Annotated in this window: 188 protein-coding genes, 1 tRNA gene and 1 riboswitch (2 of these 190 cut by a window edge); of the genes, 95 read left to right on the plus strand and 94 right to left on the minus strand. The window is 62.1% G+C overall.

Annotated features, from left to right (window positions below):
- The 9 genes from OIS53_RS15515 to thrA form a co-directional block, all read right to left on the minus strand.
- Window positions 1-1,090: the start of a LamG domain-containing protein gene (locus tag OIS53_RS15515; protein WP_264679481.1), read on the minus strand. Its footprint begins 2,330 nt before the window's first position; only the first 1,090 of its 3,420 coding nucleotides appear in the window; the start codon lies at window positions 1,088-1,090; its stop codon lies off the left edge, out of view.
- 63 nt (window positions 1,091-1,153) lie between these two features.
- The gene (locus tag OIS53_RS15520) at window positions 1,154-2,734 is read right to left on the minus strand and encodes a glycoside hydrolase family 43 protein (RefSeq protein WP_264679482.1); all 1,581 of its coding nucleotides are present in this window, start codon (window positions 2,732-2,734) and stop codon (window positions 1,154-1,156) included.
- A gap of 154 nt (window positions 2,735-2,888) precedes the next feature.
- Complete coding sequence (locus OIS53_RS15525) at window positions 2,889-4,277, minus strand: RagB/SusD family nutrient uptake outer membrane protein (RefSeq protein WP_264679483.1); 1,389 nt, start codon at window positions 4,275-4,277, stop codon at window positions 2,889-2,891.
- A 24-nt stretch (window positions 4,278-4,301) separates the two neighbouring features.
- Entirely contained in the window at window positions 4,302-7,685 is a 3,384-nt protein-coding gene (locus OIS53_RS15530; RefSeq protein WP_264679484.1) for a SusC/RagA family TonB-linked outer membrane protein, read from the minus strand.
- A 70-nt stretch (window positions 7,686-7,755) separates the two neighbouring features.
- A complete protein-coding gene (locus OIS53_RS15535; protein ID WP_264679485.1) occupies window positions 7,756-8,829 on the minus strand; it encodes a FecR family protein in 1,074 nt (357 codons plus the stop codon).
- 313 nt (window positions 8,830-9,142) lie between these two features.
- A complete protein-coding gene (locus tag OIS53_RS15540) occupies window positions 9,143-9,778 on the minus strand; it encodes an RNA polymerase sigma factor (RefSeq protein ID WP_264679486.1) in 636 nt (211 codons plus the stop codon).
- Window positions 9,779-10,065: 287 nt separating this feature from the next.
- A complete protein-coding gene (thrC, locus tag OIS53_RS15545) occupies window positions 10,066-11,355 on the minus strand; it encodes a threonine synthase (RefSeq protein WP_264679487.1) in 1,290 nt (429 codons plus the stop codon).
- 236 nt (window positions 11,356-11,591) lie between these two features.
- Complete coding sequence (locus OIS53_RS15550; RefSeq protein WP_264679488.1) at window positions 11,592-12,545, minus strand: homoserine kinase; 954 nt, start codon at window positions 12,543-12,545, stop codon at window positions 11,592-11,594.
- A 257-nt stretch (window positions 12,546-12,802) separates the two neighbouring features.
- Complete coding sequence (thrA, locus tag OIS53_RS15555; RefSeq protein WP_264679489.1) at window positions 12,803-15,247, minus strand: bifunctional aspartate kinase/homoserine dehydrogenase I; 2,445 nt, start codon at window positions 15,245-15,247, stop codon at window positions 12,803-12,805.
- 539 nt (window positions 15,248-15,786) lie between these two features.
- Here thrA and prfA point away from each other — a divergent pair.
- From prfA to OIS53_RS15575, 4 genes are all read left to right on the plus strand, one after another.
- Window positions 15,787-16,857, plus strand: a complete 1,071-nt coding sequence (gene prfA, locus OIS53_RS15560) for a peptide chain release factor 1 (protein WP_264679490.1) — start codon at window positions 15,787-15,789, stop codon at window positions 16,855-16,857.
- A gap of 195 nt (window positions 16,858-17,052) precedes the next feature.
- Window positions 17,053-18,549: a hypothetical protein gene (locus OIS53_RS15565; RefSeq protein ID WP_264679491.1), complete on the plus strand. Its 1,497-nt coding sequence runs from the start codon at window positions 17,053-17,055 to the stop codon at window positions 18,547-18,549.
- A 278-nt stretch (window positions 18,550-18,827) separates the two neighbouring features.
- Window positions 18,828-19,250: a secondary thiamine-phosphate synthase enzyme YjbQ gene (locus tag OIS53_RS15570; protein ID WP_264679492.1), complete on the plus strand. Its 423-nt coding sequence runs from the start codon at window positions 18,828-18,830 to the stop codon at window positions 19,248-19,250.
- Window positions 19,251-19,312: 62 nt separating this feature from the next.
- Window positions 19,313-19,723, plus strand: a complete 411-nt coding sequence (locus OIS53_RS15575; protein ID WP_264679493.1) for a hypothetical protein — start codon at window positions 19,313-19,315, stop codon at window positions 19,721-19,723.
- 46 nt (window positions 19,724-19,769) lie between these two features.
- Here OIS53_RS15575 and OIS53_RS15580 read toward each other — a convergent pair whose 3' ends face one another.
- Both OIS53_RS15580 and gpmI read right to left on the minus strand, forming a co-directional pair.
- Window positions 19,770-20,354 carry a hypothetical protein gene (locus OIS53_RS15580; RefSeq protein WP_264679494.1) on the minus strand — a complete coding sequence of 195 codons (585 nt, stop codon included), beginning with the start codon at window positions 20,352-20,354 and terminating at the stop codon, window positions 19,770-19,772.
- A complete protein-coding gene (gene gpmI / locus OIS53_RS15585; protein WP_264679495.1) occupies window positions 20,347-21,894 on the minus strand; it encodes a 2,3-bisphosphoglycerate-independent phosphoglycerate mutase in 1,548 nt (515 codons plus the stop codon). Before gpmI ends, OIS53_RS15580 begins: the two co-directional genes overlap by 8 nt.
- A gap of 144 nt (window positions 21,895-22,038) precedes the next feature.
- Between gpmI and OIS53_RS15590 the strand changes: the two genes are divergently transcribed.
- The 7 genes from OIS53_RS15590 (at window position 22,039) to OIS53_RS15620 (ending at window position 26,689) form a co-directional block, all read left to right on the plus strand.
- Window positions 22,039-22,440 carry a DUF4783 domain-containing protein gene (locus OIS53_RS15590; protein ID WP_264679496.1) on the plus strand — a complete coding sequence of 134 codons (402 nt, stop codon included), beginning with the start codon at window positions 22,039-22,041 and terminating at the stop codon, window positions 22,438-22,440.
- 128 nt (window positions 22,441-22,568) lie between these two features.
- Entirely contained in the window at window positions 22,569-23,429 is an 861-nt protein-coding gene (gene nadC, locus OIS53_RS15595; RefSeq protein ID WP_264679497.1) for a carboxylating nicotinate-nucleotide diphosphorylase, read from the plus strand.
- Between the two features lie 112 nt (window positions 23,430-23,541).
- On the plus strand, window positions 23,542-24,159 hold the full coding sequence (locus tag OIS53_RS15600) for a hypothetical protein (protein WP_264679498.1): 618 nt from the start codon (window positions 23,542-23,544) through the stop codon (window positions 24,157-24,159).
- 48 nt (window positions 24,160-24,207) lie between these two features.
- On the plus strand, window positions 24,208-24,570 hold the full coding sequence (locus OIS53_RS15605) for a hypothetical protein (protein ID WP_264679499.1): 363 nt from the start codon (window positions 24,208-24,210) through the stop codon (window positions 24,568-24,570).
- 8 nt (window positions 24,571-24,578) lie between these two features.
- The gene (locus OIS53_RS15610) at window positions 24,579-24,860 is read left to right on the plus strand and encodes a heavy metal-binding domain-containing protein (protein WP_264679500.1); all 282 of its coding nucleotides are present in this window, start codon (window positions 24,579-24,581) and stop codon (window positions 24,858-24,860) included.
- A gap of 123 nt (window positions 24,861-24,983) precedes the next feature.
- The gene (locus tag OIS53_RS15615) at window positions 24,984-25,727 is read left to right on the plus strand and encodes a class I SAM-dependent methyltransferase (RefSeq protein WP_264679501.1); all 744 of its coding nucleotides are present in this window, start codon (window positions 24,984-24,986) and stop codon (window positions 25,725-25,727) included.
- Between the two features lie 230 nt (window positions 25,728-25,957).
- Window positions 25,958-26,689, plus strand: a complete 732-nt coding sequence (locus tag OIS53_RS15620; RefSeq protein WP_264679502.1) for a ZIP family metal transporter — start codon at window positions 25,958-25,960, stop codon at window positions 26,687-26,689.
- A 278-nt stretch (window positions 26,690-26,967) separates the two neighbouring features.
- On the opposite strand, the gene OIS53_RS15625 is transcribed toward OIS53_RS15620, so the two are convergent.
- The 4 genes from OIS53_RS15625 to OIS53_RS15640 form a co-directional block, all read right to left on the minus strand.
- Window positions 26,968-27,453 carry a hypothetical protein gene (locus OIS53_RS15625; RefSeq protein ID WP_264679503.1) on the minus strand — a complete coding sequence of 162 codons (486 nt, stop codon included), beginning with the start codon at window positions 27,451-27,453 and terminating at the stop codon, window positions 26,968-26,970.
- Window positions 27,454-27,596: 143 nt separating this feature from the next.
- Entirely contained in the window at window positions 27,597-29,180 is a 1,584-nt protein-coding gene (locus OIS53_RS15630; RefSeq protein WP_264679504.1) for an OmpA family protein, read from the minus strand.
- Between the two features lie 134 nt (window positions 29,181-29,314).
- On the minus strand, window positions 29,315-29,629 hold the full coding sequence (locus tag OIS53_RS15635; protein ID WP_264679505.1) for a chaperone modulator CbpM: 315 nt from the start codon (window positions 29,627-29,629) through the stop codon (window positions 29,315-29,317).
- Between the two features lie 146 nt (window positions 29,630-29,775).
- Entirely contained in the window at window positions 29,776-30,696 is a 921-nt protein-coding gene (locus tag OIS53_RS15640) for a J domain-containing protein (RefSeq protein ID WP_264679506.1), read from the minus strand.
- Window positions 30,697-30,892: 196 nt separating this feature from the next.
- Here OIS53_RS15640 and OIS53_RS15645 point away from each other — a divergent pair, with 196 nt between their 5' ends.
- A complete protein-coding gene (locus OIS53_RS15645) occupies window positions 30,893-31,309 on the plus strand; it encodes a DUF6799 domain-containing protein (RefSeq protein ID WP_264679507.1) in 417 nt (138 codons plus the stop codon).
- Window positions 31,310-31,573: 264 nt separating this feature from the next.
- Here OIS53_RS15645 and OIS53_RS15650 read toward each other — a convergent pair whose 3' ends face one another.
- Together OIS53_RS15650 and OIS53_RS15655 are read right to left on the minus strand one after the other, a co-directional pair.
- Window positions 31,574-31,771, minus strand: a complete 198-nt coding sequence (locus OIS53_RS15650) for a hypothetical protein (protein WP_264679508.1) — start codon at window positions 31,769-31,771, stop codon at window positions 31,574-31,576.
- A 58-nt stretch (window positions 31,772-31,829) separates the two neighbouring features.
- A complete protein-coding gene (locus tag OIS53_RS15655; protein ID WP_264679509.1) occupies window positions 31,830-32,834 on the minus strand; it encodes a helix-turn-helix domain-containing protein in 1,005 nt (334 codons plus the stop codon).
- A 251-nt stretch (window positions 32,835-33,085) separates the two neighbouring features.
- On the opposite strand from OIS53_RS15655, the gene OIS53_RS15660 reads away from it, so the two are divergent.
- Window positions 33,086-33,856, plus strand: a complete 771-nt coding sequence (locus tag OIS53_RS15660) for a hypothetical protein (protein WP_264679510.1) — start codon at window positions 33,086-33,088, stop codon at window positions 33,854-33,856.
- Window positions 33,857-33,911: 55 nt separating this feature from the next.
- On the opposite strand, the gene OIS53_RS15665 is transcribed toward OIS53_RS15660, so the two are convergent.
- Entirely contained in the window at window positions 33,912-34,271 is a 360-nt protein-coding gene (locus tag OIS53_RS15665) for a septal ring lytic transglycosylase RlpA family protein (protein WP_264679511.1), read from the minus strand.
- 74 nt (window positions 34,272-34,345) lie between these two features.
- On the minus strand, window positions 34,346-35,176 hold the full coding sequence (locus OIS53_RS15670) for a glycoside hydrolase family 25 protein (protein WP_264679512.1): 831 nt from the start codon (window positions 35,174-35,176) through the stop codon (window positions 34,346-34,348).
- A 118-nt stretch (window positions 35,177-35,294) separates the two neighbouring features.
- Here OIS53_RS15670 and OIS53_RS15675 point away from each other — a divergent pair, with 118 nt between their 5' ends.
- Entirely contained in the window at window positions 35,295-35,564 is a 270-nt protein-coding gene (locus OIS53_RS15675) for a VF530 family protein (protein ID WP_264679513.1), read from the plus strand.
- 303 nt (window positions 35,565-35,867) lie between these two features.
- On the plus strand, window positions 35,868-36,194 hold the full coding sequence (locus tag OIS53_RS15680) for a hypothetical protein (protein ID WP_264679514.1): 327 nt from the start codon (window positions 35,868-35,870) through the stop codon (window positions 36,192-36,194).
- Window positions 36,195-36,295: 101 nt separating this feature from the next.
- On the opposite strand, the gene OIS53_RS15685 is transcribed toward OIS53_RS15680, so the two are convergent.
- Complete coding sequence (locus OIS53_RS15685) at window positions 36,296-36,679, minus strand: Hsp20/alpha crystallin family protein (protein WP_264679515.1); 384 nt, start codon at window positions 36,677-36,679, stop codon at window positions 36,296-36,298.
- A 264-nt stretch (window positions 36,680-36,943) separates the two neighbouring features.
- Here OIS53_RS15685 and OIS53_RS15690 point away from each other — a divergent pair, with 264 nt between their 5' ends.
- A complete protein-coding gene (locus tag OIS53_RS15690) occupies window positions 36,944-37,600 on the plus strand; it encodes an alpha/beta hydrolase (RefSeq protein WP_264679516.1) in 657 nt (218 codons plus the stop codon).
- A 203-nt stretch (window positions 37,601-37,803) separates the two neighbouring features.
- On the opposite strand, the gene OIS53_RS15695 is transcribed toward OIS53_RS15690, so the two are convergent.
- From OIS53_RS15695 to OIS53_RS15715, 5 genes are all read right to left on the minus strand, one after another.
- Window positions 37,804-38,910: an acyltransferase family protein gene (locus OIS53_RS15695; protein WP_264679517.1), complete on the minus strand. Its 1,107-nt coding sequence runs from the start codon at window positions 38,908-38,910 to the stop codon at window positions 37,804-37,806.
- Window positions 38,911-38,964: 54 nt separating this feature from the next.
- Complete coding sequence (locus OIS53_RS15700) at window positions 38,965-39,333, minus strand: VOC family protein (RefSeq protein WP_264679518.1); 369 nt, start codon at window positions 39,331-39,333, stop codon at window positions 38,965-38,967.
- A 274-nt stretch (window positions 39,334-39,607) separates the two neighbouring features.
- A complete protein-coding gene (locus tag OIS53_RS15705; RefSeq protein ID WP_264679519.1) occupies window positions 39,608-40,165 on the minus strand; it encodes a GNAT family N-acetyltransferase in 558 nt (185 codons plus the stop codon).
- Between the two features lie 108 nt (window positions 40,166-40,273).
- Complete coding sequence (locus OIS53_RS15710; protein ID WP_264679520.1) at window positions 40,274-40,690, minus strand: molybdenum cofactor biosynthesis protein MoaE; 417 nt, start codon at window positions 40,688-40,690, stop codon at window positions 40,274-40,276.
- Window positions 40,691-40,973: 283 nt separating this feature from the next.
- Entirely contained in the window at window positions 40,974-41,216 is a 243-nt protein-coding gene (locus OIS53_RS15715) for a MoaD/ThiS family protein (protein ID WP_264679521.1), read from the minus strand.
- A 124-nt stretch (window positions 41,217-41,340) separates the two neighbouring features.
- On the opposite strand from OIS53_RS15715, the gene moaA reads away from it, so the two are divergent.
- Entirely contained in the window at window positions 41,341-42,354 is a 1,014-nt protein-coding gene (gene moaA / locus OIS53_RS15720; RefSeq protein ID WP_264679522.1) for a GTP 3',8-cyclase MoaA, read from the plus strand.
- A 201-nt stretch (window positions 42,355-42,555) separates the two neighbouring features.
- Here moaA and OIS53_RS15725 read toward each other — a convergent pair whose 3' ends face one another.
- On the minus strand, window positions 42,556-43,782 hold the full coding sequence (locus OIS53_RS15725; protein ID WP_264679523.1) for an NTP transferase domain-containing protein: 1,227 nt from the start codon (window positions 43,780-43,782) through the stop codon (window positions 42,556-42,558).
- A complete protein-coding gene (moaC, locus tag OIS53_RS15730; RefSeq protein WP_264679524.1) occupies window positions 43,769-44,260 on the minus strand; it encodes a cyclic pyranopterin monophosphate synthase MoaC in 492 nt (163 codons plus the stop codon). Before moaC ends, OIS53_RS15725 begins: the two co-directional genes overlap by 14 nt.
- A 224-nt stretch (window positions 44,261-44,484) precedes the next feature.
- Here moaC and OIS53_RS15735 point away from each other — a divergent pair, with 224 nt between their 5' ends.
- The gene (locus OIS53_RS15735; RefSeq protein ID WP_264679525.1) at window positions 44,485-45,714 is read left to right on the plus strand and encodes a molybdopterin molybdotransferase MoeA; all 1,230 of its coding nucleotides are present in this window, start codon (window positions 44,485-44,487) and stop codon (window positions 45,712-45,714) included.
- 287 nt (window positions 45,715-46,001) lie between these two features.
- On the opposite strand, the gene OIS53_RS15740 is transcribed toward OIS53_RS15735, so the two are convergent.
- From OIS53_RS15740 to metH, 10 genes are all read right to left on the minus strand, one after another.
- Window positions 46,002-46,427, minus strand: a complete 426-nt coding sequence (locus tag OIS53_RS15740; RefSeq protein WP_264679527.1) for a putative signal transducing protein — start codon at window positions 46,425-46,427, stop codon at window positions 46,002-46,004.
- 116 nt (window positions 46,428-46,543) lie between these two features.
- Window positions 46,544-46,687, minus strand: a complete 144-nt coding sequence (locus OIS53_RS15745) for an MFS transporter small subunit (RefSeq protein WP_264679528.1) — start codon at window positions 46,685-46,687, stop codon at window positions 46,544-46,546.
- Window positions 46,688-46,726: 39 nt separating this feature from the next.
- Window positions 46,727-48,127 carry an L-lactate MFS transporter gene (locus OIS53_RS15750; RefSeq protein ID WP_264679529.1) on the minus strand — a complete coding sequence of 467 codons (1,401 nt, stop codon included), beginning with the start codon at window positions 48,125-48,127 and terminating at the stop codon, window positions 46,727-46,729.
- 426 nt (window positions 48,128-48,553) lie between these two features.
- A complete protein-coding gene (locus OIS53_RS15755; RefSeq protein WP_264679530.1) occupies window positions 48,554-50,062 on the minus strand; it encodes an N-acetylmuramoyl-L-alanine amidase in 1,509 nt (502 codons plus the stop codon).
- 211 nt (window positions 50,063-50,273) lie between these two features.
- A complete protein-coding gene (locus OIS53_RS15760) occupies window positions 50,274-50,816 on the minus strand; it encodes a hypothetical protein (RefSeq protein ID WP_264679531.1) in 543 nt (180 codons plus the stop codon).
- 76 nt (window positions 50,817-50,892) lie between these two features.
- On the minus strand, window positions 50,893-51,468 hold the full coding sequence (locus OIS53_RS15765) for an energy transducer TonB (protein WP_264679532.1): 576 nt from the start codon (window positions 51,466-51,468) through the stop codon (window positions 50,893-50,895).
- A 537-nt stretch (window positions 51,469-52,005) separates the two neighbouring features.
- The gene (locus OIS53_RS15770; RefSeq protein ID WP_264679533.1) at window positions 52,006-52,482 is read right to left on the minus strand and encodes a tetratricopeptide repeat protein; all 477 of its coding nucleotides are present in this window, start codon (window positions 52,480-52,482) and stop codon (window positions 52,006-52,008) included.
- Between the two features lie 145 nt (window positions 52,483-52,627).
- Window positions 52,628-53,584: a methylenetetrahydrofolate reductase [NAD(P)H] gene (gene metF / locus OIS53_RS15775; protein WP_264679534.1), complete on the minus strand. Its 957-nt coding sequence runs from the start codon at window positions 53,582-53,584 to the stop codon at window positions 52,628-52,630.
- A 105-nt stretch (window positions 53,585-53,689) separates the two neighbouring features.
- Entirely contained in the window at window positions 53,690-54,181 is a 492-nt protein-coding gene (locus tag OIS53_RS15780; protein WP_264679535.1) for an endonuclease domain-containing protein, read from the minus strand.
- Window positions 54,182-54,284: 103 nt separating this feature from the next.
- Window positions 54,285-58,121, minus strand: a complete 3,837-nt coding sequence (gene metH, locus OIS53_RS15785) for a methionine synthase (protein ID WP_264679536.1) — start codon at window positions 58,119-58,121, stop codon at window positions 54,285-54,287.
- A gap of 74 nt (window positions 58,122-58,195) precedes the next feature.
- Window positions 58,196-58,308: riboswitch (SAM riboswitch) on the minus strand.
- A gap of 310 nt (window positions 58,309-58,618) precedes the next feature.
- Here metH and OIS53_RS15790 point away from each other — a divergent pair.
- Entirely contained in the window at window positions 58,619-60,367 is a 1,749-nt protein-coding gene (locus OIS53_RS15790) for a PA14 domain-containing protein (protein WP_264679537.1), read from the plus strand.
- Window positions 60,368-60,470: 103 nt separating this feature from the next.
- On the opposite strand, the gene OIS53_RS15795 is transcribed toward OIS53_RS15790, so the two are convergent.
- A complete protein-coding gene (locus OIS53_RS15795) occupies window positions 60,471-60,866 on the minus strand; it encodes a winged helix-turn-helix transcriptional regulator (protein WP_264679538.1) in 396 nt (131 codons plus the stop codon).
- Window positions 60,867-61,011: 145 nt separating this feature from the next.
- Between OIS53_RS15795 and OIS53_RS15800 the strand changes: the two genes are divergently transcribed.
- The 9 genes from OIS53_RS15800 (at window position 61,012) to OIS53_RS15840 (ending at window position 73,817) form a co-directional block, all read left to right on the plus strand.
- Window positions 61,012-61,782, plus strand: coding sequence for an SDR family oxidoreductase (locus OIS53_RS15800; protein WP_264679539.1), 771 nt, complete (start codon window positions 61,012-61,014; stop codon window positions 61,780-61,782).
- A 197-nt stretch (window positions 61,783-61,979) separates the two neighbouring features.
- On the plus strand, window positions 61,980-63,419 hold the full coding sequence (locus tag OIS53_RS15805; protein ID WP_264679540.1) for a M16 family metallopeptidase: 1,440 nt from the start codon (window positions 61,980-61,982) through the stop codon (window positions 63,417-63,419).
- 115 nt (window positions 63,420-63,534) lie between these two features.
- Window positions 63,535-64,980 carry a M16 family metallopeptidase gene (locus tag OIS53_RS15810; protein ID WP_264679541.1) on the plus strand — a complete coding sequence of 482 codons (1,446 nt, stop codon included), beginning with the start codon at window positions 63,535-63,537 and terminating at the stop codon, window positions 64,978-64,980.
- 223 nt (window positions 64,981-65,203) lie between these two features.
- The gene (locus OIS53_RS15815) at window positions 65,204-66,127 is read left to right on the plus strand and encodes a bestrophin family protein (protein WP_264679542.1); all 924 of its coding nucleotides are present in this window, start codon (window positions 65,204-65,206) and stop codon (window positions 66,125-66,127) included.
- A gap of 248 nt (window positions 66,128-66,375) precedes the next feature.
- On the plus strand, window positions 66,376-68,811 hold the full coding sequence (locus OIS53_RS15820) for a T9SS type A sorting domain-containing protein (protein WP_264679543.1): 2,436 nt from the start codon (window positions 66,376-66,378) through the stop codon (window positions 68,809-68,811).
- A gap of 325 nt (window positions 68,812-69,136) precedes the next feature.
- Window positions 69,137-71,146: a type I pullulanase gene (gene pulA / locus OIS53_RS15825; RefSeq protein ID WP_264679544.1), complete on the plus strand. Its 2,010-nt coding sequence runs from the start codon at window positions 69,137-69,139 to the stop codon at window positions 71,144-71,146.
- Window positions 71,147-71,467: 321 nt separating this feature from the next.
- The gene (gntA, locus tag OIS53_RS15830; protein ID WP_264679545.1) at window positions 71,468-72,163 is read left to right on the plus strand and encodes a guanitoxin biosynthesis heme-dependent pre-guanitoxin N-hydroxylase GntA; all 696 of its coding nucleotides are present in this window, start codon (window positions 71,468-71,470) and stop codon (window positions 72,161-72,163) included.
- A complete protein-coding gene (locus OIS53_RS15835) occupies window positions 72,129-72,722 on the plus strand; it encodes an urea carboxylase-associated family protein (RefSeq protein WP_264679546.1) in 594 nt (197 codons plus the stop codon). The genes gntA and OIS53_RS15835 overlap by 35 nt, the downstream gene beginning before the upstream one ends.
- A 336-nt stretch (window positions 72,723-73,058) precedes the next feature.
- Entirely contained in the window at window positions 73,059-73,817 is a 759-nt protein-coding gene (locus tag OIS53_RS15840) for a hypothetical protein (RefSeq protein WP_264679547.1), read from the plus strand.
- A 141-nt stretch (window positions 73,818-73,958) separates the two neighbouring features.
- Here OIS53_RS15840 and OIS53_RS15845 read toward each other — a convergent pair whose 3' ends face one another.
- A complete protein-coding gene (locus OIS53_RS15845) occupies window positions 73,959-76,295 on the minus strand; it encodes a patatin-like phospholipase family protein (protein ID WP_264679548.1) in 2,337 nt (778 codons plus the stop codon).
- Window positions 76,296-76,810: 515 nt separating this feature from the next.
- On the opposite strand from OIS53_RS15845, the gene OIS53_RS15850 reads away from it, so the two are divergent.
- Entirely contained in the window at window positions 76,811-77,758 is a 948-nt protein-coding gene (locus OIS53_RS15850; RefSeq protein WP_264679549.1) for an inward rectifier potassium channel family protein, read from the plus strand.
- Between the two features lie 231 nt (window positions 77,759-77,989).
- Here OIS53_RS15850 and OIS53_RS15855 read toward each other — a convergent pair whose 3' ends face one another.
- The 4 genes from OIS53_RS15855 to ruvX form a co-directional block, all read right to left on the minus strand.
- Window positions 77,990-78,970, minus strand: a complete 981-nt coding sequence (locus tag OIS53_RS15855) for a zinc dependent phospholipase C family protein (RefSeq protein WP_264679550.1) — start codon at window positions 78,968-78,970, stop codon at window positions 77,990-77,992.
- Between the two features lie 20 nt (window positions 78,971-78,990).
- Complete coding sequence (locus OIS53_RS15860; RefSeq protein ID WP_264679551.1) at window positions 78,991-79,776, minus strand: DUF4241 domain-containing protein; 786 nt, start codon at window positions 79,774-79,776, stop codon at window positions 78,991-78,993.
- Between the two features lie 101 nt (window positions 79,777-79,877).
- Complete coding sequence (gene def, locus OIS53_RS15865; protein ID WP_264679552.1) at window positions 79,878-80,477, minus strand: peptide deformylase; 600 nt, start codon at window positions 80,475-80,477, stop codon at window positions 79,878-79,880.
- Window positions 80,474-80,884, minus strand: a complete 411-nt coding sequence (ruvX, locus tag OIS53_RS15870; RefSeq protein WP_264682378.1) for a Holliday junction resolvase RuvX — start codon at window positions 80,882-80,884, stop codon at window positions 80,474-80,476. Before ruvX ends, def begins: the two co-directional genes overlap by 4 nt.
- Before the next feature lie 424 nt (window positions 80,885-81,308).
- On the opposite strand from ruvX, the gene OIS53_RS15875 reads away from it, so the two are divergent.
- The gene (locus OIS53_RS15875) at window positions 81,309-82,988 is read left to right on the plus strand and encodes a S41 family peptidase (RefSeq protein ID WP_264679553.1); all 1,680 of its coding nucleotides are present in this window, start codon (window positions 81,309-81,311) and stop codon (window positions 82,986-82,988) included.
- Window positions 82,989-83,056: 68 nt separating this feature from the next.
- Here the strand turns inward: OIS53_RS15875 and OIS53_RS15880 are convergent, their stop codons facing one another.
- A complete protein-coding gene (locus OIS53_RS15880) occupies window positions 83,057-84,022 on the minus strand; it encodes a transglutaminase-like domain-containing protein (RefSeq protein WP_264679554.1) in 966 nt (321 codons plus the stop codon).
- A 288-nt stretch (window positions 84,023-84,310) separates the two neighbouring features.
- Between OIS53_RS15880 and OIS53_RS15885 the strand changes: the two genes are divergently transcribed.
- Together OIS53_RS15885 and OIS53_RS15890 are read left to right on the plus strand one after the other, a co-directional pair.
- On the plus strand, window positions 84,311-85,519 hold the full coding sequence (locus tag OIS53_RS15885) for a homogentisate 1,2-dioxygenase (protein WP_264679555.1): 1,209 nt from the start codon (window positions 84,311-84,313) through the stop codon (window positions 85,517-85,519).
- Window positions 85,520-85,630: 111 nt separating this feature from the next.
- Window positions 85,631-86,173, plus strand: coding sequence for a hypothetical protein (locus tag OIS53_RS15890; RefSeq protein ID WP_264679556.1), 543 nt, complete (start codon window positions 85,631-85,633; stop codon window positions 86,171-86,173).
- A gap of 376 nt (window positions 86,174-86,549) precedes the next feature.
- On the opposite strand, the gene OIS53_RS15895 is transcribed toward OIS53_RS15890, so the two are convergent.
- The 3 genes from OIS53_RS15895 to OIS53_RS15905 form a co-directional block, all read right to left on the minus strand.
- Window positions 86,550-88,106, minus strand: a complete 1,557-nt coding sequence (locus OIS53_RS15895; RefSeq protein WP_264679557.1) for a hydroxymethylglutaryl-CoA reductase — start codon at window positions 88,104-88,106, stop codon at window positions 86,550-86,552.
- 91 nt (window positions 88,107-88,197) lie between these two features.
- Window positions 88,198-89,373 carry an energy transducer TonB gene (locus tag OIS53_RS15900; protein ID WP_264679558.1) on the minus strand — a complete coding sequence of 392 codons (1,176 nt, stop codon included), beginning with the start codon at window positions 89,371-89,373 and terminating at the stop codon, window positions 88,198-88,200.
- 265 nt (window positions 89,374-89,638) lie between these two features.
- Window positions 89,639-90,418, minus strand: coding sequence for a WG repeat-containing protein (locus tag OIS53_RS15905; RefSeq protein ID WP_264679559.1), 780 nt, complete (start codon window positions 90,416-90,418; stop codon window positions 89,639-89,641).
- A 236-nt stretch (window positions 90,419-90,654) separates the two neighbouring features.
- Between OIS53_RS15905 and OIS53_RS15910 the strand changes: the two genes are divergently transcribed.
- Together OIS53_RS15910 and OIS53_RS15915 are read left to right on the plus strand one after the other, a co-directional pair.
- On the plus strand, window positions 90,655-91,470 hold the full coding sequence (locus tag OIS53_RS15910; RefSeq protein WP_264679560.1) for a phytanoyl-CoA dioxygenase family protein: 816 nt from the start codon (window positions 90,655-90,657) through the stop codon (window positions 91,468-91,470).
- Between the two features lie 486 nt (window positions 91,471-91,956).
- Complete coding sequence (locus OIS53_RS15915; RefSeq protein WP_264679561.1) at window positions 91,957-92,742, plus strand: SDR family NAD(P)-dependent oxidoreductase; 786 nt, start codon at window positions 91,957-91,959, stop codon at window positions 92,740-92,742.
- Between the two features lie 342 nt (window positions 92,743-93,084).
- On the opposite strand, the gene OIS53_RS15920 is transcribed toward OIS53_RS15915, so the two are convergent.
- Window positions 93,085-93,747, minus strand: coding sequence for a phosphatase PAP2-related protein (locus OIS53_RS15920; RefSeq protein WP_264679562.1), 663 nt, complete (start codon window positions 93,745-93,747; stop codon window positions 93,085-93,087).
- Window positions 93,748-93,872: 125 nt separating this feature from the next.
- Here OIS53_RS15920 and OIS53_RS15925 point away from each other — a divergent pair, with 125 nt between their 5' ends.
- Window positions 93,873-95,183 carry an amidohydrolase gene (locus OIS53_RS15925; protein WP_264679563.1) on the plus strand — a complete coding sequence of 437 codons (1,311 nt, stop codon included), beginning with the start codon at window positions 93,873-93,875 and terminating at the stop codon, window positions 95,181-95,183.
- Window positions 95,184-95,409: 226 nt separating this feature from the next.
- Window positions 95,410-96,288: an ATP-grasp domain-containing protein gene (locus OIS53_RS15930; protein WP_264679564.1), complete on the plus strand. Its 879-nt coding sequence runs from the start codon at window positions 95,410-95,412 to the stop codon at window positions 96,286-96,288.
- A 399-nt stretch (window positions 96,289-96,687) separates the two neighbouring features.
- On the opposite strand, the gene OIS53_RS15935 is transcribed toward OIS53_RS15930, so the two are convergent.
- Complete coding sequence (locus OIS53_RS15935; RefSeq protein ID WP_264679565.1) at window positions 96,688-97,479, minus strand: SDR family oxidoreductase; 792 nt, start codon at window positions 97,477-97,479, stop codon at window positions 96,688-96,690.
- Window positions 97,480-97,775: 296 nt separating this feature from the next.
- On the opposite strand from OIS53_RS15935, the gene OIS53_RS15940 reads away from it, so the two are divergent.
- The 4 genes from OIS53_RS15940 to kbl all read left to right on the plus strand — a co-directional run bounded on the left by OIS53_RS15940 (window position 97,776) and on the right by kbl (window position 104,188).
- Entirely contained in the window at window positions 97,776-100,253 is a 2,478-nt protein-coding gene (locus OIS53_RS15940; protein ID WP_264679566.1) for a M4 family metallopeptidase, read from the plus strand.
- A gap of 342 nt (window positions 100,254-100,595) precedes the next feature.
- Window positions 100,596-101,708, plus strand: a complete 1,113-nt coding sequence (locus tag OIS53_RS15945; protein WP_264679567.1) for a patatin-like phospholipase family protein — start codon at window positions 100,596-100,598, stop codon at window positions 101,706-101,708.
- Between the two features lie 512 nt (window positions 101,709-102,220).
- Window positions 102,221-102,820, plus strand: coding sequence for a hypothetical protein (locus tag OIS53_RS15950; protein ID WP_264679568.1), 600 nt, complete (start codon window positions 102,221-102,223; stop codon window positions 102,818-102,820).
- Window positions 102,821-102,940: 120 nt separating this feature from the next.
- Window positions 102,941-104,188: a glycine C-acetyltransferase gene (gene kbl, locus OIS53_RS15955; protein WP_264679569.1), complete on the plus strand. Its 1,248-nt coding sequence runs from the start codon at window positions 102,941-102,943 to the stop codon at window positions 104,186-104,188.
- A gap of 297 nt (window positions 104,189-104,485) precedes the next feature.
- Here kbl and OIS53_RS15960 read toward each other — a convergent pair whose 3' ends face one another.
- The 3 genes from OIS53_RS15960 to folP all read right to left on the minus strand — a co-directional run bounded on the left by OIS53_RS15960 (window position 104,486) and on the right by folP (window position 106,773).
- Complete coding sequence (locus OIS53_RS15960; RefSeq protein WP_264679570.1) at window positions 104,486-104,845, minus strand: hypothetical protein; 360 nt, start codon at window positions 104,843-104,845, stop codon at window positions 104,486-104,488.
- Between the two features lie 204 nt (window positions 104,846-105,049).
- On the minus strand, window positions 105,050-105,895 hold the full coding sequence (gene cdaA / locus OIS53_RS15965; RefSeq protein ID WP_264679571.1) for a diadenylate cyclase CdaA: 846 nt from the start codon (window positions 105,893-105,895) through the stop codon (window positions 105,050-105,052).
- Complete coding sequence (gene folP, locus OIS53_RS15970; protein WP_264679572.1) at window positions 105,895-106,773, minus strand: dihydropteroate synthase; 879 nt, start codon at window positions 106,771-106,773, stop codon at window positions 105,895-105,897. The genes cdaA and folP overlap by 1 nt, the downstream gene beginning before the upstream one ends.
- A gap of 269 nt (window positions 106,774-107,042) precedes the next feature.
- Here folP and OIS53_RS15975 point away from each other — a divergent pair, with 269 nt between their 5' ends.
- The 3 genes from OIS53_RS15975 (at window position 107,043) to OIS53_RS15985 (ending at window position 110,050) form a co-directional block, all read left to right on the plus strand.
- Window positions 107,043-107,642 carry a DUF1599 domain-containing protein gene (locus OIS53_RS15975; RefSeq protein WP_264679573.1) on the plus strand — a complete coding sequence of 200 codons (600 nt, stop codon included), beginning with the start codon at window positions 107,043-107,045 and terminating at the stop codon, window positions 107,640-107,642.
- Between the two features lie 135 nt (window positions 107,643-107,777).
- On the plus strand, window positions 107,778-108,884 hold the full coding sequence (locus OIS53_RS15980; RefSeq protein ID WP_264679574.1) for a BT_3928 family protein: 1,107 nt from the start codon (window positions 107,778-107,780) through the stop codon (window positions 108,882-108,884).
- 107 nt (window positions 108,885-108,991) lie between these two features.
- Window positions 108,992-110,050, plus strand: a complete 1,059-nt coding sequence (locus OIS53_RS15985; protein WP_264679575.1) for an ABC transporter permease — start codon at window positions 108,992-108,994, stop codon at window positions 110,048-110,050.
- A 369-nt stretch (window positions 110,051-110,419) separates the two neighbouring features.
- Here the strand turns inward: OIS53_RS15985 and OIS53_RS15990 are convergent, their stop codons facing one another.
- The gene (locus OIS53_RS15990; protein ID WP_264679576.1) at window positions 110,420-111,472 is read right to left on the minus strand and encodes a saccharopine dehydrogenase family protein; all 1,053 of its coding nucleotides are present in this window, start codon (window positions 111,470-111,472) and stop codon (window positions 110,420-110,422) included.
- 268 nt (window positions 111,473-111,740) lie between these two features.
- Between OIS53_RS15990 and OIS53_RS15995 the strand changes: the two genes are divergently transcribed.
- Entirely contained in the window at window positions 111,741-112,265 is a 525-nt protein-coding gene (locus OIS53_RS15995; protein WP_264679577.1) for a shikimate kinase, read from the plus strand.
- Window positions 112,266-112,331: 66 nt separating this feature from the next.
- Window positions 112,332-113,006 carry a sterol desaturase family protein gene (locus OIS53_RS16000; RefSeq protein ID WP_319805462.1) on the plus strand — a complete coding sequence of 225 codons (675 nt, stop codon included), beginning with the start codon at window positions 112,332-112,334 and terminating at the stop codon, window positions 113,004-113,006.
- A gap of 257 nt (window positions 113,007-113,263) precedes the next feature.
- On the opposite strand, the gene OIS53_RS16005 is transcribed toward OIS53_RS16000, so the two are convergent.
- The 3 genes from OIS53_RS16005 to OIS53_RS16015 all read right to left on the minus strand — a co-directional run bounded on the left by OIS53_RS16005 (window position 113,264) and on the right by OIS53_RS16015 (window position 115,630).
- Window positions 113,264-113,437 (minus strand): hypothetical protein, encoded by a 174-nt coding sequence (locus tag OIS53_RS16005; protein WP_264679578.1) that lies wholly within the window; start codon window positions 113,435-113,437, stop codon window positions 113,264-113,266.
- 114 nt (window positions 113,438-113,551) lie between these two features.
- Window positions 113,552-115,192, minus strand: a complete 1,641-nt coding sequence (locus tag OIS53_RS16010; protein ID WP_264679579.1) for a PAS domain-containing protein — start codon at window positions 115,190-115,192, stop codon at window positions 113,552-113,554.
- 63 nt (window positions 115,193-115,255) lie between these two features.
- Entirely contained in the window at window positions 115,256-115,630 is a 375-nt protein-coding gene (locus OIS53_RS16015; RefSeq protein ID WP_264679580.1) for a hypothetical protein, read from the minus strand.
- Between the two features lie 149 nt (window positions 115,631-115,779).
- Between OIS53_RS16015 and OIS53_RS16020 the strand changes: the two genes are divergently transcribed.
- Window positions 115,780-118,533, plus strand: coding sequence for an alpha-L-rhamnosidase-related protein (locus tag OIS53_RS16020; protein WP_264679581.1), 2,754 nt, complete (start codon window positions 115,780-115,782; stop codon window positions 118,531-118,533).
- Window positions 118,534-118,577: 44 nt separating this feature from the next.
- Here the strand turns inward: OIS53_RS16020 and OIS53_RS16025 are convergent, their stop codons facing one another.
- From OIS53_RS16025 to OIS53_RS16045, 5 genes are all read right to left on the minus strand, one after another.
- Window positions 118,578-119,072: a GNAT family N-acetyltransferase gene (locus OIS53_RS16025; RefSeq protein ID WP_264679582.1), complete on the minus strand. Its 495-nt coding sequence runs from the start codon at window positions 119,070-119,072 to the stop codon at window positions 118,578-118,580.
- A 28-nt stretch (window positions 119,073-119,100) separates the two neighbouring features.
- Window positions 119,101-119,679, minus strand: coding sequence for an ArsI/CadI family heavy metal resistance metalloenzyme (locus tag OIS53_RS16030; protein ID WP_264679583.1), 579 nt, complete (start codon window positions 119,677-119,679; stop codon window positions 119,101-119,103).
- 149 nt (window positions 119,680-119,828) lie between these two features.
- The gene (locus OIS53_RS16035; RefSeq protein WP_264679584.1) at window positions 119,829-120,155 is read right to left on the minus strand and encodes an ArsR/SmtB family transcription factor; all 327 of its coding nucleotides are present in this window, start codon (window positions 120,153-120,155) and stop codon (window positions 119,829-119,831) included.
- A gap of 171 nt (window positions 120,156-120,326) precedes the next feature.
- Window positions 120,327-121,751, minus strand: a complete 1,425-nt coding sequence (locus OIS53_RS16040) for a sigma-54-dependent transcriptional regulator (protein ID WP_264679585.1) — start codon at window positions 121,749-121,751, stop codon at window positions 120,327-120,329.
- Between the two features lie 45 nt (window positions 121,752-121,796).
- Window positions 121,797-123,644, minus strand: coding sequence for a tetratricopeptide repeat-containing sensor histidine kinase (locus OIS53_RS16045; RefSeq protein WP_264679586.1), 1,848 nt, complete (start codon window positions 123,642-123,644; stop codon window positions 121,797-121,799).
- A gap of 907 nt (window positions 123,645-124,551) precedes the next feature.
- Between OIS53_RS16045 and OIS53_RS16050 the strand changes: the two genes are divergently transcribed.
- The 9 genes from OIS53_RS16050 (at window position 124,552) to OIS53_RS16090 (ending at window position 145,339) form a co-directional block, all read left to right on the plus strand.
- Window positions 124,552-127,854 carry an RICIN domain-containing protein gene (locus OIS53_RS16050; RefSeq protein WP_264679587.1) on the plus strand — a complete coding sequence of 1,101 codons (3,303 nt, stop codon included), beginning with the start codon at window positions 124,552-124,554 and terminating at the stop codon, window positions 127,852-127,854.
- Between the two features lie 138 nt (window positions 127,855-127,992).
- The gene (locus tag OIS53_RS16055) at window positions 127,993-130,920 is read left to right on the plus strand and encodes a right-handed parallel beta-helix repeat-containing protein (RefSeq protein WP_264679588.1); all 2,928 of its coding nucleotides are present in this window, start codon (window positions 127,993-127,995) and stop codon (window positions 130,918-130,920) included.
- Between the two features lie 311 nt (window positions 130,921-131,231).
- On the plus strand, window positions 131,232-133,874 hold the full coding sequence (locus OIS53_RS16060) for an RICIN domain-containing protein (RefSeq protein ID WP_264679589.1): 2,643 nt from the start codon (window positions 131,232-131,234) through the stop codon (window positions 133,872-133,874).
- A 67-nt stretch (window positions 133,875-133,941) separates the two neighbouring features.
- Window positions 133,942-135,777, plus strand: a complete 1,836-nt coding sequence (locus OIS53_RS16065) for an RICIN domain-containing protein (protein WP_264679590.1) — start codon at window positions 133,942-133,944, stop codon at window positions 135,775-135,777.
- 121 nt (window positions 135,778-135,898) lie between these two features.
- Window positions 135,899-137,455: an RICIN domain-containing protein gene (locus OIS53_RS16070; RefSeq protein ID WP_264679591.1), complete on the plus strand. Its 1,557-nt coding sequence runs from the start codon at window positions 135,899-135,901 to the stop codon at window positions 137,453-137,455.
- Window positions 137,456-137,547: 92 nt separating this feature from the next.
- On the plus strand, window positions 137,548-137,670 hold the full coding sequence (locus OIS53_RS16075) for a hypothetical protein (RefSeq protein ID WP_264679592.1): 123 nt from the start codon (window positions 137,548-137,550) through the stop codon (window positions 137,668-137,670).
- 191 nt (window positions 137,671-137,861) lie between these two features.
- Window positions 137,862-140,108 (plus strand): T9SS type A sorting domain-containing protein, encoded by a 2,247-nt coding sequence (locus tag OIS53_RS16080; RefSeq protein WP_264679593.1) that lies wholly within the window; start codon window positions 137,862-137,864, stop codon window positions 140,106-140,108.
- 323 nt (window positions 140,109-140,431) lie between these two features.
- Window positions 140,432-142,579, plus strand: a complete 2,148-nt coding sequence (locus OIS53_RS16085) for an RICIN domain-containing protein (RefSeq protein WP_264679594.1) — start codon at window positions 140,432-140,434, stop codon at window positions 142,577-142,579.
- A 408-nt stretch (window positions 142,580-142,987) separates the two neighbouring features.
- Window positions 142,988-145,339 carry an RICIN domain-containing protein gene (locus OIS53_RS16090; protein WP_264679595.1) on the plus strand — a complete coding sequence of 784 codons (2,352 nt, stop codon included), beginning with the start codon at window positions 142,988-142,990 and terminating at the stop codon, window positions 145,337-145,339.
- A gap of 134 nt (window positions 145,340-145,473) precedes the next feature.
- Here the strand turns inward: OIS53_RS16090 and OIS53_RS16095 are convergent, their stop codons facing one another.
- Window positions 145,474-146,232, minus strand: a complete 759-nt coding sequence (locus OIS53_RS16095) for a response regulator (RefSeq protein WP_264679596.1) — start codon at window positions 146,230-146,232, stop codon at window positions 145,474-145,476.
- Between the two features lie 740 nt (window positions 146,233-146,972).
- On the opposite strand from OIS53_RS16095, the gene OIS53_RS16100 reads away from it, so the two are divergent.
- The 5 genes from OIS53_RS16100 (at window position 146,973) to OIS53_RS16120 (ending at window position 155,688) form a co-directional block, all read left to right on the plus strand.
- The gene (locus tag OIS53_RS16100; RefSeq protein ID WP_264679597.1) at window positions 146,973-148,376 is read left to right on the plus strand and encodes a DUF3370 domain-containing protein; all 1,404 of its coding nucleotides are present in this window, start codon (window positions 146,973-146,975) and stop codon (window positions 148,374-148,376) included.
- Between the two features lie 579 nt (window positions 148,377-148,955).
- On the plus strand, window positions 148,956-150,770 hold the full coding sequence (locus OIS53_RS16105) for a type VI secretion system Vgr family protein (RefSeq protein ID WP_264679598.1): 1,815 nt from the start codon (window positions 148,956-148,958) through the stop codon (window positions 150,768-150,770).
- A 120-nt stretch (window positions 150,771-150,890) separates the two neighbouring features.
- Window positions 150,891-152,939 carry a DUF4280 domain-containing protein gene (locus tag OIS53_RS16110; protein WP_264679599.1) on the plus strand — a complete coding sequence of 683 codons (2,049 nt, stop codon included), beginning with the start codon at window positions 150,891-150,893 and terminating at the stop codon, window positions 152,937-152,939.
- 90 nt (window positions 152,940-153,029) lie between these two features.
- Window positions 153,030-154,703 carry a hypothetical protein gene (locus OIS53_RS16115; RefSeq protein ID WP_264679600.1) on the plus strand — a complete coding sequence of 558 codons (1,674 nt, stop codon included), beginning with the start codon at window positions 153,030-153,032 and terminating at the stop codon, window positions 154,701-154,703.
- Between the two features lie 112 nt (window positions 154,704-154,815).
- Window positions 154,816-155,688 carry an ankyrin repeat domain-containing protein gene (locus OIS53_RS16120; protein ID WP_264679601.1) on the plus strand — a complete coding sequence of 291 codons (873 nt, stop codon included), beginning with the start codon at window positions 154,816-154,818 and terminating at the stop codon, window positions 155,686-155,688.
- Window positions 155,689-155,915: 227 nt separating this feature from the next.
- On the opposite strand, the gene OIS53_RS16125 is transcribed toward OIS53_RS16120, so the two are convergent.
- The 4 genes from OIS53_RS16125 to pheS all read right to left on the minus strand — a co-directional run bounded on the left by OIS53_RS16125 (window position 155,916) and on the right by pheS (window position 158,681).
- Window positions 155,916-155,992: transfer RNA gene (locus OIS53_RS16125), tRNA-Asn, on the minus strand.
- Window positions 155,993-156,087: 95 nt separating this feature from the next.
- Window positions 156,088-156,519, minus strand: a complete 432-nt coding sequence (locus tag OIS53_RS16130; protein ID WP_264679602.1) for a Rieske (2Fe-2S) protein — start codon at window positions 156,517-156,519, stop codon at window positions 156,088-156,090.
- Between the two features lie 96 nt (window positions 156,520-156,615).
- Window positions 156,616-157,503 (minus strand): 3-hydroxyacyl-CoA dehydrogenase NAD-binding domain-containing protein, encoded by an 888-nt coding sequence (locus OIS53_RS16135; RefSeq protein ID WP_264679603.1) that lies wholly within the window; start codon window positions 157,501-157,503, stop codon window positions 156,616-156,618.
- A 56-nt stretch (window positions 157,504-157,559) separates the two neighbouring features.
- Window positions 157,560-158,681, minus strand: coding sequence for a phenylalanine--tRNA ligase subunit alpha (gene pheS, locus OIS53_RS16140; protein WP_264682382.1), 1,122 nt, complete (start codon window positions 158,679-158,681; stop codon window positions 157,560-157,562).
- A gap of 207 nt (window positions 158,682-158,888) precedes the next feature.
- Between pheS and OIS53_RS16145 the strand changes: the two genes are divergently transcribed.
- The 4 genes from OIS53_RS16145 to OIS53_RS16160 all read left to right on the plus strand — a co-directional run bounded on the left by OIS53_RS16145 (window position 158,889) and on the right by OIS53_RS16160 (window position 162,869).
- Window positions 158,889-159,407 (plus strand): hypothetical protein, encoded by a 519-nt coding sequence (locus OIS53_RS16145; RefSeq protein ID WP_264679604.1) that lies wholly within the window; start codon window positions 158,889-158,891, stop codon window positions 159,405-159,407.
- A gap of 78 nt (window positions 159,408-159,485) precedes the next feature.
- Window positions 159,486-159,839: a hypothetical protein gene (locus OIS53_RS16150; protein WP_264679605.1), complete on the plus strand. Its 354-nt coding sequence runs from the start codon at window positions 159,486-159,488 to the stop codon at window positions 159,837-159,839.
- A 180-nt stretch (window positions 159,840-160,019) separates the two neighbouring features.
- On the plus strand, window positions 160,020-160,721 hold the full coding sequence (locus OIS53_RS16155; RefSeq protein ID WP_264679606.1) for a hypothetical protein: 702 nt from the start codon (window positions 160,020-160,022) through the stop codon (window positions 160,719-160,721).
- 612 nt (window positions 160,722-161,333) lie between these two features.
- Complete coding sequence (locus OIS53_RS16160) at window positions 161,334-162,869, plus strand: PA14 domain-containing protein (RefSeq protein WP_264679607.1); 1,536 nt, start codon at window positions 161,334-161,336, stop codon at window positions 162,867-162,869.
- Window positions 162,870-163,173: 304 nt separating this feature from the next.
- On the opposite strand, the gene OIS53_RS16165 is transcribed toward OIS53_RS16160, so the two are convergent.
- Entirely contained in the window at window positions 163,174-164,376 is a 1,203-nt protein-coding gene (locus tag OIS53_RS16165) for a glycoside hydrolase family 1 protein (protein WP_264679608.1), read from the minus strand.
- A gap of 302 nt (window positions 164,377-164,678) precedes the next feature.
- Between OIS53_RS16165 and OIS53_RS16170 the strand changes: the two genes are divergently transcribed.
- Complete coding sequence (locus tag OIS53_RS16170; protein WP_264679609.1) at window positions 164,679-166,088, plus strand: APC family permease; 1,410 nt, start codon at window positions 164,679-164,681, stop codon at window positions 166,086-166,088.
- Between the two features lie 584 nt (window positions 166,089-166,672).
- Window positions 166,673-167,092, plus strand: coding sequence for a DUF2141 domain-containing protein (locus OIS53_RS16175; protein ID WP_264679610.1), 420 nt, complete (start codon window positions 166,673-166,675; stop codon window positions 167,090-167,092).
- Window positions 167,093-167,262: 170 nt separating this feature from the next.
- Here the strand turns inward: OIS53_RS16175 and OIS53_RS16180 are convergent, their stop codons facing one another.
- The 3 genes from OIS53_RS16180 to hemB form a co-directional block, all read right to left on the minus strand.
- Window positions 167,263-167,814 (minus strand): GNAT family N-acetyltransferase, encoded by a 552-nt coding sequence (locus OIS53_RS16180; protein WP_264679611.1) that lies wholly within the window; start codon window positions 167,812-167,814, stop codon window positions 167,263-167,265.
- A gap of 326 nt (window positions 167,815-168,140) precedes the next feature.
- Window positions 168,141-172,232: a PQQ-dependent sugar dehydrogenase gene (locus tag OIS53_RS16185; protein WP_264679612.1), complete on the minus strand. Its 4,092-nt coding sequence runs from the start codon at window positions 172,230-172,232 to the stop codon at window positions 168,141-168,143.
- Window positions 172,233-172,810: 578 nt separating this feature from the next.
- Window positions 172,811-173,803 carry a porphobilinogen synthase gene (gene hemB / locus OIS53_RS16190; RefSeq protein ID WP_264679613.1) on the minus strand — a complete coding sequence of 331 codons (993 nt, stop codon included), beginning with the start codon at window positions 173,801-173,803 and terminating at the stop codon, window positions 172,811-172,813.
- A gap of 214 nt (window positions 173,804-174,017) precedes the next feature.
- On the opposite strand from hemB, the gene OIS53_RS16195 reads away from it, so the two are divergent.
- Entirely contained in the window at window positions 174,018-174,341 is a 324-nt protein-coding gene (locus OIS53_RS16195; RefSeq protein ID WP_264679614.1) for a hypothetical protein, read from the plus strand.
- Between the two features lie 251 nt (window positions 174,342-174,592).
- Here OIS53_RS16195 and OIS53_RS16200 read toward each other — a convergent pair whose 3' ends face one another.
- From OIS53_RS16200 to rocD, 3 genes are all read right to left on the minus strand, one after another.
- Window positions 174,593-174,778, minus strand: coding sequence for a hypothetical protein (locus tag OIS53_RS16200; protein WP_264679615.1), 186 nt, complete (start codon window positions 174,776-174,778; stop codon window positions 174,593-174,595).
- A 190-nt stretch (window positions 174,779-174,968) separates the two neighbouring features.
- Window positions 174,969-175,229, minus strand: coding sequence for a hypothetical protein (locus OIS53_RS16205; RefSeq protein WP_264679616.1), 261 nt, complete (start codon window positions 175,227-175,229; stop codon window positions 174,969-174,971).
- 194 nt (window positions 175,230-175,423) lie between these two features.
- Window positions 175,424-176,692 (minus strand): ornithine--oxo-acid transaminase, encoded by a 1,269-nt coding sequence (gene rocD / locus OIS53_RS16210; RefSeq protein WP_264679617.1) that lies wholly within the window; start codon window positions 176,690-176,692, stop codon window positions 175,424-175,426.
- 208 nt (window positions 176,693-176,900) lie between these two features.
- Between rocD and OIS53_RS16215 the strand changes: the two genes are divergently transcribed.
- The 3 genes from OIS53_RS16215 (at window position 176,901) to OIS53_RS16225 (ending at window position 178,530) form a co-directional block, all read left to right on the plus strand.
- The gene (locus OIS53_RS16215; protein ID WP_264679618.1) at window positions 176,901-177,839 is read left to right on the plus strand and encodes an LEA/WHy family protein; all 939 of its coding nucleotides are present in this window, start codon (window positions 176,901-176,903) and stop codon (window positions 177,837-177,839) included.
- A gap of 128 nt (window positions 177,840-177,967) precedes the next feature.
- The gene (locus OIS53_RS16220) at window positions 177,968-178,348 is read left to right on the plus strand and encodes a Rid family detoxifying hydrolase (RefSeq protein ID WP_264679619.1); all 381 of its coding nucleotides are present in this window, start codon (window positions 177,968-177,970) and stop codon (window positions 178,346-178,348) included.
- The gene (locus tag OIS53_RS16225) at window positions 178,348-178,530 is read left to right on the plus strand and encodes a DUF5522 domain-containing protein (RefSeq protein ID WP_264679620.1); all 183 of its coding nucleotides are present in this window, start codon (window positions 178,348-178,350) and stop codon (window positions 178,528-178,530) included. Before OIS53_RS16220 ends, OIS53_RS16225 begins: the two co-directional genes overlap by 1 nt.
- A gap of 63 nt (window positions 178,531-178,593) precedes the next feature.
- Here the strand turns inward: OIS53_RS16225 and OIS53_RS16230 are convergent, their stop codons facing one another.
- The 8 genes from OIS53_RS16230 to OIS53_RS16265 all read right to left on the minus strand — a co-directional run bounded on the left by OIS53_RS16230 (window position 178,594) and on the right by OIS53_RS16265 (window position 194,135).
- Window positions 178,594-184,041 (minus strand): hypothetical protein, encoded by a 5,448-nt coding sequence (locus tag OIS53_RS16230; RefSeq protein ID WP_264679621.1) that lies wholly within the window; start codon window positions 184,039-184,041, stop codon window positions 178,594-178,596.
- 143 nt (window positions 184,042-184,184) lie between these two features.
- The gene (locus OIS53_RS16235; RefSeq protein ID WP_264679622.1) at window positions 184,185-184,601 is read right to left on the minus strand and encodes a hypothetical protein; all 417 of its coding nucleotides are present in this window, start codon (window positions 184,599-184,601) and stop codon (window positions 184,185-184,187) included.
- A complete protein-coding gene (locus OIS53_RS16240) occupies window positions 184,598-185,041 on the minus strand; it encodes a hypothetical protein (protein WP_264679623.1) in 444 nt (147 codons plus the stop codon). The genes OIS53_RS16235 and OIS53_RS16240 overlap by 4 nt, the downstream gene beginning before the upstream one ends.
- Window positions 185,042-185,044: 3 nt before the next feature.
- Window positions 185,045-186,292: an RHS repeat-associated core domain-containing protein gene (locus OIS53_RS16245; protein WP_264679624.1), complete on the minus strand. Its 1,248-nt coding sequence runs from the start codon at window positions 186,290-186,292 to the stop codon at window positions 185,045-185,047.
- A gap of 41 nt (window positions 186,293-186,333) precedes the next feature.
- Complete coding sequence (locus OIS53_RS16250; RefSeq protein ID WP_264679625.1) at window positions 186,334-186,576, minus strand: hypothetical protein; 243 nt, start codon at window positions 186,574-186,576, stop codon at window positions 186,334-186,336.
- Between the two features lie 46 nt (window positions 186,577-186,622).
- Window positions 186,623-186,958: a hypothetical protein gene (locus OIS53_RS16255; protein ID WP_264679626.1), complete on the minus strand. Its 336-nt coding sequence runs from the start codon at window positions 186,956-186,958 to the stop codon at window positions 186,623-186,625.
- 10 nt (window positions 186,959-186,968) lie between these two features.
- Window positions 186,969-192,668 carry a leucine-rich repeat domain-containing protein gene (locus tag OIS53_RS16260; protein ID WP_264679627.1) on the minus strand — a complete coding sequence of 1,900 codons (5,700 nt, stop codon included), beginning with the start codon at window positions 192,666-192,668 and terminating at the stop codon, window positions 186,969-186,971.
- A gap of 618 nt (window positions 192,669-193,286) precedes the next feature.
- Window positions 193,287-194,135, minus strand: coding sequence for a class I SAM-dependent methyltransferase (locus tag OIS53_RS16265; protein ID WP_264679628.1), 849 nt, complete (start codon window positions 194,133-194,135; stop codon window positions 193,287-193,289).
- 206 nt (window positions 194,136-194,341) lie between these two features.
- Between OIS53_RS16265 and rpmB the strand changes: the two genes are divergently transcribed.
- The 11 genes from rpmB to OIS53_RS16320 all read left to right on the plus strand — a co-directional run bounded on the left by rpmB (window position 194,342) and on the right by OIS53_RS16320 (window position 205,156).
- Complete coding sequence (gene rpmB / locus OIS53_RS16270; protein WP_264679629.1) at window positions 194,342-194,581, plus strand: 50S ribosomal protein L28; 240 nt, start codon at window positions 194,342-194,344, stop codon at window positions 194,579-194,581.
- A 205-nt stretch (window positions 194,582-194,786) separates the two neighbouring features.
- Window positions 194,787-196,418 (plus strand): aminopeptidase P N-terminal domain-containing protein, encoded by a 1,632-nt coding sequence (locus OIS53_RS16275; protein WP_264679630.1) that lies wholly within the window; start codon window positions 194,787-194,789, stop codon window positions 196,416-196,418.
- 263 nt (window positions 196,419-196,681) lie between these two features.
- Window positions 196,682-196,864 carry a 50S ribosomal protein L33 gene (gene rpmG, locus OIS53_RS16280; protein ID WP_045689232.1) on the plus strand — a complete coding sequence of 61 codons (183 nt, stop codon included), beginning with the start codon at window positions 196,682-196,684 and terminating at the stop codon, window positions 196,862-196,864.
- A gap of 7 nt (window positions 196,865-196,871) precedes the next feature.
- A complete protein-coding gene (locus OIS53_RS16285) occupies window positions 196,872-197,033 on the plus strand; it encodes a DUF4295 domain-containing protein (protein WP_264679631.1) in 162 nt (53 codons plus the stop codon).
- Between the two features lie 188 nt (window positions 197,034-197,221).
- The gene (gene ftsY, locus OIS53_RS16290; RefSeq protein ID WP_264679632.1) at window positions 197,222-198,199 is read left to right on the plus strand and encodes a signal recognition particle-docking protein FtsY; all 978 of its coding nucleotides are present in this window, start codon (window positions 197,222-197,224) and stop codon (window positions 198,197-198,199) included.
- 580 nt (window positions 198,200-198,779) lie between these two features.
- On the plus strand, window positions 198,780-199,196 hold the full coding sequence (locus OIS53_RS16295) for a hypothetical protein (protein WP_264679633.1): 417 nt from the start codon (window positions 198,780-198,782) through the stop codon (window positions 199,194-199,196).
- 139 nt (window positions 199,197-199,335) lie between these two features.
- A complete protein-coding gene (locus OIS53_RS16300; protein ID WP_264679634.1) occupies window positions 199,336-200,478 on the plus strand; it encodes an acyltransferase family protein in 1,143 nt (380 codons plus the stop codon).
- A gap of 256 nt (window positions 200,479-200,734) precedes the next feature.
- Entirely contained in the window at window positions 200,735-202,048 is a 1,314-nt protein-coding gene (rimO, locus tag OIS53_RS16305) for a 30S ribosomal protein S12 methylthiotransferase RimO (RefSeq protein ID WP_264679635.1), read from the plus strand.
- Between the two features lie 183 nt (window positions 202,049-202,231).
- On the plus strand, window positions 202,232-203,821 hold the full coding sequence (gene bshC, locus OIS53_RS16310; RefSeq protein WP_264679636.1) for a bacillithiol biosynthesis cysteine-adding enzyme BshC: 1,590 nt from the start codon (window positions 202,232-202,234) through the stop codon (window positions 203,819-203,821).
- A 114-nt stretch (window positions 203,822-203,935) separates the two neighbouring features.
- On the plus strand, window positions 203,936-204,514 hold the full coding sequence (locus OIS53_RS16315; RefSeq protein WP_264679637.1) for a 5-formyltetrahydrofolate cyclo-ligase: 579 nt from the start codon (window positions 203,936-203,938) through the stop codon (window positions 204,512-204,514).
- Between the two features lie 132 nt (window positions 204,515-204,646).
- Complete coding sequence (locus OIS53_RS16320) at window positions 204,647-205,156, plus strand: ExbD/TolR family protein (RefSeq protein ID WP_264679638.1); 510 nt, start codon at window positions 204,647-204,649, stop codon at window positions 205,154-205,156.
- A gap of 423 nt (window positions 205,157-205,579) precedes the next feature.
- Here the strand turns inward: OIS53_RS16320 and OIS53_RS16325 are convergent, their stop codons facing one another.
- From OIS53_RS16325 to mnmC2, 3 genes are all read right to left on the minus strand, one after another.
- Entirely contained in the window at window positions 205,580-206,152 is a 573-nt protein-coding gene (locus tag OIS53_RS16325) for a GDYXXLXY domain-containing protein (RefSeq protein WP_264679639.1), read from the minus strand.
- The gene (locus OIS53_RS16330) at window positions 206,149-207,375 is read right to left on the minus strand and encodes a DUF2157 domain-containing protein (RefSeq protein ID WP_264679640.1); all 1,227 of its coding nucleotides are present in this window, start codon (window positions 207,373-207,375) and stop codon (window positions 206,149-206,151) included. The genes OIS53_RS16325 and OIS53_RS16330 overlap by 4 nt, the downstream gene beginning before the upstream one ends.
- Window positions 207,376-207,718: 343 nt before the next feature.
- Window positions 207,719-208,390 (minus strand): tRNA (5-methylaminomethyl-2-thiouridine)(34)-methyltransferase MnmC2, encoded by a 672-nt coding sequence (mnmC2, locus tag OIS53_RS16335; RefSeq protein WP_264679641.1) that lies wholly within the window; start codon window positions 208,388-208,390, stop codon window positions 207,719-207,721.
- Between the two features lie 69 nt (window positions 208,391-208,459).
- Between mnmC2 and OIS53_RS16340 the strand changes: the two genes are divergently transcribed.
- The 3 genes from OIS53_RS16340 to OIS53_RS16350 all read left to right on the plus strand — a co-directional run bounded on the left by OIS53_RS16340 (window position 208,460) and on the right by OIS53_RS16350 (window position 209,967).
- Window positions 208,460-208,762, plus strand: coding sequence for a hypothetical protein (locus OIS53_RS16340; RefSeq protein ID WP_264679642.1), 303 nt, complete (start codon window positions 208,460-208,462; stop codon window positions 208,760-208,762).
- A gap of 101 nt (window positions 208,763-208,863) precedes the next feature.
- Entirely contained in the window at window positions 208,864-209,469 is a 606-nt protein-coding gene (locus OIS53_RS16345; RefSeq protein WP_264679643.1) for a DUF6892 domain-containing protein, read from the plus strand.
- A 63-nt stretch (window positions 209,470-209,532) separates the two neighbouring features.
- Window positions 209,533-209,967, plus strand: a complete 435-nt coding sequence (locus OIS53_RS16350; protein WP_264679644.1) for a thioesterase family protein — start codon at window positions 209,533-209,535, stop codon at window positions 209,965-209,967.
- Here OIS53_RS16350 and OIS53_RS16355 read toward each other — a convergent pair.
- Together OIS53_RS16355 and OIS53_RS16360 are read right to left on the minus strand one after the other, a co-directional pair.
- Window positions 209,964-210,290 (minus strand): type II toxin-antitoxin system PemK/MazF family toxin, encoded by a 327-nt coding sequence (locus OIS53_RS16355; RefSeq protein WP_264679645.1) that lies wholly within the window; start codon window positions 210,288-210,290, stop codon window positions 209,964-209,966. The two genes, OIS53_RS16350 and OIS53_RS16355, sit on opposite strands and share 4 nt — an antisense overlap.
- Window positions 210,287-210,622 carry a DUF2281 domain-containing protein gene (locus OIS53_RS16360; RefSeq protein ID WP_264679646.1) on the minus strand — a complete coding sequence of 112 codons (336 nt, stop codon included), beginning with the start codon at window positions 210,620-210,622 and terminating at the stop codon, window positions 210,287-210,289. Before OIS53_RS16360 ends, OIS53_RS16355 begins: the two co-directional genes overlap by 4 nt.
- Before the next feature lie 109 nt (window positions 210,623-210,731).
- Between OIS53_RS16360 and rlmN the strand changes: the two genes are divergently transcribed.
- Entirely contained in the window at window positions 210,732-211,796 is a 1,065-nt protein-coding gene (rlmN, locus tag OIS53_RS16365; RefSeq protein WP_413775196.1) for a dual-specificity RNA methyltransferase RlmN, read from the plus strand.
- 76 nt (window positions 211,797-211,872) lie between these two features.
- On the opposite strand, the gene OIS53_RS16370 is transcribed toward rlmN, so the two are convergent.
- A complete protein-coding gene (locus OIS53_RS16370) occupies window positions 211,873-213,063 on the minus strand; it encodes a hypothetical protein (protein WP_264679648.1) in 1,191 nt (396 codons plus the stop codon).
- Between the two features lie 207 nt (window positions 213,064-213,270).
- Window positions 213,271-214,239 (minus strand): YihY/virulence factor BrkB family protein, encoded by a 969-nt coding sequence (locus OIS53_RS16375; protein WP_264679649.1) that lies wholly within the window; start codon window positions 214,237-214,239, stop codon window positions 213,271-213,273.
- 127 nt (window positions 214,240-214,366) lie between these two features.
- Between OIS53_RS16375 and OIS53_RS16380 the strand changes: the two genes are divergently transcribed.
- Window positions 214,367-215,197 carry a hypothetical protein gene (locus OIS53_RS16380; protein WP_264679650.1) on the plus strand — a complete coding sequence of 277 codons (831 nt, stop codon included), beginning with the start codon at window positions 214,367-214,369 and terminating at the stop codon, window positions 215,195-215,197.
- Between the two features lie 25 nt (window positions 215,198-215,222).
- On the opposite strand, the gene OIS53_RS16385 is transcribed toward OIS53_RS16380, so the two are convergent.
- The 3 genes from OIS53_RS16385 to OIS53_RS16395 all read right to left on the minus strand — a co-directional run bounded on the left by OIS53_RS16385 (window position 215,223) and on the right by OIS53_RS16395 (window position 217,638).
- Window positions 215,223-215,957, minus strand: coding sequence for a DUF3891 family protein (locus OIS53_RS16385; protein ID WP_264679651.1), 735 nt, complete (start codon window positions 215,955-215,957; stop codon window positions 215,223-215,225).
- Between the two features lie 127 nt (window positions 215,958-216,084).
- Entirely contained in the window at window positions 216,085-216,576 is a 492-nt protein-coding gene (locus OIS53_RS16390) for a hypothetical protein (RefSeq protein WP_264679652.1), read from the minus strand.
- Between the two features lie 57 nt (window positions 216,577-216,633).
- Complete coding sequence (locus OIS53_RS16395) at window positions 216,634-217,638, minus strand: NAD-dependent epimerase/dehydratase family protein (RefSeq protein ID WP_264679653.1); 1,005 nt, start codon at window positions 217,636-217,638, stop codon at window positions 216,634-216,636.
- A gap of 436 nt (window positions 217,639-218,074) precedes the next feature.
- Between OIS53_RS16395 and OIS53_RS16400 the strand changes: the two genes are divergently transcribed.
- Window positions 218,075-218,800, plus strand: coding sequence for a tetratricopeptide repeat protein (locus OIS53_RS16400; RefSeq protein WP_264679654.1), 726 nt, complete (start codon window positions 218,075-218,077; stop codon window positions 218,798-218,800).
- Between the two features lie 198 nt (window positions 218,801-218,998).
- The gene (locus OIS53_RS16405; protein WP_264679655.1) at window positions 218,999-219,757 is read left to right on the plus strand and encodes a hypothetical protein; all 759 of its coding nucleotides are present in this window, start codon (window positions 218,999-219,001) and stop codon (window positions 219,755-219,757) included.
- 163 nt (window positions 219,758-219,920) lie between these two features.
- On the opposite strand, the gene OIS53_RS16410 is transcribed toward OIS53_RS16405, so the two are convergent.
- Together OIS53_RS16410 and OIS53_RS16415 are read right to left on the minus strand one after the other, a co-directional pair.
- Window positions 219,921-221,207: a M16 family metallopeptidase gene (locus OIS53_RS16410; protein ID WP_264679656.1), complete on the minus strand. Its 1,287-nt coding sequence runs from the start codon at window positions 221,205-221,207 to the stop codon at window positions 219,921-219,923.
- A gap of 134 nt (window positions 221,208-221,341) precedes the next feature.
- Complete coding sequence (locus tag OIS53_RS16415) at window positions 221,342-224,170, minus strand: SusC/RagA family TonB-linked outer membrane protein (RefSeq protein WP_319805463.1); 2,829 nt, start codon at window positions 224,168-224,170, stop codon at window positions 221,342-221,344.
- A 21-nt stretch (window positions 224,171-224,191) separates the two neighbouring features.
- Here OIS53_RS16415 and OIS53_RS16420 point away from each other — a divergent pair, with 21 nt between their 5' ends.
- The 5 genes from OIS53_RS16420 to ytxJ all read left to right on the plus strand — a co-directional run bounded on the left by OIS53_RS16420 (window position 224,192) and on the right by ytxJ (window position 227,904).
- On the plus strand, window positions 224,192-224,635 hold the full coding sequence (locus OIS53_RS16420) for a hypothetical protein (RefSeq protein ID WP_264679658.1): 444 nt from the start codon (window positions 224,192-224,194) through the stop codon (window positions 224,633-224,635).
- 89 nt (window positions 224,636-224,724) lie between these two features.
- Window positions 224,725-226,791 carry an alpha-ketoacid dehydrogenase subunit alpha/beta gene (locus OIS53_RS16425; RefSeq protein ID WP_264679659.1) on the plus strand — a complete coding sequence of 689 codons (2,067 nt, stop codon included), beginning with the start codon at window positions 224,725-224,727 and terminating at the stop codon, window positions 226,789-226,791.
- A gap of 77 nt (window positions 226,792-226,868) precedes the next feature.
- Window positions 226,869-227,171 carry a hypothetical protein gene (locus tag OIS53_RS16430; RefSeq protein ID WP_264679660.1) on the plus strand — a complete coding sequence of 101 codons (303 nt, stop codon included), beginning with the start codon at window positions 226,869-226,871 and terminating at the stop codon, window positions 227,169-227,171.
- Between the two features lie 38 nt (window positions 227,172-227,209).
- Window positions 227,210-227,551: a hypothetical protein gene (locus OIS53_RS16435; RefSeq protein ID WP_264679661.1), complete on the plus strand. Its 342-nt coding sequence runs from the start codon at window positions 227,210-227,212 to the stop codon at window positions 227,549-227,551.
- Between the two features lie 11 nt (window positions 227,552-227,562).
- Window positions 227,563-227,904, plus strand: a complete 342-nt coding sequence (gene ytxJ / locus OIS53_RS16440; protein WP_264679662.1) for a bacillithiol system redox-active protein YtxJ — start codon at window positions 227,563-227,565, stop codon at window positions 227,902-227,904.
- Between the two features lie 394 nt (window positions 227,905-228,298).
- Here ytxJ and OIS53_RS16445 read toward each other — a convergent pair whose 3' ends face one another.
- A complete protein-coding gene (locus tag OIS53_RS16445) occupies window positions 228,299-228,703 on the minus strand; it encodes an OsmC family protein (protein WP_264679663.1) in 405 nt (134 codons plus the stop codon).
- A 143-nt stretch (window positions 228,704-228,846) separates the two neighbouring features.
- On the opposite strand from OIS53_RS16445, the gene OIS53_RS16450 reads away from it, so the two are divergent.
- Both OIS53_RS16450 and lipA read left to right on the plus strand, forming a co-directional pair.
- Window positions 228,847-229,629, plus strand: coding sequence for a hypothetical protein (locus OIS53_RS16450; RefSeq protein WP_264679664.1), 783 nt, complete (start codon window positions 228,847-228,849; stop codon window positions 229,627-229,629).
- A 209-nt stretch (window positions 229,630-229,838) separates the two neighbouring features.
- Window positions 229,839-230,686, plus strand: partial view of a lipoyl synthase gene (gene lipA, locus OIS53_RS16455; RefSeq protein ID WP_413775197.1) — the 5' portion only. 55 nt of this gene lie beyond the right edge of the window; 848 of the gene's 903 nt are visible here — the first part of the coding sequence; its start codon is at window positions 229,839-229,841; its stop codon lies beyond the right edge, outside the window.

A 230,686-nucleotide genomic window follows, 5' to 3' on the forward strand; every position in this document is an offset into this window, starting at 1 on the left:
CCAGCCCTTTCGTGTTTCGAACCGCATCAAAAGCCCCGCCGAACTGGCCGGGCACGAACCCCGCCGCCTCCGCGCCGGCCGGGCTCGTGGGAGCCTGCCTCTGCAAGCTGGCCAAGCTGCCATCGAAGCGCAGCAGCAGGCGCGTGTCGTCTTCCAGCGGGTGCGGCACGGGCTGGTTGCCCTTAAACTCGGTCCACTCGGTGCGGGCGGGGTCCACGGTTTCGCGGGTTTGGGTGTAGAGCTTGGGCAGGCCCACGGCGTAGAGCTGCCGGGCCTGGGCGTCGCTCACCGCCTGGCTGAGCAAGGTCACCTCATCGAGCCAGCCCCGGAAGCCGCCCGTCCCGGCCGCCGAGTGGCCCAGCCGTAGGTCAGCAGGAGCCGGGCCGAGGGTAAACGGCTGCTCCTTGGCCCGGCCGCTGGGCTGGCCGTTGAGGTAGAGCAGCAGCTGCCCCGAGGCCGGGTCGGCGGTGGCCAGCACGTGCGCCCACTGCCCGCGCACCAGCTGGCCGGGGCGGCTCTGCACGGTGTGGGCACGGCCGGTGGCGTCGTACACCGTCAGGCGCAGGCTGCCGTTTGGCTCGCAGCTCAGCCGGTAGCCTTTGCCCGCGGCGCTTTTCTCCAGTACAGCCACCCCTCCCAAAGCAGCCGGGTCGGCGTCGGGGTTCAGCCACGCCGCCACCGTAAGCGGGCCAGTTAGGTTCAGGCCGGGCGCATCCTGGGCTTGCAGCCACTGCGTGCCGTTGAGGTAGATGGCGCCCCCGCGTTTGCCCCGGCGCCGGAAGGTGGCTGTCAGGCCGCTGTCGTCGGTGTTCCAGGTGGTGCCGGTAAGGTAGGCCGTGTGGCCCCGGCCCGACTGGTCCAGGGCCTCGTAGCCGCTGCCTTCGTCCAGGGGCCAATGGGCCACCACGCGCGAATCATGTAGTACGGGCTCTACGTGCTGAAAGCGGATGGTCAGGTCGGTGGTCTGGGGCGGAAGCGGGGCCGCGGGGCCGGCGGCCGGAGCCGTGTCGGCCGGTGGGCCAAGGCTGGGCGCCGAGGCCTGACTAAGCAGCACTATCGGTAGCGTAACCAGCCAGTTGCTTGCTTTCATACACGCAGTAAAACTCTCAGAATCAGGTAAGATAATCCGGCTGCCATTTCAAGGCGAGGGAGGCTACTGGCGGTACAGGCGCACGTTATCAACCGACAGCCAGTTGCCGGCGCTGGCGTTGGAGTACACGCCCACCGTAATAGTGCCGTTGGTGACGTTGACGCCGGAAATCGTCAGCTCACGCCAGTTAGGCCAGCCCGCGGCCACGTCCTTGATGCTGGCCTTCAGCTCCGAGCCGCCGTAGTTTTTCACGCTCAGGAAGGCGTCCTGCTGCCCGCCGCCGCTTATCACCCAGGCCTTCACCGTGTAGGTGCCATTGGCCACGCTCACGCTTTGGTCGGTATACACCTGGTAGGCGCTGGCCTTGTAGTGGGTGAGGCGGTTTTTGCCCGTGTAGCCACCGGCCTCCACGTAGTCGGCGTCGGCGTCGGTGCCGCGGCTGCCGGGCCAGGTGTTCCAGCTGGTAGGAGTTGTGGCGTTGGCTTCAAAATCGGGATTGGCAAGCAGGTTGTTGTCGCCGGGGTCACCGGCGGGCAAGGCAATGGGTGTGCTCAGGGCGGCCGGCACCGGAAACACGGGCGTGTCGCCGTTCCAGGTCAGGGGCTGGGCCCGGGCCGTGCGCGTATTGAGGGTTTCGCCGGAGTTGGTTTTGCCGTGATACACAATCCAGTCCTGGGTGCCGTCCGGCGACTTGAAGAAGTCGCCGGAGCCGGGGCCGTACACGCCGGCCGCGTCGTTGCGCTGCAGCACGGGCGAGGTGCTCTTGCTCCAGGAGCCGGCGTTCAGCAGGTTGCCATCGGTGTTGGTGAGCAAGCCAATGGCGTAGCTGGCCGAGTGGGCCGGCTGCCCCGAGAAGGCAATGTAGGTTTTGCCGTTGCGCTGGATAACCGCCGGCGCTTCGTTGTAGTACGAGTCCCAGGTGGTGCCGGCGCTTCTGCCATACGACAGCTGCACGGCGTTGCCGCTCACGGTCCAGGGGTTGCTCAGGGGCATAATCCACAGCGAGCTTTCCACCGACGAAACCAGGTACAGCTTTCCTCCCCGCTCGAAGGCAACGCCGTCGATGTTGGAAACATCGGCCTTGTTGGGAGGGCGCAGCTCGGCCTTAAACGAGTAGGGCCCCATGGGGTCGTCGCCGCTGCTCTCCAGCACGTACATGCGGTGGTTGTTGCCGCTGGTGTTCGTGGCCGTGTAGTAAATGTACCAGCGGCTGTTGTAGCGAAACAGGCTGGGCGACCACATATTCGTGGTGCGTGCGGGGGTGTTGTCGGTCCACACCGTCACGTCGGCGGCATTGGCCAAACCGGTAATGCTGGCCGCCTTCCGAATCACAATGCTGCCCAGGTTGGCGTCGTTGGTGAAGGTGAGGTAGTAGTTGCCGTTGTAATATTCCATGTCCGGGTCGGGGGAGAAAACAGACCGGAGCGGATTATAAAAGGTGGTGGTGGCCAATTGCGTACCGGGCGCCGAAGTGGGCTGAGGCGCTTCCACGGCAGGGTTTTCGCAGGCCGCCAGCAGGCTGGCGGCGCCCACGGCCGAAACCAGCAGGCGTAGGGCCCGCAGGGTAAAAGGGTGGCTGGCCGGCTGACCGGCCTGATTTGCTACGCGCCCGCGGCGCTGATTGAAAGCCAGGAATGTTTTCACGGGTGAAGGGCTGGAAGGAAAAGGTGAGAGTACAAGGCCGCTACGGCAGACCAGCCGGCGGCTGCCACCGTCGGCCGGGGAGCGGGGCGGACGGCGGCACCTCCGCCCCGCTCTTTGGTGAAGAACAGCTTTTTCGTCCCGGCAGAGGCCGGCATTAGCACCCCGCCGACTGGTTCTGCTCGATGGCCGGGTTGCCGTTTATCTCCACGTCGGGGATGAAGAACAGCAGCTTGGGGCAGTCCCAGGGCAGGCCGCGCACGGGCTGGCGCAGGCGCTTCAGCTCGTGCACGCGGTTATTTTCGAAGGCCATTTCCAGGCGCCGCTCGGCGCGTATCTGGGCCAGCAGGTCAGCTTTGGCGGTGGGCGCCGTCTTCCTGCCGGCCCCGTAGGCGCGGTCCAGAACTCGTTGCAAGTCGGCGGCGGCCGTGGTCAGGTTGTTCAGCTCGGCGGCCGACTCGGCCCGGATGAGCAGCAGCTCGGCCAGGTGCAGCACCGGGGCATTCTGGTTTACCTGGTCGTAGCGCGTGGTAAAGGTGCGCTGATTGGCGCCTACGGCGCGGGTGTTGTAGAGCAGCCGGCCGCGCTGGTCGTTGGGGTCGGCCAGGGCCAGGGCGGCCAGCTCCGGGGTGGCGTACAGCTGGGGCGTGTTGCCAGCTTGCCGGAAGTAGCCTTCCAGGCCGCCGCTGGAGTTGTCAAAGTTGGTGCTTTGCATCTCGAAGATGGATTCCGGCGAGTTTTTGGTGCGGTAGCGGTTCAGCACGCTGGCGTTCAGGGCCAGCCGGGCACCCGCACCGCTCAAGCCGTTGCTTACCACGTCGTTGGCCTGGGCGTAGGCGTTCTGGAAATCGTTCATCTGGAAGTATACCCGCGCCAGGTAGGCCTTGGCGGCCCAGGAGGTAGCCCGCGCGCTGTTGGTGGCCGGCAGCAGGCTGGCCGCTTCCGTGAAGTCCTTGAGCACCTGGGCATACACTTCCTGCACCGTGGCGCGGGGCAGCTTCTGAATGTTGTTCACGTCCTGCACAGATTGCAGGCGCAGCGGAATGCCGGGCTGGGAGTTGGTGGGGCGGGCGCCGTAGGGCAGGGCAAAAAAGCGCACCAGCTCGAAGTGCATAGCGGCCCGCAGAAACAGGGCCTCTCCGCGCAGCCGGTCCCGCTGGGCAGCAATGTCGCCGTCGTTTACCTCCGGCATCCGGTCGATAGCGGTATTGGCTAGGTTGACCACGTTGTAGGCGTCGGTCCAGGTGCTGCGCCCGTCGGGGTTGAAGAAGGTGAAGGAGAAGCTCTGAATCTGACTGAAGCCGAAGCTGTTGGCGCCGGTGGCATTGTCGGCCAGCATCTCGCTGAAGGCCACAAAGTTGCCCCCGTACAAGGCGCCCGACTGAGCCGCGCTGTACGCCCGGATGAGCAGCTTCTGCAAGTCGGCCGTGGTTTTCACCGCCTCGGCTTCCGGTATTACATTCTGGGGCTTGATATCAACCAGCTCGTCGCAGGCGGTACTGGCCAGCAGCGCGGTCAGGGTCAGCAAAACGGATATCTTTTTCATGACGGTTCGTGCGTGCGGCTAGGATTAAAAACCGATGTTAAAGCCCATGGTAAAGGTGCGGGCCTGGGGCGGAAACAGGTAGGTGGCGCCGCCAATCAGGTTGCGGCCCTGGGCATCGTACTGGTCACGGTAAAATTCCGGGTCCCCGTCGTAGCCCGTCACCAGAAAGACGTTGGTAGCCAGGAAGTACAGCCGCGCCGACTTCAGGCGCAGCGCCTGCAAGGCCCCGCCCGTGAAGGTGTAGCCGAACGTGAGCTGGCGCAGGCGCAGGTAGGAGCCGTCGTAGAGGAACCGGTCGGAGTTGGTGTCGGGGTTGTAGCCGCCCCGGCTGGGGTTGAGCGTGAGCTTGGGCACGTCGGTGATGTCGCCGGGGCGCTGCCAGCGTTCCAGCACCTTGCGCCGCTGGTTCCAGCCCCCATCCAGCCCAATGGTGCCCTCCTGGCGCTTGCGCGAGTCGTCGTAGATTTCGCTGCCCACCGAAAAGCTCAGCAGGGCGCTCAGGTCGAAGCCCTTGTAGGTGAAGGTGTTGGTGAGGCCGCCGGTGTAGTCGGGGGCGCCCGAGCCGCGGGGCACGCGCAGGTCGGTGGAGTAGGTTTTGGTTTGGTTGCCTTCCCGGTCCAGGTAGATGGGCAGGCCGTCCTGCGGGTCTACGCCCACATAGCGGGCCAGGTAGTAGGTGCTGATGGGGTAGCCCACGATGGTGCGCACCTCGTTGTCGGTCAGAATAACGTCAGGGCTCAGCCCGCCAATGTCCAGCACCTTGTTGCGGTTGAAGGCAATGTTGAAGTCGGTGTTCCACGCAAAGTCGCCCACCAGGTTGCGGGAGTTCAGGGTGATTTCCAGCCCCTTGTTTTCTACCTCGCCGATGTTCAGGTTCACCGAGCCTACCCCACTAGAAATGGGCTGGGCAATGGGAATCAGCAGGTCGGTGCCCTTCTTATAGTAGGCCGAGAACGTGCCGCTGACGCGGTTATTGAACAGGGCAAAGTCGAAGCCCACGTCGGTTTGAGCCGTGTTTTCCCACCGGAACTGGTCGTTGGAAAAGCTGCGGCGCTCCAGGCCCAGTTCCCCGTTGTAGTTGGCGGAGTTGCGGCTGTCGCTCGGCGGAAAGAAGGAGCCGTACTGCCCGTAGTTTTCGATGTTGGCGTTGCCGGTGAGGCCGTAGCTGGCGCGCAGCTTCAGGAAGCTCAGGATGTTATTGCCATTCAGAAACGGTTCCTCCGTCACAATCCAGCCGGCTGAGAAAGCCGGGAACGTACCGTAGCGGTACTTGCGCCCGAAACGCGAGGAGCCGTCCACGCGCACACTCACGCCCACCAGGTAACGGTCCTTGAGCTTGTAGTTGAGGCGGCTGAAGTAGGAGGTAAAGCTGTAGGCCTGCAGCGGTTCGCGCAGGAGCTGGGAGCTGGTGAGCAGGGAGTCGCGCAGCTGGTCGTCTTTGCGCAGGGGCTCCACCAGGCCGCCCAGGTCGTAGTACACGCCGCGCGAGTAGGTGTCGGCCCGCTGGTAGTTGGTGCCTACCAGCACCTCCACGTTGTGCACCTCGGCCAGCTGGCGGGCGTAGGTCAGCGTGCCGTTGATGTTGACGTTAGGCGTCCAGAGCTTGCGGTACTGGGCTTCGTTGCGGCCGTTGCCGCGCAGCACCCCTCGCACAAACAGGTCCTCGGTCTGGTCCAGGTAGTCGAGGCCACCCTCCAGCCGGGCCCGCAGCCCCTTCACGATTTCGTAGTCGGCGTACACGTTGCTGATGGTGCGCAGCTCCTGGGTGCGGTACTCGAAGTTCTCCTGCTTGGCCACGGGGTTGGGGCCGAAGTCGGTAGGAAAGAAGTAGCTGCCGTCGGGGTTGCGCACGGGGTAGATAACCAGCGCCGGCCCGTTGGCCCAGCCCCAGCCCCCGGCCCAGGCCGAGGGCACCCGGTCGTTGATGCCGCGGGCAAAGGAGGCCCGTACCCCCAGGCTCAGCCGCGAGGTGGGCGTAAAGTCCAGGTTCACGCGCCCGCTCAGCCGCTCGTAGGAGTTGCCTACCAGGTAGCTGTTCTGGTCGTTGTAGCTCAGGCCCACGTAGCTTTTCAGCTTCTCGGTGCCCTGCGAAAACGACACGTCGGCCTGGTGCTGGAAGCCCGTGCGGGTGGTCAGGTCCTGCCAGTCGGTGTTGGCGGCGGTGGCGCGGGTAAGGCCGCGGGGCAGGGGCGCCTCGCCCACGCCGCCGTCGTTGCGGTAGGCTTCGTTGTAGAGGTCTATCCACTCGGTAGCGTTCAGCAGGTCGGTTTTGACGGTGGCGTTGGAGATGCCCGCCTGGTAGCCCACCCGAAACTGGGGCTTGCCCAGCTTGCCGCTTTTGGTGGTGATGATGATAACCCCGTTGGCCCCGCGCGAGCCGTAAATGGCCGTGGCCGCAGCATCCTTCAGCACGTCGATGCTCTCAATGTCGTTGGGGTTGATGGTGGCCAGGGCGTTGGTGACGGAAGCCGTGCGGAAGTTGCGGGCACTGTTGTCTTCATTAACGATGGGCACCCCATCTACCACGTACAGCGGCTCGCCGCCCGCCGTCAGGGAGCCCACGCCCCGGATGCGCACGGCCGCCGTGGAGCCGGCCACCCCGCTGCCCTGCGTCACCTGCACGCCCGCCATCTTGCCCTGCAACGCCGACTCAAACGTGGGCGTGGGCACGTTGGCCACGTCCTTGCCCTTCACCGAGGCCACCGAGCCGGTCAGGTCGCGGCGCTCCTGGGTGCCGTAGCCCACCACCACCACTTCGCTCAGCGCCTTGGTGTCGGTGCTCAGGCTGATGTCGATGGTGGTGCGGCTGCCCACGGCTACTTCCTGGCTCACAAAGCCCACCCCCGAGAATACCAGCGTGGCGTTGTCGGGCACGGTCAGCGAAAAGGTGCCGTCGGCGTTGGTGCTGACGCCCGTAGTCGTGCCCTTCACCAGCACCGTCACGCCCGGAATACCCTGGCCCGTGGCGCGGTCCGTCACGCGGCCGCTGATGGGGGCATCCACGACGGCTGCAATCGTTTGCGCGGGCAAGCCTGCCGATGGGGCCGCGCCTTCGGCTGCCGGCCGGGGCGTCAGCACGTACACGTTGTCACGGGTTTTCTCGTACTGCAGGTTTGCCTGGGCCAGCACGTAGCTCAACTCCTCCTGAAATGAGGCAAAAGCGGGCCGGTTGGCATCTACCAGCTTGTCTTCTACCACCTGGCTCCGGTAAAAAAAGTACACGCCGTGCGTGGCCTTCAGGTTCTGCAGCACACTTTCCAGGGGTTGTTTGGCGGCTGCGTGCGCCCGGGGCGAGGAAGGTTGGTAAGACTGATTGGCCGCCACCAGCCCGGTTTGGGCCTGGGCCGCTCCGCTTACGCAGCCCAGCAGCAGCAGGGGCCAGCGCTGGGGAAGGGTAAAGTTTGACATACAGAACTGTGGGAGTTGGAGTGGGAAAAAGGCAAAGGGGCCGGGCCCAGGGTAGGGTGGGCGCAACCGGTTACTGAGCAGGTTCGAGGCGCACGCGCTGGCCCGTGCGGGTCACGCGCACATCCAGGGTTTTCGACAGGGCATCGAGAAACTCTTCCACGTTGGCATTGGGCACGGAGCCGGTAATGCGCTGGCGCAGCAGGGCGGGGTCGGTTACTTCCACCTGCAAGCCGTAGGACTCTTCCAGCACTTGCACCACCTCGGCCAGGGTCTGACCATCGAAGCTCAGGTGGCCTTGGGTCCAGGACGAGTACAGGGCCGGGTTCACGGCCCTGGAGTGGAGTTGGGGGCGAGCCGCCGAGGATTCTACCAGCTGGCCCGGCCGCATCAGCACCCGGTGGGGCTGCTGGCCGGCGCGCAGGTCTACCTGCACCTTGCCGGAGGTAAGTACTACCTTGGTCTGGCCGCGGCGGTTGACGACGTTGAACTGCGTGCCCAGCACCGTTACGTCGAGGGTGCCGGCGTGCACCACAAACTTGGCGGGCGCCGCCGCTCCCGCAATGCTGGGCGCGGAGGCCGGCGCCTTGCGGGCCACGTGGAAGTAAGCCTCGCCGCTCAGCCACACCTCGCGGGGGCCGCCTTCGTTCCAGCTGGTAGTGCGCAGCGTGGAGTTGGCATTGAGCACCACCGTGGAGCCGTCGGGTAGGGTGAGCTGGCGCTGCTGCCCGTAGCCGGTGGCGTACTCGGTGGCCGGAGCATGCAGCAGGTTGCGCTGCCACAGCCACCCGCCCAGCCCGGCCAGCACCAGCAGCACCAGCCCAGCAGCTACCTGCACCAGGCGGGCGCGGCGGTAGCCCCGCCAGCGCACGGCAGGTGGCTGATGAGCCAGCGGCGTACGAATGGCGCGTAGCAGCTTGCGCAGCTCCTGCTGTTTTTCATCGGGGGCCAGGGCCCGCTGGTTGGGCGTCAGCAGCCGGAGCAGGTCGCGGGCGGCTTGGCAGTCGTCGGCTTTGTGAGGATGCAGGGCCAGCCACTGCCGCCAGAAGTCAGCTTCGGCCGTGGCTTCATCGAATACGAATGCCTGGAACGATTCGTCCAAGGCAAAGTCCTCGGGAGTATAGCGGGAGTAGTCGGTTTCGAGCATCGCGGGCCGGAAGAATTAGGCCTTCCACTCCCATCACGGCGCCAGCCGACTTTCATACTCAGTGCTTTCAAAAAATATTTTCGGCGGCTGCCGCTTTCACCTAGAAATAGCGCGTGAATGGCTCTATACGCACGTATCAGCCCGGCTCATGACGGCTCTACTGTGTAAGAGGTCGGAGCGGTTGTAGAGACGCGACCCTTCGCGTCTCGTCGTTCAACGCTTATCGTTCAACGCGAGACGCGAAGGGTCGCGTCTCTACAACCTGGCTGCCGTTGAGGGCGCTTGGAAGCTGGCAAACAGCCTTTAGGCGCCCTCAGGTATAGTACAGCACCAGCAGCGACAGAAGCAGCGCCTTTTTCAGGGCCTTCAGGGCCTGGTGTACCAGGTTGCGCACCGATTGCAGGTTCAGGCCCATGATTTCCGAGATTTTCTCGTAGCTGAACCCGTCGAAAAACTTGAGGTAGATGGCTTCGCGCTGCCGCCGCGACAAGCGGTTGAGCACGGCCAGCAGCCGGCCGCTCTGCTCCTGCGAATACTGCTGGGCCACCAGAAAATCCTCGTGCGAGTAGGTGATGTCGAACTCGTCGGAGTAAGCGGGCAGCAGCAGGCGGTGGCGGCGCAGCAGCTTGGTTTCGTCGCCGATGGTGCGGCGCAGGGCTTTGTACAGGTAAGGCTTGATGAGGGCCACCGGCCCCAGCCCGTCGCGGCGGCGCCACAGCTTCTGAAACAGGGTCTGGATGCAGTCCTTGACCAGCTCCTCGTCGGCGGCCAGCTTGAGGCCGTAACTGAACAGGGCGTCGTAGTGCGTCAGAAAGATGCGCGTGAAAGCCTGCTCGTTTCCACCCCGAAAATCGTCCCAAAGCTTTGCGTCGTCAGAGGGCAGCATAGTGAGCCAATCGGGTTTGCGGTGGGTGTTGTTCGGGCGGTTGAGCGGGCTTAGGCTGGACACATCTATCAGCTAGCAAGTGCCGAAGCGCCGGGGCAGATGCCCGCGGGGCTGGGCAGTAATTGCTAGGTAAGCTAGTACTTTGCTGCCTACTGTTGTCACACGTCGAAGATGTTTGACAAAAAATTATTTCCTAAATCTACTACCCAAAGCTGCCAGCGTCGAGTAAAAGCAGCTTTTCTTTAGAAGCCGCTCAGAAGTCGAAAGACTGTCCTGCTGCGCGGACGCCAGCTAGAGCAGGACGTTCCAGGGTGTTGTGTATCAGCTTCCTTAACTGCGGTAAACCACCTCTACGCCAGCAGGACGCTCCGCAGGGCTTCGTAGTCGGGGTCGAGCAGGGTGCTGTGCTTGGGGCGGCGCAACAGCTCGCCCAACTCGGCCGGCACCGGCACGGGCTGGCCGGTAGCAGCGGCTACCACCTCCGGGAACTTCACCGGGTGGGCCGTGGCCAGAAATAGGCCCTGGGCCTCGGGCCGGGTGCGCAAAGCGTTTTCGAGAGCGAAAAAGGCCACGGCCCCGTGCGGGTCGAGCAGGTAGCCGGTGCGGGCATGCACCTCCCTAATAGTGGCCTGCGTCTCGGCATCCGACACCGAACACCCGCTCAGCAGCCCCCGAATCACGGGGTACTCGTGCCCGAACAGCTCCAGCAGGCGCCCGAAGTTGCTCGGGTCGCCCACGTCCATGGCGTTGGACAGGGTAGCCACGGCGGGCCGGGCCGCGTACTCGCCCGAGGTCAAGTAAGCCGGCACGGCGGCGTTGGCGTTGCAGGCCGCCACGAAGTGCCCTACCGGCAGCCCCGACACGTAGGCCAGCAGCCCAGCGCACAGGTTGCCGAAGTTGCCGCTGGGCACGGCCACCACCGGTGGCGGGCCCGCCACCGGTGCTACGCCCAGGCAGTAGTACACCTGCTGGGGCAACCAGCGGGCCACGTTGATGGAGTTGGCCGACGTGAGGCGGCGCCGGTTCCGCAGGTCGGTGTCGCGGAAGGCTTGCTTCACCAGCCGCTGGCAGTCGTCGAAGTTGCCGCGCACTTCCAGGGCCCGGATGTTCTGGCCCAGGGCCGTAAGCTGCTGCTCCTGCACCGGGCTTACCCGGCCCGAGGGGTAGAGAATGACCACCTCCACGCCCGGCACACCCAGAAACCCGCTGGCCACGGCCCCGCCCGTGTCGCCGGACGTTGCCACCAGCACCGTCACGGGCCGCGTTTCGTGGCGAGAGAAGTAGCCCAGGCAGCGGCTCATAAACCGCGCCCCCACATCCTTAAATGCCAGCGTGGGCCCATGAAACAGCTCCAGGGCGCTAATCTGCTCAGTCACAGCCACCACCGGCAGCGGGAAATCCACGGTTTCGGCGCAGATGCGGGTCAGCTCAGCCTCGGGAATCGTAGTGCCCACGTAGGGCCGGAGCACGGTGTAGGCCACTTCTGCTGCCGTCAGCGTCGGTAGCTGCTCCACAAACCCGGCCGGGAAGCGCGGAACGGTTTCCGGGAAGTACAGGCCGCCATCCGGCGCCTGCCCGGCTACGGTAGCCGCCCGAAAATCAACCGGCTCGGACTGGCGGTTAAGGCTGTAGTAGCGCATGAGTAGTGGGGTGGTGAAGTGGTGAGTTGACGTGCTGTCATCCTTTATCTTTCGTCTGGCGGTAGCCGAAGAGTCTACGCCCGCAGAACGGCAGGCATGTAGCAGTTTTTCTGTGAAAACTAGGAATAGCTCTAACGGTGGGCCGGGGGTGGGGCTAGGCAAGCAGAACGGCCCGGCAAATGGCTCGTGCTACCGTGGAAAGATTCAGCGGCTGTGTCTTAGAATGATGCGGCGAGTTAGGTAGTCAACGGCTCATCCGTCAGCACCTGGCAGCCGGTGGGGTTGATGGTGGTCAGGTAGGTATGGTAGTCGAGGCCAAGGCGGTGGTAGGTGTCCTGCATAACGGCCTGCACGGCGCGGGCCGTGGCTTCGTCCTGGCTCAGCATAAACAACGATGGCCCCGAGCCCGAAATACCACCGCCCAGCGCCCCGGCCGCCCGGCTGCCCTCCTTCACCTCCCGGAAGCCCGGAATCAGGATGCTGCGCACCGGCTCCACAATCACGTCTTCGAGGGAGCGGCCAATCAAGGCGTAGTCGTGCTGAAGCAGGCCGGCCACCAGGGCGCCCACGTTGGCCCACTGCCGCACAGCGTCGCCCAGGGCCACTTGCCGCTTCAGAATCTGGCGGGCGTCGGAGGTTTTTACCTCAATCTGTGGGTGCACCACCGTCACGAACAGGGGCGGGGCATCCAGGGGCACGATGTCGGGCGCGGGCACCGTGGCCCGGATGAGGGTGACGCCCCCGTATATGCCCGGCGCCAGGTTGTCGGCGTGGCGTACGCCGGAGGCTACTTCTTCGCCGGCCATGGCAAAATCTACCAACTCAACCTTTGTGAACTGGTTGTGCAACAGATGGTTTAGGCCCACCACGGCCCCGGCGGCGCTGGCGGCACTGCTGCCGATGCCGCTGCCCGGCCGGATGGTTTTCCGGATGCGCACTTCCACACCGGGCGCCTCGGGCACGGCCCGCAGCATAGCCAGCAGGGCCGCGCCAGCCACATTGCGGCCGGGCTCGGTGGGCAGGCCAAAGTCGTCTTCGTTGATAATCGTGACGCCGGGCTGCTCGGTCAGGCGCAAGTGCATCACGTCGTTGGGCTCGGCCAGGGCAAAGCCCAGCACATCAAACGCGCACACCACATTGGCCACGGTAGCCGGGGCCAGCACGGTAACCGGACTGGATAAATAGGTCATAGGCTTGGTGGATGGAGAAGCTGTTTAGGAAGTCGATAGCCCGTCATGCTGAGCGCAGCGGAGCGGAGTCGAAGCATCTCTCCCGCTTCGTCCGCACATGATAAGAGTTACCCTCGGTAGAGATGCTTCGGCAAGCTCAGCATGACGGGTAGATGAATTTCTAAACTTGAACTGGCGAAAGGGGTTAGCACGATGTCGTCTGGTGTATGCTGGGCCGGTTGTTCTGACGCTTCGCGAAGTGGAACTTCGCGTTACATTCAGGACGGCACGGCCCGCAGCACGTCGGCAAACACGCCGGAGGCCGTTACCTCGGCGCCCGCGCCGGCTCCTTTGATGACTAAGGGCTGCTCGGCGTAGCGGTTGGTATAGAACAGCACGGCGTTGTCTTTGCCGTGCACGGCGTACAGGTCGTGGGTGGGCGGCAGGGCTTGCAGGCCCACGCGGGCCCGGCCTTCGGCGAAGCTCGCCACAAAGCGTAGCTTCTGGCCCTGGGCGGCTGCCGCATCGTAGAGGGCCCGGAAGTGAGGTTCGTGCGCGGCCAGCTGCTCATAGAACGCGGGCACGTCGCCTTCCAGGCAGGCGGCGGGCAGGAAGGATTCGTTGTGCACGTCGCTCATTTCCAGGGCGTAGCTGGCTTCGCGGGCCAGAATCAGAATCTTGCGGGCCACGTCTACGCCGGTCAGGTCCAGGCGCGGGTCGGGTTCGGTGTAGCCCTCGGCCTGGGCCTGGCGCACCACCTCCGCGAAGGGCCGGGTGCCGTCGTAGTGGTTGAACACGAAGTTGAGCGTGCCCGACAGCACCGCCTCCAGGCGCCGCACCTCGTCGCCGCTGCGCAGCAGGTCGTTGAGCGTGCCGATGACGGGCAGGCCCGCGCCCACGTTGGTTTCAAACAGAAAGCTGGTGTTAAACTCCTGAGCCAGGGCCTTGAGCCGGGCGTAGTCGCGGTACTCGGCCGAGGCCGCCACTTTGTTGCAGGCCACCACCGCCACGCTCCGGGCCAGCAGCTGCCCGTACACTCCGGCCACCTCCGGGCTGGCCGTTACGTCCACAAACACCGTGTTACGCAGGTTCAGGGTCAGCAGCTGCTCGGTGAGGGCATCCAGGTCTCGGTCCTGGCCGGCCGCCAGGGCCACCGGCCAGTTGGTCAGGTCCAGGCCTTCCTCGTCGAGCACAAACTGCCGGCTGTTGGCCAGGCCCACCACCCGCAGGTTCAGGCGCAGCTTCTCGCGCAGCCAGGCTTGCTGCTGGGCCAGCTGCTCCAGCAGCTTGCGGCCCACGTTGCCCACGCCGGCCACCACCACGTTCACCTGCCGGGTGGTGGCCTCGAAGAAGGTTTCGTGCAGCACGTTGATGGCCTTGCGCACGTCGGGCTGGCGCACCACCGCCGAAATGTTCTGCTCCGAGGAGCCCTGGGCAATGGCCCGGATGTTGACGCCGTTCTGGCCCAGCGCCCCAAACAGCCGCCCGCTGATGCCGGGGTGGTTTTTCATCTGCTCCCCCACCAGGGCCAGAATAGCCAAGTCGTCTTCGCGGGTGAGTGGGTCGAGGCGGCCAGCGGCAATTTCGGGGGCAAACTCGGCGTCGGCGGCCTGCTGGGCGCGGGCGGCCTGCTCGGCACTCACGGCCACTGAAATGGAGTGCTCCGAGGAGCTTTGGGTGATAAGAATAACATTGACCTGCTGCCGAGCCAGGGCCGCAAACAGCCGCCGCGAAAAGCCCGGCACGCCCACCATACCGCTGCCTTCGAGCCGCAGCAAAGCCACCGGCCCGATGCTCGACAGCCCCCGCACCGTGGCCTGGTTGGCCGGGGGCGCCACCTCCACCAGCGTACCTTCGTCGGCGGGTGCAAACGTGTTTTTGATCCAGAGCGGAATGCCCCGCTGCCGCACCGGTTGAATGGTGGGCGGGTACAGCACCTTGGCCCCGAAGTGCGACAATTCCATGGCTTCCTGGTAGGAAATGCGCGGAATGGGTCGGGCCGCCCGCACCAGGCGCGGGTCGGCCGTCATCATACCGCTCACGTCGGTCCAGATTTCCAGGCGCTCGGCACCCAGGGCCCCGGCAAAGATGGCCGCCGAGTAGTCGGAGCCGCCGCGGCCCAGGGTGGTGGTGCTGCCGTCGGGGGCCGCCGCCACAAAGCCCGGCGCCACGTAGAGCCCCACCTCGGCCCCGTTCACGGCGGCTTGAATCAGCGGGTTGGTGGCGGCAAAGTCTACGGCGGCGCGGCCGTAGCGGGCGTCGGTGCGGATGAGCTGGCGGCTGTCGAGCCACTGGTGGGCCGTGCCGCGGGCCGCCAGCCCCGCCGCCACCACCCGCGACGACAGCAGCTCCCCGTAGCTGGCCAGCCGGTCGAGGGTGCGGTCCGACAGCTCGCCCAGGGCAAACACCCCGTCGCAAAGGGCCTCCAGCTCGTTGCAGTGGGTTTTGACCAGGCTAAGCACGGCGCTTTGCCCGGTGATGGGCAGGAGCTGCCGCACCACATTCAGGTGACGTTCCTCCAGCTCGTGCAGCAGCTCCCGGTAGCCAGCATCAGTAGCAGCAGCGCGGCGACCGGCCGCAATCAGCAGGTCGGTGATGCCGGCCAGCGCCGATACCACCACTACCGTGGAGCGCTGCCGGGCCGCGGCTTCCATCAGGTCCAGCACCTGCCGCATAGAGTCGGCCGTCGCCACCGACGAGCCCCCGAATTTCAATACCTGCATAGTTTGTGATTCAGCGTGAACAAGAAAAACCCGCTTCCTTCCGGGTCCTCTGTGGGAGAGGCGAACCGGCGAAGCGGGCGGCGAATGATTCTAAAGAAAAAGAGAAAGAGGAGTCCGCGGCCCGCTTAGCGGGTTGTTGTCACGGGTGTTCCGGTACCCGTCAGCGGCGCGACGGACAGGGTGTGGTAAGCAGCATGGAAGGCACGGGGCAAGGCCATGAGCGCGGGGTTGAGCGGCCTAAAGTAGAAATTTTTCGAAACGAAGTACGCTTTAGGAAATATAATCTGGCGGCGGGCTGCTTTTCGTCGTTTCCGGTTTAGGGTGAGTGGATGGGTAATAAACAGCCCGTCATGCTTCGACAGGCGGCCGCTAGATGAAGCATGACGGGCTGCTGTATGATGTTTTGCCTGTTTACTAGCCACACGCTCCCGATCAGACCAAACCCGCTTGCGGCTTCTGCGCCAGCGGGTTTCACCTTATCCACACACGGCATAGTTTCCGTACCTTTGCCGTCCTAATCCTATTTTTCTGAAGGCAAGATGCTGGACAAATTAGAGGCCATCCAAGAGCGCTTCAACGATGTGGGCGAGCAGCTGACGCAGCCCGAAGCCATGAGCGACATGAAGCGCTTCAAGGCCCTGAACAAAGAATATAAAGACCTCGGCAAGATTGTCACCGAGTACAAGGCCTACCAGAACGTGCTGGCCAATATTGAAAGCGCCAAGCAGGTAATTGCCACCGAGAAGGACGAAGACTTCCGCCAGATGGCGAAAGACGAGCTGGAAACCCTCTACCCCGAGCAGGAGCGGCTGGAAGCCGTCATCAAAGAGCTGCTGATTCCCAAGGACCCCAACGATTCCAAAGACGTTATCATGGAAATCAGGGCCGGGGCCGGCGGCGACGAAGCGGCCATCTTCGCCGGCGACCTGCAACGCATGTACATGCGCTACGCCGAAAAGCAAGGCTTGCGCATGGACCTGATTGACGCCACCGAAGGCACATCGGGCGGTTACAAGGAAATTATTCTGGCCCTGAAAGGCGAAGACGTGTACGGCAAGCTCAAGTTTGAGAGCGGGGTGCACCGGGTACAGCGCGTGCCGGCCACCGAAACCCAGGGCCGCATCCACACCTCCGTGGCCTCGGTGGTGGTAATGCCCGAAGCCGAGGAGCTGGACGTGGAAATCGACATGAACGACGTGCGCAAAGACCTGTTTATGTCGTCGGGCCCCGGCGGGCAGTCGGTGAATACTACCTACTCGGCCGTGCGCCTCACCCACTTGCCCACCGGCATCGTGGCCCAGTGCCAGGACCAGAAGTCCCAGCTCAAAAACTTCGACAAGGCTTTGCAGGTGCTTCGCTCCCGTCTCTACGAAATTGAACTGGCCAAGAAAAACGAGGCCGAAGGCGCCCAGCGCAAAAGCATGATTGGCAGCGGCGACCGGAGCGACAAAATCCGCACCTACAACTACCCCCAAGGTCGCGTAACGGACCACCGCATCGGCTACACGGTGTACAACCTCAGCTCCGTGATGGATGGCAACATCGACGACTTCGTGGAGCAGCTGCGCATTGCCGAAAGCGCCGAGCGGTTGAAGGAAGGCGTGGCATAAGCAACTGTGGCGCAAGCTTCAGCTTAGCTACGCTGACCTTCGGTTGCGCCGTCAGCCGCTCAAAACAAATACCCCAGCCGCTCTGCCTCCCACACTGTAGGCGGAGCGGTTTGCGTTTAGAAACACTTCTGTACAGTGTGCCTTTCTCCCGGAACGGCGCAAGCTGAAGCTTACGCCACAGTTGCTACACGCCACATGCGCTTTTTACTCCCGCTGCTGCTCTTCCTTTCGGCCGTACTGAGCCTGCCTGGCTGTGAGCCCAAGGAAGACGTGCTGACCACCGACAGCAGCGCCAAGCTGGAATTCTCCTCCGATACCGTCAAGTTCGATACGGTGTTTGTGACGGTGGGCACCGTGACCAAGCGCCTGTGGGTGTACAACCGCAACCGCCGCGCCGTGCGGGTCGAGGAAATCAGCCTGCAAAGCCGCCCCGGCGTGACCTACAGCCTGCTGGTAAACGGCGACGCCGGCCCCGCAGCGCGCAACGTGGAAATTCGGGGGCGCGACAGTCTGCTGGTGCTGGTGCGGGCCACCATCGACCCCACGCCCGCCGCCGGCAAGCCCTTTCTGGTGGAAGACGACCTGCGCTTCCGCACCAACGGCAACGACCAGCAGGTAAAGGTGCTCGGCTACGGCCAGAACGCCTACTTCCACGACTCGGAGGTGCTGCCCTGCAACGTCGTGTGGCGCAACGACAAGCCCCACGTCATCTTCAACTCGGTGCTCGTGGACTCGGCCTGCACGCTCACCATCGAGGCCGGCACGCGCGTTTACTCCCACGCCGGCTCATTTCTGGTGGTGAGAGGCCGGCTGCTCGTCAACCCCACGCTGGCGCCCACGGGGGAGCTGAAGCCCGACAGCCGCGAGTTCGTGCGCTTTCAGGGCGACCGGCTAGAGGAGCAGTACAACGATGTGCCGGGGCAGTGGGGCGGCATCCAGTTTGGGCCCAGCTCCGCTGGAAACGTGGTGCGCTTTGCCGAAATCAAAAATGCCTCGTTCGCGCTGTTTATCGTGAACCTGCGCAACCGCCAGCCCCGCCCCCAGGTGCGCGTCGAAAACTGCGTGATTCAGAATATTTCCAGCGCGCCCTTTGCCTTGGCTGGAGGCGTTAACCTGGCCGGGGCGGCGTTGCTGAGCATTTCCGGCGACTTTGCGGTGCGCAACACTCTGCTAACCAACTGCGCCGAGCACGCCGTGTGGGCCGTGCAGGGCGGCGAGTACAGCTTCGACTACTGCACCATTGCCAACTACACCGGCCGCCGCGAAACGCCCTCGGTGCTGCTGGCCAACGGCATCAGAATCAATGGCCAGCCTGGCCCCCTAGTAGCTCCGCGCCTGACCATGCGCAACTCCATTGTGGTGGGCTCGGAAAAGGATGAGTTGGAGTTGGTAAACGGCGAGCAGTATGCCAGCGGCATCAGTATCCGCAATACGCTGCTGCGCACTGAGAAGTACGCCCAGACCGGCCCGCTGGCCCTCACCGGCAATGGCAACGTACTCAACCCCACGGCTTCCATCTTCAAGAGCACGCCCCAGCGCCCCCGCGGCCGCGGCTTCGACTACCAGCTCGACACCCTCTCGCCGGCCAGCAACCAGGGCCTGCCCCTCCCCACCCTCCGCACCGACCTCCTCCTCCGCCCCCGCGACGCCCAACGTCCCGACCTGGGCGCCTACGAGCGGAAGAATCCGTGAGTCTGGTGATGAGGTGACGGGTAACGGGTGACAGGTGACAAGTAAAGGGTAACAAGTGACAGGTAAACGGTCATGCTGAGCCTGTCGAAGCATCTCGCGTGCTGACGTTGCAGTGGTATTGTCATGCTGAACGCAGCCGAAGCATCTCTCCCGCTTCGTCCTAACGAGTAGAGTTAGCCAGCGGGAGAGATGCTTCGGCTGCGCTCAGCATGACGCTCTACCTGTTACCTATCACTTGTCACCTGTCACCTGTCACCCGTTACCTTATCACCCCAATCATGCTTTTCCTTCAAAAACGGCTGCGGCTGCCGGCAGTGAGCCGGGGCTTTCATCTGATAACCGACTTGCTGGTGGCCGAGCTGCCGGAGCTGGAACAGCTGCGCGTGGGCACGGCGCACTTTTTCATCCAGCATACCTCGGCCAGCCTCAGCATCAACGAAAACGCTGACCCCACCGTGCGCCACGATTTCGAGCAGTTTTTCAGCCGCCTGGTGCCGGAGCAGGCCCCGTACTTCCGCCACACCCAGGAAGGCCCCGACGATATGCCCGCCCACCTCAAAGCCAGCCTGCTGGGCCACGCCGTGAGCGTACCCATCAGCAATGGGCAGCTGGCCCTGGGCACCTGGCAGGGCATCTATCTGGGAGAGCACCGCAACCACGGCGGCCGCCGCTGGGTGCTGGCTACGCTTATGGGGGAGTAGTGGCGGGCTTTTGGATGAACGGCACACGCTATTATGTGCATTCTAAATGAAAAAAATACAGTATGAAAAAATGGTTCTTATTAATAATATCAGGAATGGTATCATCATGTGAACGTGATGCCTCCTGTACTGATTTTATTAACGATTATTCTGGGGTTGAAACAAATATAATTGTAGTAGATAAGGGTCCTGATTCCAGAGCAATAGAGCTTAAAGGATTAGATCCAAACAGTCACAAATCATTAGTATTCAGAGGTATGGCAGGATTTTATATACTGATTCGCAATAACATCTCATTAGGCGACACATTGATAAAGATAAAACATAGTCCTTTATACATAATAAAGAAGAACAAATATGATGTAAAAGTCAATCTTTTTTGTCATGACAGTATTAACTCAGGTATTGCTGTTGATACTGTAAATAAATATAATTTAAAACAATCAACTACTGCCGATAATTCGCCCCGCTAGGGCTACGGGGCCTCTTGTTCGGGAGGCAAGTCGAGCTCGAAGCCGACTACTCCACCTGGGTCCGCACGTTGTACCGCACCGAGTCGAAGAGTACCAGCTTCTGCACGCCGCGCACGGCGTACTCTCGCAGGCGGCCTGCCGGCTGGCAGCGAAGCGTGAAGTGCTTCTCTGAGTACACCAGGGGGTTATCCTGGCGCAGGGTGGCGGTCAGCTCCCGCACGGCGGAGCCTTGCAGCAGCACGGTCAACTCCTGCACGGGGTGGTCGGTGGTAGGCTGGCGGCGGTAGGTGCGGCGCACCAGGCCTTCGGCAGTAGCCGCCGAATCTACGGTGTACTGGCCGCGCAGGGCGGGCTTGTTGATGTCGGCCTGCTGGAAGATTTGCAGCTCCTTGGTCCAGTCCGGCGGGGTGAGACGGGTGGTTTCCTGCTGGCCGTTGAATAGGCTTACCTGCTTCTGCACGGCGGGGCGCTGGCGGTTCAGCAGAGCCGCTTGCTGCTCCAGGAAGCGGAGCATCGGAAAGTAGCCCGCTTGGCGCAAGGGGCGCGGGTTGCTGCCAGCAGCCGGCGCAGCCGGCTCGGAGCAGGCCACCAGGGCCAGTAGTCCGCCTATAGCCCAGCCGAGCTTACGCATGCAGCACGGGTTCGGGCCGCAGCAGGCTCTGGCCACTCATAGCCGCGGGCTGGGGCAGGCCCATTAGCTGAAGCACCGTGGGCGCAATGTCGCCCAGCTTGCCATCGGCCAGGGTGCCGCAGTACGCGTTATCGGCCAGGATGCAGGGCACCAGGTTGGTGGTGTGGGCCGTGTTGGGCGTGCCGTCCGGGTTTATCATCATGTCGGCGTTGCCGTGGTCAGCAATGATGATGCAGGCGTAGTCCGAGGCCAGGGCGGCTTCTACCACGGCCTGGGCGCAGGCGTCCACGGTTTCCACGGCCTTCACCGCCGCCGCAAACACGCCCGTGTGGCCCACCATATCGGGGTTGGCGAAGTTGAGCACCACAAAGTCGGCCGACTTGGCTTGCAGCTCCGGTACCAGGGCGTCGCGCAGCTCGTAGGCACTCATTTCGGGCTGGAGGTCGTAGGTAGCCACCTTGGGCGAGGCCCGCAAAATGCGCCGCTCCCCGGCAAACTCCACCTCCCGGCCGCCCGAGAAGAAGAACGTCACGTGCGGGTACTTCTCGGTTTCGGCAATGCGAATCTGGGTGCGGCCGTGCTGGGCCAGCACTTCGCCCAGGGTTTCGTCGAGGTTGTCTTTCTCGAAAATCGGGGTGACGCCCACAAACGTGGCGTCGTAGTTGGTCATGGTCAGGTAGTGCAGGCTCAGCCGGTGCATGTGGTAGGCGTGGAAGTCCTGCTGGGTCAGGGCCTGGGTGATTTCACGGCCCCGGTCGGTGCGGAAGTTGAAGCACAGCACCACGTCGCCCTCCTGAATCGTAGCCAGTGGCTGCCCATCGGCCCCCACCTTCACAATAGGCTTCAGAAACTCGTCGGTTACGCCCTCCTTGTAGGAGTCGAGCATGCTCTGAATCAGGTTTTGCGAAGGTGTGCCCTTGCCGTGTACCAGCAGGTCGTAGGCCACTTTCACCCGCTCCCAGCGGTTGTCGCGGTCCATGGCGTAGTAGCGCCCCACGATAGAGGCAATCCGGCCGCTGGCTCCGTGCTGCAAGTGCTGCTCCAGGTCGTTTACGTAGCTCACGCCGCCCTTGGGGTCGGTGTCGCGGCCATCGGTGAAGGCGTGAATAAACACTTTGTGCACCTCGGCATCGTGGGCCAGGGTGCACAGGGCTTTCAGGTGGTCGAGGTGGGAGTGGACGCCCCCATCGGAGAGCAGGCCCATCAGGTGCACGGCTTTGCCGTTGCGGCGGGCATAGTCGAAGGCTTTGGTGAGGGCCGGTATGCTGCCCAGCTTCCGCTCCCGGATGGCTTTGTTGATGCGCACCAGGTCCTGGTACACCACCCGGCCCGCCCCGATGTTCATGTGGCCGACTTCGGAGTTGCCCATCTGCCCATCGGGCAAACCCACGGCTTCGCCCGAGGCTTGCAGGGTGCTGTGCGGGTAGCGTTGAAACAACGAGTCCACGAAGGGCGTACGCGCTTGGTCGATGGCCGACACTTCTTTATTCTGCGCCAAACCCCACCCATCCAGAATCACCAACAATACCTGTCTATTCATGGGGGCAAAGATACGCGGGGCCCCGTGAAACGTCCGCATTTTCCTACCTTGGGGCCGGCACAGAGTGGCCGCGGTCTACATTGCTCGGAAAACGCCACATTGGCATAGTTTTCGCGAACTGCAAGACGAATTCTCTACGCTAGTATGAAACGCAACTTCTTTTTGGCTCTCACCCTCGTGTGGAGCCTGTTTTTCTCGGTTGGCGCACTGGCGCAAGGTGAGGCTTTCGTACCAGTGCGTAACGCCATCCGGGCTTCTTCCTCCCGGGAATTGGCCGACTTTTTCGCCCCCTCTGTCGAATTGAGCTTCGACGGCGACAAGCAAAGCTACAGCTCCACGCAGGCCGAGTTTGTAATGCGCGACTTCTTCGCCAAAAACTCGCCGGCTTCGTTCGACTTCATTCACTACGGCGGCAGCAACGAAGGCACGCCGTACGCCGTGGGCAAGTACCAGGGCAAAAACGGTGCTTACAGCATGTTCGTCAAGATGAAAGCGGTGAATGGCAGCATGAAAATCTCCACCATCGCCTTCACCAAGGAGGACTAACTCCTCACAACCCCTGAGCAAGCGCCGCGAACGAAAGTCCGCGGCGCTTTTTTTGTGGCCAGGGGGACCTAGGGGCCGCATTCTGGAAAAGCGGCAACGGAGCGGGCTGTTTTTGCTATTTTTGCGCCGTGCAAACGCCCTCCTACCTCACCCCGGAAGCTCTTACCACCTTTATTCGCACGGCCCTGGCCGAAGACGTCGGCGACGGCGACCATTCGGCGCAGGCGGCCATTCCGGCCGAGGCCCGCAATCGGGCCCACCTGCTGGTGAAAGACACCGGCGTGCTGGCCGGCGTGGAGCTGGCCCACCTGATTTTCCGGGAAGTAGACGCCGACCTGCGCCTGGAGCAGCGCCTCGCCGACGGGGCCCGCGTGCAGCCCGGCGACCTAGCTTTTACCGTGGAGGGCCGGGCCCAGAGCATTCTGACCGCTGAGCGTCTGGTGCTCAACTGCATGCAGCGCATGAGCGGCATTGCCACCCGCACGGCCCACCTCACCAGCCTGCTGGCCGGCACCCGCGCCCGCCTGCTTGACACTCGCAAAACCACGCCTAACTTCCGCCTCTGCGAGAAGTGGGCCGTGCTCATCGGGGGCGGCGTCAACCACCGCTACGGGCTGTTCGACATGATTATTCTGAAGGACAACCACGTAGACTATGCCGGCGGCATCCGGCAGGCCATTGAAGCGACGCACGCCTACCTGGCCCGCACCGGCCGGCAGCTGCCCATTGAGGTGGAAACCCGCACCCTGGCCGAGGTGCAGCAGGTGCTGGAAGTAGGTGGCATCCAGCGAATTATGCTCGACAACATGGCCCCCGACCAACTGCGCGAGGCCGTGGCCCTGGTGGCCGGCCGCTACCCCCTGGAGGCCAGCGGCGGCATCACCGAAGACACCATTGCCGCCGTAGCCACCACCGGCGTCGACTACATTTCCGTCGGGGCGCTGACCCACTCCATCCGCAGCCTCGACATGAGCCTGAAAGCTTTCTAACTTAATGAGTGAATGAGCGGATGAGTGAATGAGTGACTGTTCATCTGCTTTGGTTGTGATACAGCCCTACTTCACTCATTCGCTCAATCACTCATTTACTCATTCCCCAAAGATGCAACTCCCCAACCAACGCGGCGGCTACCGGCAGCAGGTGCAGCAAGGCGCCTCGCCGCTGGCTATTCGCACTAAAAAACACCAGCTCGATACCGACACCTACACCCGCCTGGCTATGGGGCGCGTGTGGCGCCGGGAGTGGTGGTACGCCCTGGTACCCTTCGTGCTGGGGCTGCTGCCGGCCCTCATCTGGCCGTCGTGGTGGTGGCTGGCCTCGGCCCTGGTTCTGACCATCTTGTACGTGTTGTTCCGCTCGGCCCAGATTACGGGCGTCACGCAGGTGGAGCAGAGCAAGCCCCTGTTTGAGAAGCTGGGCTACGAGTTCGACAACAAGCAGATTGTGCTGCGCCGCAACGAGAAAGAAGGCATGCGCCTAACCTGGGACATGATAGGCGACGTAAAGCGCGACGCCGACGGCTACCTGCTGACGTTGCGCGCCCCCGAGCTGCCCCAGGACCTGAAGGGCTGGCGCCGCTGGGTGGCTCGCCACTTCGACACGCCCATTTTCCTGCAAGTGCCGGACCGCATCTTCAACTCGCCCAACGACCAGAAGCTGTTCGATGCCATGCTGCGGCGCAAAAACATGCTGCCCGGCGCGGCTGCTCCTGCCCAGTAACCCGTACTTAGTTGATTTTACCTTGACGCTGAAACCAGCCCCTTTTTTATGACCAAGCAACTCGTGCTTTCCGCCCTGGCCCTGGCTACCCTGGCCCTGAACGCCTGTAGCAGCGAACCGTCGGACTGGCGTCCGGACAAAAAAGTGTCCCTGGACATGGTAGCGCCCGGCTCGCGCTCCTCCGACAACTTCGACCAGCACACTGCCGCCGCTTCCCACAACGAAAAAGGTGGGGCCGTGGCCACGCCCATCAGCTCGGGTGTGGTGCTGGATGAGCCTAAGAAAGAAGTGTCGGCTGAGGCGGCCCGTAGCGCCAACGACACCACGGCGGCCCGCACCAAACAGCCGGGCACCGTGCAAAACGCAGTAAAATCTCAGCCGGCTCCGGCCGCTGAGCAGCCTCAGCACTAAGCCTGGGTATGCTTCGTAAATCACTATACGCTGGCCTGGCTGCTCTGCTGCTGGGGGTTGCCGCCTGCCAGTCGGGCCCGGCTGAGCAGACCGGCCCGGCCAGCCAGACGGCGGCGCCAGCCGCCGCCGCCGACAGCGCCGCCACGCCGGCCGTAGCCACGGCAGCCTATATCTGCCCCATGGGCTGCGAGGGCAGCGCCAGCAACAAGCCCGGCAAGTGCCCGGTGTGCGAAATGGACCTAGAGCCTAATCCGGCCGCTACAACCGCGGCTCCTGCTGCCGGGCTGTAGAGGTACCTGGTGTGGCCCGCCCTGCTCGCAACCTGGTGGTGAGCAGGGCGGGTTTTTCTGCTTGTTGGTGCCAGCGGGGGCGTGCAGGCGCCCTTTTGCCGTTTTATTTCATCTCTCCCCGGAATGCCCTATTCCCCAACCGCCGAGTGGTTTAGCACGTGGTTCGACTCGCCGTACTACCACGTGCTGTACCAAGACCGAAACCACGCCGAGGCGCGGGCATTTCTGGATAAGTTACTGCTGCACCTGCACCCCAAGCCCACCACCCGGCTGCTGGACCTGGCCTGCGGCAAGGGGCGCCACGCCGTATACCTGAGCGAGCGGGGCTACGATGTAACGGGTGTAGATTTGTCGCCGCGGAGCATCCGGTTGGCGCAGCAGCACGCCCACGAACACCTGCGCTTCTACGTGCACGACATGCGCGAGCCGCTGCCTTACGGCCCGTTCGACTTCATTTTCAACTTGTTCACCAGCTTCGGCTACTTCGAGCAGGAAGCCGAAAACGTGGTAGCCCTGCGCAACGCGGCGGCGGCCCTGCAACCGGGCGGCAAGATGGTCATCGACTTCCTGAACACCACGCGGGTCATCCAGAGCTTGGTCGCGCACGAAACCAAAGTGGTGGATGGCACAGAGTTTCGGCTGCGGCGCCACTTCCACCACGGCTTTATTGTGAAGGAAATCCGCTTCCACGACGCGCACGGCGAAGAACACGCCTACGAGGAGCGGGTGCGCGCCATAAGCCGAGCCCGGTTTGAAGAGTACTTTCAAATGGCCGGCCTGCGCCTGTGCGAAGTGCTCGGCGACTATCACCTTGCCCCCTTCGACGAAGCCCGCAGCCCCCGGATGATTTTTGTATTGAAAAAGTGATGGGGTGATGGGGAGATGAGGTAACAGGTGACAAGTACCAGGTGACAGGTAGACCGTCATGCTGAGCGAAGGCGGAGCCGTAGTCGAAGCATCTCTACCTCTGGCTAACTCAATCGTGCAAAAGAAGCGGTAGAGATGCTTCGGCCAGCTCAGCATGACGTTTCTCCTGTCACCTGTCACCTGTCACCTGTTACCTCCCCACCCCCCAAGCCCCTAAGACCCTACTCCCCATGTGGTTTGCCGTTTCGACGTTGTTTTTCACTGTGCTGGGGGCCGGCTGGCTAACCCGGCTGGTGCCGACGGCCCGCACCACGTGGCTGAAGCCGCTGCTGGCCTTCAGCGGCGCGTATTTGTTTACGCTTACCATTACGCACCTGCTGCCAGAGGCGCTGGCTACGCCGGCAGGGCACCGTATTGGGTACTTTGTGCTGGCCGGTTTTTTTGGGCAGCTGGTGCTGGAGGTGTTTTCACAGGGCGTGGAGCACGGACACGTGCATCACCACACCGAGCACGCCGGGCAGGTGCCGTTTCTGCTGCTGTTTTCCTTGGTGGTGCACTCGTTTCTGGAGGGCAGCATCCTGGTGAAGGCGCCCGGCGTCGGCAACATCAGCCAGAATTTCTACGCCATCGTGGCGGGCGTGGCCTTGCACCACATTCCGGCAGCCTTTGCCCTGATGGCGGCTCTGCTGCTGCGGCTGGGCAGCTTCGGACGGGCCGTGCCCTACCTGGTGCTGTTTGCCCTGGCCGGACCGGCGGGCGTCATCGTCAGCAACTACGTGGTGCTGGAGCAGCTGCTGCAAGGTGGCGCCTACGCGGCCTTGCTGGGCCTGGTGGCCGGCAATTTCCTGCACGTATCCACCACCATCCTATTTGAAACCAGCCCCGAGCACCGCCTCAACCTGCCCAAGCTGGCCGCCACGCTGCTGGGTATGCTGCTGGCGCTGGCTATGGATTGGGTGTAGGTGGTGAGGGGCAGGTTGTCATTGCGAGCAGAGCAAAGCAATCCGTCCTCTCCAGGGTTAAAAGCGCCCGAATTCTCAAAGCCCTGCCGTGCGCCTCACCCCCGGTCCCTACCTCGCTTGATGCGCGACATGGGGGAGAGGGGGAGCCAAACGATTGAAGTTACTGCGGGCAAAATGCTTCCTTCGTCAGCACGCCAGGCCAGATTCCTCGCTGGGCTCGGAATGACAGCGCCCCTCAACGAAGCAAGAGGCGTGGGTAGATGCTTTGCGGGCCGGTGCTACTCGGCGCCTCTCCCAAACAAGCCCCATTCGTCTTCGATGTCGTTGGTGGGGTCGAAGTCCTGCACCCAGGCAATAAAAAGCAGGCGGAACTCCTCGATTTCGCGGCGGAGGAGCTGGAGGTATTCGGGGGCGCCCACTTCGAGCATCTTGCAGGTGCTGGTTTGGGTGAGCAGGCCTTCGGCGGCCAGCTTGATGAGCACGGCCAGCTCCATGCGCCGCGAGTAGTACGGTATGGCCCGCGAGGCAGCCAGCTTGGCGCCCAGCATGTAGGCGTTTTCCAGCATCAGCCCGCCCAGCATGGGCATGGGGAGGTCGTCTTCGTCGGGCAGGCTCTTGACGAAGGCGTAGGTCAGGTCGCTCAGCTCCCGGGCTTTCGTAAACAAGGCCTGGTGCTTGAGGTACTCCACCTCGTTGGGCAGGTCGGCGTCATCGTCGGGGTCAAACCCAAAGCCCCACGGCTCATCGTTTTCGTCGTCAATCATAGGGCGGCTGAGGATAAAGCAGAATGCCGGAGCGGGCAAAGCCACTGGCCGGGTGCAAGGTAGGTGCAGAGGATGAGCCCCTTACAAAAAACGGCCCACTCCTGCGGAGCGGGCCGTTTCATACTGCCTGTCAGCTGTTCAGGCTACCGGCGGCGCGGGGCGGCGCGGCGGGGTGCTGGCTTCTTGGCCGGCGCCGCCTTTTTAGTGGGCGCCGCCTGGGCAGGAGCCGGCGGAATTTCCGGGGCCGGGCCGTACTTGGTTTCGGCGGGGTTGGGGTCGCCGGGCAGGTACACGTCGAACTCTACGCGGCGGTTCTGGGCGCGGCCGGCTTCGGTGGCGTTGTCGGCAATGGGCTTGGTTTCGCCGTAGCCGTGCGACACAATCCGGTCGGCGGGGATGCCTTTGCGCAGCATGTAGGCGCGGGCCGACGCCGCCCGCTCATCCGACAGGCGCAGGTTGTAGGCGTCGTCGCCCTTGCTGTCGGCGTGGGCCGAGATGCCGAGGAAGTAGTCCGGATAGTTGTTCATGATTTGCACCAGCGCATCCAGGGTCGGGAACGAGGTCGGCTTCAGCGTAGCCTTGTTGAACTCGAACTGGATAAAGCGGGTGGCTTCCTGCAGGCGCTGCTTTTCTTCCAGCTTCAGCTCGGGGCAGCCTTTATTGGAGGCCGGGCCGGGGCGGCTGGGGCAACGGTCCTGGTAGTCGGGCACCCCGTCGCCGTCACCGTCGAGGGGGCAGCCATTGGCGTCTACCTGCACGCCGCCGGGCGTGTCGGGGCACTTATCGTTCTGGTCGATTACGCCGTCGTTGTCGGCGTCGGGGCAGCCACGCAGTTCGGCTTTGCCGGGCGTGTCGGGGCAGGCATCATCCAGGTCCCGCACGCCGTCGCCGTCCCGGTCGGGGCAGCCTTGCAGGGCGGGCAAGCCTTTCTCGGTGGGGCACTTATCCTGGTAGTCGGGCACCCCGTCGCCGTCCCCATCCAGGGGGCAGCCGGTGAGGTCGACGCCCACGCCGGCGGGCGTGCCGGGGCACTTGTCTTTGCGGTCGGGCACGCCGTCGTTGTCTTCGTCCTTGGCTTTGCCCAGGCCCACGGTCAGGCCGGCCGAGTGCTGCAAAAACCGGTCGTCCCAGTTGTCTTCGTCGCGGGTAGGCAGATTGTCGAAGTTGGCGTTTACGGGCCAGTGCTGGCCGGTTTGCACAAACAGCCCCACGGCATCCGACAGCCGGAACTTGATGCCCGCCGCCCCGTGCAGGTCGAAGTAGGTCTCGCTCAGGTCGAAGGCCTGGGAGCGGTTGTTCTGGTTTACCACGCCGTCGCTGCTGGTCACGGCCACGCCGGGCGCAATGAGCAGGTAGGGCTGAATAAACGACGTTTCCTTGAGCAGCTTAAGCTTGAGCCCTACATTAGCCGTGGCCACGTTGGCATCGAAGTAAGTGCCGAAATACGGGGCGTTGTTGGGGGCGTTGAACTTCAGGTCACCATAGTTGAAGTACAGGCCTACGTCAAGACTTCGTGACAGATAGCGTTCCAGCGAAAAGCCGGCGCCAAACTCCCCTTCATTCTTATAAAACTGGGAGCCTAAATTGCCTTTGTACTGTAGCGCGCTGGCGTGAAGGCTCAGAGCCGTGCGGCGGTCGGCGGTTTGGGCCTGGCTGTCGGGGGCCGCCAGGGCCCAGGCCGCCGCTCCCAGCACTACGGCTTTGGAGAGAGAAAAATGTGTTGGCATAGAAAAGGGAAAAAGGTGCGCAGGTATGCCCGCCCTTCGGCTGGCTGGCCCTTATACCCCCGGCCTCAGCAAAGAGTTGTTCCGAATAGTACTCTACTGATGCCAAATTGCAGAGAGAAAAGACAGTAGCGGCCTTAATCGAAGTCCAGCAGCGGTGCCGAACCGCGCAGAAACTGCTCCAGCTGCCGCACCCGGGCCTGCTGCCGGGCCAGCTCCCGCTGCAAGTGCAGCATGTGCCGGCGCATGGCCACCACCACTTCCAGGCTGTCTTTGCTCAGGCCCAGGTCGTAGTGCAGGCGAGCCAGGCGGGCCAGCTGGTCGGGCTCCTCCAGCAGCGAGTCGGGCGCATCGGGCGAGGCTTGCAGCAGGCCCAGCTCCACAAACTCGCGCACGTCGGTTTCGGTCAGGCCGTAGCGCACCGCGCACTCGTGGATGGTGATGGTAAACATAGTAAGCTGTTTGGGATGGTAGGTGGTGGTTGGTGAGTAGTTCGGGGCTTTGGCGTAAGTCGGGCCGAAATAGGGCTGGCAGTAGCTATTCTATATAAGCAATTGACCCACAGCCATCAATCATAACCCGAAAGCCACAAGCCAACTTATTTTCGCAGGGCTGCCAGCTGGCGGAACAGGTCTTTTTCCTGCTCGGTCAGGTTTTGGGGTAGGGTCAGGTTGAGGCGCAGGTACAGGTCGCCGAACTGGCCGGGCTGGCGGTACACCGGGAAGCCCTTGCCGCGCAGGCGCAGGCGGGTGCCGTTCTGGGTTTCGGGCTTGATGGTGATTTTGACCGGCCCCGACAGGGTTTCTACCACCTGCTCGCCGCCCAGCAAGGCCGTGTAGATGCTCACGGGCACGTCCATGGTCAGGTCGGCGCCGTCGCGGGAGTAGCGCGGGTCGGGCAGGATGCGGAAGGTGATGTAGAGGGAGCCGGCCGGCCCGCCGTTCTGGCCCGGCGCCCCCTGGTCGCGCAGCCGGATGGTCTGGCCGTCCTCGACGCCCGGCTGGATGGTGATGCGCAGGTTTTTGCCGTTGACGGTGAGCGTGCGGGGGCCGCCGTGGTAGGCTTCTTCCAAGGTCAGCTCCAGCTCGGCCTGGTAGTCGTGGCCGGCGCGGGGCCGGGGGGCGCGGCCCCCGCCGCCCCCACCCATGCCGCCAAACATCGAGCTGAAAAACTCCGAGAAATCAGCCCCGCCGAACGGGTCATCGGCCCCGCCTCGGCCGCCGAAGCCACCTTGGGCGTACTGGGACCAGTCGAAGCCCTGGCCGCCCGCGCTGCCGGCGCCGGCCTGCTGGTAACGCTGCCAGTCGGCGCCCAGCTGGTCGTACTTGCGGCGCTTCTCGTCGTCGCTGAGCACCTCGTGGGCCTCGTTGATTTCCTTGAATTTGCGCTCCGCCTCCGGGTTGTTGGGGTTGACGTCGGGGTGGTACTGGCGGGCCAGCTTGCGGTAGGCCTTCTTAATCTGGTCGGTGGTGGCGTTTTTCTCAACGCCCAGGGTCTGGTAGTAATCTTTGTATTCCACGTCGTCGTTGGGAAGTTAACGCGAAGAAGGCTCCGCGGCGGGAGCCGGCAGCTTGGTGAAACGCACCGAAACCGCACGGGGTTGCTGTCGGGGTGGAGGCCTGGGTGCTGGAAAATCGGCAAGCAGTTTGTAGCTTGAGGGCGGGCCAGTGGCGACCGGCTCGATTTCATCTCCCACCCCAAATTTCCACGACGTTATGAAACTGTACCCGACGCTGGCCGCAGCCCTACTGCTCTGCGCCGCGGCCTTCACTACTCAGGCCCAAACCAAGCTGCCGCCCCGCAAGCCCGTGGCTCCCCGCCAGAAAGTCGTTATCAAGGGCGAAACCATGAAGGATGGTTTCCTGATGAAGGAAGGCAAAGTGATGATGACGCGCGACGCCCACACCTCCCCGCTCACCGCAGAAACCAGCCTGGTCAACGGCACCAAAATCGGGGCCGACGGCACCGTAACCATGGCCGACGGTACCTCGGTTATGCTCAAGGAAGGCGACTACGTGTCGTTGACCGGCCGCCTTACCACCATGGCCATGAAAGCCGAGCAGGACAGCCTGGCTCAGCTGGCCCGGCAGGGCGGCAAGGGCAAAAGCAAAATGAAAATCAAAAAGAAGTAGGCGCCTGGCCTTTTCTCTGCCTGTCCGCGGGGCGGTTCGGCTGCGAATGCCGGGCCGTCCCGCGCGGCGTTTGGGGGGAGATGGTGATGGGGTGAGGAGGTGACAGGTGACAGGTAGACCATCCTGCTGAGCTTGTCGAAGCATCTCTCCCGCTTCGTCTGCACGATTGAAGTTAGACAGAGGTAGAGATGCTTCGACTTCGCCTCCGGCTGCGCTCAGCATGACGGTCTACCTGTCACCTGTCACCTGTCACCTCCTCACCCCTCACGAAGTGCGGGTGTAATCTAGCAGCACGTTTAGGCCCTCGGCATCGTCGGGGGCGTCTACTACTTCGTCTATCACAAACTGGATTTCGGCTTCGGTCCAGCCCTGGGCTTCGGCGGCTTTTACAAAGGCGTCCAGGGCCGCATACCGGCCGGCTTTGGCCGGGGCTGCCCACTGTACTTTCTTTTTGATGCGCATGGCAAGAGAATGGGGTTGATGTGCCCGGTAGCTACGATTCGCCTGCTGGGCAGTTGGCTTAGTGCAGTCGGCGGCGCTGTTCGTCGATGCGGGCGTACATCTTGTTGAAAAACCGGTTGCGCTCCTTTTCCGAGACGCGGCTAATCAGGGTTGATTTCTCGGTTTGCACCCGCAGCCAGTGCTGCACCTCCCCGCAAAATTCGGCGTCGGAAGTGTGCAGGTAGTCCATGCCGTTGTAGGTGAGCAGCACCCGGCTCAGGCCGTCGGCCACGGTGAAGATGGTGTTGTCGAGGAGCAGGATTTCGTTGTAGTACAGCTGGTAAGGTGCCTGCTCGGCGCCGTCGCGCAGGGTGGCGCCCCGCACCGCCTGATGCTGGATGTGGCGAATCAGGGCCTCCACCTCATCGAGCAGGCGCTGGGCGTCGGTGGGCTGCTCGTAGAGGCCAGCCTGGTGGTAGTACTCGATTTGGCCCAGGGTGCTGTTAGCCGTTTCGTCGTTCCAGATTTCGGTGAGGGGCAGGCTCAGGTACTGCCGGGCGGCTGCCGCGCCAGCCGCCACCAGCTCATCGGGGATGTGGCGGGGGGCGAAGGACAGGCTTTGGTAGGCCTCGGCAGCCTTGATGGTTTTCAGCCAGAAAAACAGCTTGAACCGGGCCAGCTCCGGAAACAGAAAGTGGTAGAAGGCCGGAATGTCCTTGGCAGCATACGCCCCCAATTTTTCCTTGCCGCGGGCCGCCTGTTCAAAATACTCCCTGGTAATGGCCAGGTACTCCGCCAGCCCCTGCGGCAGGGCGTTGATGCTGACCCGCTGAAACGCCACCGCGAAACGAGGCCCCCCGAGCAGGTCGTGCAGGGCAATGTTGAAGTGCTGGGCCAGGCGGCCGGCTTCGTCCAGGCTCAGGGCCGTTTCGCCGCGCAGGCGGCGGTAGGCGCTGTCGGTGCTGAGGCCCAGCACGTCGGCAATTTCATCGGCCAGGGACAGGTGAGCCGGGGCCTGCGCCCGAATGGCGGCAAACAGCTGCGTCTGCAACGGAAGCGAAGAGCTTGTTTTGGAAAAGGCCATACAGTGCGGCGGGCGCAGCGCCATGTTTTCGCGAAAAACCGGGCAACCCGTTCGGGAAGTTGCAAAAAATGCGGCGGGCACGCCAGCGGCCGGCGCGGCGGCGGTGGGCAGCGGCGTTTTTCGCAGTGCCGCGCCCCGGAGCCGGAAAGGGCCGTTGGGCGCCCTGCACAGTCGGGGCTAGGTTTGGGCAGGCTTCTACCGAGCCCTTCACCCATGTCTCCACCTCCATTGTCCGTACCGTGGGCAAACCGATGAAAAACAGTCAGTTTCCGGGGCGCGTGGCTGCCGCTGTGGCCCTGGTTTTCGGCGTGGCGTGTACCACGCTGCGCGCACCGCTGCCAGCTTCTTTGGAAAACGCCCCGGCTTGGCAACTAAAAAAACACCGCGGAGGCGAAGGCGGGCAGCAGTTGCGCTTTGGCAACTTTGCCATTACCGATGTGCGCCGGGGCTGGCGGCACAGCCGGTCCCGGGGTGCCCGCCTCAACCTGCGCCTGAGCAGCAACGAGGCCGGCAGCGTATGGGTCGACTACACCGAAGCCCGTTCCCGGCAAAAGCTCTCCTTCGCCTTTCGGCCCGCGGGCAGCCCGGCCCCCTGGCTTGTTCAGAGCGTGGATTCGACGTGGCAGCAGGACCCCGATGAGCACGGTACGTACCAGACCTTGCGCGCCGTGTACCGCAGCACGCTGCAAGAGCCAACCCAACTGCCCTGGCTTCTGCAGCTGCGCACCGACTTCAGCCCCCAGGGCCGCCGGGTGGCCGGCCAGCTAACCCGCGGCGCCGATACCGTGGTGCACGTGCAGCCCCTGTTCGAGTACGCGGCGGTGCCCGGCGCCTGGGTGCAGCTCCGGTCGGCCACGCCCACCGGCTACGTGTTCCTAAACTCTGCGGGCCACGTGCTGGGCGCGGTGGAAGTGCTCGGCTGCGGCACAGTGTGGCTGGCCCCCGCCGCGCCCCCGGAGCTGCACCCGCCCCTGGCCGCCACCGCCGCGGCTCTGCTGCTCATGCCCGGCTACGATTGGTAGGGAAGCTGGGGCCGCGGCAATAAACCAGCCAGGAGAAGCCAGCCTTGATGTCAAGTCAGCGCCTGATAACTTTCAGCTCTACCGGTGCTACTCCGGCGTCGATGATGCCGATTTTGCGGGCCGCTTTCTTGCTCAGGTCGATGACGCGGCCTTTGGCGTGCGGCCCCCGGTCGGTGATGATGACCTTGACTGAGCGGCGGTTGCGCGGGTTCGTGACGCGCACCACCGTGCCAAACGGCAGCGTATTGTGAGCGGCGGTGCGCTTGTTGGGCCGGTACACGGTGCCGCTGGCCGTTTTGCGGCCGTTAAACTTGTCGGCGTAGTACGAGGCCTTGCCCGACTGCGTAAACGTGCCCGCCCCGCCCGCGCAGCTAGTCAGCAGCAGGCCCACCAGCAGCGTGCCCCACAGGTTCAAAAAAGAAAATCGGGAGCAGAAGAGACGCCGCCGAAACGGGCCGGCAGAGGCTGGGAGAGAAGAGCACATGGAAGTCAGGGCGTGGCCGGGCGGGGCGGGATGCGCAGGGCCATCAGGCGCTGAAAGTTACCCTGAAACACGTTGAAGTCAACGGCCCCGCGGATGCCGGGCACGTGGGCCTCGTCGGAGTGCTGCCAAATCAGCCACTTGTCGCGGGGCAGGGTGGGCTGCTCCACCTCGTAGTGGGCCAGCCACAGCGGATACTGGTCGAAGTGCCCGGCCAGGTGGCGCTTGTAGAAGCTGTAGTTGGAGTACAGAATGGGCCGCACGCCGTAGTGCCGCTCCACCAGCCGCAGCCAGGTAGCCACGCCGCGGCGCATCACGGCTACGTCGTGAAACTCGGGGTGCTCCACGTCGAGCACGGGCGGCAGGTCGCCGGGGCCCAGGGGCACGGTGCGCGTGAACAGGCTGGCCTGGCGGGCGCCGTCATAGTTGGGCTGAAAGTAGTGGTAGGCGCCCCGGTAGATGCCCGCCGCCCCCGCGCCCTGCCAGTTGCGCCGGAAACGCGGGTCGCGCAGGGTTACGCCTTCAGTAGCCTTGATAAAGGCAAACCGCACCCGGTGCCCCGCCACCAGCGGCCAGTCGATGCGGCCCTGGTAAGCCGACACGTCGATGCCGTGCACGGAGTAGCCGGGCAGCAGGGGCGTTTTCTCGCGGCCGGTAAGGTAGCGGTAGGTAAGCGTGGCGTAGGTGCGGCGCACATACCGGTTGATCTGGCGCCGGTAGCGGCCGTAGAACACGAGGCTGCCTACCACCAGCACCAAGGCCACCAGCGGCAGCAGGCGCCGCCACCACGGGGTGGCGCGGCGGCTAGTGGAAGAACGACGACGGGTGGTGGTAGTCATAGCGGGTGGCGGGCCAAAGGTAACGCCGAAGCCGGCGGTCCTGGTGCCCGCGCCGCCCGCAAATCAACCCAACGCCCACTTTTTGCACCTTTGCAGTAGCCACTTACCTTGTCCCGCCATGCCGCACTACCCCGACCTGCCCGACGCCCGCGACGAATCCGGCCATCTCATCCGGGAGCTGCATGGCGTTACGCTGGCCCAGATTCTGGAGTACCTGGTGGCCCGGTACGGCTGGCCCGAGCTGGACCGCCGCATCCGCATCAACTGCTTCGCCGTCAACCCCAGCATCAAGTCCAGCCTCACCTTCCTGCGCCGCACCCCCTGGGCCCGCGAGAAAGTAGAAGAACTCTACATCCGCACCCGCACGGCGGAGGTATTAGGGACTTAGGGTCTTGGGGTCTTAGGGGCTTAGATGATGTTCTGCTACACACCGTCACGCCTCAATGCGCAAGTAGACGTCACAAGAAAGTTGACCACCCGTATTTTTACATTGAAGCTGTTTAGGAAGTCGCCAAAATCCACCAGCCCGTCATGCTGAGCTTGCCGAAGCATCTCTACCTCTGACTAACTCTTAACGCTTGCTCAACGAAGCGGGAGAGATGCTTCGATAGGCTCAGCATGACGGGCTATGACTTCTTAAACAGCTTCATTTCTAAGCTCCTAAGCCCCCAAGTCCCTAAGTTCCTACCGCATGGCTGACGTTTCGCAGAAATCAGGGCCGCTGGCGTTGCTGGTGGGGTTTGGGTTGTTTGTGCTGTTTGAGGCCGCGGCGTTTCAGCTGCTGCGCTTCGCTACCTCCGGGCTGGGCATGGACAACCAGTTTCAGCCCGAAAACACCATTGTCAGCAACTGGGTGAAGACGGTGGTATTTCTGCTGCTGCACCTAACGTTGGTGGTAGTGGCCGTGCTGGTGCTGAGCAACCGAATGCCCCGGCGCTACCGGGGGCAGCTCATGGGCTGGTTTTACCTGTCCTTGCTCACGGGGTTTCTGCTACTCTGGCCGCTTTTTTATCCGTAGGTAGGCGCTAGGAAAAACAAAAAAGCCACTGCGGAAGGCAGTGGCTGGTGAAACCATGGTGCCGGTCGGTCCCGGCGTTATGCGCAGCTAACGAGTTTGGCTTAGCGCTGCTTGATGTTGATTTCGCGGGGCGTGTCGGTGGTGTTGCGGTACGGAATGCGCACGTGCAGCTCCTGGCCCTCAAACACCGCGTCGATGCGGCTCAGGTCGAGGTTGGAGGGCAGGGTGAGCACCCGGCTAAACAGCGGCGCCGACACGGTATCTTCCGGCGAGTGGCGGTACTCGGCGTACACGGTCAGCACGTTGTTGGCCAGCACCACGTGGAAGTTCTCGGGGCGCACCGATGGCACAGCCACCCGCACGACCACGCCCTTCTCGCGCTTGTCCACCCGCATGGCCGCCTGCGCAACGCCCCCGCCCAGCGTGTTGAGCAGGTTGAGTTGCGGGACGATGTTGCGAATGAAGTCTTTGCTGATAAGATTCATGGTGAAGCTCTGTTACTCTCTAAGTGTGTACCGGGCTATAGTCAAACGGTGTACCAACACACATAGATGGTCCCTGAAGCACGCAGTAAGACAGAGTGTCGTCTTTTGGGCCATGCAGCCGCCTTCTTGCTTGCCAATGTGGCTGATTAAAAGACCGTTCGGGCTTTGCTGCCTGGCATCTTGGCCGGCCCGCGGCGCGGCTCAGCCCGACCATTCCCCATGGCTTGCGTATAGGCGCAGTGTTGTTTGCCCTTTCCGCTTGATATGGTCCTGAATTCCTTTTCTACTACCCGCACGGCCCGCTACATCAGCCTGGGTGAAGCCGGCCCGCAGGTGCAGCACGTGTGGTTTTGCCTGCACGGCGAAAGTCAGCTGCTACCGGAGTTTGCCGCTCAGCTGGTCAACCTCGATACACCCGAGCGGCTGCTGATTCTGCCCGAAGCGTTGTCGCGCTACCCCGTGGCGCCCACGGCCGCCGAGCCCCTGGCTACGGCGGCCACCTGGTTTGCGCCTGGCTCCCTGCTGCCCGACCTAGCCGACCTAACCGCCTACCTTGATGCCCTGGCCGAGCAGGTGCTGGCCCAATGCCCGGCCGGGGTGCCCGTAACGGTGCTGGGCTACGGCCAGGGCGCTGCTGCGGCGTGCCGCTGGCTGGCCGGGGGCCGCATCGACTACGAACGGCTTATCCTGTACGCCTCCGTCTTCCCGCCCGAAATAGACCGTCGCTCCACTCTCGTGGCCCTGCCCGGCAAGCCCGTTACGCTCATCACCACCACTACCAACGTGTACACGCCCGAAGCTGCCGGCGAAGGCCTGCTCCAGGACCTGCACGATGTGGGCCTGGATGCGCAGCTGCGCTACGTGTCGGAAGGCCCCCTGACCCTGGCCGCCTTGGGCGCCGCCCGTGAAGCTTCCGCTTAACCGGAGCAGGGCACGATGCAGAGACGCACCAGCGGGAGCCTCTTGCTGGAGAATGTCGCACATCAGGCGAGGTAGGACAGGGGTGGGGTTAGCATCGTACTGAAGAACTGGCCTACAGTCTATTAGCGCGAATTATAATACGCAAGCCAGAGAGAAGGTGCAGCCAAAGTGCGCGCCTTCCTACCAGCACTTCCGAAGCCCCTCTAGGTGCCCGCCACGGCGGGCGTAGCGGCTGGCGCATACGGCAAATGCCGCTTGAGTCGGTCCAGGGGCTCTTCGATAAACCGCCAGGAGGCGGCGCTAAGCAGCAGAAGCAAGGGGCTGAGCACGAGCACTGTGGGCACGGGTTCCAGGAGGATGTCGCGCCAGGCCGAGTCGGCGGCGAAGAGCTTAAACACTGCCCGCTGGTAGAGCACCGGCAGCAGCAGGTGGTAGAGGTAGAGCCCAAAGCTGCGCTGGCCCAGCCAGTGCAGGGCCGGGTGCAGCAGCCCCAGCCGGCGCACCTGCTGCGGGTGGTGCAGCAGCCACCCCAGCGTGAGGAAAGCGGCTCCGGCGCCCACCGTCGGGAACAGCAGAAGCCAGAGGGTGCTGCCGCCCGCCACCGCACCGTGGTGCAGCAGCACCCACAGCGCCCACCACGCACCCCAGGCCAGCAACACGGCGCGGCCTTGGGCCCAGCGCGGCAGCCACGCCGCGCCTTCAAACAGCCGCAGCAGGGTGCCGGCCGCAAACAGGTCGAGGGAGGACGGCAGCAGCACCAGCACAAAGCCCGGCGTCACGAGCAGGCTCCACGCCACCCGGAACAGCAAGCCGGCCGCACCCAGGGCCAGCAGCCACCCGACCCGCCGGCCGATCAGGGCCAGCAGAAAAGGCCACAGCAGGTAGAATTGCTCATCCACGGCCAGGGTCCACAGGTGGCCGCACCCTTCGCCCCACTGCTGGAGGCGGTAAAAGAGCTGGTTGGCTCCCGGCAGCACAAACCACAGCGGATATTCCCGAACGGTAGCCAGGGGCAGCAAGGCACTCAGTGCCAGAGCGCAGTAGTAAGGCGGCAAAATCCGCAGCACCCGGCGCAGGTAGAACACGCCCAGGCGCTGCCGCCACGGCCCCGGCGCGCCCGGATACACCTGCTGCTTCCAGACGATGCCCGAAATCAGGTAGCCACTAAGCACGAAAAACACCAGCCGGCCCATTTCGCCCAGCATCACCGGCGGCGTAGCCCAGTGCTGAAACACCACCACACCCACAGCCAAGGCCCGCACGCCGTTCAGCTCGGGGCGGTAAGCAAGCGGGGCCGTGGGAGCAGACATGGATAAGGCAGAAAATGAGCCGGCTAAAGTACGGCCCAGCGCGCGGGCTGGCCGCTACGACACCTGAAAATGTGGATTCTGGATGACGCCCAGCAAATTGCCGAACGGGTCCTGCACCGTGCCCACCCGGATGCCGCCGCCCACGTCGCGCACGGCTTCGTGGCGGTGAGCCCCCAAGCCCACGAGCCGCTCCAGGGCCGCGTCGGCATCGGGCACGCCCCAGTAGGCTACGGGCCCGCACTGCCCGGCCACCGGAGCGTGCGGGTCGAGGCCCAGCTCGAAGCCGCCGACGTTGAAGCCCACGTAAAAAGGCTCGTCAAAATACGGCTCAATTGCCAGCGCGCGGCTGTACCAAGCTTTGGCCCGCGCCAGGTCACCAACGGGATATACCACCGTGCGCAGGCCTTGAAAGGGGAGAGACATTGGGTAGATGTGAAAGGTGAGAAGTAAACCGTCATGCTGAGCGCAGCCGAAGCATCTCTACTGCTGGCTAACTCTTAACGCTTGCTCAACGAAGCGGGAGAGATGCTTCGGCTGCGCTCAGCATGACAACAGTACTTATGCGTTAGCACGCCGGATGCTTGGCGACACGTTCCTGTGGCTCGGCTGCGTCTAGCATATACAAACGTGCTTTATGAACATGCTCTTCGTCTTTTAAGCAGCCCGACAACCCGGCGCCAGTGGTCAGCAAAACTGGTTACGACTGGGCCGGAGTGGGAACGACGGAGCGCACGAACCGCAACCGCCCATCTTCGGCCCGAATCGGGGCCTCGGTGAAGTCGTTGCGCAGCAGCACCCGGTGAGAGGCGGGGTTGTCGGCGGAGGTGTGGGCGTACAGGCGGCGGACCAGGCCTGTCTCGGCGGCGTGGCGCACCAAGCCAGCCACCAGCTCCGTCGCCAGGCCCCGCCCGCGCCAATCGGCCGCTACCGAGTACCCAATTTCGGCAGTGCCCTCGGCGTCGGGTGGGCCGAAGAAGCCGCCGGCTGCCACCAGCGTGTTGACGGGCGCCTCGGCACCGGCCCGCAGAATGGCATACCACCCGTACCACCCGGCTGCGTGGCGGCCCCCAGCCGTGAGCTGGGCCAGAAAGAAGCGCATGGCCTCCTCATCGTACTCGCCGGGGGGCCAGTCGGTGGGCAGGGCAGCACCCAGCAGCATGGGGAAGTAGCGCGGCTTGGAAAGCTCGGCCGTGAGCAGGGCCCGGCTGGCGGCTATTAGCGTCAGCCGCGGCGTAAAGGCAATCAGCGGAATCATGGCCGGAAGATACGAGGCCAACGCCAGCGGGTATCCAGCGGAAAGGTTTTAGCGGCTGGCCCGGCTAAGCAAGCCAAACCCACCCCGGCGGCAAAGCAAAACCGGCGTCTACGGGTGAGCGGCCACCCACACGCTGCCGTCTTCATAAAACTCCTTCTTCCAGATGGGCACCACCTGCTTCAGGGTGTCGATGATGTACTGGCAAGCGGCAAACGACTCGGCCCGGTGTGGGGTCGAAACGGCCACCACCACGGCCACGTCGCCGATGAACAGGGTGCCTTTGCGGTGCACCACGGCCACCTTCTCCAGCATGGGCCACTGCTGCACGGCTTGCTCAGCCACGCGGCGCAGCTGGTGCAAGGCCATGCTGTCGTAGGCCTCATATTCGAGGCGCACCACCCGCCGGCCCGTGCTTCGGTTGCGGACCGTGCCGATGAAGCTGTTCACGGCCCCGGCCCCGTCGGCCTGCACCCGCTCCAGCACGGCGGCCACGTCGATGGGCTGGTCGGTAAGTTCGATATGCATATGAGAAAGAAAATATGGGTAGCCCTGCCGGGCTTAGCTGGCGCGAGGTTAGCCCTGGCTTAGCTGACGCTTAGCTGGCGCGAGGTTAGCGCAGCGTACCTCGTGCCGACCATGCCGGGAGGCTGTGCCTCCCCCGCCAGAACGACCTACGCGCCAGCACGGCCCGGTACCGGCTTGCCGCTGGCGCGGCAGTGGAGGCGCAGCCTCCACCTCATGCTCAGGCACGAGGTACGCTGCGCTAACCTCGCGCCAGTACAGTACCCACCAGCTAAGCCAGGCAGGCTTACCCCCCGCTGACGGGTGGAATCAGGGCAATTTCATCATGGGCTTGCAGGCGCTGCGCTTCCTCGGCGTATTCGTTGTTGACGGCCACGGCGAGGCTGGAAAGCTGGATCAGAGCCGGGTATTGGGCGCGCAGCTGCGCCAGCAGCCCCTGCACCGACACGCCTTCGTCGGCGGTTATGTGCAGCGTGGGCTGGCCCACAATTTCTTTTGAAATGCCAAAAAGGGCTATTTTCAGGTTCATCATTCAAGCAGTTAAACGACATTAGTACGCACTTCAAACCTAAATGGCTATCTGCGCGTTAGGTGGCGGTGGCCCAGATGGTGCGGGAGGGGCACACGGCCGACGGGCCTTATCTTGTTTGTGTATGTTGGGTAGTGCTCCATCTGTTTTGTACGACAACCACGGCCGGCCGCTGGAATACCTGCGCCTAGCCGTGACGGACCGCTGCAACCTGCGGTGCTTTTACTGCATGCCCGAGGAAGGCATTCAGTACCTGCCCAAGCGGGAGCTGCTTACCTACGAGGAAATGGAGCGGCTGGTGCGTCTGCTCACCGGCCTGGGGGTGCGCAAAGTACGCCTCACCGGCGGCGAGCCATTCGTGCGCCGCGACTTGGTGCCCTTCATGGCCCGCCTGGCTGCCCTGCCCGGCCTCACCGACCTGAGCCTGACCACCAACGGCGTGCTCACGGCCCCGCACGTGCCCGAGCTGGCCCGCCTGGGCGTACGCAGCGTCAACCTCAGCCTCGACACGCTGGACCGCACCCGCTTCCACCGCATCACCCGCCGCGACGAGCTGCCGCGGGTGCTCGACACGTTCTACGCCCTGCTGGCAACGGGTATTCAGGTGAAAATCAACGCCGTAGTGATGGACGGGCAGAACACCGAGGACCTGGTGCCCCTGGCCGAGTTGACGCGCGACCTGCCCGTGGAAGTGCGCTTCATCGAGGAAATGCCCTTCAACGGCGGCAGCCACGCCGCGCCCACGGCTATTCCGTGGAACTACCGTCGCATCCGGGAGCATCTGGAGCAGCACCTGGGGCCGTTGCTGCCCGTGCCCGTACCGGCCGGTGCTACGGCTTCCGAGTTCAGCGTAGTCGGCCACCTGGGCCGCATCGGCATTATTGCCGCCTACTCGCGCACGTTCTGCGGCACCTGCAACCGCATCCGGCTCACGGCCGAGGGCGGCCTCAAGACCTGCCTCTACGACCAGGGCGTGCTCGACGTGCGGGCCCTGCTCCGCTCCGGTGCCCCCGACGAGCTTATCGTCGAGGCCCTTACCAGCGCCTTCCGCCACCGCGCCGCCGACGGTTTCGAGGCCGAACAGCGCCGCCCCCTGCATCAGCTCAGCTTCGAGTCCATGTCCACGATTGGGGGGTAGCCTCACCCCCCGACCCCCTCTCCCGCGGAGAGGGGGAGCCAGAAGACAGACGTTCTGCGCCGCCCTGTCGGCTCCCGCCTCCAGAACGGCTACCACTAAGTAAGCGCCACTATGCAGCTTTAGTGGTGCCTTGTGCTATTAGATAATAGGATTGGTAAGCCGTTGCGGAGGCCCTCAGCCGACGCAGCGGCGCGGAACAACTTACGTCAGGCTCCCCCTCTCCACGGGAGAGGGGGTCGGGGGGTGAGGCCCCAACTCCCGCCGGGCCTGCTCGGCTTCTTCGGGGGTGTTGATGTTGCGCAGCTCCTCCGGGGCGGGCGGGGGCAGCAGCTCGATGTCGGAGTTGATGAGGGCTTTGCGGGGGCAGGAGTAGCCCAGGCTCAGAAAGCGCAGCAGCGTGCCGTAGCTGCGGGGCTCCCAGATGGTAATCAGCGGCTCGGGCCACTCGTTTTCGGGGCTTCGGAAGGCCGTGGCCATGCGGCCGGGGTGGCGGTGCTGCACCAGGTGGCGCAGCGTGGCTTCCGACAGAAAAGGCAGGTCGCAGGCCACCACCAGCCAAGCCGCGTCGGGGTCGAGCTGGAAAGCCGAGAGCAAACCGCTCAGCGGGCCCAGGCCCAGAAACGTATCGGGCAGGGGCCGCAAGCCAGTGGCCTCCAACTCAGCGGCTTGCTCGGCGCGGCACGATACCAGCACGTCGCCCCCGCAGAACTGGGCCAACAGGGCGGCGGAGTGGGCGCGCTGCTCCTGGCCATGGTAGGCGAGGCGGCCCTTGTCCTGGCCCATGCGCTGGCTCTGGCCGCCGGCTAGCACCAAACCGCGCAGGCGCGGCTGCTGGCGCTGCCACAGCCGGAGCAGCGCAGCAGCAATAGCGGCTGTATCGTGCAGGGGCAGGGTGGGCACGGCCGCGGCACCCAGGTGCTGGCGCAGGTAGCCCGGCAGTTCCGTTACGCCTTCGGGCAGCAGAAGCAGCTGCACATCGGTGAGGCGGTCCAGCTTCTTTTCCAAGGGCTTAGATGGGTCCAGAATCACGATTTGCTGGCGGGCCCGGAAGTGGTTGCCGTTCACCAGCACCAGGCTCTGCTGTTGCAGCCACTCCTGCTGGCTGAACCGGTCGAAGCTGCGCTTCAAGTCCAGGCGGGTAAAGGTGATTTTGTCGGTCAGCTCGGCCGCGGCGCCGGCTTGCAAGGCAGCTTCCTGGCCGCCCGCGCCGCCCTGGGCCGCGTCGTCGCCGGCGGCGTGGTCGGCATCCACGTAGGCCACGCGCAACTGGGGGCTGAGGTGGGGCAGCAGGCGCGTCACCAGCTCTTTGATACGGCCGCAGGGCGCGCCCAGAATGGCCAGTTCGTGCCGGCCAAACTCGCCCAGGTCGGGGCGGGCCAGGGCGGCGTGCTTGCGGCGGGGCGTGGGGTGCGGGTCAGTCGTCGGCATGATGGAAGTCCTGTTTGCCGCCGGTTTTTTCCAGCAGGCGGGTTTCCTGAATGATGATGTTGTGCGACAGGGCTTTGCACATGTCGTAGATGGTCAGCGCCGCCACCGAGGCGCCGGTCAGGGCTTCCATTTCCACGCCGGTTTTGCCGGTCACGGTAGCCGTGCATTCGATGCGCACGGCATCGGGGCCGTCTACCTCAATGCGCACCTGGCAGTCGTCGAGGCCCAGCGGGTGGCACAGCGGAATCAGCTCGGCGGTGCGCTTGGCGCCCATAATGCCGGCCAGGATGGCCGTTTGGAACACTGGACCTTTGCGGGTGGGCAGGTCGCCGTCCTGCACCAGCCGCAGAATGTCGGCGCCCAGCACCACCCGGCTGCGGGCCCGCGCCACGCGGCGGGTGGGTTGCTTGGCGCCCACATCCACCATAGCCGGCTGTCCGGCGGCGTTCAGGTGGGTGAGTTTGGGAGAGTCTGACATGGGAAGGAAATGTGGCGTAAGCTTCAGCTTGCGCCGTACGGGGAACGGACGTTGTCGTGTACGTTACGTGCCTGTAGTTCAACAAACATCAACGATAAAGTTTCGCACTGCACTCCGGACTACTTTTTCGTACGCTACTGAAGTTTGGCTTGTGCTGCTACGCCGCCCATGCGGTTTACGGGGCAAGCTCCAAAGCCAACAAAGCTTACCCCACATTTCCCGCCATGCCCATCTCCGTTGAAGAAGCTACCTGCCTGGTGGCAGCTACCGCCCGTCCGCTAGGAGTTGAATACCTGGCGCTGCCGCTAGCGGCCGACCGGGTGCTGCGCGAAGACCTGCGGGCCGACCGTGACTTTCCGCCGTTCAATCGGGTGGCTATGGATGGCATTGCCTTGCGCTACGAGGCCCTAGTTGCGGGCCAAACGGAGTTTGCCGTGGAGCGCACCCAGTTTGCCGGTCAGGTACCCGCCCCATTGCAAGACGACAGCGCGGCCGTCGAAATCATGACCGGCGCCTCATTGCCGGAGGGTACCGATACCGTTATCCGCTACGAAGACCTGACCTGGCGCACCGACGAGGCCACCGGCCGCCGCCTGGCCACCGTGCAGGCCCTGCCGCCCCGCCCCGGCCACAACGTGCACGCCCGCGCCGCCGACCGCCGCCGGGGCGACCTGCTGCTGTCCGCCGGCACGCTGCTGGCCCCCGCCGAGCTGGCCGTGGCGGCCACCGTGGGCGCCGCCACCGTGGCCGTTACGCGCCGCCCGCGGGTGGCCGTGGTCAGTACCGGCGACGAGCTGGTGCCCATCAGCCAGCAGCCGGAGCCTCACCAGATTCGGCGCTCCAACGGCCTGATGCTGCAAGCCGCGGCTCAGGCAGCCGGCGCTACCGCCGAGGCGTTTCACTTCAACGACGACCCTGCTTTGCTGCGCCAGGGCTTGCCCGGTCTGCTGGAAGACTTTGACGCCGTGCTGCTCAGCGGAGGCGTGTCGAAGGGCAAGGCCGATTTTCTGCCGGAGGTGCTGCGGGAACTGGGCGTGGAGCAGGTGTTTCATGAGGTGCAGCAGCGGCCGGGCAAGCCGTTCTGGTTTGGGCAGCAGCCCGGCGGAGCGGTGGTGTTTGCTTTGCCCGGCAATCCGGTTTCCACGTTCGTGAACTTCTACCGCTACGCCCGCCCCTGGCTCTTGGCTGTGCAGCAGCCTGGTGCCGCAGTGCCGGAGGCCACAGTACCCGCCGTACTAACCCACGATGTGCAGTTTCGCCCCCGCCTCACGCACTTTTTGCTGGTCAGCCTGGAGCCCGGCCCCGATGGCCGCCTGCTGGCCACCCCCGAGCGGGCCGGCGGCTCCGGCGACCTGGCCAGCCTGCTTCCCAGCAATGCCTTTCTGGAGCTTCCTCCGGAGCCGGAGCTTTTCCCAGCCGGCTCCGTATGGCCTGCCTGGCGGTTCCGGGACTGAGGTGGAAATACATGAATCGGTGCTGATGGCGCGGAGCTGCGCCCCGTGCCCGTTATTCGGGGGGCTCCCGCCTCCCCCGCCAGAACAAGACGCCTGCCTGTAGAGACGCAACATATTGCGTCTCCTCGTCCGCGCCATCTGCACAGTTGTTCAGAAGGTGTCGTTCAACGAGGAGACGCAACATATTGCGTCTCTACAACCCATTCAAGCGGCGCGGACGAGTGCGGGCCAGAGGCCCGCGAATAATCGGCACGAGGCCTAACCCCGCGCCATCAGCACCGATTCACTCATTCGCTCATTTCAAAATCCAGCCCGCAGTGGAAGCAGTGGCACTGGGGTTTCTCGGGGGCGAGCAGCCACAGGCGCAGCTTCACAAAAAGGTTGTCGGTGGGCTGGGGCTGGTGGCGGCACACGACGTCGGGGTGGTGGCAGCGGGGGCAGCGCGGCGTACTGGCGGGTACGGCCGGCTCGGGGGCTACGGCGTACATGGGGGCCTGCTGGGCGTGAAGCACTTCCTGGGCGGCGGCCACGTCCTGGGTGCGCACAAACAGGCGGACGGCACCCAGCACGGCGCCGTAGGGGCGGTTTTCGTTGCTCAGAAAGCACGGAATCCGGGCGGCGTCCAGCTGGGTTTTGGCCAGGTGAGCGGCAAACGAATCGGTGAAGGAGTCGAGCAGGACAACGGCAGAAGCGCCGGCAGAATCCGAAGGCATAGAGGGAAGGCAGAGCTGTACGCAGCGAAAACAACAAAAGCACCCAGGCGGGTGCTTTTGCGGAAGCGAAAAGCAGGGAAGCTGTTGACTTCTTCAACAGCATCAACCAGCAGCTGCTACTTAAACAAGGCCAAGGCTTTGATAATGGTCTGCGACACGCCCCAGGCCAGGGGCACGCCCACGTACAGCCAGGCCAGTGCCAGGGACAGGCCGGAGGTGGGCTCCTGGGCGGTGGGAGTAGAGGAGGAGGTTGGTTGCATACACGGGAAAATCAAAGGTGAAGAATGCAGCAGCGGCGCTTAGGCCACCACTTTTTGCGGGGTGGCTTCTTTCTCGAAGTAGCGGGCCGCTACGGGCCGCACCAGCAGGTTGGCTATCAGCCCCACCACCAGCACCCCGGCCATGGTATAGAACACCGACTGGTAGGCCGCGGCGCCCTCCAGATTTTGCTCTTTGGCGCGGGTGTGGAGGTAGTTGACGATGAGCGGACCCAGCACGCCGGCCGTGCTCCAGGCCGTGAGCAGGCGCCCGTGAATGGCGCCTACCTGCATTTTGCCGAACAGGTCAGAAAGGTAGGCCGGAATGGTGGCAAAGCCCCCACCGTACATGGTCAGAATCACGCACATTACCACCACAAACAGCACCAGAGCCCCCTGGGCGCTGAGCGTGGGCACCAGCGCGTACAGCAAAATGCCCAGCCCGAAGTAGATGGCATAAGTGGTTTTCCGCCCCAGCTTATCCGAGGCCGATGACCAGAAGAACCGCCCCAGCAGATTAAACAAGCTCAGCAGCCCTACGAAGCCGGCCGCCGCCGCCGCCGTCACGCCCCGGCCCGGCCCCAGGGCTTTTTCCGAAAACGCCTCCTGGATAAGCGGCGAGGCTGACTCGAGTACGCCAATACCGGCCGTCACGTTCATGCACAGCACCACCCATAGCATCCAGAACTGCGGGGTCCGGATGGCATTATCGGCCGTGACGTTGCCGGTGGTAATGAGGCCGCTCTGCTCGGTGGGCGGCACGTAGCCGGCGGGCTTCCAGTCGTCGGCCGGCACCCGGATGCTCCACACCCCAAACTGCATAAACAGCAGGTAGAGCAGGCCCATAACCAGGAAAGTAGCCGCCACGCCTTGCGGCCCCACGTCCTTGAACCGGTCCATGAGGGCCACGGCCAGCGGGGAACCAATCATGGCCCCGCCCCCGAAGCCCATAATAGCCATGCCCGTCGCCACGCCGCGCCGGTCCGGAAACCATTTAATCAGGGTACTCACCGGCGAAATGTAGCCGATGCCCAGCCCAATGCCGCCCACGAAGCCGTAGCCGAAGTACACCAGCCACAGGTTGTGCAGGTGCACGCCCAAGGCCGCAATAAAAAAGCCGCCCCCAAAGCACAAGGCCGAGGCCAGCATAGCTTTGCGCGGGCCTACCCGCTCCAGCCATTTGCCAAACACGGCCGCCGACAGTCCCAGCAGCACAATGGCAATGGAGAAGATAATGCCCAGCTGAGTCGGCGTCCAGTCGGTAGGGGCCGGGGCGTTCGGGTCGCCGCTGATAAGGGCGCCCATGGGTTTTTTGAACACGCTGAAGGCGTAGGCCTGCCCGATGGCGAGGTGAATGGCCAGCGCCGCCGGCGGCACCAGCCAGCGGTTGTAGCCGGGGCCCGCCACCGTGCGGCTGCGGTCCAGAATAGAGGTGTTTGCCATGGTGAAGTTGAACGGGGTGGGAACAAAGACCAAGTACCACGCCACAGCAGCCAGCGCCCGACCGGCTGCCGTATGCCTTGGCACTGAATAAAGTAGAATCCTTTCTGAGGATTTTTCTAATCCGTGCCCAACTATTTTTTGCTAAGTAGCTATAGGTGAGGTGAAATGTGATGGGGTGAAACGTGATGAGGTGACAAGTGTCAAGTGACAGGTAACAGGTAACAGGAAGAACATTATGCTGAGCAGGTGGCGCGTCAAGCCAAGGTGCGCAGCCGCAGTTGAAGCATCTCTACCGCGGGCTAACTCAATCGTTAGCCTCAAACCAGGCATCCGCAACGAAGCAATAGAGATGCTTCGGCAAGCTTAGCATGACGGTCTTCCTGTCACCTGTTACCTGTTACCTGTCACCTGTCACTTGTCACCTCTTCACCTCCTCTCATCACGTTTTACCTCTTTCAAAAACTGCTGGAGGCCGCGCTTCATGGCTTCGGCCATGCGCTGCTGGAACTCGGGGTCGGTGAGGCGCTTTTCGTCGTCGGGGTTGGAAAGGAAGGCGGTTTCGACCAGGGCGTTGGGGTACTCGGTCGGGCCGTTGAGGGCGAAGTTGAAGCTGCCCACGTTGCCCCAGCCGGCCAAGCCCGTGCCGCGCATTTCCTCGTACAAGGCTACCGACAACGGCCGGAACGCCACGTACCGGTAATAGGTGCTGGTGCCCTGCATGCCGGGGTTAGCGGAAGAATTGACGTGGATGCTGATGAGCACCTGGGGCAGCTGGCGGCGCAGCAGGAGCACCCGGTCGCCGTTGTCCACGGTTTGGTCGGTGGTGCGGGTCATGAGCACCTGGGCGTCGGCCTGCTCCAACTCCTGGCGCAGCTTGAGGGCAATGGCCAGGGTAAGGTCCTTTTCCCGAACACCGCTGGCGCTGGTGGCCCCGGCATTGTCGCCGCCGTGGCCGGCATCCACGGCCACCACCAGCCCGCGCAGGCGCAGCTTCTGGGGCGGGCGCCGCACCCGGATTTCCAGCATGTTGCCGCGGTACCCGATGTGGTAGCCCCAGCTTTGGTGGTGGCGCAGGTGCAGCACCAGCCGAAACACGTCGGGCTGCACCTGCTCGTAGCTCACGTCGCCCAGCTCCTGCAACCCGTCGCGCTGGGTTATCCAGTTGGTGTTCGACGTAGCCCCGAAAATATCCACTACCAGCCGGCTGGGCTCCGGGAGCAACTGCGACTGGTAGGGCAGGCGCTGGCTCAGGGCCACCCGCACGTAGTCGAACACCGAGTCGCCCTGCACGGAAATGGAGCCGGTGAGCGAAGCCGGCACAAACCCACCGGGCGGCAGCAGGCGCACCACTTCCTCCGGCACCCAGGCCGTGCGCGCCTCGGCCAGGCGCACCCGGTACTGGTCGCCCACCCGGCCCGTTACGTGCAGGGTCACCAGCGAATCGAGGTAGCCCAGCTTGGCCCCGCCGAGCCGGTCTTCGCCCAGGCCGTAGTTCAAGTAGGCCAAGGCGCCGCGGGTGGCGGCTAGCTGCACCTGCTGCGGTTCCAGGAACTGCACGGTTTGGGCAGTCAGGGCCGTGGCGGTGAGGCTGTCGGGGGTGGTGAGTGTGGCGCTGAGGCGGCGGCCGCGCAGGGTGTCGCCGGGCTGCACGAGGTAGGAGCCCTGGTACACCCCGCGCCGGCCCTGGGCCTGGGCGGGCGGCAGCTCCCACAGCGGCTGCCCGTTCAGAAACGTGGCCCGGCCGCCCGGCTGCCCCACCAGCCGCACCTGTAGCCGGTCGCCAGGACTCAGCCACTGGTCGGCGGCCGGCACCGTTTCAAACGAGGTAATCAGCGGAGCTGCTGACTGTTGCTGGGCCAAAGCTGGAACGGGCAGCACCAGGAGCATCAGCAGAAGCCGAAGCAGCGGGTGGCACTGAAGAGTAGTGTTGGGCATAGTGCCGGGCTCGTAACAGGTGTACTTTTCTTGACTTTTTCTAACGAAGCCGGGTGCCTGTGCACACCAGATGGGAACAGGCATATTGTGCTGGCTGAAATACCCGGATGGACGTTGATGCCCAGATACGCTTGGGCAATTGGAAGCCTATACGCAAAAGCCCCACCCGAAAAGCGGGCGGGGCTGCATAAAAGCAAAGGCGGGGTGAGGACTAGGGCTGCTTCACGGCCTCGCCCAGGTCTTTCACGTCGCGGCCGGTTTCCAGGGCCGTGAACTCGGTTTGCAGGGCCCGGATGTGCAGCTCGTCGCGGCCTTTGATGTCGAGGCGGATTTTGCGGAACTGGGCGTTGAGGCGGCGGCTGATGGCCGTGGCGTAGTCCCAGTCGCGCTGGGTCCACTGGCGGCGCTGGGCGCGCACCTGCTGCATAAACTGCACAAAGGCCGGCTCGATGGTGGCGGGCGTGAGCTGCTCCACCCCGGCGTAGGTGCCGAGCAGCTGCTGGGTGAAGGCGGCTTCGGCGGCCCGGTCGAGGGGCTGGCGGGTGCGGGCCCGGGAGGCCGAGTCGAAGCGGGCGGCCCTGCGGCCGGCGCGGCTCAGAGAAGCCGCCGCCCGGTCGGCCAGGGTGTCGAGCTTGCGGGCCTCCTGGCGCACTACCTCCTGCCTCTGGCGCGGGGTGGTGTCGCAGGAAGTCAGGAGCAGGCAGGCCGCAGCCAGCAGAACGGCCGGAGTAGGGAAGGGGCAGAGTGGTTTCATGGCCAAAAGGTAGGGGCTGCCGAGCTAAACGCCACGCGGCCCCACCAGGTTGGCGGCTGCCTACGCCGGCAACTTCTTACCTGGCCGCCAGCCGAAACGTAAATGGCAGCTCGTGCTGAGCCACTACGGCCCGGCTGCCGATGCGGGCCGGAATCCACTGCTGCGGAATGTTGCGGCACACGCGCAGGGCTTCTTCGTCGCAGCCGCCGCCAATACCCACCAGCACCTTATGCTCGGCGGCCCGGCCCAGCGTGTCCACCACAAACGACACCACCACCCGGCCCTGAATATTTTTTTCCTGGGCGGCGGCCGGGTAGTTGAGCTTGGCCATGTAGGAGGCCAGGGCGGCATCACCGCCAATAAAGAACACCGGCTGGGTCAGGTGCTGGCGGGTCCACTGCCCGCCGGGGCCCTGCACCGCGTACGGAATATCATCGAAGGGCCGGAAGAACACCAGCTTCTTGGTGGTGTGATCGTACTTCTGGGTGATTACCTGGCTGCCGTCGCGGGTGTGGGCATAATATTCCCACACGCCTACTTTCTCGCCTTTTTCCAGCATGCCGCTTTCCCATTCGGTTTTGCGCAGCTTCTGAGCCGAGGCCACCACAGTACACGATAACAGTAGAAGTAGAGAGAATAAAAGTTGTTTCATAGAAAAAACTGGGTGGGTGAGAAAAATGGGTGGAGCGAAAAGCAGGCAGCGAGAACAGAGAAAGTAATTCTTAGTTAAGTCCTACGCAGAAAAGAAAATCAAACTTGGTTTTCAACTCCATGCCTCACGTTATATGCAGTGTATCAACAAGAACGGCTGCATTGTCCTCTGATTAACAAGAATGCTACCAAACTCAACGACTCGGATGGTCCGGGAAATTTACAACTATCCTCTAAGTCCTGCAAGGATCTTTTCGTGGTTGCTTTCTGGTACATCTGCTGGCTGAACGCCACTCCAGCAGGCCGGCTTTCTAAGCCAGCATCCGGCCGCAAGCCAGCCGCACAGCTGCGGCAGTCTAAAAAAGCGGCGGGGCAGCCGGCACACGAAAGGTGCCAGCTGCCCCACGGGCATCCTGCGGCGGCTCCCAGCCAGGAAGGCCGCGCAGCATAGTGCGTACCGAGCACCAGGCCACCAGCCCAGCGCGCGTTGCCCAAGCCGGCCAGCGAAAGGTAGGCCAGCATCTGCCGCCAGCCACGCTTAGAAGGGGTCGGGGTCGAGTTGGTCGCGCAGGTCGCGCAGCTGGGCCTGGAGGCCGGGCCAGGCAGGGCAGAGCTTTTCGAGGCGCCGCAGCACCTGCAAAGCCCCACGGTTGTCGCCGAGCATGCGCAGGATAACGGACCACCCCGACAAGGCGCCAAAGTGGCGGGGCTCACGCCGCAGGGTTTCGGCAATGTCGCGCAGGGAGGCGCGGTACTCGCCGCGCAGGTAGTGAGCCGTGGCGCGCTTGTTCCAGCCCTCGGCGTAGTCGGGGCTGATGTCAACCAGGGCCGTAAAGTGCTCAATGGCGCGGGTATAGTCGCCGGCGGCCATGGCTCGCATCCCTTCCTCCAGGTGCTTGTCGAGCACCGGATGCCCGGCGGCCAGCCACACCTGCCAGATGCCGTCTTGCAGGGCTTCAATCTCGGCGGGGGCCGTGGCCGTGCGCAGGCGCGCAAACAGGTCGTCCAAATCCATGCTGGTTACTGGTTGGTAGTTTTTGGTTGTTGGCTACGAACTACCAGGCAGTATACGCAAGCAGTCTACGTGAACGTCCACAATCAACGGAGCCTATGCCCACTAACCAAGCGCCACCACCTAAAAACGACCAACCAGTAACCAACTAAAACAGCGCCGCCGCTACCCGCCGGATGCTTTCCGACTTGCCCATGCTGTAGTAGTGCAGCACCGGCACGCCGTGGGCCATTAGCTCCCGGCTCTGGTTGATGCACCACTCAATGCCGATGTTGCGGGCCTCGTCGTTGTCGCGGCACTGGTGCACGGCCTCGGCCAGCTCCTCCGGAATGTTCAGGAAGAACGTGCGCGGCAGCATGGTCAGCTGGCTTTTGGCCGTCAGCGGCTTCAGGCCCGGAATGATGGGTACGGTAATACCCGCCTCCCGGCAGCGCTTCTCAAACTTGAAGAACTCTTCGTTGTCGAAAAACATCTGGGTTACGATATAGTCGGCGCCGCGGTCCACTTTGTGCTTGAGGTAGCGCAGGTCAGCGGCGTAGTTCGGCGACTCGAAGTGCTTCTCGGGGTAGCCGGCCGTGCCGATGCAGAAGTTGGTGGCAAAGGTGTCGTCCTGCTCCTCGTCCAGGTATTCGCCCTTGTTGAGGTTGGCCACCTGCCCGATGAGGTCGGCGGCGTAGGCGTGGCCGTCGGGCTCGGGCTTGAAGTGGCCTTCACTCTTGATAGGGTCCCCGCGCAAAGCCAGCACGTTGTCGATGCCGAGGAAGTGCAGGTCGATGAGGGCGTTTTCGGTTTCTTCCTTCGAGAAACCCCCGCAGATAAGGTGGGGCACCGTGTCCACATCGAAGCGGTTTTTGATGGCCGCGCAGATGCCCACCGTGCCGGGCCGCTTGCGCACGGTTTTCTTTTCCAGCAGGCCATTAGGGTGCTGGCGGTACACGTACTCCTCGCGGTGGTAGGTCACGTCGATAAACGGCGGCTTGAACTCCATCAGGGGCTCGATGTTGGAGAACAGCTGCTGGATATTCTCGCCCTTTTTCGGGGGCAGTACCTCGAAGGAAAACAGCGTTTTGCCGTCGGCGTGGCGCAGGTGGTCGGTTACTTTCATGTGGGTTGCAGCAACTTGCCGTGCTGGTGGGCGCCTCACCCCCCGGCCCCCTCTCCGAAAAAGGAGAGGGGGTGCCTGACGACTAGTGGGAGGCTACTGGACTATTTATCTATTGGATGTTATGGCAAGCCTGATTTCCGCCAAGACTTGCAGCAGGCCATTGATGATTTGTTCGTTGGAAAAGCGCAGAATGTGGTAGCCGAGTTCCTGTAGAGCATACGTACGGCCAGCGTCGTACTCTGCTTGGCTTTCTTCTGCGTGCACTTCACCATCCACTTCAATAATCAAGTAGTGGTCGGTGCTGATGAAGTCGACGATGTAGTTGCCGATGGCGTGCTGGCGGCGGAACTTAACGCCTAAAAGCTGCCGGTTGCGGAGAGCTTGCCAGAGCCAGTTCTCGGCTTCGGTTGGGTTACGCCGCATTTCGGCGCTAAAGCCCTTTAAGTGGCGGTGCCAAGTGGATTTGTTAGCGGTTAATCGGGCGTCGATTGCCTCACCGGTTGCCTCACCCCCTAGCCCCCTCTCCGGGGGAAAGGGGGGACTAGCTTCTAGTTTTTCTAGCCCTAATTCTGATTTATTAATTCCTTCTGCGCTCATGCTGAGTAAGATTGGGGGTGGATATAAGTCTAAAACTAGAGCTACAGCTAGTTCCCCCTCTCCTCGGAGAGGGGGCTAGGGGGTGAGGCAACCCGTAAGGCGCCTACACCGCCGTCACCGGCACACTCGTCGGCTCATAGTTCAGGTTCGGCATCAGCCACCGCTCCAGCTCCGCCACCGGCATACCCTTCCGGGCGGCAATGTCCTCCACCTGGTCGCGCCCGATGCGGCCCAGCCCGAAGTAGCGCGAATCGGGATGGGCGTAGTAAAGGCCGCTTACCGAAGAAGCCGGGTACATGGCCAGGTTTTCGGTGAGGCGGATGCCGGTGGTCTGCTCGGCGTCGAGCAGTTGGAAAAGGGTGATTTTCTCGGTGTGGTCGGGGCAGCCGGGGTAGCCGGGTGCCGGGCGCACGCCGCGGTACTTTTCCTGGATGAGGTCTTCGTTCGACAGGTTTTCGGCGGGCTCGTAGCCCCAGAACTCCTGGCGCACGCGCTGGTGCAGGCGCTCGGCAAAGGCCTCGGCCAGGCGGTCGGCCAGGGCTTTTACCATGATGCTGGAGTAGTCGTCGTGGTCCTGCTCAAACTGCTCCAGCAGCCGCTCAATGCCGATGCCGGCCGTGACGGCAAAGCCGCCGAGGTAGTCCTGCCGGCCGGTCTCGCGCGGGGCCACGAAGTCGGAGAAGGCCAGGTGAGGTACGCCGGGGGCTTTTTCGCTCTGCTGGCGTAGGGTGAAGAACTCGCTCTGCACCTGCTGGCGGGTGTCGTCGTCCTGGTACACCTGGATGGTGTCGTGGCCGACGGTGTTGGCAGGCCAGAAACCCACCACGGCGCGGGCCGTCAGCAGCTTCTCGTCGATGATGCGGCGCAGCATCAGTTGGGCGTCGTCGAAGAGCTTGCGGGCGGCTTCGCCCAGAGTGTCGTCTTCCAGAATGCGCGGGTAGCGGCCTTTCAGCTCCCAGGTATGAAAGAAGGGCGTCCAGTCGATGTACTCGGCCAGCTCAGCCAGCGGGTAGTCTTCTAGTACTTTGGTGCCGAGGAAGGAGGGCTTCGTGATGGGTGCAGCATCCCAATCGGCCTGGAAGCCGTTGGCGCGGGCGGCTTCGATGGGCAGGTAGTTTTTCTCGCGCTGGCGGCCGGCATAGTCGTCGCGCAGCTGGCGGTACTCCTCGTGCACGGTGCGGGCGTACTCCTCCTTGCCCGAGCCGAGCAGGCCGGCGGCTACGCCTACCGAGCGGGAGGCGTCGTTCACGTGCACCACGGGCCCGGAGTAGTTGGGCGCAATCTTCACGGCGGCGTGCAGGCGCGAGGTAGTGGCCCCGCCGATGAGCAGGGGCGTGTGCAGCCCGCGGCGCTCCATTTCCTGGGCCACGTACACCATTTCGTCGAGGCTGGGGGTGATGAGGCCGCTCAGCCCGATAACGTCGGCGCCCTGCTTCTGCGCTTCGTCCAGAATCCGGTCCAGCGGCACCATCACGCCCAGGTCCACGATGTCGAAGTTGTTGCAGGCCAGCACCACGCCCACGATGTTCTTGCCGATGTCGTGCACATCGCCCTTCACCGTGGCCAGCAGGATTTTGCCGGCCGTCTGCCGCTCGGAGCCTTCCTTTTCAGCTTGCAGATAAGGCTCCAGGTAGGCCACCGCCTTCTTCATCACCCGCGCCGACTTCACCACCTGGGGCAAAAACATCTTGCCCGCCCCAAACAGGTCACCCACCACGTTCATGCCCGCCATCAATGGCCCCTCAATCACGTCGAGCGGGCGGCCCACCTGGCGGCGTACCTCCTCGGTGTCTTCCTCGATAAACTCCGTAATGCCCTTCACCAAAGCGTGTTGCAAACGCTCGGCCACCGGTAGACTGCGCCAGGCGTCGGCTACTACCTCCACCTTGTCCTTCTGCTTCACGGTTTCGGCGAAGTCCACGAGCCGCTCGGTGGCGTCGGGGCGGCGGTTGAGGAGCACGTCTTCCACCAGCTCCAGCAGGTCCTGGGGCACCTCATCGTACACGGCCAGCTGGCCGGGGTTCACGATGCCCATGTCGAGGCCGGCCCGGATGGCGTGGTAGAGGAAGGCCGAGTGCATGGCCTCGCGCACCACGTCGTTGCCGCGGAACGAGAAGCTGATGTTGCTGATGCCCCCGCTGGTGAGGGCGCCGGGCAGGTTCTGCTTGATCCAGCGCACGGCTTCGATAAAGTCCAGGGCATAGCCGCGGTGCTCCTCGATGCCGGTGCCCACGGTGAGGATGTTGGGGTCGAAGATGATGTCCTCGGCCGGGAAGCCGACTTCATTCACCAGGATGTCATACGACCGTTTGCACACCTCGATTTTCCGCTCAAACGTATCCGCCTGGCCGGTTTCGTCGAAGGCCATGACCACCACGGCGGCCCCGTACTGGCGCACTTTGTGGGCGTGTTCTTTGAAGGCTTCTTCGCCTTCTTTCAGGGAAATCGAGTTGACGATGCTCTTGCCCTGCACGCACTTGAGGCCGGCTTCCAGCACGCTCCACTTCGAGGAGTCGAGCATGATGGGCACGCGGGCAATGTCGGGCTCCGAGGCAATCAGGTGCAGAAACGTCGTCATGGCCTGCTCCGAGTCGAGCATGCCTTCGTCCATGTTCACGTCGAGCACCTGGGCGCCGCCCTCCACCTGGTCGCGGGCCACTTGCAGGGCCGCCTCGTAGTTGCCGGTCCGGACGAGCCGCGCAAACGCCCGGCTGCCCGTCACGTTGCACCGCTCGCCCACGTTAACAAACAAGCTGTTGGGGGTAATGTTGAACGGCTCAAGGCCGGCGAGACGGGTAGCCTCACCCCCTAGCCCCCTCTCCTTCAGAGAGGGGGGACTAGTTTCTAGTTTGCTAGAGCTAGATTCTAGAACTAGTCCCTCCTCTCTGAAGGAGAGGGGGCTAGGGGGTGAGGCTACCCGTGAGGCCAATGTCCTGGGTCTGTACCGCTCCGCCAGTCGGCTCAGTTCCGCAATGTGCTGGGGCGTGGTGCCGCAGCAGCCGCCCACCACCGTCACGAGGCCGTCTTTGAGGTAGCCTTCCACTACGGCGGCGAATTCCTGGGCCGACTCGTCGTAGCCGCCGAAGGCGTTAGGCAGGCCGGCGTTGGGGTAGGCCGAAATGTGCACGTCGGCCAGGCGGCTTAGCTCTTTGATGTAGACCTTGAGCTGGTCGGCGCCGAGGGCGCAGTTGAGGCCCACGCTGAGCAGGGGCAGGTGGCGAATGGAATTCCAGAAGGCCTCTACCGTCTGGCCGGAGAGCGTGCGGCCGGAGGCGTCGGTGATGGTGCCCGAAATCATGACCGGCACCGGCCGGCCGCCTTCGTCGAAGAACTGCTGCACGGCGTACAGCGCGGCCTTGGCGTTCAGCGTGTCGAAGATGGTTTCGATGAGCAGGGCGTCGGAGCCGCCGTCTACGAGGCCGCGCACCTGCTCGTGGTAGGCGGTGGCCAGCTCATCGAAGGTTACGGCCCGGAAGCCGGGGCGGTTGACGTCGGGCGAAAGGGAGGCCGTGCGGTTGGTGGGCCCAATGGCCCCGGCTACGAAGCGGGGCTTGTCGGGGGTGCGGGCCGTAAACTCGTCGGCCACCTCGCGCGCCAGGCGCGCCGACTCGTAATTCAGCTCATAGACAATGTCTTCCAGCCCATAATCAGCCTGGGCAATGGTGGTGCCGCTGAAAGTGTTGGTTTCCACCATGTCGGCGCCGGCTTCAAAGTAGTCGGCGTGAATCTGGCGGATGATGTCGGGGCGGGTGAGGCTGAGCAGGTCGTTGTTGCCGCGCAGGGGCTTGGGATGCTCCGCGAAGCGCGTACCCCGAAAATCGGCCTCCTCCAGCGTGTAGCGCTGAATCATGGTGCCCATGGCGCCGTCCAGAATCAGCAGGCGCTGGCGCAGAATGTCGTGCAGGGGCGAGGCGGTGGCGGAAGCGGCGAGGGTTGGCATATCGGCTCTTCTAAGAAAAACGGCAGCGAAAAAGTGCCTATCCAGAAAGAGCCGCGCGGGAAGCGCCGGTTCCGTACTTATCTTCTTTCGGCTTCAGAAGGAAGCTGAAATGGGAGTTAGCACCTTGTTGTGTTGCAGGTTGCTAAGACGTCATCGGGCCCAATCCCTCGGTCTTTCTGGATAAGTAACAGGGCGAAGATACGGCACAGCAACCCGGAATCCAATTTCACCTGAAGTTGCTAGGTTTGCCGCAGCATGTATCGAGGCGGTGTATACAGTTGATAAATCGTCCTGCTGCTGCCGACGCTAGAGGCTAACCGTCATGCTCCATCTGGCGTCCGCGCAGCCGGAGGCGGAGTCGAAGCATCTCTACCGCTGGCTAACTCAATCGTTCAACGAAGCAGTAGAGATGCTTCGCGGGGCGGACGCCAGATGAAGCATGACGGCCTGATGCGCTCTGGACGACTGTGTAAACCGCTTTATCTTATTTCTGCTATATGAACCGTTCGTATCTGCGCTGCTGCTGGCTAGGGCTGTTGCTGCTGGCCTTCGCTCTCCGTGCTCAAGCCCAAGCCCAAATCCCGCTGAAACCCGCTACCGGCCTGCGCGGCACCTATTACGCTGGCGAAAACTTTGAGCGGCGCGTGCTGACCCGCACCGACCCGGCCATCGACTTCAACTGGGACTTCGACGCGCCCGGCCCCGGCCTGCCGCCCGAGTCGTTTTCAGTGCGCTGGACTGGCTGGCTGCTCGCCCCGGAAACCGGCACCTACACCTTCCACCTCACTGTGGACGACGGCATGCGGGTCTGGATTGGGGGCCGGCAGGTGCTGAATGAGTGGCGCTACCAGCCTACCATGAGTGCCTCGGCGCCTATGCGCCTCACCGCCGGCCGCTACTACTCGGTGCGGGTAGAGTATTTTCAGGGCAGCCGCCACACTCGCGCCTTTTTGGGCTGGACCCGGCCTTCCGCCCCCAAAGCTGCTCCGGAGGCCATTGCAGCCCGCCACTTCACCGTAGCCCTGCCTACCACCGCCACACCTCTGGGGCCGCCTAAGTCGACGCCTCCCGCGTCGGGCGGCACTGTTGGCATTGTGGCGGGGCCGCCTGCGAGCCGGGCGGAAGCTACCACCCGCACTCCCGTGAAGCCCAGCGCGGGCGTGGCGGTGGCGGGCAAGCTGCCGGCCGGCATCGGGCTACGGGCCACCTACTACGCGGGTTCGGTGCGGGGCCCGGCCGTGCACAGCCGCGTAGAGCCGGTGCTGAGTGCCACGTGGCAGGGGGCGCCGCCCGCCCCCGGCGTGCCGGGCCAGGGCTTCTCGGTGCGCTACACCGGCTACGTGCGGGCCCCCGAAACGGGCGTGTACGTGCTGCACACCGAGTGGGACGACGCCCACGACGTCCGCCTTGCCGGCGAGGACATCCTGAGCATGGAGAAGTATGAACCGGAGTTCTTCGGCCCCAACAACGGCGTAATTCCCGTGGATGTGGCGCAGTACTACGAGGCCGGCAAGTTGTACGCGGTTGATGTGGCCTATAAAAACGTGCGGGGCCGCGTGTCGCGGGCAGTGCTGTCGTGGGCGCGGCCGGCGGAGCTGGGCCGGCCTACCACGCTGGAACAGGCGTTTGCGGCGGCCAAGGGGCGGCGCCTCACCGTGGTGCCCCAGCAGCTGCTGTACCCCGAGCTGCCGCGGCCCCTGCCCGAGCCACCCGTAGCAGCTGCTCAGCCGGTGCGGCCGAGCCGACTGGCCTTGCCTCCCAAGCCAGCCGTGGCCGCCAGAACTCCCCGGCCGGCTCCGCCCGCGAGGCTCCAGCCGGCCGCTCGGCCGCGTCCGGTGGTCACGGGGCCGCGCCCCGCACCCGTGGTGCCCGATACCATGCTGCCTGACCTGAGTGCTCTGAGCCGCGGGGCCGCCGTGACGCTGCCTAACCTCTACTTCACCCAGAGCACCGCCTCCCTGCTGCCGGCGTCACGGCCCGTGCTCGACGCCCTGGCCCGCACCCTGACCGCGCAACCCCAGTTGCGCCTGGAAATAGCTGGCCACACCGACAACGTGGGGGAGCCGCGCCTGAACCTGCGCCTCTCCGAGCAGCGGGCCCGCGTGGTGCGCCGCTACCTCATCGGGCAGGGCATCGACTCGGTGCGCCTCACGGCCCGCGGCTACGGCGGCACCCGCCCCGTGGCCGACAACCGCGACCCGCAGCAGCGCCCCCGCAACCGCCGCGTGGAAGTGGTGGTGCAGTAGCCAGGCGGCCAAGAACTTGTATGCTACAGTGCTAGATCAGCTCCGCAGCCTAGAGGGACCTCCGAGCTGCGATGGTACACCGTGGAAGTAATGCCAAATGGGGCTACACCTCTGCCGGCTCGGCAACTGCCGGTATTTCGGCTACCGCGCAGGGCGTGGGGGCGGTGGGCTCACCCAGCACCTGCTGATGCAGCTGTCCCCAGTCGCGGAGGGAGGTTAGCACGGGGCGCAGGGTGAGGCCGTGGGGCGTGAGCGAGTACTCGACGCGGGGCGGCACCTCGGCGTAGATGCGGCGGTGGACCAGGCCGGCGTCTTCCAGCTCCCGCAGCTGCTGGGTCAGCATCTTCTGCGTCACGCGCGGAATCTGGCGCTGCAACTCCCCAAAGCGCAGGGTGCCGCGCTGGGCCAGGGCCGAGAGAATGAACACCTTCCACTTGCCACCCAGCACATCCAGGGCCGCCGTAATGGCACAGACAGGAGCTTTCTTGGTCTTCTTCATAAAATAAGCTGTTGATTATCAGTATCAGTTACTAAAAGGTACTGGCCTTACTTTCGGGTACCTACTTGACAAAAGTATCCTGCTTGGCTCACCTTTACAACGCCCTGCACCACCCCGGTGCAGGCCACATACCCCACTGTATACTATGAGCAAGCTCACCGGAAAAATTGCCCTGATTACGGGCGGCAACAGCGGCATTGGCCTGGCTACGGCCCGGCTGTTCGTCCAGGAAGGCGCCCAGGTCATCATCACCGGCCGCGACCAGGCCACCCTCGATGCCGCCGTAGCCGAGCTGGGCCCGGCGGCCCTGGCCGTGCGCACCGACGTGGGCAGCCTGCCCGACCTCGCGGCCCTGTTCGAGCAGATTCGGGCCCGGTTTGGCCGCCTCGACGTGGTGTTCGTCAACGCCGGCATCTTCAAGGGCGGCTCCTTGCAGGATAGCACCGAGGAGCTGTACGACGAGGTTTTCGACATCAATGTGAAGGGCGCCTTCTTTACCATGCAGAAGGCCGAGCCGCTGCTGGCCGATGGGGCCGCCGTGGTGATTAACGCCTCCACGGTTATCCACGCTGGTATGCCGGGCGCCTCGCTTTACGCTGCTTCCAAAGCCGCCGTGCGCCAGCTGGCCCGCAACCTCAGCAACGAGCTGGCCGCCCGCAACATCCGCGTCAACGTGGTGAGCCCCGGCTACACCCGTACGCCCATCGTCGGCCGGGCCGGTGCCAGCCCGGAGCAAGTTGAGGGGTTCTTCGGGCATGTGTCGGGTGAAGTGCCCCTGCGCCGCCCCGCCCAGCCCGAGGAAATTGCCAAGGCCGTGCTCTTCCTGGCCTCCGACGACAGCAGCTACGTGGTAGGCGAGGAGCTGCTGGTAGATGGCGGCTACGGCAGCATCGGCGCGGCCGGCGTGGCGCGCTGAGGGGTGGGGTAGCAAACAGCTTTAGCTAAAGATACCCTGGGCTCCGGCTCGTTGTGCTGGCTGATGCTGGCACACGAGCCGGAGTCTGCTATTAAGGGTCAAAAGGCCTCGATAAAATTATTTTACGAAGAATATATAGTACGTTAGGTGCACGCTTCCGCGTTTGTCCATCTACCTACCACCTAACCTATTCTCCTATGAAACCCCCAATTTTCCCCGGCCGCTGGGCGTGGTGCGGCGTGCTGCTGGCTGTGCTGGGCGCCTGCACCCCCAAGGCCACGCCGGTAGCCACCGCGCCGCCCGCCGCGGCCCCGGCTCCGGCCGCAGCACCGGCGGCTCCGGCCGCGCCCACCTTCCAGATTCCGGTGGAGTATTACACCTTGCCCAACGGGCTGCGAGTGGTACTCTCGCCCGACCACACGGCGCCCACGGCTACGGTGGCGGCCTACTACAACGTGGGCTTCCGCAACGAGCCCCGCAACCGCACCGGCTACGCCCACCTGTTTGAGCACCTGATGTTTCAGGGCTCGCGCAACCTGGGCAAGATGGAGTTTATTCAGCTGGTGCAGAAGAACGGCGGCATCCTGAACGGCTCCACCCGCTTCGACTTCACCAACTACTACGAGGTGGTGCCTACCCATAAGCTGGAAACCCTGCTGTGGGCCGAAGCCGACCGGATGCGGGGCCTGGCCATTACCCAGGAAAACCTCAAAAACCAGCAGGAAGTAGTGAAGAACGAGGTGCGCGTAAACGTGCTCAACCAGCCCTACGGCGGCTTCCCCTGGCTCGACATGCCCCAGAAGGCCAACAAAAACTGGAACAACGCCCACAACTTCTACGGCGACCTGGCCGACCTCGACGCCGCCACGCTGGCCGATGCCCAGCAGTTCTTCAAAACCTACTACGCCCCCAGCAATGCCGTGCTGGCCGTGGTGGGCGACTTCGAGCCGGCCCAGGCCAGGGCGTGGGTCGAGCAGTACTTCAGCTCGATTCCCAGCGCCCCGGCCCCGCCCAAGCCCGACCTTACCGAGCCTCGCCAGGAGCAGGAGCAGCGTTTCACCAAGGACGACAAGCTGGCCACCAAGCCGGCCCTGGCTTTTGCCTACCACATGCCCGAGCGCAACACCCCCGAGTACTACGCCCTGATCTTGCTGGACCAGATTCTGCTACAGGGCCAGGACTCGCGCCTCTACCAGGCCCTGGTGCAGCAGCGCGGCTACACCGACAACGTGAGCGGGGGCATCAACTACCTCGGCAACGCCTTCAACTACGCCGGCCCCATGCTGTGGATGGGCAACCTGACCTACGACCAGACCGTGCCCGCCGACTCCGTAGTGCGCGTGCTTGACCGGGAGGTTGGCAAGTTGCAGCAGGCAGGCATCGACCAGGCCACGCTGGACCTGGCCGTGGTGAAGCTGCGCTCCGCGCTCTACGACCAGCTCTCGGGCTCCGACAACTTCGGCCGGGCCGATTTGCTGGCCTCGTTTGCTTTGTTCGACAACAACCCCGCCCGCATCAACACCCTGGAGCAGGAGTTTCGGAAGGTGACGCCCGCGCTGATGGAGCGCACCCTGCGGGAGTTTCTGCGCCCCACCAACCGCACCATTCTGATTGTGAATCCGCTGGCCAAGAGCTGACGGGAAAGTAGCGCGGGCTTCGGCCCGCTGCTCCCAACACCCAGCCCGGTTTAGTGGGCGAGCTGCAAGCTATAGCCCGCGCTACAACCTTTTCATCTACTCCGACTTTCCCTCTATGAAACCACTATACCTCGGGCTGCTGGGCGCGGCCCTGGCCGCGGCAGCTCCGGCGCTGGGCCAAAAGGCGCCGGCTAAGAAACCCGCTGCGGCGGCTGCCCAAGCCCCGGCCCCGGCCAAAGAAACGCCCCCGGCTGGCGGCACACCCCGCGACTTTGCCTTGCCCGCCAAAGAAGAATTCGCCCTCGACAATGGCCTGCAAGCCAAGCTAGTGCCCTTCGGGCAGGTGCCCAAGGTGACCATGCTGGTTACCATTCAGGCCGGCAACGTGCACGAACCCCAGGGCCAGGTGGGCATTGCCGACGTGCTGGCGCGGCTGCTGCGGGAAGGCACCAGCCAGCTTAGCGCCGCCGAGCTGGCCGCCCGCGTGGCCCGCATGGGCGGCACGCTCGACATCAGCGTGGGCCCTGACCAAACCCAGCTGTGGGCCTCTTGCTTGAGCGAGTACGCCCCCGAAATGGCCACGCTGCTGGCCCAGGTGGTGCGGCAGCCCAGCCTGCCGGCCGCGGAGCTGCCCCGCATCCGCACCGACTTCAAGCGGCGCATGAACCTGCTGCGGGCCGAGCCGGGCTTCCAGGCCCGCATGAAGTTTCAGCAGGCCATCTACGGCAACCACCCCTACGGCCGTCCGCTGCCCACCGACGCCCAGATTGACGCCCTCACCCTGGAGCAGGCCAAGGCGTTTTACGATAAAGAGTACGGCGCCCAGCGCACCGCCGTGTTTGCGGCGGGCAGGTTTGATGCCCCGGCCCTGCGCCAGGCCATTACCACCGCCTGGCGCGAGTGGCCCCAGGGCCCGGCCCCGCGCATCGAAATAGCCAAAGCCCAGACCCGCCCCGAGCTGCTTACCCAGGACCGGCCCGGCGCTCCGCAGTCTACGCTTATCCTGGGGATGCCCGTGGTGGACCCTTCGCACCCCGACTACATCCGGCTGCGGGTGATGAACTCCCTGCTCGGCGGCTCTTTCGGCTCGCGCATTACCCGCAACATCCGGGAAGACAAAGGCTACACTTACTCGCCCTACAGCTACCTCGACGTAAACTACCGCACGGCCACCTGGCAGCAGAACGCCGACGTAACCACCCAGCAGACCGGCAACTCGCTCAAGGAAGTCATGTACGAGGTGGAGCGCCTCCAGAAAACCCCGCCCACGGCCGAGGAGCTAAAAGGTATTCAGAACTATGAGTCGGGCTTGTTTGTGCTGCGCAACTCCACGCCCGGCGGCATCATCAGCCAGCTCAACACCCTGCACCTGCACGGCCTGCCCGAATCCTACCTCACGGAGCAGGTAAAAAACATCAACGCCGTAACGCCCCAGCAAGTCAGCGAAACAACGCGCAAGTACGTCCGCCCCGAGGCCATGACCATCGTGGTGGTCGGCGACAAAAAGGTAGTGGAGCCCCAGCTGAAGAAGTTTCAGGCGTCGCGCAAGAAAGCGTTGTAGCTGTTGCTCAGGGCACCTGCCTACCGCCCCGGCTGCCGCTGGCTGCCGGGGCTTTTTTGTGGGCTTGGGCCAGAGGCATGAAGCCAGGAGCCGCCCGGAAAATAGCGGAGAAACGCAACTTTGCAAGCTTGTAGATATTCAATAAAAGATGGTATAACTATTGTATAGCCGGCGCAGCAACCTCGTCCGCATCCTGCGTGCGGGAGGTTCCTAATCGGGTATCATGATAGTGTATAAGTCCGGCGAATGGTGGAAGGCCTTGTGGCATTTTCACACCTCCGAGGTCATTCGCCTTTTACTGTTTCGGGTGGCTATGGTGGGCGTCTACGGCAGCGCCATTGCCGTGGCCATCCTGGAATTTCACTCCTTCAACTTGGTCATTGGCCGGGAGTATTTCTCGTTTCTGGGCATCATGCTCAGCCTGCTCCTGGTGTTCCGGACCAACACTGCCTACGACCGGTACTACGAAGGGCGGCGCCTGTGGGGGCAGCTGGTGTCGCACTGCCGGGGGCTGGCCATGGAAATCAACGCCGTGCTGCCCCGCGACGCGGCCCAGAGCCGCCGCTACTTTGCGGCCCTCATCTCCAACTTCCCGCTGGCCTTGAAAGGCACCCTGCGCGGCCGCATCAACTTCGACCAGCTCGAAGCCACCCCCGACATCATGGAGCGCCTGCGCTCGGCCGAGAGCGTGCCCACCACCATTGTGGCCTACCTGCAAGAAAGTGTGGAGCAGCTGCGGCGCGTAGAAATCATTACACCCACTCATTTGCTCACCATCAAGCCTCACCTGCTGGGCATGATGGAAGTGAACGGCTCCTGCGAACGAATCAAGGCCACGCCTATTCCGTTCTCATACAGCTTCTTTATCAAGATGTTCATCACCATCTTCATTGCCATCATGCCCATTGTGCTGCTCAGCACCTGCGGCTACTTCATGGTGCCCATCACCATGATCGGGGCCTACGTGATGCTGGGCCTGGAGATGATCGGCACCGAGATAGAGCAGCCCTTCGGCCTCGACAGCAACGACCTGCCCATCTCCCAGCTGGCCAACAAAATCCGCGTCAGCGTGCACGACGTGCTGCGCGTGGACCTGCACGAGCAGAAGCGGCAACTGGTGGCCCTGCCCTATAGCGTCATTCACTAGGCTGGGCCTGCTTGGGCATGTTTGCCTGATTGCTAAGAAGCGTAGACCGGCCAAAAAAACAGCATCCGGGACGAATTTGAGTGTAACAACGGGCAGTCAAAAAGTACAATTGGATACAGTTTTTTCTATTGTAAAAAGCCTAGCTCAGCGCTTAAACACAAATCAACGAACATAGTAGAAATCTATTGCTAGCACAATTCGACGAAAATTAATGCGCAAAACGTAGCCTTCTGACAACTGCGGCGTATATGCGCGCTGAATTGACTGGCGTACTCTTCAGCTTACCTCGTTTACACCACCCAGCCTCACTTCATAAACCTGCACACATAACCTTCATTTCTTTAGCAGTGAACACACGTACTCTCTCTCATTTCCGAAGCGGCGGGCATTTACTGCTTGCCCTCTTCATAATGATGCTACTGGTTGGATCAAGCCAAGCGCTTGCCCAAGTCAACAGCACAATTACTGCTTCCTCCGTTGTCATTGATAATGGCACAGGTAATAAAACCTACGTGACCAGAGGCTCGGCTTCAGGCAGCAGCAACTTTGCGGGCGCAGATCTTGGAACATATGATGTAAGTGATTTTAGCACTGTTCTAATCCTCAATGGAGGAAGCTTGACAGTGCGTGAGGCGGCTTCTGAAAGCGTGGATGAAGGAGGATCCACCCTTACCTTCAATATTCGGCGAGTTAACCCTCCGGCCTCTCCTGGCACTAATCCCACATTCACTGTTGTACGCACTGGGATTATCAACTTGCCTCAGACTAATTCAACTTCTCCTGAGCGTACATTTTCTACACTGATAGCCAATCAAAACTTGCTGACTGGCCTGACTGCTGCCTCCTACCGGCTAAATATATCATTCCGAGCCACCGGGCAGGATGTAGATGGCAACGAATTTTTCCTTTTGGATCCGCAAGCTGGCTCCTACCAAGCCTCTTTCACAGTTACCGGTGTACGCCCCGTTGAGCCCCCAACGTCTACCACGTGGACAGGTGGTAAAGACGATAACTGGTTCGATCCAGCCAACTGGACCCAAGGTGTGCCAAATGCAACTAAAGATGCTACTATACCAGATTTCCCCGCTGGCTCTTCGGTGCAGTATCCAAATATCTACTCGAATACTATTAAGCCGCAGAGCACGACGACGACGACTACTCAAAATCCTAATGGCACATTCTCTACTATTACAACGGTAACGCCAGGCTATGACAATAGCAATTCTGGTCCAGCACTTACCCGTAATTTAACAATGCAGGGCATTGACCAATTTCAACGTTCAATTGTCCGCCTTATAGTGGGCAATCTTCGTGTCTTCGGCAACTTCAGCAACCCGGCAGATAGCTTCATTCAGCGAGAAAATACAGTAATTACTTTTGCTGGTACTGATCAGACAATTAGTGGTTCTGTCTCAGGCTTTGTAGGACTTGAAATAGATGGTGGTGGCACTAAGTCTTTGATAAATAATTTCAATATTCAAACAGGAGGCTACTTACGATTTATTAATGGTATTTTAACGACTCGGCGAGCTACTCCAAATTCCAGTAATCCCGACGATGTTGCTACTTCAACCTCCTACGTTGAGTTAGCACCACCTGCCACAAGCAATGGGGTATTTATTCCTGCTGGTCGTATTGAAGGAGAAACCGAAACCTCCTACCTGCGTGGTTTTGTTAAGACGGCACAGCCAGTTGTGATTGGTGTTCCTCAAGATTTTGGGAATATCGGACTTACAATGACATTCTTCGGTAATGATCCTGGTGTAGTAACGATTACACGTACAACGCTGGGAAATTACAGCACCATTTCTAATGGCGCGAATGATAAACCCAGTATTCGGCGAGTGTTTGGGGTGCGTCCAGGTGACCAGCAAACTAACACTGGTGGTTTGAACGCCAATGTAGTTTTCAAATATTTAGATAATGAGACGCGAAATCTAGAGCCAGGTAATCAAGCTCTGAATGAGAACCGGTTAGCTCTTTTTCTGTCTTCAAACAGTGGAAATATCTTCGGTCAGATCGGTCGTGATGCTATTAACACAACAGCCAATCAGCTAACTAAGAATAATGTACGTGCATTTGGTACTTTCACACTCAGTGAGGCCACGGCTCCATTACCAGTCACACTTACTGCATTTGATGCCCGCCGGGCCGGCAATGATGCCATATTGACCTGGGAAACTGTAGTTGAGCAGAACAGCAAAGGCTACGAAGTGCAGGTGTCGACCGATGGCCGTACGTTCCGCACGCTGGGCTTCGTGCCCAGTGCCACCCCGAGCAGCAACCGTCTGCAAGCCTACCGCTTCGTGGATTCGGAAGCTGCCAAGGGTGGGGTACGTTACTACCGTCTGCGGCAGATTGATTTGGATGGCAAGGAAGCCTTCTTTGGTCCCAAAGTGCTCAACTTCCTGGGTAGCGCCAACACAGCTGCCGAGTTGCGGGGCTTCCCCAATCCCTTCGACAACGAGCTGACGCTGACGACGGCATCGGCTGTAGCCGGTGCTGCACAAGTGGCCGTGCTGGATATGGCTGGCCGCGTGCTTAGCCAGCAGCAAGTAAGCCTCAGCAAAGGCACCAACGATATTGTCGTACCCAGCGCCGGGAACCTACAGACTGGCGTGTACATGATGCGCCTCACCCTGCCCACCGGCGAGGTGCAGACGCTGCGGGTAAGCAAACGCTAATCCTGCTGAGTAACTTACCTTAACAAAAGCGGCTCCCGATTTGGGGGCCGCTTTTGCTTTTACTGGCCGCCGCTTCTACTGTAGCGAAGCTGAGCTGCGCATTGACTGCTCGGCTTTTCACCTTTCCCGCCTCGTAACTTCTGCTGTTTCGCTGGCTGCCCTCACCTTGGCCAGTCTGCGCTAGTGGGCCGGCCACCTGCTGCCGGTTGAGGCACCGGCCGAGGTAGCCGAGCTACTGGGTAGGTTTGCCGAAAGGCTGTGGCGGACCTGCCGTGTGCAGGGCTGGCCGGAAACTCCGAACTTGCCCGTACAAGTGCTGCTGTCCATGAAACCACTGCTCCTGCTAAGCTTGCTGCTGACCCTGGCTACCCTTAGTACCTGCCGCACGGCCCGCCTCGCCGATGGATTTGCGGCCTACCCGGTGTACCATGGCCCCGACCTGGGCCTAACCTTCCAGAATGGCCGGGCCCGGCTGCGGGTGTGGGCACCCACGGCCGAAAAGCTTCAGCTCAAGCTCTACGCCGAGGGCACGGACGGCACGCCGGTGGCCGAGTACGCCATGCAGAAGTCGGTAGATGGCACTTGGCTCTACGAGCTGCCGGCTCAGCCGCCGGGGCGCTTCTACGTAGTGCAGGCTACCATAGCGGGCCGGCAGATGGCCGAGGTGCCCGACCCCTACGTGCACGCCGTGGGCGTGAACGGGCAGCGCGGTGCCCTCCTGGACCCCGCTACGGTAAGCCCGGCCGGCTGGCCCGACGACCGGCGCCCCCGCCTCACCCAGCCCACCGACATCGTGATTGGGGAGCTGCACCTGCGCGACGTGTCCGTGCACCCGCAGTCGGGCATTCAGCACAAAGGCAAGTACCTGGGCCTGGCCGAAACCGGCACCCGCGGCCCCGGTGGCGTGAGCACCGGCCTCGACCACCTGCGCGAGCTGGGCCTGACCCACGTGCACCTGCTGCCCACCAACGACTTCGCCTCCATCGACGAAAGCCAGCCTCAGCAAAACCGCTACAACTGGGGCTACGAGCCGCTGCACTACTCCGTGCCCGAGGGCTCTTTCGCCACCGACCCCGCCGACCCAGCCGCCCGCATCCGGGAAATGAAGCAGTTGGTGCAGGCCCTGCACCGGAGCGGCCTGCGCCTAGTGCTCGACGTGGTGTACAACCACACCTCCGGTGCCGACCGCCACCCGTTCGACCAGCTGGTGCCCGGCTACTACTACCGCCAGCGCCCCGATGGCACCTACTCCGATGCGGCAGCCTGCGGCAACGAGGTGGCTTCGGAGCGGCCCATGGTGCGCAAGCTCATCGTGGAGTCGGTGGCGTACTGGGCCCGGGAGTACCACGTAGATGGGTTTCGGTTCGACCTGATGGGCATTCTGGACCTGCGCACTATGCGCAACGTCCGCGTGGCTTTGGACCAGGTAGACCATTCCATCTTTGTGTACGGCGAAGGCTGGACGGCCGGCTCCAGCCCAGTACCCGAAGCGGAGCGGGCCGTGAAAGCCAATCTGCGCCAGCTGAACCGCATAGCCGTCTTCGGCGACGAGCTGCGCGACGGCGTGAAAGGCCACTACGCCCGCCAGCAGGAGCCGGGCTTTGCCAGCGGGCAGCCGGGGCTGGAGGAAAGCGTAAAGTTTGGCATCGTAGGCGCCACCCAGCACCCGCAGGTCAACTACGCCCAGGTCAACTATTCCAAGGCGCCCTGGGCCGCGGCGCCCACCCAGGCCATCAACTACGTGGCCAGCCACGACGACCAAGTGCTTTGGGACAAGCTCACGGCCGCCAACCCCGGCGCCACCGAAGACGAGCGAATCCGTATGGACCTGCTCAGCGCCACCATCGTGCTGACGTCCCAGGGCGTGCCCTTCCTGCCCGTCGGCGACGACTTTTTGCGCACCAAGCAGGGGGCCCATAACTCCTTTAACCTACCCGACTCCATCAACCAGCTGGACTGGGGCCGCAAAGCCCGCTACGGCCGGGTGCAGGAGTTTTACCGCCAGCTTATTGCCCTGCGCCGCGCCCATCCAGCCTTCCGCCTGCCCACGCAGGAGCTGGTGCAGCAGCACCTGGAATTTCTGCCAGGGTTGCCGGCCGGCACCATCGGCTACCGCCTGCACGGCCACGCCGGCGGCGACGAGTGGGGCACCATTGTGGTGCTGCTGAACGGCACCCGCCGGCCGGCCCGCCTGGGGGTGCCCGCCGGGCGTTACTCCGTAGTGCTGGCCGAAGACCAGCTCAATCCCCAGGGCCTGCGCACCTTGGAGGCTACCGGCGCCACCCCAACCGTGGAGGTGCCTGCTTCGTCGGCCCTGCTGCTGGTGCAGCCCTGACTACATCGGGGGACGCGTAGTATTACGTGGCAGGTGCCAGCAGACCGCCGCCCAGCAACAGCATCCTGTGCTCCGGTTAAGTTGCACTGCACGGTATTCGCAGGATAATTTTTTGGACAAGGCCAACAATACGTTAGCCTTGTTGGTTTAAGGAAGCAGGGCACGGCGGAAAAGCTAGGGGAGGAAGCAGTAGTGGCTATGGTAGCTGCCGCGCCGGACTTACTTGAGTAGCAAAGCTAACCTTATTGGCTAGCCCCTCGTTAAAGTCAATACTAGATTTCGGATTATTCCAAGTCTATTGTTGCACTTGACCCTCGCTCAATGATTGATGATCAACAAAATATAGCTGCGCAAGCATACTTTGATTTTATACAAAACAAAGACTTCCCTTGTGTAGCTGCTAAGACGGCGCTTACCTGGAAGCAGCTTCAGTGCCTGGTAGTAGACCACCTGGCGTGCCCCAAAGACGACGCGGCCATTCTGGATTTCCTCTACGGGTTCATCGACGAGTACCGGCAGTCAGACAAGCTCTACCACAGCGCCGCCATCATCTTTAAAGGCCCCGAAAATCCTACCGAAGCCCAGTTTGAGGAGTTTTTCTGGCAGCGCCTTCAATCGTTGTCGAACCTGGACGCCCGCCGCTACGGCTACGACCCGCGGGTGGTAGCCGACCCATCCTCGCCGGACTTCAGCTTCAGCCTCAAAGAGGAAGCTTTCTTTGTTATTGGGTTGCACCCCGGCAGCAGCCGGCGGGCTCGGCAGTTTGCTTACCCCACGCTGGTGTTCAACGCCCACGCCCAGTTCGAGCAGATTCGGAATGCCGACCGGTACGACTTCCTGCGCGACACCATTCGGAAGCGCGACGTAGTGTATTCCGGCTCCGTAAATCCGATGTTGCAGGACTTCGGCCAGGCTTCGGAAGTGTACCAGTACAGCGGCAAAGCCTACGACGAGGCTTGGAAATGCCCTTTTATCAGCCAGCATGCACCACGACTTGACCATCATTCCGCCGCGTAGCGGCGCCTCATGTATTCTCAAAAAGGGCCAGCGCCTGCGCGTGGTAGACTTAGAAGGTGAGCAGGTGGCCGACTTTATTTGCTTCAATCTGCATGACAAAGCTGAATACCTGTCGTCGGGCCGCACCATCGACTACGCCGAAACCATCTTTCTGACCCAGGGCCACCCGCTGTATTCCAACCGCAGCGTCATCATGGCCGACATTGTGGAAGACACCGTAGGCCGCCACGACTTCCTGCTGACGCCGTGCAGCGCCGACACTTTCCGCATTATCTACGGCCACGAGCAGCCGCACCGAGGCTGCTTCGGCAACCTGTGCGCCGCCCTGGAGGAGTACGGCATTGTCCCGGACGCTATTCCGACCACGTTTAACCTGTTTATGAACGTGGCCGTTGATGGCACCACTGGCAAAGTAGACGTGCTACCGCCCAAAAGCCGGGCCGGGGACTACATCGTTATTGAGGCCCGCATGGACCTGCTGGTAGGCCTCACGGCCTGCTCCGCCGAAATGTCGAACAACTACGCCTTCAAGCCGATTGGCTACCGAATAGAAGGGTAACTCTGGTGGCCTTACCCTAACCCCTCTCCGAAAAGGAGAGAGGCTGTAGCTGTGGTTTCTAGTTGTTGTTCTGTCGCCAAGACAACCACTCTGGAGCCCTTCTTGCCAAGAAGTGAATCTTACTTTATGAAGTTGATAGCCCGTCATGCTGAGCGCAGCCGAAGCATGACGGGCTATCAACTTCCTGAACAACTTCTTTAGATGATTTCGTAGCTGAACCGTATTCGGCCGGCTGAATGCAGTGTTGGAGGTAGTGTTTTGGCGCTTAGTTGAAAGTCTGCGTGAGGAATGTTGTGCCTCAGTAAGTTGGTCTGGAAAACTACCTCGCCGACAACCATGCTACGTACCCTGTATCTGCTGCTGATTCGCCTGCTGCTGGGTTATATTTTTGTCTCGTCGGGACTGTGCAAACTTACGGACGGGCATTTTGGGCAGCTGATTGGCCCACCCCACCTGATTCGGGACCTGACGCCCTACGGTCTGCACGACTTTGCTGTGTTCCTGGCCGCGTCGCAGGTGATGGTGGGGGCGCTGGTGATGTCGCACCGGTGGTCGTTGCTGGGGCTGGTAGCGTTGGTGCCGCTCAATGTAGGCATCTTGGCCGTCACCATTTCCCAGCGCTGGCAGGTTACGCCCTACATTGATGGGTTTTTCCTGCTGCTTAACCTGCTGGCTTTGCTGGGCGAATGGCCTACGCTACGCTTCTTTTTGCTGCCCAATGCGGTACCAGTTCCGCCTCAGCTGCCGCGGCAGTTTCCGGGGTGGCAGCGGCCGGCGGCTGCCGTAGGGCTGGCGGCAGTAGCAGCTGGAGCAGCCCTGGCTCAGCAGCCTCAGCTTACGCTGTTGGCGGCTCTGGGCAGTTTTGGTGCAGCCTATGTGCACGCCTGCTGGAGTCCGGCCTTGCAAGCGGGTGGCTGGGTAGTACGCCTGCTGGTAGTCATGGCACTAGGGGCCGTTTGCTGCGTCACGCTGGGCGACAAGCTGCTGACAGTGGGCCTCGACCCGTTACTGCTCATGGCCGGAACCTTGCTGCTCGTGCTTGGGCTCTTGGCCGGCGCCACCTTCCGCTTCTGGCGGTTAAGGTCAGTGGCTTGATTACGAGTAAGGTAGCTTAGAAGCGGTGTGTGAGTGGAAGATAAGAGCCCGACAAAGTGAAGCCCCAGTGAGGGCGACACCCATCGTTCGCCGATGTGTAGTGTCGCCTCCGCTGGGGCGTATTGTTTGCTTCTGTTGCTATTAATCCAGCGCTCTTTCGCGGAACAGCACGTACCCGATGTGGGCGAAGATGCCGAAGCGGTGGTTGGGGTCGTCGTAGTGGATGGCCTGCACCGACAGCGGGCCGACGGGCGTCTGGTACACCAGCCCGGTCATGGCTGTGAGGTAGGGGCGGGTTATGCGGTCCAGGCGCCGGGCCAGCACGGGGTTGGTGTTGCCCTGCTCCCAGGGACGCACCAGCACGTGGGCAAACACTTCGGAACGCCACTCGATGCCCCGGAAGATGCCTTTCACGTAGCGTAGGCCGGCCCCGGCGTAGGCGGTGCCCCGATAGTTGTCGAGAAACAAGGTGCGCGAGTCGGGCAGCGGGAAAAAGCCCGGCGACATGGTGAGTGAAGAGCGGTAAGTGGAAAACCGGCCCTGGGTGCTGGCTACGCCATCCAGCACGAAGCCCCAGGCGTGCGTGCGCGCCCCCACCGAGTCGGCGCGGCTCAGGGAGAAGTAATGCTCCAAAAACGCCGAGAATTTCAGCCAGCGGTGGTTGCGCTCCTGGCCGGGCAGGTCGCCGGCGGTGGTGCCGGGGTCATACTTCTCCTGGCCCGTGACGCCGCGCGCGGCCAGCTCTACGTGGCGGCCTTTAGTGGCGTACTGGCGGCGGTCCAGGGAGTTGCGCTCAAAGCGCAGGCCCGCCGTCGCGCCCTGAAAGCGGTTCAGGTCCAGCTCGTCGGCGGTGCTTACCTCGCTGGTATTGGCGAACCGGTCGCGCATGGTAAAGGCGCCCAGGTCGAATACGTAGCGGCTGCGGTAGTTGGGGCTGATGCCCACGGTGAAGGCGGTTTTCAGGTCGCGCTGCACCAGCTGGGTGTTGGCGGCGCTTTCGCCCAGCAGGCCGCCAGTATCCTGGTAGTTCAGGTTGTTAAACGTAACAATGGGCTCGAAGTACAGCGGCACTTTGCCCGGCACGCTCACCCGAAACGAACCCTGCACGGCATTGTAGAAGCGCCCCACCGTGGCGTTGGCCTTCACCGTGTACAGGTAGCGGTTGAGGTAGCGGAAAGCTCCGCCCAGGTACACGTTGCTCATGGACCTCGACGAGAGCAGCACGCCCAGGTCGGCGGTGAGGTTATTGGCCTGCCGGGCGTCGATGTTGAACTGGTAGCCCTGGCGGGTGGCATCGTAGCGCACCCGCGGGTACACGCTGGTAAAGAAGTCGTTGCTGACCAACCGGAAGTAGCCTTCCTCAATGTCGCTGGGCGTGTACGCGGAGCCGCTGCGCTGGAAGAAGCTGCGCACAAACTGCTGCTGCTGGCGCGGCAGTCCCTGCACGCCCACACCCACGAAATCGGGCTTGGGGGCCCGCTGCTGGAAGGCCAGGCGCCGCTGCTGCAAGGCCACCGTGTCTTCGCGCCGCTGAATACGCTTGAGCGTCAGGGCCATCTTCTCGCGGGCAGCATTTTCGCCCAGGACAATCAGCCGGCGCACCCGCCCGAAGTCGGCGGCGGTGTAGTCGGTAATATCGGGCTGAATGAAGATGCCGTTGGGCCCCACCGACAGCGTATCGGCCGCATTCGACCCCAGAAACACCAGGGTGCTGGTCAGCAGCTCATCGTCCCTTTCCTTGGGGTAGCGGCGGAAAGCCACGTCGCCCACATTCACCCCGATGATGATGTCGGGCTTAAATTCTTCTTTTATTACCCCGGTGGGGAAGTTGTCGACCACGGCGCCGTCGAACAGGTAACGGCCGTCTTCCTGGCGGATGGGCCGGAATGCCAACGGAAACGCCATGGAGTTGCGCACGGCATCGGAGAGGGAGCCGCTGCGCTGCACCACTTTCTGGCGCGTAAACACCTCGGATGCCACGGCCCGGTAGGGTACAAACAGGTTGTCGAAGTTGTAACCCGAAATAGCGCCGGCCGGGGCCAGCATGGTGGCCAGCACGTAGTTCAGGGTGGCGTCGTTGATGAGGCGGGGCGTCACGCGGGTGCGGAACGCGGTGTCAATGGATAGCCCCAGGTGCAGGGCGGCGGGGGAGGGGTCAGCGTCGTAGAAGTTGAAGACCTTGCCTTCCAGCGGGCGGTTGGCCACCCAATCTTGGAAGTCAGGCTTGAGCACGATTTCCTCAATCTCGCGAGGCGAGTAGCCGGCGGCGTACATGCCGCCCACAATGGCGCCCATGCTCGTGCCCACAATGTAGTCGATGGGAATTCGGTTTTTTTCCAGCTCCTTGAGCACGCCCACATGGGCCAGGCCCTTCGCGCCGCCACCGCTCAATACAAGGCCTACCTTCTGGGCCTGAATGGGTTGCGCCACCGCCACGGCCAGTAGCACCGTGGCGAAGATGCGGTTTAGTAGTCGCATGAATGTTACAATAGAAAAGGGGTAAAACAGCGCAAGCCTCCCGGTGAGGAGGCGCGTAACCTACGCATACGGTCGGGCTAAGTTGCCGGCCGGGCGTGGTGAGCCAGCCGTCATTTCTCGAAAGATGACAGGCCCGGCCGCTCCTCACAACGCAAGGAGCGGCCGGTGGTTCCCGAGCCAGCTAGTCGTAATCAGTCAGTAGTACAGCAGCAAACAACGAGCGGCTCAGGCAGCCATCCAAACCAGATCAGACCGTCTTACTTCATCTGCCGTCCGCGCAGCCGAACCGAAGGTCGCCGCAGGCAAGCAGCTCTCCTGCTTCGTTGTGCTGGTATTGTCATGCTGAGCGGAGCCGAAGCATCTCTACTGCTTCGTTGCAGTCGTGAGTTAGCCAGCGGTAGAGATGCTTCGACTGCGCTTCCGCTCAGCATAACGTTCGGGTGATTTTCTAAACAGCAAATAAAGAGTAGAAAGCTACCTTTCCACTGCTCCACCATTCTCATGCTGCACGGGTTATGTTACCTCCGCCATCTGCTAATCCGGCCCCGCCTGCTGTCCAGCCGCCGCTCGACCCAGGTTTCGGGGTGAAATACACGCGCCCCACCAAGCGCAACATCAACCACGACGGCACCTTCAACGTGCGCCGCCAAGGTCGCAGCTACCGTCCCGACTTGTTTCAGTGGTTGATTACCATGTCGTGGGGGCGGTTTATGGGGTTGCTGCTGCTGGTGTTCGTGGCCCTCAACGTGCTGTTTGCCGGCCTGTATCTGCTGATCGGCATCGAGCACCTGAAGGGCGCCGAACCGGGCGGCTGGGGCATGGACTTCCTGAGTGCCATGTACTTCAGCGTGCAGACCCTTACCACGGTGGGGTACGGCACCATTGCCCCGGAGGGAGTGGCGGCCGGGTTTGTGGCCAGCGTGGAGGCGCTGGTGGGGGTGCTATTCACGTTTGCGCTGCTGACGGGCGTGTTCTACGGCCGCTTTTCGCGCCCCACCGCGCGCATCCTGTTCAGCCGCCAGGCCATTATCAGCCAGCGCCCCTCGGGCACGCCCACCCTACAGTTCCGCATTGCCAACCAGCGCCACAGCACGCTGGTGGAAATGAAGGCGAAAGTGCTGGTTATGTTCGTGCAGGAAGACGGCAACCGCCACTACGAAGCCCTGGCCCTGGAGCGTAAAACCGTGGACTTCTTCCCGCTGAACTGGACCCTGGTGCACGACATCACCCCCGAAAGCCCTCTGCATGGCCTCACGGCCGAAGACTACCAAGCCCGCTCCCTGGAGCTGCTCATCCTTATCAAAGGCTACGACGACACCTTCGCCCAGAATGTACACGCCCGCAACTCCTACCGCTACGACGAAATTGAGTGGAACCGCCGCTACACCCGCCCCTACCACATTGCCGAAGACGGCGTCATCGTCCTCGACCTCGACAAACTCCACGAGACGGAAGCGTTGTGAATGAGTGAATGAGTGAATGAGCGAATGAGTAAATGAGTGAATGAGTGAATGAGCGGCAAGCCCCAGCGAGGCAGCATATCGGTAGTAAACCGATGCGTATGCTGAAACAAAGCCCCAGCGGGGCGACACCAAACGTCCGCAAACGGTTGTGCCGCCCCGCTGGGGCTACACATCTACCTTCACTCATTCACTCATTCACTCATTCACTCATCCACTCATTTACTCATCCACTCATTCCTCATGCCCCGGCACGGTGGCAGCGGGAGCTTGTTTCAGCTCGGCGGCTTCGCGGGCCAGGCGCTGCTGTTCAGCTTCGGAGGCGGAGCGCGGGAAGGTGCTGAGGTCGGGCTGGCCGGCGTCTACCCAGGCCGTGTACCAAAACGCACCCACCAAGCGCACCGACAGGCGCATCTGCCGCTCCACTTGGCCGCTCAGGCGTTGGTGGTAGGCGCGGGCAAAGTCGCGGGAGTACGTGCGGACGGTCTGGGTGCCGCGCTGCTCGAAGCCGTACTTCCGGTCCTCGGCAAACTGCTGGCTCACCTCCCACTCCAGCCCTAGCACCGAATCGACGGCGGCGTGGGAGCGGCCCACAGCCTGCCAGATGGCATCGGCGGGCCGGTCGAGGTAGGGCGCGGGGCCGGTGAAGAAGTCGTAGCCGTTGCTGAGCAGCTCGGGCAAGCGGCTTTCCCAGAGGCCATGAATGCCCCGCTGCCCCGTGAGCTGCCCGTTGTAATTGTGGGTGGTGTGCAGAGGCACGCAGGCGTCGGCTATGTAATGGCCCAGGTCGGCGGAGAGGCGCAGCACCTGGTCGGCATCGTGGGCCTGGAAGGCGGCCGTCAGCTGGCCTTTCATGCGAGCCACCTGCCAGGGCACGATGCCGTGCCGCAGCAAGGAATCTTCGCCCAGCAGGGCCACGGCATCGGTGTAGGAGCGGGGCAGTTTGTGCAGGGCCGAGTTGCCGTACACGTCCACGTCGAGGAAGTGGCGCGGGGCTTCGCCGGGCACCACCGTGCGCCGCGAGTCGGGCCGGGTGGCATTGTCGGTGAGGTAGTCGATGTGCGCTTTGTAGAAGCCCACCAGCCCCGGCGGCAGCGTGTACACGGCCAGCCGATTGATTAAGCGGTGCCCGAAGAAGCCCCAGGCGTGGGCCGATATAGAGGCAGTCAGAATAAGTACACTAGTAATACTACAAGGTAAAAACCAGCGCCTCATAGAGAGAGATAAGAAATGCGCTACCAAGGAATAACTTGAAAATCAGCTAATAATCGACAGGGCCGATGTTGCGCGTCCAATCCCACGTAAGTAGCATAAGACCCATCTCCGAAACCCGTTGAAAAGGCAGCTAATGTATCGGAATGAAAGGCATAGAGAAAACCCCGGTTTGGCGAAGCATCAGCGAATTGGGAACTGGTGATGAAAAAATTCTCTGCTGAAGCTCTGTCCGCCAAAAAGCGGTTTAACGGCACAGTGCCAGCAGCATCCACAAACACAGCCATACCACCGTCCACTGGATAGCCATAATATTCTTTACCGAATAGCGGTAACGGTTCCTGGCCGGGTAGTAGCGCCAGCTCCCAGCTTGCCACCGGCTCTCCAGAGAACAGTATGCGGGCAAAGGCTATCCGCTCGTCACCGTTAAAGCGTGCTATAGCCAGCTCAACCGGAAACCGCCCTCGCGGAAATTGGGTCGTAAAAGGAGGCGCTCCAGGAGCAAGTGAAACCGGATCTGCCGCAACGACCTTGCCGGACGTGATGGGCAGATTACCTAGAAAGCCCCGGTGTAGCTCAAAGACAATACTGTCCTGGTCTACCCGGACGTTAGGGAAAAAGCTCGTTTCGAAAAGGGTCGGCTTGGCTTTCACATCATACGGAGGCCGGCTCACCGTCACCTGCCCCGGCGATATTAGTGAGCCAATTGGGGGCTGGGTACAGCTCAATGCCTCCAAGCCAAATAGCGCTATTAATAACCCAAAGCGAAGCAGCGCTATTAATAACCCAAAGCGAAGCGGCCGTTGCATCAAACTGTGATGATTATAAAAAGGAGCGATATGAAAAGCCGAGCAGTCGTTGCACAAATAACGACTACTCGGCTTTCTAAATCAAAGTGGTACTATCTGCTTTACCGCCGGCCCTGGCCCGCGAATTTCATTCGGTACTCGGCTTTCACGTCGCCCTTGCTGATGCGGCTGAGCTTGCCCTTGAGCAGCTGCTTCTTCAGGCCCGACACATGGTCGGTGAACAGCACGCCCTCCAGGTGGTCGTACTCGTGCTGGATGACGCGGGCCGTCATGCCCGAGAAGGTTTTTTCGTGGGGCTGGCGGTTTTCGTCTTCGTAGCGCAGCACAATAATCGGGCAGCGGTACACGGTTTCGCGCACGCCCGGAATACTCAGGCAGCCTTCCTCGAAGCCCCATTCTTCCCCGGTCTCGCTGATGATGCGTGGGTTGATGAAGGCCTGCTTGACGGGCGCGGCCGTGGGCTCCTCCACCAGCGGGTTGCCGTCTTCGTCCTCATCCAGCATGGGTTCGGAGTCGATGACGAACAGGCGCAGGCTCTTGCCGATTTGGGGAGCGGCCAGCCCCACGCCGTGGGCGTGGTACATGGTGTCGAACATATCCTGCACCAACTGCTGCAGCTCAGCGGCCGGAAAATCGGCGGGCAGGTCTTTGGCCGGGGTTTTTAGTACCGGGTCGCCGTAGGCGACAATGGGGTAAATCATCGGGATTCGAGAAAGGATTGCAGAATCAGCGTAGCCGACACACGGTCTACGGTGGCTTTGTCGCGGCGGTCTTTTTTGCTGAGCCCGCCGGCCAGCATGGCGGCCTGGGCCATGCGCGAGGTAAACCGCTCGTCTATTTCGTGCACTGGCACGGCGGGAAACTCTTTGCGCAGGCGCCGCACCAGGCCCACCACCGCGCTGGTCGAGTCGGTGGCTTCGTTGTTGAGGTTTTTGGGCATGCCTACCACCAGGGCAGCCAGCGGCTCCCGCTGGTGGTATGCTTTCAGATACGTTAGCAGGTCTTGGCTGTGCACCGTATCGAGGGGCGTGGCAATAAGCTGCAGTGGGTCGGTAACGGCCAGGCCTACCCGTTTGTGGCCGTAGTCGATAGCAAGAATTCGGCCCATCATACAGTAGAAAATAGAGAAAGCAAACCAGCGGCAAGCCAGCCTGGTGCCGAGGCCCGCCCGGCAAAGATACAATGCAAGGAAAGAAAGGCAGCTGAAGGCTAGAGGTAGTTCCCAATCTGAGAATAGCGCCGTAACGTATGTTCACTCGTATATACAAGAAATTTGTGTAGGTAAGGTGTTCTAAATAAAGTCATAAAAAACATGGCTTGAAGCCGTGCATATATACATTGCAATAAACTGGATTTAGGCCGGATTTAGGGTTGCTTTTGGATTTTAATCTATAAAAAATTGAACTGTTGTTGGAAAATGTATATCACACTATGTTGCCATTGGTTTTCTTGGAAATGTTTCAATAGTTTTGGAAACTTGCCCGCATCACCAGTGCCTGCCAGCAGCCTCAACGTAGCCATTTCAGCCCCCTATGACCACCGCACCACATGACTCGCCGATGCCTGCGTCGGAGCCAACCCCGCGTAAATCGCGGCGGCAGGTGCGTCAGCCGTGGTTGCTGGGCTTGGCCCTGGTTTGCGGAGTGCTGCTGGGAGCCAACCCGTTCCGGCCCTCCGACCAGAACCCGGACGGCACGGCCCGCGGCTATCTGAAATTCAAGGAAATTCTCTCCTACGTTGACCGCGACTACGTGGACTCGGTCAACGCCGAGGAGCTGTCGGACTACGCTATTACCCGGATGCTGGAGCGCCTCGATCCGCACTCGGTCTTTATCCCGGCCCGGCAGCAGCAGCAGGCATCCGCGTTTCTGCAAAGCGACTTTGACGGGGTAGGAGTGGAATTTAACTTGTTTCACGACACCGTAACCGTAGTGGCCCCACTCAGCGGCGGCCCCGCCGACCACGCCGGCCTGCAGCCCGGCGACCGAATTCTGGCGGTGAACGGAGAGCGGGTATCGGGCGTGCACACTACCACCGAGCAGATGTTCAGTAAGCTGCGTGGCCCCCGCGGCAGCAGCGTGCTGCTACAAGTGCTGCGCCGCGGCCAGCCCCGGCCGCTTTCGCTGCAAGTACTGCGCAACCGCATCCCCAACTCGTCGGTAGATGTGGCCTACATGCTGGATAACCAGACCGGCTACCTGAAAGTGAGCCGCTTTGCCAACGGTACCTACGACGAGTTTAAAGCCGCCCTCGGCGACCTGCGCCGCCAGGGCCTCACCCGCCTCATCCTCGACCTGCGCGGCAACCCCGGTGGCTACCTCGACCGCGCCACCAAAATGGCCGACGAGTTCATTGGGGGCACCAAGAAAATTGTATACACCGACGGCAAAGGCGACCAGTACGACACCCAGACCTTCTCGCGGGTAGCCGGCGAGTTTGAGGAAGGCGCCTTGGTAGTACTGGTAGACGAAGGCAGCGCCTCGGCCGCCGAGGTACTGGCCGGCGCCCTGCAAGACCACGACCGGGCCCTGCTAGTGGGGCGCCGCACCTTCGGCAAGGGCCTCGTGCAGCAGCCCATTGCCCTGAACGACGGCTCGGAGCTGCGCCTCACCATTGCCCGCTACTACACGCCCTCGGGCCGCAGCATTCAGAAGTCGTACCGCCGGGGCGTGGCCGAGTACGAAAAGGACCTGGAGAACCGCCAGCGCCACGGTGAGCTGTTCCATGCCGACAGCATCCATTTCGCCGATTCGCTACGCTTCCACACGGCCGGGGGCCGCACCGTGTACGGGGGCGGGGGCATCATGCCCGACCTGTTTATACCGCGCGACACCACGGCATTTTCGGCGTACTATACCCGCCTGCAAAGCCACAACCTGGTACGGGAGTTTGCCCTGGCTTTCTTTCAGGAGCACAAAGCGGAGCTGGAAGCTCTGCGCTTCGAGCAGTACAACCAAACCTTCCGCATCAGCGACGCCCAGCTGCAGCAGCTAGCTGCCCGCGCCGCCCAGGACGGGGTGGCCCAGGACCCCGCCGGCCTGCGCCGCTGCTCGGCCCTGCTGCGTAGCCAGCTAAAAGCCCTGGTAGCCCGCAGCGCCTATGGCAAAGCCGCCTACCACCAGGTGCTCAACCAGGACGATGCCGAGGTGCAACAGGCCCTGCGCGCCATGCAAGAGCCTACCACGGCCATGCTGGGCCTCATGGGCAAGTAACCCGAAGCTTTGTTGCAAAAGCTGGCGGCAGACTTCGCGCCGGAGGCGGGGCGTCTGCCCACCAGGCGCTACTGTACATCTTCAAACCGAAAGCTATACTGCAGACTCGTCAGGGGGTGGCCGTCGGCTTCGGCGTAAGGATAGATGAAGTAGTTGAGCGCCGGGCCTTGCTGGGGCGGGGCGAGGCGCAGGTCGCGGCCACGGCTAAACTCCAGGCGGTTTTCGTCGTGGGCACCGAAGAAGTACTGGCGGCGGGCGGGGTCTTTGGCGGCTTCGGAGGCATCAATTGGCACCCAGCCGGTCTGGGGCGTGTAGAACTCGGCCCAGCAGTGGTAGCCTTTGACTTCGCCCGCGCCGCGCCCGGCGGGCAGCGGAAAGCCGATACTGAACCGGGCCGGAATACCCAGAGCCCGGCAATACCCGATGAACACGGCGTGAAAGTCGGTACAGTTGCCGCGGCGGGCGTCGCAGGCGTAGTAGATGTCGCCGCGGCCCCAGCCCTGGCCGGATTTGTCGTACTTCACGGTGCTCACCACGTGCTCGTAGATGGCGCGGGCCTTGTCGAGGTCGGTTGTGGCTTGGGCCTTTGTTGCCACCTCCAAAGCCCACTGGCGGATTTGCGGGTCGAGCGGAACGAGGCTGTCGGGAGCCAGCCAGCGCCGCAGGTGTGGGTCCGGAGCTTCGGGCAGGGGCAGCTGGCCCGATAGGCTGGGCGTGAGGTGCTCCCGGCGAGTAGCCTGTAGCTGCATCGTTATTTGAAAGCCCCGGAGCGCCGGGCCGGCTGCCCGCAGGTGCAGGGTGCGGTTGCCGTAAGCGCCGGTCTGGATGTTGTAGGGCAGCGGTGCCGTAATGCGCACATCACGAATGTCCTGCGACGTATCGTCGTGGGGCACGGGCAGCCACAGTTCCACCGCCTTGGTACCCGCTGGCTGGGCCGGCACCGTCACCTGATACGTGAAGGTAAAGGTGCGGCTGCGTGGGGCAGGAGCACTGCCCGAGAGCAGCGTCAGGAGAAGAAGGAAAGGCAGAAGCATATAGCTAAAGATAAGATGGTGAGTTGGAGAAAGGGTGAGGAAGTAAATGGTGACAGGTAACAGGTAACAAGTAGGCCGTCATGCTAAGCGGAGCCGGAGGCGAAGCATCTCTCCCGCTTCGTTGAACAAACATCAGGAAGTTAGCCAGCGGGAGAGATGCTTCGACAGGCTCAGCATGACAGATGTGTTACTTGTCACCTGTCACCTTATCACCTCCCCATCTCACTCTTTCGTACATTCACACACTGATCTTCCTACCGCATTTCCCACCCGATTTGTTCTGCTGCTATGGCCTTTTATCACCGTCTCGGTCAGATTCCGCGTAAGCGCCACACTCAGTTTCGCCAGCCCGACGGCTCGCTGTATCATGAGCAGCTGGTAGGCACGCTGGGGTTTCACGGGGTGTCGTCGCTGCTGTACCACTGCCACGCGCCCACCGAAATCCGGCAAGTGGGCAAGCCCCGGCCGTACGCGCCCAAGCTGCTGAAAGACCGGCCCCTGGAGCCGGCCCACCTGCGCACCCTGGCCCAAATCACCACCGGCGGCGACTACCTCCAGGCCCGCCAAACCCTGCTCGGCAACGCCGACGTAACCCTGAGCATCTGCAACCCCACCGAGAAGCAGATGAGCTACTACTACAAAAACGCCCTAGCCGACGAGGTGATTTTCGTGCACGAGGGCCGGGGGGAGCTGTGGAGCCAGCTGGGCAAGGTAGCCTTCGAGCCCGGCGACTACGTGGTGATTCCGCGCACTATCATCCACCAGCTGCACTTCGAGGAAGGGCCGGTGCGCCTGCTCATCATTGAGTCGTTTAGCCCGGTGGAGACGTGCCGGCGCTACCGCAACCACTTCGGGCAGCTGCTGGAGCACGCTCCGTACTGTGAGCGGGACTTCCGGCCGCCCACCGAGCTGGTGGAGGACGACGTGCGCGCCTCCGGTGAGTACGAGCTGAAGGTGAAGAAGGACGGCCTGCTGCACACGCTGGTCTACGGCCACTCGCCCTTCGACGTGGTAGGCTGGGACGGGTACTTCTACCCCTACGCCACCAGCATCCACGACTTCGAGCCGATTACGGGCCGCATCCACCAGCCCCCACCCGTGCACCAGCAATTCGAGGGGCACAACTTCGTTATCTGCTCCTTCGTGCCGCGCCTGTTCGACTACCACCCGCTGGCCATTCCGGCGCCCTACAACCATTCCAACGTTGACTCGGACGAGGTGCTGTACTACGTGGCTGGCAACTTCATGTCGCGGCGGGGCGTGGATTTGGCCTCATTTACCTGGCACCCAAGCGGCATTCCGCACGGTCCGCACCCTGGCACCGTGGAGGCCAGCATCGGCAAAAAGGAAACCCACGAGCTGGCCGTGATGGTGGACACCTTCCGCCCGCTCTACCTCACCGAGGCCGCCCTGCCCTATGTGGACCCGCGCTACGCCATAAGCTGGCAGCCCGACTTTCAGCACGAAGCGCCCCGCTCCGCTGATATGATGGACTAGGTGGTGAAAAGGTGAGTAATGAGGTAGTGACAGTGTGTAGCTCACCTCCTCTCTATTCGCGCATTCACTTTTGGCCGGGTTTTCGTAGGGCGTGGGCAAAACTCAACTGTCATGAAGAAAACCTTCTTTCTGCTTCCCCTGCTGGCCTTTTTAGCTCTACTGACTGGCTGCGAAAAGGTGTTGGGCCTGCTCGAATTCAATGTCGAGGATTCGCAGACGATTACCGTTCCGGCCTCGGTGCCCTTCCTGCCGGGGCAGGTGGTGGCCCTGGCCCCGGTTACGGTGTCATCCACCAGCAAAAGCACCTACTCCAATAACGGTACCTCAGCCGACTACGTGCAGGACGTGACGCTGGACAAGCTCACGCTCACCATCACGGCCCCGCAAGGCCAGAACTTCGACTTTCTGAAGCGCATCGAAATCTACATCAGCACCAATGCCCAGGGCACCGACAAAGTGCTGCTGGCCTCGCTGAACCCCGTGCCCACCGGCGCCACCAGCATTTCGCTCACCCCCGCCAACCAGAAGCTCGACGTATTCCTGCGCGCCGACTCGTACACGCTCATCACCAACGTGGAGCTGGCCAGAGCCTGGGGCCAGGAAACCACCATCCGCGCCGATTCGCGCTTCAAGGTGAAGGCCCGCAAGCCGTAGCCTCACCCCCCGGCCCCCTCTCCCGCGGAGAGGGGGAGCCAGACGACAGACGTTCTGCGCCGCCCCTTCGGCTAGCGCCTCCGGAATGGCTACCTGCTTGTAGTAGCACAGTGGCCGCATAGTGGCTAAAGGAGTGTAGAAACAACAAGCAATAAAAACGTGGCGCCGCGTAGCGGTGCAAGAGACGCCCAAACGTTTCTTGCACCGCTACGCGGCGCTACACTTTTCACTCAATTCTATTTACAAACCTACTGGCCGCTACGCGGCCGGAACATTCATATTGGTAGCCGTTCCGGAGGCGAGAGCCGACGGGGCGGCGCAGAACGACCCGGAGCTGGCTCCCCCTCTCCGCGGGAGAGGGGGCCGGGGGGTGAGGCTACCGGTTCCGGCCGTACTGCTCGTGGCTGCTCACCCAGTCGGAGCTGCTGATGGCGGAGCCCAGGCTTAGCTCGCCGGCCAGCACTACGCCGGCCACGATTTCGGCGAACTTGTTGACCGTGCCGCGGCCCACGCAGCCCAACATGCGCAGGCACTCGTTTTGGGTGGCCAAGCCGGTGCCGCCGCCGTGGGTGGCCACAATGAGGGAGGGAATGGTAATGCTCAGGTACAGGTCGCCGTCTGGGGTGACTTCGGAATACAGCACGCCGGCCGACGATTCGGAGACGTTGGCTACGTCCTGGCCGGTGGCAATAAACAGAGCCGTAATGCCATTGGCGGAGTGGGCGCCGTTGTTGTTGGCCCCTGACAGGAAGGCGCCTACGTTGCTGACTTGCCCGTGGTAGGCCAGCTGCTCGGGCGTCACGCGCATGCGCTGCTGCAAAATGTCGCGCTTGATGACGCACTCGGCCACCACGCGCTTGCCGCGGGTGCGCATCACATTGATTTGGGAAGCCTTCTTGTCGGTGGCGAAGTTGGATTCGAGGTAGAAGTGCCGGATGGGCGCCTGCTTGTAGTGTTCCAGAATCCAGGAGCAGGCCGCGAAGGTAGCCCGGCCCACCATGTTCTGGCCGGCCGCGTCGCCGGTGCTGTAGTTGAAGCGCAGGTAGGCAAATTTGTTCGACAGGTAGGTGTCGATGTACTGGAGCTTGGCCACGCGGGAGGTGCTTTCCGCTTCCGGCCGAATCAGCTCGATGTTTTCCTCCACCCACCGCCCGAAGTCGCGGGCCCCGCGGGCATCGTCGAACACAAACACGGGGGCCCGCTGCATGGCGTCGCCGATGACGGTGCACTTGACGCCGCCGCACAAGTTGAGCACCTGAATGCCACGATTGTAAGAGGCTACCAGCGTGCCTTCGGTGGTGGCCATGGGTATCAGAAACTCGCCCTGGGCGTGCTCCCCGCTCACGTGCAGGGGCCCGGCCAGGCCCACCGGAATCTGGGCCACGCCGGTGAAATGCTCACAGTTGCCTTGCAGCAGGTGGGCATCGAAGGAGTAGTGTTTCAGGTGTTTGAACTCCTGGCCCGTAAACTCCTCGGCAAACCGCTGCCGAGCCTGGATGGCGGCCTCGGCGTAGTCGTCCTGCTCGGAACGCGGAATGCGGGTGCGGTTGCCGGGCAGGTTCACAATGGCGTCTTCCACCTCCACGTGCAACTCCCCAAACGGCTCAGCCGAAAACTGCACCTGCACGGTGTGCAGGCCCTCTTTCAGCGGCGCCGTAGTCAGATGAAACGTGGCCGACTGTCCCACTGGCAGCTCCACGCCCGCCCCGTCGGTGTTGAAGGCCGTGGCCGGCCTCACGTCGCCGTTACCCAGGTCCAGGGCAATATGCTCGGGGCCCAAGCGCACATCGTCGAGCTGCACGGCCTCAATGCGCGTCAGGCGCACGGTATCGAGGCGGTTTTTGATGCTGAAGGCCACGCCCTCGGGCGTGTTGTGCAGGCTGCCGCGCGTGTAGAGCAGCTTGAGCAGCATGGGGCTGGGCGTGAAAACCATAGGGCGGGGGGCAGTTAGGATTGAGAGCGGGGAAAATAGGAAGTTTCCAGAGAGAAAATCGTGTAGTTCGGAATTTATAGTAGCATATCATCTACCGAAACGGTACGAAGTAGACTTTCACAAAGTATTGTATCGGGGTGGGTTTGCCACGGACGAGAGCTGGCTCGAATTTTCCACTCAGAAGCTGAACAACTCGAAGAGCTTCAGCCTCAAACAACGGTTCGTCTTTCTTTAGAACACGTGCGTCGTGGACATTGCCACGCTCATCTATCACAAATTCGACAAGTAGCTTTCTGCCTATGTGCTTATCGGGTACTCCAACTGGCCATCGGACATTGCGAGCAATAAAGCTCATCAAATCATCTCCCTTGAATTCCTTCTTGTACCAAGGCATTACCTCATAACGACTGTGTTTCCCTGTCTTACCAGCCCAAAAATCTTCGCCAGTTGTCGTACGGCCATCAGAGGGTTCAGCTAAACCTTGCAGGTCAGAGGCTGATAGCAGATCTTCCGTTCCTGGAGACCATACGCCTAAAGAGCTTACGGTAGAAGATGCGTCAACGGACCCATTCGGCTTTGGAATAGATTTCTCCATAGCAGCTTCGGTTCCTCGGAAAGTAATGGGTAGCGTGTACTTGATGGGCACGGGCCGATTGTTCTGCATTCCCGGCGTGAACTTGCCATCCAGCAGCTTCACCACCCGAACCGCCTCGGCATCCAGAGCTGGGTGAAGACCTTTCAATAGAGCAGCGTCACGAACTCTGCCCTGCTCATCAATCACAAATTGAATGAACACGCGGCCACTCAGCGTAAGCGGCGTTTGGTCGGGCCACCGAAGGTTCTGGCCGATGAAGCGCAACAGGGCCTCTTGCCCGCCTTCGAAGACGGGCATTTGCTCTACTACAGCGCCGAAAACAGACTCTGGCGCCGGGATGGTGGCGAGCTTAGTGCCCTTCTGCACCTGCGCCACCGCCTCCCGCCCACTCAGTCCCAATCCGCACACCAGCACCAGCGCCACCAGAAACCGCCGCAACGTAGGCCGTAGCCGAGGCACCGGGGCCAGCTGCTCCGGCCGGAATCGGCCGCATACGCGGCCGTCGGGCGAGGCGGCACGGGCCGCGTCGAGGTCGGCTTGGGTGGCGGCGGTGAAATCCAGGACTGTACGGTTGCAAGCCGCGCAATGGTGGCCCTGCGCCACCGGAGTCATTTGCTGCCAGGTTTCGTGGCAGGCAGCCAGGCGCACGTTGAGAATGGGCAGAGGAAGCATAGTGGCAACAGAAACAGGGTGCTGCTGAAGATACAAGAGTGGCGGCGGAACGTAAGCCACTACCTGTTCTGCTGAGGCAGTGGCAGAACGACAACAGAACGATTCTGCGCCCTCTGCGCAACCTGCTGCGTCCTCTGCGGGCTAACTCGTCCGCACGTCTCGTTCTCGCGTGAAAAAGTCTTTGGCGCCGCCTTCCCTTGTTCGCTCTGCTCAGGATGACATGAAAACGTCATCTAAGCCCCTAAGCCCCCAAGTCCCTAAGACCCTACTTCACCTCTGCCTCCCAATATTCCTTGCCGGTGGCGTCGATGTAGCCGGGCAAGCCATCGGGGGCCAGCACGCGGGCTATATCCCCGAAGAAGGGCTCGGCCTGGCGGTAGCGTACTTCGGTGAGGGTATTGCCTTCCTCATCGAGGTAGCCGAAAAGGCCGTTTTTCTGCACCAAAGGCAGTACCACGTTGCCCTGCTGCCCGATGGCGTCGTACTGCACGGGCTGCACCAGCTTGCCTTTGCTGTTGACCACGCCCCACTTCGCGCCCTGGCGCACAAAGAGCAGGCCGTTGTAGTTCTCCCGGATTTCGTCGTAGAGGGGCGGCACCACCGCCGAGCCCACCGTGAAGCGGAAGCCCACTTTGCCCTCCTGCCGCACCAGGTCGCCGTGCTCCAGGGGCTCTTCTTCGGGCTCGGGCGGGGCGGGCTCGGTGAGGCGGCGGCCGGTTTCGCCGATGTCGAAGGTCTCACCGTTCAGCTCCACCGTGGCGCGGCCCCTCCGGAAGGTGCTGGCCCGGCTGTACTGCACGGGCGTAACGGGGTTGCCGCCACCGTCGATGTAGCCGAACAGCGGCCCCTGGCGCACCCAAGCAATTTCCTGCACCAAGGGGCCGGCCTCGTCGTAGCGCGCGGGCAGCACCAGGCGGCGGCTCCGGTCGGCGTAGCCCCACTTGGTGCCCTGGCGAAAAGGCACGAGCCGGGAGGACGTTTGGGCCCCCGCCGGCCCCAGCGGCAGGTACAGCAGCAAGCAAAGCAGCAACCGAAGGCAGTTCATGCAGGAAAGACAAGGTGAGGCCCGCGGGCCGGATATACCAGCTAAAGGTAAGCAGCCGGCCGAAACCACCCGCGTCTGTTTCGGTTGATTCTCACGTGCTCGGCCCGCAGCGGTACCGGCTTGGCGCGGCCTGGCTGAGTGTAGCTGGCTTGCCGGGTTTTTTATTTGGCAGCGCAATGAGTATGTATCTTTGCCCTCCTTCCTACCAGGCGCTTCCTGTTGACCGCCTCTGACCTATGTCATTACAATTGAAATATCCACGTTTTACTTTGAGCGAAAATCTGACTGCTGAGCAGTTGGAGTTTTTTCGAGAATACGGCTTCCTGCACTTCCGGGCATTTGCCGCTCCCGAAACGGTCCAGAGTCTGCTGCGGGCCTCGGAGGACGTGCAGCGCCGGTGGCTGGCTGATGGCGTGCAGAAAGTGAATGGCGTGCCCATCAAGTACGGCAAGGATGTGGACGGCTCGGCCATCGTGCAGCGGTTTGCCTTTGCCTCCCACCACAGCCCCGTGCTGCACGAGTTTTTGCAGGATCCGCGCTTTCAAGCCTTGTTTCCGCTGCTGGAGGCGCCGGGCGGCCGGGTGGGCGAAAACGAAAAGGACGGCCTCGTTATCAACCACTACGTGAACGTACCCGGCTCGGAGTTTTCGCAGATGGGCTGGCACACCGACTCGCTGCGGGACGTGTTTTACGGCAAGAAAATCGGGCCCATGCTCAACGTGGGCCTGCACCTGGACGGCACCCCGGCCACCAACGGCGGCCTGCGCCTGCTGCCCGGCACCCACCGCCAGGGCCTGCGCGACATCCTCTTCCGCAAGAAGTACTACAAAGACGTGGGCCCCGACCCCCACGAAGTAGCCGTCGAAACCGAAGCCGGCGACCTGACCGTGCACGACGGCCGCATGTGGCACCGCGTGGCCCAGTCGCCGCTGGTGGGCGAGGCCTCGCGCCGCCGCGTCATGTACGTGCCCATCATTGCCGGCAAGTACGAGCCCAAGCACGAAAACAGCCCCACGCCCTTTTACCTACGGTTTTTGCATTTGGTGAAGTAGGGACTTAGGGTCTTGGGGTCTTGGGGGCTTAGGCTGTGTGGACAGTTGATACAAGCCCGTCCTGCTGAGCGCAGCCGAAGCATCTCTACCTCTGACTAACTCACATTGCGCAGACGAAGAAGGGAGATGCTTCGACAAGCGGACGCCAGATGAAGCAGGACGGCTTTTTTGCTGTTTTTGGACAACCGTCCACAGACCATAGATGATGTTCGGGTACAGATGTCATCCTGAGCCTGTCACGCATCAAGCGAGAAATAAAGACCTGATAACCGCAGACCAACTTGTTCCAGAACAGCTCCGCGTCCTCTGCGCAACCTTTTGCGTCTTCTACCGGCTAAAACCGTTGCAACGGCTCGTGCCGATGGAGAAGGCCCCTAATTACGTTGACCTTCGGCTCGGCTACCGCCGGATGCCAGGTGAAGAATAACAGTTCTACTAGAACATCATCTAAGACCCTAAGTCCCCAAGCCCCCAAGACCCTATCCTATGCCTTACGCTCTTGTCACCGGTGCTTCGCGCGGCATTGGCCGGGCCCTGGCCCTGGAGCTGGCCCGCCGCGGCTACAACCTGTTGCTGGCGGCCCGCTCCGAAGACCAGCTGGAGCAGGTAGCTGCCGAAGCGCGCCACCAAGCCGGCCGCGAAGCCCACGTGCTGGCCCTGGACCTGGCCCAGCCCGGCGCGGCGGCCCAGCTGGCCGGCTGGGCCCTGGCTCAGGCTCCTGATCTGGCCGTACTGGTAAACAACGCTGGCTACGGCTTGTGGGGAAGGTTTGAGGAGTTGCCTATGGCCCAGCAGCACAACATGCTCCAACTCAACATGCACCTGCCGGTGGAGCTGACCCACGCCCTGCTGCCGGCGCTGCGCCAGCAGTCCAAGGCCTACATCCTGAACGTGGCCAGCACGGCCGCCTACCAGGCCGTGCCCACGCTCACGCTCTATGCCGCCAGCAAGGCGTTTCTGCTGAGCTTCAGCCGGGGCCTGCGCTACGAGCTGCGCGACACCGCCGTATCCGTCACCTGCCTCAGCCCCGGCGCCACCACCACCGACTTTGCCGACCGCGCCGGCATGAACGCCGACCTGCAAGCCACCGCCAACAAAGTGTCCATGACCCCAGAGCAGGTAGCCGCCATCGGCGTGCAGGCCCTGCTGGCCGGCGAGGCCGAAGCTATTCCCGGCGCTCTGAACAAAGTATCCGCCAAGCTCACCAGCTTGGTCCCCAAGAGCCTGACCGAGCGAATTGCCGCCGGCATTTATGAGAAGCATCTAAAGTAGCCTCACCCCCCGGCCCCCTCTCCCGCGGAGAGGGGGAGCCAGACGACAGACGTTCTGCGCCGCCCCTTCGGCTGGCGCCTCCGGAACGGCTACCGGATTGTAGTGGCACGGTAGCCGCGTAGCGGCTCAAGGATTGTAGCAATAACACGTAGAAGAATGTAGCGCCGCGTAGCGGGGCAAGAAACGTTCGGGCGCCTCTTGCCCCGCTACGCGGCGCTACTCATTTCTCCCCATCCCTCTACAACCCTCTGGGCCGCTACGCGGCTGTGCTGTTCATTGCTGTCCTCAGCGGTAGCCGTTCTGGAGGCGGGAGCCGACAGGGCGGCGCAGAACGACCTAACGTTAGGCTCCCCCTCTCCACGGGAGAGGGGGCCGGGGGGTGAGGCTCCACGCCACCCACACAAACACCGGCGCCGCCAGCACATCATACGTGTAGTGCGCGTGCTGCACCAGCACCAGCAGCCCCACGGCCGCTGTGCCCGCCAGCAGCGTCCAGCGGCGCCAGCCCGGCGGCACGGCCAGGGCCAGCAGCAGCAGCGTGGCAGTGTGACCCGAGAAGAACAGGTCTTTGGTAATGGGGGCAGGGGAGGCGTAGAAGAACGTGTCCACCAGCGGGTCGCGGAGCAGGACCAGGCCCGGCGGCGGCTCCAGGGGCAGCAGGGCCAGGGTAGCGCAGCGCAGCAGGTGCAGCAGCAGGTAGCCCCACAACGCCCGCAGCAGCCGCCAGGGCCGGGGCAACAGCGTGGCTACTCCCAGGCTGATTCCCAGGTAGATAACCGCAAACGCTGTCGCCGACACATCATAGGCCGGCAGGTAAGCCAGCAATGGGTCGGGCAGCACGTAGCCGGGGCGGACCTGCACCCAGGCGAAAAACCGCGGCAGCAGCGCCGCCAGCAGCCCCAGCAGCCCCAGCACCGTTGCCAGCTGCATCCGGAACGCGGGCTGCTGCCACGCCTGGGGCCACGTTGCGGGAGGGGTAGGAGAGGGGTTGGGGAAAGAAGCCACGAGAACAGCAGAAGCGGCCGGCACCGGCCTTCGCAAAAGTAGTGGCGCGGGCCGGGTTGCAGCGTTGTGCGGCGGGCGTCGTACCTTTTCGGCTTCTTCCCTTGCATTCATCCTCGCCTCCTTTTATGAAGTTTTTCTCCACTGCCACGCTGCTGCTGGCCACCGGAGCCGCCGCCCCCGCGGTAGCCCAGACCAGCGCCGCCCTCACCGACCAGATTGCCCGGCTTTCGGCCCAGCAGGAAGCCAAAGTCATTGCCTGGCGCCGCGACATCCACCAGCACCCGGAGCTGGGCAACCAGGAAACCCGCACCGCCGCCCTGGTGGCCGAGCACCTGCGCAAGCTGGGCCTGGAAGTGCAAACCGGCGTGGCCCGCACCGGCGTGGTGGCGCTGCTGAAGGGCGGTAAGCCCGGCCCCGTAGTAGCCCTGCGCGCCGATATGGACGCCCTGCCCGTCACTGAAAACAACAACCTGCCCTTCGCCTCCAAAGCCACCACCACCTACAACGGCCAGCCGGTGGGCGTGATGCACGCCTGCGGCCACGACACCCACGTGGCCATGCTGCTGGGCGCCGCCGAAGTGCTCAGCCAGCTGAAAAAAGACCTGCCCGGCACCGTGAAGTTTATCTTCCAGCCCGCCGAAGAAGGCTCCCTGCCCGGCGAGGAAGGCGGCGCCCGCCTCATGGTGAAGCAGGGCGTGCTGCAAAATCCCAAGGTCGATGCCATTTTCGGCGTCCACATCCAGGCCCAGACCGAAGTAGGCAAGGTGTCGTACCGGCCCGAAGGCGAAATGGCCTCGTCCGACGTGTTCAACATCAAAGTGAAGGGCAAGTCGGCGCACGGGGCCTACCCGTGGCTGGCCGTGGACCCCGTAGTGACGGCCGCGCAGATCATCATGGGCCTGCAAACCATTGTGAGCCGCCAGGCCGAACTGACTGAAGACGCCGCCGTGCTGACCGTGGGCATGGTGCACGGCGGGGTGCGCAACAACATTATCCCCGAGCAAGTGGAGCTGACCGGCACCATCCGCTGCCTCAACAAAGAAATGCAGCAGAAAATCTGGGCCGCCGTGCGCCGCACCGCCAAGGGCATTGCCGAAAGCGCCGGCGCCACTGCCGAAGTCAGCATCGAAAACTACGCCCCCATCACCTACAACGACCCGCGCCTAACCGAGCAGATGCTGCCCAGCCTGCGCCGCGCCGCCGGCCCCAGTAATGTCGTCCTCCAAAAAGCCGTGACCGGCGCCGAGGATTTTGCCTTCTACCAGGAAAAAGTGCCCGGCGTGTTCGTGTTCGTGGGCGGCATGCCCAAAGGCAAGAACCCCGCCGACACCGCCCCCCACCACACCCCCGGCTTCTTCATCGACGAAAGCGGCCTGACGCTAGGCGTCAAAACCCTCACCACCCTGGCCGTGGATTATTTGAATGGGAAGAAGTAGTGAGAGGGTGACAGGTGACAGGGAGGGACGTCATGCTGAGCTTGCCGAAGCATCTCTACCACTTCGTTGCAGTGCTATCCAGACAAAGCGGTAGAGATGCTTGCCTCCGGCGACCTTCGGTTCGACTGCGGCTCCGCCTCTGCTCAGCATGACGTTCCTCCCTGTCACCTGTCACCCTCTTACCTCCACTCAGCGAAATCAAGAAAATCTGCACAATCTGCGCTTCATGAATATAGCCCTCGTAACCTGTGAAAGCCTGGCCCAGTACGCGGCTCCGAATGTTGATGACGAAGACAGCCTGCTCACGCGCTACCTGCGGGAGCAGGGCCACCACGTGGAGACGCGCGTGTGGAGCAACCCGGCCGTAGATTGGCACCGCTACGACGCCGTGGTGCTGAAGTCGCCCTGGGACTATTTCGACCGGGTAGCGGAGTTCTACGCCTGGCTCGACCGACTGGAAGCGGAGGGCGTGGCCCTGCTCAACCCCACGGCCGTAGTGCGCTGGAACGCCGATAAAAAATACCTGCTCGAAATGGAAAAGGCCGGCGTGCGCATTGTGCCCACACACTGGCTGGAGCGCGGCCGGCCCGTGGAGGTGCAGGAGCTATTCGCTGGGCTGGGCCACGATGAGCTGGTGGTGAAGCCGGCCGTGAGCGGCGGGGCCAAAAACACCTTTGTCCTCACCCGCCACGAAACTGCCATCCGCCAGCCCCAGCTCGCGGAGTTGCTCCAGCACGAGGACTTTCTGGTGCAGCCTTTCCAGCCCCAAATTCAGGAAGAAGGCGAATGGTCGTTGGTGTACCTGGGCGGCGAGTTCAGCCATTGCGTGCTGAAAACGCCGAAATCGGGTGACTTTCGGGTGCAACACTACCTGGGCGGCGGCATCGAGCCGCGCGAAGCCCCCGCCCACCTGCGCCAGGCCGCCGACGCCATCGTGCAGCAGTTTGCCCCCGGCTGCCTCTACGCCCGCGTCGACGGCCTCGACCAGGACGGCGAGCTGCTGCTCATGGAGTTGGAGCTGATTGAGCCGTTTTTGTACCTGGCGTCTTCGGAAGGAGCATTGGCGCGGTATGAGCAGGCCTTGCGGAAGATGGTGAAGGAGTAGTTGCTTACTGTGGCCTCACCCCCCGGCCCCCTCTCCCGTGGAGAGGGGGAGCCAGACGACAATCGTTCTGCGCCGCCCCTTCGGCTCCCGCCTCCGGAACGGCTACCGATAAGAACGGCAACGAACATCACGGCCGCCTAGCGGCCCAGAGGTTTGTAGAGGGATGGGAAAGAACAGCATAGCGCCGCGTAGCGGTGCAAGAGGCACCCGAACGTTTCTTGCACCGCTACGCGGCGCTACTTCTTTATAACGTGTTGTTTCTACGACCCTTCGGCCGCTAGGCGGCCACTGTGCTACTACAGCTTGGTAGCCGTTCCGGAGGCGCCAGCCGAAGGGGCGGCGCAGAACGTCTGTCGTCTGGCTCCCCCTCTCCGCGGGAGAGGGGGCCGGGGGGTGAGGCTAAAACCCATTCACCGAAAAGCCTCCGTCCACACTCAGCGTCTGGCCGGTGATGTAGCCGGCGGCGGGCAGGCACAGAAACGCTACAGCCGCCGCCACCTCTTCCGGCTCCCCGATGCGCTGCATGGGCGTGCGGCTGAGCACCTGCGCCAGGTACTCCGGATTGCCCAGCACGCCGGCCGCCAGCGGGGTGCGGATATACCACGGCGCTACGCAGTTAACCCGAATACTGGCTGGGGCCCACTCCACGGCGAGGTTGCGGGTGAGCTGCACCAGGGCTGCTTTGGTCATGCCGTAGACGGCGCCGGTGCGCAAGTGGGTAAGGCCCGCCACCGAAGAAATATTAACGATGCTGCCCCCACCGGATGCTGCCAGCAGCGGGTAAGCGCCCCGGCTTAGCTCAAACGCCGAATCAAGGTTGGTGGCCAGAATGTGGCGGTATTCTTCCTCGGAATACGCGGTGGTGGGCTTGCGGATGTTGGTGCCTACGTTGTTGACGAGGATGTGCAGCTGGGGCCACCGCTCAGCTACGGCCGCCAGCAGGGCCGCCCGTCCCGCCGCGGTGCTTACGTCGGCCGGCAGAGGGTGAGCCGATAGGCCCTGGGATTGCCAGGCGGCTACGCGCTGCTCCAGGTCGGGGGTGGTGCGGGCCACGGCCACTACCGTGGCGCCCAGGCGCAGCAGTTCCTCGGCTACGGCCGCCCCAATGCCTTTGGAGGCACCCGTTACCAAGGCTACGCGCCCGGTTAGTTGCCAGCGCTCAGCCAAGCTTGAAGAAACAGGAAAGGGCATGGGTGTACTGTGATATGCGGAATGTACAAAAGAGGCTGACGGCCTATTACGAAGCGAGTACGGCAATAAGCAAATTTATGCCACAACATCCTGACAAGCAGTGCTTAACGAAGGTCTATCGTTTATTCGGGTTTGATGAAAAAATGCTAACAATTCGGATGTTTTATGATAAAATATATTGCTGTTGGGTTAAGAAATTAAAAACATTTTAATTTGCGCCGGCCAGCTGCTCAGCTGAGGTATCTAGCTGAGCTTCTTGGCTTCGTTCAATTCTTCCCTAACCTTCCTTTCCACGCATGCTACACAAGTACTCTGCCGCCTGGCTTTTGCTGGGCGGACTGGCCGCTACGCACGTTTCCGCCCAGGATTTGTCGCGGGTGCAAACCCGAGACTTCAACGACAATGAGACGCCCTACCTGGTGCGGTTCCGCGGGGCCGGCGCAGCTTACAAGCTCAGCGAAGCCAGCCAGGTGCTGCGCGACCAGCTCAAGCTCACCACCGCCGACCAGCTGCGGCCGGCCCAAACTACCGCCGACCCGCTGGGCTACGTGCACGAGAAGTATCAGCAGTACTACAAAGGCATTCGGGTGGAGCACGCCAGCTACACCGCCCACGCCCGCCAAGGCGTGCTGGAAAGCATCAGCGGGCAGTTTGAGCGGGTGCAGAACCTGAACGTAACGCCGGCCCTGAGCACCGAAGCCGCCCTGAGCCGGGCCCTGGCCTTCGTGGGCGCCAAGCGCTACATGTGGCAGGACCCCGCCGCCGAAGCTGGCCTCCGGGCCCAGGAAAACAACCCCGCCGCCACCTACAAGCCCCAGGGCGAGCTAGTAATTGTGCGCAACCAGCGCACCAGCAACGCGCTGCTGGCCGGCAAGCCCACGCTGGCCTGGAAGTTCAACGTGTACGCCCAGGCGCCCGTGAGCCGGGCCTACATCTACGTGGATGCCCGCTCCGGCGAAGTAGTGCTGCAAGACCACATCATCAAGCACGCAGCGGCCACGGGCTCCTTTGCCACGGCCTACAGCGGCACCCAGTCGCTGGCCACCGACAGCTACAACGGCGGCTTCCGCCTGCGTGAGGCCACCCGCGGCCTGGGCATCGAAACCTACAACGCCAAGCAGGGCAGCAGCTACACGGCTTCCGTCGACTTCACCGACGCCGACAACAACTGGACGGCCGCGGAAGTCAACAACGCCAGCTTTGACAACGTGGCCGGCGACGCCCACTTCGGCGCCCAGTGCACCTACGACTACTGGAAGAACGTGCACGCCCGCAATTCCTTCGACAATGCCGGGGCTAAAATCAAGAGCTACGTGCACTTCGACGACACGCCCGGCGACGGTGTGGGCTACGAAAATGCCTTCTGGAATGGCTCGGTGATGACCTACGGCGACGGCGCCACCACCTTCAAGCCCCTGACGGCCATGGACGTGTGCGCCCACGAAATCGGGCACGCCATCTGCGAAAAAACCGCCAACCTGACCTACCAGAACGAGTCGGGCGCCATGAACGAGGGCTTCTCCGACATCTGGGGCGCCTGCGTGGAAGCCTACAGCATTGCCCGGTTCAGCCTCACGGGTAAGTCGCCGTGGCTGATTGGGGAGGAAATCAGAAAAAGTGGCGGCGCCCTGCGCTCCATGAGCAACCCCAACCAGTTTGGCCAGCCCGACACCTACAAAGGCACCAACTGGAAGCCCACGACCACCACGCCCACCCGCGCCAACGACTACGGCGGGGTGCACACCAACTCGGGCGTGCTCAACTTCTGGTTCTACCTGCTCAGCCAGGGCGGCTCCGGCACCAACGACATCGGCAATGCTTACTCAGTGGCCGGCATCGGCATTGACGCCGCCGCTAAAATTGCCTACCGCACCGAAAGCGTGTACCTGACGGCTTCTTCCACCTTCGCCAACGCCCGCGCCGGCGCTATTTCGGCGGCCACCGACCTGTACGGCGCCGGCTCCAGCCAGGTAACGGCCGTAACCAATGCCTGGTACGCCGTAGGCGTGGGGGCAGCAGCTGGTGGTGGGGGTACCACACCCACGCCAGCTACCTACTGTGCCTCCAAGGGCAACAACGTGGCCTACGAGTGGATTGACTACGTGAAGCTGGGCACCATCAGCCGCACCTCGGGCGCCGACGCCGGCTACTACAACGGCACGGCTACGTCTACGTCGGTAGCCGCTGGCTCGTCGCAGACCATCAGCTTCTCGGCCGGCTTCGCCTCCACGGCCTACACCGAGTACTGGAAGGTATACATCGACTACAACCAGGACGGCGACTTTACTGACTCCGGCGAAACGGTGGTGTCGGGCTCGTCGTCCAGCTCCGGCACGCTGTCGGCCACCTTCACGGTGCCCAGCACGGCCAAGAGCGGCGCCACCCGCCTGCGCGTGGTCATGAGCGACGCGTCGGCTACCACCAGCTGCAACGCCTACAGCTACGGCGAAACCGAAGACTACACGCTCACCATCACCGGCGGCACGCTCACGGCGCCAGTAGCCGGCATTACGTCGGGCTCGTCGTCGCTCAGCACGGAAGAAGTGAAATCCATAACGGTGTTCCCGAACCCGGCCGCCTCGGTGCTCAGCATTGCGCTGGGCAATAAGGCCGCCGTGCAGCAAGCCACCGTCACCGACCTGCGCGGCGCCACGGTGCGCGGTGCCCGGTTCGAGAACGGCCAGCTCTACGTAGGCGGCCTGGCCAAAGGCACCTATCTGCTCACGGTCAGCGACGGGCAGAAAACCTTCCACGAGCGGTTCGTGAAAGAGTAGCCTCGATGCTGAAGCAGTTCAGAAAATCACTAGGCCGTCATGCTGAGCCTGTCGAAGCATCTCTACCGCAGGCTAATTCTAATCAGTGAACAACAAAGCAGTAGAGATGCTTGCCTGCGGCGACCTTCGGTTCGGCTGCGCGGACGCCAGATGAAGCAGGACGATTCAGAGTGCTTCTAATGACTTCCCAGACAGCTTTACTTCTGGTTTTTAAAGAGGCCCGCCACTCCGGCGGGCCTCTTTTGTTGATAGAAGCCGCGAACCTGCCCTGCGCAACCCTGCGTCTCACCCCACGCAACCCTGCGAGAAAGGAAAGTCTCCGTCTAAAAACTACTTCACGAAATGAAACGCTGCCTGCTGTTCCTGTTTCTGCTCTACTCGTCCCTCGCCTGGGGGCAGGCCCCGGCTCCGCGCTACCGCAACCTGGTAATGGAGGGCGGCGGCATCCGGGGCATAGCCTACGGCGGGGCGCTGCTGGAGCTGGAGCAGCGGGGCGTGCTGGCCGGCATTGAGCGGGTGGGCGGCACGTCGGCCGGAGCCATTCAGGCGGCGCTGCTGGCAGTGGGCTACTCGGCTCAGGAAATCATTGAGGTAGTGAACCGCACACCCGTGCAGCGCCTCAACGACGGCCGCTACCTCTTCGTTGGGGGTGGCACCCGCTTGCTGCGGCAGTACGGCTGGTACCGCGGCGACCAATTCACCCGCTACCTAAGCGAGCTGGTAGCCCGCAAAACCGGCAACCCCAATCTCACGCTCGGCCAGCTGCACCAGCTAGCCACTCAGGGCCGGGGCCGCGACCTGTACGTAACCGGCACCAACCTGACCACCCAGCGCGTCCAGGTCTTCAGCCACGAAACCCACCCCGACCTGCGCGTGGCCGATGCCGTGCGCATCAGCATGAGCATACCGCTCTACTTCCGGGCCGTGCTGCTCGACGAGCAAGGCCACGTCGTGCACAAGCCCGCCCCCGGCCAAGCGGTGCAGGTGCTGGTAGACGGCGGCCTGCTCGCCAACTACCCCATCGACCTGTTTGACCACCCCCGCTACCTGCTCGCTGGTGGGGGTGAACAGCTTGTAACAACTTCTGTTGTAACAAAAAGAGAGGGAATACGAAAAGATGTAACAAGCCCGCTGCCCTCGGCCTCTTCCGTCTTCAACCCCGAAACCCTAGGCCTGCGCCTGGACCGCGCCGAGCAGATTGCCCTGGACACGGCCCGCACGGGCCGGCAGGCGCTGGCTCCGTACCAGATTCATGATTTCGGCTCTTACGTGGGCGCCCTCTACAACGTGGCCATCGAAAACCTGAACCCCGCCCGGCCCGAGGACTGGGCACGCACCATCAGTATCAGCACCTTGGGTTTCAACCCCCGAATCAAGCGCATCTCGGACGAGCAGAAGCAGCAGCTCCTCAGCAGCGGCCAGCAAGGCGTGCAAACGTTTTTTCGGGCGCAGTAAGTGGAATGTGAAGAATGTGCGGAATGTGGATGAATGTGTTTAGGCAGGCGGCTCAACTAGTTGGTCAAAACTCGTATACTTGCAGTGTCCTGACAGACAGCCGGTCTGCCAGCACAAACGGCGGCCAGAACTAAGGCCCTGACCGCCGCCATCCTACGGATGTCCGAGCCAGTGGCTGACCACGGCCCGGATTGCTCCCCCTAAGGCTGCTTTACACAGCTCCAGGGAAATGTGAAACCAACTGGTCTGGCCAGCACGTTTCACCTTCGTACGCACCTTACTCATTGCAGTAGAAGTTGAGGTGTTTCCGCACCCAATCTTCTGACCCCTCGGTTGTCTCACCAGCCGGGGGGTCGCCGTTTATAGGCAACCGTGTTGGCGGGGTGTTTACCGTACGTTGCGGCGAAGATAGGCGGCGAGAGAGGAGTTTGGGCGTAGAAACAAGCCGAGGAGCCGCAGCTGGGTAGGCGTTTTTTGTCCGATATTTGGGTGGAGGCAACCATCAGTCACACATGCAGCCATTACTTATTATTGTAGCCGTAGTGGCTGGCATTGTTGTTCTATCCTTCCCGTACTATTTGCACCTAGCTTCGCAACAGCCGCCAGCACCTGTAGCGAAGTTCTCCGCCAGCGCGTGGAATATTAGCCTGACGACTATTATGTCAACTGGGTTATCTGTAGGCAGCGGTGGAATGATGATAATCATTGCCCTGAAGCCGCCTGTTCGGTCCGATAACGTTGTAATGTGTGGGCTGTTAGCAATACTAATATGGCTGCCCTTACTGCTAACCTGGCGTCTGCACAGCAGCTACTGGCGTCATAGCCGGGCCACGGTGCTGCTGGCGCGGCCACTGGAAAAGAAGCTGGAATACTATGACGGAGCCGATTGGCTAACGGTGGATTTTGCCGATGTGGCCTGTATTATTCGTCACGTCAGTAAGTATCCAGGGCGAGGTCTATGGAGCGACTACTCGTATCAAGTGTGGCAATTGCGCAATGGGCAGCAAATATTGCTAACCAGCTTACACTGCTTCCCACTGGCGCCGGGAGAGTTGTTACCCAATACACCCCAGCAAGTAGAAGTGCACCGTATATGTTGGCTGCCGGAGTAGTTGGCCAGAAATTACGGGTTGTCAGCGTCAGTTGCGCCCCTAACGGTCGGTGGCCCTAACCAGCTCTGCTATCTTTGCCCACCTCCCACTCACCATTTCACTATCTCACCACCTCACCGCATGTACGCCACCCTCCAGCCCGATCTTCAGCAGCAGCTTCAGGAAATCGAAGCCGCAGGTCTTTATAAGAAAGAACGCATCATCACCTCGCCCCAGGGCGCCGAAATTGAAACCCGGGAGGCGGGCGAGGTGCTGAACTTCTGCGCCAACAACTACCTGGGATTATCGTCGCACCCGGAGGTGGTGAAGGCGGCCAAGGAAGCCATTGACACCCACGGCTACGGCATGTCGTCGGTGCGCTTTATCTGCGGCACCCAGGACATTCATAAGGAGCTGGAGCGCAAGCTGGCCGAGTTTCTGGGCACCGAAGACACCATCCTCTACGCCGCCGCCTTCGACGCCAACGGCGGGGTGTTTGAGCCCCTGTTCAACGAGCAGGACGCTATCATCTCCGATGCCCTCAACCACGCCTCCATCATCGACGGGGTGCGCCTGTGCAAGGCTCAGCGCTACCGCTACACCCACAACGACATGCAGGACCTGGAAAAGCAGCTCCAGGACGCCCAGGCTAAGGGCACCCGCCACCGCATCATCGTCACGGACGGCTCGTTCAGCATGGACGGCACCATTGCCCAGCTCGATAAAATCTGCGACCTGGCCGACAAGTACCAGGCCCTGGTGATGATTGACGAGTGCCACTCAATGGGCTTCCTGGGCAAAACGGGCCGCGGCACCCACGAGTACCGCGACGTCATGGGTCGCGTCGACATTATTACCGGTACCCTGGGCAAGGCCCTGGGCGGGGCTATGGGCGGCTTCACGAGTGGGCGCAAGGAAATCATCGACATGCTGCGCCAGCGCAGCCGGCCTTACCTGTTTTCCAACACCCTGGCCCCGGCCATTGTGGGCGCCTCGCTGCGGGTGCTGGAACTGCTCACCGAAACCACCGAGCTGCGCGACCGGCTGGAAGAAAACACGAAATACTTCCGCCAGCGCATGACTGAGGCCGGTTTCGACATCAGGCCCGGCGAGCATCCTATTGTGCCGGTTATGCTTTATGATGCCAAGCTGGCTCAGGAATTCGCGGCCAAAATGCTCGACAAAGGTATTTACGTGGTGGGCTTCTACTACCCCGTGGTGCCCAAAGGCCAGGCCCGCATCCGGGTGCAGCTGTCGGCGGCCCACACCCGCGAGCATCTGGACAAGGCCATCAACGCCTTCATCGAAGTGGGCCGGGAGCTGGGTACGCTCAAGGACCGGTCGGCCGCTCAACCCGAAGCTGGCCAGGTAGTAACCAATACGCCGTAAGCTTTTCAGCCGAGTCAGCCTGCCTTTTGCGCGGGGTTCTGCAAGGCCGAAGAACAGACACACCGCCCCGGCCACCTGAGTGTAACGCGAAGTTTCACTTCGCGAGGCGTCTGTGTCGTTCGGTTTCCGGCAAGGCGTCCTTCTGGAGCGTCGCGAAGTAAAACTTCGCGTTACATTCAGATAATCAGCTGTAAAAACGCCAAAGCCATTGCTTTCGAGCAGTAGCTTTGGCGTTTTTAAGCGCCTTCTTCCAGAGGGCTTTGGGCGGGAAGCAAACTAGGCTACGAAGGTGAAGCCTTACGCCCCGCGGAAGCCGCTGGCTTGCCGGATGCTGCGCTCCTGGCCGGTGGCGGGGTCGGCGTAGGTATGGTCGCTGACTTCAACGGACAGCTTTTTGCCGATGAGCTGCTTGGTGTCAAGGTCCTGCTCGCCCTCGGGCTTGATGCCCACGGCCGAGTACAACGACAAAATGATGGGCTTGCCGGCCGGGGAGTTGTAGAAGCGCTGAGTCACGAAACCGTCTTCGTTTTCCATGCGGGCGGCGAAGAACGGCACGTTCTGGTGCTCACTCACGCCCTCTTCGATGTCGGTTATTTCGACCATGTGGCGGCCGTCGGGCAGGAAGCCTTTGTCGTCTTTCTCAACTTGAATTTTCATAGCAAAAGCAGGAAAAGTGGATTCCTGCCTAACGGCCAAGCCTCGGCGAAGGTTAAGCTTCTGCCACAATATGATGGCCAAGCGGCGCAGATAAGATGTTGAGGGTGCGGGGCTTCAATCCCGCGCCATCCACCACACATCCGCACTGCTGACCGGCCGGCCAGCTGCCGTCGGCGGACCGAAACCACCGCGCCCCGTTACGGGCTACGCCGCCACCTCGGTAGCCGCTGGCGAGGCCCCGGTGGCGGTGGCCGGGCGGGGCGGGGCGTCGAACAGGAACTCGTTGAGGCGGGCGCGCAGGTCGGTGACGGCCAGGTTGCGGAATACCTCGCCGCCGCGTACGAGCGAAATCTGGCCGGTTTCTTCGCTCACTACCAGCACCACGGCGTCGGTTACTTCGGTGAGGCCGATGGCGGCGCGGTGGCGCAGGCCCAGGGAAGCGGGCACGTCGGGGTTCTCGCTCACGGGCAGGATGCAGCGGGCGGCCCGGATGCGGCCGTTGGCAATGAGTACGGCGCCGTCGTGCAGGGGGCTGGTTTTGTTGAAGATGCTCAGCAGCAGACGCTTGCTCACGGTAGCGTCAATCAGGTCGCCGGAGTCGGTAAAAAACTTCAGATCAGAAGTCAGGGTAAAGGCAATCAGGGCCCCGGTTTGCTTGGCCGCCAGGCTTTTAGCGGCTTCCACGAAGGGCGTCAGGTTCATGCGCTCCGGCGCGGCCTCGCGCCGCCACGGAAACACCCGCATCCGCTCAAAGGCCGTGACTTTGCCGATGCTAAGCAAAAACCGCCGGATTTCCTGCTGAAACAAGATAATGCCCGCCAGCACGCCCACGCTCATAAACTGTCCCAGAATGCTGGTGAGCAGCTCCATGCCGGCCGCCTTCACCACCAGGTAAAACAGGTAGATGGACATGAAGCCGAGAAAGATTTTCAGGGCCACGCTGCCGGTGAGCAGCTTGTAGAGCTGGTAAAACAAGGCCGTGACCAGTAGCACGTCCACGACGTCTATCCAGCCAATGCGCAGGAAGCCGATGGTGAAGGGGCCAAGCATCAGGAAGCAACAAGAGCGGGGAAGGTAGTAGCCACGAGCCGGATGGTTTGCACGGCTTCGGCAACGTCGTGTACGCGCAGCAGGCGGGCCCCGTTGAGCACGGCCAGGGCCTGCACGCTGATGGTACCGGGCAGGGCAGCCTCGGGCGAGAGGCCCAGGGGCTTATACACCATGCTTTTGCGCGAGAGGCCCACCAGCACGGGCAGCCCCAGCACCCCGAACTCGGGCAGGCGCCGCAGCAGCTCGTGGCCCTGGGCGGGCGTTTTGGCGAAGCCGAAGCCGGGGTCCAGCACCACGTCCGTCACGCCGTGGCGGCGCAGCTCCTGGAGCTTCTGCACAAAGTAGCGGGTCAGCTCCAGCACCAGGTCGCCGTCGTAGTGGGTGTGCTGGGTCATGGTGTGGGGCGTGCCGCGCAGGTGCATCAGGATGTAGGGCACCTGCAAGCGGCCGGCCGTGGGCAGCAGGTCCTCATCGAGCTGTCCGCCACTGATGTCGTTGAGGATGTCGGCGCCGGCGGCTATGGCCTCGGCGGCCACGCTGGCCCGGAAGGTGTCCACGGACAGAAAGGCCTGCGGAAACGCCTGGCGCAGGGCCGCTACGGCCGGCAGCAGGCGGCGCTTTTCTTCATCCACGGAAATGTGCTCGGCGCCGGGGCGGGAGGAGTAGCCACCCAGGTCGAGCACGGCGGCCCCGGCCGTGAGCATGGCTTCGGCCCGGCGCAACAGGTCGTCGGGGGAGCCCACGCGGCTGCCCTGGTAGAAGGAATCGGGGGTCAGATTGAGGATGCCCATGACCTGCGGACGGCGCAAATCCAGCACCCGCCCGCGCGGGCAGCGCAGGGTTTGCCTCGGCGAAAAGCACGTATCTTGCAGGGCCATGAGTCTGATAGGGGCTTAGGGACTTGGGGGCTTAGGTTCTTAGTTCTGTTTTTTGAACAGGCACCTGGTAGCAGGGACTTCTCTCGGGTGGAGAACGACTGAAGGTAAAGCGGCCGTGTCTATAACTTGTGGGGCCCTTGGTGGGGCTAGGCGTCTTCCGGTTTGCCAACTCATCATGACGAAAGCAGCAGTGAAGATATAGCTGAACGGCATCTAAGCCCCTAAGCCCCCAAGTCCCTAAGCCCCGTCAACAAAATAGCCTCAAAAACTTGGAGAATCAAACCCAGCACGAATACGACCAGGTAATTGCCCGCTGCCGGGAACTGTTTCTGGCCAAAACCCACGATTACGGCACGGCCTGGCGCATTCTGCGGCTACCCTCGGTAACGGACCAGATTTACATCAAGGCCCAGCGTATCCGCAGTATTCAGGAAAAAGGCACCCAACTGGTAGCCGACGGGGTAGAGGAGGAGTTTGTGGCCATCGTCAACTACTGCGTCATTGCCCTCATGCAGCTCGCCCTGCCCCCCGATGCACCCCTGGACCTGGACCCCGCCGCTGTGGCCCAGGCCTACGACGCGCAGATCGAAGAGAACCGCCGCCTGCTCTTTGCCAAAAACCACGACTACGGCGAGGCCTGGCGGCAGATGCGCATTGAAAGCATTACCGACATCATCCTGATGAAGCTGCACCGCACCAAGCAGATTGAGGACCTGGGCGGCCGTACCCGCGTATCGGAAGGCGTAGAGGCCAACTACCGCGACATGCTGAACTATGCCGTATTTGTGTTGATTAAGATGAGCCCCACCCCAACCCCGCTGCCTCACCCCCTAGCCCCCTCTCCTTCAGAGAGGGGGAACAAGCTCTAGAATTACTGACTGATTCTAGCTCCAATAAGCTAAAAACTAGTTCCCCCTCTCTGAAGGAGAGGGGGCTAGGGGGTGAGGCACCCACTGCCCCTCTTTCCCGTATTGACCCCACTACCAAGACCCCAAGTCCCTATTATGAGACTATTCACCCGTATTTGCTGGTTGCTGCTGGGCGCCGTGTTTATTTTCTCGGGCCTGGTGAAGCTGAACGACCCGGTGGGCACCGCCCTCAAGCTGGAGGAGTACTTTGAGGTGTTCAGTACCGATTTTGGGTCGTTTTTCCGGGTGTTTCTGCCCCACACCCGCACGCTTAGCATCATCCTCAGCTCCCTGGAGGTTATTCTGGGCGTGGCCCTGCTCCTGCGCTGGATGTTGCGCCAGACGCTGTGGGTGCTGCTGGCCCTGCTGGTGTTTTTCGGCTTTCTGACGTTCTACTCGGCCGCTTTCAACAAGGTGACGGACTGCGGCTGCTTCGGCGACTTTATCAAGCTCACGCCCTGGCAGTCGTTCAGCAAGGACCTGGTGCTGCTGGCCTTGTGGGCGGTGGTGTTCCTGAATCAGCGCTACCTGCGCCGGACCTTTGCCCGCGGCACTATGGGCGTGATGCTCATTACGCTGGCTTCGGCCGTGGCCATTGGCATCGGGGTGCGGGCGTTAGGGCACTTGCCCTACTTCGATTTTCTGCCTTACAAAGTCGGCAACGACATCGGCAAGCTGATGCAGCCCCAGGAGCAGGCCCGCTACGAGTACGTGCTGGAGCGTAACGGCCAGACCCAGACCTTCACCACCTATCCCACCGATACCACCTGGAAGTACAAGAGCATGCAGCTGCTCAACCCCGAAGCGGCCCGCCCCGTCATCACCGACTTTGCCATCTTCGACACCGAGGGCCAGAACCACACCCAGGAAGTGCTGAGCGGCAACAAGCTGCTGCTCATCGTGCAGAGCACCGACAAAGCCGACCGGGACCGGTTTACGCAGATCAACCAGCTGCTGCAAGCCGCCGCAAAGTCGCGCAAGCAGATTACGCCCCTCATCATCACCAGCAGCAGCCCCCAGGAGTTCGACGCCTTCCGCCACGACGTGAACCTGCCCGGCACCTTCTACTTCGCCGACGCTACCGTGCTCAAGTCCATGATTCGCTCCAATCCCGGCTTCATCCTGCTGCAAAACGGCGTGGTACGCGGCAAATACCACTACCACGACATTCCCGACGCCGGGGACCTGGAAAAGCTGCTGTAATCGGGGACTTGGGGTCTTAGGGTCTTAGTTGATGTTCTGTTACGCTGTTGTCAACACTACTCAAGCCCCCAAGCCCCTAAGTCCCTAAGCCCTCAAGACCCTAATCTATGCTAAGCTTTCTGCTGCGGCGCCTGAGCCAGGGCGTGCTGGTGCTGGTGGGGGTGGCCCTCACGGTGTTCTTCCTGTTCAATGTGCTGCCCGGCGACCCGGTGGCCCTGCTGGCTGGCCAACGCTCGGACGCCGCCACCCGCGCCGCCATTGCCCAGGACCTGGGCCTCGACCAGCCCCTGCCCCGGCAGCTGCTGGGCTACCTCAACGACGTGTCGCCGGTGGGCGTGCACCCGCGCGACTCGGCTGGGGTGGCCAAGTACGGCGGCGTGGCGCTGCTGCCCTTGGGCAAGCAGCAGGCCGTGGTGCTGAAGAAACCGTATTTGCGCCGCTCGTTTCAGAGCAACAAAGAGGTGCTGAGCATTTTGCTGGACCACTTCACGGGCACGCTGTGGCTGGCGGTGGCGGCTATGCTGCTGGCGGCCGTGGCGGGCATTACGCTGGGCGTGGTAGCTGCCCTGAAGCCCCATTCCTGGCTCGACAGGCTGCTGGTGTCCACGTCGGTGCTGGGTATCTCGGTGCCGAGCTTTGTGGCGGCCATCCTTATTGCCATGACCTTCGGGTTCTACTGGAGCCACTGGACCGGCCTCAACCTCACCGGCCAGCTCTACGAAACCGACCCCTTCACGGGCCGCCACCTCGTGCTGCGCAACCTGCTGCTGCCCGCCTTTGCCCTGGGCATCCGGCCGCTGGCCGTCATTGTGCAGCTCACCCGCTCCTCCATGCTCGACGTGATGAGCCAGGACTATATCCGCACGGCGCGGGCCAAAGGCTTGTCGGGGTGGCGCACGGTAATTGGCCATGCCTTGAAAAACGCCCTGAATCCGGTTATTACCGCCGTGTCGGGCTGGCTGGCTTCACTGATGGCGGGGGCTTTCTTCATCGAGTACATCTTCAACTGGAAGGGCCTGGGCACGGTCACGCTCCGCGCCGTTGAAAACCTGGACTTCCCGGTCGTGATGGGTGCCACCATCTTTATTGCCGCCATCTTCGTGCTGGTCAACATCGTGGTAGACGTGCTCTACGCCGTGCTGGACCCGCGGGTGAAGCTGGGGTGAGTGGGGAGGTGGTGAGAAGTGAGGTAGTGAGAAGTGAGGTAGTGAGAAGTGAGGTAGTGAGAAGTGAGGTAGTGAGAAGTGAAATGGTGAGGAGGCACGACATTCCGCGCAGCAAGCGGCGTCAATCCATCCTTATCCAGGGTGAAAAGCTTTGACCTATTCAAAAGCCCCTGATGTTAGTGTGGACGTCAGGGGCTTGTTCTTTCATCAGGCTCCCCCTCTCCCCCGGAGAGGGGGCCGGGGGGTGAGGCGCAACGTCAGGGCTTTGAATAGTCTGAACTGTCTGCACCCTGAAAAGGACGGATTGCTTCGGCTCCGCCTCGCAATGACAGAGCCTCACTACTCACCACCTCACCATTTCACTACTCATCATTCCACGTCTTCCCGTCGCACGCCTTCTACTTCCAAAATCAACTCAGCCCCATACGCACTGGCCGGCGTGCGGAAACCGGGTTTCCAGTGGCCGGCCAGTACTTTCTCGGTGATGAGCAGGGCGGTGAGGACGGTGAGCGTGTAGCCTTCAGGAGCGGAGAGGCGGGCGGCGACGCGCCGGCCCTGGTCGTCGGTGGCTTCGCCGTAGAGGGCGGTGCGGGCCTGGGCGCGCCGGGTGGCGGAGGGGCCGCCGGGAGCCAGGCGGCTCAGCAGATACCGTTGCACGGGGCCGCTACGCAGGACGGGGCCCAGGTAGCGGCTCAGGCGCAGCATCCGCCGGACGCGGGCTGGCAGCACGGTGTATACTTCGATGTTGGGAATCTGGGTGGAGTAAAAAGCCGTCGAGACATCACCCCAGGGAATAGTGGTTGCGAGAATGGGGCCCGCGCCGAAGTCGATGGGCCGGGTTTTCCAGGCGGCCGGCACGGGCACGATGCGGCCCTGGCGGCGCACGGCCCCGCCGCTGCCCGCGTTCAGCAGCATGGTGGCCTGGGTGCCATGCGACACGCCACCCGGCCCCAGGGCCTGAAAGGCTAGGGTGAGGTGAGTGGCCGTGGGCAGGCGTTCCTTGAGGTGACGGGCCAGGCAGTCGGAAGGCACCACGTCGAAGCCTACGCCGGGTAGCAGCAGGATGCCCGCTGTAGTGGCCGCCTCGTGCTGGCGGGCCAGGTCCTCGAACACGCTGATTTCGCCGGTGATGTCGAGGTAGTGGGTGCCGGTGCGCAGGCAGGCGGCCACCATGGGCGCAGCCGTAAGGGAAAACGGGCCGGCGCAATGCAGCACCACGGCCACGTCGCGGAGGGCATCGTCGAGGCGGCTTGTATCTTCGAGGGCGAAAACCCGGAACTCCAGCCCCAGCTCCTGGGCCAGCGCCTCCACTCGGGCGGCGTTGCGGCCCGCCAGCACCGGCCGCAGCCCCCGCCGGGCGGCTTCGCGGGCCAGCAGCTCGCCCGTGTAGCCCGTGGCGCCGTACAGCAGAAAGTTGTTCATGCAGCGTATAGTAAGTGAATGCCGGCCTAAGAACGTAAGAAAATCCGCGTCGGGGCCGCCGAGCCGGCTTTTGCTTTCCGCTTGGCGTCGCTCAGAACGGTTCCCGCTTTCGTTCTGATGGAGCGCCTCACCCCCCGGCCCCCTCTCCGAAAAGGAGAGGGGGCCGGGCGACACAAAGTGGCACACCGATTTGAGAATTGCTCTACGTTCGTTTTACCCCTACTTGTCACTTGTCACCCTTTACCTCCTCACCCCATCACCACTTCCAGTGATTAAGCTGTACTTGATTGGTATGCCTGGCGCGGGCAAAACCACACTGGGCCGGGCACTGGCCGTGAGCTACCAGGTGCCGTTCGTGGACCTGGACGAGGAAATCGTGCGGCGGGAGCAGCGCAGCGTGGCCGAGCTGTTTGCCCAGCAGGGCGAGGAATACTTTCGGGAGCGGGAGGCGGCCGTGCTGCGGGAAGTGGTAGCGGCGTACCCGGCCCTGGTGCTGGCTACCGGCGGCGGCACGCCCTGCTTCGAGCACAATCTAGAGGTGCTGCTCGAAACGGGCCTGACCTTGTACGTGGCCGTGCCCGTGCCGGAGCTAACGCGCCGCCTTCTTCAAGCCGCCGCCAGCCGCCCCCTGCTGGCCGCTGCTCCCGATGCGGCCGCCCTGCAAGCCCGCCTGGAAGAAACCTTAGCTGCCCGCCAGCAGTTTTATGAGCGGGCTCCGCTGCGCTGCGCTGCGCCCACCTGCTCGGTCGAAACGGTTCGGCAGCTGGTTGCGCGCTACCAGGCCAGCGCCTGAGCCAGGTTCTGGCGCAGTTTGCGCCTTGCTCCGTACTTTTGCGCCTTCATCTCTACCCCTATCGGTATGAAAATGACTTCTGAAGCTCCCGCGCCCGAAGTAACCGTAACGCCCATAAAAACACCCGACGCCGTGAAGCCCAAGCATAAGGGCTCGGCCCGCTTGTTTCAGAATCCTGTGCTGGAGCGCCTCTCGCACACCCACATTGCGCTGCCGGTTTCTATCTTCTTACTTACGGCGGCCGTGAGCCTGTATTATGGCGTTACCAACGGCTTTATCGCCGGGCTATCAGGATTTGGGTTGTTTCTGCTGGGCTGGTTTATGTTCACGTTTGTGGAGTACGTGGTGCACCGCTACGTCTACCACATTCCGGCCACTACGCCGGGCCGGGCCAAGTTCCAGTACACCATGCACGGCGTCCACCACGAGTTTCCGAAAGACAAAACCCGCCTGGCCATGCCGCCCATCATTACGGTGTTCGTGGCCTCGCTACTGTTTTTCATCTTCCGCTTCGCGTTTGGGTCGTATGCTTTCGGGATTCTGTCCGGCTTCACGTTTGGCTACGCGCTGTACCTGTTTGTGCACTACGCCATTCATGCCTACGCCCCGCCCAAAAACTTCCTGAAAGTGTGGTGGCATCACCACGCCCAACACCACTACCGTCAAGACGAAATTGCCTTTGGCGTTAGCACCACCATCTGGGACCATATCATCGGTACCATGCCCAGCAAGGGGAAGTAGGGCCTCACCCCCCGGCCCCCTCTCCCGCGGAGAGGGGGAGCCTGGCGTCAGGTCGTGCTACGCCGCTACGTCGGCTCCCGCCTCCGAAGCAGCTCACCACGTTGTTCAAGCAAAACGCAAAGCGCCACTCCTATTACAGGAGCGGCGCTTTTTAGTTGGATGGTAGCCGTTCCGGAGGCGCCAGCCGAAGGGGCGGCGTAGAACAGCCGTCGGCTGGCTCCCCCTCTCCACGGGAGAGGGGGCCGGGGGGTGAGGCCTCAGCGGCGCAGGCGGCGTACCAGCCACCAAAGCAGCAGCACCAGCAGGAACACGCCGATAAGGGAAAACCAGGCGCCGGCTTCGAAAATGTCGCCGATAACGTCGCAGCTGCTGAGGGAGAAGGTGAGCAGCACCAGGAGAAGGGCTGCGGCGGGGAGTCGAAGGAAGGTCATAGCGAAGAGAGTGGAGGGAGGATCAGCCCGGCACTCCGCAAGGGCGCCGGTCTTGGCTGATACTGCCTTGCTCTCCAAAAGGTTGACGTAGAGCTTCCCGGCCCTGCCGGGCGGCTAGCCCCCGGCCGTGCCCAGCTGCTGGCGTAGCTCCCGCACCTGCTGCTCCAGCTCGAAGTTGCGGAAGGCTACTTTGGCTTCCAGGTCGGAGTAGGACCGCTCCAGCTGCTCCTGAAGCTGCTTCTGCTCGGTGATGTCGGTGGCGGCGCCCACCCATTGCAGGATGGTGCCGGCCGCGTCGCGCACGGGCACGGCCTGGTCAAGAATCCAGCGGTACTCCCCGGTGGCGGCCACGCGCAGGCGCACTTCGTGGCCGAACGGTTGCCCCGTGCGCAGCGCCTCCTGCCAGGCCGCCAGAAAAGGCTGCTGGTCGGCGGGGTGCACGAACTCCTGCCAGCCCAGTCCCATCCCCTCGGCTGTAGTGGTAAATTTCTCCCAGTGCGGACTCAGGTAGGTGGTGTTGCCCTCGGCATCGGCTTCCCACACAATCATGGGCGTGGCCTCGGCCAGGCGGCGGAAGCGGTTCTCGCTTTGGCGCAGAGCCAGCTGGGCCTGGTGCTGGGCCGTAATGTCCTGCATGGCCCCGATCATGCGCTGGGCCCGGCCCTGGGCGTCGCGCCCGATGTAGCCGCGGTCGAGCACGTGGGCATACGTGCCATCGGCGCGGCGGTAGCGGTACTCGTCCTGCCAGCTGGCCTGCCCCCCATCAATGGCCTCGTGGATGCCGTGCACCACCCGCTCGGCATCGTCGGGGTGGAGGTGGTCGTACCACCACTGCGAGGTTTCGGCCACGGCGTCTTCGGCGTAGCCGAACACGCGGTGAATGGCTGCGTTCCACTGCACAGCATTGCTCACCAGGTTCCAGTCCCAGATGGCATCGTCGGTGGCCAACGCGGCCAGCTCGTAGCGCTGCTGGCTGTGGCGCAAGGTCTGCTCGGCCTGTTTCTGCTCTTCGATATCGACGGTGGCACCGTACCAGCGGATGATCTGGCCCTCGGCGCCGCGGCGGCAGCGGGCCCTGGCCAGCAGCCAGCGGTACTGCTCATCGTGGCTCAGCAGCCGGAACTCGATTTCGTAGGGCTGGCCGGTAGCTACGCTCTCGGCCCAGGCCGCGGCAATGAGGGGCTGGTCGTCGGGGTGCAGCAGGCGCAGCCAGTCGATGGTAGCGGGGTCTTGCTCGGGCAGGCCGGTGTACTCAAAGAAGCGCTGGTTGTAGTAGTCGAGCTGGCCGTCGGGCCGGGCCGTCCACACAAAATCGGGCACGGTGTCGGCCATAAACCGGAACTCCGACTCCTCCTGCTGCTGAGCCGTTACGTCCGTGACGGTGCCCACAAAGTGCGTGGCCTGCCCCAGGTGGTTGAAGTAGGCCAGTCCGGTGGCTTCAATCCAGCGCACCGCCGTGGGGTTTTGCCGGTCCACTACGCGGTACTGGGTGTGGTAGCGGCCCCCGCTTTCGGGCGTAAACGCCCGCCGCACCAGCACGTCGGTGCGTTGCCAGTCTTCGGCGTGCAGCGTGTCCAGAAAGTCGCGGTAGGTGATGTGCGTGCCGGGGGGCAGGAAGAACAGTTCGTTGCAGCGTTCCGACCAGTTGATCTGACCGGTGGAAACATCCATTTCCCACACGCCCATACCAGTGGCCTCAACGGCCATTTTCAGTAGGGCAGAGGAGTTTTCCGAAAACAAGGCAGAAGCCGACATCAGGCGGGCAATAGGTGAGGTAGACAGAAACGGAGAGCGGCGGGCAAATCGTATAACCAGTAGCTAGCTGATGCGGTGCAGCTGCAGCTCCAGGCCCGACTGAAAATACAGGTCCAGCAGGCCCTCTTCGCCATCGCGGGAGCGGCGCAGGCGGGTGATGAGGGCGCGGGCCGGGCCGGCGGGCAGGTGCAGCTCCAGGTACGGGCGGTTGATGCCGGGGTCGAGCAGCATCTGCCACTGGCCCAGGGCCGGCTCCGCGCCGTCGGGGGCGGCTACGCGCACGGCCGTGCCGGCCAGCTCCACGGCCGTAGCCTGGCTGAGTGGGCTTTCGGCCGAGCCGCTGCGGGGCAGCACCCGGCTTACCACCTGCCAGGGCCCCTCCAAAAAATCGGCGGGCAGCTGCTGCAGATTAACGTCGTAGAGCACATGCGGGGGCATACGCAGAAAAGATGAGCGGCGAGGCGAGGGGTGGGGCAGTGGTAAAGGTAGGCGCTACGTTAGCGCAGTGCAAGCTGTAGCGCAAAGCCGGCACTATATGGGTGTGGCCCAGCTGTTTTCGATGGAGGCGCCGCCCTACCTTTGCCTGTATGAACCGTCTTCTGTACCTGGCGGGCCCGCTGGCCGGTGTCCTGCTGGCTTCCTGCCAGCCCTCCAAACCCGCTGCTCCTGCTGCTATGCCCGCTGCTGCCCGCCCCGACACCCCGGCTTCGGCCCCGCTCCTCTGGCAATCCGAAGCGTACCGGCTGTACGCCGACCGGGTGGAGCAGGGCCGGCACGTGGGCCGGGCCGTGTCGCGCACGGAGCTGACTTCCAACTACCAGAGTCCGGCCAACGAGTTTCTGAGCCCGCGGGTGGCGTTCAAGTTCAGCCTCAACGGCAAAGACAACGAAATGGCCCCCGGCCAGGACCACATCTTGGTGGCCCTACCCCAGGCGGGCGGCGCGGCGCTGGAAACGCCGGTTATCGTGTTCGGGCAGCGCTACGTGGACGCCACGCCGGTGCCGGCTAATGCGTATCTGGCGCCTAATACGCCGCTGAAGATTCGGCTGGACCTGCGGCCGGTGCTGGCAGCTTTCCGGAAGCAGGGCTACTACACCACCTGGCAGGGCGAGAAGCTGTACAAAGAGGACTTCCGGCAGGTGCTGGTGGCCGGCAGCGCGGCCCCGCTGAGCTGGGACTTCGACAACCTGGCCAACAAGCCCGAGCTGGCCTTGCAAGACCCTGACCAGGACGGCATCTACGAAGTGACCCTGCTGCTAAACCAGCCCCAGGCGGCCAAAACCACCGCTACCCGCTGGCAGCAGACCCTCAACACCAGTGACTTCCCGCAGTACCGCTCGGATTACGTGCTGACCGACGCCCTCTACAACCTGGCCCTGGAGGAAGCCCGCCGGGCCGTGGAGCCCGACAGCACCTTCCGCACCGGGCAGGAGTGGGCCGGCGTCTGGACCCGCGACATCAGCTACAGCATCATCCTGGCCCAGGCCCTGCTCCAGCCGCGGGTAGCCATGAACAGCCTCCTGCGCAAGGTGACGCCCGACGGCCGCATCATCCAGGACACGGGCACCGGTGGGGCCTACCCCTGCTCCACTGACCGGATGATCTGGGCCGCGGCGGCCTGGGAAATCTACCTCGTGACGGGCGACCAGGCCTGGCTGCGGCGGGTGTACCCTATTATCAAGAAGTCGATAGAAGATGACGTGCCGAATGCCTACGACCCCGCCACCGGCCTGGTGCGGGGCGAGTCGTCGTTTCTGGACTGGCGGGAGCAGACCTACCCGCGCTGGATGCAGCCCGCCGACATCTACCAGAGCCTAAACCTGGGTACCAACGCCGTGCACTACCAGGCCAACGTGGTGCTGGCCCAGATGGCCCGGCTCCTGAACGAGCCCGCCGTAGCGGCCCGGCACGAAGAGCTGGCCGCCCGCATCAAGCAGGGCCTGAACGCCCACCTGTGGCAGGAAGAAAAAGGCTACTACGGCCAGTACCTCTACGGCCGCACCTACCTGAGCTTGTCGCCGCGGGCCGAGGCCCTGGGCGAAGCGCTGAGCGTGCTGTTTGGGGTGGCCGATGAGGGAAGGGCCGCCGCAGTGCTGGCCCGCACACCCCAGACGGCCTACGGCATTTCGTGCATCTACCCGCAGATTCCGGGCATTCCGCCCTACCACAACAATGCCGTGTGGCCCTTCGTGCAGAGCTACTGGGCCCTGGCCGCCGCCAAGGCCGGCCACGAAGCCGCCGTGCTGGAAAGCATGGCCGCTATCTACCGACCCGCGGCCCTGTTCCTGACCAACAAAGAGAATTTCGTGGCCCAGAACGGCGACTTCGCCGGCACCCAGGTCAACAGCAGCGTCATGCTCTGGAGCCTCTCGGGCAGCCTGAGCCTGGTGCACAAGGTGCTGTTTGGCCTCGACTTCCGCCCCGACCGGCTGGTGTTCCGGCCCTTTGTGCCCCAGGCCCTGGCCGGCCAGCGCCAACTCACGGGCCTGCGCTACCGCGGGGCAGTGCTCGATGTGGAGCTGGAAGGCTTCGGGCGCGACATCAGCCAGGTGACCCTGGACGGCCAACCCCTGCCGGCCGCCGAGGTGCCGGCCACGCTTACCGGCCGCCACACCGTGCGCCTGGTGCTGAGCAGCCAAGCCCCGCCCGCCGCGCCTCTGCACAAAGTAGCCAACAGCTTCGCGCCCGAAACGCCCGAGGCCACCTACGCCGCCGGCCGTCTGCGCTGGGCGCCGGTGGAAGGCGCCACCGCCTACCAGGTGCTGCGCAACGGCCGGTTTGCGGCCCGCACCACCGAAGCCAGCCTGGCCCTGACGCCCAACCCCGCGTATGCCGAGTATCAGGTGGTGGCCGTGGGGCCGCAGGGGCTGGAGTCGTTTGCCAGTGAGCCGGTGCGGGTGCCGGGTGCGGCCTGGCAGCGGGTGCTGCAGCTGGAGACGGTGGCCCCCAAAGCCGCCCGGCCCTACCGCGGCTACACCGGCGCGGGCTTCGTCGAAATCAGCACTGCCCTGAACCGCACCCTCACCGTGCCCGTGACGGTGCCCGCCGCCGGCCTCTACGCCCTCGACCTCCGCTACGCCAACGGCAACGGCCCCATCAACACCAGCAACAAGTGCGCCCTGCGGACCCTGCGCCGCGGCACCGAGCAGCTGGGCACGGTGGTGCTGCCGCAGCGGGGCGTGGACGAATGGTCGAACTGGGGCTACTCCAACCCCGTGCTGGCGCGCCTGCCGGCCGGCACCCACCGCCTCGCCCTAACCCTGGAGCCCGCCAACGCCAACATGCACGGCGAGGTAAACCAGGCCATGCTCGACCACCTGCGCCTGACCCGCGTGGAATAGGCGCGGGCCCTTCGGCCGAACTCCACCAGCGAGCAAACCGCTTGTCAAACGCCCACTACGGCGCTGCGGCGCTCCAGCAGCAGCGTGTCGCGCCAGGTGCCGTGCAGCTGCCCGATTCGCTCCCGCCGCCCCACCACCCGAAAGCCCGCGGCTTCGTGCAGGCGCAGGCTGGCCGTGTTTTCGGGAAAGATGCCGGCTTGCAAGGTCCACATGCCGTGGGCTTCCGACTCCCGCACGAGCTGGGCCAGCAGTTGCCGGCCCACGCCCTGCCCGCGCGCCGCGGCAGCCACGTACACGCTCACCTCGCCCACCCCTCCGTACACGCACCGCCCCGACACCGGCGACAACGCCGCCCAGCCCAGCACCCAGCCCGTGGCTTCGTCCAGGGCCACCAGGCGGCTGTGGGGCAGGTGGCCCCGGTCCCACTCGTCCCAGGTGGGCGCCTCGGTGGTGAAGGTGGCGTTGCCGGTAGCTATGCCAGCCTCGTAAATGGCGCGGGCCTCGGGCCAGTGCGCGGCCGTGCAGGGCTGAATGGTCATGGCGGCTAAGTGCAAAAGAGGCGGAAAGTCAGCAACAGGCGGGGGCGAGGGTGCGGGTGGCCGGCGTGCCGCACCCGCAGGCCGCTTCAGCGGCCGGAGCCGAGGGCAGGGGTATAGTCAGGCCGATGGTAGGTAGCTCCTGCACAGCGGTAGCCGGCGCAATGCAGCACTGGCTGCTGACCGCCGCGGCATCGTATTCCTGCTGGTAGCGCGGGTCGTTGAACTCGGCATCTTCGTGGAAGTAGTACACCTCCCACTCGGTGCCGTCGGGGTCGTTTACCCAAAACTTATCCTGCTTGGCGTAGCAGCAGCTAGTCCCGATTTCTTCGCGGCTGATGAGGCCGGCGGCTTCGGCAGCGGCCCGGCGCTCGGCCAGCTCCGCCACGGTTTCCACCTGAAAGCCCAGGTGCCCGAACGTGCTGGCCACGCGACCCGGATTCTCCACGAAGGAAATAATCAGCGAGGGCCGGTCGAGTACAAACTTGGCGTAGCTCGGCTTGACTTTAGCCGCCGCTTGCCCAAAAAATGCAGTGTAGAAGTTGACTGTGGCAGCCAGGTCGGACACGTACAGTGAGACGTGCATCCGGGGAAAAACAGCAGTTTCCATGTGAGAAGAAGTGAGAGGTGAAAGGCAAGAAGTGAGATACAGGAAGGTGGAAGACGCCAAGGGAGAAGCTGGAGGTCCGGCGTGTGACTAACGTGCTGGCGGGCAGTAGTGAGTCGCGCTTATCACCTCTCATAGCTCACCTCCGAAGTCTAGCAACAAGTGCCGCTGGTGGCCTCGGCGAAGAAGGCCGTGAACTGCCGCTGCACCTGTTGCAACAGCTCGGTATTAAGGCAGTAGCACACGGTCAGCCCGTCGATTTCCCCGCGGATTAGGCCCAGCGCCTTCAGCTCCTGGAGGTGCTGCGACACGGTGGTGCGCGACAAGGGCAGCTCGGCCGCTATGTCGCCGGAAATGCAGGTGGTTTTGCTGGCCAGCAGCTGGATAATAGCCACGCGGGCCGGGTGAGCCAGGGCTTTGGCCACGCGGGCCAGCTGCTGCTGCTCTTCGGTGAAGACCGTGGTTTTGGCGTACGTCATAAAGTAGCTAGGAAGTATGACGCAAATATACGTCATGGCTGATTTTTTTTGTACCCGATGGTAAAGCCCGTGCCACCGCCGGGCTTTGGCAGTTCGCTACACCTAGCCCTCCCATAAACCACCCCTGCGCCCTGCCGACTGGTAAAACCAGGGGCGAGAAGTGCGCCAACGCTACGGAGCAGGCGACGCGTCGAAACCCTTCTTGATGCCGAGCTTGCGCATGCGGCCGTCGAGCGTGTTGGCCGGAATGCGCAAATATTCCGCGGCGCCGCCCGCCCCCCGCACGCGGCCGTTGCAGAACGCCAGGGCCGCCAGAATAGCGTCGCGCTCCACGTCCTGCAACGGCCGCGGTGCGCCGGCTGCCGCCGACGCCGCCGGTGCCGCCGGTGCCGCCGGTGCCAGGGCCGCGGGCAGCCCGAGCGTGGCGAGCACTGGGGTGGTGGACAGCAACGCGGCGCGCTCTACCACGTGTTGCAGCTCGCGCACGTTGCCGGGCCACGCATACTGCTGCATCTCCCGCCGCGCCGCCGCGCTGAATCCGGTCAGGGGCTTGCCCAGCTGCTTGCTGCTGCGGGCCAGGAAGAAATCGGCCAGCGCAGTAATATCGGCGGGCCGCTCCCGCAGGGGCGGAATGGTGATGGGAAACACGCTGAGCCGGTAGTATAGGTCGGCGCGGAAGCGGCCGGCGGCCACTTCGGCCGGCAGGTCGCGGTTGGTGGCGGCAATGATGCGCACGTCCACGGGCAGGGTGGTGTTGCTGCCTACCCGCTCGATTTCCTTTTCTTGCAACACGCGCAGCAGCTTGGGCTGTAGCTCCAGCGGCAACTCACCCACCTCGTCCAGGAACAGAGTACCCTGATGCGCCAGCTCAAACTTGCCGATGCGCCGGGCCGAGGCCCCGGTGAAGGCCCCTTTCTCGTGCCCAAATAGCTCACTCTCAATCAGCTGGGCCGGCAGGGCCGCGCAGTTTACTTTCACCAGGGGCTGGGCCTGCCGCGGGGAATGGGCGTGCAGGGCGCGGGCAAACAGCTCCTTGCCCGTGCCCGTTTCGCCCAGCAGCAGGGTGGTCATGTCGACGGGCGCTACCTGCTGCACCAACTGCCAGGCGGCCTGCATGGCCGGGTCCTGGGCCACAAAGTTGTCCAGGTGGTGCGCGGCGCGCAGCTCCTCGGTAAGGTACACCTGCTGGCGCGCCAGCTGCTCGCTGGCAAAGCGCATCCAGGCCGCGTCCAGGGCCGCCACAATTTCCTCGTCCTCAAAGGGCTTCACGATGTAGCCGTAGGGCTGCGTAGCTACGGCCTGCTGCAGCGTATGCTTGTCGGCGTGGGAGGTGACGTAGACAAACGGAATCCGGTAGCGGGTGCGCAGCAGCTCGCCCAGCTCAATGCCGCTTTGCTCGCCGTGCAGCCGAATATCAATCAGCACCAGGTCGGGCGGGTTCTGCTCCACGGCGCGCACGGCCTCCGGTACGGCTTTGGCCAAGGTGATGTGGGCGTGTGGCAGGTGCCCATGCAGGGTTTTGCGCAAGTCGTTGGCAATGACATACTCGTCTTCCACCACCAACAGGCGGCGCAGGGGCTGGTAGGTTGTTTGCATCAGCGTATAGATAACTACAAAAGAGGAATGCCGCGCGGGTTGCCCTCAGGGCCGGGCGGCGAAACCAACGAGGACCTCGGGTGGCGTAAGTTCGGTGAACACGATGCGGAAGCACGTGCCGCCGGTGCGCTCCAGCGTAAACGTGGCGTCGAGCTGCTGCACCAGCCCGTCCACCAGGTTCAGCCCCAGCGAGTGAACCGTGTGCGGGTCCACGTCGGGCGGCAGGCCTACGCCATTATCGGACACGAGCAGCTCCAAGTGCCCGGTGGCGGTGGTGTGCAGGCTCACTCGCACCTGCGGCGGCCCGTTGTGGGCCGGCCCCACGAAGGCGTACTTCAGCGCATTGGTCAGCAGCTCATTCACAATCAGGCCCAGCGGCACGGCCGTGTGGGTATTCAGCTGCACGGGCTCCACATCCAGCAGCAGATCCAGGCCCTGCGCTTCGGCCCGAAACGTGCGGCGCAGGGCCTGGACCAGCTCGGTCAGGTAGCGCTGCATGTCCACGCGGGCCAGGCTGTCGGTCTGGTACAGGCTTTGGTGCAGCAGGGCCATGGCCTGCACCCGGCTCTGGCTTTCCCGGATAACGTGAGCCGCCGTCGGGTCGCGCAGGGTTTTGAGCTGGGTGTTGAGCAGGCTCAGGATGATTTGCAGGTTGTTCTTGACGCGGTGGTGCACTTCCTTCAGCAGCAGGGCCTTTTCCTGGTTCTGGGCGTCGAGCTGGCGCAGCAGGCGCTGGCGGCCGTGGTAGCGGCGGTAGCCCACGCCCATCAGCAGCAGCAGCAGGACGCTGGTACCCGCGGCCAGGTTGCGCAGCGCGGTCTGGCGCTCGGTGGCCACGCGCTGCAACTGGTTGCGCTGGGTCAGCAGCTGAATATTACGCTCTTTCTCCTGGGTTTCGTAGCGCGTCTGCTGCTCGGCCAGGGCGCGCACCTTGGTTTCGTTGAGCATGTCCCGTTCCAGCGCAAATCCTTCCAGGGCATACTGGTAGGCTTTGTCGTACTGGCCCCGGCCCGCGTAGATGCGGGCCAGCAGACTATCAATCTGCTGCCCATAGAGCTTGGACTTGGTGGCGGCGGCCAGCTCGCGGGCTTGCAGCGCGTAGCGCAGGGCCGGGGCTGGCTGGTGCAAGTACTGATAGGTTTGGGCAATGGTGCTCAGCAGCATGGCCTGCCCATCCTTCCCGCCGGCCTGCTGCATCAGCGGCAACGCCCGCAGCAAGTAGTTCAGCGCCTGTTGCGGCTGGCCTTGGACATTGTGCAGGTGAGCTATGTTGTTGAGGGCGAAGGCGGCGCTCCGCGCATTTTTCGTTTGCTCCGCCAGGGCCAGCGACTGCCGATACCAGGCAATGGCGCTGGGCAGGCGGCCCAGCTGATACTCATTGTTGCCGAGGGCATTGTAGGAGGCCGTGAGGTACTTGGTAGGCAGGCCGCTCTGGGCCAGGCGCAGGGCCACCTCAAGCCACTTACGGGCTTTGCGCGGCTCCCCAATATCGGTCAGCACGTTGGCCATGGTGTAGGAGCTGACGAACTCATGCTCGGTGTTGCCGCTCTTTTTCCAATGCTCCACGGCTTGTAGCAGCAAGGCTTGTGCCTGCGGATACTGACCCATAATCCGATACGCCGTACCCAGCTTCTCCCGCGCCAGCGCCGTTCCGTACGGCCAGCGGTGCTCCTGAGCCAGACGCAGGGCGCGGGTGGCATACTCTTCGGCCCGGTCGGGTTGGGTATCGAAATACTGCTTGGTCAGCTCCAGCAGCACGAGCACCTTGGCCGTATCCTGGGTGGTGGGCAAAAGCGCGGTTAAGCTGTCAACCTTGGCCTGATTCTGCGCCAGGGCCGGCCGGCACCCCAGCCCCAGGCACCAGAGCGCAAAGCATAAACGGGTCAATGTCATAAAGAAACTACGTTGAAGACTTTCACCTGCGTGGGCTATGGCCTGGCTAGATAAGATAATAAAACGCACTTCACAGCACTTCATTAGCTAAAGCTTCAACAGCAGGAGCCCCACAAGCAGTATTTTTTGTTTCGTAGGGTGTGCAGTACTAGGATGCACGATAAGTACAATCCGGTATTTGGTATTTTTTTCAGGGTTTATCCGGTATACCGGAGAAGTACCGGCCGTACACCGTGACAATGGGTGTCAGAAGCATCTAGATAACTTGCTGATAAGAAGTATGTTATGTTTTATAATTGTACTTATTAAATAATAACTTGTCGGGGGCATATAGATTGCACCTGCACGGTCAGCGGAAGTAGTTGTGCAGTAGGTGAAATGGCTGACGCGTTTTTGTCCTAAAGACGAGGTGCTGCCTTTCTCTGTGCCGCAGGCCCGCTACTGCTGGTTTTGCTTCTGTCCTCTGTTCCTGCTTATGAAAACAATGCGTCCCTCCACTACCCCGTCAGCCCCTGTGTTCCACAAGGAATTCCTTAAGGAACTCTACCGCAACCCTACCCGGCTCCAAGCCGCTACCTCGGCAGCGTAGCCCCGGCGGCCATTGGGTACAGGCCCGTCGTTGCCAGTTGCTTACACTGCGGCCAGCGCCCGACCTATCTGGGCGGCTGGCTGCAGTTGTCACCCCGAATTACCAGCTCATAAAAGCCGTCCCAGTCGGCCTTCAGCTGCGGCCGCCTCTGGCCGGGTTGGCGCAGGTGGGGGCAGTTGGCGGTAGCCCTGGCCCTGGGCTCTGCCGGCCTCGGGGCTCACGGCCGCACAGCTTCCCGGCCCTGATGGCCCGCCGCAGCGCGGCATAGTCCTGTTTTCACACCCTGCTTTTTTCCCACCACACCATATCCCTTTCCTTATGAGAACATTCTTTTCCCGGATTGCACTTTTCTTGCAGGAGCCCCGGCGCAGACGCTGGGCAGCGGGCGTGCTGCTGTGGGCCGGCATCGGTTCCGGAGCCCAGGCCCAGCAGTGGGAAGCCCTGCCCTGGACCAACCCCAACCAGCTCAACGCGGGCGTGCGGCCCGGCGGCGAGGGCGGGCAGTGGCCCCAGGCCGTAGCCTCGGACGGCACCGACGGCAAGTTTCTGCTCTTCGGCACCGATGTGGGCGGTATCTGGCGCAGCCTGAACGGCGGGGCCAAGTGGGAGCCCTGCAACGTGGGCTACACCCCGCGCGGCAACGCAGGCTTCGCCATCGACCCCAACAACGCCAAATACGCCCTGGCCGTGGGCGCCAACTCCTCGGCCTGGAACTGGCACGGCGTGTACCTGACGTCCAACAAGGCCGCCAGCTGGCGCAGCGTGCTCCCGCAGAACTACACCGGCTACCGCTGGTTTGTGGACGGCATAACCTACGACCGGAGCAGCCTGTCGGGTGGGCGCAGCCAGGTAGCCTACTACTCCAGCCCGGCCGGGGGGCTGTTCAAGTCCACCAACGGGGGCGAGAACTGGAGCCAGATCAACGCTGACCTGGGCTACAGCCACGTCAAGACCCACCCGACCAACGGCACGGTGTACATTGGCAACAGCACGGGCTTCTACCGCAGCACCAACGGCGGGGGGCAGTTCACCCGAACGTTCACGGGCAACGTGCAAAGCATCGACGTGAGCCCCAACGCCCCCAATGTGGTGTGGATGAGCCTGGAAACCGGCCTGTACAAGTCCGTGGATTCCGGCCAGAGCTTCGCCAAAATCACCACCAACGGCCTGCCCACCAACACGCTGCGGTGGGTGAAGGTGAGCCCGGCCAACGCGCAGCGCATAATAATCTGGTGGCAAAACCCGAGCAACGAGTACGACCGGGTGCGCTACCGCTCCCTCGACGGAGGCCTGAACTGGACCGCCGCCACCATCGACAACAGCCTGGCCACGCTGCCCTTCAACTCCCGGCAGGTGGTGTCGGCCTGGCACCCCGCCAACGACAACATCATCACGTCGGTGGGCGGCGACTGGATTACGCAGAGCACCGATGCCGGCGCCACCTACCGCTGGGCCTCCAACGGGCAAACGGCCGTATTTGTGGGCGGGCTGTTCAACTTCAACCAGCAGGATGCCAATAAGCTCCTGCTCGTGACGCAGGACTACAACGGCGCCTTCACCACCGACGGCGGCAGCACCTGGAACTACCGCGACATCTCGGGCCGCGGCTGGGGCGGCTTCTGCTACGGCGGCTACATGGCCTCGTCGAGCGTGCTGTACTACGGCGACACCGAGTGCTGGGACTGCCCGCGCACTCTGCGCATCTCCCGCGACGGCGGCACCACCTGGACCAACACCGGCATCATCCTGGGCGACCGGCGCAACAAGCCCAACGTCTCCTTCGGCGACCCCACCGATACCAACGTGCTGTTTGCCTTCGACCACCGCAGCGCCGACGGCGGCCTGACCTGGACCAAGATGACGGGCTGCGACGCCGTGTTTACGGCCAGCGCCGGCACCGGCCGGGCCCTGTACGGGCGCAACGGCAAAGACCTGGTGCGCTCCACCACCAAAGGCGCCTCCTGGCAGGTACTGTTCACCTTCGCCAACGACATTCAGGACGTGGCCTACGACCACGTGCGCAACTACGTGTACGTGGTGGAGGCCGACCGCCTGCACCGCTGGAACGGCTCGGCCCTGACCACGCTTAACACCCCCGTAGACCCCGACCCGGTGGCCTACCACCGGATTCGCACCGTGGCCGTGGACCCCGTGGACCCGGCCGTGGTGTACGCCGGCACTTCCAAGGACATTGCGGCCAGCTCCGTGTCGGTGGTGCGCTCGGTGGATGCCGGCGCCACCTGGACGTCGCTGACCCCGACCAGCCCGCTGAGCGGCAACACCGTGGACGGGGGCCGCGAGGCCACGTGCATTCGGGTGCACCCCGACACGCGCTATGCCTACGTGGCCACCAGCTGCTACGGCATGTGGCGCATCGGGCCTCCCGGCTCCTCGGGCACGGCCCTGCGCCAGCCCGAAAACCCCGCCAGCACGGCCGCCGGGCTCGACTTCCGCTACTACGAAGGCTCCTGGAACAACCTGCCGGACTTCGGGGCCCTGACGGCGGTGAAAACCGGCACGGTAACCACGCCGAGCCTGGCCCCGCGTACCCGCGACGACAACTTCGGCTTCCGCTACACGGGCTTCATCCAGGTGCCCACCGACGGGCAGTACACCTTCTACACCACCTCCGACGACGGTTCGCGCCTGTACATTGGCTCCCAGCTGGTGGTGGACAACGACGGCCTGCACGGAGCGCAGGAACGCCGGGGTTTCATTGGCCTGAAAGCCGGCAAGCACGCCGTTACGGTTACGTTCTTTGAAAAAACCGGCGGACAAGTACTGGACGTGAGCTACGCAGGACCGGGCCTGAGCAAGCAGGCGGTGCCCGCAGCGGCCTGGTTCCGGGCTGCTACCCCGGCCGGCCCGGCCAACGGCACCTACACCCTGGCGCCCGAGTGCACGCCGGGCGAGCGGCTCGACGTGCCCAACAGCAACACCACGCCCGGCACGCCGCCCCAGATCTGGCCCGACAACGGTGCTAACGCCGAGAAATGGGTGGTGGAAAAACAATCCAGTGGCTACTACCGCATCACCTCCGCCCTCGACGCCAACCGGGTGCTGGAAGTAGCCGGCAGCGCCCCGGCCGAGCGCACCGACATCTGGATCAATGGCTGGAACGGCACCGACGGGCAGCTCTGGAACATCGTGCCCACCCACGGCGACTACTACCGCCTGGTGCCCAAGTCGGCGCCGGGCCTGGCCCTGGACGTGGAGGGCGGCGACCCGGACAAGAACACGCCCGGCTGCAACATCTGGCTGTGGACCATCAACAACCTGTCCCCGCAGAACTGGAAGTTTATTCCGACAACCGTCAACAGCAGCCGGCCGGCGCCGGCTAGCGGCGAGGCAGCTGCCGCGGCCCCGGCCGTGGTGTACCCCAGCCCCGCCGCCGACCAGGTGACGGTGCACTTTGCCCTGCCGCAAGCCGCGGCGGTGCGGCTGGTAGTTACCGACGCCTTGGGCCGGGCGGTGCTCACGCGGCCCGTGGCCGGGCAGGCAGGCGCCAACCGCGTGAAGCTGAGCACAGGCCAGCTGGCCGAAGGCCTCTACCAGGTGCAGGGGCACGTGCCGGGCCAGTCCCGCCCTGCCTTCCGCGCCAAGCTTGTGCTGGCTCGCTAAATGCCCGCAGCCGGGGCGGCACGTGCGCCGTCCCGGCTACAGGCGTGCCGGTGGCCGGCTATAGCCACACACAGAAACCTGGCAGCGTGCCGCACGCGCCGGGCTCTGATCTGCTCCTCACCCTTCTCCTTTCCGTACATGCTATTTTCTTTCCCCTCTCTCCGGGCGGGCAGTTGGCCGCCGTGGCCAGTGCTGGGCGCCGCCGCGCTGCTACTTTCGGCCGAAGCCGCCGCCCAGCCCTCGGCCGAAAGCCTGCCCATCGGCGCCCAGAGCGTCAGCTACCCCGTGCCTACCGCTGGCGAAGTGCGCTACGTGAAGCCCGACGGCGACAACAGCGCCGACGGCAAAACCCTGGCCACGGCCTGGCGCACCCTGGGCAAAGCCATTACCAGCGCCCCCGACGGGGCCACCGTAGTTTTCAAAGGCGGCACCTACCGCGCCAGCAGTGAAGGCGTGGGCATGGACCGCCGCCTCATCCTCCAGCCCTACCTCAACGACGTAGTGTGGTTTAAGGGCAGCGTGACCATTCCCGCGGCCGAGTGGAAAACCGATGGCAGCACCCGGTGGGTGAAAAACAACTGGACCTACCAGCTGCCCCGCGACCCTGACGGGGCCAGCATCGACCAGGCCAATGCCCCGCTGGCCGGCTACACCGACATGGTGTACCTCAACGGCAACCGGCTCGTGCAGGTAGCCACCAAGGCGGAAGTCGGGCCGGGCAAGTTCTACGTCGATTACGGCACCCAGCAGCTCTACCTTGGCGACAACCCCAGCGGCAAGACGGTAGAGGCCACGGCCTACAAGCGGGGAATGTCGGTGGTGAAAAACCCGGCCAACTCGTTTGACCCCAGTGGCAGCGTGGTGCGGGGGCTGGGCTTTGCCCACTTCGCCGAAGCCGGCCTGGGCATCGGCGACCAGGACGTGACGGTGGAGGACTGCACCTTCGCCTGGAACGGGCAAAACGGCCTGGTCTTCTTCGGGCAAAACAACCCCTCGGGCGCCGTGCTGCGCTACAACCGCTTTGCCTACAACGGCATGGCGGGTGCTTCGGGCGGCCGGGCCAACAACGCGCTGGTGGCCCACAACCGCTTCGACCACAACAATGTGGAGAACTTCAACCGGTTTTGGTCGGCGGCGGGCTTCAAGCTGACTACTTCCGACAACGTGGTGCTCCGCGACAACGTGGCGGAAGACAACAACTCGACCGGCTTCTGGCTGGACGTGGACTGCCGCAACGCCACCATCATCCGCAACACGGCCCGGCGCAATACGGCCTTTGGCATCTTCTTCGAGGTGTCGCGCGGGGCGCTGATTGCCTCCAACCTGAGCGTGGGCAACAGCACGGGCATTGCCGTAAGCAACTCGCGCGACGCCCGCCTGTACAACAACACCCTGGTCAGCAACGGGCGGGCCCTGCTCGTGAACGAAGGCGACCGGACGCCCTCGGCCGCCGAAAAAGCCCGCGGCGCCGACTACCGCACCCGCGGCACGGTGCTCAAGAACAACCTGATTGCCAAAGTCACCGGCTCCACGGCCGTTATTGAGTCGTACCGCCCTTGCTCCGACACGGCGCAGGCCCTGGTAACGGCCATGGATTTCAACGCCTACTACCGCACGGCGGCAAACCAGCCGGCTAAGTTTGCTCACAACTGGGTGCTGGCCGGCTCCAGCCAGGGCTGCTTTAAGTTTCCGCTCACGCTGCAGCAGTTTCAGGAGCTGACCGGCCTGGAGCGCAACGGCCTGGCCATTGACGGCGGGCCCGGCGAGCCATTCCTCGTAAATGCCGCCGCCGACGGCACGGGCAACTACCGCCTCAAGCCGGGCAGCCTGGCCTACCGCCGCGGCGAGCCGCTGCCCGCCGGCGTGGCCGCCGCCCTGGGCGTGCCGGCCGGCGTGGCCGTGGACCTGGGCTACCTGTTTGACGCGGGCAGCTACGGCAACAACGTGCCCACTGTCACGAGCATTACCCTCATCAACGCCGACACCGACCAGCCCATTGCCGCCTTCAATCCGCTGGGCGACGGAGCCACGCTCAACCTGGCCAAGCTACCCACCCGCCGCCTCAGCATCCGGGCCAATACTACCCCCGCCGACATCGGCAGCGTCCGTTTCGGCCTGGACGGCAACGCCAACTTCCGCGTCGAGAACAGCGTGCCCTACGCCCTGGCCGGCGACAACCCCGGCCCCGACTACGGCGCCTGGACGCCCAGCCTGGGCCCGCACACGCTGACCGTAACGCCCTACAGCCAGGCCGGCGCCAGTGGTACGGCCGGGCCGGCGCGCACCTTCACGTTCACGGTGGTAGAAAGCCTAGTCGACAATCCGGGCTTTGAAGCGGGCGGCCAGGCCACCGGCAACCCGGCCGGCTGGTCTACCACCTCGGCCGGCGGCCACACCAACGCCGACTACACCCAGGCCGGCACGCCCCACGGCGGCAGGTTCCACGCCGTGCACTTCAAGAACACGGCCTACGACGTGTACACCAGCCAGCTGATTGAGAACCTGCCCGATGGGCTGTACACCTTCCGGGCCTGGGTGCGCGTGGCCGGCGGCTACACCGGCAGCCGCTTGCAGGTGGAAAACCACGGCGGCAGCACCCTCACCAAGACGCTGCCCTCCACCAACTGGCAGTGGGCCCAGGTAAGCCTGCCCAACATCAACGTGACCAGCGGCCGGGCCCGCATCGGGTTCTACACCGTGGCCGGTGCCAGCCAGGGCATTCAGTTCGACGATGTGGAGTTTGTGCGCCAGCCCGGAGCCTCAACCCCGGCCGCCCGGCAAAGCGCCGGGCAGGCCACTTCGGAGGCCGGCGCTGCGGAGGTGGTCTTCTACCCCGTTCCCGTCGTGGACAAGCTCACCATCGACCTGCCCGGAGCGAAAGGGGAGGAGCTGGTGGAAGTGGTGGTAACGACTACGCTCGGCCAGCAGGTGCTGGCCCGCACCTTGCCGCTCAACGGTGCCCGCACGCTTGTCCTGGACCTGGGCCACCTGAGCAACGGCATCTACACCGTCACGGTGCTGCGGGGCGGGCTGCGCCGCGTGGTGCAGGTTCCAGTGGCTCACTGACGGCGGGAGTACAGAACAGGCCATCCGCCACTAGCCTCACGGTAGACCTCGGCCCACCTGGGCCAGCGCAATACAGCCCCGCGCAAACCAAAAACAGCCGGCTTACCCGAGCCACCCTGAACACTCCGCACCGGTTCCAATAGGCCACCTCGGAAAACACCCGGCAGCAAACCACTGCCGCCCGGCAAGTGAGCCGGCGCCAGCCGCGTGCTCGGCGCTGGCTCACTTGCCGGCCGCAGGCGGGCGGTTTGGCCACCAGCCGGCCAGGGCGTGGGGTAGACTCTTTTTTTTCAGTTCTAAAAATCAACTTCATGGCACATACCCTTTTACTCACTACCGCGGCCCTGCCCGGAGCACTGCACCGCTACGTACGCGGGCTGGCCTTGGCAGCAGGGCTGCTCCTAAGCTCAGCGGCTCACGCCCAGGAGCAGGCCCGCCCCGCCGACGCCCTGGCCGGGTCCATGGGCATTGGCGGCCGCCTCGACTGGGCCACCAACGAGGGCAACTTCCACCACGTCAGCGCCGCCATCCGCGGCGTGGGCTTCCGCTACGTGCGCGTGGGCGCCCTACCCGAATGTACGGGGTGCGACTCACGCGCCCAGTACTACCAAAACCTGCGCGACCTGGCCGACCAGGGCAATATCAAGTTCTGCGCCGTGGTGGACCGCTGGACCTCGCGCGAGGCGCTGGAAAACTTTCTGCAAGAGATGGGGCCGCGCGTCTACGCCCTGGAGGGCCAGAACGAAGCCTTCCACTTTGGGGAAGGCTTTGCCTACGCCAACTCCCTGGAGCTGCAACAGATGATTTGGTCGGTGGCCAAAGCCAACGGCCGCAACTTGCAGATGTATTCCTGGAGCCTGGGCGGCGACGCCGGCAACTACGACACCATGCCCAGCACCGACGCCTACTGCGACGCCGGCACCATCCACCCCTACCACTGGTTCGGCGACTACACCCGGGGCTACAACTCGGCCAAGGCCAGCGCCAGCCTGCACCAGGCCTGGCGCGCCGAGCGAAACGCCGACGGCAGCTGGTCGCACTACAAACGCTCGGGCTTCATCAGCGCCATCCGCAACAAGATGATCAGCCCCAGCAAGCCCGTGGTGGCCACCGAGGTGGGCTGGGCTACGATTAGCCTCACCGACCCGGCCGTTTCGACCAGTGCCCGCCTGCGCTTTGCCCCGCGCGTGTTCCTGGAAACCTTCAACGCCGGCATCATCCGCACGTTCTACTACAACATCTACGAAACCCAGGGCCGGGGCTACAGCCTGACCACGGGCCCGAACACCTCCACGCTCAACGACGCCGGGCTGGCCGTGAAAAACCTACTGGCCCTGACCGCCGATCCGGGCGCCTCCTTCACGCCCGGCTCCCTGAACTACTCCCTGAGCACGGCCAGCGGCATGGCCACCCAGGACGACCAGGAAGTTACCACCACCGAGATTCACCACACCCTGCTGCAAAAGCGCAACGGTAAGTTTCAGCTGATTTTGTGGGTGGATGCCAACTCCCACGACGGTGCCGTGGCCGACCAGAGCGTGACGGTGACCTTGAACGGGCTGACGGCCAGCAGCGTGGCCACCTACCGCCCGGTGCAGGGCACCAGCGTGGTGCAGACGTTTGCCAACACCGCCAGCTTCACCGTGGCCGTGCCCGACCACCCGCTCATTGTGGAGATTACGCCAGCCAGCTCGGGCGGCAACCCCAGCCCGGTACAGGCAGCGTACGGAGGCACCGCGCGCACCCTGCCGGGCACCATTCAGGCCGAGGACTACGACACGGGCGGCCAAGGCGTGGCCTATAGCGACTCGGACGGCGGCAACAACGGTGGCGCCTACCGCGCCGCCGAAGCCGTGGACCTGCAAGCCACCACCGACGCGGGTGGGGGCCAGAACGTGGGCTGGACCGCGGATGGCGAGTGGCTGGAGTACACGGTGAACGTGGCCACGGCCGGCGTCTACGACGTGAAGCTGCGCCTGGCCTCGCCCAGCGCGGGCAAGCAGCTGCGCGTGAAAGTGGGCACCACCACCCTGGGCACGGCGACGGTGCCGAACACCAGCACGTGGCAGACGTGGCAAACGGTAACCCTGCCGGGAGTCAGTCTGAGTGCCGGCAACAGCCAGGTGCTGCGCCTGGAAATTATTGGCGGCTCGTTCAACCTGAACTGGGTGCAGTTTGAGAGCAAGGGGCTGGCCGATGGCGTGTACACGCTGACGCCGGCGTGTGGGCCAGATGTACGCCTGGACGTGAGCAACGGCCTCATGGCTGATGGCACCGACGTGCGCACCTGGACGGTGAACCAGCACCCGGCGCAAGAGTGGCTGGTGCAGAAGCAGCCCGACGGCACCTACCGTCTTTCCTCGGCCATCAACAATAACTACGTGCTGGATGTGCGCGCGGGCAGCGCCAGCTCGGGCAACGGCACCGAGGTAGAGCTCTACCACTGGAACGGCGGGGCCAACCAGCGGTGGCTGTTGAACGACGTGGGCAATGGCTACTTTGAGCTGGTGCCGCAATCTACGCCGGGCTACGCCCTGGATGTGGAAGGCGCCAGCAGTAGCCCGACCAATGCGTGGCTGTACCAGCAGTACAAAAACACCGCCCAGCAGTGGCGCCTCACGCCCGTAACTAGCAGCCGCCGGACAGCCGCCACCGCTGCGGCCGGAGCCCACAAGCCCACGGCCGAGCCAGGCACGGCAAGCCAAGCGGCCAGCTTCTGGGTGTTTCCTAACCCCAACCACGGCAAAGCCACCGTGTCGTTGACGGCCGAAAAAGACCAGCGTGCCACCGTGTACCTGCACAACGCGCAGGGGCTGGTGAGCTTGTTCAGCGTGCAGGCCAAAGCCGGCCTGACCGAGTGGGCGGTGCCCACGACGCTGGCCCCAGGTACCTACTTCTGCAAAACCAAGCTCGACGGCAAAGACGTGAGCTTCACCCTGCAAGTGCAGCCGTAGCAAGTAGCTGGCTCCGAGGTATTCATCTGTTTTTTAAGCTGTTGAACTTCTTCTAATCGGTCTTGCTATGTACTCACTCACCAAAGCATCTTTCGCCCGTCGTTTTTATTCTTGGGTCCTTCTGGTCGGCCTGGCGTGGTGGCTGAGCCTGCTCGGCGCGGGCTTCACGGCCCAGGCCCAGACGGCCACCTACTCGGTGGCCGGCAGCCGCATTCTGAAAAACGGCGTGCCCACGGTCTGGCGCGGGGCCAACGCCCAGCACGTGTTCGGCGGCGACCAAGGCTCGCGCGACCAGATGAACGCCTGGAACATGGACATTTCCCGCGAGTTCATCGGCACCCTGCGCCAGCAGCCCATTGCCGGCACCTACCCGGTGGGCGTCTACATCAACGGAGCCAGCGAACCTACTTACCTGCGTCCCTTGGAGCAGATTGCCCGCGACAACCGCGCCAACGGCAAGGTCACCATCTTCTGCCCCTTCGGCTGGAACCCCAACGTGGAGGGAGAGAAATTCACCGGCCTGAACCCGTCGCAAACGCCGTTCTGGAACGACTACAAGGCCCGGATGCGCGAAATAGCCACCTTCTTCAAAGACCAGCCCGACGTGTGGATTGAGCTGTGGAACGAGCCCTATTGGTACGACCGTAGCCACGGCTACTCCGACGCGCTGTGGCTGTCGGACATGCAGGAAATGGTTAATAACATTCGCAGCACCGGCAACCAGAACATCATTGTGGTGCCCGGCGCCGAAAGCGGCCAGGACGAGGACATCATCCTGGCCAGGGGCCCGGCCCTGCTGCAAAGCCAGACCAATAAGAACCTCGTCTTCGACGTGCACGCCTACGAAAACTGGCTGCGCGAAAGCCAGGCCTCGGTGGAGCGCCGCATCCGGGCTGTGCACAACGCCGGCTGCGCCCTGCTTTTCGGCGAAGTGGGCCCCTACAACACCGACGGGCTGATGAACCCGGTCAACTTTCTGAACGCGGTTCGTAACACGCGTAGCACTACCTTGGCCTGGCTCTGGAAATCCGACGAAAACGACGGCGACGCCCTGCTGCGCTCGGACGGCAAAACCCCCAACGATACCAATAACAACAACTGGGGCACCACTTACCGCGCCTTTACTCTGGAAAACCACAACCCCGCGGGCAGCGCCTACGCCGGCCGGTTTGTGCTGCTGGCCCGCCACAGCGGGCTGGCCCTGGATGTACACGCTTCGGCTACCACCAACGGCGCCAACGTGTGGCAGTACACACCCAACGGCTCATCGGCCCAAACCTGGACGGTGGCCCCGGCCGGCGGAGACTACTACCGCCTCACAGCCGAATGCTCGGGCAAGGTGCTCGACGTGGCCGGCTACAGCACCGCCGAGGGCGCCAACGTGCAGCAGTGGGAGTGGCTCAGCTCGGACGCGCAGCGCTGGAAAATCACGGAAGTCGGGGGCGGCTTTGTTACGCTCCAGGCCAAGCACAGCGGCCATTTCCTGGACGTGAGCGGCGCCTCGCTCGTTCGGGAAGCCGACGTGATTCAGTGGCCGGCCACCGGCGGCACCAACCAGCAGTGGCAGTTGCGCTGGGCGCCGGTCCCCGGCACCACCACGGCCCGCCGGCCGCCGGCCGCCGCCGCCGGCCTCCTGCTGGCCTCCTCGGCGCTGGAGGCTTACCCCAACCCGGCCCGCGCGCAGCTGACGGTGCACTACCAGCTGGCTGCTGCTTGCGCGGTGGAGCTGCGCCTGACCGATGCCGTGGGCCGCACCGTGCGCCGCCAGGCGCACCCGCAAGCCAGTGCCGGCCCCCAGCAGCACACGCTGGACGTGCGCGGCCTGCCCGCTGGCACCTACCTGCTCGACGTGCACACGGGCCAGGGCCGGCCTCTGCACCGCACGGTGCTCATTCAGCCCTAAGGAAGTACACGCCGCTGGTTCTGCAAACGCCCTGGGCGGCCAGGTGCCACGGGCATTTACAGAACCGAGGCGCGTAGCTGACAGTCCTATTCTTAATTCACAATCCTCATCCTACACCAACATGAAAGCAAGCTTTTTCACTTGCCGCAGCCTGCTCCGCGCCGGCCGGCGCGGCCTGGCCGCCCTACTGCCGCTGTTGTTTCCCGCGCTGCTGGCGGCGCAGGCGGGCCCCCCCGGCACGGGCTGGCGGCTCACCTTCAGCGACGAGTTCAACGGCACGAGCCTGGACCGCAGCAAGTGGACCGACGAATACCCCTGGGGCGGCCGTACCCATAACTACGACGGCTATTGCGCCCCGGAAAACGTGCTGGTGCAGAACGGGCTCTTGCGCCTCAAGGCCGAAGACAAGCCCCAGGGCGGCAAGCGTTACACTACCGGCATGGTGCAGAACTACAAGGCCTTCAGCCAAGCCTACGGCTACTTTGAAGGCCGCTTCAAGGTAGCGCCCGGCCAGGGCATGTCCGGCTTCTGGCCGGCCTTTTGGCTGGCTCCTTCCAGCACCAAGTGGCCGCCCGAAATCGACATTGTGGAGTTTTTCGGCCACTCGGGTGAGCCGGCCGCCAACCTGCACTGGCCCGAGCCCAGCCAGGAAGACAACCACGACAAGCGGGAAATCAAGCTGAACACCGGCATCGACTACTCCCAGGATTTTCACGTGTACGCCGTGGAGTGGGACGCCAGCAAAATTGTGTGGTACATCGACGGCAAGGAAATGGGCCGCTTCACCGAGCACATTCCCGCCGACCCCATGGGCATCCTCATCAACTTTGGCATTGGGGTCGACTGGCTGGGCTACCCAGCCGCCGCAGCCCTGCCCGCCTACTTCGAGTGCGACTGGGTGCGGGTGTACCAGCGCAGCACCGCCGCCCCCGTGGCCGATGGGCGCTACACGCTCGTGCCCGAATGCGCCCCGGCCAGCAGCCTCGACGTGTACGGCTGGGCCACGGCCGACGAAAGCCGGGTGAATATCTGGAACACGGGCGGCAACCAAGCCAACCAGCAGTGGGACCTGGCCCGGCAGAGCGACGGCACCTATCGCCTCTCCTCGGCCATGAACGCGGGCAAGGTGCTGGACGTGAAAAGCTCGGGCACGGCCAACGAAACACCCCTGCAACTCTACGGCTGGAACGGCACCGACGCCCAGCGCTTTTACCTCACGGCCGTCGGCAACGGCTACTTCAAGCTCACGCCCAAATGCGCGCCAGGCAAGGCCGTGGACGTAAACAACGCCGCCGCGGCCGATGGCACGAAGGTGCAGCTCTGGGAAGAAAACGGTACCAAGGCCCAGCGCTGGCGCTTGCAGCGCATCAATACCGGCGCCCGCCCGGCAACTACCGCCGCCAGCCTGCCTACTGCCGTGAAAGCCTACCCCATCCCGGCCCGCGACCAGCTGACGGTGCAGTACGACGTGGCGACGGCTGACCGCGTGCAGCTGGTGCTGCGCAACCCGCTGGGCCAAACGGTGCGCCGCCACACCTACCCTGCCGCCGAGAGCCGCCAGCAGCACACGCTGGACGTGCGCGGCCTGCCCGCTGGCCTCTACTTCCTCGACGTGCACACGGGCCAAGCCAACAACTCCGAGCCTGCCCAGCGCCTGCGCGTGCTGATTCGCCCCTAACCTAGCCTGGCTGCGACCTAAGTTGATTACACACTGCTTCCACGGTTCGGCTTAGATCGGTTTTCAGGTCCGTGCACTCCAACTTTGAACTCGTGCCCAAGTCTTCGCCCGGCTACGCCCCGGATGTGGAAGGCGAAAGCAGCAGCCCCAAAAACGTGTGGCTGTACCAGCAGCTCAAGAACAAAGCCCAGCGCTGGCGCTTCACCCGCCGCTAATAGGTGGCAGCTGGTTGCGACTGGCAATCCTGGCCGCAACCAGCTGCCACCAGTTTCTTTCCTTAGCCCAGCTTCCGACCAGCCACCCATCCGAGAAGCTGTGGCTCTGGGTCCGGCTCGGGTGGTAAGTATATGCTTTACTGCATCTTACCTCGATCCTCCTTTCTTTCCTCAACCCTAACTCCTTTCCGATGAAGAAATGTTTCTGGTTGCTATCCTTCCTGCTGCTGCCCTGGGCGGGGCGGGCCCAAACCCAAATTCCCCTCGGGGCCGGGCTCGACGGCGTAACCGACTGGTCGCAGAGCCGGCCGTTCGTGGACGTGATGAAGTCCCACCGCGGCTTTGGCTCAGCCCAAACGCCCTACGACAACCAGCCGCCCCGCCTCGACGCCAACGGCTGGCCCCTGGGCGACTTCGGTATGGTGGTGATGGCCGACATGAGGGACAACACCCACCTGTACGGCACCTACAAGCTCTCCTTCAAGGGCCAGGCCACGGTCAGCAACGTGTCGAGCAACTTCTCGGTGCAGAACTACCGCTACGACGCGGCCACCAACACCAGCACCGCCGACGTGGTGGTGCCCGCCCAGCCCGACAACCAGATGATGATGGCCTTCCGCAACGTGGGAGCCAGCGGCGTGCAGGACATCCGGCTCATCATGCCCGGCTACACTGCCGCCGAAACGTTTACGCGGCCGCTCAAGGAGCACCTGCAACGCTTTCAGGTGCTGCGCTTCATGGACTGGACCAGCACCAACGGCAACCCCGTGAGCAAATGGAGTGAGCGGACCGTGCCCACCTCGCCTTCTCAGATGAGCAGCAAGGGCGTGGCCTGGGAATACTGCATTCAACTCTGCAACGAGACGCAGAAGGACATGTGGCTGAACGTGCCGCTCAGGGCCGACGACGACTATGTGCGCGAGCTGGCCAAGCTGGTCAAGGCCCGGCTCAACCCCGGCCTTAGGTGCTACGTGGAGTACAGCAACGAAATCTGGAACTACAATTTCTCCCAGTTTCACGAAAACGTGGAGCTGGCCAAAGCCGAAGTGGCCGCCGGCAACTCCAACCTCGACGACGGCGTCCCCACCGACACCTGGAAGTGGGCCCACCGCCGCACCGGCAAGCGCCTGATGCAAATCAGCAACATCTTCCGGGCCGAGTTTGGCGACGCGGCCATGATGACCCGCATCCGGCCCGTGCTGGCCGGGCAGATTGCCAACCCCTGGGAGTTTCCGGGCACGGCCCTCAACTTCGTGCACGAGCACTACGGGCCGCCCAAGAACTTCTTCTACGCCGTGGCCGGGGCGCCTTACTTCGGCATCCCTAACCAGCGCGCGGGCATGTCCAAGGCCGAAATTCTGGCCGCCTTCCGCCAGAACATTGCCGACATGTGGGCACCCAGCAACACCCGCACCGCGGCGCGCAGCTCGGAGTTCGACATCATGACGGCCCAGGCTACGTGGTTTGGCCTGAAGCACTTCTGCTACGAAGGCGGCCCCGACACCTTCGGCCCCGAAAACATCCAGGCCAAGAAAGACGCCAGCCTGGACCCGGCCATGAAGGACGTGGTGCTGGAGTACCTGCGCGGCTGGTACGGCCACGGCGGCCCCGACGGGCTGTTTATGTGGTTTGTGGCCGGCGCCACCAACTACGACAGCCAGTACGGCACCTGGGGCCTGACCAATTCCATGATGAACCTGAACTCTCCCAAGATTGAGGGCATCGACCAGGCCATTGCCCGCCTCCGCCCGCAGTTTACGGCCGGCTTCGCCATTCCCGACTCCATCGACACGCGCCAGCACGTGGGCTACCGCACCGGCTGGAAAACCACCAACCCCAACGCCCTGCCCTACCTGCACGCGGGCGACCAGCACGACTACCTGCTCAACGTGCCCGCCACCGGCACCTACCGCCTGCGCGTGCGCCTGGCCCGGGTGGGCGGCAACCTGCCCTCGTCCTCCATGCGGGTGCTGGTAAACAACACCGTGGTGCAGGACATCGTGACGCCCGGCGACCCGAATAACAACTGGGAAAAGTTTGTGCTCAGCCCGCCCGTCACGCTCCAGCTGCAGCAGGGCCTGAGCGTGCTGCGCCTGCGCTACATAACCGAGTGCAACGCCACCAAGTCGCTACTTTTTGAGCGGGTGGGCACGGCTACTTCCACCACCGGAGCCGCCGATGAAGCCGCGGCCGTACTCTACCCCAACCCGGCCCACAAGGCGGTCAGCATCAGCTTTGCCAGCCACGTGGCCCAGCCCGTGCGCGTGGCCATCCGCGACGTGCAGGGGCGCCTGGTGTGGCAGAAAACCTACGCCGCCCAGGCCGGCAACAACGCCCTCGAAGCCGACATCCGGCCCCTGGCGGCGGCCCTGTACGTGGTGCAGGTGCGCGGCCAGCGCAACGGCCAGCAGGCCACCCTGCGCCTGGCCGTGCAGTAACGGGCGCGGGCCGGGCGCACTAATTAGGTCAAGTTGCGGAGTGTATAAACTTAGCAACTAGAGCTACAGCTAGTTCCCCTCCTCAGATGAGGAGGGGCTAGGGGTAGTTGACAATCAGTAGAACGTCAACTAAAAGCTAGAGCTAGAGCCCCTCTCCTTTTTCGGAGAGGGGTGGGGGTGAGGCAACTAGAGCTAGAACTCAACCCCCTCCTTTCCAGAGAGCAACTAGCTCCAGTCCGCAACTCGGAGTAGCCATACGCTTTGCCTGATGCCGCGGGGCACCGGTTGTTTTCTCACCTTCACCTAACCCATTTCTCTCCGCTATGAAAAAAACCGTTTCTCTGTTCCTCCTGGCAGGATGGACCAGTCTGCTGGCTCTGCCTGCTCAGGCCCAGACCACCTACCACATCGGCAACAGCCTGACCGACACCAAGAACGGTATGCTGGAGCCGCTCAGCCGCAGTGCCGGCCGCGACTTAGTGTTTCTGCGCTTTACCATTCCGGGTGCCCCCACCGACTGGCTCTGGGACCATCCCAACACCGGCTTCGGCGACACCAATTACCCGGTTGTCTTCGTCAACCGCGCGCCCATCGGCCACCTGTTCACCCAGCCCTTCGCCGGCCACGACCGGGCCATCGACAACGAGGCCGACTACAGCGGGCGGTTTTACAACCTGTGCCGCCAGAACAGCCCCGACGTGCAGCACTGGCTGTACCAGCAGTGGCCCGACAAAGCCTTTCAGGACAACTGGTCGCAGGGCAAAGGCTCCGCGGCCGGCCTGGGCCTGACGCCGGCCCGCAACTGGGTGCAGGGCGCCTGCAACCACCTGGCCTACGACGAAGCCGTGCGCCAGCGCATGGACGACCAGACCGGCGGCAAGGAAATCCGCATTGTGCCCGCGGGGCTGGCTCTGGCCAAGCTGGCCATCGAGATTGAAGCTGGCCGCGTGCCCGGCGTCACCGACTTTTTCAACACCCACTTCAGCGACGACCTGCACCTGAGCGACCTGGGCTCCTACATGGTGAACCTGGTGCACTACGCCTGCATCTACCAGGAAAGCCCGGTGGGCAAGGTTACCTACAAGCCCGCCGCCCTCACCGAGGCCCAAGCCACCGTCTACAAGCAGATAGCCTGGGACGTGACGCGCGACTACCCCTGGAGCGGGTTGGGCGGCAATGGCACGCTGTACGCGCAAATCCGGGCCTACACGGGTGGGGGGCCAAGCACGCCGGGCCCGGCCGTGGCCACGGGCGCCGTGGTGCGCGAGGTCTGGACCGGCATTGGGGGCACGGCTGTATCGGCCATTCCCACTGCCACGCCGGCTTCGGGCGGGGAGCTGCTGACCCAGCTGGAAGTAGCCGCCGGTGGGGCTGACAACTACGGCACCCGCATCCGGGGCTACATCGTCTCGCCGGCCGCGGGCTGGTACACCTTCCACATTGCCGGCGACGACAACTGTGAGCTGTGGCTCAGCTCGGGCCCGGAGGAAGCCAATAAGTCGCGCATTGCCCACGTGCCCGGCTGGACCAACCCGCGCGAGTGGGGCAAGTACCCCGAGCAGCAGTCGGCGCAGGTGTACCTGGTGGCCGGGGGGCGGTTCTACTTTGAGATATTGCAGAAGGAAGCCGGCGGCGGCGACCATGTGGCCGTAGGCTGGACCGGCCCCAACAACACGAGCATCACGGTGGTGCCGGGCAGCGTGCTGGCGCCCTACAATCCCTTCGGCACCGGGCGCTACGCCCTGCAAGCCCAGCACAGCAGCAAAGTGCTCGACGTGCTTTCGTTTAGTACCGCCGACGGAGCCGCGGTGGTGCAGCACACCCCAAACGGCGGCACCAACCAGCAGTGGGAGCTGGCCCCGGCCGCTACGGCCGGCTACTACACGCTCACGGCCGCTCACAGCCAAAAGCGCCTCGACGTGGCCAATGCCTCCACCGCCAACGGGGCCACCGTGTGGCAATACACCGCCAACGGCACCGCCGCCCAGGACTGGCTGGTGCTGCCCGTGGGCGGCGGCTACTTCAAGCTGCTGGCCCGCTGCAGCGGCAAAGCCCTCGACGTAAACGGCCGGTCCGTGAACGACGGAGCCAGCATCATCCAGTGGGACTACCACGGCGACGGCAACCAGCGCTGGCGGCTTGTACCGGCCGGCACTTCCGTAGCCCAGGCCACGGCCGCCCGGCCGGGTGCCGGCAGTAAGCCGCTGGGCGCCCTCGACGATGCCATATTCCCCAATCCGGCAACTGCCGACGTGAACCTGCGCTGCCAGGCTCCGAAGGCGGGCCGCCTGCACGTGGTGGTGCGCGACCAGCTGGGCCGCACCGTGTACGAAACGGCCGCGCCAGTAACCGCCGGCGAAAACCTGGTGCACTTCCGCCTGCCCGACGTAGTGCGCAGTGGCGTGCACACGGTAAGCGTGAGCGGCGGGACGGCGGAGCCGCGCACCTACAAGCTACTGATTGCCCGGTAGCAGCCTGTTCAGCTGCTGGCGTCGCGGCCCTGGCAGAGCCCGGCTGAGGGCTTGCCTCCGGCAGATGAATTGTCGTTTTGTGAAGCCGCGTCAGCTACTAGCTGGCGCGGCCTTCCACCTCATGTAGCCAGTTGGTTTCTATGCAATTGCCTAGAAATGAAGCCAGCGACTACCGGCTAGTTCTCCTCTTCAGCTGAGGAAGGGCTAAGGGTAGCTGATGCTGGTAAAACGCCAGCTAGAAGCTAAAAAAACTAGAGCTAGAGCCCCTCTCCTTTTCCGGAGAGGGGTGGGGGTGAGGCGACTACAGCCAGAGCCCGAATAACAATCCTCGTCTACGTCTGAAAGATGGTTGCACATACCACGGATTGTAGTACTTTCCCAGTTCCACACTTTTCTCTTTTCCAGCTTATGAAAACAACCCAACTACTTTCTGGCCTGCTGCTGGCCCTGGCACCCTGGCTGGGTGGGCCAGCCCAGGCCCAGACCACCGGGCCCTGCCCCAACCCGGCCCCCACCGACATGGCCGGGGCCGTGCAGTTCGGCAACGGCACGCCCGGCTCCTGCACCCAGGCCGCTTTGCAAACGTTGATCAACGCCGGCGGCAAAATCCAGTGCAACTGCGGCCCCGACCCGTTCACGCTCACGCTGACTTCCACGCTCACCGTGCCCAACAAGGAGGTTATTCTGGACGGCGCGGGCAAGGTCACCATCAGCGGCAATAATGCCGTGCGCATCTTCCGCAAGGAGCCGGCCGTGAACCAGGCCGGGGGCACCTTGCTGGGCTTGCAGAATATCAAACTCATCAACGGCCGCATCAGCACGCCGGCCGACGGCTCCGACCTCGGCGGCGCGGCCCTGGCCAGCCGGGGCGCGTTTGGCTCGTTGCGTATCATCAACGTGCGCTTTGAAAACAACCAGACCGTTTTCCCCAACAGCGCCATCAACCCCGGCAACAACATTTCGGTGAATGCCGACGCCTGCGGGGCCGTGCACACGATTCTGTACAAGGAAGCCGTGTTTGCCAACTGCACGTTTGTGGGCAACAAAGGCGCCAACGGCGGGGCCGTGGGTACCATCGGCACGGCCCAGCGCTTCATCAACTGCGTGTTTGAGGGCAACGAGGCCACCGGCACGGGCGGCACCTTCGACAAAGGCGGCAGCGGCGGGGCCGTGTACGTGGACGGCATCGACCAGAACGGTGTCAACAACTCCATGAGCCTGTGCGGCACCGTGTTCCGCAACAACAAGTCGGGCCACCAGGGCGGGGCCCTGAACGTGGTGTTCTACGCCGGCAAGGGCAGCACCAACAGCGTGGACCGCTGCGCGTTTGAGAACAACTCCTGCGGCCCGGACATGGGTGGGGCCTTCTACCACATGAACGGCCCGCTTACGCTGACCAACTCCACGTTTGCCAACAACACCACCGGCGGCACCGGCGGGGGCGTGTGGATGACCAACACCACCCTGACGCTCAGCAACGCCACCTTCGCCGGCAACACGGCCGCCAACCTGGGCGGGGGCCTGGCCTACGACGGCTCGGGGCCCGATAAAACGGCTACCATCACCAACTGCACCTTTGCCGGCAACCGCGGGGGCAACTTCGCCAGCGCCCTGATGAACGGCGGCAACACTACGCTGGTCAACAACCTGTTTTACAATAACCTGACCGGTACCCAGTACCAGAGCAACTCCTACGGGGGCGGCACCATCAACAAGGGCTCCGGCCTGACGGTGGGCGCCGGCAACCTGCAATGGCCCGAAACCTACGCCGCCCAGTACGGCCCCCAGCGCGAAGACTGGCTAACCAGCGCCGTGCTCGTGGCCGATGCCCGGCTGCAACCCCTGGCCGAAAACGGGGGCTTCACCAAAACCATGGCCTTGCCCACGGGCAGCCCGGCCATCAACGCCGGCACGGCCTCGGGGGCCCCGGCCACCGACCAGCGCGGCTACGCCCGCGTGGGCAACCCCGACATTGGCGCCTTTGAAGTTTCCACGGTTACGTCTACCTCGCCGCCGCCCCCATCCCCGGCCACCTTCAGCGGGGTGTACACGCTCACGGCCCGCCACAGCGGGCAGCGGCTGAACGTCAGCGGCGCCTCCACCGCTACCGGGGCCGACGTGATTCAGTGGCCGACCTCGACGGGAGCAGCCAACGAGCAGTGGACCGTTACGGCCGTCGGCAACGGCTACTACACGCTCACGGCCGTGCACTCGGGTAAGTGCTTGGATGTAAGCGGCGCCAGCTCGGCCAATGGGGCCCGTGTGCAGCAGTGGGACTGCAACAACACCGGCGCCCAGCGCTGGCAGATTGTGGCTACCACTGATGGCTACTACAAGCTGCTAAACCAAGCCAGCGGCAAGGCCCTCGATGTGAGCGGCGTGAGCCAGGCCAATGGCGCCCTGGTGCACCAGTGGGAGTACGTGGGCGGCCTCAACCAGCAGTGGCGCCTGGACCCGGTAGCCGGCCAGAGCCAGAACCGGGCCCGGCCGGCGGAGCTGCCGGCCGCCGACGTGGTGGTGTATCCCAACCCGGCCTCGGGCACGGCCAAAATCAGCTTCCGCAATCCGGGCACGGCGCCCGGCCGGCTTACCCTGCTCGATGGGGTGGGGCGGCAGGTGCGGGTGTACGCCCTGCCCACTTCCCGGCCGGGCCAGTGGCACGAGCAGCAAGTGCAGCTCGGCGAGCTGCCGGCTGGCCTGTATTCGCTTCGGCTGGAGCTGGGCCAGCACGTAGCCGTGCGTAAGCTACGGGTAGAGTAACCCGAAGTTTCTGCCGGCCCCGCCGCTGTTGCCGACCCGGCAGCCGCCTGAAACCGGCCCACCAAGAAGAAAGCCCGCCGAGCATCGGCGGGCTTTCTTGTTTGATACGACTACAGCCGCCTGGGCCCAGCAAGCTACAGCGACTTGAACACGTTGAGGCGCTTAAATAAATCGGCCTGGTACGTGCGGCCCACCGGCACGGAGGTGCCATCGGAGAGGATAAGCTGTTGGCTTTGCAGCGCCACAATGTGGCGCCGGGCTACCACATGAGACTTATGCACCCGGATAAAGTCGGCCGGCGGCAGGTACTGCTCCACCTGTTTGAGGGCGCTGTAGATAGAAAACCGGCCCGAGTTGGTGTATAAGTTGGTGTAGTTGCCCTGAGCTTGCAGCCACAGCAGCTCCTGATACAGCACCTTTACGCGCTGGCGCCGGTCGCGCACAAACAGGCCGTCGTCGTCGGGCGTGCGGTGCGGCTCCCCGGCCACCACCGCCACGGCTCCCGAATCACCGGTTTCGCTGGCGTAGGCCGACCAGGCCATTTCCAGAGCCACGTACACGTCCCGGTCTTTGAACGGTTTGACCAGGTAGCCGTAGGGCCGGGTCTGGGAAGCCCGGCGCACCGTGGCCGAGTCGGAGAAGGAGGTGATATAAATGAACGGCAGGTGGTAGTCGGCGCGGAGCCGGGTGGCCAGGTCAACGCCGTCCAGCTCGCCCTGCAACTTGATATCAACCAGAACGAGCGTAGGGCGCTGCTCCTCGATAAGCTGTATGGCCGCTGGCACCTCGGCGGCTATATCCAGTACGTTGTGGCCCAGCTGCTCCAGCACTCCGCGTAGATGATCGGCAATGATGAATTCGTCTTCGACAATGAGAATTGTATGGAACACCATAAACAGCCGGGCGGGGACTGTAAGTAAACAGAGACAACAGGACGGCGCGTGTTGCCGGCAAGATGCCGGACCATCTGACTTCGCCGACGAAGGCCCGATCAGACAGGCATCCTGAAAGCGTTGAGAGTCACGCGTTGGCCCAAGTTAGTCAGGGTTTCGGACAGGTGCTGGTCTTTTGATTATAGTAATTTGTATATAGTGAGTAGCCGGAGCGTGAGTTGCTGGTTTGGCCGGTGGCGGCACCGAAGCACGACTGTGGGCCGGCTGGGCGGCGCGGGCGGGGCATTTTCCGCCGGAACAGTCTGATTCCCGATTTATTGTCGTTTACACAGGTTTTTCAGTAGTTCATCCAGATCTGGGCAAGCTCCGGCATTACCCAGGCAGCAGAAGCCGTATCATTGGTTAGTGAAGCTCGACTTGTATTTGCCTGACCAGATGCTAAAAGCCTCGATGTGCTGCCGACGAACTTCCCCGCCACTGGCTACCCGTGGCGGCCCCGTGGAGCCCGCCCAACCGGGGGGCCTGCCACCTGCACCGCTACCGCGGGGTGGCGCCGGCCGGAGCTGAAGCTCCCGGACTTCTGACCAGAAAGCACCAGGCCCAAGGTCCCGAATGCTGTTGCCCATGTTCCCGCCGCCTGCGGGTTACGGCCGGCTGCTGGCTGGGTGTGTGCCCGCTGCGTGCGGCGCTTAGCTTCCTGATTCTCTGCGCATCCGTCCCATTCACCCACACAGCTCCCTATGAAACAAGCACTTGCTTCCCGCTATTCGGCCGCTGCGGCTGCCTTGCTACTCGCGGCTGGCTGTAGCACCCCCGAAACCGAGCCAGTACTGCCCCAAGGCGTCAGCTCCACCCAGGATGCCCAGGCCGGCCTGGCCTGGACCACGGGCACGCTGGCGCCGGGGGCTCTGGTAGCCCCGGCCAACCTGCGCATCCTGCCCGGCGTGAACGACGCCACCGGCAGCGGCGGCCTGGTGGGTGCGCCCTTCTGGAAGAGCAACAACCCCGAAGCCATTACGGGCGAAGGCTGGCTGATGACCAACGGCGGCAACGCGGCCCAGCGCGGCGGCACGGCCACGCCGCTGTCGGGGGCGGTGGCTCTGTACTTCTCCCACCTCAACTTCATGGGCAAGCTCAACAACCAGAACCAGCCCACCACCAACCGCGACCTATACCTGCACCTGATTGCCACCAACCCCGGTTCCGGCACCGTCACCATCACGGGCAAAGGCAAAGCGGTGGCCAACAACTTGTGGCGCTTCCGCCAAACCAGTCCGTCGTTGAAAAGCTCCTGGTATCTATGCTCGGAGGCCTGGACCAACAACGTGCTCGACAACGTGAGCCAAACGGTGCAGCCCCTCAAAGCCGTCGAAATTGCCAAGGTGCGGCTCCCGGCCCAGCCCAGCGGCCAGGACGTGTACACCACCGAAGGCCGCTACGAGCTGAACGTGGCCGGGGGCAGCGCCTACTTCACTACCGTAGCTACCTTCGATGGCAGCCTGAGCCGGGCCGTGGCTTTTGCTTCCGGTAACGCGGCCCAGCAGGCCCCCGGCAACCAGGGCAGCCCCCTGATTACCGTCGACAACTCCGGCACGGCGTACGGGCGTGAGGCGGGCATTGCCACTAACTCGGCCTACTACACCGGCGACGTGAACGTGACGCTGCCCGCCAGCGGCGCCGCCTACATGGGCCTGTGCTTCAACACCAACAACCGCAAGCCCATTGCCGACGGCTCCACCATCTACTACCAGGACCAGAGCGCGCCTTTCACCATGCGCCTGCGGTCCTCGACGCGCACCTGGGGCGGCTACGGGCACAAGTACAACGCCAAGCTGATCCTGCGCAACCCCGCCGCCACGCAGAAAAACGTGCGTATCTCGCTGGGGGCCAATCCCATCAATGCCAACAACGAAGTGGTGTTTGATGGCCCGGTGCAAACGGTGGTAAACGGCGCCGCTTCGCAGGTGCACCAAGTAACGCTGTTCAACAACCAGTATGCCGCCAACTCCCGCGGCCCGCAGCGCCAGGCGCTGCGCACGGTGCCGGTGCCCGGCAATGGCACCGTAACCGTGAACGTGGTGTGCTACGTGCCGGGCCTGGGCTTCGGGGCCGGCTTGCAGCTGGACCTGGAGTCGGGTATCTGATGCAACCAGCCCAGCGCCGGATGGCAGCCACCGGCAAGCCATCCGGCGCCGCAAGGGTCTGCGGATAACATGCAGGAAAGGCCGCTGCTACCTGTCTGTCCGCAGCACTGCTCTGTTCTGTGTTGCTTATCCGGTAGGATATAAGCCAGAGAGGCTGCTTAGGAAGTCAAAAATCAACACAACGGTCCTGCTGAGCTGGCCGAAGCATCTCTCCCGCTTCGATGCAGCATTATTGATTAGCCAGCGGTAGAGGTGCTTCGGCCAGCTCAGCAGGACGGTCTTTCGATTCGATTTCCTAAACAACATCAGAAAATATGGAAGAGTGTATGGATAGGTTAACGCAATAAATTATGAGGTTTATACTATTTATTCTGTCGTTGATGCTAATGCTGATGATTAAGTAATGATGGGTTTTTAGTTTGGAAGGCTATAGCTGAGCCGCTTGGGCGGTAGCAAGTACGAGTGGCCGAACAGCGGCGGCTGAACGGCTGCCCGGCGCGGGTCCACGAAATAGTAGCACGCAAGCAGACGAAAACCGGCTGCTCTTTTTTGGTTGTCATCTTTTTCTCGTCTTTCGGTATGCCCCGGCAAGTAAGTGTAGCAGTACAGTGCGGCGAGCAGCCGCTGGCGCCCGCCCAGGACGTGCAGCGCGTGTCGCTGACGCAAAGCCTCTTCGACCATCACCGCTTCGAGGTGGTGGTGCCCTTCGACCGGGTGGAAAGCGCGGGGGCGGCCTTTGTTAGCGACGCCCCCGCCCGCCTGCTCGGCCAGGCGCTGACGCTGCAGCTGCTGGCCGATGCGCACTTCTTCAACCAGGGCCAGCAGCTGCAGTTCAAGGGCCTGGTCACGCACCTGAGCGCGGGGCAGGACAACGACTACGTGGGCAGTGTGCGCGTCAGCGGCTACAGCCCCTGCCAGCTGCTGGCTAGCGGCTACCAGAAGCGCACCTTCCGCGGCCAGACCCTGGCCGCCATCTTCACCACGGTGCTGGCGCCCTTTCCCACCAACGTGCTGACGCGCACGCTGGCCCCGCTCTACCAGCAGCCCATTCCCTACGTGGTGCAGTACCAGGAAACCAACTACGCCTTCCTGCGCCGCCTGGCCGCCGAGTACGGCGAGTGGCTGTACTACGACGGCCAGCACCTGCGCCTGGGCCCGCCGCCGGCGGAGGAAGGCCTGGAGTTCTGGGCCGACGGCCACTACAACACCTTCCGCGTCGAGCTGGGCCTGCGCCCCACCGGGCAGCAGCTCTACGCCTACGACTACACCCGCCACGAGCAGCTGACGAGTACCACCCAGCCCCAGCACGTGCCGGAGCTGGCCAAACAGCCCCTGCTGCACACGGCCCTCGGGCAGTCGGCCCAGCTCTACCAGGCCGGGCACCACCCCCCGCCGCACCCGGTGCAGAGTGCCCGCCAGCTCGACCAGCAGGCCGCCCTGCGCCAGGCGGCCACGGCCGCCGGCCTGGTCACGGCCCAGGGCACGAGCGACAACCCGGCCTTGCAGGTGGGGCGGGTGCTCATCATCCGGGGCAAGGGCCTGGGCAGCCGCCACCAGCTGCCGGAAAGCTTCGGCGCCTACCGCATCCTCACCCTGACCCACACGGTGGACCAGTACGGCAACTACGGCAACACCTTCACGGCCGTGCCGGTGCAGGCCGCCGTGCCGCCCGCCCCGCTGGCCCCGCGCGGGGCGGCGGCCCCGGAGCTGGCCGAAGTTATCGACGACCAGGACCCGGCCCGGCTGGGCCGGCTGAAGGTGCGCTACTACTGGCCCGTGCAGCACCGGCGCGACGCCGAAACCGACTGGATTCGGGTGCTGACGCCCTACAGCGGCGACGGGAAAGGGCAGCTGTTCAACCCGGAAATCGGCTCGCAGGTGCTGGTGGCCTACCAGGACCAGGTGGCCGAGCAGCCGGTGGTGCTGGGCAACCTGTTCCATGCCGCCAATGCGCAGGGCGCCGCCTACTCGCGCCGCAACAACCACGTGAAGGGCCTGCAAACCAAAGCCGGCAACAAAATCACGATGAACGACGCGCTGGGGGCCATGACGATGCTGCTGTCGAACTCGAACAAGAAAAGCACGGCCCTGCAGCTGGGCTTTGATGGGGACGGCAACGTGACCATCAAAACGCTGGGGCCGGTGCACGTGTCGGGCAGCACCATCACGCTGGACGCGGGCATGCTGGGCGAGATTCACATGCACGCGCGGCGCATCAGCCTGCAGGCCGAGCAGGAAATCGTGGCCCACTCCGTGGCTAAGGACATTACGCTCATTGCCAAGGAGCGCCTGGCCTACCAGGGCAAGCTCATCACGGGCAAGGCCGAGGAAAACATGCACCTCGACGGCGGCCAGCAGCTCACCTCCTCCTCCGACGACTCCCGCTACCTGTAGCAGCGCCGCAGCCGCCCGGCCCCCAAACGCCTCTCGCAATCAGCTTACCAGCCAGCAGACTACCGGCTGCGGTGCGGCCGCCCGCATCAGGAGCACACGCCATCCACCAGTCTTACCACCATGCCGACCAAAGAAGAGCAGCAACAGGTGTTGGAAGGTATCCTGGCTGAAAAAGCCCGGAAAAGAGCCCAGGAGGCGGAAGCCGCCCGAAAGCGGGCCGGGCAGCAGCAAGAGCTGGCCAACAAGCTCAAGCCGGCACCCGCGCCGGCGCCCCCGGCTCCCGTGGCAGCCCCCACAACCAAGCCTCCGGTGCAGCCAGCACCCTCCCGCCTACCTTCAACCCCAGCGCCTCCGCCACCTCCACCGCCGGCCAAACAGCCGGCCGCCCCGCCAGCTTCACCGCCAGCCGGTGCGTCACCTGCCCCGAAGCCAGTTACTCCACCGCCACCGGCGGAACCTCCGGCCCAGCAGCCCGGCCCGGCAGGCAGCACGCCCCCACCGGCCATGCAGCAGTACGAATACGTGGTGGATGGGGCCACGCTCAAGTGCAACAAAGGCTCGGCGCCCGGCATGCTGCGGGTGGTAGCCAAGCGGCCCGAGGTAGGCGGCCGGCCCGGCGCCAACACCACCGACAACGCGCCGCTGGTCAACATCCCGTCGTTTGGGGGCTGCAAGCTGCAAAAAAACAAACCCTGCGTGCCCGCGCCGCAGGGATGGGAGGGATACTTCCGCAACACCAAGGTGGGCGAGGCGCCCGCGCTGCTCCTCGAAACGTGCACCAACCAGTGCGCAGTTGGGGGTACCATCAAGATTACGCGCTCCGGCCAAACCGGCCCCACGGCTCCGCTGGACCTGATAGCCGCGCCACCCGTTACGCCCGCCACCTGGACCTGCGGCCCCATGCCGGAGGGTGCCCTGGCCCCGGCCAAGCTGGTGGCCATGCCTAACATCAAGGCTGGCGGGCCGCCCGTGGTCAATTCCAACAACGGCGAGAGTATTTCCAAGCATGGGGTCTTGTTCTCGCACGATGGGCCTAACCCGCGCGACGCCACCATGGGCGACATGCCGCTGAAGGAGGCGTTTCTGGTAGCCAGCCACCAAAACAAAACCGGCGGGGCGGGCACTATCTGGATTATAGCCCGCAACCCGAGCAAAACCGAGGCCGTGACCGTGGACGTGGCCGGCTCCGGCATGAGCGGGGCCGACAAGAGCGTGTATCCTGGGGTGCCGCGGGTGAACAACAAGCCGGTCAAGCACATTACCCCCACGCCCGACCGCGCCAAGCTGGTAACCGAGCAGCAACGTGAGTACACGGCCTATACCGGCCGGTCGGTGTACTACAACGTAGCGCTGGACATGCTCAACGACGCCGCCCCCGACAAATTCAACGGGGTGATTCCGCCCGGCGGCACGGCGGTGCTCTACAAGGAGCGCGTAAACCCGAGCGGGGGCATGGAAACCAGCCTGAACATGAAAACCAGCGGGGGCCAGGGCGTGTACACCTACGTGGTGTCTACGGCCGGCGACAACCCGGCCGAGGCCCTGGCTATGATCAAGGCCCGGCGCATGGCCGACGGCAACGAGGAGCCCCAATTGTCGAAAAAGGAAGGCGCCGCCAAGAACGCCCTGGGCAAAACGGCCGGCGTGTACGGCGCTTCCAAGCTCGTCGGCGACACGCCCGTGCCTCTGCCCGAGTGCGACGCCCACCTGGCTTTTTCGCTGAACGACTCGGGCTACGGCCGCAAGGCCGACAGCCCGCGCGTGCACAGCTTGCCGGGCCTGCGCGACGCCAAGGGCGAGTCGCTGGTCTTCGACGACTCGGCCCAACGCACCCACGCCAACTACGGGCTAGAATTTGACCTGGCCCTGGTGCTGCGCAACGACCAGGCCACGCCCCGCAAGGTGCGCGTCTGGCTTAGCCACAACTCGGCGTACGCGGCGCCCGGCGCGGCCATTACCAAAGACCGGCAGCTGTACTTCAACGGGCCCATGTCGTTCAATGGGCAGCCTCCTGCCACAGTGCTCATCACCTGGTACAAAACCTCCCAGGAGCTTACGGCAGCCCCCATCGTGGTGAATCCCGGCCAGGAAGTGCGCGTGCCGCTGCGCTTCTTTTTCCCCGGCATGAGCTCGGGCGGCTTGCAGCTGAAGCTGGAAAGCAAAAAGTGAAAACCAGTCTTTGCACAACCAAGCAGCCACCCGGCAAATGGTGCCAGCTCACTCCTCCGGTGCCAACTCAGCAAGAGAAGCACGCTACCTATGAACACCGAAAACCTCACCCATATAGTAAGTGGCCTGCACGCCATGACGGGCGGCCAGCCCCGTGCCCTGGAGCAGCTGGTAACTCAGTACGCTACCGGGGCATTGCAGCAGGCAGTACCAGCCGACGTAGCCCAGGTTGCCGCGGTGCTGCCCGTGAGCGGGGCGGGCGGTGAGCTGGCCGTGGCTCCGCAAAAACTGGAGGCGGCCTTTCAGCACGTGCTGGGCACACTGAACCCGGAGGCGCTGCAAACCCTACAGCGCATCACGCAGGTGCTGCCAGGCGGCTTAACGGGGCTGGTGGCCGACCCCACTGCTTTGCTGAACCAGCAGTGGTTTGGTCAGGTGGGCCAGCATCTGCTCCGCGAAGCCGTGGGGCCCGAGCTGCACCAGTTTATGCAAACGGGTCAGGAGGTGCTGCTGGCTTCGGCGGGGCCGCAGCTGCCCCTGGCCGGGGCTCTGCCAACCGGGTGGAACCCCAACGCCCCGTCGACAGCTCTGCAAAAGCCTGATTTGGCCGCCTCGCAGCAGCAAGAGCAGCTGGTGGCCGCTGCGTCCAAGCAAAACAAACCGAAAAAGCCGAAGCAGAAAGCCAAGCCGGCGGGTGCCAAGCCGCCCGTCCGCACGGGCTGGCTCAATGCCAAAAAGGAACGCTATGAGCAGCGACTGGAGCTGATTAAAAAGGCCAAGGCCAAACAGGCCACGCTGAAGAGCCCGAAACTCATCCGGGCCATTGACCGACTCGAGTTTAACAACAAGGCGGTAGAGCGTCTCCGCCTCAGCGGCGACGCCTACAACTACAAGTTTGTCACGCCCGCCGACTACCAGAAGAACCGGGCCAAGTACACCGAGGCAGGCTGGCGGCAAATCGAAACCAAGTACAAAGGGCCGGTTGTGGCCGAGTCGATAACCCTGCGTAGGGGCAACCCGCCGGAAGGATGGACGCCCGAGCTTTTACACTACGACAAGAAAAGCGGCATCAATGCCGTGCTGTACAAAAGCAGCTTCGAGCCGGGTGGCCGGCCGGTGCTGGCTTTCGGGGGCACCGAGGTTACGGACATGGGCCAGTTTCAACTTGGTGGGGCCAAGGTGCCGTCTGTTTCTCTCCCGCCTGTGCCAGGTATCGGCCGGATTCGCGTCGGCGGGTTTAAGCTGCCGTCCGTCACGTTCCCCTCTATTCCCGCCGATATTTCCGTCGACATCAAGCAAGGCATAGGCATTCCTACCCGGCAGTACGACCATGCCGTGGCACTGGCACGTCAGGTAAAAAATCAATACCCCGGCGTCGAGTTTACGGGCCACTCGCTCGGCGGTGGCCTGGCCGGATCCACGGCGCTCATCACCCAAACCCGGGCCTTCACCTTCAACGCGGCTGGGGTACACCGTAACACGCTCAAGCGCTTTGGCCTGACGGACGCTGCATTTACCGAGCGTGGCCACCTGGTGCACGCACTGCACTCCAGCGGCGACCCGCTCAGCTGGATTCAGGACTCCCCGCCCGTCTTTGGGCAGCCGGGTGTCTCGTTCCACGGCAACATCCCGCAAGCCGTAGGCATCCGGCACCAGGTGGGCACCGGCGGCCACGATCTAGGACCGATGGAACAGGCTATTGAGCAGCAAAAAGCAGCTGATATTGCTCTCATGCACCAGTACGTGGCCGGCAAGAAACGGTAAGCAGCGGTTGGCGCTGGCTAACGAGTCGGTTAGCACCGGGTAGAGACCCTGCAACAGCCACCGTAGACCGCTTTTACGCGCCCCGACCTTTTTATTGGCACTTCCCCGCTGTATGGAGACCTTGCAACCTGAGCTTTACTTCAGTGGCCGCGAGCTGGCCGCCGCCCAGGCTATTATAGCCGGCGATACGGCCGAGCTGGAACGCCTGCTGGCGTACACCGGCCTCGACCCCGACGGCCACGGGGCGGGCGGCCTGACGCTGCTGCTCTTTGCCTTTGGCATTCAACGTAACGAGTGCCTACAAACGCTGCTGCGCTGGCGCGCGAATCCTAATCGGGAAACCCTGACCGATGAAGGCGAGCTGGTGCAGCCAGTGGCACTGGCGGCCGGCCTCCCCAACCTGGTGCCGCTGCGCCTGCTGCTGGCCGCCGGTGGCGACCCTAACAGCCTGGACCGGGGCGAGCCAGCGTTATTTAATGCCATCCACGCCCGCAACTGGTCGGCCCTGCGCCTGCTCGTGGAAGCAGGCGCCGACCTGAACCGCACGGCTCCCGACGGCACCACTCCCATGCTGCTGCTCGCCTACCTCAACCAATATGAGCAAGTGGACTATCTGCTAGGCAAAGGCGCCGATTTTGAACGGCCCGACAGCTCCGGCGGTACAGTAGCCTTTGCAGTCCAAACCGCCGATCTGGAGCCGGAAAGCGAAGAGTATAAATGGCTCAGGCAGGTGAAGCGGCTGCTGGAGCTTCGCGGTGTATCCTTTCCGGTGCCCGACCCCAGTGTGGCATGGGCCCAGCAACGAGCCGCCGAAGAAAAGCTCCGGCAGCAGTGGAACCGCACGCCCGAAGGAAGGTACTGGGAAGATGCCGTCAACCGAGCCGCTGTTGCCCAAGGCCCCACCGACGATGGCGTAGCACTGCTGCACTTACAGCAAGCCGCTGAAAAAGCGTACGAGCAGTGGGCGGCGTCGGCAAAAGTGTAATTGTGCCCATCAGGCTGCCGGTACTGCGCCCCCCGAAGACCAACGGTGATACCTTGATTCCTTAGGAATTAGAAGCGTGCTGCTATCCTGGCTCACTTAATGCGCTTAGTAGTTTAGTCGTGGAGCAGCAACCTCGTTGTCGTGAGCAGCCAAGGGGCATTCGTATGCCAGCTTATCTGGCCTAAAAACAACGAAGCCCGCCGGGTATCGGCGGGCTTCTTCGGTAGTGGCGCTCCCTCCTGGGCTCGAACCAGGGACCCTCTGATTAACAGTCAGATGCTCTAACCGACTGAGCTAAGGAAGCGGTTGGCAATAGCATTGTGGCTGATTGCGGGTGCAATGTTAGGTAAAGTTTTGGAAGCTGCAAACCCGCACCGCAAAATATTTTCTTCGGATCAGCTAGTTCGTGATTGTTAGCAGGTTGCCCGACAAGGAAGTGTTGTACTGGCGCAGGGGACGGGTGGCGGGCCCAGCTTGCACTTGGCCCTGCAGCGAGAACTGCGACTGGCAGCACGGGTCGTATAACCGCAGGAAAGGATCAATCTTGATCCGGGCGCAGGTGTCGAGGGGCTGGTAGGGGCAGTTCCGCTCGAAGGCCAGGAAGGAGGAGGCATTTTGGCGCACTACAATAATGCCGCGCACGCCTCCCTTCACGTAAATAGCTCCATTATCGAAGCGCAACGCACTGTTCTGCTGATTAGTGAGGTTGACGATTTCGTTGACGGCGGCCAGCGGAATTTGCGGGTTAGGGTCAGGGCTCGACGAAGAGCAAGCTGCCAGCACAGCACAGGCCGCAATGAAAACCAGGCGGGCGGAATCTGGAAGAGACAAGGGGAAGCACATGGGTAGCGTAGCAAATCAGGCGGTAGTTTCCGGCAAACGCAGCCGGGCCCCGAATGGTGTACTGCCAGCGGCAGATAACGGCCATTATGCCGGATACTCGTAGAAGCCGCGGCCCGACTTGCGGCCGTGGTAGCCGGCGTCTACCTTCTGCTGCTGCACGCGGCTGGGCCGAAACTTAGGGTCGAAGTGGAAAGCCTCGTACATGGCCGCCGTAACCGAGTAGTTGGTGTCAACCCCAATCAGGTCCATGAGGCGAAAGGGACCCATGCGGAAGCCGGCCGACTCCAGCAGCTCGTCCACTACCTCCAGCGGGGCTACTCGTTCCTCTACCAGCTTCAGACCTTCCACGTAGTAATGCCGCGCCACGCGGTTTACGATGAAGCCCGGCGCATCGGCGGCGCGCACGGGCTTCTTGCCCAGCCGCTCGGCCAGCTGGTACACGGCCTCGGCGACGGCCGGGGCGGTGGCGGCGCCGCTGATAACTTCTACCAGCTGCATGAGCGGAGCGGGGTTGAAAAAGTGCAGGCCCACCACCCGCTCGGGGTGCGGAATGGGAGCCGCCAAGCGGGTAATCGGGAGGGAAGACGTGTTGGAGGCCAGAATGGCGGTGGGCGGATTCAGGGCCGCTACCTCCTGAAACAGCTGATGCTTAACGGCCAGCTTCTCCACCACGGCTTCGATGATGAGGTCGGCGCGCACCTCGGTTAGCTCGGTGGTGAGGTGCAGGCGGGCCAGGGCGGCGTCGCGGGCTTCCTCGGTCAGCTTGCCCTTTTCTACCAGCTTGCCCAGGCCTGCCGCAATGGCCGCCTGGGCCTTGGGCAGCAAATCGGCGTTGATGTCGAACAGTAAAGTAGGCAGGCCGTGCTGCACACACACCTGCGCAATGCCCAAGCCCATAGTGCCCGCCCCAACAATGGCAACGCTGCCAATAACAAACGGCGAAGTAGCAGAATCAGGTGAGGCGGCAGCCATAGACAACAGGGTAGAGTCAGCAAGTAAGTGAGCGGCAGTGGGCCGAAGACGCAGAATCAGGCGCTTTCAAACTGCCGCAGAAAACGCAGGTCGTTTTCGGTGAACAGGCGCAGGTCTCTAATTTGGTATTTGAGCATAGTAATTCGCTCGATGCCCATGCCCCAGGCGTAGCCGGAGTACCGCTCCGGGTCGATGCCGCAATTCTGGAGCACGTTCGGGTCGACCATGCCGCAGCCCCCGATTTCAACCCAGCCCGAGCCCTTGCAGATATTGCAGCCCTTGCCTTTGCAAATCAGGCAGGTAATGTCGATTTCGGCGCTGGGCTCCGTGAAGGGGAAGAAAGAGGGCCGGAAGCGAATCTGGATGTCCTGGCCGAACATTTCCTGCACGAAGTAATACACGGTCTGCTTCAGGTCGGCAAAGCTCACATTCTCATCAATATAGATGCCTTCTACCTGATGAAACATCATGTGAGCCCGCGCCGAGATGGCCTCGTTGCGGTACACCCGCCCCGGCATGATGCTACGAATGGGCAGGGGCTGGGTTTCCATCACCCGCACCTGCACCGTGCTGGTGTGGGTACGTAAGAGGTGGTTAGGGACTTGGGGACTTAGCAGCTTAGGGTCTTGGGTATCGGTGGTGTTACCGGCCGATACGCTTTCATCCAAGGCCCTCGGCCCCTCAGGCTCTCCGTTCTTACCCGCCACGAAAAATGTGTCCTGCATGTCGCGGGCGGGGTGGTTGTCGGGGAAGTTGAGGGCGGTGAAGTTGTGCCAGTCGTCCTCGATTTCGGGGCCCTCGGCCACGTTGAAGCCGATGCGGGAGAAGATGCGCACCATTTCTTCGCGCACCAGGCTCAGCGGGTGGCGCGTGCCCAGCGCGTTCAGCACCGGGGGCAAGGTGTAGTCGAAGGTGGGGTCGGCGGGGGCGTTGGCGGCGGCCTGTTCCAGCTCCTGGCGGCGGGCCTCAAACCTGGCTACGGCCTGCTGCTTGAGCTGGTTCAGCTCCTGGCCCACGGCCCGGCGGTCTTCCTGGGGCACGGTTTTGAGCTGGTCGAACAAATCAGCCAGCTGGCCCTTGCGGCCCGTGTAGGCCAGGCGGAACTGCTCGAGCTGCTCCGGCGAAGAAAGGTCGTAGGCTTCGATTTCGGCCCGCAGCCGGGCAATAGTCTCCTGCATCATAGCGCAAAGGTAGCGGGTAGGAAGATTGGGTGGACGAGCCCCAGCCGTGGCCTGTCGGTGGCCCGCAAAAGTTTGGTACGGTTGTAGCCTAAGCCACCTCAGAAGCGGCAAAACAGGCTACACGTGGGGCGCCACCCGTTGGCCGGCCAGCTTCGGGCCCGGAGTACCGGGCAGTGCATCCACCTTTCCGAAGCCACTAGTCCCATGAAACGTTTTCTCTTTTCCGCCGCTGCCCTGCTAGCCCTGTACAGCGCCCCGGCTCACGCCCAAATCTCCCCGGCCGCTTCCGGCAAAACGCCGGCCCGCACCACCACGGCCGCCTCCGACCGTTCTGACCTCGACGACTGGAACTCCACTACGCCGGCCCCGGCTGCCGATGGCTGGAGCACGGCCGCCGATGCTACTTCGCCCGCCTCGGCTGCCGACCCCATGATGCAGTCGTCGGGGGTGCTGGTGGCGCCGGGCATGAGCTCCTCGCCTTACCGCGCCACGAGCACCGACTACCACGGCCGCCCCGTGGCCAAAGCTAAGTCCAAGCGCCCCCGCTCGGTCCGCCACAAGTCCGACGACCCCATGATGGCTTCGTCCGGGGTGATGATAGCGCCGGGCATGAACACGGCCCCCTACCGCGGCACCAGCACCGACTACCACGGCCGGCCGGTGCGCCGCCTCTCGGGCGCTACTTCCGTTACGGCCAATACCTCGGCGGGCTCCGCGTGGTAAGCGGGCAGGTAGCTGTTTTCTGGTTGAAACCGTATGAGGGTGAGTCTATTACGGCTCACCTTCTTTTTTGAACAACCCATGAAACTCCGGTATATTTTTCTGCTGCTACTGTGGCTGCTGCCCACCCTGGCGCTGTGGGCCCAGCAACGGCGCCCAACGCCTCGCACTAAAGCCGCCTACCACCGCACCAGCAACTCCCGCGCTAGGGCCCGCGCCGGGGCCTACGCCCGCCACGACCGGTCGGGCCGCCGCGACGAGGAAAACCTGAAGCTGGCGCCCGGCCTGCGCCTAAACATGCCCAGCCCGCCCACCACCGACTACATGGGCCGGCCCCTGAAGAAAAAGAGCCCTCGGCCGGCTACCGGCGCCAGCACCATTTCGTCAGGAACAGAAACCAAGCAGAAAACCACTCCTAAGCCTCCAAGGCGGTAGACCTCCGGGCCGAACGAGTTGGCTCAGGCTTGATAGGTGCCAAGCCGGGCACATTGAATAATCCAGCCGGAGGAACTTCTGGCTGAAGCTGACGTTAGCCACAAAAAAACACCGGGAATTTTCCGGCCTGCCTGGGGTAGCGTACCTTTACTGTCTCACTGCTTACATAGCTTCGTTTTCATGACTCGTCTTTTCTTTCCGCTGCTACTGAGTGGAGCGTTGATGGCTAGCTCGGCGTACGCGCAGGGCAGCAAAAAATCATCCGACGGCTGGGGTTCGTCGGATGGGTGGGGGGCACCAGCACCGGCCAAGAAAGCCGCTCCGGCCAAGAAAACCACCGCTACTCCCAAAGCCGCCGCTAAGGCAACTCCCGCTGCTGCCCCGGCCGTGGAGGAAGCTGCACCCGCAGCGGCTCCGGCGGCCGCTAGCGCACCGGCTTCGGCAGGTGGCGAGTGGGGAGGTGGTGCCGCTACGGGTGGTGCCAGCGCCGCCCCTGCTGCTGAGATGCAGCCCATTGGGGCCAGCTTGGCGCCCGGCTTCACGGCCGCACCCTCCCGCCGCGTTACCACCGACTACCGGGGCCGGCCGCTAGCTCCCTATGTACGCCGCTCGGTGCGGGCCGCTGCTCCGGTAGCTCCGCCTCCTGCCCCCGTTGTGCTGCCGCCCGCTCCCGAGCCCGTAGCCGCCCAGCCCGAGCCGGCTTCCGCGCCAGCACCCGCCGCTAAGACAACCGCTAAAGCTGCTGGCAGCACTGCTCCCACCAAAGCAGGTGGCGCCACCGCTGCTCCGGCCGCCAAAAAAGCGGCCCCCGCGGCTAAAAAAGCAGCTCCCAAAAAGAAAGCCGATGATGGCTGGGGCTCTTCGGGCGGCAGCGGCTGGTAAGCTGCACAATTAGCTTTAGCAGCAGAAGCACGCTCTTCTTGCTGCACACTACCCGCAAAAGGCTGGTCCGGATGTCCGGGCCAGCCTTTTGCGGGTTAAAGCTTTAGCTGTACATCACCAGTGGCCTGGCCGAGCAGTCAGAAACAAGACGAGTGGCTGCAACCAGGAAAATGACAAGCGAAAGGCAGGCAGCTGTTTCCGGCTGAAAAGTTTTGGCTCCGGACCAGAAAGCAACACGAGCCGCAGTACTAGAAAGTGCCTTTTAGGCACGTTGGGTAGACGCAGAGCCGTAAGGCCGAAATAATATAATCATCAAAAAGAAGTACAAGCCTGGTGAAGCGTACGTAAAGCCCCATATTTGTAGGCCGGTACCCCGCGCGAGTGGACCGGCACCGGGCAGTGGTAGACGAAAAGTCTTATATTGCCTCAGGGGTTCGACGGCAACAGGCCCGTATCCCGGCTATGGTACGTGAGTAGCAAGTGGCGGCTCATGCTTTCTGATTGTTCATTCAACCCCTTTTAGCTGTGCGGCATCTACTACTTTGTTCATTAGTCGGGCTGGGTTTCGTTGGTGCAAAACCCGCCGCCTTTTCAGCTGCTGCTGGTGCGAGTTTGGCGGGTGCTTCGGTACCTGCGCTGGTACGTGGTGAGCGGCCGGCTCCTGCTCAGGGAGCGGGCACGGGCCTGACGGCTTCCTACTTCAACAATGGCAGTCTGGCGGGCACGCCCATGCTCACGCGTCTGGACCCGCTGATTGATTTCCGCTGGGCCAAGGCGTCGCCGGCGCCGGGCCTGCCCGAAGACAACTTCTCGGTACGCTGGGAGGGCCTGCTGGCTGCGCCAACCACTGGCGCTTACCGCTTCGTGGCGCAAACCACCGACGAGGTGCGGCTGTGGGTGAACGGCAAGAAGGTGCTGGACACCTGGGATGGCAAACGCTCCGGTGGTGCGGCCACCGTAAGCCTGGCCGCCGGCGAGAAGACTTCTATCAAGTTTGAGTACAACGACCCCGAGGGCGAGGCCAGCATTCAGCTGCAATGGGTGCCGCCGGGACAATCCGCGCAGGTAATCCCAACCAGCAACCTCTACCCCCTGGGCTCACCCACTACCCCCGACCCGGCTGGTGCCGTGGCGGCGGCTCCTGCCCCGGCAGCCCCGGCCCCGGCACCTGAGCCAGCCCCTGCTCCCCAGCCCGCACCCGCGCCCCAGCGTCCGGCTAAAGTGGCCAAGGCTCCCAAAGCAGATGCTGCCGACCCGGCGGCAGCTCCGGCCGACGTAGCGGCTAAGCCCGCCCCGGCCAAGCCTGCCAAAGCTGCCCCAGCTCAAGACGCGCCAGCCCTGGCTCCGCCTACGGCTGGGGTATACATGCTTCGGGTGCGCTCCACCAACCAGGCATTGGAGGTAGGCGAAGGCCGCCCCGCTACCCGCGCCGAGCAGATGGCCCTGGCCGCAGCCGGCCGCAACCCCGCCCCCCAATGGCGCCTGGAGCCCGCCGCTGATGGCTACTACCGCCTGCTGGTGCAGGGCAGCAACAAGGTGCTGGAAGTGCTGGGCAGCTCTACCTCCAACGGTGCTCCGCTGAGCTTGTGGAGCTTTTACAGCGGCAACAACCAGCTCTGGAAAATTGAAGATGCCGGCAATGGCTACTACAAGCTTATCGCCAAGCACAGCCGCAAGGCCCTGACTTCCAAGGATTCCGTGGATGGTGGCTTCCAGCAGTGGCGCTACGCCAACCGTGAAAACCAGCATTGGAAGCTGGAGCCAGCAACGTCGGAGCAGGTGCCGGTGGCTGCTGCCGCCCAGCTGACGCGGGGTGTGGGGGCGCATAAGCTAAGCGTGTACCCCAACCCATCCAACGGCATTGTGCAGATGGTTTACCAGCTGAAAGAAGATAAGCCCCTGGGTTGGGTGCTCTACAACCAGCGCGGGGTAGCTGTGCGAGTGTCCGACTACCGTAAGCAGGCTGCCGGCCCCCATCACCAGACGCTGGACTTTACGGGCTTGCCGGCCGGAGACTATTACCTCAACCTCACCGTCGGCATCGACAACACCCGGCATCAACTCTCAATTCGCCGCCCCACGGCCGATGCTGCCTCTAACCCTGACAGCCCCGACGCTGCCGCCGGCACCGCCTCACAGCCGAAGTAGACGGGCCAGTTTGAGTTTGACACTACAAAAATCCGCCGTGACAGCCGAAGGGGTGCCACGGCGGATTTTTTATGTCAGCATACAACACGAGCCTGCCGTGCAGCATCCGGCCGAGCCGTACCGGCCAGCGTATGGCTGTTCGCTGAACTGTGTATTGATTTCGTTTTGCTGGTGCGCGTTACCTCATTCTCTCCAAAAAAGAGGCTGATAACACTGAATGGCACATTGCCTTACATACGCATACTCCACCCAGCAACTGCACACTAAGGCCCGCAGTGCGGTGCTAGTGCTATGTGCAGCCTTGCTACAGCAGGGCAACTTCCTGCTTGCGGCGCGGAGCCAGGGCAGCGGCCACTTTGCGCTGGGCCTGGCGCAAGGCCTCGGCGGAGGGCTGGTGGAGCAGGCGGGTGAGGCCGGGCTCGGAATGGTGGGGGTCAGCGTCCCAGAGGCCGGCGCGGTGCCAGGGCGTAAGGTGGTCCCAGTCGGGCCGGTCGATGATGGGGTAGAGGCAGACGCCCAGCAGCGGCACGCCGGCCCGCAACGCCGCCACCGACTCGCGGGTTATCATTTGTAGCCACTGCGGGCGATGCTCGCCGGGGTGGCTGGTTTCGGTGAGCACCACGGGGCGGCCGTAGCGGCGGTAGGCCCGGTCGAGCAGCTTGTGCAAGGGCTTGAAACGCGGGTCGCGGCCTTCGTTGGCCCAGGGCAGCTTGTGGTGCGGGTCCAGCTGCCACTGGTTGTCGTAGTAGTAGTTGAAGCCCAGCAGGTCGAGGTATTCCGGGCGGCCCCCCAACTCGGGGCACAAGTAGCCGGCCAGCATGTCCACGCTCTGAAACTGGTGAATGTCGAAGTCCCGGGCCCGGTCCCGCTCGTGGCGAGGAGCCCCCAGGCGCGGCACAATGTTGATGAGAGGCTCGGTGGTCAGAATGCGGATGCTGGGGTCGGCTTCGCGCAGGGCGGCCACGCCCTCGATGTAGGCCCGCATCAGGCCGCGCTTCACTTCCCAACCCTGGCCCACGCAGTAGGGCGAGGTGCCGCGCACGTCGCCGCCCAGCCAACTCATAAAGCTCACCTCGTTGATGGGCGTGACGATAAGCACGTCGTCGGGGCGCTGGCCGCGGTAGAAATCCACGAAAGCCCGGCACAGGGCCGCAAACCGCCGTGCAAACATGGGGTGCAGGGGCGTCAAGTCGTCGGGGTAGCCGAAGTGGCACAAGTCCCAGACCTGCTGCACGCCGTGGCGCTGGCCGGCGTCGAGCAAGGTTTGCACGGTGCTCCAGTCGTAGTGGTAGGGCGTGCGCTCCACCTGGCTCCAGCGGATACCCTCGCGGGCCGTACTCATGCCTTGCTGCTGAATAAGCTGATAATCAGTATCGAGCAGCTGGAGGTGGCCAGTCAGGGTCAGGAAATCAACCCGGTGGCCAAAGGCGTTCTGCTGGTCGGTGCATTCAAAACCAGCCATCCAGAATGAGCGGAAAGGAGAGTCGGCGAGGAAAGGATGGAGCATAGACAAAGGCTACAAAAAGCCGTCCGGCAACCGGCAAGGCTCCCGGACGGAAACAAGAAAGAAACCGCCACCTTTCAGTCTGATACGCTGAAAAGCGGAAAGACCTCAGGCACCAGCAAGGCACCCGGCGTGGCCTGCTGGGTGGCCGACACGGCCGCCGCCGCTATTGGGGAGGCAGAAAGGTACGGCCGTACCCCGCCGGTGCGCTGCCCGTGGTACGCAGGCAGTGGAACCGAGGTTCCAGCTCCGCCGTCGAACAATTGTCCCGCGTCCGGCTTTTATCTGCCAAGCCCTTGCCGCCTATGTCGCACGCCCCCGCTGCTTCGCCATCATCTGCTCCCACTCCGCCCCCGCTGCGCCGCCGCCTGGGGTTGTGGCAGGCCACGGCCCTGAACATGATTGACATGGTAGGCATCGGGCCCTTCGTGACCCTGCCGCTGGTGATGGGGTTTATGGGGCCTAACTTCCTGCTGGCCTGGCTGGTAGGCGCGGGCCTGAGTCTGATGGATGGGCTGATTTGGAGTGAGCTGGGCGCAGCCCACCCCGAGGCCGGGGGCTCGTATCGGTTTCTGAAGCTGGCCTACGGGGAGCAGAAGTGGGGGCGGCTGCTGTCGTTTCTGTACGTGTGGCAGACGCTGGTGCAGGCCCCGCTGGTGGTGGCTTCGGGGGCTATTGGCTTTGCGCAGTACTTCGGCTACCTGGTGCCGCTGCGCGAGTGGTGGCAGCCCAAGCTAGTGAGCGGGGCCGTGGTGGTGCTGCTCATTGCCTTGCTCTACCGCCGCATCGAGGACATTGGGCGGCTGGGCGTGCTGCTGTGGGTGGGCGTGCTGGGCCTCATGGGCTGGCTGATTTGGGGCGGCCTTACGCACGCCACGCACCCGGTAGCCTGGCTGCCGGAAGGCGGCGTAGCGGCCGTGCCGGGCGTGCTGCTGGCCGCCGCCACGGGCCAGGCCACGGTCAAAACCATCTACTCCTACCTGGGCTACTACAACGTGTGCCACCTGGGCGGGGAGGTGCAGGAGCCGCACAAGCTGATTCCGCGCAGCATCTTCCTGAGCATTCTGGGCATTATGGCGCTGTACTTGCTGCTCAACTGGAGTGTGGGCTCCGTTATTCCGTGGCAGGAGGCCCAGCACTCCGAGTTTATCGTCAGCGCCTTTGTGGAGAAGCTCTACGGGCCGGGGGCGGCGCAGGTAGCCACGGCTCTGGTGCTGTGGGTGGCGTTTGCCTCGCTGTTTGCGGTGCTACTGGGCTACTCGCGCATTCCGTACGCCGCCGCCGCTGATGGGGAGTTTCTGCCGGTGTTTGCCCGCACCCACCCCACCAAGCAATTTCCGCACGTGTCGCTCCTGCTGCTGGGAGGTGTGGGGTTTGTGTTTAGCCTGCTGTTCCGACTGGGCGAGGTTATCAGCGCCATTCTGGCCATGCGCATCCTGGTGCAGTTTGTGGGCCAGGCCGTGGGGCTGGTGCTATTGCGGCGCCGCCGGGGCACCCAGGGCCTGCCGTTTCGGATGCCGCTGTACCCGCTGCCGGTGGTGCTGGCCGTGGCCGTGTGGCTGTGGGTGTTTGTGAGCACCGGGCCGGTGTTTATGCTGTCGGGGCTGGCGGTGATTGGGGCGGGGGTGTTGGCGTTTCTGCTCTGGAGCCGGCGGCTGGGGCGGTGGCCGTTTGCCTCAGAACGCTCTTCCAGAGTTGACTCCCCGCCTGCCTGATGCGGCAGAGGGCCGCGCCTCCTCAACGTCCAGGCCCTGCGAGAAGTAGCTTGAGGAGCTTCTATAAGCTCGCCTCGCCAACTGCGGCTTTACACCGAACGTTTTACCAAGGCCCATTCAATGGACAGAACGTAAGAGGCATGAATCACAAGAGTTTCGATATTTTAAATCACGAAAGGTTTGTTGCCCAGTATATGGACACAACCACCAAAGCTTTTCTGTTTCAGGTAAGTCAACTACAGATATACCCTTTGTCTATTGCTTCATCCTTTATAAAGTCGCCCACGCCTCTTTTTAGGGCAGATTACAACTTTTTGCTTCTCTTTTTGAGTGGTGGTGGGAAGCAGCAGGTTGATAACGAAATCCTTGAAGCCGGACCGGTTTTCGCCGGAACGAGGGTGCCAGAATAAGGCTGTGCGGAAGTCAGCAAACGGCAATCGGTCCGGTGGACTCCACAAGCCACTGGACCGGAGCGCACATTGTTCGTAAAGTGCTGTAAGGCTTGCAGAAGTGCAGGTGCTGCCTGATGAAAGCCAATGAGTTTGAAACTTTAAAAACCGGAAGCAATGCTTAGCTACAAGACCTTGGTTTTTATTCTTCTCCCGCTGGCAATGGCGCTGTCTGCGCCCGAGTCTTTAAGTCAGCAGTCAGCATTACGTATTGAAATAGTAAATATTCAGAAGAATAAAGGGAAAGTTATTGTTGCCATCTACAAAGACAAGTCTGGCTGGCTACAAAATCCTTATAAAACAATGATTATAACCGCGGATGAAAATTCCAAAACCGCTTCATTCAATGTGCCATACGGTAAATATGCCGTATCTATTTTTCAGGATATAAATAACAATGATAAGCTAGACCAAAATTTCTTAGGAATCCCAAAAGAACCGATAGGCTTTGGAAACAATTACAAGCCATTAGGTATGCCAAATTTTGAGTCTGCTGTAGTTGAACACAGCCTCGCATCGAAACCGGCAGCAATTAAGCTGGCTAGTATATTTTAAGGGGACCTGACAACAAAGATTTTGGTAGGAAGCAGAAGGCCTGGAGAGTAGCGCACTGTTTCCGGCAGCAACTTCCCATGTACCGTGCGGGCTTTGCCACGGAATATTGTCAACCCGTTCGGGGTTGGTTACCGGCGGCGGTGAGGTGGCTGAGTCTTTGGGTACTCGGTTCAGCCTACCCACTTCTCGTAGCAGAAAAACCGCAGGCCGGGCCGAAACGCCAGGGTGATTTCGCCGACGAAGCGGTAGCCCAGCTTGGGGAACAGGCACTGGGTGGCTTGGTTTTCGGAGTTGGTATCGACGCGGAGCACGCGCAGGTTCTGCTGGCGGGCCAGTTCCTCAGCCTGCCCGAGCAAGGCCGCAGCCAGACCCTGGCCCTGGGCGGCGGGGTCCACGGCCAGACGGTGCGTAACGAGGGCCGGCTCCAGCGGGTCCCAGTCGGCTTGGGCGTACTCGGGGTCCTGGTCGTTGTGGGTGAGGGCAGCGGCGGCGGCCACGCGGCCGTCCAGCTCGGCTACCCACAGGTGCCCGCGTTCCAGGTCGCGCCGAAACACTTCCTCATTGGGATAATCAAGCGACCATTGCTGGTTGCCGCTGGCCTGCATCAGCGGCACCACGTGGCGGACGATGCGCAGAATAGCCGGCAAGTCGGCGGCCGTGGCCGGGCGCAGGGTGAGCATGGAGGAGGTAGAAGTGAGAAGGTAGAGGCGAGAAGGTAGCAAGAAGAACCTTAGGCAATAGTCGCTGAATAGTGCCTGTAAAGTTTTGCCGGGCGTTGGCTGGAACAACTTATGCCAAACCAACTCGTGAAAATATGCGCCGCTTTGCCTTAGCCGCAACCTTACCACGCTGTGGAAAGCTACACCAGCAACGCCTGTTTCGAGCTTGGAGCACAGGAATCGGTTTAGGAAGTTGTTTAAGGCATCTGTGCCCGTCCTATTAAGCGCAGCCGAAGCATGATGGTACAGTAGTTTCTTACACAGCTTCACTAAAAAGGGCTGCCCCAACGGAGCAGCCCTTGTTACGGTGCGAGGCAAAAGCCTGGCGGTTATTTCTCGACGGTGAGGCGCTGCACGCTGCGTTCAGTGCCATGCTCCACGGTGAGCATGTACACGCCGTTGGCCAGGCCGGTGAGCGGCAGGCGCAACTCCTGGTGGCCGGCGGGCGTGGGCTGAGTGAAGTTCACCACGCGGCGGCCCAGGGCGTCGCGCACTTCCACGTGGGTATCGTGGGCGCTGGAGGCTTCCAGGCTGATGGTGGCTTCGTCGCGGGCCGGGTTGGGGTAGAGGCGCACGTTTAGCTTAGCAGCCCGGTTCTTCGACTTGGTGGGCTGCTGAGCGGCTACGTTGGCCGTACCGGCCGGCACCACTTCAATGCCGCTTACCGTGGGCTCACCCGCGGCGCCGTAGTCGAAGCGCAGGAACAGGTAGCCGGTGGAGCTGGTCAGGGGCTGGGCCGTGAAGGTGAATTCGCGCACCACGGCCTTGTTGGGCCCACCGGCTGCCGCCACAATGTCGAAGTTGCTGAGCAGGGTAGTGGAGGTGCCCCCGCTGAACAGCAGCACGTTGAAGCGGCGCTGGCCCACGCTGGTGTAGTCGATTTCGGCGAAGTGCAGGCGCACCGTGTAGGTTTGGCCCGCTACCAGGCCCGACGTGATGCGGTACACAACGGGTATGTTGCCGGTAGCTTCGCGCTGGGTCTGGTACACGGCCGGGGGCGCCGGGTTGGTTACGCCACTCACGTCGATGGCCGCCGTGGTGCCGGAGGCTACCCCCGTAGGGCCCTGGTTGGTGAAGAAGTTATCGGCCAGGAAGCGGCCTTCGGGCCGGCCCCCGGAGTTGAGGGCAATGAAGGGCAGGTTGCCGGGGTTGCTCTGCCGCAGCATGTTGAAGTCCAGCTGCCGCTTGCTGAGCAAGGCGCCCGAGTAGCTCACCTGGAAAACTTCCTGCCCAAACTTTTCGAAGTACGTGACGGTGATGGCGTGCAGGCCGGCCTTGAGCCCGATGTTGGCCGAGCGTTCCTGGGCGGAGTGCAGGCCGTCGTTGTTCACCAGCAGCTGGTCGCCGATGTAGAGCTGGCTGCCGTCGTCGGAGTTCAGATAGAACGAGTAGGTACCATCCTCGGGAATTTCCACAAAGCCTGTGTAGCGGAAGGCAAACTGGTCGTTCCGGTCGCGCGGCGACAAGTCGAGGGCAGCATTGGAGCCGCTCTTCACCGGGGTGAGGGCCGCGAAGTTGGGCAGGGCATCCCAGGTGCCTTCGTAGTAGTCGTAGCGCAGGCCGGCTACCGTGTTGGCCGGGTTGTCGGCGGGCCGCAGCGAGGCCGCGCCGCTGACTTGCAGGAACAGGGCCGACGCCGGAATTACCTGCTTGCTCAGGCCCGGCCCGGCGTAGCTCACATCCAGCACCTGCCCGCCGAACTTCTCGAAGAAATCGACGGTAATGGCGTGCACGCCCGCCTGCAAACCAATAGTGCCGGAGCGTTCCTGGGCTGCGTGCAGGCCGTCGTTGTTCACTACCAGTTCCGTACCGATGTAGAGACGGGAGCCGTCGTCGGAGTTGGTATAGAAGGTGTACACGCCGTCCTGAGGCACCTGCACGTAGCCCGTGTAGCGGAAGGCAAACTCATTGTCGCGGCGGCGCGGGGCCAGGCTGAACGTGGGTACCCCGCCGCTAACCACCGGGCTTATCGTGGCAAAGTTGGGCAGGGCGTCCCAGGTGCCTTCGTAGAGGTAGTATTGCAGCCCCGGATTGGAGCCCACAATACCTTCGGGCACGCGCAACGAGGCATCGGTGGCGGTGAAGTTGAGGGTAAGAGCCTGGCCGGCCGTGCCGCCGGCATTAGCCGCCGAGTAGGGCGTAGCCGTGAGCGTATGGCTGCCCACGGTTGGCGTCCAGGGCAGATAGTCCGTGGCTCCATTGTCGCCGGCAATGGCGTAGGGCACGAAGCTCTCGGTGCGGAAGTTAGCGTTGCCGTCGTAGGCAAACCGCACGCTGCCCACGGTGGCCGGGTTGGTATTGGCCCGGATGCTGAGGTTGCGCGTGGGCAGAGTAGCCAGATTAAACACGGCCCCGGCCGGTATCGGGTCGAAGCCGCTGATGGGCTGGTCGGTGTCGGCGTTGATGAGCGTGAAGCTGGTAACGGCCTGGGCGGCCACCGCCCGGAAGGTAGCCGTGTAGGTGGCGTCGTCGGTGGGGGTGGCAATGGTTTGAGTGGCGCTGCCGCCCTGGCTCCAGCTCACAAATTCATACGTCACGCCGTTCACGGTTTGCGGGCTCACCACGCCCAGGGTGCGCAGCACGCCTTCCACGCTGGGCACGGTGGCCGGCGTAGTCAGGGGCTGGCCTTCCAGGGTCAGCTGCAAGCCGGCCGGACTGGTGGCAAAGGTGAGGGTGGTGAGGCGCGGCTGCAAGTCGCGGTACACCGTGTGCGTAAGGCCGCCGGCGTCCGTCACCGTCAGGTAGAGGCGGTAGAACACGTCGGTTTCGGTGTGGCCGACGTTGGGAATGGTGAACGTACCGGTTTTGCTGCCCTGGTTGAAGGGCGTGCCGTCGTGCACGTGCACGTTGTGGTGCAAATCTACGCGCCAGCTGAAGGCGCTGGCCGGCAGGGTGCCATCCTCGGCATCGGTAGCCTCCCCGGAAAACGAAAACGTGGTGCCCGCTACATAGGTGGTGCCCTCGGCCGGGGTCAGAATCTGGGCGACGGGAGCCGTGTTGGGGGCTGTAACCGTGAGTGTGGCCGCCGCGCTGGTCACGGAGCCAGCCGCGTTGCTCACCACCACCCGGTACTGCCCGGCGTCGGCGGCCGTTACGCTGGCAATGGTATAGGTGGCGCCAGTGGCCCCGCTGATGTTCACGCCGTCTTTCTGCCACTGGTAGCTGAGCGGGGCCGTGCCCGTGGCCTGCACCGTAAAGGAAGCCGACTGCCCCGGCGCCACGCTCCGGCTGGCGGGCTGGGTGCTGATGCTGGGCGCCGTGGCCGGAGCCGTGTACACCACCCGGTACAGGGCCCCGGCGCTGCGGCTCAGGTAGTAGAGGTTGCCGTCGACGCCGGTGGTGAGGCCCACGGCGTTGCCGGGCAAACCGGTGGCAAACGCCGAGCGCACCGCCGTGCTGCCCGACACGTCGATGTAATTAATCCACTGGTTGCAGAGGTCCTGGTAGAAATACTTGCCGGTGTACTGGCTGGGGTAGTTGGTGCTGGCGGGGTTGAAGAAGGTGCCGCCCGTGATGGCGCAGCCGCGCCCGTCGCCGGAGCCGTGCTGGTAGCTGAACACCGGCGCCGCTACGTTAGCCGCCGTGGTGGGGCCCTCCGTGGCGGGCCAGCCGAAGTTCAGGCCGCCGCTGGTGGCGTCGTTGATTTCCTCCCAGGTGCTCTGGCCCACGTCGTTGACGAAAATGCGGCCCGTGGCGGGCTGAATGGCAAACGTGTAGGGGTTGCGCAGGCCGTAGCTCCACACCCGCTTTTTCTGCTCGGTGCCGGTGGTGTAGGGGTTGTCGGCGGGGGCTGAGCCGTTGGGGTTGAGGCGCAGCATCTTGCCGTGGTAGGTGTCCAGGTTTTGGGCGTGGCTGGTATTGGCATTTTCGCCGATGGCCACGTAGAGCTTGCCGTCGGGGCCGAAGTTCATGGCTCCGCCGTTGTGGTTGGTGGCCGAGCTAAGCGGGTCCAGGTCCAGCAGCACCACCTCGCTGCCCGCCGCGGCCACGTCGCCAGCGGCCGTGAAGCGGCTGATGCGGTTGCGGCTGCCGTCGGCCAGCGTGTAGTAGAGGTAGACGTAGCCGTTGGCGCTGAAATTGGGGTCGAGGGCAATGCCAATCAGGCCCCGCTCCCCGCTGGAGTTCACGCTCAAACTCACGAAGGGCGTGCTCAGCAGGCTGCCGTTCTTGATTACGCGCAGGGCCCCGGCCTGCTGCCCCACGAAAATGCGTCCGTCCGGGGCAAACGCCACTACCGTGGGGTTGCTGATGCCGTTGGCTACCTGCACCTGGCTGAAGCCCGTGGGAAAGGTCTGGGCCCAGGAAACGATGTTGAGCAGCACCCCCAGCAGCACGAGCAGCCAAAAGCGCAACAGCTTACCCGTCGCATACGGACGCGGCCGGCGCAGCGCAGCCGGGGAAAGTGGCAAAAGTGTTTTCATAGGGTTTGGGTAGAAAGTGGAACATGAACTCGAAGCGCAAAGGGTAAAAGAGAGCAGGAAATAGAACTAGATGAAGATAGGAATTTACTTTACCAGATGTATTATGAAATTTCGGTTATTTCAAGAGCAAATAGTTAATAACCAACAAGTATTGCCGAGCTGAAACATCACCGGACGCCCCATTTGGAGCGTCCGGTGGTGTTTGCTTACATGCCTCAAGCACGAGCGGGGCCCATAGCGCAAAGTTTTCGCTTCGCGGGTCGTTGTTGGTAGCCGCGCCGCTTATTTCGTTCTAGCGACGCGCGAAGTGGGGCTTCGCGCTACAAACCCGCTGTAGTACCCAGCGCACTGATAACAGGCGGTTCTGCTTCATATAGAAGCTGTTTAGAAAGTCGCTAGCCCGTCACGCTGAGCGCAGCCGAAGCATCTCTACCTCTGGCTAACTCCTGACGCCTGCTCAACGAAGCGGGAGAGATGCTTCGGCAAGCTCAGCATGACGGTCTTTCGACTTCCTAAACAGCTTCATTGCTTGTAAGCAGCCCAAGCAAAACAGTCTAAACACCAGACTTTGTCGACGGCTACCCCCGGCGCAGCACCTGGGCGGCTTCTTTGGCGAAGTAGGTGAGAATGGCGTCGGCGCCGGCGCGCTTGATGCTGAGCAGCACTTCCAGCATGGTCCTTTCGCCATCGAGCCAGCCGTTTTGGGCGGCGGCTTTCACCATGGCGTACTCCCCGCTCACGTTGTAGGCCGTCACGGGCAGGGTGGTGTGCTGGCGCACGTCCCGAATTACGTCGAGGTAGCTTAGGGCGGGCTTCACCATCACCATGTCGGCGCCTTCCTGCTCGTCGAGCTGTAGCTCACGCAGGGCCTCGCGGCGGTTGGCGGGGTTCATCTGGTAGGTTTTTTTGTCGCCGCGCTTGGGGGCCGAGTCCAGGGCGTCGCGGAAGGGGCCGTAGAAAGCCGAGGCGTACTTGGCCGTGTAGCTCATGATGCTTACGTGGCTGAAGGCGTTGCTGTCCAGCACCTCCCGAATCCAGGCCACGCGTCCGTCCATCATGTCGCTCGGCCCGATGATGTCACTGCCGGCGCGGGCCTGGGCCAGGGCCATCTGCCCCAGGATCTCCAGGGTGGCGTCGTTCAGAATTTCGCCCGACTCGGGGTCTACCACGCCGTCGTGCCCGTCGGAAGAGTAGGGGTCCATGGCTACGTCGGTCATCAGCACCACGCCGGGGTACTGGCGCTTGATTTCGGCAATGGTTTTCAGGTACAGGCCGTCGGGATTGGTGCTCTGGGTGGCCAGCCGGTCTTTCACGGCGTCTGGCAGGCCCGGAAACGGGGCAAAAGCCCGGATGCCCAACTCCACGCACTGCCCGATTTCGTCGAGTAGCCGGTCGGCCGACAGACGGTAGATGCCGGGCATGGAGTGGATTTCGACGGCCTGGTTCTGCCCTTCAATCAGAAAAACCGGGTAGATGAAGTCGTTGACGGTCAGGGTGTTTTCCTGCACCAGGTTGCGAATCACCTCCGACTTACGGTTGCGGCGGGGGCGGTGGGTGGGAAGTAGCGGCATAGCAGAACAGAAGATGGAACAGAGCGAAACAGCCGCCGCAAAGGTAAGGTTGCCCCGATTGGCGAACTGCGGCCGGGGGTGGCAGTGCTTATGGCTACAGGGTCTTACCCGAAAGCACCACTTTTTCCTAACCCCACGGCACCCCACGCCCGTACGTACCAACGGCCACAGCGGCTGTAGTCACTCACTACTCAACCAAACACAACCTTTAGCTATGAGCAACAACAAGAAGAATGTTGACCAGCCCGGCGAAACGTTCGGGAAAGAAGTTGGCGGCGTAAGCGGCCAGCCCGACGGCCCCCACGAAGGCCCCGTAGCCGGCGGCGCCGACAACACCCGCGGCGAAAACAAGCCCAGCCGCGAGAGCCACAGCGGTGGCGCCAAGAAAGGCAAGTACGACCCCGAAGAGCACAGCCCCCAGGGCTCCCACGCCAATTCCTCGGATGAGCGTGGCGCCGACAGCTCCGACAAAGAGTTTCGCAACAACCAGCCCAACGACAGCACCTCTCAGGCCGGCCGCCCCAACCAGGGTTCCTAGGCCAGACCTTCAGGAAGTAGTTGAAGATAGTTTTTGTAGCGGCCAGACGGAGTAGGGACGCAGCATCCTACATTCTCCAATTGCCGAATGGCACCAGTTTCGCCCTTGTGGTGCGGACAATGAGACGCAATATCTTGTGTCTCTACACAATCCAGCCGATTGCGTGGCTAACCCAATCAGCTCCGAAAGCACAACAGGCCCTCCGTTTCGGAGGGCCTGTTGTGCTTTAGAGAATCTGTTTCAGCTGCATCTTATTCCTGCTTATGCCAACCGGAGGCTTCGGCTTTGGTCAAGGTAGCGGGAGTGGCTTGGGGGCCTTGTGAGTCGTGTAGCAACACCACGCGGGTGTCGGCGGGCTGCTTGAGCAGGGCCAGCTGGCGGTTTGGGGTGCCTTCCAGCGTTACGCGGCTGATCTGGCAGCCGGCTAGCAGGGACACAGCTCCACAAAAAACAAGCAGACGAGTAGCAGCAGCGCGCATGGCAAAGGGCATGTAGGTGTGCTGCAAAAGTAGGGGTGCCGCCAGGCCTCGACTGAGTTATTCGTTAAATGCTGAGCTGGGCTCCATCAGCTAGGACATTTCCTCGGTCGGCACGGCTGCCAATAGCACCCGATTCAGGCTGAGCCTCCTACTTCGTTCGCGCCGCGCCGGCCCATACGATGCACAGCACCAGCCCTACGCCGGCTGCCAGCGCCACCGGTGGCCCTAGCCACAGCAGTCCGGCGAATAGCATTACCCCGAGGTAGCCGGCTTCAGTGGCAGCGTGTTGAAGCAGGCTGCCAGCCCCCAGCCACAGTCCGCCGCACCCCAGCAGAACCAGGGCGCACAGGCTGCCAAGCAGCACGGGGGCCAGGCGTCGCTGCCGGGCGGGTCGGGGGCGGTTTATCATCGGGCCAGATCAATCGGGTACAGAAGCCGCGCAAAAATAGAAAAGCCCGCCGCAGCCCACCGCAACTAACGCGGCGGGCTGCGGCGGGCCTTCACAGAAGAGCTGAGAGGTAGCAGCAACAGCCATCAGCTTTCAACCGAAGAAATTGCCGGCTTACGCTCACATCTCACCCCTAGCGTCTCACTTCCGATAACCTAAAACTCTAGAATTGTCTGCTCAATCACGTCGCAGGCTTCGTGGAGCTGCTCCTCGGTGATGACCAGCGGCGGGGCAAAGCGGATGATGTCGCCGTGGGTAGGCTTGGCCAGCACACCGCGTTCCATCAGCGTTACGCACACGTCCCAGGCCGTGCGGCCGTCGGCAGCAGGGCGGATAATTACGGCGTTCAGCAGGCCCTTGCCGCGCACCAGCTCCACCACCTCGGGGCGTTTGGCTTGCACGCGGCGCATCCGCTCCCGGAACACCTCGCCCAGGGCGCGGGCGTTCTGAGTCAGCTTCTCATCCAGCAGTACATCCAGGGCGGCACGCAGCACCACGCAGGCTAGCGGGTTGCCCCCGAACGTGGAGCCGTGCTGGCCGGGCTGAATGGTAAGCATGATTTCGTTGCGGGCCAGCACCGCCGACACCGGCATGACGCCCCCACTCAGGGCTTTGCCCAGGATGAGAATATCGGCGTGTACGCCCTCGTAACACACGGCCAACAACTCACCGGTGCGCCCCAGCCCGGTCTGGATTTCGTCGGCAATGAACAAGACGTTGTGCTGCTTGCACAGCGCCGCGGCTTTGGCCAGGTAGCCTTCCTGCGGCACCACCACGCCGGCCTCGCCCTGAATGGGCTCTACCAGAAAGCCGCACACGTGCGGGTCTTGCAGCGCATCTTCCAGGGTCTCCAGGTCGTCGTAGGGCACCACCTGGTAGCCGGGGTTGTAGGGCCCGAAGCCGCCGGTAGAGTCGGGGTCGGTGCTGAAGGAGATAATGCCGGTGGTGCGGCCGTGGAAGTTGTGCTCGGCCACCAGAATGCGGGCCTGGTTGGGGGCAATGCCCTTCTCCTGGTAGCCCCACTTGCGGGCCAGCTTAAGGGCAGTTTCCACAGCCTCGGCCCCGGAGTTCATCAGCAGGGCCTTGTCGTAGTTGAACAGCTCACAAAGCTGCTTTTCAGCCGGGCCCAGCTGGTCGTTGAAAAAGGCCCGCGAGGTAAGCGTGAGGCGCTGGGCCTGCTCGGTTAGCGCCCCAATAATGCGCGGGTGGCAGTGCCCCTGGTTCACGGCCGAGTAGGCCGACAGAAAATCGTAGTAGTGCTTGCCTTCCACGTCCCACAGGTGCACGCCCTCGCCGCGGCTCAGCACCACCGGTAGCGGGTGGTAGTTGTGGGCGCCGTAGTGGTCTTCCAGGGCCATCAGCTCCTGGCTGCGGGTGCGGGTAGTGGTAGAAGTAGAAGGAGCGGAGTGGGTGGTAGTAGCCATGGGTGGCGGGGATAATGCGGTGGGAAGATCAGCTAGCCAAAAGTACGCAAAAACGCCGCACGCGGCCGTGGCGCGTGCCGCCTCGCTCAACCATAACCAACCCCGACGTAAATCCGTGTAACGCTAAACAAGTGCTTGAAGCTCAACCATATAAAGGACGAGCTTGTGGGTGCTGAAATTACTGAGCAGCTACCTTTTTCTTCTTCGTATGGCTTCATCTTCTTTTGCCCGGCGGCATCCCGTGGGCACCGTTTTGCTTGGGTTACTGGTGCTGCTGCTAGCCGCCGGGGGCTGGTGGTACGTCAAAAACAACAATGGCAAAGGACTCAAGTCGACTCTGGTGGAAGAAGGCAAGGAGCTGCTGCCCACTCTGGAAAACACCAACCTGGCCATCCGCAACATCACTCCCGACTCGCTCAAGGCTCAGGTAAAGCTGGATTTGCGCAACAACATGCCCGTTACCCTGCGCATCGACAGCTTCCGCTACCAGACCCGCATCGACGGCGACTTGCTCACGCAGGGTGCCAAAGACCGGCCCACTGTGCTGCACGCCGACTCGCTCAGCCACATCGACATGCCCCTGAATCTGGACCTGAGCAAGGTGAAAGACAAAATCAAAACCAGCCAGCAGGACTGCGTGACTGTGCAGCTGGCCATGGACCTGTATACGCGCTTGCCCGTGGCCGGCACCCAGAAAATACCCGTCACCATCAGCAAGCGGGTGTACGTGCCCAAACTGCCCAAAATCGAGCTGGCCGACGTGGACGTAACCGACTTGGGTCTCAAAAACGGCGAGGCCATAGCCCGCTTCCGCATCACCAACTACAACCCCTTCCCGATTACCATCAAGCAGGTCAATTACCGCTTCCGCGTGGGTGGCGACGATATGGACATCCGCGGCACCGAAACCAAGGACGTAACCTTCAATGAGCGCGGCACTGAGATAATGCCCGTGCACATCCGCTTCCAGCCTAAAGCTCTCCCCAAAGTAGCGTTCAAAACGCTATTTAAAGCCAAAAAAACGCCCTACGACCTTACAGGAGCCGTGCTAGTAGCCGCGGGTCGCCACAATCCCGAGGACATGAAGGTAAACTTCAACACCTCCGGCACGCTGAAAGACCTAAAGGAAATCCCGCAAAAAAAGTAGGCTGTAGCGCGAACCTGGTAGTGTGCGTGCTCTCGCGCTGTAACAAGGATACTTGTTCTACAGGCGCACCGGTACGCGAATTATCAAGTTCGCGCTACACCACGCGCTACAACCTACCTTTGCGGCCTATGGAAACACTACACCACCCCGATGCCCCGCAGGCTGTTGGGCCTTACGCCCAAGCCATTGTGGCGGGCGGCCTCGTATTCTGCTCCGGCCAAACGCCCTTGGTGCCTGCCTCCATGCGCATCGAGGCCACTACCATTGAAGAGCAAACCCGGCAGGTGCTGCACAACCTCAGCGTGGTGCTGTCGGCCCGCGGGGTGGGACTGGCGGATGTGGTGAAAACCACTGTGTTTCTGAAAAACTTTGCCGATTTTCAGCGCATGAACGCCGTGTATGCCGAAGTGTTCGGCGCGCACCGCCCGGCCCGTACCACCGTGGAGGTGTCGCGTCTGCCCCTGGATGCGCTGGTCGAAATCGAGTGCATAGCTGCCCTGCACGCCTGATGGACCCACGCATGGCCGCCTTCCTGGCCCAACCCCTCCGGCCCGGCGACTTCTACCACACCCCGGAAGGCTATATGGTCTTCACCGAGCAATACCACCGCCGCCGCGGCTTCTGCTGCGGCAGCGGCTGCCGGCACTGCCCCTGGCGGAAAGAGGAGAAAGGTGATGATGGGAAGAAATAGGTGATGATGCCAGTACAGCAAAGCTGTTTAGGAAGTTACCCAAACAGCTTTGCTGCACTGGCATTATTGTACGCAAGGGGCTGCTTCAATTTCATCTCTTGTAAACTCATGACCATCTGAGTAAGAATAGCGGTACACGTTTAAGTATTTATTGGTGCCAAGCTGGGTGCTGCTCTCACATTCTATCGTCGGCTTTTCGCAGTGGTCAACAATCCACCGCTCATCAGCCGTGCAGGTGGCGCATTCTAGTGATGCTCCTAGCACTACCCATCGAGTTTGCCCATACGTAGGGCTAGCGGAGTTGACGTCTTTTTCTTCTTTTTCTTGCTGGCCGGTTGGTGAATTATCAGGGTTCATCTTACACCTGATGTTTTCTGTTTCTACCCACGTAGGCGCCTTCATCTGAGCGTAGTTATACTGGGACTCTTTGACAATCCGGCGTTCTGCTCCAGCTGTGCTGCCTGGCTTCGTCAATATTTCTTTGTATACTCTAGCTAGCTTGCCAGCCGCATCATACTCATACTCAGTATAGAGGTTATCATTATCAAGCGTATATGTCATCTGCCCGGTATGCCCATCGTAGACATAAGCGGTAAGAGGAGCATCTACAGGATGAAAACGGAAGTCGTCCACGTACACCGAGCCTGAGCCAGCGTTTCGGCATCCAACAGTTAATTGCTTGCCTGCATCTGAGTTAGGTATTTTCACAAATAAGTGAAGCAGCAGCCACTTACCAGCCCGCTTGGTAGCGGCATCCGCGATGCTCATTTCCTTAACTGTTGTGCCATCCAGGGCCAAGTACAAACGGGCACCTTGAGCATCACTATTGTCGTACACCCATACACTGGCCCGGTAATTCCTATCTGTGCTGATGTCTTTTGTATTTCCTACAGTTGCCTTATAAGTAAAGCCCAACTGCCCGGCTGTGAGCAAGGAACTGTACAAGCCCGTATGCTTCTGGTCAGAGTTTCGCCGGCCAGCGTCGCGCACTTCGCCACCAAAGTGCGTACCATTACTTGTCGGATATTGATCTTCGGCACCGGAATATGCTATTTCGGTGTAACGAGCATTGACAGCCGACGCAATGGAATATTTCTGGTTATACCCTGATTTTTCGGCGGCGGCACTACCATTAATATCTTTGGATTGTAGAGGACGGGAGAACTGATCATAGTGTGTAATTTCTCCCTGCTGTATCCAGCCCGCGTTTTGTCCGGAGGCAGTAGGCGAGGTCCAGTTGAAAGGAATGAATCCAGCCAAGGTGCCATCAGGGTTCAACTGTTTGCCCTGCCAAGCAAACGAGCGGTGCATGCGCCACACTCGGTCTTTTGTTGGTGCAGCAAATTCTACATATTGGTCGGTAGCAGCATCCAGTTTGCGGTAGGTAGCCCAATCCCGTCTCCACGTAGCAACTGAGGCCGCCACGGGAGCCAATGAGCCATCAGGTAACACTTTGCTGACAGAGGAGGCTGCTATTTGCGAGAGCATGTTTTTGTTAGATGCACTAAACCCAACAGACCCCATACCCTCGTAGCCGGGGATTTTGTATGCGGGTACCTGCGTGTTCCGGAACTGCACACCCAGGGCATCTATTGTCTTTGAAGATAAAGGAGCAGCTGTTAGGAAGTCATAAGACAGAGTCCGCGACGAGGTTTGGATACCGTTGCTGATGGTAGTGGTTCCGATTAAGTAAGTCGGTATTACTGTCTTAATACTCTTATTAACTGAGAACCAGCGAGCCTCCGAGTTATCCGTTGATTTGGTTATTTCGCTGAGCAAAGAACCTTCTGAAAAATACCCTTGGTGCGCAATGCCAGCATCGTTTTCGATATCATTCGTGTAATTATACACAACTTCGCGCTCCATAGTACCACGCTTATCGAAGCTACGTACCCACTTCGGTTGACCGATCAGGGCTGTGTTGATTCGAGTTAGGTTGTTAGCCATAGACAGGCCTACTTTGGCAAGCTTAAGTTCACCAAGATTTCCCTGAGTTATATAATGAGGATAGTTAGCAGTCTCAGCAGTGAGATGTTCACTGTCTACTTTAGTCTGGCTAATCATATCCAGACGCGGGGTATGGAAGCTGTAGACTGTACGTGTGTCGAAGGCATTATCATCCACCTCCCCGGCAGCATTGCGGAACCGGCCACTCAGTTCGGTAACTTCACTGTATAATACAGGAGTAGCGGGATAATCAGGATCTGAAAGTTCCGTGTGTGTTATATACTCAGCTTTTGGCAGGTGCTTAGCTTTCTCAGGCTCTTTAGATATTACACCTGTAGAAAAGCAACCTTGGCTCGAGCAACTAGAGTATTGGTATTTGGTCTGTTGCGTGTTCCCTTTTTCATTACGTACTAACAGTTTAGCTACGCGGATGTCACCACCATTTTTACTTACAGATAGATTTGTCTCAAAGGTAAATTCTTCGAAGCCCTCATATGAATTTGTGGGAACATGAATTGAAGGGTTACACTGTGCTAAACCAGCAGGCACCGGTCCTCCTGGATAAGGTGCTCCTAGTGCTGTAGGCGGTTGAGATATTTGCAAAGTTCTTTCGGTGACATCGGCTATTATATGGTCTTTTTCATAATCTGTCGCGCAGTATACAGTAGTATAACCTCCGCTTGGACTACTGCTAGGCACTCGGTATCGATTATTTAATCTTCCTTTGATATGAAGCACATCACCTTTTTTAAACCGTGTGCGCAAGTCAAAGCCTTCTGGCCCACCCGTGAATATTCCGCTAGGTCCATAAGAACTTCCTTTATCCTTAAATATTACTCTCGTACTTTCTAGACCTGACACGGAAGCGTATTGATCCCGCTCATATTCAACCTCCAACGTCGAGCCCAGTGGATTGTGTAAACGTTTCAGTGACCAAGCTGAGCCATCTTCGCTAGCTTGCGTTTGCCCCTTAGCGTTTACGGAGACCATATCATTGTTCACGAACAGACTACCGTTCTGTGTTCTTTCACGCTTATAGAAACCGTACGCATCATACTTATGCTCGTCGTATATAGGGTTGAAGCCGTACTCGAACTTAAAATCAGGAATCAGCTTGGCGTTGTTAGGTCCTAGTAAAGCTACGCTTTCCAGCGTCAGTTTGCCTTTCAATTGGCTTTGCAGGTTGCTAGCGCCTGATTGCGGAGCCGCTTTAGCGCTGGCGAAGGAATTAGATGTTTTGGGGCAGAGCCTATACGTATAATTGAATACCACTCGCTTGATAAGCTTTTGCTCCAAATAGCTCCGGGCAGCGGTATTGCTGCTTAAGTCAGCCGGGTCGAATACTTTCTCAAAAGAGTCGTGGGCGCTCAGCAGGGCAGCGTTGCGTTCAGCGGCATTATTGGCCGTGTTGGTGCCAAACCCATACTCCGTTTGCAGCCTCTGGTAGTCTTCGTTGGTCAGCAGAATGATTTCATTTAATCTCAATGAAGATGCCGGCTCCTTTTCTTCAATGTCCAGATCAGGATTGCGGGCGGTGCTGCCTGTGTAGTGCCCACGGCCATCCAAGCGCACATCTTTGACGAAAATGGCCGTATGGCTTCGGGTAGAAATGGAATTGAGGTAATAGGTCTCCTTATAGCCTTCTGAATACGCCCCATAGGTGGGCGCTGGTGAGCCGTCGGGCAAAACGCTGTACCCATTATCAATTATCGCATTGCTGCGGTACGGAGTGCGCCATTTGAACTGCGACGAAAACTTACCGTACTCAAACTTGATCCAACGGCCTTCATCCTCAGCATCCAGTACCCCTATAGTGCCTTTATCCACGAAATCGGGGCCAGTAATGGCCGTGAGCAGCCAAGCTGTGGCATACGCATATCCGGAATTGGCCAAGCCCATTCTTTCGCTGGTATACTCGGCGGGGTTGTTGATATTCCACGACTTGGAGTGTTGGCCGTAGTGGTAAACCGGCAAAGCAAAGTGGTAGCGGGTGCCATCTTCAGCTGTAATAACGAAAGCCCCAATTCCCTTGGCCGGCAGGCCAGCCCGGAAACGGTTGGGCACTGTCACCCAGTTGTCTTGGAATTGAGGAATAGGCCGCTCGTCGCACCGGTTTGAGCCGCACGGGTTGATATAGCCGATCAGAATGCGTTGGTTTACGCGGTAAGATTCCGGCTTAGCGAAATCCAGGAACTTGCCCTGAGCCGCGGGAGCCTTATTGCCTTCCTGAGCTATTTCCTCATTTGTAAACCAGTGCACTTGACGCCCTTGAGCCAACTGGCCATTATTCAGGCCGTAGCGGTTAGGGGCTGTGCGAGCAGCATTGTCGTACAGAAGTGGGTCCTGCAAGGTAAGTGCGCCCTTTCCCGACCATTGCTGCGTGATGCCCAGACGGTCTTTGTTGGCGCCGGTTCCCTGGTGATGCTCGTAGGTGTTGGAAGCACTTCCCTCGTAAATAAACTCGGGCTTGGTTTGCGAAAACGGAACAAGGTTGTATTTAAAGTGCTCCTCGTTCATTTGCCGCGGAAAGGCCACCGAGCCTACGTCGAGCCGGTAAGGCCGAATGTTGCCGCCAATGCCTGGGCCCATCACCGTGAAGGCATCATACGCAACACTGATGGGACGCATGCTATTGTTGTGGTAGCTGTCGAAAGGGTCGATAGGCAGCGAAATGTCAGCAGCTTCCTCCATGCGGTAAGAGGTGCTTTTGTTACTGGGGCGGTCGTCGACGTAGAATACAGTAGGCTTTTGAGATGTAGTGGCACCAACTCCCTTATACATATCAGGCCCAAATTGCCGCTCGGGAGCAGTGGGGCTAGCTCCGGCCCCCAGATTGCGGAAGTACAAGGGGCCGTACATCTTTTGGGTGTTACTGTTGTCGATAAACATCCAGTAGTTGGTGTAGCTCCAAAAGCTGAAACCTTTTTTCTCATTGCGCTCAGCCACGCGCATGTACCCACCCGCTTTGGACGTGGGGCTATGCAGGGCATTGGCTACCTGTGCAACCCCAATGCCTACGGCTGAGCTGAATGCGGTTTCAACACCAATGGCTGCGGCTTTACCTGCAATACCCGTACCTGTGGCTTGGAAACCCATAGCGTGGGATACGGAGCCAGCAGTGCCAGCCGTTGCCACGGTCATAATAGCCATAGTAAACCGCATGGGGTCAAAGGTCATGCCTTTGCCATTCTGGTAGCCGATGCCTGCCAGAGAGCCACTGTTAAGTCCGTTTTTCCATCCTACAGTGGCTATGCCAATATCCACGTTGCCCACGTGGCCATCTTGCGAATCCCAGCCCATGTTCACAATGCCCTGGCGCATGTACCATCCGCGGCGGCCGGGGTTCTTGTTGATGAGCGCCATCGGTTCCCCGTTGGCATCGTCGGGGAACTGGTTGACGGTGCGCGTGATGGCGCCGGCATTCATGCTCCAGCCCAGCCCCACCCAGGAGGCCTCCTGGTTTAGGCCAATACCGGCCCGGTAGTGTAGCGGCAGCTCAAAGCTGCCCTCTGGCCCCGGTATCTCCAGCACCGGAATGTTGAACCGAAAGTTGCCTGTAGACACATCTACCATCTCCAGCGGCCCACCCGGCGCATAGGTGTTGAACTCACTCTGGCCGGGGCTGTTTTGGGCGTGGGTGAATAAAGGAAAAGTTAGGAGAAGTAGACTTGTGAGGGTGTGAAGGTGTCTCATTGCGGAGTAATCCATTAGACATCAATTTCTTTCAACCAATTATCAAAGTATTCACCATCTAATTTGTAAACACTAACCGGTATAGATATATTAAATTTGGATATCCTTTTTAGTAAACTGTTGCTCAGTATCTCAAAATTACATTGATCATCACGATAGTAAACTTCAATTGATAATTGTATATCATTAACTCCATGTTTGGTCAATAATTCGTAGTTTTTCTCAATGAAATCAACAAACCAATCATCGTATTCTAGTAGACTATACTGAAGCCCATAACGTTTTTTTGGCCCAATTGATATGTACGCGTATGCGCTTTCTGTCTCAGGATGTTTTGCTATTTCAACATCATTTGATTGGATTTCAATTTTATCAGGATTGAATGCTTCTCCTGAAAAATAAAATTTATACTTAAATATAATACTAATCATTCTACAATCTTTCCTCTTAATACAGCTGTTATCTTATTTTTAATTTTTATAAAATAATCAGAATCAATATCTATATCACTGTTACTTGAACTGTCACAATTTATATACAAACGATAATTTTCAGAGAGGTTAATTATAATATCAAATGACAGGTCTAATTCTATAGTTAGAATGGTTTTATCAACAAGTTTATCCAGATTTTCTTTTATTTCAGATTCATTATCCCTCCATGTGCATAAATATGCATCTTTAAAGAGTAGTTTCCAAGAGCAAAATACCATAATCATGTCGCTTGTTTCTCTATTCAGTTGATCTTGGTTACAAGAAAAGTACATGGTAAAAATAGAGCCTGTGCCTATTCCTGCTTTAACTTCATATACTTGTTGACCTTCTATTTGAAGCAAATAGTCTTTCAAATCCTTTTTTGATAAAAATTTCATATGTCATTTTGCTTTACTTGGCCAAAGTTCTAGAATTTCTGCCCCTATTTCTTTGCGGGTCAGTCCCCGTCCTGTAATCTGGTCATGCAGTTGTCTCTGTTCATTTCTGTCTAGTTTATATTTTTTAACTAATGATGTAACTTGTTCATTAATCTTCGTATTATCTCCTTGCGGATTTTTTTTGAATCCTCCTTCTCCTAGTTTCCCTCTGCTTTCCAGCATAGGCTTAGGTCTGGTTAGAGCACTCCATGCGGATGTCGTTACTCCTGCACCATAAACAACCCCAGCCGTACTACCAGCTAGAACTGCGCCACCGGGCACAGTTCCAACGCCAGAAATAACCAAAGCTCCTCCACCTGCCTGGCCTATTAAGCCCGCTCCTGTCGTAACTAAGCCAATCCCAAGCCCAGTAACATGTCCCATCGTCTGCCCAAACCCAGCAACACCATCTAGTTCTTGCAATTCTGGAGTACCGCGAGTAAAATAACTAGGTAATCCCAGCCCCATGTCATTTCCCAGCGCATTGTAGAAGCCATAAGTGTATTGCCCAGCATAGAAGGCTACATGTCGAGCGGCATCTAGCCCTAACCGCATATAGGCTCCAGATGCTACACCTCTTACTACTACTTCGCCTATAGTACCTCCATTAAGAGCTGTTTGGACAGGACCTCCCCCACAGCACCATCCGCCATCGGGGTCCGTGCTGGAAACGGGGTTATTGCCCATGCCCACATAGGGCGAAGCAAACTGCCCATAGGGGTCATACGACATCCACCGTCCGAGGCGGCTGTGGTAGAGACGCAGCTCGAAGCTCTCGTAGCCGGTCTGCTCGTCGCGCTCGGCATACTGGCCCTGGTAGCCGTGGCGGTAGCGCTTGCTGCCCACCACGTAGTTGAGGCCCGTGAGCGGGGAGCCGTAGGCGTACTGGTGCTGCTCCTGCACAATCATGCCGCCCGTGTGCTCCACCTGGATGTCGTCGAAGTACACGAAGTAGTCACGGTGCTCGCTCACCACGGCTACCTCCAGCGTGCCGGCTTCGGGCACGCGCACGCCCAGGCGCACGGGCTGCCAGCTGGTGGCGGCCGTGGCTGGCACGGGCTCGTACTGCTCGTCCACCACGTCGCCCTGCTCGTTGCGCAAGACGTAGTGCAGCCGGGACCCCAGGCGGGTACCCGTAGCCCAGGTAGGGGCGGCGAGCGGCCGGGAATGGCGGGCTGTAGAGACGCGCAGACGAAATGCGGGATGGGGCATAGCGGTGAAGTAGGGGGAGGCCTGGGGGAGGGTATTCGCTGTTAATTAGTGGCAGCACCGGGGACGATTAGTAGTCTGAACACGGGTAGATTGAGCCTGAAATTGCCCGTCGACAGGTCCACCATTTCCAGCGGCCCGCCCGGCGCATAGGTGTTGAACTCGCTCTGGCCGGAGCTGTTTTGGGCGTGGGTAAGGAGGAGTATCCGCCTAAAAAGATGAATGTGTAATATGTTATCAGTTTGGTTCAAAGGAGCGTTTTTCTGTAATTCATGCTGGATTTTCATGAAAAAATTATTATGTTTTAAAAAATCATATAATGTCAATTAGAAATTAACATGTGTTTTTCTTCCAAATAATATCAAACAAATCAGGATTAGATTTATCATATAAATCAGGATTGAATTTTATACCAGAATCAGTATAAACGCCTAAATTTTTGTCACTAGGCGCAAACAAAATAGCCTCATCATTATCGTTAAAGCCAATTTCTCTATTGGCGCGAAAATTCTCATCAAGTTCAATTAACCAGTATTCAACATTGAGAATATTGATTTCGTAGTCTGGGCTAGATGCTGGAATAAGGTTTTTCAAAGCGTTGACAAGCGCAGTTAAAAAAAAGTTTTCACGTACTTTTTGCCTTCTGTCAGCTGTTACTTTAATTATCATGTTCATATAGCTAATATTTTTTAAAGTGAAAATGTCCTGGATCGGCAGTTCGCCAAGATTTACCTGGTATCTTCATGTTTCTAAATCTTTGGTTTATCTGCTGTAGTTTAGGACTGCCTATTTGTTGAAGATACTTTCCTTTCTTAGCCATAGAGGCACCCCATTTTAGAGAATATGTACTAAATTGACCAGCTTGGCTATAGGAGTTACCCAGTCTTATCCATTGCTTTAATGGGCCAATGCTTCTTGATGCGTTACTTGCAAAGCTCGAGAGCCTTGATGCTGCGGTGCTAGTTACACTGCCCGCCCCCTTGGTGAGAAGAGCATCAAAGGCTAAGTTGCCAACTATATCTCCACGCTGCTGTGCAGTCATAGAAGATGTGAGATTAAAAAAATCCACACCTGTATCTAAAGCTGTTGTGGTTATTTGTCCCAAACCTGCACGTCCCTGCTCCGTGAATGGGTTCATATGAGTAGACATATAGCTAACAGCTTGCTTAGTTTCTTGCCAACTATTTCTATCACTAAAAGGCGTAAAACCAGCTGTATATGATGCTAGGCCAATTCCTCTATTCATGATGGCATCACCTGATGCATTAACATAAGTACTGTAAGACATAAAAGCATGCTTGGCAGCATCTATGCCAAGACGAGCAAACGCACCAGCCGCAGCACTCGCACTGACCATTACATTAGGTAAGTGCTGCGTAGCCATAGGTAGCATCGTTGGTAAAGGGCAGATTGTGCAACCTCCATCAGGATCAGTAGTGCTAATAGGGTTATTGCCCATGCCCACGTAGGGGGAGTGAAATTCACCATACGGGTCATACGACATCCACCGTCCGAGGCGGCTGTGGTAGAGACGCAGCTCGAAGCTCTCGTAGCCGGTCTGCTCGTCGCGCTCGGCATACTGGCCCTGGTAGCCGTGGCGGTAGCGCTTGCTGCCCACCACGTAGTTGAGGCCCGTGAGCGGGGAGCCGTAGGCGTACTGGTGCTGCTCCTGCACAATCATGCCGCCCGTGTGCTCCACCTGGATGTCGTCGAAGTACACGAAGTAGTCACGGTGCTCGCTCACCACGGCTACCTCCAGCGTGCCGGCTTCGGGCACGCGCACGCCCAGGCGCACGGGCTGCCAGCTGGTGGCGGCCGTGGCTGGCACGGGCTCGTACTGCTCGTCCACCACGTCGCCCTGCTCGTTGCGCAAGACGTAGTGCAGCCAGGCCAGGATGCCCGTCGTGGGAGGCGTGGGCTGGGCCAGGGTCGTCACCAGGCCCGTTACCCCCACACCCGCCGCCACCTGTACTGCCGGACGCCCAGATTTGGGAACATCGGGCTGACCCGGCGCTGGGGCCGCGGTGGGAGCTGAGGCCCCAGCAACTCCGGCCACTACTAGTGGCGCCACGTTGGGGGCTTGGCGGGCCGCAAAGCTTTCGCCCAGCAGCGCGGCGGTCGAGAGCGTTACCGTGTCTCCTTTGGCTACCGTGAGAGTTTTGCTGGGGCCGCGGCTGTAGTCGATGCCATTATAGCGGGGAGCTAAGGCGGCTACGTGCGTACCACCGTAGGCTCTGTCCGAGAACTGGCGGGTTTCCGCTACGTTCTTGAAGTCCTGCTCCTCGCGGCTGGCCTGGCCTGGCTCCATAGTAGCAAGATACTTCACCGTTTTGGGCTGGTGGAACACCACGCGGGCGTTGCCGAGCTGGTCGTTCAGCTCGTAGCGGGCTTCTTCCGTGCCATCGTCCAGGCGCGTGAGCATACCGATCCGGCTGGCGCCGTAGATAGGTGCCTCGGTGCGCTGCAACTGCTTCGTTGGCTCCTGCTCGTAGGTGCTGAGCACGTTGCCGGCCACGTCGCGCATGTAGTAGGTGGTGCGCACCAGCTGGTAGGTGGTGGGGTCGTAACTGGCTTTACTGGCCCGGAAACCCCGGTCGTCGTAGGCAAACGTAACTAGTGGCTGCTGGTGGCCCTGGTCGCGGTAGATGCCCGTTACTTTGCCCGTTACGTCGTAGGCAAGATAGGTCTGGCCTTTTTCGTCGCGCTGCCGGGTCATCTGGCCGGTGGCGTCGTAGTCGAAGTCCAGCACGGCGGCACCGGCTTGGTTGTGCACGGCGGCTAGCTTGTTGGTATTGGGCGTGTACTGGTACGTGAAGTCGTCGGTGGCAAAGCCGGCCAGGTCACGGCGGCGCAGGCGGCGCAGGTTGCCGTTGGCATCGTAGGGCTGGAAGCTGCTCGGGTCGTTGCCCGCCAGCATACTCTCTTCCAGGCCGCTGTTGGCAGCGGGTTCAAACGTATTGCTGGTCAGCTTTCCGAAGTTGGCTTGCAGCAGCTGGGCCTTAGCATCGTAGCGGTACGTATGGGCGCGGATATCGGGGCTGGCCGGGGTGTGCCAGGCCGACGTGCGTACGGTGCCGTCGTAACGAGGGGTAGGAGCGTTAGCAATGGTAGGGGCTACCGCCGTAAACTTGCTGCTGTAATAGTCGCCGCTGAAATAGTCGAGCGTCAGGCCAAACAGGTCTTTAGGAATGCTATTAGACGTAGGGCTGTCCTGGCCTGGGTCAATTCCTTTGGTGGCGTGGTTAATGTTCTTCAACCAGCCCTGCACGGTATATACGTAGTCGAGACCTTGCAGCCTGCCGCCCAGCTCGGTGCGCTTGAGCGGGCCATGCAGATAGTAGGCGTACTTTGCCTGCAACGTTTTATTTAGGCCGTCGGGGCTGGTGTACACCCGCGTCAGACGCTGGTCGGCGTCGTACTGATAGTGATGGTAGAAAGCATCAGGCTGGCCCTTTTGGTAGGCTACTTCCAGCACGTTACCGCTGAAGTCGTAGGTGTAGTCTACGGTCTTGGAGCCTATACCCGCTGTATTCTGAGCCAGCCAGGTCAGGCGGCCCAACTCATCGTAGCTGTACCAGGTAGTACTGGTTGCATTGCGCGTCCGTGACACGGCACCCAGCACAAATTCCTGGGTGCGGCCGGCGGGTGCGTCATCAGCAGGCAGGTCATAGAGGATGTGGTTACGCTGGCGACAATGCGTAGCGTTAAGGCCGCCGCTGGGAGTACGGTTTTCCAGCAAGGAGGTCCGCAGTACACTGTTGGCGGCTGGAGTAGCTGTTAAATGCCCCTCGAATGTCAGGTTGCCGGCGGCAGCGTTGTACTCACCCGATTCTACTATCCGGCCGGCTTGGTCGTAATTAGAGTACGAGAATGTTTTTTCCTGACGCTGCCGGGCACTTTGTGAGAAGCGAATACGACCGTCGCGGGCGTACACGTACTCGGTTTTACCTTCGTCAGTGCTTTCGGTGCTGAGCAGGGTGCCAGCACCACTGTACGTATTCAGCGTAACAAACTGCGGACGGGCGGTGCTGCTCAGGTCTACGCCATTGGGCGCTACTGAGGCCACAGGGCGGCGGGCATCGTCGTAATAGGTGTAACTGAACTCGCCGTAGCGGGCCAAGTAGCTAAATTGCTGATTGTCGCTTAAGGATAGCACCCGGTAAAAGCCTGGCTCCAGCGTGAGCGGGTTGGTGTACGGCACCTCGGCCTCAGTGAGCAGATTGATGATGCGCACCGAACCCTTGCCTGTAAAGGAAACTACCGCTGGGCCTGCAGCAGGGATATGAATGTCCTGATAAGCAGGGAGGCCATCCGAGTTGGCTGGGTCGGAGTGAATGGCCGCCTGCAGTTGTAAACCAGGATACTGGCTGCCGCTCAGACAGGTAGCCAAGAGCAACCCCTGTTTATCGACGAAAGAGATGCTTTCGACACCGTTGGCATTAATACTAACTGACTTCAGCCCCTGACGCTTGAGCGACAGATTGTCCGGCGTAGGCACGAAATGACGGCGCAGGCTTAGGTAGTGTTTTAGCTCATCAAGCAGGGACAGCTCTCTACTTTTACCCTCTCGGCCCAAACCCATCCGAAACTCATCACCTGGGCCAGTAACTCGCTTGACGCCACCAAGGGGACCGGTGTATGGCTCGGTGAGGCTGAAAGGATATTTAGTAGCAGCAGTATAGGGCTCAAGCGCATTCTTCGTGCTAAAGTAGTGGCCCAGCGTGCCAGGCGCATCGGCAGCATCTACCACATCGGGCTGGTCGGCTTTGCCATACTCGAAATTGGTATGGTCATAGTCCTTACCGCCAGCAGTGATGAATCCCTCTTTATAATTGAATTCTTGGTTGTTGATAGGGGCCGCGAGTGTGCTAAGCTGGCCCAGCCCGCCAGAGCCGTAGACAACCTGACTGGCCAGAACATGCTTACGGCTCAGGGTTTTGACCTGGGTTTGGGTGGAGCGACCTAATGCGTCACTAAACTGCTTGCTTTCCTCTACTACAGTACCCTCCGCATCAAACGTGCGTTCCAGCACCCAATTGCGGTCTAAGTCCTCGCTTGGCTCAGAAGGAGGCAGAGGGGCTTCCACCCGCACCCGGTAGGGGCGCGAATACAACGTAAGTCCCGTTACCCACTCATTGGTGGCTTGGCAACGGTAACGTCCGGCATGTTCTGTAGCAGCTTGCGCTATTTGATACGTGGCGCTGGTAGCACCTGCAATGTTACTCCAGGCACCTTCTTTCTCCTTTTGCCATTGATAACTGGTGCGGGTTCCACCAATGCCGCTAGCAAGCGTAAACGATTGTCCAGCCGGAACTTCCACCTCTACCTCTTCAGAGGACAGTGTTTGGGGCAAGTACGTGAGTGTGCCAATGAGTGATTGCCCTGGTCCGGTGAAATTGGGTTCTAGGGAGCCAAACTCCAGTTGATTGCTGCTGATGTTGGCAGATATACTGGCCGGAGTAGTATGCTGTTGGAAATTCGGCAGCCCTGTCAGAGCGTTGTTTTGTAACCTGAGATACGTTATGGGGAGGGTAGCCAGGAAAGAGGGATTACCCGTGAGTTGGTTGTTATGCAGAAGTAGCGCGTTAAGCTTCTTCAAGTTGCTTAACTCAACGGGTACAGGCCCTACAAGCTGGCAAGCGTCCAGCTCCAGGAAGGTGAGATTGGTGAGGTTGCCAAGCTCTTTTGGAATGGTGCCTCCCAAAGGCGACATGCTGATTTCCAGCGACTTCAGCTGTGTTAGTTGCCCTATGCTCGCCGGAATACCGCCTTCAAAATTGTTTCCCCCTCCCGGAGGCTGCGTGTAGTAGTCGCCTAGATTTAGGGAGGTGAGGTTGGTAAGATTTCCCAACTCGACCGGTATACGTCCGGAAAGACGGCTATTGAAAAAAGAAAGCGTTACGAGTTGGGTTAGCTGCCCTAGCTCTACCGGAATAGAACCGCTTACCCCGGTAGTAACGATACGGAACGTTTGTAGCTGACGAAGGCGCCCTATCTCGCGCGGAATACTGCCAGTAAGCCCTTGGGAGTTGGTAAGCTCAAGACGAACTAGCTGTGTAAGATTACACAAGCTTTTAGGAATAGCTCCTTGCAGATTATTGCCACTACTGACCAGTTCCGCTACATCTCCGTTTCTGACAGTAACGCCGAACCATGTAGCAGCATCAGCTAAAGATGTGCCCTTTAGCCAATTGGTCTGATTCTTCCAGGTGCCGCCAGTAGTGCTATTGTAAAAATCGCGCAGAGCGGCAAGTTCGGTGGCATCGGGAACAACGCCTTCATTGGCTGGGGATGCTTGTCCCCAGGCATCTCTGCTGGACATAGCCAGCAAGGCACACAGAAACCAGAATGCACGGGAAATTAAGTAATGCTGCCGCATACGCTTAACACAGTTGTAGAAGTAATTCCTTCTGATTTACAGAGGGTTGTATAAAGCAGCCGTGATTATAACAACGGTTGGCTTATTATAAACTCGATAGCCTTAGAGCTGCCTTTAAAGGCAATTTCAGGCAGAGTAGGCAAAAGTAAGTGCCTAGTTAAGAGCAGTCAGAATGCAGAACTATCTATTCAAATTGTGTGTGCAATGATAAGAATGGAAATCAAGAATATGCAAATTATCACAAATGAATAAAGGATAATTCATATTAAGGCGCGCCTACTTATTGTGGCATTTAACGTAGCCTCTTTAACCTCTGATAGCCTCAAGGGCAAACAGTCATGAAATAAAAAGTAATAAATAATATAAATTTTGTCTAATAAAACTCATGAGGAAAAGGTAGTTGGTTGGCTGAGCCTTCTGCGCGTGGTCATTGAGCGCGCCCACAGTGGCGTGAAACGTCTGTGCGGCGAGTGGGCCCACGACACCGTCTTCGTCTTGGCCTGAGGCTTGCACAACCTACTCATACGTAGGCCTAAGCGTACCTACGTGCCCGATGAATTCACCAAACAGTCCAAACAAGACTTATTATACAACATAAACGGGCAACAGTTATCTGCTTTACTCAACAATCCGTAACCAGAGAGAGCCGCCATGCTGTTCTACTCCGTGCAGATTGGGTTGTTGCCACAATGGCGTCAGTATTTGCCGTAAGTCTGGGTCTTCGCTGATAAAGTAATTGGGCAGAAGCGTTTGGTACTTCTGAGGGTTAGCCAGTAGGAATGCCGCAAGCATGTATTGCTCCGAATAGAACCGGTCGCACATAAATTGCGGATAATCGTAGGGTAGGTAGATATCGTGAATATGCACAATTACACCCTTGCGCAGCATGGGCAATACCTCCATAAAAAACACCATGGCGTCAGAGTTGGGCAGGACACGGTGTGAGTTGTCAATGAACAGAATATCATTTTCGCCCAACGCCTTTAAAAACGAAAAATCAATGTTCTCGAATGGCTCCCGTATTATACGAGAGGCCAATTGGTCAATTTCGGCACGCGGATAAGGGTCGATGGAGGTGATTTGGGTAGTAAGATTCTGGTCCTGAATAACTTTATAAGCTACTTTGGTAGAATTGCCTGACCCTACTTCTACATACTGCTGAGGTCGGAACTTTGCCAGCATCCCATAGATGCCGATGATATCAAGACCAGGCAAGAAACCATTATTCCAAGAAGGTTGACTAGGGTCTGTCTCGGCCTTGGCGTCGCGGATATTTACAAACACTTGTTGGTACGCCAGAAACGACTGTAGCAACCCCTGATAAGCGGCCCGGTTGGCATTAATGATTGGGTACAGCACTGCGTGAGGCGGCTGGCCATGTCCGTAGCGAGGTTTGAAAGCTACTTTGTAATCCAGGGCCAGGTTCTGATACCGCGGCGACAGGAAACGGTAGATGTCTTTGAGCATGTGATAAATGGGTATACATCTGACAAGGGCCACAGCAAGTGGACCAGTCCACGAAATTATAAGGACTTCTGGTAATGCGTATAGCATGTATGAGCTGAGACGGGCTAACTGCTCAATTTTGAAGGGGACTGATTTGCCGGTATTGGTTTTTTTCCGATATTTGCGGCCCTGTTTTTCCGCATTGACACCTCTAAGTTCCTGATACCATGGCCCGAGTTTGTGATCTGACCGGCAAGCGTACCCGCGTAGGCAACAACGTTTCGCACGCCAACAACAAAACCAAGCGCAAGTTCTACCCCAACCTGCAGAAGAAGCGCTTCTATATTCCGGAGCAAGACGCTTGGGTAACGCTGAAGGTAGCTGCCAGCACCATTCGCACCATCAACAAGAACGGCATCATGGCCGTGCTGAAGAAGGCCAAGGAGCAAGGCCACATCGTGTACTAGCCTTCTAGTACCCCGCTTTTCACACTCGGCGCGAAGCTTCCGCGTCCCGTTGCTTTTGGTTCAGGCCGGAGCGCGGGACGCGGAAGCTTCGCGCTGTTGCTTGCGGCGGCTTGCAGAAGCGGCCCCGTTTTCGCGCTGCGCACTGTCGTATCTTGAGGGCCGGCCGCCGCAACGTTGAGCTGCTGGTGCGGTCTTTCGTTCTGCTATGCTACACTCTTTGCTGAATACCGCCGCGCAGTTGCTGCTCGCGGGTTGCCTGCTCACGGCCTCAACCACCCACGCCCAGCGCGCCGCCGGCCCCGGCCGCCCCACCGACCTGCTCGACCCCGCGTTTCATAAGCAGCGGCGGGAACTGCTGCGCCAGGCGCTGCCGGCCCGCTCGGTGGCTGTGCTATTTGCGGCGCCCGTCCGCAACCGGGCCAACGACGTGGACTACATCTACCACCAGCACCCCGACTTGTATTACCTAACCGGCTACGACGAGCCCGAAGCGGTGCTGGTGCTGTTCAAGGAGCCGCAAACGGTAGGCGGACAGGCCGGCGTAACGGAGGCACTGTTTGTGCAGCCCCGCAACCCGCGGGCCGAGCAGTGGACCGGCCGCCGCCTGGGTGCCGAGGGCGCCCGCCAGCAGCTGAAAGTGCAGTACGTGGCCGACAACAAAGCCTTTGCCACGGCCGGCATCCGGTGGGCCGACTTCGGGCAGGTCCATTTTCTGCCCCTGCCCACCGACGTGCGCAACGACCCTGACGACCCGGCCGACCTGTTCGACCTCGTGGCTACGTTCCGCCAGCAGGCTGCCGTGCCCGCCGACTTCAATCCGGCCGTAGTCGAAGCACACAAGCTTATCCAGCAGCACGGGGCCACCGCCGCCGACCGGCTGCGGCCCTACCTGCAAGGTATGCCGGCGGCCGTGACGCAAGACGCCTACGTGCAAGCGTATCTGGGGGCCAAAACTGACGCTGAGCGCAAACAAGCCGTGGCCAGCCGGCCCGTCAGCCGCTTCGACACCCAAACCCTGGATGAGGCACTCAACCAGCTACGTGAGGTGAAGACGCCCGAAGAGCTGGCGTTGCTGCGCCGGGCCGTGCGCATCAGCGCCGTGGGCCAGCAGGAAGTGATGAAAGCCGTACGGCCCGACATGGGCGAAATGGAGGTGCAGGGCCTGCACGAGTACGTGTATAAAAAGTACGGAGCCGAGTTTGAGGGCTACCCCAGCATTGTGGGAGCCGGCAACAACGCCTGCGTGCTGCACTACACCCAAAACGACAAGCCCCGCCTGGGCACCGACCTGCTGCTCATGGACTGCGGGGCCGAGTACCACGGCTACACCGCCGACGTCACGCGCACCATTCCGCCCTCGGGCAAGTTCAGCCCCGAGCAAAGGCAGATTTACGAACTGGTGCTGGCCGCCCAGGAAGCCGGCATTCGGGAGTGCAAAACCGGCAACGACTTCCAGGCCCCCGGCAAAGTGGCCCAGCAGGTTATTGCCGACGGCCTGCTGAAGCTGGGCATTATCAAAAAGGCCGACGATGTGCGCACCTACTTCCCGCACGGCACCAGCCACTACCTTGGCCTCGACGTGCACGACCGGGGAACCTACGGCCCGCTGAAAGCCGGCAACGTCATTACCGTGGAGCCCGGCATCTACATTCCCGAAGGCAGCCCCTGCGACAAAAAGTGGTGGAACATCGGGGTCCGCATCGAAGACGACATCCTGATTACGGCCAGCGGCCACGAGAACCTCTCGGCCGAAGCCCCCCGCACCGTGGCCGACATTGAGGCGCTGATGGCCAAGCCGAGTGCCCTGGATGATTTCCGGCTGCCAGAGGTGAAGTAAACGACCACAGATAAAACGGATAGTAGATGGATGATACAGATACCTATGCTTGTATCCGTATCATCCATCTACTATCCGTTTTATCTGTGGTCCGTCATCCGTTCTATCTGTGGTCCGTCATCCGTTCTATCTGTGGTCCGTCATCCGTTCTATCTGTGGTCCGTCATCCGTTCTATCTGTGGTAACACATTATTGGCTTGGTGGTTTGCCAATTCCGAAAACCCGTGTACCTTTGCAGTCCTTAATCCCAAACCCCCGTCGAGATGGCTAAAAAAGGAAACCGGGTGCAGGTAATCCTGGAGTGCACCGAGCACAAAAACTCGGGTCAGCCGGGCACCTCGCGCTACATCACCACCAAGAACCGTAAGAATACTCCTGAGCGCATCGAGCTGAAGAAGTTCAACCCCGTGCTCAAGAAGATGACCGTTCACAAGGAAATCAAGTAATTGAGCAATGGCTAAGAAAGTAGTAGCAACCCTGAAAACAGCCAGCGGCAAGGACTGGGCTAAGGTTATCCGTGCCGTGAAATCTGAGAAAACCGGTGCCTACACCTTCAAGGAGGAGATGGTGCCCGTTGACAAAGTGCAAGACTATATTGCCACCGGCGTTAAGTAAGCCGGCGCCTTTGTGGCAACCCAGCTAATGTGAAGAAGTCCCGCCACTGTGGGACTTTTTTGCATGTTAGGGTCTTAGGAGCTTAGGGTCTTGGGGACTTAGGTTCCGTGCTGTGTGGGCAGCCGCCCACATGATATACCCTACTCATTCTAAGTCCCCAAGCCCCTAGGACCCTAAGCCCCTATCTCATGGGCCTTTTCGATTTTTTCAAGAAGGATAAGGAAAGCAAGGAGCAGCAGCAGGCCTTGGATGAGGGCTTGCAGAAAAGCAAAACCAGCTTCTTCGACCAGCTCAGCAAGGCCGTAGTGGGTAAAAGCACGGTGGATGAAGCCGTGCTCGACGACCTGGAAACCCTGCTCGTGCACGCCGACGTGGGCATCGACACCACCGTGAAGGTGATTGACCGCATCGAGAAGCGTGTGGCCCGCGACAAGTACGTGAGTACCTCGGAGCTGGACCGCATCCTGCGCGAAGAAATTGCCGACCTGCTGGACCGCAACAGCGGCGCCACTGGCTCCCGCGCCATCCTCGACCGACCCGATAACACCGGCCAGCCCTTCGTGATTATGGTGGTGGGCGTGAATGGCGTGGGCAAAACCACCACTATCGGCAAACTGGCCCACCGCTTCCATTCGGCCGGCAAGAAAGTGGTGCTGGGCGCCGCCGACACCTTCCGCGCCGCCGCTGTAGACCAGCTTATCATCTGGGGGCAGCGCGTGGGCGTGCCAGTTATTTCGCACGGCATGAACACCGACCCAGCCTCCGTCGCCTACGACGCCGTGCAGAAAGGCGTGGAAATGCAGGCCGACGTGGTGATTATCGACACCGCCGGCCGCCTGCACAACAAGGTGAACCTGATGAACGAGCTAAGCAAAATCAAGCGCGTGATGCAGAAGGTGATTCCCGACGCGCCCCACGAGGTGCTGCTGGTGCTCGATGGCAGCACCGGCCAGAATGCCTTTCTGCAAGTCAAAGAATTCACTAAAGCCACCGAAGTGTCGGCCCTGGCTATTACCAAGCTCGACGGCACGGCCAAGGGCGGCGTGGTTATCGGCATTTCAGATCAGCTCCAGGTGCCGGTGCGCTACATTGGGGTGGGGGAGAAGATGACCGATTTGCAGCTCTTCGACCGGACGACGTTCGTCAATTCGCTGTTTAAGAAGTGAAAATGGTTCAGCATTTTGGACGGTCATGCTGAGCGGAGCCGAAGCATCTCTACCTCTGGCTAACTTCAATCGTGTGAACGAAGCGGGAGAGATGCTTCGCGGGGCGGACGCCAGATGGAGCATGACCGTCCAAAATGCCTTTTACAGATTCATAAACTGCCTCAGTAGGCCTTAATGCAGAAGATGCTTGATTCTCCGGTTCAGCTGAACCGGAGAATTTGTTTTTTATAGCTTTGGCTGAGCTGTTTCAAGCAGCACGCACCTACCATGAAAAACCCACTGAGCTGGCTGTTCCGCACGGATGCGGAGCGGCGGGAGCCGGAGCTGCGCGAGACCTTGTTTGGAGACCTGCCCGCCAACCAGTGGCCCGCCGCCGCTGCGCCCCACCGTGACGCCGAGCCGTGGCGGTGGTTTGTGCAGGCCCGGGAAGCCACCCAGCGCGGCGACCTGGCGGGTGCCGAGGTGGCCCTGCGGCAGGTGCTCAACCACCCCAATCTGGAAAGCCGCCACTACCTGCAAGCCTGGCACGCGCTGCGGGCCCAGGGCGTGGAGCCGCCCGCCACCCGCCAAAGCCAAGCGCGTGCTGGGCGTGGTGGTGGAAGTGGCCCTGCCCGGCGGCCTCGACGTGGTGGCCGCCTACGCCGACGGGTCGGCGCGCTACCTCAACCACAGCGGCAAAGTCATTGTGTGGGAGCGGCCCGACCGAACCCTGGACCGGCTGGTGGGTGAACTGCTGGCCGCCGGCAAAGCCGTCACTGACGCCATCGGAACCTGGGAAGGCCAGCGCCCCTCCAAGCCCCTCGGCGACACAGCCCGCATCAATTTTCTGACGCCTTCGGGCCTGCATTTCGGCGAGGCACCCATGGGCCTGCTGTGGGGCGACGCGCTGGCCCAGCCCGTGCTGGCCGCCGCCCAGGACCTCATGGTGGCCCTTATGGAGAAAAGCGAGCCGGGAAGCATCGGCGAGGCATACCGCCCACTGGGAGGAGTGGTGTAAGAACTATAGAAGAAGAACGATGGCGCGGGGCCCAGCCCTGCGCTATCGGACTCATTGTAGGGGAAGGGTGCAAACAATGCGCTTCGGCCAAGCAACGGTGCTCAAGGGAGACGTATCTGGAGTGTATAGTGTACTTTCTATGCTTCCTTTGCCAGCTAAACCTACGGCAGCCAGTCCGGCCCAGCTCAATAATTTTCTTAGCCAGAAGCTCCGGTTCTGGTCGTTGGTGGCTATGGTGCTGCTGGTGTATGTGCACGCCTACAACCTGCACCCGCGTTACCTGGCCGCCTGGACACTCGTCGACGAGCCGCTGGCAGCGGACACCTGGCTACAGTATTTTCTGGCTAATGGGCTGCTGCGTTTCCGCATTCCCATTCTGTTCGCCATTTCTGGCTACCTCTTTGCCCACTACGAGGCGCGGGCACCGCACAAAGCCCGCGTGAAGCAGCGGCTACGGACGCTGCTAGTGCCCTACGTGCTATGGAGCACGTTCGGGCTGGGCCTGACCTGGGGCCTGGAGCAATACCCGGCCACTCGGCAGCTGGTGCTTGGCGCAGCACTCAGTCCGTTTGGGCCGCAAAACCCGTTGGTCAGCCAGTATTCGCCCGGTGAGTTGCTGGTGCGCTGGCTGCTGCTACCGGTGCCGTTTCAGCTGTGGTTTTTGCGGAGCCTGCTGGTGTACAACCTGGCCTATCCGTGGCTGCGCAAGGCGGTGGAGCGGGCCCCACGGGTTTATTTTTCGATTGCGGGGCTGTTGTGGCTGGCAGATGTTGGCTTGCCACCTCTGTTCGAGGGCACCGGGCTGGTATTCTTTGCTTTGGGCGTATGGCTGCGCAGGCGGGAGCTGGACGTGCTAACGCCCCCGCGCTGGTTTCGGGCCGGGCCGCTGGCGGTGGGGTGGCTGCTGTTGCTAACCGGCAAAACCTGGCTGGCCTTTCACCCGGAGCAGCCTTCCTTTCTCCTGATGCTGGTGCTGCACAAAGCGGCGGAGGCGCTGGGCGTGGTTGTCATGTGGTTTGGCGCCGATGCGCTGGTGCGGGTAGCCATGCGCCAGCCCTGGTTTGTGTGGCTAACGAGCTTTTCGTTTATGATTTACGGGGTGCACGTGCCCCTGGTAAACTACGCCACGGAGGCCGCTCTACGCTACTGGCACGGCCAGCAGTTGCTCGTGTATCTGCTGTTGCCGCTCGGGGTTGTAGCGCTGGCGGTGGTGCTGGGCACAGCGCTACGGCGGGTTGTGCCGGGAGTATATGCGCTGCTGACCGGCGGCCGGGGAGTGTAGCCGGCTTTTCGCGCTGGGCCGACTAGCAAGGTGATGGGCGGAGGGGTAGGGCTGCCCTCGCTGCCGTAAAGGAACAGCCCGGCACCATCGGGCATCGGGAGGCCACCAAGACGCACGACCAGGGCAAGAGGAACATTCGGCCTAGGAAAAGGCGTTGCCTCCTGCGTACCTTTGCGGTCCAGAATTCGCCGCGGGCCGTAGCGGGCAAGTTTCTCAGCGTGAAGAAATTGCCCGGCCGCCCGCTTACCTTCCTCGCATGAAAGTCAGAAGCCAGCAGGCCAATAAAGTCAACGTCATTACCCTGGGCTGCTCCAAAAACCTCGTCGATTCGGAGGTGCTGATGGGCCAGCTCCGCGCCAACAACTTCGAGGTAACCCACGAAGCGGCCCAGAGCGACGCCAACATCGTCATTATCAATACCTGCGGCTTCATCGACAACGCCAAGCAGGAAAGCATCGACACCATCCTGCGCTACGCCGACGAAAAGGAGGCCGGCCGCCTGGAGAAGCTCTACGTGACGGGCTGCCTGTCGCAGCGCTATAAGGACGACCTGGAGCAGGAAATTCCGCAGGTAGATGCCTACTTCGGCACCCTGGAGCTGCCCCAGCTGATGAAGAAGCTGGAGGCCGACTACAAGCACGAGCTGGTGGGGGAGCGGCTGCTGACCACGCCCTCGCACTACGCTTACTTCAAAATTGCCGAGGGCTGCAACCGGCCGTGCTCGTTCTGCGCCATCCCGCTTATGCGCGGCAAGCACGTCGATAGGCCTATCGAAGACCTGGTACGCGAGGCCAGGCGCCTGGCCGGCATGGGCACCAAGGAGCTGATTCTCATAGCCCAGGACCTGACCTACTACGGCCTGCAACAGTACGGCGAGCGGAAGCTGGCGGATCTTATGCGCCACCTCTCCGACGTGCCCGGCATCGACTGGATTCGGCTGCAGTACGCCTACCCCTCGCAGTTCCCGCTGGATGCGCTGGACGTGATGAACGAGCGGGCCAACATCTGCAAGTACCTGGACATGCCCTTGCAGCACGTCTCGGATAACATGCTGAAAACCATGCGCCGCGGCATCTCCAAGCGCCGGACTATCGAGCTGGTAGATACCATTCGGCAGCGCGTGCCGGACATTGCCTTGCGCACCACGCTTATTGCCGGCCACCCCGGCGAAACCCAGCAGGACTTCGAGGAGCTGTACCGTTTCGTGGAAGACACCCGCTTCGACCGTTTGGGCATCTTCACCTACTCCCACGAAGACAACACGCACTCGTTCACCCTCCCCGACGACGTGCCCGCCGAGGTAAAGCAGGACCGCGCCGACCAGATTATGGAGTTGCAGCAGGGCATTTCCATGGAGTTGAACGAGGCGAAAGTAGGCCAGACCTACAACGTGCTTTTCGACCGGAAGGAAAGCGGCTACTTCGTGGGCCGCACCCAGTACGACTCGCCCGAAGTAGACAACGAAGTGCTAGTACCGGCCACCAAAAACACCTACGTCCGCCTCGGCGACTTCGCCCAGGTGCAGATAACCGAGGCCTCAGACTTCGACTTGTACGGCCGGCTGGTGTAAATAGCCTGCATCCTGACTCTTCCAGGGCTGAAGCCCTGGGCTACGTAGCGCACCACTTGAACCGCTGCATAGCCCAGGGCTTCAGCCCTGGGGCGCGTTATAGGGCTACGGCGCCGCTTTCCGAAAAAATACCCAGTTACTTTGTGGCGGCTGGCCGGTTATAGCCGAGTCACTTTCCTCCGTATGTCCGTCACAACCCTGCGCTACGCCGATACTGGTGCCTTTTCGCCTTTTCTGGTTGATTATCTGGCCCGCCACCAGGCCCTGACTCCGTTCTACCACCGCTTCCCGGCCCTGGAAGAGTTTGCGGCACAGATCGAGGAAAAGCGGCAGCACTACACCCCCGCGGCGCGGCAGCGGCTGGTAGCGGCTCTGCGCCGGCAGTACGCCGGCTTGCCGCAGGTGCACCCGGCCGTGCAAGCCAACCTCGGCCTGCTCGAAAAAGATACCACCTTCACCGTCACCACCGGGCACCAGCTCAACCTGCTCACGGGCCCGCTGTACTTCATTTACAAGATTGTGACGACGCTGAAGCTGAGCCAGCAGCTGAAGGCAGCGTATCCGCAGTACGATTTCGTGCCGGTGTACTGGATGGCAACCGAAGACCACGACTTCGCCGAAATCAACCACTTCACCCTGTTTGGCAAGCGTTACGAGTGGAACGCCACCGACACCGGCGGGCCCGTGGGCCGGCTGCCGCTGGCCGGCTTGCAGGCGGAAGTGCTCGACCAGCTGCCCGCCGACGTGCCGGCCGTGTTCCGCGACGCTTACGCCCAGGCCGGCACCTTGGCCGAGGCCACCCGCCGCCTCACCCACGACCTGTTTGGGCAGTACGGACTGGTGAGCCTTGATGCCGACGACCCGGAACTGAAGCAAGCCCTGGTGCCGGTGCTGGAGAAGGAAATCCGGGAGCAGGCCTCGCACCGGGCCGTGCAGCAGGCCAACGCCCGCCTCGAAGCCGCTGGCTACAAGCCCCAGGTGTACTCGCGCCCCCTTAACCTGTTTTTCCTGACCGACGCCGGCAAGCGGGAGCGGCTGGAGTACGACGCCGCCCAGGACTGCGTGCAGATTACGGTGCGCAACACCGGCCGCTGCCACAGCCAGCAGGAGCTGCTGGAACTGGCCCGCCAGCACCCCGAGCAGTTCAGCCCCAACGTGGTGCTGCGGCCCTTGTACCAGGAGCTGCTGCTGCCCAACCTCTGCTACATCGGGGGCGGGGCCGAGGTGGCGTACTGGTTTCAGCTGAAGGGCGTGTTCGAGGAAAACGGTGTGCCCTTTCCCATCGTGCTGCTGCGCAACTCGGCCCAGTACATCGGCAAGGCCAACGCGGGCAAGCTGCGCAAGCTGGGCCTGGCGGCCCCCGACATTTTCCGGCCCCTGCCCGAGCTGAAGAAGCAAGTGGGCGCCACGCTGGGCCAGGAAGAAGTGAGCCTACAGGAGCCGCAGCAGCAGTTGGCCGCCGCCTTCCGGCACGTAGCCGACCTGGCCCAGCGCCTCGACCCCACGCTGGTGCGCGCCGTGGCTGCCGAGCAGCAGAAAGCCGCCGGGGCCCTGGCCGGCCTGGAAAAGCGCCTGAGCAAAGCCGCCGAAGCCAAGCACGAAACCGCCTACAGCCAGCTGGCCGCCCTCAAGGACAAGCTCATGCCCAACGGCCACCTCCAGGAGCGCGAAGACAACGTACTCAGCATCCTCATCAACAACCCCCACTTCATCGACCAGCTGCTGGAAGCTTTCGACCCGTTGGCCCTGGAGTTTACGGTGCTGGAGGAGTAGAAGTTGGTTGATGGTTTTTGGTTGATGGTTTTTGGCTCAATTGGCGATAATGCCAGCCAAACTTGTCAATGGCTACCAACCAAAAACTAAAAACTATCAACCAAAAACCAGTTTATGACCAAAGCCGAGCTGCGCCGCGACGCCCTGGCCCGCCGCCGAGCCATGTCTGAGGGTGAGGTGGCCTGGCTGAGCGACAAGCTGCGGAAGCAGCTGTTCCGCAGTTTCCCGGTGCCGCAATGGCAGTGGCTGCATGTGTTTCTGCCCATTCCGCACCAACACGAGCCCGATACGTGGAGCATCATTCGGCACACCTGGGGTGAGCGGCTGGCCGTGCGCTTGGCCGTGCCCGTAGTGCAGGCCGACGGCTACACGCTGAGGCATTATGAGCTAACACCTGACACTCAGCTAATCGATAACCGCTGGGGAATTCCGGAGCCGGTGGGGGCTGAGGAAGTGTTTCCCGAGCAATTTGATGCCGTGCTCGTGCCGCTGCTGGCCTTCGACGAAGCCGGCCACCGCGTAGGCTACGGCAAAGGGTTCTACGACCGGTTTCTGGCCCAATGCCGGCCCGACGCGCTGCGTATTGGCGTGGGCCTGGAGCCGCCCGTGCCGCGCATCCAGGACGCCTGGCCCGGCGACGTGCGCCTGCACGCCTGCCTCACCCCGGAGCGGGTGTGGCAGTTTGCCAGCTGAACAGCTCCGCGCCTTCTGCGCATCCTTCTGCGTCCTCTGCGGGAACCTCGTAGCGTATTTCCGCAATACCAATCCGGCTTCCAGCGTTGGCCGAGTATAGCTCAACTGTACTCACCTAACCCCCACACCGGTATGGCCGACATTCAGCCCAACTCCTCCGCAAAAGGCAGCAAGTCCCGCGCCCGCAACACGGCTTTCCGCCTCGATATGACGCCCATGGTGGACCTGGCGTTTCTGCTCCTGACCTTCTTCATGCTGACGACCACCTTCAGCAAGCCCACCGTCATGCAAGTGGCCATGCCCGACAGAAAAGGCGAACCGTCAGATGTATCGGAGCAAGATGCCCTGACGTTACTGCTGGATAAGGGCGGCCGGGTGCACTACTTTTTTGGGCTAGCCCCCACGGCAGCTTTAGCTGAAAAGCTCCGCACCACCACGTTTGCGCCGGATGGCCTGCGGCAGGTGCTGCTCCGGTTCCGGCAAAACCCGGAGGGCGTGGTGCTCATCAAGCCAACCGACCAGGCCACCTACCAGAGCATGGTGGATGCGCTGGACGAAATGAACATTACCGGCCAAAGGAAATACGCCCTCGTAGACCTGAGCCGCGCCGACCGGGAGTTGTTGGAAGCGCACCGGTTGTAGGACGCCTGACCGTAAGGAATACGTCAGAAGAAAGCTGTTGGCAGTCAACAGAATGCCTGATTTCTGACTTTTCACATCTAAGGTCTTACTACTTAAAAAAGAACACCGCCCGCCTCAGGCTACCTGGGGCGGGCGGTGGGCTTATGACTGGGGGCTGCCCGCCAGAGGCTCGGGGTGAGGCAGCGGGATAGAGGCGGAGCGGTGGTCAGCGGGTTTTTTAGGCTTGGCGGAAATGGAAGTGGTTCGGCGTTGCGCAGCCAGTACGTCGGCTAGCTTGCATAGGGTAGCTTTCATGGAAGGACATAGGTGAAACGATAAAGCAAGAGCAATAGGTAGGAGCGGGGGCGTGGGGCGGTAAAGCCGCTAAGATAATAACAACAGCCTAAGGAACTGAGCCATACAGCCGGGATGCCAAAAAAGTGTTCAACGGGCGTTTTCGACGCGCGTAATGCGGGCCTGGCCCCAGGGCGCAATGCTAACCTGCACCCGTAGCGCCTGGCGCCGCTCCAGGCGGCGGCCTGCCCCTTCCGGCACGTAGTAGCGCTCCAGGCCGTAGCGCAGGCGCAGGCCTCGCCGCCACACATCCTGCACCGAGCCCCGCAGCACCACCTGGGTGGGACTGGCGGCGGGCTTGTCGGGGAAGATGCCCACGGCCTCAAAGGAATTCTGGCGCGGTTCCAGCAGCACGTAGGCGGCTTGGTGGCGGCGCGGCATGGTGGAGCCCCGCCACAAGCGCCCCGGCAGCTCACTGATGGAGTAGCGCAGGGTCACGTAGTCGCCGTAGAGCAGGTCGCGCGGGTCGATGGGCGTGGTGCGCAGCCAGATGGTACGGCCCAGGGCTTCGGTGGCATAGCCGGCCGCGGCCACGCCCAGCACAAACAGCACCTGCGCCACCACCAGCCACCGCAGCCACTGCCGGCGCCGGCCCTCGGGCAGCTCGTCGTCGGGGGGCGGTGCAGTGGCGGCCGGCGCTGCGGTAGGCAGAACGGTACTCATGGCTGGGGCTGATTAACGGAGGACGCGGCGAAGGTACGAGCGGCGCGGCGGCGCAGCCACCAGCTCAGGCCCAGCAGCAGCAGGCCGCCCAGCAGAAAAAACAACGACTTATCCAAAAAGCCCCACGTCAGCTTGAAGTAGGCTACTGCCGTGGTAAGAATAAACAGCACGGTGCCCAGCGTTACACGGTCGGGGTTTTGCTCCTGGTGGGCCCGCGCCAGCACCGAGCCGGAGTAGGCGTACAGCACCACCAGCGTAGCCACGGCCAGGGCCAGCCCCCCGCGGAAGTAAAAGCCCGGCAGCAGCAACAGCCAGTCGGTGGCGCTGCTGAGGCGGCCCCGCCGCTGCTTGCCCACCAGCGACAAGGCCAGCACTACTCCCAGCGCCGCCAGATACGCCACCAGCGGCGGCCGCAGCTCACCGGTGTAGGTATCGGCTTCGCCGAACAAGGCCAGGCCTAGCGTAAACAGAAACGCCGCTACCAGCGGCGGCCCCTGCACGGCCCGGCCGGCGGGCCGGTCGGTTTGCCAGTCGCCGAGGGCGTACACCAGCATGGCCGGCACGAAAAACCAGGTGATTTTGACGTGGAGGTGGTTGACAAGCAAAGCCGCCTGCCAGAGCAGGCCGGTGGCCAGCACCGTGCCGGTCAGGGCATCGGGGCGGCGCCACCAGTAGGTGCCCAGGCCCAGCGCCGTGAAGGCCGCCGTGAGGTAGCTGAAGGCGCCCAGCTGCCCGGTGTTGTAGCCCTGCACGATGCCGCTGATAACGGCCGTAAGGAGAAACAACAGGCGGCTGCGGTATATCCAGGTCAAGCCCATGCCGGCCACCGCCCAAGCCACCAGCCCGGTGAGGTCGTAGCCGATGAGCTGGTAGAGCTGGCTGGTCAGCACAATGCTGGCTCCAAACAAGATAAGCCCCAGCGCAATCAGGCCCATGCCCAGGTTGTCGTTGCCGCGGCGCCGAAAGTATTCGCCCCCGGCGTAGGCCCCGCCCAACGAGCCCAGAAGCAGCCCCAGGCGCACCAGCTCCGGCAGGCTCTGCCAGTTGGCGGCCACCACGCTCAGCGCGCTTAGCCCCACCAACAGGCTGCCCAGCAGCGGCAGCAGCCCCACGGCCGGCGCATCGGCCGGGTATAGGACCAGCAGCTGCTCGCGCTGGGCCTCCGTGATGATGCCCCGCTGCACCCACTCCGGCCCATCGGTTTCTAGTAGTCTGCGACTCATAAAGCGAAGGTAAGGGGTGATGAGGTGATGGGGTGAAAGGTGGTAACGGTAAGGGACAAATGATAATGAAAGGCAAAAAAGGACCATCATGCTCCATCTGGCGTCCGCTGGTCGAAGCATCTCGCGTGCTGACGTGACGTTGCAGTGGTATTCTCATGCTGAGCTGGCCGAAGCATCTCTCCCGCTTCGTTGAATGATTGAGTTAGCCAGAGGTAGAGATGCTTGGCTACGCCTTCCTTCGGTTCGACTACGGCTGCGCCTGCGCGGACGCCAGATGAAGCATGACGGTCTTTCCTACCTGTCACCTGTCACCTGTCGCTTGTCACTTGTCACCTGTTACCTGTCACTTCCTGGCCCGTATCATTTCCCGCTTGCCGGGCGGGCCGGGGATTTTCTCCACCAGCCAGCCGGTGGCTTGCAGGCTGCGCTTGAAGGTGCCTTTGGCGCAGTAGCTCACCAGCGCGCCACCGGGCGCCGTGGCCCGGTGCAGCTGCCGGAACACCTCATCGGTCCACAGGTCGGGTTGCTTTTCGGGGGCAAAGGCGTCGAAGTAGATGACGTGGTAGTGGCTGGCCGGTAGGGCGGTGTTCTGGAGGGCCTGGGCCAGCTTGCGTAGCGTGAACTGCGGGGTCAGGGCTACGGGCTCATTCCAGGGCGCGGCGTGCAGCTGCCGGTGAAACTCCTGTAGCTCGGGGTTCAGAATGTACCGCTCCACGCCCAACTGCTCGATAACCGCTGGGGGCAGCGGATACTTTTCCAGCGTGTCGTACTCAACTCTCACGGGCGCCGTCAGGCTGCGTTGCAGCGTCAGCAGGGCGTTCAGGCCCGTGCCGAAGCCCACTTCCAGCACCCGCACCGGTGCAGTGGCCGCCGCCAACACCGGCTCCAGCCCGGCGCTCAGGTACACGTGCTGGGCTTCCTGCACCGCGCCGTGGGTGCTGTGGTAATGCTCGTTCAGGGCGGGCACGTACAGGGTGCTGGAGCCGTCGGCGGTGGTTCTGACTTCTACGTGCATGGGGGTGCCTGCTCAGGAGTGCCTAAATTTAGGCCCTCAAAAATACAAGCCCCGCCCTGCTGTTCCCGTATGCCAATCCGCTGGAAGAACACCGAGGTCCACCCCGTTACCGACAGCCCGGTTATCAAGTTTCTGTGCCGCTACCCGGTGTTGTTTCTGCTGCCCATGCTAGGCCTGGCCGGGTACGCCGCGTACTGGTGGCGGTGGCTCACGGAGCTGGAAAACGGCACCCGGAAGTCGTTGTACGTGGGCCCCTTGCGGATTTTGTACGAGCTGGCGGGCAAGCCCGGCGTCAGTGGCGTGTACCTGCTGCTGAGCTGTTGCTTCGGGTACTTGTTCTGGTACTACGCCATCCGGCCGCCCCGCCGCTAACTACCGCCGGCCCAGCCGAAGCCGCCGCCAAGCCGTTGGAAATGTTGCCCGAACCCGGATACTGCCCGCTGCCCATCGTCCGTAACCCGACTTTCTCGCCTATGAGCGTTCAGCTGCACAATCCCGCCTTGTTGTTAATCGTGGCCGACGCCCTGGCGGATGCCGACGAATTTGAGCTGGAAGACCTGACCCAGCACCTGGCCCAGCGGCTGAACCTGGAGGAGTTTCCACGCGACGACGACCAGCCTGGCGCCGACATGCCGGAAATCCTGCAAGCCCTCGACGATTTTCCCCTGAGAAAGAAGCTGCTGGCTTCCCTCACGGAGCTGGACGAAGACCACTGCGTAGATGCCCGAATGGAGCTGGAAGAGCTGGCTGGCTACTACAGCGGCGGCGAAGACTTCTGGTTTCAGCTGACTTCCCTCACCGGACTGGAGCACTGCCCCGGTTTGAGAAGAATCGTGCTTACGCTAGGCTCCAGGCAGTTTCCGCGGCCCAGCGCGCACCTCGTAAGCTTGCAGCCTCTGGCGGGCTTGCCCCGGCTGGAGTCGCTGGAGCTGTACGCGGATGATGAGGTGCGCTTCACGGATGCGCCTGTGCTGCTGACGCTTCCGTCGCTGAAACGGCTGGTGGTGAACAGCACGTTGGTGGAAGGCTACGCGGCCATCCAAGCCCAGCTCACGGCTGCCGGGGTAGAAGTAGCGTAATAAGCCTGCTTTAGCTGCTGTAGAAAACCCGCTAGAAGCTCCAAAATTCACCACTCCTCTGTTATGCCCCGCGTTAAAGTTCAACTGCCTGATACCTTCCTCTTCACCACGGAAATACCCGTGCGCATCACCGACCTCAACTACGGCGCCCACCTCGGCAACGACGCCCTGCTCAGCATTCTGCACGAAGCGCGGGTGCAGTTTCTGAACTACGTGGGCCGCCCTGAGTTCAACCCCGCCACCAAGCAGGGTCACATCATGGCCGATGTAGCCATTGAGTACAAAGGCGAGGGGTTTTACGGCGACACGCTCCGCATCCAAATGGCCGCCGACGACCTCAGCAAGTACGGCTTCGACATCGTATACCGGGTTACGAACCAGCACGGCCAGGAGGTAGCCCGCGCCAAAACCGGTATGCTCGGTTTCGACTACAACACCCGCAAGCTGCTACCCCTGACTGAAGAAGCCACCCGACGCCTGCGCGGGGAGTTGGGCTAAAAAAGCGGCAAAAGCAAAGCCGCAGTTAATTTCTGATTGACTTCCGCTCGATACGACGAATCTAGTTCCCCCAACTCTCCTTTTGCTAGCCGCGCTTCAATAGTTGCCAGCTTATCGGTGCAAATGAATGATGCAACGCGTAAGCCATTGATTGCTGAAGGTTGAACCAGCACATCAGACGAACGTGGAAACTGCACCTGGGATGAAATAAAAGCTACTGTAATATCAGCCGGCCGAATAGCTAGCACTAATGCTGGCCGCAGCTTATGGCCACTCAAGTCAGTGAAAGGAAACGGCAGCACTACAATGGTTCCTGGCTTCACTGATAGCGCACTTTAAGGTCATCAAGAGTATAGATGTCTTCAGCCGGGTCATGTAGAAAAGCAAAAACCGGCGAATTTTCCACATAAGCAGCTATCTGCTGTGTCAGAAGTTTGTCATCTTCCTCGTCATCAGTTTCTGATGTGGATGGGGAAGGCCGTCGGCGTTTTAGAAGAGGAACAGATACTTGCTCAAGCGGCTCCGTGATGACAATACTATTGGGTCTGCTGCGCTGCATCAGAAACGCGGCGAAATCCAGAATCTCAGCCGCTTTTTCCTCTGGTAGCTGCTCCAGCAGCTGCACCGTTTGGTCGATAATTTCCTGCTTGGACATCGGGTCAGAAAGTCGAAGAATACGTCTACCAAAGTACTAATCGGCGGGAATAGTTCGTGCTACTTTCCTGGAACCCAGCCGCCTCAGATGGTGTATCTTTGCAGCTATGATGATTGATTTGCCCGTAGTTTCGAAGCGCGACATCCGCAAACTCACCCCCGACGAGCTGAAGGCCTTTCTGGTAGAGCACGGCGAGAAGCCGTTCCGGGCCAAGCAGGTGCTGGAGTGGCTGTGGAAAAACACGGCCGGCTCGTTTGAGGAGATGAACAACCTTAGCCTCGCCACGCGCGAGTTGCTGGCCCGGCACTTCGTTATCAACTCGGTGCAGGTGCAAAACCAGCAGCTCAGCTCCGATGGCACTATCAAGTCGGCCTTCCGCCTGCACGACGGCAACGTGGTGGAGGGCGTGCTCATCCCCCACGATACGCGCATGACGGCCTGCATCAGCTCCCAGGTGGGCTGCTCGCTCACGTGTAAGTTTTGCGCCACCGGCTACATGGAGCGTAAGCGCAACCTCGACGCCGCCGAAATCTACGACCAGGTGGTGCGCATCCGGGAACAGTGCGAGGCCCAGTACGGCACGCCCCTCACCAACATCGTGTACATGGGCATGGGCGAGCCCCTGCTCAACTACGCCAACGTGGTGAAAAGCATTGAGCGCATCACCGCCCCCGACGGCCTGAACATGGCCCCGCGCCGCATCACCGTCAGCACCGCCGGCATTGCCAAGATGATCAAGAAGCTGGCCGACGACGACGTGAAGGCCAACCTGGCCCTGAGCCTGCACGCCCCCAACGACGCCAAGCGCAACGAAATCATGCCCATCAACGAAGCCAACTCCCTGGCCTCCTTGAAGGACGCGCTGAAGCACTACCACCAGCTCACCGGCCGCAAAGTCACCTACGAGTACATCGTATTCGAGAACTTCAACGACACGCTGCAAGACGCCGAGGAGCTGTACCAGATTACCAAGTGGATTCCCTGCAAAGTCAACCTCATCGAGTACAACCCGATTGAGGCGGCTTCTTACCGCAACACCGCCGACGACAAGCTCATGGCCTTCCACAAGTACCTGGCCGACCGGGGCGTGCAAACCAACGTGCGCCGCTCCCGCGGCAAAGACATCGACGCCGCCTGCGGGCAGCTGGCCGTGAAGGAAAAGCCGGCGGCGTAGCCAAGCGAAAAGCGTATACACCGAAACGCCCTGCGGCTGTGCCGCGGGGCGTTGTGCTTGAAACAGTAACTGCTACTCAGCGTGCAGGCTCGCCGAAGCGGAAGGTAAAGTCGATGTAGACCGGAATGATGTAGGTGGAAACGGCGCCATCGCCTTCGTAGGGCAGCACGTAAGCGGCGGCCAAGCCCAGGCTGGTGCGGCGCCAATTGATTTTGGCTCCGTACAGCCCAAACACCCCCGCTTCACGGTCGGCAATCAGATAGTTTTCACTGAGCAGCGACACGCGCCGCGACACGCGCGTTTGGCCGCCCAGCTGCACAACGGGGGTGCTGCCCACCGTGCCGCTCACGAAGCCGTAGCCCAAGCCAAGCGTAACGTTGTTGTCGGCCGTGCCGCGGGTGAAGTTGCCGTAGAAGATGCCGGCACTTTCGCCCCCGGCGCGCACGTACAGCAGGCCGCCGCCCACGTGAGCGTTTTCACTGAGTTGCCCCGATACTTTGGGGGTGAAGGCAATGAACTGGTCGGTGAGCGGCACACCCGGAACCAGCGACGTAAGCAAGCCTACCGACACGTTATCGGTGAGGCCGTAATTGGCGCCGAGCAGAAACAGGTTGATTGACTGCAACGACCCTTCGCCGCGGCGCAGGTTGCGGGCCGTGGGCTGGAAGAACAGTCGGTTGCCGTTGCCGATGTCGAACCAGCTGGCCGGGCGGCGGGACAGCTCCGAGTTTAGCTCGTCGAGGCGCAGAATGTTGCTGCGTTCCACCTGCACTGTGCCCAGGTCCTTGGTCAGAAACGTCAGCTGCTGCGCCTGCCGCGCGGTTAGCTCCCCATCGAAGGTGGTGCCCTGGCGCAGGGTTACGCGGTAGCGGCGGCCCACCGAATCGGTGGCGGCGGGCGCGGTGCCCGTCCCCGGCTGGCTGGGGGCCGCCGCGCCCAGCTCCCGTATCCGGTCCTCTATGGTTTGACGGACGGCCGCCACTTCGGCCTTGGTGAAGGGCCGCAGCAGGGTGCGGCCGTCGCGCAGCTGGGTGTGCAGGGTAATGGTGCTGTCCGGCGCCAGGCTTTGCTCGAAGCGGGCCTGCTCGAAAAGGTCGACGGAATAATACGGGAACAGGCCGTAGGTAGCCTTTTCCTGGCGGTCGATGCTCTCACCCACTGCCGGGTGAACTGTAAGCGGACGGGTGGTAGGAGCCTGGGCCAGCGCCGGGCCACTGGCCAGGGCCAGCAGCAGCGATGCAACACACACAAAACGGGAGACGGACATGCACGCAACGGGTTAGAATACGCTTCAAAGAGTACGCCGTCAAACCTAATGGTTGTATGCACTACCTGCTCTTTCCGGCCGCGTAATAAGATGCCGGAATAGGACTTCAGAAACGAGCAGCAAGGGCCCGAGAGTAAAGCGGCTACCCTCGCCGGGAGTGCGCAGAGCACACCTGACGAGGGTAGCAGATAAAAAACTTCAGACTTTTCAGCTCCGCCAGCGGCCCTCGGCGCGGGGGCGGCCGGTGCTGATTTCTTCTTTGCTTTCGCCCTCCGGCACCTCGCGGGTTTCGATGCGCACGGCGTGGGCTTTGGGCTGCACCTTCTGGCCGAAGGCATCGGCAAACTCCTGGGTGAACTCGGCGCCGAAGAAGATAATCAGCGAAGAGTAGTTTACCCACAGCAGCAGCACAATGGCCGAGCCCGCCGCCCCAAACGCCGAACCGGGGTTGGCCTGAGCAATGTAGATGGCAATCAGATACTTACCCAACACAAACAGCAGCGCCGTAATGAATGCCCCAACCCCAACATCGCGCCAACGGATAACGGCGTCGGGCAGGAAGCGGTAAATCATGGCGAAGAGCGTGGTAGTGATGCCAATGGACAAGCCCAGGTCGATGAGGCGGATAAAAAACACGGCCAGATCGGGCAGGAGCCGTTGCAGGTAGCCGGTAAACACGCTGAGCAAGGCGCTGACCACAAACGAAATCAGCAGCAGCAAGGCCACGCTCAGAATCAGGCCAAACGACAGAAACCGGTCGCGGACAAACTGCCAGGCGCTGCTGCGGGGCTTCACGCGCAGGTTCCAGATGTCGTTGATGCTTTCTTGCAGGGTCACGAAGAACGTGGTGGCCGCAAACACCAGTGTGCCAATGCCGATAAAGGAAGCCACGCCGCCCCGCTGCTGCTTGTTGAATTCGTTGATGCTGTCCTGCATAAACTTGGCCGAGTCTTCGCCCACCAGCCCTTTCATCTGGGTAAATACCTGGCCCGACACGGCATCGGCATCCCAGATGGTGCTGGCGGCCGTGATGACGATGAGCAGCAGGGGGGGCAGGGAGAAGATGGTGTAGTAGGACAGCGCCGCCGCGTGGCGAAACGAGTTGTTGACCATGAACTCGGCGGCGGTGGTTTTGAGGATATTAACAATATCCGAAAAGCGGTAGTGTGCGGCCATAAGGCTGATATATCGGGAAGGAAGACGGGGATACTACGGAAGCTGAGGTGTTGGCGTTCGGTTGAGCCACCGCATGGGCCGCCGCGCCGTATAGTGAAGTAGCTCTGACCTCCAACCTCTTCTACGTATGCGTCTTGCTCTTCCCACTGCCTGCGCTGGTCTGCTACTCACGGGCCTCCTGGCGGCCTGCGGACCGGCCTCCACTTCCTCGCCCGACACCGTGGCGGCGCTGCCGGCCCCGCCCCTCGACACGGCCGCCTATCCCATGGCCGAGGGCTTCAACCAGGCCGGCTCCGACGCCCGCGCCCTGCACCTGGCCGACCGCGTGATGCGGCAGATGGGCGGCTACCCGGCCTGGCAGCAAACCCGCTTGCTGGGCTGGAGCTTCCTCGACGGCTCCTACCAGCTGTGGGATAAGTACACGGGCGACTTTCGCTGGCAGAAAGACAGCCTCGTAGCCGTATACAACCTCGATTCCCAGGAGGGCCGCGCGTATCGAGCCGGCCAGGACATTTCCGGCACCCAAGAGGGCCGCCAGCTGCTGGCCGACATGTACCCCACCTGGGTCAACAACTCGTGGTGGCTGGTGATGCCGTTCAAGCTCAAGGATGCCGGCGTGACGCTAACCTACAAAGGCACGGGCAAGTTCATGGACGGTACCCCGGCCGAGGTGCTGAGCATGACCTTTCAGAAAGTAGGCGTCACGCCCGAAAACCGCTACGACATCTTCATTAACCCGCGCACCAACCTGGTAGAGGAGTGGTCGTTCTACCGCAACGCCCAGGACGCGCAGCCCGCTTTCCACCGCCGCTGGGCCGACTACCGCCGCACCGGCCGCCTGCTGCTGGCCTCCGACCGCACCGACGGCAAAGACGGCCGCCGCCTCACCCACGTCGTCGCCCTGGATTCGGTACCGGCTAGTGTGATGCAGAGCCCCCGGCCCATACAACCGCTGTGATGCAGCGCGAAGCGGAGGCTTCGCGCTACTTCCGAAACTCCCAGGTCAGTGTCTCGATGGGGGCGTGGCGGAGGGCGGCGGCTAGCTCGGCATCGTCCTTGAACTGGAGCTGGCGCAGGATGGTGGCTTCCACGCTGACGGTGAACTGCTTTTCGCGGAAGGGCCAGGGGTGCACGGTAACGGGGCCGTTTGGCTGGGGCTGCACCACGTCGTAGCGTTGCCCGTCGGGGCCGGTGTAGATTTCGAGGGTACGGCCCATTTCGGGCAGCTCCTGCCGGCACAGAATGAGGCTGAGCCGGTCGGTCCAGTGCATGAGGTCGTAGTAGCGGGTGGCTTCTTTGCGGGTCAGCTTCAGCTCTTTCAGCCACCGCTTCTGGCAGGCCTGCTGCTCGTCGAGGAAGGCGTCGGTGGTTTTGTCCTGGCCGCGCAGGCTTTCGTAGAGCGTGCTCAGGTGCAGGCTGGTGAGCAGGCTGCGCCAGCGGCCCTGGAAGCGGGCGGCGCGCATCACGCCGGTGGCCTGCTCCAGCGAAAATTCCTTCATGGTGAAGTTAGCCGGCGCCCCGGCGGGCGTAATGCCGTAGTGCCCGTCCCAGTGCTGCTGCTCGTCGTCGTGCTGGGTAATGGCGGCCAGCGTGCCCACCCACCGGTCCGTTGGGGAGCCGTCAAACGGCTGCCAGTGCCAGGCCAGCTGGGCCGCGAGCAGGCCGTGAGCTTGCTGGTAGATAATCTGCCAGCCATCGGGCGTGTGGTTTACAATCATTGCGAGGCGAATTTCTCGCAGGCGTACGCAGGGGGTGGCGCAGGGTTCCGCAGGCCACTTGCCCGCTCACCCGGACACAAAAACGCCCCGCTGCAAATGGGAGCGGGGCATTTATAGCAGGAGGAAACTACAGCGGGGCCAGCTCCGGCTGAGGCGGTGCACCTGGCTGGGTGGGAAGCCGTGCGAGAAGCTCCCGGGCCGTGTCCGCCTTCAACCCTATTTCCACCCCATCCACCACAAACACGCCGTCGAGCTGAATGGAGATTCCCAGCACCGTTTCGCGCCGGGGCGGCGTGGTGCAGCTGATGCGGGCATAGGGAATCCGCAGCAACGTCTTGCCGAAAAACATTTTCTGCATAACCAGCTCCTGCGCGTCAAAGCCCAGATACAAGGTGCCGCTGTAGCTGGTAAGGCCAATCCGGGCCGAGCCGGCATCCATGCCGGTCATGGGTGTGGTACTGGCATAGGTTTGCTCCAGCTTGCTCCAGCCCGGCTGAAACGGATTCAGCACGAAGCCACCACTGAGCTTATACAGCCGCACACCGGCGTACAGCAGCGCGGCCTGCAACCCAAAAACAAGGAGCTTAACGGCCCATCCGGTTACGTCGGCTGAATTCATACGCGCTGCTGAAGTAAAGGCAAGTAGAACGCCAAAAGCAGCACCAATAGGGCGCGGCTATGCCACCGTGAGCTGCGCCGACACTTGCTGCTTCAGGTGCAGCAGCATATCGTCGGTCATGCGGTGCAGGTCGTACTGCGGCTGCCAGCCCCAGTCCTGGCGGGCCTGGCTGTCGTCGATGCTGGCGGGCCAGGAATTGGCAATCTGCTGGCGCGAGTCGGGGCGGTACGTGACCTGGAAGGCGGGGTAGTGGCGTTGGATGGAGCGGGTAATTTCGGCGGGGCTGAAGCTCATGGCGCCCAGGTTGTAGGAGCTGCGCACCCGAATCTGGTCTGCCGGGGCGTGCATCAGGTCCAGGGTAGCCTTCAGGGCGTCGGGCATGTACATCATGGGCAGGTAGGTGTCGTCCTGCAAAAAGCACTCGTAGGCCTGGCCCGCCACGGCTTTGTGGTAGATGTCGACGGCGTAATCGGTGGTGCCGCCGCCGGGCAAGCTCTTGTAGCCGATGAGGCCAGGGTAGCGCAGGCTGCGCACGTCGAGGCCGTGCCGGCGGAAGTACCACTCGCACCACTGCTCCCCGGCCAGCTTGCTGATGCCATACACCGTGTTGGGGTTCATAATGGTAAGCTGGGGTGTATGCTGGCGGGGCGTGTCGGGCCCGAACACGGCAATGCTGCTGGGCCAGTACACCTGCCGCACGCCCAGGTCTACGGCCGCGTCCAGCACAGTAAACAGCCCATCCATGTTCAGCTGCCACCCAAACTTGGGGTTCTTCTCGGCCGTGGCCGACAGCAGGGCCGCCAGATGGTACACCTGCGTGGGCCGGTACCGGCGCACTACTTCTTCCAGCCGCTGCTTGTCCAGCACATCCAGCAGCTCAAACGGACCGGCCTGCAAGGTTTCGGCGTCCTTAGGCGCGCGCACGTCGGCGGCTACTACGCGGGAGGCGCCGTAGAGCTGGCGCAGCTCGTGGGTCAGCTCCAGGCCAAGCTGGCCGCCGGCCCCAATAACCAGGATGGTGTCGCCGGTAGCAGTAGGAGCAGAAGTGCTGGATGTGTCCATGCGGGAGGTGGGAGGGTAGCAGTTGGGTGAGAGCAACAAATATACGGAGCCCAACCCCACACTCGGCGGTAACCCATGTAGCACACGCTTTAGCTTGTGCCGGATAGAAAAAGCAAGAGTGTGTTTTGGAATGTCGGAGTGGTACCTGTCATGCTGAGCCTGTCGAAGCATCTCTACCGCGGGCTAACTCCTGACGTCCGCTCAACGAACCGGGAGAGATGCTTCGTTGAGCGGACGCCAGATGAAGCATGACGGTTAGCCTCTAACGTCAGCTTGCTACATGCTTGGCTTCTCCTTCCTCCGGTTCGACAAGCTCGGCAAGAAGGCCTGCCAGCAGCATATCTTCCTAACCCACCAAGCCGCCGGCCTACTGTGTATCTTTACCGGAGCCTGCCGGCCTGGCCGCGGGCTGTGTATTCGTCTTGCCTCTCTTAGTATGAAATTGAAATCATCGTTTTTACTGCTGGCCGCGGCCCTGCTGCTAACGGCTGCTCCGGCACAAGCTCAGCGCAAAGCCAAAAACCAGTCTGCTCCGGCGGCTGCTTCCGCGGCCAGCCGCTTGCAGCCCTTGTTTGGCGGTCTGAGCCCCGAACAGGCAGCCCAGGTGGTAGGCGCCAAGTTCCTTGCCGACATCGAGCGAAGCTTTGCCTCGCGGGCTGAAGCCAGCCGCTTCTTCTCTATCAAAGGCTACGAGTATCTCCAGGAAAACCAGCCCGACACGGCCGCCTACCGCTTCAACCTGGCCTGGGTGCTCGACCCCAAGAACCCCGACGCCTACCGCGGCCTGGGCATCGTGGTCAGTAGCCGGCCCGGAGGCACTGATGAAGCCATCAGCCTGCTCAGCCGGGGCCTGGCCCTCGACCCCAAAAACGCCCTGCTGCTCAGCGACCTGGGCGCCAGCCACCTCATCCGCTACGACCAAAGCAAAAAGAAAAAGGACCTGACCACGGCCACCACCTTGCTGGGGCAGGCCGTAGCCCAGGATGCCACCAACGCTGTGGCCTGGGGGCAGCTGGCCCGCGCCCAGTACCTGCAAGAGCAGTACGCCCAGGCCTGGGAGTCGGTGCACAAGGCCCAGGCCATCAGCATGGCCGCCATCGACTTTGGCCTGCTCACGGAGCTGATGGCCAAGCTGCCCGACCCGCAAGGCAAGTTCAAATAAACCGGGCCCGGTGGGCGTTTGGGGGTAGTGCCCTGCTGGGGCTGGTGTGGGTGGGCAGTTTACGGTCGTTTCGCTTTTCTTCGGCGCCTGAAAGGGAAGGGGTTGGAGAAAGGTCCATCGGGTACGAAACCGACCACACAGGTAACACCCGCCGCGCCGGCCCCGTAAGCGGGGGCTTCATCCGTTGCCCTATCTGCCTTGACTTCTCGCTCGTTTCTTCTTGCTTTTTCCGTAGCCAGCCTGGGGCTGCTGCAATCCGCTCAGGCTCAGGGCGAAGGTCCGGAGCGCCGCCGGCGCCACTACAACGGCCAGGCCCGGCCCTACTACCGCGGCCCGGTGCGCTTTACCTTGGGCGGGGGCGTGGGCCTGTACAGCGGCGACCTAACCAGCGGCCTGACCAACCAGTTTCCGGGTGCTAGCCTGAGCCTGGGCCTGCTGTACCGGGTGCGCCCGCACTGGCAGGTGGGCGCCGAGGCGGCGTACTTTCAGATTGGCGCCAAAGACTACCTCGGGGCCGAGCGCGGCAACCAGGCCTTCCGGGGCCGCAACGGAGCGGGCGTAGCATTTCTGCGCTACGAGCCCCTGCACGATGAAGGCACCTTTGCCGACCCGCGCCGGGCAGCGGCTCTCATCAAGCCCTACCTGAAAGTAGGCGCTGGCTTCCTACTCTACAGCCCCAAGGCCTATATCGGCACCACCCGCCCCGAGCAAAGCACCACCTTCCTGCCTCCCGAGCGCCAGGACTATCCGGCCGTGGCCCTCGTAGCACCCGTGGGCGTGGGTCTGACGCTGCGCTTGTCGCGCAAGCTCAATGCTTCCCTGGAAGGCACCTACCACTTCACCACCACCGACCAGCTCGACGACATCAGCCCCGCCCTGGGCCGCTCCAGCTCCAACCTTAATGATGGCTACGGCCTGGCCGAGCTGAAGCTGGAATACGCCCCCTGGCGCCGGTAAGCGCTGACGGCGCAAGCGGCCCAGGGCTAAAGCCTTGGGCTACGTAGCAAATGCCATCAGGCCCTGACTAGCCCAGAGCTTTAGCCCTAGGCCGCTTGCCCAACAAAGAATGAGGACCTGGTAGCTCAGCTACCAGGTCCTCATTCTTTATATGAATTTAGGATTACTCCGCCTCTTCTACCAGCTCCGGCTTCCTGGCAGAGGTGGGCTGCGGGGTGAGGGCGCGGTAGTAGAGCGTGCTGCAATTGTCGGGGCGCAGCACCTCCTGGGCCTGGGCCAGCACCTGCTCAGGCGTCACGGCCTGCACCTTGGCGCTTTCCTGGTTCACGAGGTTGGCGTCGCCGAGCAGCTTGCTGAAAGCCAGGTTCATGGCCCGGTTCAGCAGCTCGATTTCGCTGAACACAATGCTGACCTCAGCCTGATTTTTCACCTTTTCCAGTTCCTCAGTTGGCACCAGCTCGGTGCGCAGTCCGGCCACAATTTCCTCCACGGCCGCGTCGGCTTCTTCCAGGCTCACGCCGGCATTCAGCTTGCCGCTCACCACCAGCAGGCCCGGCTCCAGAGAGCCCGTCACCGAGGCCGAAATGGAATTGAACAGGGGCCGCTCTTTCACCAGCTGCTGGTACAGCCGGCTCGACTTGCCCCGCCCCAGCACGTCCGACAGCAGGTCGGCGGCGTGGTAGCCGGCTTCGCCGCGGGCCGGCATGTGGTATACTTTGTACAGCGCCGCCAGCGGCACCTCGGCGGCTACTTCCAGGAAGCGGGCTTCGGTCTGGCGCGGCTCCTGGGGCAGCTGCCGCTCGTAGCGCGTGCCCCCCGGAATCGGCCCAAACCACTTCTCGGCCAGGCGCCGGGCCTCGGCCACGGTTACGTCGCCGGCCACTACCAGAATGGCATTGGCGGGCGAGTAGTGCTTGCGGAAAAAGTCGCGCACCTGCTGCATGGTGGCGTTTTCGATGTGGCCTACCTCCTTGCCGATGGTGGCCCACTGGTAAGGGTGGTGCTGGTAGGCCAGGGGCCGCAGCTTCAGCCACACGTCGCCGTAGGGCTGGTTGAGGTAGTTCTGCTTGAACTCTTCCACCACCACTTTGCGCTGCACTTCCAGGCCCTGCTCCGAAAACGCCAGGTTCAGCATCCTATCCGACTCCAGCCAGAATCCGGTTTCGAGGTTGGCCGCCGGCAGGGTGAGGTAGTAGTTGGTGATGTCGGGCGAGGTAAAGGCATTGTTCTCGCCGCCCACCTTTTGCAGGGGTTCGTCGTAGCTCGGAATGTTGACGGAGCCCGAAAACATCAGGTGCTCAAACAAATGCGCAAAGCCCGTGTGCTCGGGGTCTTCGTCGCGGGAGCCCACATTATACAGCACGTTGAGCACGGCCATGGGCGTGGTGTGGTCCTCGTGCACAATGCAGCGCAGGCCATTATCGAGGGTAAATTCTTCGAAGTGAATCATGAGCGGGAAAGCAATAGGCGGATGGACCGGCTAGCGGCCCCGGAGCAATAACCTGGCCCCCGGACCCGAAGTTTCGGGCGAGGCAGGGGCAGCAAGGTCGGAAGATGTACGCGGGCAGGCAAGCCGGAGGGTTGCTATAAAGTAGCCCGCACGCCCAGCACCACGGTGCGGGCGGTGGGGTAGGAGGAGGTATCAACCCCCGCCTGGCGGTTGTCGGAGCCGGCGGAGCTGATATTGGGGTCGTAGCCGCGGTACTTGGTCAGCACAAACAGGTTGTAGCCGCCCATCCATACCGAAAAGTTGCGTGCTTCTTTCTCCCAAACCTTGTAGGTAAAGGTAAGAGAAGTCAGCCGCACGTGGTTGCCCGACTGTAGCGTGTAGGTGCTGACAGAGGGCAGCTGTAGCCGCTGATTAGCAGCCGGCACGTTAGTGGTTGGATTGGTCGACGTCCAGCGGTCCAGTAGCCGGGTGGTGCCATTGGTAGCGCCATTCGGCCGTTCCAGCAAAGGAAGCAGGGTATTATGGATCTGGTAGCCAAACTGGCCGTCGAGCTGGGCTTGCAAGGAGAAGCGCTTGAAAGACACCTGCTGCCCGAAGCTGAGCAGCTGCCGCGGTAAGCCGCTGCCTAGGGGCTGGTAGTCCTCAAACCTGATTTGCCCGTCGCCGTTTTTGTCCTCGAAGCGAGGCTGACCATTACCGTCCACTCCCAGGTATCGGGCGCCGTAGAAGGTGCTGAGTGTCTGTTTATCAACGAGGCGCTGATACAAAGTCAAAAAATCAATGTGAGAATTCTGCTGATAGCGGTTTTGATTGACGGCAGCGGCCAGGCTTGATGTTCCGGCCACCGAACCAGCCTGCCAGCTGCTGGCAATGGTAAGCTCCACGCCCCGGTTGCGTAGCTCGTTAGAGGCAAAAAATTGTGTGAGTCCCACAACCAAACTTTCTGTGCTCGTTCGGCGCGTGTAAGCCGTGCCAGTCAGCTGCAGCTTGCTTTGCCATAGATTTGCCGTTACGCCAGCTTCCAGCTGCTGCGTTGGCTCCCGCAGGAATACCGCTGTGGAAATGAATCCATTCGGAGTGAACAGGGGTGTAGATGTGGAATTGCGCCCGATGTTGCCGGAACCCGATGTACGCCCCCACCCAGCCCATACGTCCAGTCGGTCAAGGATGGAGTGCCCTTTCAGAAAGTCTTCCTGCCCCGCGTGCCACGTGAGCTGGGCCCCCGGCAGCCATTCCCATCGGTTGTCCAGCCCGAACACGCCCGACCCGTCCCGGCGCAAGCTGCCCTGCACCTGATAGCGGCCCGCCAGCGTATACCCGGCTTCCAGGCGGTAGGCATCTACCCTCGTACTGGACAACATGGTGCTCTTGCCCGAAGGGCCTAGGTCGGGGCCTAAAAAGAATTCTGTGTACTTGTACTCCTCAGTTCGGGCCTGGCGAAAAGCCTCCAAGCTGGCGTCTACCACATGGCGGCCATTCTGCAAGCTGCGGCTGTAGCGCAGGGCCGGATTCAACACCCACTGCCGATACGTAGCCTCGTATTCTTCGCGCAAGCCACCCGGCAGCGTACCGAAAGCAGGACGGTAGGAGCTGCTTTGCAAGCCGGCTTGTTCCAGATTGACGCGCATTTCCGCCGTTAGGCCCGGCAGCAGCGTGTACTGTGCAAGGGCCTGCGCCAGCAGGCGGCGCTGCCGGGGTGTCTGGTAGTTTTCCTCGGCCAATTGCACAGCGTTTCGCCCAAGTTGGCTTGCTGTGAAAAAGGTGCCGTCCGGGTTTCTAACCGGCGCGGTAGGCAGGTTAATTAGAGCCCATTCCACTGTGCTGTGGAGCGGTAGACGTTGGCTGGTCTGGCTAATGCCGGCCTGCGCGCTCAGGCGCAGCTTCTGTCCAATGCCCTGCTCCACAGCGGCGCGGGCGGCGTAGCGGGTCAACGACGAACCCACTATAATGCCTCTGTTGGAAAGGTAGTCGGCGCTGGCGTAGTACCGGGTGCGGGCTTTGCCGCCCTGGGCGCTGAGGTGGTGCTCCTGCACGGCCGCTGTACGCAGCACTTCGTCCTGCCAGTCGGTGCCTTGTCCGAAAGCAGCTACCTGCGCCGCCGAAAAAGGTGCAGGCTGGCCGGCTGCCGATGCTGCCTCATTAGCCAGCGCGGCATATTGCTGCGCGTTCAGCAGCTCATACGGCTGCCGGGTGCGCTGCACCCCTCCGTAGCCCGAATAGTTCACCCGCAGCGGCCCGGCAGCCCCGCGGCGGGTGGTAATGCTGATAACGCCGTTCAGTCCTTGGGAGCCATAGCGCGCTGTGCCCAGGGCGCCTTTCAGCACTTCTACCAACTCGATGTCCTCCGTGGGCAGGCTCAGCAGCGGATTTACGTCTAGCTCCGTGGCCTCAGCTGGCAGGAAACCAGCCGAAGAACCACTCACTGGTGCCTGAAACGTGTTCTGAAACACCGGTACCCCATCTACCACATATAGCGGCTGCGCATTTGAGGACAAACTAGCCGCGCCCCGGATGCGCACCACCGCTTGGGCCCACGGTGCCCCAGAGTACGGCGAAGCTTGCACGCCGGCAACCTGGCGGAGCTGTTCTTGAATAGACAGATATGGGCTCAACGGGTTACGCTGAATAATAACGCCTGCAAAGCCACATGACAAATGGCCACTTAGCAGAGATGATACGTCAGGTATAACAAGAGGGAGACTATCTGCCACCACCGCCACGCCCACCCGGCGCGCAGCCAGCGTATCGGGCTGTTGGGCTAGAGTGGGAAGTGAAAGTGGAAGCAGCAGGCCGAAGGGTAAAAGTCGGGGCATAGAGAAAAATAGGGGAGGAAATTGAGCCCTGAAGATAGATGCTGGTGCCCGGCCGATTCCATACGCTTTATCTATCCATCTATAAAGGTTCTTGTCACAGCCAGGCAGGTTAGCGGCGAAATCAGCTGAAACAGATACTTTACAAAGCATTTTTCCTATCAACGCGCAGGTATGAAACAGTTCTTATATGTGTTGCTCTCTACTATTTTAGTGGCGGTTGCCGGATTTTTGATTGTGGCCTCGGCCTGGCACGAAACCGGTAAGTGTAGCGGCCAGGGCTGCTTGATTATGTTTCCGGTGGCGGGCGTCTTCTTTCTGGCTGGCTACGGACTCCTGGTACCAGCTTACTTCTGGCTAGTGCTGGGGCGCGCGTGGTGGGGTGGAGTGCTGGCGGTGGTAGGGGTGGCGCTGAGCTTCGGGGTGCTATATAAGTTTGCCGCCGTTTTCGACGTGCGCATGCACTCGGCCGTGTTTGGCTGGTATCTGACCTACCCGGAACAGGAATGGCCGGTGCAATACCTGCTGTGGGCGCAGCTGTGCACGCTGGGGTTGCTGTTCCTGAAGTATCCTCTGCACCGGCTGGCTCAGTGGCTGTCCACCGATTACCCCTACTAACTCCACTACCGGAGCCATATGGGCACTGAGTAGCTTCCACCCCAAACCCGTACTTTTGGCTTCTCCCATCAAGCCCCTGGCCCGCCCCGATGAACTTTGACCGCAAAGACTACTCCAACGACACCCTGCTCCACCTCTACCAGCACCTGCTCAAGCCCCGGCTGATTGAGGAGAAAATGCTGATTTTGCTGCGCCAGGGCAAGGTGAGCAAGTGGTTTTCGGGCATCGGGCAGGAGGCTATTTCGGTGGGCAGCACCCTGGCCCTGGATGAGGACGAGTACATCCTGCCCCTGCACCGCAACCTGGGCGTGTTCACGGGCCGCCACGTGCCGCTGGACCGCCTCTTTGCGCAGTGGCAGGGCAAAACCCACGGCTTCACCAAGGGCCGCGACCGGAGCTTCCACTTCGGCACCAATGAGCACCACATCGTGGGCATGATTTCGCACTTGGGGCCGCAGCTGGCCGTGGCCGGCGGCATTGCCCTGGCCGATGTACTCGACCAGCGCCCCAAAGTCACCGTGACGTATAGCGGCGACGGCGGCGCCTCCGAGGGCGACTTCCACGAGGCCCTGAACGTGGCCGCCGTGTGGCAGCTGCCGGTCATCTTTATCATCGAAAACAACGGCTACGGCCTGAGCACGCCCTCCAACGAGCAGTTTCGCTTCAAGTCCTTTATCGACAAAGGCCCCGCCTACGGCATGGAGGCTGTGCAGGTAGACGGCAACAACGTGCTGGACGTGTACGACACTGTGCGCCGCCTGGCCCAGGACCTGCGCCAGAACCCGCGGCCCGTGCTGCTGGAGGCCCTCACGTTCCGGATGCGCGGGCACGAGGAAGCCTCTGGCACCAAGTACGTGCCCCAGGAGCTGTTTGAGCAGTGGGCCCAGAAAGACCCCGTAGATACCTACGAAAAGTGGCTGCTCCACGAAGGCATCCTGGACGAGGACGCCCGCATGCGCTACCGCGAAACCATCAAGCGCGAAATCGAAGAAGGCCTGCGCCTGGCCGACGCCCAGCCCATGCCCACCGCTGATGCGGCCGAGGAAGTGAGAGATATGTATGCGGTTGGTAGTAAGAAGTTGGTAGTTGGTAGTGGGACAACAGACGAGCGCAGCGACAACCCCGACGTCGTGCCCTTCGCGCCAATGCCTGCCACCGAAAACCAGCTTCCAACTACCAACTACCAACTACCAACCACCGAGAAGCGGTTTGTGGATGCCATTCAGGACGGGCTGCGGGTGAGCATGGAGCGGTTTCCGGAGCTGGTGCTGATGGGCCAGGACATTGCCGAGTACGGCGGGGTGTTCAAGATTACCGAGGGCTTCGTGCAGGAGTTTGGCAAGGGCCGGGTGCGCAACACGCCCCTGTGCGAGTCGGCCATTGTGGGAGCGGGGCTGGGGCTGAGCATCAAGGGCAAGAAGGCCATGGTGGAAATGCAGTTTGCCGATTTCGTAACCTGCGGCTTCAACCAGATTGTGAACAACCTAGCTAAAAGCCATTACCGCTGGGGCCAGAACGCCGACGTGGTGGTGCGCATGCCCACCGGCGCCGGCACCGCCGCCGGGCCCTTCCATTCCCAGAGCAACGAGGCCTGGTTTACGCACACGCCCGGCCTGAAAGTGGTGTACCCCAGCAACCCCCACGACGCCAAAGGCCTGCTCTGCGCCGCCTTCGAGGACCCCAACCCGGTGATGTACTTCGAGCACAAGCTGCTCTACCGCAGCATCACGGGCCCCGTGCCCGACGGCTACTACACCACGCCCATTGGGGAGGCAGCCCTGGCCCGCGAGGGCGAGGAGCTGAGCATCATCACCTACGGGGCCGGGGTGCACTGGGCTCTGGCTCTGGCCGACGAGCTACACCTCTCGGCCGACATTCTGGACCTGCGCACCCTGCTGCCCTGGGACCAGCAGGCCGTGCGCCGCACCGTGGAAAAAACCGGCCGCGTCATCATCCTGCACGAAGACACGCTCACCGGCGGCCTAGGCGGCGAAATCGGGGCCTGGATTGCCGAGCACTGCTTCCAGCACCTCGACGCCCCCGTGCACCGCGTAGCCTCCCTCGACACGGCCGTACCCTTCTCACCGCCCCTGGAAAAGGTGTTTTTGCCCCAGCAGCGCCTGCGCGAAACCGTGGAGAAGCTGCGCAGCTATTAATCCGGCTCCGTGCCTGCTGGGCCGCGCTTTACAACGGCCCAGCTTTTGCTACACTCCGCGCGCCTCTTTCGCCCGCCATGAAGTTGAAATTCACCCGCTTGTTTCCGCTGCTGGTCCTGCTGTTGCTACTGGGCGCCGCGTGCCGCCCCTACCGTCTGCCCACGCCCAAGGGGCCGCCCCAGCCCAAAGCCAAGAAAACCCGCAACATCGACAACGAATCGGCGGACGGCCGGGCGCTGGTGGTAGAAAAGGAGGCCGTTAAAACCGAGAAGAACAGCTACGACAAAAACGGCCTGCTGAAAAAGCCCAAGTATGAGCGCCGCCGCCTCAAGCATAAAGTCGGCCAGCGCAAGTTTATGGGCATTGTGCTGCCGTGGTAAGGCATTTTAGTACCCTCTCCTTAATCTTCCCCTGCCCCATGCGTCGTCTACTTGGATTTGGTGTGCTGCTGATTAGCCTATGGCAGGCTTCGGCGGCGCATGCCCAGCTGGAATCTACCAGCCCGGCCCACCAGCGGGCCGCCAACCGCCGCGCCCTGCGTGAAGCCCGCCAGGTCAAAGCCGAATACAAGGAGTCGCACCTGACCGTGACCAAGGTGGAAGTGACGCCCGGCAAGGGTGGGCGCCAGGCCGTGCGCAAGCCCACCGACGGCCGCCAGAACTACCAGTTCGACCGAACGGGCACGCCGCGCGTAAGCGAACCATCCCGCATTGGTTTGCGTCTGCGGAAGAAACGCCCAGCCTCCACCCCTAAGTCCTAGCAAGCACCCGTATGACTCCCTGGCAGCCCCTTACCCAGCCCGAGCAACTCACCGACATTGTGCGCGAGTCGTTCGAGCATCCGGTTCTTATCTTCAAGCACAGCACTTCCTGCTCCATCAGCGCCGCCGCCAAAAGCAAGCTGGAACGCCAGTGGCCCGAGGCCGACCTGAGCGGCGCCACGCTCTACTACCTCGATTTGCTGCGCTACCGCCCCATTTCCAACGAAATAGCCCAGCAGTTCGGCATCCGCCACGAGTCGCCCCAGCTGCTGCTCATCCAAAACGGCGAGTGCCAGTACGACGCCTCCCACATGGGCATCCGCCTCAGCGAGGTAAAAGAGGTAATCGGGTAGGCCTCACCCCCCGGCCCCCTCTCCCGTGGAGAGGGGGAGCCTGACGACAGACGTTCTGCGCCGCCCCGTCGGCTAGCGCCTCCAGAACGGCTACCTGCCTATAGTAGCACAGTGGCCGCGTAGCGGCTCAAGAAGTGTAGCAGCAATAACACGTAGAAGAATGTAGCGCCGCGTAGCGGTGCAAGAGACGTTCGGGCGTCTCTTGCACCGCTACGCGGCGCTATGCTGTTCTTTCCCATCCCTCTACAAACCTGTAGGCCGCTACGCGGCCGTGACATCTGCTGCCGTTCTGAGTGGTAGCCGTACTGGAGGCGGTAGCCGACAGAGCGGCGCAGAACGATCTGGCGTCTGGCTCCCCCTCTCCACGGGAGAGGGGGCCGGGGGGTGAGGCAACCTACGCGTATGTAAACTGAACCTGCTGCTTGATTTCGGGGTTGAGGCTGAGAGCCACGGGGCAGGTGCGGGCGGCGTTTTCCAACACGGCCCGTTCCTTGTCGGTGAGCGAGGCGGGCATCTGAAAATGCACGTCGAGCTGGCCGATGCGCCGGGGTTCGGCCAGCATGTGCTTGGTTACGTCCCAGCGCACTGCTGTCAGGTCGAGCTGGTGTCGCTCGGCCACAATGCCCATGATGGTCATCATGCAGGAGCCCAGGGCCGCGCCTACCAGGTCGGTAGGCGAAAAGGCCTCGCCCCGGCCGTGGTTGTCTACGGGGGCGTCGGTCAGGATGGTGTTGCCGGAAGCTACGTGCGTGGCTTCGGTGCGCAGGTGGCCGGCGTAGTGGGCGGTGGCGGTAGGCATCGGTCAGGAAATAAGGTAACGGTATGCTCGTAAATTTACGTACTTTCGGAAGTATCGGCTCCGTGGCGGAGCCGCTCCGTCATCTTCATCGTCTTTGCTGCTCTCTCTGTCCCGTGCGTGTTCTATCTGCTTCCCAAAGAACCTTGCTTCTCGGTTTGCTGAGCGTGGGGCCGGCGGCCCTGGCCCAGCAGCGCACCGCGCCGGCCGCCTCGGCCAACGATGAGCCCCCCTACCGCAAGGAATTTGTGTACGGCGTCAACTTCAACACCCGCGGCGGCCTTATCGGCGGGGCATCGGTGCGGTCTACGCGCGTGCTCAGCCAGGAGTGGGCCCGGTTCTGGGGCATTGAAGCCGTGGAGGTGAAGCACCCCAAAGAGCAGAAAATTATCAGCCCCTTCACGGGCGGGGGCTACGTGCCGGGCAAGGCCAATTACTTGTTCGTGCTGCGTCCATCGGTGGGGGTGCAGCGCGTCATCTTCCGCAAAGCCGCTGAGTCGGGCGTGCAGGTAAATGCTTTGGTCGGAGCCGGCCCTTCTATTGGCCTGCTCATGCCCTACTACATCACCTACGACTACACCCAGCGCGACGGTCAGGGCCGGCCGGTACCCGGCGCCGCCATCGACATCCGCAACGAGCAGTACGACCCCGACAAGCACGGACAAACCCAGCTGGTTATTGACCGGGCCCCGCTGTTCACCGGCGTCAGCGAGACCAGAGTCAACGTGGGTGCCCACCTGCGGGCGGCGCTCAGCTTCGAGTATGGCCGCTACCGCGACGCCGTGGCCGGTATCGAAACCGGGGCTTTGGTGGAAGCCTACCCTAAACGCCTTACCATCCTGCGCAGTAGCCTGGTAACCGACGACAGCCTCAACGACCTGTTTTTCCCCTCGGTGTACCTCACCTTGTACCTGGGCCAGCGCAATTAAGCTGTAGCGTTGAAGCGCAAACTATAGCTGCGCTGATCTACGGTTGTAGTTCGCATGTTGGCGGGTATTAGAACGATGCCGCCCCAACAATGTGGGATACGCGAGCTATACGTTTGTGCTACAGCCTCTGCCCCTCCGCAAACAAAGTCCCGGTCCGGCTGTCTCCATCTCACACCATCCCCCGTTACCTTTGCAGCATGGACGACCTGTTGCTGACCCTGCCTATTATTCAGCCCCAAGCGGCGGCTCCCGCCGTGCCTGCCAAGCCCCGCAAGCCGGACTGGCTGCGCGTGAAGCTGCCCGTGGGCCCGGCCTACGCCAATGTGCGCCGTTTGGTGGATGAGCATAAGCTGCACACCATTTGTGAGTCGGGCAACTGCCCCAACATGGGCGAGTGCTGGGGCGCGGGCACGGCTACGTTCATGATTCTGGGCAACGTATGCACCCGTTCCTGCTCGTTCTGCGCCGTAGCCACCGGCCGACCCACTGAGTACGATACCGATGAGCCCCGCCGCGTGGCCGAGGCCATTTTGTTGATGGGCGTCAAGCACGCCGTCATTACCTCCGTCAACCGCGACGAGCTAAAGGACCGGGGCGCTAGCATCTGGCACGAAACCGTGGTGCGCGTCAAGCAGCTCAGCCCCGAAACCACCATCGAAACCCTGATTCCGGACGTAAAGGCCAACTGGGACGCCCTGGACGTGATGATTGCAGGTGGGCAGGAAGTGGTGTCGCACAACATGGAAACTGTGGGTAGCCTCTACCGCCTGGTGCGCCCCCAGGCCAAGTACGACCGGAGCCTGGAGCAGATTCGGCGTACCAAGCAGGCCGGTAAGCGCACCAAGTCGGGCATCATGCTAGGCCTGGGCGAAACCAAGGAGGAGATGTACCGCGCCATGGACGACCTCGTTGCCAACGGCCTCGACATCCTGACCCTGGGCCAGTACCTGCAACCCACCAAGCGCCACCTCGAAGTAGCCGAGTTCATCCATCCCGACCTGTTCGCCCATTACCGGGAAGAGGGCCTGCGCCGTGGCCTGAAGTACGTGGAAAGCGG

Source organism: Hymenobacter sp. YIM 151500-1 (assembly GCF_025979885.1).
Classification (GTDB): Bacteria; Bacteroidota; Bacteroidia; order Cytophagales; family Hymenobacteraceae; genus Hymenobacter.

Coding starts and splice junctions, on each gene's coding strand:
- OIS53_RS15525 (WP_264679483.1), bottom strand. CDS start 4,277: ATGAAAAAGATATCCGTTTTGCTGACCCTGACCGCGCTGCTGGCCAGT.
- OIS53_RS15530 (WP_264679484.1), bottom strand. CDS start 7,685: ATGTCAAACTTTACCCTTCCCCAGCGCTGGCCCCTGCTGCTGCTGGGC.
- OIS53_RS15535 (WP_264679485.1), bottom strand. CDS start 8,829: ATGCTCGAAACCGACTACTCCCGCTATACTCCCGAGGACTTTGCCTTG.
- thrC (WP_264679487.1), bottom strand. CDS start 11,355: ATGCGCTACTACAGCCTTAACCGCCAGTCCGAGCCGGTTGATTTTCGG.
- OIS53_RS15550 (WP_264679488.1), bottom strand. CDS start 12,545: ATGACCTATTTATCCAGTCCGGTTACCGTGCTGGCCCCGGCTACCGTG.
- thrA (WP_264679489.1), bottom strand. CDS start 15,247: ATGCAGGTATTGAAATTCGGGGGCTCGTCGGTGGCGACGGCCGACTCT.
- prfA (WP_264679490.1), top strand. CDS start 15,787: ATGCTGGACAAATTAGAGGCCATCCAAGAGCGCTTCAACGATGTGGGC.
- OIS53_RS15565 (WP_264679491.1), top strand. CDS start 17,053: ATGCGCTTTTTACTCCCGCTGCTGCTCTTCCTTTCGGCCGTACTGAGC.
- OIS53_RS15570 (WP_264679492.1), top strand. CDS start 18,828: ATGCTTTTCCTTCAAAAACGGCTGCGGCTGCCGGCAGTGAGCCGGGGC.
- OIS53_RS15575 (WP_264679493.1), top strand. CDS start 19,313: ATGAAAAAATGGTTCTTATTAATAATATCAGGAATGGTATCATCATGT.
- OIS53_RS15580 (WP_264679494.1), bottom strand. CDS start 20,354: ATGCGTAAGCTCGGCTGGGCTATAGGCGGACTACTGGCCCTGGTGGCC.
- gpmI (WP_264679495.1), bottom strand. CDS start 21,894: ATGAATAGACAGGTATTGTTGGTGATTCTGGATGGGTGGGGTTTGGCG.
- OIS53_RS15590 (WP_264679496.1), top strand. CDS start 22,039: ATGAAACGCAACTTCTTTTTGGCTCTCACCCTCGTGTGGAGCCTGTTT.
- OIS53_RS15600 (WP_264679498.1), top strand. CDS start 23,542: ATGCAACTCCCCAACCAACGCGGCGGCTACCGGCAGCAGGTGCAGCAA.
- OIS53_RS15605 (WP_264679499.1), top strand. CDS start 24,208: ATGACCAAGCAACTCGTGCTTTCCGCCCTGGCCCTGGCTACCCTGGCC.
- OIS53_RS15610 (WP_264679500.1), top strand. CDS start 24,579: ATGCTTCGTAAATCACTATACGCTGGCCTGGCTGCTCTGCTGCTGGGG.
- OIS53_RS15615 (WP_264679501.1), top strand. CDS start 24,984: ATGCCCTATTCCCCAACCGCCGAGTGGTTTAGCACGTGGTTCGACTCG.
- OIS53_RS15620 (WP_264679502.1), top strand. CDS start 25,958: ATGTGGTTTGCCGTTTCGACGTTGTTTTTCACTGTGCTGGGGGCCGGC.
- OIS53_RS15625 (WP_264679503.1), bottom strand. CDS start 27,453: ATGATTGACGACGAAAACGATGAGCCGTGGGGCTTTGGGTTTGACCCC.
- OIS53_RS15630 (WP_264679504.1), bottom strand. CDS start 29,180: ATGCCAACACATTTTTCTCTCTCCAAAGCCGTAGTGCTGGGAGCGGCG.
- OIS53_RS15635 (WP_264679505.1), bottom strand. CDS start 29,629: ATGTTTACCATCACCATCCACGAGTGCGCGGTGCGCTACGGCCTGACC.
- OIS53_RS15645 (WP_264679507.1), top strand. CDS start 30,893: ATGAAACTGTACCCGACGCTGGCCGCAGCCCTACTGCTCTGCGCCGCG.
- OIS53_RS15650 (WP_264679508.1), bottom strand. CDS start 31,771: ATGCGCATCAAAAAGAAAGTACAGTGGGCAGCCCCGGCCAAAGCCGGC.
- OIS53_RS15655 (WP_264679509.1), bottom strand. CDS start 32,834: ATGGCCTTTTCCAAAACAAGCTCTTCGCTTCCGTTGCAGACGCAGCTG.
- OIS53_RS15660 (WP_264679510.1), top strand. CDS start 33,086: ATGAAAAACAGTCAGTTTCCGGGGCGCGTGGCTGCCGCTGTGGCCCTG.
- OIS53_RS15670 (WP_264679512.1), bottom strand. CDS start 35,176: ATGACTACCACCACCCGTCGTCGTTCTTCCACTAGCCGCCGCGCCACC.
- OIS53_RS15675 (WP_264679513.1), top strand. CDS start 35,295: ATGCCGCACTACCCCGACCTGCCCGACGCCCGCGACGAATCCGGCCAT.
- OIS53_RS15680 (WP_264679514.1), top strand. CDS start 35,868: ATGGCTGACGTTTCGCAGAAATCAGGGCCGCTGGCGTTGCTGGTGGGG.
- OIS53_RS15685 (WP_264679515.1), bottom strand. CDS start 36,679: ATGAATCTTATCAGCAAAGACTTCATTCGCAACATCGTCCCGCAACTC.
- OIS53_RS15690 (WP_264679516.1), top strand. CDS start 36,944: ATGGTCCTGAATTCCTTTTCTACTACCCGCACGGCCCGCTACATCAGC.
- OIS53_RS15695 (WP_264679517.1), bottom strand. CDS start 38,910: ATGTCTGCTCCCACGGCCCCGCTTGCTTACCGCCCCGAGCTGAACGGC.
- OIS53_RS15700 (WP_264679518.1), bottom strand. CDS start 39,333: ATGTCTCTCCCCTTTCAAGGCCTGCGCACGGTGGTATATCCCGTTGGT.
- OIS53_RS15705 (WP_264679519.1), bottom strand. CDS start 40,165: ATGATTCCGCTGATTGCCTTTACGCCGCGGCTGACGCTAATAGCCGCC.
- OIS53_RS15710 (WP_264679520.1), bottom strand. CDS start 40,690: ATGCATATCGAACTTACCGACCAGCCCATCGACGTGGCCGCCGTGCTG.
- OIS53_RS15715 (WP_264679521.1), bottom strand. CDS start 41,216: ATGAACCTGAAAATAGCCCTTTTTGGCATTTCAAAAGAAATTGTGGGC.
- moaA (WP_264679522.1), top strand. CDS start 41,341: ATGTTGGGTAGTGCTCCATCTGTTTTGTACGACAACCACGGCCGGCCG.
- OIS53_RS15725 (WP_264679523.1), bottom strand. CDS start 43,782: ATGCCGACGACTGACCCGCACCCCACGCCCCGCCGCAAGCACGCCGCC.
- moaC (WP_264679524.1), bottom strand. CDS start 44,260: ATGTCAGACTCTCCCAAACTCACCCACCTGAACGCCGCCGGACAGCCG.
- OIS53_RS15735 (WP_264679525.1), top strand. CDS start 44,485: ATGCCCATCTCCGTTGAAGAAGCTACCTGCCTGGTGGCAGCTACCGCC.
- OIS53_RS15740 (WP_264679527.1), bottom strand. CDS start 46,427: ATGCCTTCGGATTCTGCCGGCGCTTCTGCCGTTGTCCTGCTCGACTCC.
- OIS53_RS15745 (WP_264679528.1), bottom strand. CDS start 46,687: ATGCAACCAACCTCCTCCTCTACTCCCACCGCCCAGGAGCCCACCTCC.
- OIS53_RS15750 (WP_264679529.1), bottom strand. CDS start 48,127: ATGGCAAACACCTCTATTCTGGACCGCAGCCGCACGGTGGCGGGCCCC.
- OIS53_RS15755 (WP_264679530.1), bottom strand. CDS start 50,062: ATGCCCAACACTACTCTTCAGTGCCACCCGCTGCTTCGGCTTCTGCTG.
- OIS53_RS15760 (WP_264679531.1), bottom strand. CDS start 50,816: ATGAAACCACTCTGCCCCTTCCCTACTCCGGCCGTTCTGCTGGCTGCG.
- OIS53_RS15765 (WP_264679532.1), bottom strand. CDS start 51,468: ATGAAACAACTTTTATTCTCTCTACTTCTACTGTTATCGTGTACTGTG.
- OIS53_RS15770 (WP_264679533.1), bottom strand. CDS start 52,482: ATGGATTTGGACGACCTGTTTGCGCGCCTGCGCACGGCCACGGCCCCC.
- metF (WP_264679534.1), bottom strand. CDS start 53,584: ATGAAAGTAACCGACCACCTGCGCCACGCCGACGGCAAAACGCTGTTT.
- OIS53_RS15780 (WP_264679535.1), bottom strand. CDS start 54,181: ATGAGCGCAGAAGGAATTAATAAATCAGAATTAGGGCTAGAAAAACTA.
- metH (WP_264679536.1), bottom strand. CDS start 58,121: ATGCCAACCCTCGCCGCTTCCGCCACCGCCTCGCCCCTGCACGACATT.
- OIS53_RS15790 (WP_264679537.1), top strand. CDS start 58,619: ATGAACCGTTCGTATCTGCGCTGCTGCTGGCTAGGGCTGTTGCTGCTG.
- OIS53_RS15795 (WP_264679538.1), bottom strand. CDS start 60,866: ATGAAGAAGACCAAGAAAGCTCCTGTCTGTGCCATTACGGCGGCCCTG.
- OIS53_RS15800 (WP_264679539.1), top strand. CDS start 61,012: ATGAGCAAGCTCACCGGAAAAATTGCCCTGATTACGGGCGGCAACAGC.
- OIS53_RS15805 (WP_264679540.1), top strand. CDS start 61,980: ATGAAACCCCCAATTTTCCCCGGCCGCTGGGCGTGGTGCGGCGTGCTG.
- OIS53_RS15810 (WP_264679541.1), top strand. CDS start 63,535: ATGAAACCACTATACCTCGGGCTGCTGGGCGCGGCCCTGGCCGCGGCA.
- OIS53_RS15815 (WP_264679542.1), top strand. CDS start 65,204: ATGATAGTGTATAAGTCCGGCGAATGGTGGAAGGCCTTGTGGCATTTT.
- OIS53_RS15820 (WP_264679543.1), top strand. CDS start 66,376: ATGCGCGCTGAATTGACTGGCGTACTCTTCAGCTTACCTCGTTTACAC.
- pulA (WP_264679544.1), top strand. CDS start 69,137: ATGAAACCACTGCTCCTGCTAAGCTTGCTGCTGACCCTGGCTACCCTT.
- gntA (WP_264679545.1), top strand. CDS start 71,468: ATGATTGATGATCAACAAAATATAGCTGCGCAAGCATACTTTGATTTT.
- OIS53_RS15835 (WP_264679546.1), top strand. CDS start 72,129: ATGCACCACGACTTGACCATCATTCCGCCGCGTAGCGGCGCCTCATGT.
- OIS53_RS15840 (WP_264679547.1), top strand. CDS start 73,059: ATGCTACGTACCCTGTATCTGCTGCTGATTCGCCTGCTGCTGGGTTAT.
- OIS53_RS15845 (WP_264679548.1), bottom strand. CDS start 76,295: ATGCGACTACTAAACCGCATCTTCGCCACGGTGCTACTGGCCGTGGCG.
- OIS53_RS15850 (WP_264679549.1), top strand. CDS start 76,811: ATGTTACCTCCGCCATCTGCTAATCCGGCCCCGCCTGCTGTCCAGCCG.
- OIS53_RS15855 (WP_264679550.1), bottom strand. CDS start 78,970: ATGAGGCGCTGGTTTTTACCTTGTAGTATTACTAGTGTACTTATTCTG.
- OIS53_RS15860 (WP_264679551.1), bottom strand. CDS start 79,776: ATGCAACGGCCGCTTCGCTTTGGGTTATTAATAGCGCTGCTTCGCTTT.
- def (WP_264679552.1), bottom strand. CDS start 80,477: ATGATTTACCCCATTGTCGCCTACGGCGACCCGGTACTAAAAACCCCG.
- ruvX (WP_264682378.1), bottom strand. CDS start 80,884: ATGGGCCGAATTCTTGCTATCGACTACGGCCACAAACGGGTAGGCCTG.
- OIS53_RS15875 (WP_264679553.1), top strand. CDS start 81,309: ATGACCACCGCACCACATGACTCGCCGATGCCTGCGTCGGAGCCAACC.
- OIS53_RS15880 (WP_264679554.1), bottom strand. CDS start 84,022: ATGCTTCTGCCTTTCCTTCTTCTCCTGACGCTGCTCTCGGGCAGTGCT.
- OIS53_RS15885 (WP_264679555.1), top strand. CDS start 84,311: ATGGCCTTTTATCACCGTCTCGGTCAGATTCCGCGTAAGCGCCACACT.
- OIS53_RS15890 (WP_264679556.1), top strand. CDS start 85,631: ATGAAGAAAACCTTCTTTCTGCTTCCCCTGCTGGCCTTTTTAGCTCTA.
- OIS53_RS15895 (WP_264679557.1), bottom strand. CDS start 88,106: ATGGTTTTCACGCCCAGCCCCATGCTGCTCAAGCTGCTCTACACGCGC.
- OIS53_RS15900 (WP_264679558.1), bottom strand. CDS start 89,373: ATGCTTCCTCTGCCCATTCTCAACGTGCGCCTGGCTGCCTGCCACGAA.
- OIS53_RS15905 (WP_264679559.1), bottom strand. CDS start 90,418: ATGAACTGCCTTCGGTTGCTGCTTTGCTTGCTGCTGTACCTGCCGCTG.
- OIS53_RS15910 (WP_264679560.1), top strand. CDS start 90,655: ATGTCATTACAATTGAAATATCCACGTTTTACTTTGAGCGAAAATCTG.
- OIS53_RS15915 (WP_264679561.1), top strand. CDS start 91,957: ATGCCTTACGCTCTTGTCACCGGTGCTTCGCGCGGCATTGGCCGGGCC.
- OIS53_RS15925 (WP_264679563.1), top strand. CDS start 93,873: ATGAAGTTTTTCTCCACTGCCACGCTGCTGCTGGCCACCGGAGCCGCC.
- OIS53_RS15930 (WP_264679564.1), top strand. CDS start 95,410: ATGAATATAGCCCTCGTAACCTGTGAAAGCCTGGCCCAGTACGCGGCT.
- OIS53_RS15935 (WP_264679565.1), bottom strand. CDS start 97,479: ATGCCCTTTCCTGTTTCTTCAAGCTTGGCTGAGCGCTGGCAACTAACC.
- OIS53_RS15940 (WP_264679566.1), top strand. CDS start 97,776: ATGCTACACAAGTACTCTGCCGCCTGGCTTTTGCTGGGCGGACTGGCC.
- OIS53_RS15945 (WP_264679567.1), top strand. CDS start 100,596: ATGAAACGCTGCCTGCTGTTCCTGTTTCTGCTCTACTCGTCCCTCGCC.
- OIS53_RS15950 (WP_264679568.1), top strand. CDS start 102,221: ATGCAGCCATTACTTATTATTGTAGCCGTAGTGGCTGGCATTGTTGTT.
- kbl (WP_264679569.1), top strand. CDS start 102,941: ATGTACGCCACCCTCCAGCCCGATCTTCAGCAGCAGCTTCAGGAAATC.
- OIS53_RS15960 (WP_264679570.1), bottom strand. CDS start 104,845: ATGAAAATTCAAGTTGAGAAAGACGACAAAGGCTTCCTGCCCGACGGC.
- cdaA (WP_264679571.1), bottom strand. CDS start 105,895: ATGCTTGGCCCCTTCACCATCGGCTTCCTGCGCATTGGCTGGATAGAC.
- folP (WP_264679572.1), bottom strand. CDS start 106,773: ATGGCCCTGCAAGATACGTGCTTTTCGCCGAGGCAAACCCTGCGCTGC.
- OIS53_RS15980 (WP_264679574.1), top strand. CDS start 107,778: ATGAGACTATTCACCCGTATTTGCTGGTTGCTGCTGGGCGCCGTGTTT.
- OIS53_RS15985 (WP_264679575.1), top strand. CDS start 108,992: ATGCTAAGCTTTCTGCTGCGGCGCCTGAGCCAGGGCGTGCTGGTGCTG.
- OIS53_RS15990 (WP_264679576.1), bottom strand. CDS start 111,472: ATGAACAACTTTCTGCTGTACGGCGCCACGGGCTACACGGGCGAGCTG.
- OIS53_RS16000 (WP_319805462.1), top strand. CDS start 112,332: ATGAAAATGACTTCTGAAGCTCCCGCGCCCGAAGTAACCGTAACGCCC.
- OIS53_RS16005 (WP_264679578.1), bottom strand. CDS start 113,437: ATGACCTTCCTTCGACTCCCCGCCGCAGCCCTTCTCCTGGTGCTGCTC.
- OIS53_RS16010 (WP_264679579.1), bottom strand. CDS start 115,192: ATGTCGGCTTCTGCCTTGTTTTCGGAAAACTCCTCTGCCCTACTGAAA.
- OIS53_RS16015 (WP_264679580.1), bottom strand. CDS start 115,630: ATGCCCCCGCATGTGCTCTACGACGTTAATCTGCAGCAGCTGCCCGCC.
- OIS53_RS16020 (WP_264679581.1), top strand. CDS start 115,780: ATGAACCGTCTTCTGTACCTGGCGGGCCCGCTGGCCGGTGTCCTGCTG.
- OIS53_RS16025 (WP_264679582.1), bottom strand. CDS start 119,072: ATGACCATTCAGCCCTGCACGGCCGCGCACTGGCCCGAGGCCCGCGCC.
- OIS53_RS16030 (WP_264679583.1), bottom strand. CDS start 119,679: ATGGAAACTGCTGTTTTTCCCCGGATGCACGTCTCACTGTACGTGTCC.
- OIS53_RS16035 (WP_264679584.1), bottom strand. CDS start 120,155: ATGACGTACGCCAAAACCACGGTCTTCACCGAAGAGCAGCAGCAGCTG.
- OIS53_RS16040 (WP_264679585.1), bottom strand. CDS start 121,751: ATGCAAACAACCTACCAGCCCCTGCGCCGCCTGTTGGTGGTGGAAGAC.
- OIS53_RS16045 (WP_264679586.1), bottom strand. CDS start 123,644: ATGACATTGACCCGTTTATGCTTTGCGCTCTGGTGCCTGGGGCTGGGG.
- OIS53_RS16050 (WP_264679587.1), top strand. CDS start 124,552: ATGAGAACATTCTTTTCCCGGATTGCACTTTTCTTGCAGGAGCCCCGG.
- OIS53_RS16055 (WP_264679588.1), top strand. CDS start 127,993: ATGCTATTTTCTTTCCCCTCTCTCCGGGCGGGCAGTTGGCCGCCGTGG.
- OIS53_RS16060 (WP_264679589.1), top strand. CDS start 131,232: ATGGCACATACCCTTTTACTCACTACCGCGGCCCTGCCCGGAGCACTG.
- OIS53_RS16065 (WP_264679590.1), top strand. CDS start 133,942: ATGTACTCACTCACCAAAGCATCTTTCGCCCGTCGTTTTTATTCTTGG.
- OIS53_RS16070 (WP_264679591.1), top strand. CDS start 135,899: ATGAAAGCAAGCTTTTTCACTTGCCGCAGCCTGCTCCGCGCCGGCCGG.
- OIS53_RS16080 (WP_264679593.1), top strand. CDS start 137,862: ATGAAGAAATGTTTCTGGTTGCTATCCTTCCTGCTGCTGCCCTGGGCG.
- OIS53_RS16085 (WP_264679594.1), top strand. CDS start 140,432: ATGAAAAAAACCGTTTCTCTGTTCCTCCTGGCAGGATGGACCAGTCTG.
- OIS53_RS16090 (WP_264679595.1), top strand. CDS start 142,988: ATGAAAACAACCCAACTACTTTCTGGCCTGCTGCTGGCCCTGGCACCC.
- OIS53_RS16095 (WP_264679596.1), bottom strand. CDS start 146,232: ATGGTGTTCCATACAATTCTCATTGTCGAAGACGAATTCATCATTGCC.
- OIS53_RS16100 (WP_264679597.1), top strand. CDS start 146,973: ATGAAACAAGCACTTGCTTCCCGCTATTCGGCCGCTGCGGCTGCCTTG.
- OIS53_RS16105 (WP_264679598.1), top strand. CDS start 148,956: ATGCCCCGGCAAGTAAGTGTAGCAGTACAGTGCGGCGAGCAGCCGCTG.
- OIS53_RS16110 (WP_264679599.1), top strand. CDS start 150,891: ATGCCGACCAAAGAAGAGCAGCAACAGGTGTTGGAAGGTATCCTGGCT.
- OIS53_RS16115 (WP_264679600.1), top strand. CDS start 153,030: ATGAACACCGAAAACCTCACCCATATAGTAAGTGGCCTGCACGCCATG.
- OIS53_RS16120 (WP_264679601.1), top strand. CDS start 154,816: ATGGAGACCTTGCAACCTGAGCTTTACTTCAGTGGCCGCGAGCTGGCC.
- OIS53_RS16135 (WP_264679603.1), bottom strand. CDS start 157,503: ATGGCTGCCGCCTCACCTGATTCTGCTACTTCGCCGTTTGTTATTGGC.
- pheS (WP_264682382.1), bottom strand. CDS start 158,681: ATGCAGGAGACTATTGCCCGGCTGCGGGCCGAAATCGAAGCCTACGAC.
- OIS53_RS16145 (WP_264679604.1), top strand. CDS start 158,889: ATGAAACGTTTTCTCTTTTCCGCCGCTGCCCTGCTAGCCCTGTACAGC.
- OIS53_RS16150 (WP_264679605.1), top strand. CDS start 159,486: ATGAAACTCCGGTATATTTTTCTGCTGCTACTGTGGCTGCTGCCCACC.
- OIS53_RS16155 (WP_264679606.1), top strand. CDS start 160,020: ATGACTCGTCTTTTCTTTCCGCTGCTACTGAGTGGAGCGTTGATGGCT.
- OIS53_RS16165 (WP_264679608.1), bottom strand. CDS start 164,376: ATGCTCCATCCTTTCCTCGCCGACTCTCCTTTCCGCTCATTCTGGATG.
- OIS53_RS16170 (WP_264679609.1), top strand. CDS start 164,679: ATGTCGCACGCCCCCGCTGCTTCGCCATCATCTGCTCCCACTCCGCCC.
- OIS53_RS16185 (WP_264679612.1), bottom strand. CDS start 172,232: ATGAAAACACTTTTGCCACTTTCCCCGGCTGCGCTGCGCCGGCCGCGT.
- hemB (WP_264679613.1), bottom strand. CDS start 173,803: ATGCCGCTACTTCCCACCCACCGCCCCCGCCGCAACCGTAAGTCGGAG.
- OIS53_RS16195 (WP_264679614.1), top strand. CDS start 174,018: ATGAGCAACAACAAGAAGAATGTTGACCAGCCCGGCGAAACGTTCGGG.
- OIS53_RS16205 (WP_264679616.1), bottom strand. CDS start 175,229: ATGATAAACCGCCCCCGACCCGCCCGGCAGCGACGCCTGGCCCCCGTG.
- rocD (WP_264679617.1), bottom strand. CDS start 176,692: ATGGCTACTACCACCCACTCCGCTCCTTCTACTTCTACCACTACCCGC.
- OIS53_RS16215 (WP_264679618.1), top strand. CDS start 176,901: ATGGCTTCATCTTCTTTTGCCCGGCGGCATCCCGTGGGCACCGTTTTG.
- OIS53_RS16220 (WP_264679619.1), top strand. CDS start 177,968: ATGGAAACACTACACCACCCCGATGCCCCGCAGGCTGTTGGGCCTTAC.
- OIS53_RS16225 (WP_264679620.1), top strand. CDS start 178,348: ATGGACCCACGCATGGCCGCCTTCCTGGCCCAACCCCTCCGGCCCGGC.
- OIS53_RS16235 (WP_264679622.1), bottom strand. CDS start 184,601: ATGATTAGTATTATATTTAAGTATAAATTTTATTTTTCAGGAGAAGCA.
- OIS53_RS16240 (WP_264679623.1), bottom strand. CDS start 185,041: ATGAAATTTTTATCAAAAAAGGATTTGAAAGACTATTTGCTTCAAATA.
- OIS53_RS16245 (WP_264679624.1), bottom strand. CDS start 186,292: ATGCCCCATCCCGCATTTCGTCTGCGCGTCTCTACAGCCCGCCATTCC.
- OIS53_RS16250 (WP_264679625.1), bottom strand. CDS start 186,576: ATGAAAATCCAGCATGAATTACAGAAAAACGCTCCTTTGAACCAAACT.
- OIS53_RS16255 (WP_264679626.1), bottom strand. CDS start 186,958: ATGATAATTAAAGTAACAGCTGACAGAAGGCAAAAAGTACGTGAAAAC.
- OIS53_RS16260 (WP_264679627.1), bottom strand. CDS start 192,668: ATGCGGCAGCATTACTTAATTTCCCGTGCATTCTGGTTTCTGTGTGCC.
- OIS53_RS16265 (WP_264679628.1), bottom strand. CDS start 194,135: ATGCTCAAAGACATCTACCGTTTCCTGTCGCCGCGGTATCAGAACCTG.
- rpmB (WP_264679629.1), top strand. CDS start 194,342: ATGGCCCGAGTTTGTGATCTGACCGGCAAGCGTACCCGCGTAGGCAAC.
- OIS53_RS16275 (WP_264679630.1), top strand. CDS start 194,787: ATGCTACACTCTTTGCTGAATACCGCCGCGCAGTTGCTGCTCGCGGGT.
- rpmG (WP_045689232.1), top strand. CDS start 196,682: ATGGCTAAAAAAGGAAACCGGGTGCAGGTAATCCTGGAGTGCACCGAG.
- OIS53_RS16285 (WP_264679631.1), top strand. CDS start 196,872: ATGGCTAAGAAAGTAGTAGCAACCCTGAAAACAGCCAGCGGCAAGGAC.
- ftsY (WP_264679632.1), top strand. CDS start 197,222: ATGGGCCTTTTCGATTTTTTCAAGAAGGATAAGGAAAGCAAGGAGCAG.
- OIS53_RS16300 (WP_264679634.1), top strand. CDS start 199,336: ATGCTTCCTTTGCCAGCTAAACCTACGGCAGCCAGTCCGGCCCAGCTC.
- rimO (WP_264679635.1), top strand. CDS start 200,735: ATGAAAGTCAGAAGCCAGCAGGCCAATAAAGTCAACGTCATTACCCTG.
- bshC (WP_264679636.1), top strand. CDS start 202,232: ATGTCCGTCACAACCCTGCGCTACGCCGATACTGGTGCCTTTTCGCCT.
- OIS53_RS16315 (WP_264679637.1), top strand. CDS start 203,936: ATGACCAAAGCCGAGCTGCGCCGCGACGCCCTGGCCCGCCGCCGAGCC.
- OIS53_RS16320 (WP_264679638.1), top strand. CDS start 204,647: ATGGCCGACATTCAGCCCAACTCCTCCGCAAAAGGCAGCAAGTCCCGC.
- OIS53_RS16325 (WP_264679639.1), bottom strand. CDS start 206,152: ATGAGTACCGTTCTGCCTACCGCAGCGCCGGCCGCCACTGCACCGCCC.
- OIS53_RS16330 (WP_264679640.1), bottom strand. CDS start 207,375: ATGAGTCGCAGACTACTAGAAACCGATGGGCCGGAGTGGGTGCAGCGG.
- mnmC2 (WP_264679641.1), bottom strand. CDS start 208,390: ATGCACGTAGAAGTCAGAACCACCGCCGACGGCTCCAGCACCCTGTAC.
- OIS53_RS16340 (WP_264679642.1), top strand. CDS start 208,460: ATGCCAATCCGCTGGAAGAACACCGAGGTCCACCCCGTTACCGACAGC.
- OIS53_RS16345 (WP_264679643.1), top strand. CDS start 208,864: ATGAGCGTTCAGCTGCACAATCCCGCCTTGTTGTTAATCGTGGCCGAC.
- OIS53_RS16350 (WP_264679644.1), top strand. CDS start 209,533: ATGCCCCGCGTTAAAGTTCAACTGCCTGATACCTTCCTCTTCACCACG.
- OIS53_RS16360 (WP_264679646.1), bottom strand. CDS start 210,622: ATGTCCAAGCAGGAAATTATCGACCAAACGGTGCAGCTGCTGGAGCAG.
- rlmN (WP_413775196.1), top strand. CDS start 210,732: ATGATTGATTTGCCCGTAGTTTCGAAGCGCGACATCCGCAAACTCACC.
- OIS53_RS16370 (WP_264679648.1), bottom strand. CDS start 213,063: ATGTCCGTCTCCCGTTTTGTGTGTGTTGCATCGCTGCTGCTGGCCCTG.
- OIS53_RS16375 (WP_264679649.1), bottom strand. CDS start 214,239: ATGGCCGCACACTACCGCTTTTCGGATATTGTTAATATCCTCAAAACC.
- OIS53_RS16380 (WP_264679650.1), top strand. CDS start 214,367: ATGCGTCTTGCTCTTCCCACTGCCTGCGCTGGTCTGCTACTCACGGGC.
- OIS53_RS16385 (WP_264679651.1), bottom strand. CDS start 215,957: ATGATTGTAAACCACACGCCCGATGGCTGGCAGATTATCTACCAGCAA.
- OIS53_RS16390 (WP_264679652.1), bottom strand. CDS start 216,576: ATGAATTCAGCCGACGTAACCGGATGGGCCGTTAAGCTCCTTGTTTTT.
- OIS53_RS16395 (WP_264679653.1), bottom strand. CDS start 217,638: ATGGACACATCCAGCACTTCTGCTCCTACTGCTACCGGCGACACCATC.
- OIS53_RS16400 (WP_264679654.1), top strand. CDS start 218,075: ATGAAATTGAAATCATCGTTTTTACTGCTGGCCGCGGCCCTGCTGCTA.
- OIS53_RS16410 (WP_264679656.1), bottom strand. CDS start 221,207: ATGATTCACTTCGAAGAATTTACCCTCGATAATGGCCTGCGCTGCATT.
- OIS53_RS16415 (WP_319805463.1), bottom strand. CDS start 224,170: ATGCTTTGTAAAGTATCTGTTTCAGCTGATTTCGCCGCTAACCTGCCT.
- OIS53_RS16420 (WP_264679658.1), top strand. CDS start 224,192: ATGAAACAGTTCTTATATGTGTTGCTCTCTACTATTTTAGTGGCGGTT.
- OIS53_RS16425 (WP_264679659.1), top strand. CDS start 224,725: ATGAACTTTGACCGCAAAGACTACTCCAACGACACCCTGCTCCACCTC.
- OIS53_RS16430 (WP_264679660.1), top strand. CDS start 226,869: ATGAAGTTGAAATTCACCCGCTTGTTTCCGCTGCTGGTCCTGCTGTTG.
- OIS53_RS16435 (WP_264679661.1), top strand. CDS start 227,210: ATGCGTCGTCTACTTGGATTTGGTGTGCTGCTGATTAGCCTATGGCAG.
- ytxJ (WP_264679662.1), top strand. CDS start 227,563: ATGACTCCCTGGCAGCCCCTTACCCAGCCCGAGCAACTCACCGACATT.
- OIS53_RS16445 (WP_264679663.1), bottom strand. CDS start 228,703: ATGCCTACCGCCACCGCCCACTACGCCGGCCACCTGCGCACCGAAGCC.